Raw genomic sequence first — 224590 nt, 5'->3', positions numbered from 1 at the left:
GGCGTCGCGCTCACCGTCGCGGACGCCCTCCCCGCCCCCCTGGTGCGCGGGGTCACGCACCTCGGCCGCGCGGTGCTGGGGGCCGACACCGTACCGCTGTACGACGGAGGACTCCCCCACGGCGGCTCGAAGCCACCGCGTCCGGAGGCGCCGACCGATGCGCAGGCCGTCTTCTTCGGCGCGTGCATCGGCACCATGTTCGGCGCGGAGGGCGACGGCGAGGGGTCACGGAATGCGCTGCGAGCGCTCCTGGACCGCGCGGGTATCCCCGTCGTGATCCCGGAGGAGAACGGCGGCCTCTGCTGCGGGACACCCTGGAAGTCGAAGGGGCATCTCCACGGCTATGCCCTGATGTCGGACCGGGTGCTCGATTCGCTGTGGGAGGCCAGTCGCGCGGGCGAGCTTCCCGTGGTGTGCGACGCGGCCTCCTGCACCGAGGGCCTGGACGTCATGCTCGCACAGGCCGTCGCGAAGAGCCCTCGATACGCCGGGCTGCGGATCGAGGATGCGACCACCTTCGTGGCACGCGAAGTACTGCCGAAGCTGACCGTGCCCGCGAAGCTGCCCACCGTCGCCGTGCATCCGACATGCTCCACGACGGCGCTCGGAGCGACGGGAGCGTTGACCGCGATCGCCGCCGCCGTCGCGGATGACGTGTTCGTTCCCGAGGGGTGGGGCTGCTGCGCATTCGCGGGCGACCGCGGCATGCTGCATCCGGAGCTCACCGCCAGCGCGACGGCACAGGAGTCCGCGGAGATCGCAGCGGCCGAGCGCGCCCAGGGCGGCTTCGACGCCTTCGTCTCGGCGAACCGCACCTGCGAGATCGGAATGTCCCGCGCCACCGGCCGGCCGTACCGTCACGTGATCGAGGTGCTCGAGGAGCTCACGCGGGGCTGACTCCGTGCGAAGACGCCGAGGGCCCTTCCGACGCCGTCGGAGGGGCCCTCGTCTCGTCGCGAACCGTCCGTCTCAGCCTGCGGACAGCACCGCGACGGCCTCTCCACGCAGACGCGCGGGGATCACCACGACCGCACGATCACCGTCGGCCTTCTCGACCGCACTGCCGTCGGTCCACCGCAGGTCGGACTGCACGAGCTCGTCCGGCAGATCGAGCGTCCCGATGCTCGGGTCGAGAGCATGCACGTGCACGGTCGACCCGGTGGTGGTGTAGCGACGCGGGGCACCGCTGCGCTCCCCCATCCGGATCCACGGGCGCGTGCCGTAGACCGTGTCGCCGTTCGTCTGCAGCCATGCACCCAGCTCGCGCATCGCACGACGCTGGAGCTCGGGGATGGAGCCGTCCGCTGCGGGGCCGACGTTGATCAGCAGGTTGCCGTTCTTCGCCACGACGTCGACGAGCAGACGGATCAGCGCCGCGCCGGACAGCGAGTGGCGTTCGTCCTCTGCCTGATTGAAGCCGAAGGAGTAGCCGAGTCCACGCGTCGACTCCCACGTATCCGGGATGATCTCGGGGATGTCCGTGTATTCGCGTGTGAGGAAGCCGTGGTACGGGACACCCCAACGGTCGTTGACGACACCGTCGGGCACCGCGTCGAAGTACCGCTGCAGGAGGGCGGCGACCGCATACTCGTCGTGCCCCTTGCCACCGTCGGGCCACTCGATGTCGTTCCACAGGACGTCCGGCGAGAAGCGGGACACGAGCTCTTCGAGCTGGGCAGCCGAGTAGCGGGCGAAGTGCGCATCGTTGCGACGGAAGCGGAACAGATCGGTGTCGGACTCGATCGGCGGGAAGTCGCTCACGTGCCAGTCGAGCGCACCGGAGTAGTACACCCCGAACTTCGCCCCCGCGCGACGGGTGGCGTCGTGGAACTCGGAGATCAGGTCGCGGCGCGGACCACGAGCGACCGCGTTGAAACCGGTGGTCGCCGTGTCCCAGAGGCAGAAACCCTCGTGGTGCTTGGTCGTGGGGACGATGTACTTGGCCCCGGCACCGACCAACTCGCCCACGAAGGCATCCGCATCGAACGCCGAGGCGTCCCACCGATCGGCCAGGTCCTCGTACGAGGTGCCGGGGCCGAACAACTGCTGGTGGCGCTCCCAGGTGGGGCTGCCCGCGATCCGCACCGTGTTGCCGTACCACTCGGCGTACTGATGCCAGGCGTACGCATCCTCGGTCGGGATGTTCACGCCATCGCCGTGCTGCACCGCCCACGCCGGCACCGAGTACAGCCCCCAGTGGACGAAGAACCCGAGCTTCGCGTCCCGATACCAGTCGGGCACACCCTGAGTCGGGTACACCGGGGCGTCAGCGCCGAAGTCGGGTCCTGTCCGCTTCTCGAAGTTCATCATGCGTTCTGCTCCTCTGCGGTTCCGCGGCGGACGACGGTGGCGGTCAGGTCCGGATCGCCGTCGGCGTCGAACGGGTAGACACCCGGCTGCAGACGGTGGTGGCCCAGCCGCAGCAGGTCCTGGTCGACGCCACCAGGGGTCAGCGCGAGAGTCCACCCCGCGGCGAGTTCGTAGAGCTCGGGTTCGAGATAGCCGATCTTCACGACGACGATGTCCGCGGTGGTGGGCTCGAGGCCCAGCATCCGGAAGTCAGAGAGGTGGTGGAAAGGCTTGCGGCGCTCGGTGATGATCGCGTGCAGACCGCCCACGGCGATGACGACTTGCGTACCCGCATCCGGGTCGCCGTCGCTGATGGAGAACACGGTCCCGGTGATCGTGACAGGTCCGTGTGGACCCGAATCCACCCGGGCTCCGGCATCGAGCGACACCGTGGCTCCGACGCCGGCCGCGACAGCCCGTGCGACGGCTTCGCGGTCGAAGATCGAGGCCACCAGTGTGGTGCGGCTGGAGTCGGTGAGCTCGGCGCGTCCCAGCAGGTGCCCGAGCGTCCAGGTCACGTCGCCGGCGCCACCGGCCGTCGGGTTGTCCCCCGAGTCCGAGATCAGGTACGGCCGCGGTGCTCCCGGAGCGAGGGCCTTGTCGAGGGCGTCATCGAGCGAGCCGGTCTCGGCCACGAAGACGAAGTCCTCGCGCGCGTCCCAGAACATCCGCGCGACACGCTCGGCTTCCCGTGCGATCACCTGCTCGTCGTCCCCGGTGACGACCACGTAGGCCTGGCACCGCGGCTCGTCAGCCCAGGCGTAGCCGATCCAGACGGAGGCGTCGACCACCCCGGTGAGGGCTTCGATCTCGGGCAGCTGGGCGTAGATGCTGCGCGCCGGCTCCAGCCGCGTGCTGGTCTTCTCCCCCGGCAGCAGCACGGGCACGGGTACCCAGGCGGAGAAGGGGCGCCGCCGCAGTGGGTCGGAGCCGTGCGGTCCCCTCAGCCGGGCGAGCAGGTTCCACACCGCACGCTCCTTGGTGTTCATCCAATCCTCGTGCGGCGCCATGCGGTAACACGTCAGCAGGTCTACCGCGTCACGCAGCACCTCCGAGACGTTGCCGTGCAGATCCATCGAGGTCGAGACCAGCGTGTCGGGACCGAGGGCGGCGCGCACCGCGAGCGCGAGATCGCCCTCGGCGTCGTCCATGCCGACCACGCTCATGGCGCCGTGGATGTCGAAGAAGAACCCGTCGAAGGGACCGTGCTCCCGGATGCCGGCGACGATCGCATCCTTCATCCGGCGATAGGTCTCCGGCGCGACGGCTCCGCCAGGAAGAGAGCGTCCGTGGGTCAGCGGCACCCAGTCCGCGGCGGAGGCGAGTTCGCGTCCATCGTCCAGGAACGGGTAATACCCCCGCAACGTTGGGCCGGTACGAACCGTGAACGCCTCGTCACCGGAGATGTGAGGCGAGAAGGTGCTCGACTCGATGGAGATCCCGGCGATGCCGATGCGTGGCAGGGCGAGACCGCCGTCGGCGACGGTGGGAAGCGGGCCCATCCAGATCTCGTGGGCTTCAGGACGTGCGGTCACGTGAGGTGCTCCTTGTGGTGCGAGGGTCGTGCGTGGGGTCGTCTCTCAGCGTGCGCCTGCCGGCACGAGCGCACGGCGGGCCGTCTCGATCGCACCGAGAGCGACCGCGTCGGAACCGAGGACGGCCGGAATGATGCGCAGCGGGATACCCGACACCGGCGAGTCGGTGGCGAGCGTGCGCGCGATGGCCGGCGCGAGGAGGTCCCATGCGGCCGTGACCCCGCCCCCGACGATCGCGCAGGGCAGGTCGAGGATCGTGGCCGCGGTCGCGCAGGCGAGGGCGAGCGCCCGACCCGCAGCGTCGAACGCCGCAATCCCCTCCGTGTCGCCGCGGCGCGCACGGTCGGCGACCTCGCGAGCGTCGCGCACCGAGGCGCCCGTGCTCTCCTGGTAGCGCAGCGCGATGGAAGTGCCGGAGGCCAGCGTCTCGAGATGCCCGATCTGGCCGCAGGTGCAGACGAGGTCGCTGTACCCGGGTGTGTGTCCGATCTCACCGGCGGCACCGTGCGGTCCGTGGTGAAGTTCGCCGTCGATGAGGACGGCGCCGCCCACCCCCGTGCCGAGCATGACACCGAGCACGTCCCGATCCGTGCGCCCTTCCGCCGCGGCCTCACCGAGCAGGAAGGCGTTCACGTCGTTCTCTACCCGCACGGGGACGCCGAGGCGTGACTCCAGTTCATGCCCGAGGGCGAACCCCGTCCAGCCGACGAAGGTCGCCGACGCCGCACGGATCGTGCCCGTCTCGTGGTCGATGACTCCGGCCGCCCCCACTCCGGCTGCGGCCAGCGATACTCCCGCTTCCGCTGCCAGCGACATGGCGAGGGTCGCTGCCGCATCCGCCATCGCTGCACCGCCGAGCGCGGCCGGTGCGCCGACGCTGCCCCGGCCGAGCACGGCACCGTCACCGTTCACCAGAAGGGCGGCGATCTTGGTGCCGCCGATGTCGATCCCGACGAGAGCCGCACCGGGTCCGGCTGCGCCACCGATGAGCGTGCTGGTCCCCTGTTCCTGACTGATCATGTTCAGCGACCACCCAGCCCGGCCATCGCGATCCCCTTGACGAGGTGCTTCTGCAGCACGATCACGAGGATCGTGGTCGGCACCATCGAGATGATCGCGGCTGCCATCTGCAGGTCCCACCGCGTGCCGGTGAGCCCGGCGAAGCTCGCGAGGCCGACCGGAAGCGTGCCGTGCGCGTTGTAGTCGACCGTCACGATCAGCGGCCACAGGTAGCTGTTCCAGAACGAGAGGAACGTGAACACCGCGAGCACCGCCACCGCCGACTTCGACAGCGGAAGGATGATCTGCAGGAACGATCTCACGGGGCCTGCGCCGTCGACACGGGCCGCCTCCTCCAGCTCGTAGGGGATGCCGCGGAAGAACTGCCGCATCAGGAACGTGCCGAAGGCGCCGAACGCGAAGGGAAGGATGAGCGCCTGGTATGTGTCGACCCAGTTGAACCACTGCATGACCTGGAACATGGGGATGACGAGCACCTCGGCGGGAACCATCAGGGTGGCCAGGAACAGCACGAACACCGCGTCCCGGCCCTTCCACCGCAGGCGCCCGAAGGCGTATCCGGCTGTGGTCGAGACGATCAGCACGACGAGCGTTCCGCCGATCGCGACGATGAAGGAGTTCATGATGTACGTCAGGAACGGCCCGTAGGCGAACACGTCGACGAAGTTGCTCCACCGCAGTTCGGAGCCCACCAGGGTCGGTGGCATCGAGAACATCTCCGCGTTCGGCTTGAGAGCCGAGAAGAACGCGTAGATCAACGGCGAGATGAAGATCAGCGCAGCCACGTAGATCGCGACGTGCGCGAGGATCAGACGGGCGCGGGCGCCGGGGGTCGTCGCCGCACCGCGTGCGCGCTCGCGTTCGCGGTCGGCGCGGCCGGTGCGTCCGGCGGGCCGGACGAGGGTCTCAGTGCTCATAGTGCACCCACTTCTTCTGTGCGGCGAACTGGAGCCCGGTGATCGCGATGATGATCGCGAACAGGATCCACGCGGCTGCAGCGGCGAGGCCGAGATCGCCGAAGGTGAATCCCTGCTCCCAGATGTACATGACGAGCGGCTTCGTGGCATTGCCCGGACCGCCGCCGGTGAGCATCTGCGGCTGCACGAACACCTGCAGCGACGTGATCATCGTCATGATGGTGGCGAAGAAGATCGATGGCGAGATCATCGGGACGATGATGCTCCACACCCGCCGGATCCCCTGTGCGCCGTCGATGCTCGCCGCCTCCAGCACGCTCTCGGGGAGCTGCTCGAGGGCGGCCGAGAAGATCAGCATGTTGTAGCCGAGTCCCTGCCAGACGCTCATGACGACGACCATGATCATGGCCCACGACGGATCGGCGAGGAAGTTGGGCAGCTCGATGCCGAACCAGGTCTGCGAGAGGCCGTTGAAGAGTCCCTGCGGCTGGAGCATCATCTTCCAGACCAGCACGTTGGCGACCATCGGCGTGACGACGGGGATGAAGAACAGCACCCTCAGTGCGCCGCGACCGCGGATCCGGGAGTTCAGACCGAGAGCGAGCACGAGCGAGAGAGCGACGCTCAACGGCACGTACAGCAGGGTGTACACCGCCGAGTTGCGCAGCGCCGGCCAGAAGTCGGGGCTGCTGGTGAACAGCTTGACGTAGTTGTCCACGCCGTTGAAGGTCCGCTCGCCGAAGGTCGGCCAGTCGAAGACGCTCATCACGATCGACAGCCCGACGGGCACGATCGTGAACAGGGCGAGCCCGATCAGGGCTGGGCTTGCGAATCCCAGCGCCTGACCGGCCTCCACCTTGGCGAGCGATCGTCGACGTCTCGTCGTGATCGTCATCTCAGTTTCTTCCTCTGTTACTGCATTGCTGCTGTGGTGGCCGAGGCCCGATCACTCGCCGAACTGCGCCTGCGCGTTCGACAGCAGCTCTTCCATCGTCATCTGGCCGTTGTAGACGCTGACGAGGTTGGGCTGGATGTAGCTGTCGAGCTTCTGCCAGTTCTTCGTCATGTAGAGGGGGACGGTGTCACCGAACGCAGCCTCGAAGACGGACTTCACCTGGTCGCGGTACTTCTCGTCGATCGACTCGAAGTACAGCGGCTGCGACGACGTGCGTGCCGGGTAGGAGCGGCCGGACGACGCGATGTAGTCCTGCGCGTCCTCGCCGAGCAGCGAGCCCATGACCTTGAGCGCGGCCTCGGGATTCTTGCAGTTGGCCGAGATGCCGTAGCCCGAGCCGAGGATCGGACCGGGGTTGCCGTCGACTCCGGCGGGCAGCGGGACCATGCCGGCGGCGAAGCCCGACTCGTTGTCGAGGTAGCTCACCGCGTTCCAGGTGCCGTCGACGGCCATGGCCGCGTTGGCGCCGGTGTACTGGTTCTCTCCCCACCCCGTGTCGGAAGCGGAGGCCACGGGTGCGGCGACCTTCTTCTCGGTCACGAGCTCGGCGTACCAGGTCGACGCGTCGACGAAGGCCTTCTCATCGATGTGCAACGTGCCGTCCTCGGAGGCCGGCTGCGTGGCGGAGTAGGCGATCGGCATCGACATCCACTGGTAGCCGCCCATACCCATGCCGAAGCCGTACTTGCCGTCCTTGGTGGCGTCGGCGGCGATCTTGTCGAAGTCGTCGAACGTCCACCCGATCTCAGGGGTTGCGGCGCCGGCGGCGGTCAGCATGTCCTGGTTGTAGTAGACGAGCATGGTGGCGACGTCGAACGGCACGCCGTACGTCTTGCCCTCGAAGCTGAGGATCCCGTCGGCGCTCGGATTGAAGTCGGCCCAGTCGATTCCCGCCGTCTTCAGGTCGGCATCGCTCAGCTCGCGGAAGCCGCCGGTGTAGCCTCCCAGCTGCGCGCCGCTCATGCCCGTGACGCACGCCATGTTGCCGCTGGCCATGTTGGTGGTCAGCTTCGTGAAGAAGTCGCTCCACGGCGACGTCTGCAGCTTGATCTTGATGTCGGGGTTCTGCTCCTGCGCGAACGCGACCTGCGCCTCGAGGGCGTCCACGTCCGACTCGCTCCCGGCCCACATGTCCACCACGATGGTGTCGCCGTCTGCCGAACCACCCGTGCCGCTGCCGCTCGCGCAGCCGGTCATCGCGACCGCGACGCCGGCGACGGCGACCACAGCCCCTACACGCAACTTCTTCATTGAATGCCTCCTGGAAAGGGAACCGGTTAATTCGCGGGTCGAAGTAACCTAGTAGGATTTCGTATGAAGTTACCGTTTCATACTTCGCAAGTGGCCGCAAGCCGAACATCCGATGTTTATCGGAGCTTGATAATTCGTAACTCCCGGGAAACACGACGAACCCCCGCTACGCTGACGATGCTCCGACAGGAAAGTGCTCTCATGACGAACTCCGCTGACACCGCCGTCGACGATCCGCACACGCGACGCATCCTCGACCTCGTCGCCCGCGGTGAGGCGCGATCGCGCTCCGAGCTCGCCGCCTCGCTCGGCGTGGCCGCATCGACGGTCGGTCTCCGCGTGCAGTCCCTGCTGGATGCCGGCATGCTCAGAGAAGCCGGAGACGGCACGTCACGCGGAGGGCGGCGCCCACGTGTCCTTCAGATCGCGGCGGACGGCTTCGTCCTGTCCGCTGACCTCGGCGGCGGACACGCCCGCATCGGCAGGCACTCCCTCAGTGGTGCCCTCCTGGACAGTGAATCCATCGCCGTCGATGTCACCGAGGGACCGCAGGCCACCCTGGATCGCCTGGCGGTCGTGTTCGACCGTCTCCTGTCCTCGGGGAGGATCCATGCGATCGGGATCAGCCTCCCCGGTCCGGTCGACATCTCCACGGGATCCGTCGACCAACCCTCGCGGATGCCCGGATGGCCGGGGTTCCGCGTCGGCGAGCACCTCTCCGCGCGCTACGGGGTCCCTGTCGCCGTCGACAACGACGCGAACCTCGCCGCGCTCGGCGAGCACCGTGAGCGTTTCGGCCACACCGGTCACAGCATCACGGTGAAGGCGGGAACCGCCATCGGCAGCGGCATCATCGTGGACGGGCACGTGCACCGCGGCGCCACGTCGGCCGCGGGCGACATCACCCACACGCGCATCGACGGCAGCGGCGACATCCCCTGCTCCTGCGGAAACACCGGATGCCTGGAAACCGTGGCGAGCGGGGCGAGTCTGGTGCGACAGATGCGCGAGCGCGGGAACGACGCCGTGCGCACGACGACCGACGTGCTGAGCCTGGCGCGCGACGCCGATCCCCTCGCCACGACTCTGGTCCGAACCGCCGGCACCCACCTGGGCCAGGCACTCTCCGGGGTCGTGAACTTCTTCAATCCGCACGCCGTGTTCCTCACCGGCAGCATGAGCGCATCCGAACCGTTCATCGCGGCCGTCCGCAGCCGCGTCTACGAGGCCTGCCACCCGCTCGCCACCCAACGACTGCGCATCGAGTCCGCGGCGACGGGCGCCGACGCCATCCTGCACGGCGCGGCCCGACTCGCGCTCGAGGGCATGGACATCCCCGTGGCGGCCGCCTGAGCCACCGCCACGGTGCGGATCAGTCCTCGATCAGGGTCAGCTCGATCACGGGGACCAGCACATCGGGTCGACGCACCGGGAGGTGGACGGTCAGAGTCCCCTCGGCCTCGCCTGCGGGTGTCATGAGATCCGCCTCGCGATCGGGGTCGGACACGCTCGTCTGGAGCCAGGATCCGTCGTTGAGAAGCCGGACGTACGACACCTTGCCCGCGAGCTCCGGGAGGTGGACGAAACCCATGGGCCAGCTGAAGAGGCTCAGGTAGAGCCGGTTTCCCCTGCGCGTGTAGGCGCCCTCACGCGGTGGGGTGAAGGCCGCGTACCCCGCGCCGACCACCGCGTTCCGGTGCAGGCGCATCCACTCCCCGATCTCCGCCAACGTGCTCGCATCCCGCGGAGCGATCGCCCCACGCCCGTCCGGGCCGATGTTCAGCAGCATGTTGCCGTCCATCGAGACAGAGTCGACGAGCATCTGCACGAGCAACGTCGACGACTTCTGGTCCATGTTGTCGCGGTGGTAACCCCACGATCCGTTCAGCGTCTGGCACGCCTCCCACGTGAGGGGAACGCCGTCTCGCACGATCGGCGCGGTGGGCTGATACTGCTCTGGCGTGACGAAGTCCGCGGGGATACCCAGACGATCGTTGACCAGCATGTTCGGCTGCAGCTCCCGACACAGAGCGAGCAGTGCCTCCGCATCCCAGTCCCCGGGGCCCTTGCCTGCCCACCCGTCCTTCTCCTCCGGGTAGGTGAAATCGAAGAAGAGGTAGTCGATGTTGCCGTACTCCGTGAGGAGCTCGCGCACCTGACCGTGGAGGTAGGCGCGGTATGCGGCCATGTCGCGGCCGGCGTTCAGCTCATGAGCGTTCTCATCGTCGCGACGCGGGTGGTTCCAGTCGATCGTGAAGTCGGGGTGATGCCAGTCGATGACCGAGTGGTACAGGCCGACTTTCAGGCCTTCCGCCCGCAGCGCGTCGACGTACTCGCGCACCAGGTCACGTCCGGTGTTCGCGACCGAGGTGAAGTCGGTCAGCTTCGAATCCCAGAGGCAGAAACCGTCGTGGTGCTTCGTGGTGAGCACGACATACCCCATGCCCGTCGCTTTCGCCGTGCGCGCGAGTGCTGCGGCATCGAAGAGATCCGGATCGAAGTGCTCGAAGTACTGACGGTAGTCCTCGTCCGTGAGCCGCTCGTAGTTCTGCACCCACTCGTGCCGTGCGGCGGTGCTGTAGAGGCCGAAGTGGACGAACATGCCGAACCGAGCCCGGTCAAACCATTCCTGTCGCATACCTCCCATCCTGGCACAGACATCCGATGTTTAGAGACTGGATGGACCTGCTCGACGCAGAACGGGCGCCCCCGAAGGGACGCCCGTTCGTTCGAAGATCGAATCAGCGCGCGGCGCTGCCGTCGATGTAGTCCTCGTCCTGCTGCTTCCATGCGAAGAGCGAGCGCAGCTCCTTGCCGGTGACCTCGATGGGGTGCTGCTCCTCCTTGGCACGCAGCGCCAGGAACTCCTCGGCCCCGTTGTCCTGGTCGTCGATGAAGCGCTTGGCGAAGGCGCCGGACTGGATGTCGGCCAGCACGCCCTTCATGCTCGCCTTGACGCGCTCGTCGATGACGCGCGGGCCCGAGACGTAGTCGCCGAACTCGGCGGTGTCGGAGATCGACCAACGCTGCTTGGCGATGCCGCCCTCCCACATCAGGTCGACGATGAGCTTGAGCTCGTGCAGCACCTCGAAGTAGGCGATCTGCGGCTGGTAGCCCGCTTCGGTGAGGGTCTCGAAACCGGCCTGCACCAGGTGGCTCACACCACCGCAGAGCACGGCCTGCTCGCCGAACAGGTCGGTCTCGGTCTCTTCGGTGAACGTCGTCTTGATGACGCCGGCCCTGGTGCCGCCGATGGCCTTCGCGTAGGAGAGCGCCAGGTCCCAGGCCTTGCCCGATGCGTCGCGCTCGACGGCGATGATGTCGGGGATGCCGCGGCCCGCGACGAACTCACGACGCACGGTGTGGCCCGGAGCCTTCGGGGCGACCAGGATCACGTCGACGCCCTCGGGAGCGTCGATGTAGCCGAAGCGGATGTTGAAGCCGTGGGCGAATGCGAGCGTCTTGCCGGCCGTGAGGTTCGGCGCGATGGACTCGCTGTAGATCGTGCGCTGGTGCTGGTCCGGCGCGAGGATCATGATGACGTCGGCCCACTCGGTGGCCTCGGCGACGGTCTTGACCGGGAAGCCTGCCTCCTCGGCCTTGGCCGCCGACTTCGAGCCCTCCTTGAGGGCGATCGCGACCTCGACACCCGAGTCGCGAAGGTTCTGCGCATGGGCGTGGCCCTGCGAGCCGTAACCGACGATGGCAACCTTCTTGCCCTGGATCAGGGACAGGTCTGCATCGGCGTCGTAGAAGATCTCGGTGCTCACTTTGTGTTTCTCCTTGATTGTGGTTCGTGTAGGTAGAGGGGGCGCATCAACCGCGCAGCACGCGTTCCGTGATGCTCTTGCCACCGCGTCCGATGGCGAGAAGACCGGACTGCGCGATCTCCTTGATGCCGAAGGGCTCGAGCGCGCGGAGCATGGCATCGACCTTGCCCTTGTCGCCGGTGACCTCGATCACGAGCGCGTCGGAGGCGTAGTCGACCACGGAAGCGCGGAAGAGGTTGACGACCTCGATCACGTTCGAGCGGGTGGCGTTGTCGGTGCGGACCTTCACGAGCATGTGCTCGCGCTGCACCGACGTGGCGAAGTCGAGCTCGACGATCTTGATCACGTTGATCAGCTTGTTGAGCTGCTTGGTGACCTGCTCGAGCGGGAGCTCATCGACATCGACGACGACGGTGATCCGGGAGATGCCAGGCACCTCCGTCACGCCGACGGCGAGGGAATCGATGTTGAAGCCGCGGCGGGCGAAGAGGCCGGCCACACGAGTCAGAAGGCCGGGGGTGTTCTCCACCAGCAGGCTCAGCACATGGGTCGACATGGATCAGTCCTCCTCGTCGAATGCGGGCGCGTGCTCGCGGGCGTACTGGACGTAGCTGTTGCTGACTCCCTGCGGCACCATCGGCCACACCATGGAATCGGCACTCACCACGAAGTCGATCACCACAGGCCGATCGTTCGTCTCGAGTGCGAGCTTGATGGCGGCGTCGACCTCTTCCTCCTTCTCCACGCGGATCGCGAGGCAGCCGTAGGCTTCGGCGAGCTTCACGAAGTCGGGGATGCGGATCGTTCCGTGACCGGTGTTGAGATCGGTGTTCGAGTGACGTCCGTCGTAGAACAGCGTCTGCCACTGGCGCACCATGCCCAGCGAGGAATTGTTGATGATCGCGACCTTGATCGGGATGTTGTTGATCGTGCAGGTCGCGAGCTCCTGATTGGTCATCTGGAAGCAGCCGTCGCCGTCGATCGCCCAGACCGGACGATCGGGCTCGGCGACCTTGGCGCCCATGGCCGCCGGCACCGAGTAGCCCATCGTTCCGGCACCGCCGGAGTTCAGCCAGGCGTTCGGACGCTCGTATTTGATGAACTGCGCAGCCCACATCTGGTGCTGGCCGACTCCGGAGGCGAAGATGCCCTCCGGCCCGGTGAGCTCGCCGATGCGCTGGATCACGTGCTGAGGAGCGAGCAGACCGTCGGTCGTGGGCGCGAATCCCAGCGGGAACTCGGTACGCAGACCGTCGAGGTACGACCACCACTCCTCGATGTCGGGCTTCGTGTCGGCCGTCGCGCCACGGAACGCCGCGTCGAGGTCGGTGAGCACGTCGCGCACATCGCCGACGATCGGCACGTCGGCCGTGCGGATCTTGGAGATCTCCGCCGGGTCGATGTCGACGTGGACGACCTTCGCGTTGGGTGCGAACAGCGCCGCCTTACCCGTGACACGGTCGTCGAACCGCGCACCGAGCGAGACGAGGAGATCGGCCTCCTGCAGAGCGAGCACAGCGGGAACCGTGCCGTGCATGCCGGGCATGCCGAGGTGCTGCGGGTGCGAGTCCGGGAAAGCACCACGGGCCATCAGCGTCGTGACGACCGGGGCGCCGGTGGACTCGGCGAGTTCGAGGAGTTCTGCGGACGCCTTGCCGCGGATCACGCCGCCACCCACGTACAGCACCGGCTTCTTGGCTTCGGCGAGAAGGGCCGCCGCGGCCTGGATCTGCTTCCCGTGCGCCTTGGTCACAGGACGGTAGCCGGGCAGGTCGATCTTGGGCGGCCACACGAAGGGCGCGGTCGCCTGCTGCGCGTCCTTGGTGATGTCGACCAGCACCGGACCGGGGCGCCCGGTGCCGGCGATCTCGTACGCCGCAGCGATCGCGCCCGGGATGTCCGCCGCGTCCTTCACGAGGTATGAGTGCTTGGTGATCGGCATCGTGATGCCCACGATGTCGGCCTCCTGGAACGCATCCGTCCCCATGAGGGTCGAGAACACCTGACCGGTGATCGCGAGCATCGGCACCGAATCCATGTAGGCGTCGGCGATCGCGGTCACGAGGTTGGTCGCGCCGGGACCGGAGGTCGCGATGCACACGCCCACCTTGCCGGATGCGGACGCGTACCCCTCGGCCGCGTGCCCGGCTCCCTGCTCGTGACGAACCAGGATGTGACGGAGCTCGGAAGCGTCCATCAGCGGGTCGTAGACGGGGAGGATAGCCCCGCCAGGAAGCCCGAACACGTCGGTGACACCGAGCAGCTCGAGCGAGCGGACCACGGCCTCAGCGCCCGTGATCTCCGGTGCGGCAGGTTGACGGGCGGGCGGCCTCGGCACGGCCGGGGCGGAATCAGCAGTCATGACTTTCCTTCTGATGATCTGTGGAGGACGCCGGATGTCCGATCGGCTGGGTTCCTGAGCCTGTCGATGGATCAGCCGGTGGTCGCTCCCTCGGCGGCGGACCGCACGAGGCGCGAGTACTTGGCAAGAACGCCTCGGGTGTAGCGCGGGGGAAGCGGCTCCCAGCCAGAGCGGCGGGAGGCGAGCTCTGCCTCGTCGACGAGTAGATCGAGAGAGCGAGCTGCGATATCGACCCGTATCAGATCACCATCGCGCACGAAGGCGATAGGACCTGCGTCCACCGCTTCGGGTGCTATGTGGCCGATGCACAGGCCGGTTGTGCCGCCTGAGAATCGTCCGTCCGTCAAGAGTAGTACATCTTTTCCGAGTCCAGCGCCCTTGATGGCCGCGGTGATCGCGAGCATCTCCCGCATGCCCGGTCCACCCTTGGGTCCCTCGTAGCGGATCACGATCACCGTGCCGGGTTCGATCTCGCCCTCGGCCACGGCATCCATGGCCGCGCGCTCGCGCTCGAACACGCGGGCCGGTCCCTCGAACACCGCCGCGTCGAAACCCGCCGTCTTGACGACGGCACCCTCCGGGGCGAGCGAGCCGTGCAGGATCGTGAGCCCGCCCGTGGCGTGGATCGGGTTGTCGAACGTGTGGATGACCTCGCCGTCGATCGGCTGCGGGTCGAGGTCCGCGAGGTTCTCGGCGAGTGTCTTGCCGGTGACCGTGAGCGCGTCGCCGTGCAGGAGGCCCTCGTCGAGCATGGCCTTCATGATCACGGGGATGCCGCCGTGGCGGTCGACGTCGTTCATGACGTACTTGCCGAACGGCTTCATGTCGGCCACGTGCGGGACCTTGTCGCCGATGCGATTGAAGTCGTGAAGACTCAGCTCGACCTCGGCCTCTCGCGCGATGGCGAGGAGGTGGAGGACGACGTTGGTCGAGCCGCCGAGGGCCATCGCGAGGGCGATCGCGTTCTCGAACGCCTCCTTGGTGAGGATGTCGCGCGTCGTGATGCCCTGACGGAGCAGGTTGACGACGGCCTCGCCCGACCGATGCGCGAAGTAGTCGCGACGGCGGTCGGCAGCGGGCGGCGCGGCGGAGCCCGGCAGGCTGAGCCCGAGTGCCTCGGCGACGGAGGCCATGGTGTTGGCGGTGTACATGCCGCCGCACGCTCCCTCACCGGGAGCGATGGCGCACTCGATGCGCTTGAGGTCTTCCTCGCTCATCAGGCCGGCACGGCAGGCGCCGACCGCCTCGAACGAGTCGATGATCGTGACGTCCTTCTCGGTGCCGTCGGAGAGCTTGACCCAGCCCGGCGCGATCGACCCGGCGTAGAGGAAGACGCTCGACAGGTCGAGGCGGGCGCTGGCCATGAGCATGCCGGGGATCGACTTGTCGCAGCCGGCGAGCAGGACGGAGCCGTCCAGGCGCTCGGCCATCATCACGGTCTCGACCGAGTCGGCGATGACCTCGCGGGAGACGAGTGAGAAGTGCATCCCCTCGTGGCCCATCGAGATGCCGTCCGAGACGGAGATGGTTCCGAACTGCAGCGGGTACCCGCCGCCGGAGTGCACGCCCTCCTTCGCCCCCTGAGCAAGACGGTCGAGGCTCAGGTTGCAGGGAGTGATCTCGTTCCAGCTGGACGCGATGCCGATCTGCGGCTTGTCCCAGTCGGCGTCGCCCATGCCGACGGCACGGAGCATACCGCGGGAGGTCGTGGCCTCGATGCCGTCGGTGACGACGCGGCTGCGGGGCTTGATGTCGATGGGCGCGCTGCTGGAGGGATCATGCGAGGACATGACGGAAGTCTATTGCCGCCGAGAGGCACGTTCGTCCGCCAACGCCTCCAGAAGCTCGGCGATCTGTTGTGGAGAGTCCACACGAAGGGTCGCGGCGCTCTCCCCCGGTCCGACCCGGACGCCGAGATCACCGGGCTGCAGCACACGCATCGCATCCTCGTCCGTCACATCGTCGCCGGCGAAGAGGATCCCGGTGGCGTCGAACCTCTCGCGGAGAGCGGCCATCGCCGCGTCCTTGCCCTCCGTTCGCGACGAGAACTCGAGCACCCTGTGGCCCGAACGCCGTCTCCAGTGCGGGAACCGCTCCGCGACGAGGGCATCGATCTCGGCGAAGACGCGCTCCTCGGTCTCGCGGTCGGCACGACGGGTGTGCACGCCCATGCCGAAGGTCTTGGGCTCGAACTCGGCGCCTTCATATCGGTCGATGATCGGCTTCGCCGCCGCCCACAGCTCCTCACGAGCACCATCGTCCGTCGGTTCGCCGGGAGCATCAGCGTCGCCCTCCCCCGGGAACCAGTACTGGGCGCCGTGCGATCCGGCCAAGGCGATCGCGGAGTCGTCGGTGTGCTCCGTGATGACACGGAGGTCGTGCATGCTGCGTCCGGAGACGTAGGCGACGACGGTGTCCGGAAGAGCGGCGAGGCGGTCGACCTGGACGGCGACTTCGGGAAGGGCTCTGGCTGCCATCGGATCCGGGACCAGCGGCGATGCCGTGCCGTCGAAGTCGAGCGCGACCACAAGCCGTGCAGTGCCGGCCAGAGCGCTCAGGTCGTCATCGGCTGTTCCAGGGGTCCAAGGGCGCGTCACGGATTCTCCAATCGAAGGGGGCTCTCCCAGTATCGCGGGCCGTGCGCGGGCTCAGCGACCGCGCACCTCGGCCAACGCGGCGAGGAACGACGACGACCACGCGGTCACGTCGTTGTCGAGCACCCGGCGCCGGAGCGAGCGCATGCGACGCGACTGCTCGCCCGCCGGCATGTCCACGGCGGTCATGATCGCGTCCTTGAGACCTTCGATGTCGTGCGGGTTGACGCGCACGGCCTGGCGCAGCTCGTCCGCCGCTCCCGTGAACTCGCTCAGCACGAGTACGCCGCGATTGTCGGCCCTGGTGGCGACGTACTCCTTGGCCACGAGGTTCATACCGTCGCGGAGCGCGGTCACGAGCATGACATCCGCCGCCAGGTAGAGCGCGACCATCTCCTCGCGCGGATACCCCTGGTGCAGGTACCGGATGGCGGAGTGCCCCATGGTGTCGTTGTCGCCGTTGATGCGGCTCACGGCGAGCTCGATCTCGTCCCGCAGGTGCACGTAGGCATCGACCCGCTCGCGGCTGGGACTCGCGACCTGCACCAGTGTCACGTCCTCGACGTTCAGTCGCCCGTCCTCGAGCAGTTCGCCATAGGCCTTGATGCGGTGCCGGATGCCCTTCGTGTAGTCGAGTCTGTCGACGCCGAGCAGGATGCGCTTGGGGTTGCCGAGGCTGGCTCTGATCTCGGCGGCTCTGGCCTGGATGTCCTCCCTGGCCGCGAGCTCGAGGTAGGGCTCGGTGTCGATGGAGATCGGGAAGGCTCTCGCCACCGCCGTCCTGGTCTGCTCGCCCTCCGGCACCGAGACGTGCGAGCCCTTGACCTCGTAGCGCAAGCGGCGGCGTACGGCGGTCAGGAAGTACGTGGCGTCCTGCGCGCGCTGGAAGCCGATGACGTCGGCGCCGAGGAGTCCGCGCAGCACCTGGTCTCGCCAGGGCAGCTGCGCGTACAGACCGTGAGCGGGGAACGGGATGTGGTGGAAGTAGCCGATGGTGACGTCGGGCCGCAGTTCCCGCACCATCTGCGGCACGAGCTGGAGCTGGTAGTCGTGCACCCACACGGTGCCGTCCTTCGCGACCGCGGCGGCAGCAGCCTCGGCGAAGCGGCGGTTCACCGTCACGTATGCCTCCCACCATTCCCGGTGGTACTGCGGCGGCGCGATCACATCGTGATAGAGCGGCCAGATGGTGTCGTTCGCGAAGCCTTCGTAGTACTCGGCGACCTCCTGAGCGCTGAGCGTCACCGGTATCAGGTCGATGCCGTCGGCCGCGAACGGCTCCAGCTCGACGTCGGCCTGGCCGGGCCAGCCCACCCAGGCCCCGTGCACACTGCGCATCATCGGCTCGAGCGCGGCGACGAGACCACCGGGAGACGTGCGCCAGGTTTCCTCACCTCCGGGACCCACCACCCGATCGACGGGCAGGCGGTTGGCGACGACGACGAAATCTGCTGCGGCCACGAGGGCTCCTCCCGGGGTTTCCTCCAGGCTATCGAGGAACATCGATCTCCGCGGATCGCGCGTCAGGGGTTGACGCGGGCCTCGCGTCCCCTCTACCGCTGAGGAACCAGTTCGCCACACCCGCGATGAAGGCGATCAGTGCCGCGATCATCGGCAGCAACAGCGCAGCGGGCGTGCCGACGTTCTCGGCGATCTCACCCGCGAAGGCGGCTCCGATGGACTGCCCGACGACGACGCCGGAGCCGAGCATCGTCATGACGGTGGCGGAGCGTCCCCGGGGACTGCGGGCCGCACCGAAGCTGTACTGCGTGACGAGAGTGGGACCGATGCCGATGCCCATGATCGCGAGCGCCAGCATCATGGTGCCGAGGGTGTCGACGAATCCGAGCAGCAGCGTGCCCGCCAGCAGGATCCCGGAGAACACGAGCCACCGCGCGCGCATCGAGAATCGCGGGGGAAGCCAGGCGACACCGAGTGCGAGGATGGCGGACCCCACGCCCATGACCCCGTAGAGGAGGCCGGCCTGCTCCGGCGCCCCTCGGTCGGCCATGAACGACGTCAGCGAGGTGAGCATCGTGCCGAAGAAGATGCCGACGCCGAGGATGCCGACCACCACGATCAGCAGCTGGGGCCGGAACAGCTCGGAGACGGCCGAAGGCGCCTTCCCGTCGGCGTCGCGATCCTGCGAGACGTGTCGACCGCTGGGATGCAGTGCGAAGGCACCCACGAAGACCACGGTGAGGACGGCCGCACCGACCAGCGGAGCCCACGGCGCGATCGCCGACGCCAGGATCCCGACCAGGAACGGCCCGAACACGAACACCGTCTCGTCCGCCGCCGACTCGTACGCCATCGTGCCCGATACCGTCTTCGCACGGCGGGACTCCGCCATCCGTTCACTGATGATCGTGACGAGCCGCGAGCGCGACAGCGGAGCGACCTGCGGGGCGCTCGCCCCGATGCCGACGGCGGCGAGCAGAACGAATCCGTCCGGCGCCGTTCCGTAGACGACCACGGTGAACAGCAGAAGCATGGCCGCGTTCGCGACAGCGAGCACCATCAGCACGACCCGCTGCCCGAAGCGATCGGCTGCTGCCCCGAGCAGAGGCCCGAAGCATGCGGTGCCGAGACCCACGGCCGCAGAGGTGAGACCTCCGAGCGAGAGGGAGCCCCGCGCGGAGACGACGACCGTCAGCACGCCGACGACCATCATCGCGAACGGCAGCCGGGCGATGAAGGCGATGAGGAAGTAGGGAAGGCCGGCGAGACGGAGAAGGGTCGGCTCGGCGATGTGCTGCGATGCTGTTGCGCGTGTCATGGCTCTCGCGCGTCGAAGACGCGATGTCGGGTGCCGCCGCTGTCCGCCGGAATGCCGACGGCCGGTAGATACACGGTTGTGCGGCCGCGGGCGAGCCGCGACCAGGCCATGATAGCGGGTGCGCCCGAGTGCCGTCCGTCAGCTCGTGCCCTGCCGGATCCACCGGGGGCTTGTCAAGGCTCCATGCGACCACGGGTGCGGGAAGGTAGCGTGGGGGAATGCGCTACCTCTTCAGCACCGGACTTGTCGCTGCGATCTCCGCCGGAGTCTCCCTGCTGCGCGGCACCCGCGAGCAGCCCGTCACCTGGCGTGCCGTGCTGTCCTGGGTGAGCTGGGGCATCACGATGGCCCTCGCCGTCGGCGCCGTGATCGACATGAACCGCGAACGTCGCGGTGTGCTGGTGGACGCCGACTCCCCGCAGTCGGTCAAGAAGGCGAAGAAGGCCCAGCGACTGCAGTTCCGCTCGCAGAAGGCCCTCGCCGACACGCAGGACCACGCTAAAGACTCACGTCCCTGATCGGCCGCTGGCCGGGACCGTCGTCATCGGGTGAGGATGAGCGCCTCTCCCTGACCGCCGCCGCCGCACAGTCCGACCGCCGCGGTCCCCGCGCCCCGACGTGCCAGCTCGTGCGCGAGGTGCACGACGAGCCTGTTGCCTGAGGCTCCGATGGGGTGACCGATCGCGATGCCACCACCATGGATGTTCACGATGCTCTCGTCGATGCCCAGCTCGTCCTGAGAACGTGCGACGACGGCGCCGAAGGCCTCGTTGATCTCGACCAGATCGAGATCGGACGGCGAGATGCCCTGTTTGGCGCACGCACGCTCGATCGCCCGCGCCGGTTGCGCCTGGAGCGAGTTGTCCGGTCCTGCCGTCTGCCCGCTCGCACCGACGGTCGCCAGCACGGGCCAGTTCTTCGCCGTCGCGACGCCGCGGGTCGTCAGGACGACCGCGGAGGCACCGTCGGAGATCGGCGATGAGTTACCGGCGGTGATCGAGCCGCCCTCCGCGAACGCCGCCCTGAGTCCCGAAAGCGTCTGCACGGTCGTGTCGGGTCGTACGCCCTCGTCCTTCGTCACGCGCACGGGCTCACCCCGTCGTTGAGGAACGTCCACGGCGACGATCTCCGCGTCGAACACCCCCGACTCCTGCGCTGCCGTCGCGCGCTGGTGGGAGAGAGCCGCGACCTGGTCCTGCGCCGCCCTGGTGAGTCCGAAACGCGCGTTGTGCCGTTCCGTCGATGCTCCCATGCTCTCCTGGTCGTACGCGTCGGTGAGCCCGTCGTAGGCCATGTGGTCGAGCACCTCGACGCTTCCGTATGTCCAGCCGTCGCGGGAACCCATCAGCAGGTGCGGGGCGCGCGTCATGGACTCCATGCCCGCGGCGACGACCACTTCGGCATCACCCGTGCGGATCATGCGTGCGGCGTCGATGATCGCCGTCAGCCCCGACAGACAGACCTTGTTCACCGAGTGCGCCGGCACGTCCCATCCGATGCCCGCGCCGATCGCCGCCTGCCGCGCCGCGTTCTGTCCCGACCCGGCCGCGAGCACCTGACCGACGATGACGGCGTCGACATCGTCGGGATCGATCGTGGCCTGTTCGAGCGCGCCGCGGATCGCCAGTGATCCGAGCTGAGGCGCTGTGAACGCGGAGAGCTGCCCCTTGAGGCGTCCCTGTGGGGTGCGAGCAGCTGCGACGATGACGACGTCGTTCTCAGTCATGGTGCGTGGTCCTTCCGTTGTGCAGTGCGCGGGAGACGATGAGGGGTGGCTCCGTCGCGGCGACGACGTCATCGACCGTGACGTCCGGCGCGGTCTCGACGAGCACGAGTCCCTCCGATGTCACGTCGATCACGGCGAGGTCGGTGATGATCCGGTCGACGACACCTCGACCCGTCAACGGCAGGGAGCACTCCTCGACGATCTTCGCGGAGCCGTCTTTCGCGACATGCTCCATGAGCACGATGACCCGGCCGGCGCCGTGGACCAGATCCATGGCACCGCCAGGGCCCTTGACCATCTTGCCGGGGATCATCCAGTTCGCGAGGTCTCCCGCTGACGAGACCTGCATCGCCCCGAGGATCGCGGCATCGATCTTTCCGCCTCGGATCATGCCGAAACTGGTCGCCGAGTCGAAGAAAGCCGCCCCGGGGAGAGCGGTCACCGTCTCCTTTCCCGCATTGATCAGGTCGGGATCGACCGCGTCCTCCCGCGGATAGGGGCCGACGCCGAGGATGCCGTTCTCCGACTGCAGGACCACGGTGACACCGGGCGGCACGTGATTGGGCACCAGAGTGGGGAGACCGATGCCGAGGTTCACGTAGGCGCCGTCCTGCAGCTCGGCCGCAGCGCGGGCGGCCATCTGCTCGCGGGTCAGTGCCATGTCAGGCTCCTTCCACGGCGACGGTGCGCCGTTCGATGCGCTTGGGGATGTCGGTGCCGACCTCGACGACGCGGTGCACGAAGACGCCGGGAAGGTGGATGCCATCGGGGTCGAGCTCCCCCGGTTCCACCAGCTGTTCGACCTGAGCGATGCAGACCCGTCCCGCCATGGCTGCGAGCGGGTTGAAGTTGCGCGCAGCCTTGTTGAACACGAGGTTGCCGTGTCGGTCGCCTCGGGCGGCGTGCACGAGCGCGAAGTCGGTGGTGATCGCCTCCTCGAGGACGAACTCACGCGGGGCCCCGTCGACCTCGAAGGTGCGCACGTCTTTGGGGGCCGAGGCGACGGCGATCGTGCCGTCGGGGTTGTACCTGCGCGGCAGTCCCCCCTCTGCCACCTGTGTGCCGACCCCGGTCTGGGTGTAGAACGCGGCGATCCCCGACCCGCCGGCGCGGAGCTTCTCGGCGAGGGTTCCCTGCGGTGTGAGCTCGAGCTCGAGTTCCCCGCTCAAGAACTGACGCTCGAACTCCTTGTTCTCGCCCACATAAGACGAGGTCATCTTGCGGATCCGCCGCGCGCCCAACAGCACACCCAGACCCCAGTCGTCGACCCCGCAGTTGTTGCTCACGACGCTCAGGCCCGTGGTGCCCTGTGCGAGGAGCGCCTCGATGAGTGCGATCGGGTTACCGGAGAGACCGAAGCCGCCGACCGCCAGCGACGCCCCATCCCTGATGTCGGCGACAGCTGCCTCGGCAGACTCCCAGTGCTTGTCGATCACGTCGGCTCCTTCGATCCCGTGCTCTCCCCAGCATCCGTCCAGAGCACCTGCCCGGAGAAGCAGGATCTTGTGATGTGGCAGAACCTAGAGGTAGCGTCCACATCATGGAACCTCTTGCAGCCGTGCCCGGCGCTCAGGCCATCGCCAGAGCCGCACGCCTGCTGCGTCTGGTGACGGCTGCCGGCGCCGAGGGCGCCTCGCTGCAGGAGCTGGCGCGCAGCGCAGACCTCTCGCGCTCCACAGCGCACCGCCTGCTGAGTGCTCTCCGCGCCGAGGGCCTGGTCGACCGTGATGGCGAGAGCACCCGGTGGATGCCCGGTCCTGAGCTCTTCCTGATGGGATCCGTCGCGGCCGCTCGGTACGACGTGACTGCTCTCGCCCGCGACGTGGTCCGCTCACTCGCCGTCAAGACCGAGGAGAGCGCGTTCCTCTCCGTACGTCGAGCGGACGAGACGGTCTGCCTCCTCCGCGAGGAAGGCTCGTTCCCCATCCGTTCCTTCGTGCTGAGCGAGGGCGTCCGGTTCCCTTTGGGCGTCGCGAGCGCCGGCCTCGCTATTCTCGCCTTCCTTCCGGACCACGATGTGGATGCCTACCTCGAGCGTCACCCGGACCTCGAGAGCTCGTGGGGACGGGCCCACGGCATGCGCCCCCTTCGCGCGCGCCTCGCGGAGACCAAGGAACGGGGATACGCGGTGAACCCCGGATTGATCGTCGAAGGCAGCTGGGGACTCGGCGCCGCCGTGTTCGATCGCTCGGGGCGCCCCGAATGGGCATTGAGCCTCACCGGTGTGGAGTTCCGCTTCGGCCCTGACCGGATGGCCGAGCTCGGCCGCACCCTCCTGGCACACGCACATCAACTCTCCGCGCGCATCGCCACCGCCCGACGCTGACCATTATTCATACCAGTGGGTATATACTTGTTGGTATGAATCGCACGGACGTCATCCCCTCCCTGGTGCTCTCGGCGTACGCGCTCGGCCGTATCGCCGCGCAGGACGCCGGAAACGACGCGCCAGCGGCGCAGTGGCGTGTGCTGAGCCTGCTCGAGCAGGCAGGCTCCCGGCGCGTCGGCGAACTGGCTGCCGCCGCACGGACGACCCAACCCGGAATGACGCGTCTCCTCGGCGGCCTGGAGCGAGAAGGACTCATCCTCCGCTCCCCCGACCCGGACGATTCCCGCGCGACCGTCGTCGACATCACCGCGCAGGGGACCTCGGCGCTCGCCGCCTGGCGAGCCGAGTTCCGCGACACTCTCGCTCCACGCTTCGCCGCTCTGGACGACGAGGAGTGGGCCGCCCTCACACGTGCGGCGGAGATCCTCGCCGCGCATACCGCCACTGATCGAACAGGAGAACCTCGGTGAACACCGCCGCCACCCCATCGGTGTGGAAACAACCGGCCCAGGTCTGGGCCGTCGCATTCGCGTGCGTCGTCGCCTTCATGGGCATCGGACTCGTCGACCCGATCCTGCCCGCGATCGCCGAATCGCTGCAGGCCTCTCCCGTCGAGACCGAGCTGCTCTTCACCAGCTATCTCCTCGTGACCGGTCTCGCGATGCTCGTGACCAGCTGGATCTCCAGCCGCATCGGGGCCAAGGCGACGCTGCTCATCGGACTCGCGCTGATCGTGGTGTTCGCACTGCTCTGCGCACTGAGCGGCAGCGTCGACGCCGTCATCGGCTTCCGTGCTGGGTGGGGCCTGGGTAACGCGCTCTTCATCTCGACGGCCCTCGCCACGATCGTCGGTGCCGCGTCAGGCGGCAGCAGCGCGGCCATCGTCCTCTATGAGGCCGCCCTCGGCCTGGGCATCGCCGTCGGTCCGCTCCTCGGTGGCCTCCTCGGCGAGCAGAGCTGGCGTGGACCGTTCTTCGGAGTGGTCGCGCTGATGGCGATCGCCTTCGTCGCCGTGCTGGTCCTGCTGCGCGGCCCGGGCGAGAAGCGCGAGCCCGTCAAATTCTCCGCACCGTTCAGCGCCTTGCGCCGCCCGGCACTCGCGCTGCTCGCGGTCACGGCCCTGCTCTACAACATCGGCTTCTTCGTCCTCCTCGCCTTCTCCCCGTTCCCGCTGGGCTTCGGCGCGATGGGCATCGGCTTCACCTTCTTCGGTTGGGGAGTCGCACTCGCGGTCACCAGCGTCTGGGTCGCACCTCTCCTCATGCGCCGCATGCCCAGGACGCGCATCATCCTGGTCGTCCTCCCCCTGTTGGCGGTCGATCTGATCGCTGCCGGGCTCGTGGTGGAGAATGCCGCGGCGCTGGTCACCTGCATCGTGGTGGGCGGGCTTCTGCTCGGCGTGATGAACACCGTGCTCACCGAAGCGGTGATGGAGGCGACCGATCTGCCGCGCTCCGTCGCTTCGTCGGCGTACTCCGCCGTCCGGTTCCTCGGAGGCGCCATGGCTCCCCCGATCGCCGCCCTCCTGTGGCACGCGTTCAACGCAACGGTTCCCTATCTGTTCGCCGCGGCCTCCGTCCTGCTAGCCGCGCTCACCGTCTTCCTGGGTCGGCGGGTACTCGCCCACATCGACGACGAGCCCGACGACACGGTGACGGAGGATGCGGCGGCCATCCTGGTGGGAGACGCCGGCTGATCCGGACTCCTGGCGTCGGAGTGGTCACCGAAGACCGCTCCGACGCCAGGGCACGAGCGTTGGATATCGTGGATCGATGACCGAGACCCCCGCACTCCCCGAACGCAGCAGGCAGGTGCACCGGCAGCTCCTGGAGGCAGGCGTCGATGTCCGGATCCGGGTGCTCCCCGAGTCTGCACGAACCGCAGCCGAAGCAGCCGCCGCGATCGGCTGCGAGATCGCGGCGATCGCCAACAGCCTGGTCTTCGTCGCGGACGATGTGCCGCTGCTGGTCATGACCAGCGGCGGGCACCGGGTGGACCTCGACGCGCTGAAGGCGAGCATCGACGCGGAGGAGGTGACGATGGCTCCGCCCGCCCTGGTCCGCTCGGCCACCGGCCAGGTCATCGGCGGCGTCGCACCCATCGGTCACCCGACACCGCTTCGCACCTACATCGATGAGGCGTTGCGGGCCCACGACGAGCTGTGGGCGGCGGCAGGCCATCCCCACACGGTCATGCCCTTGACCTTCGACCAGCTCGCCGCCCTGACCCGGGGAACAGTGATCTCCGTCGCGTGACCTCTATCGCGTGATCTCCGTCGCGTGAGTTCCGCCCCCCTCACCTCACGCAGGGGCCGGGCCCGCATCCGGACACGCTGCGGTTCGCCCTGAGAGCCGGGTCGCGAAGCGCATGCTCCACGACCCGGCTCTCTCGACGATCAGCTGTGTGCTGCCCGCTTCCGAGCACGAACGGCTCCGAGCAGGGTGAGGGCGATTCCGAGCAGGAGCGCCGATCCTCCGGCCCACAGCAGCCCACCGGGGGCATCGGCGCCCGTGGTCGCCAGCGACGATCCGCCCGTGAGGGGCAGCTCCTTCGGCGGAGAGACCACGGGCGGCGGTGTCGTCGGCGGTGTCGTCGGCGGAATGACCGGCGGCGTCGCGGTCGCGGTGTTGGTGAGGGTCACCGAGAGAGTCGCACCGGCGCCGACCGTGATCTGCGCTCCACCGTCGGGACGTACCTGCACACCTGTGCCCGAGAACGCGGGTGTTCCCCAGTCGATGCCTTCGATCGCGGGCGGGGTGAGCTCGACGAGGGTGACCACGGTGCCGGCGGGCAGCGTGATCAGCGGCGAGGTGGCACCGGCGGTGACGGCGACCGTCCGCTCGACGACCGGATCGCCGTAGCTGTATCGCACCGTGTACACGGAGTCGGCGGGCACAGTCGGCGCGCCGGATCCGGACATCGCCTTGGTCACGGTGAATGCCCCGGTGGCGTCGCCGTCGCCGGTTCCCCCGCCCGTGACGTTCCACACTTCCTTGTCCTCGAGCTTGATCCCGTTCACATCGGCGGTGTTGGCGAAGGTCGCCCCGTCCACATGGGTGCTCGGCACGGTGAAGTACTTGACGAAGTAGATCCGGGTCGGGTCGATCGGACCGGGGATCTCGAGGTGGAATGCCGTGCCCTCAGCGTTCCACGACCCCGTCCAGTCCGTGATCGTCTGCGCGTCCTGATCCTGCATGGTGGCGCTGCGCACAGCGAGCTGGCCGTCCTCGTTGTGGTGCTCGGCGAGCCCGTCACCGGCGCCGACGAGGGTGTCATCGATCACGATCGACTCCGCTCCGGTGAAGCTCGCTCCCGGGAGGGCCAGTTCCCACGCGATCCTGCCGTCGTCCGTCTGCCAGGACCCCTTCTGCGGTTCGGTGGGCAGCGGTGCGGAGGGTCCGATCCCCCCGCCGGGGAGCTCGACCGGTGTGATCGTGCCGTCGACGGTGAACTCGACGGTCGACTGCGTCGTCTGCTCATCCGCAGAGGCGACGAACCACAGCGAACCCGTGACGCCGGTTCGGCCGTTCACGTAGTCGGTGAGGGTGCAGGTCACGACGGGAGCCGCATCCGTGCTCACCGTGCACTGGGCGATCGCCACGCTCGGGTCCTCAGCCGATGGCACGGAGAAGGAGGTCCCCGCGCGGGCGAACTCCTTCGGGAGTGTGAACCCGAACGTCTGGCCTCCTGTCGCTCCATCCGGCACCGCCCAGTCGGCATCGACACGCACCTGATCCCACTGCGAGACGCCTCCGCCGCCGTTGACGGTCGTCACGGAGATCGACGCAGGATCGATGGCCGCGGGATAGTCGTACTCCGCTGCCGAAGCGCTCCCGGCGCCGGCGAGAGTGATCACGGCGGTGAGCGCCGCGGCGGCCGCAGCGATCATCGCGGTTGTCTTTCGGCGCACGACGGCGCCGCCATTTCTTTCGTACAAGATCTTCCCCAGTTCTTGATGAAGCCCGCGGCTCGGTGCTGACGCTGTGGAACGGCAGTACGGAGGCGCAAGGCATGTGTCCCCATATGAGAGACGACGGGGTGCGCGATCTATTACGCGATTCTCGAACTCTCGGAGCAGGAGGCGATCGGAGTCGTGCTCGACGAGGTGTGGGAAGGTGCTCAGGAAGCAGAAAAGCCTCGGTAGATGGCGAGATCTACTGAGGCTGTTCCGTGCACCCCCTGGGACTTGAACCCAGAACCCACTGATTAAGAGTCAGTTGCTCTGCCGATTGAGCTAGAGGTGCGTGGCCCGGGATAACCCCGACCGAGGAATTACATTACCAGCCGACCGGGTCCATGTGAAATCGGCGTCGGCACCCGGGCGCGCCGCGACGATGAGAGACCGCAGACATGGTCTTTCGGCCCTCGGGCGCCGCGGAGTCGACGACTATTCTTAGACCGTGAACACCTCTCCCCACGCCGATGCCCTGCGTCACGACCTCGAACTCGCGCTCCGCCTGGCTGACGCCGCGGACGCCCAGTCCCTCCCGCGTTTCGACGCATCGGATCTCGAGATCTCGACCAAGGCCGACAACTCGCATGTGACGGATGCCGACCTCGCCACGGAGCGCGCGATCCGCAGCATCCTCGAGCAGGAGCGGCCCGAGGACGGCATCTTCGGCGAGGAGTTCGGCGCCCAGGGCAGCACTCAGCGCCAGTGGATCATCGACCCGATCGACGGAACCGCCAACTTCCTCCGCGGGGTCCCGCTGTGGGGAACGATGATCGCCCTCGCGGTGGACGGCGTGCCCCAGGTCGGTGTGGTCAGCATGCCGGCGCTCGGTCGACGCTGGTGGGCGTCGACCGGTGGTGGCGCCTGGACGGACGGCGAGAACGGACCGCGCCGGATCCAGGCGTCCTCGGTCTCCTCCCTCGACGACGCGAGTGTGAGCTTCCAGAGCATCGCGCAGTGGTCGGATGCCGGGCGCCTCGACACGCTCCTCGCGGTCGCCGCACGGGTCTGGAGGGACAGAGCGTACGGTGACGTGTACTCGTACATGCTCCTTGCGGAGGGCCGCATCGACATGGTGGCCGAGTTCGGCGTCAAAGAGTACGACATCGCTGCTGCCGTCCCCATCGTCCGAGAGGCCGGCGGCCGGATGACGGCGATCGACGGCGCGGAGACGATCAGCGCGCGCTCGACACTCGCAACCAACGGGACTCTGCACGAGGAGTTCCTGAGCTTGACGCAGAGCTGATCGGCCTGCTGCAGCCCCGACCGGAACGACGAGGCCTCGCGATGAATCCCCGCATCATGTCCGCCGCCGCGGGCGTCCTGCTGCTCGTCGCAGCGCTCTCCGCGTGCGCGGCCCCCGAGCCAGGCCCCTCCTCGACGCCCGACGCCGGCGACACGCGCCCGTCGCAGTCTCCCGTCCCGCCCTCCTCGCCGACATCGCCGGCCGCCGAGGAAGAACTCACGTGCGAGTCGATGATCTCCGATGGCACCGTCACCGCGCTCGCTGATGCCGGTTGGACCGCCGAGACGAAGGAGTTCGTCGCCGGCGGCGTCGAGCTGACCGAAGGACTGCTCTGCTTCTGGGCCGACTACTCCGTCGGTTCGGATCACGGACAGCTCTACGGCTGGTCGGCGATCGACGGTGCGGACGCCGCGACGGCGCAGGCCGCTCTGCTCGCCGAGGGGTGGAAGCGAGAGGACGGCCCTGACGGCGTCTACTTCACAGAGGATGCGCAATACGCGATGGGTACCGACGAGGACGGCTACGGGATGACGTACCTGTTCGGGGACGGTTGGGTTCGGCTCGCCGACACTCGGCAGGGACTCATCCTCATCGAATGGCCGCGCTGAAGACGCTTCAGCGACCCGGCGACCCCATCGAGCTCTCGAGAACACGGCCGAACGTCCGCGAGACGGGCGGCGTCCACAGGAGCACGATGATGCCGGTAGCGACCACTGCAGTGAGCGCGGCACCCCAGTCCCAGCGGTCTCCCCGAACGAGCACCACGGTGCTGAGTGCGACGGCGAGGCCGAGGAAGATCGTGAGCATGAGGCGGGAGAGCCCGCTTCCTCGGCGGACGCCGGCGGCGACGGCCAGGATGAGCAAGCCGAACAGCGCAATCGCGGCTCCGGTGAGCGAGAAGGCGGAGGTGCTCGCATCCGGGTCGTAGCGCCCCAGGAACACGAGGATGCCGAGGGCCGTCGCCAGTAACCCGGAGCCGTAGGCGAGGACGGCGACCACCGTCGTGATCACGGTCGCGACGCCGGAAGGAACGGGATCGGACGGCGTGGGTGCATGCGTCGCCGCACCGTGGGTGGGGTTCGACGCCGGGGACAGCACGAGACGACGATGCAGCAACCGGACCACCTCGATCGCCAACACCATCGCGATCGTGATCCCGGTGAGCGCGACCGCGAGCTCCGCGCCGGGATCGACGAGCACGAAGAACTGGCGGGCGAGCGGGATCGTGAAGACCGCGACGAGCAGGACGAACATCGCACCCACGACAGCCACCTTGAAGCGGTTGAGCGGACGGGAGAGAACGGCCAGCACCCAGATGCCGACGACGGCCAGGATCACAGTGGCTCCGGTGCGCAACTGCTCCTCGTGCGCCCCGAGCCCGCGGGCGACGAACGTGTACCAGGTCAGTCCCAGCGCGACGACGACGCCTGAGGGTATCGCGAAGCTCAGCGAACGGCGGAGGAAGCCCGGCTGGTAGCGGGCAGCGTTCGGCATGAGCGCGAGGAAGAACGCGGGAATGCCGATCGTGAGGCCATCGGTGATGGAGAGCTGGCGCGGCAGGAATGGGAACTCGAGGACGAACACTCCGAAGATGATCGCGAGCAGCGTCGCGTAGACGGTCTTGTTCAGGAAAAGCATCGACACGCGCTCGATGTTCGCGATGACCTGACGTCCTTCGGCGACGACATCCGGCAGGTGCGAGAACTGCCCGTCGAGCAGCACCAGTCTCGCCACGGCCTTCGTGGCAGCTGACCCCGAGTTCATCGCGATTCCGATGTCGGCGGCTTTGATCGCGAGAGCATCGTTGACGCCGTCGCCGGTCATCGCAACGGTGTGTCCATGGCTCTGCAGCGCGACGACCATCCGCTTCTTCTGTTCCGGTGTGACACGGCCGAAGACCGTATGCCGGTCGAGCACATCGGCGAGCTCCGCGTCGTCGTCGGGCAGTTCCCTGGCGTCGAACCCGTCGGCCACGTCGAGACCGACTTCGCGGGCGATGGCGGCGACGGTGCGGGGATTGTCGCCCGAGATGATGCGGATGCCGACCTGTTGGCGTCCGAAGTACTCGAGGGTCTGTGCGGCGTCGGGGCGAACCTGTTCCCGGAAGGTGAGCACCATGGCGGGCCGGAGTCCGCCGGGGAGCTGCTCGGAGTCGATGTCGGCCGACGAGAGCCCAGAGTCCGCATGCCCGAGCACCAGCGTGCGCCGCCCTGTCTCCGCGAGGCCGGTCACCGTGCGCCCGAGCTCCGTGCGCGGTGACGTGGCCTCGTCGCCGAACACCATCTCCGGCGCACCCATCACCCATGTGCCGGAGACGCCGTCGAACGACACGGCGCTCCACTTCCGCGCGGACGAGAACGGAATGTATCCCGAGACCGAGAGCGGTGACGCGACCGGATAGGCCGCTCGCATCGACCGCGCTGTCGCGTTGGCGTCGGGAGACGCCGCATACCAGGCCAAGGCAGCCGCCGCGTCGTCGGTCAGCTCCGTCGCGGCATCGTCGAGAGAATGCACCGCGTCGAAGCCGATCTCCCCCACGGTGAGCGTGCCCGTCTTGTCGAGGCAGACGACATCCACGCGCGCGAGACCCTCCACCGCCGGCAGCTCGTTCACGAGCACCTGCCTGCGAGCCAGTCTCGACGCGCCGACAGCGAAGGCGATGCTCGTCATGAGCACGAGGCCGAGCGGGATCATCGCCGTCAGGGAGGCGATCGTGTTGACGACGGCCTGCACCCAGGCATCGGTCGAGAACACCCTTGAATACCCACCGAGGACGAGGATCTGGGCGTTCAGTACCAGCAGGCCGACAGGGCCGATGATCCAACTCACCCATTTCAAGACCCGGTTGACCGACGTGCGAAGCTCGCTGGAGACCAGGGAGAATCTCTTGGCCTCTCCGGCGAAGTGATTCGCATACGAGTCAGCGCCCACCCGCGTGGCGATGGCCGTCCCCTCCCCGGCGACGACCACGGCGCCGGACAGCGCATCGTCGCCGGGCTGCTTCTCCACGGGGTCCGATTCGCCGGTGAGCATCGACTCGTCGATCTGCAGGCCGCGCGAGGTGAGGACCCGCGCGTCAGCCGGGACCTGCTCGCCCGCTCTGAGCACGAGCACGTCGTCGAGCACCACCTCTCCCGGTGCGATCTCCCGCTCGTCGCCGTCGCGCAGCACCAGTGCGCGCGGAGCGTTCATCAGGGCGAGCCGATCCAGAGCCGACTTCGCGCGGAACTCCTGGATGCATCCGATGATCGCGTTCGCGAAGGCCGCGAGACCGAAGAGAGCGTCCTGCCACCTTCCGACCAGGAACAGCACGAAGAAGCAGGCGAACACGATGCCGTTGAAGAGGGTGAAGACGTTCGCGCGCACGATGCTCCACGCGCTGCGACTGGTGTCCGCGACGAACGCGTTCGTCTTGCCCGCAGCCACCCGCTCCGCGACCTCGGTTTCGGAAAGGCCGGAAGGGCGCGCAGGAGCAGTGGTGTCCACAGACCTCAATATAGACGCGAAGAGGCCCGCCTCCCCTTGTTTCCAAGGGGAGGCGGGCCTCATTCCTGTGACAGCGACCTTGTGGAGCTGGGGGGAATCGAACTATGCCCACCCCCGCACGTCCGCGGCGCGGCCCCGAAATCACGCGAAGGAAGCGGTGGTAAGCGACGGGCGTTCGACGGGTGCGGTGGGCGGAATGGTGGGCAAAATGTGGGCATCTGCCGTGGTCACGCCGCGATCCGTGTTCGGCGCTCACACGCTGCCGCTCGACTCGCGGCACGATCGCGCACCTGACGAGCCGTGATCGGGTGAGCGCGGATCCCGTCGGCGTCCGCGGCCGCGCGGATCAGTAGTTGATAGAACCGGACCGGCGTCATGCCGAGCTCGCGCCGAATCGTCTCATCCTTCTCCGGCGTGTGCCGGGGGAAGCGCGCTTCGAACGCGAGAAGGTCGACGGGCCTCACTCGGGGAAGGCGGTCTCGTCGACCTGCGCGACCGCCTGCGCGATGATCTCCTGCGTCTCCGCATCGGTCAACCCGAGTCGCTTCGCGAGCGACCGCAGCACGGTGTAGGTCACGACGGCACCGGCCTCCACCTGCTTGCCCATCAGGACCGCGAACGCTGCCGGATCCCCGGCTGCCGTGCGGGCGTGATCGCGGACGATCGACGCGACTTGCTGAGAGCGGGCCGCTTCGTCACCAGCAACGAACGCGGTGACGATCCCGGCATGGGCACGAGTCATTTCGGCGCGGGCAGCGCGAGAGACGTGATGGGTCATGCTGCTCACTCTGCACCAAGCCTCCGACATCGTGTCCGCGGGGTCGACGTAGAATCAAAGTCTCTCGGCCGGAGGAAGGACACTACCGGCAATGGGGAACCCTGGGGCGACGCTCTCCGCCTACCGCGACATGCAGTCGCAAGCTCGATCGATCCTCGACGCCGCGAAGCACGGACCGCTGCAGTCACTCACCGATCGCGAGATGGACGTCCGCGAGCAGCCGATGACGATCTACCCGCGGCCGAAGCGGGTCCGGGCGTGGGTGAGGTTCGGCCCCGAGTCGGTGCGGGTGGATGCGAAGCTCGTGCGCTCCACTCCGCTCGCGGCCGGGATCGAGTTCCGCGCCGGCGAGCAGACGTTCCGGTGCTGGGTGTGGGGCAACGCCGTGCAGCTCGCCGACGATGCGTGACTGGGGGTCAGTTGGCCTCGGAGGCGAGTAGTGCCGAGAGGCGCTTCTGAGCATCCTGGAAAAGGGCGATGGCTTCGAGCGTCTCCGTGTCGTCCCGACTGACGAAGGTCACCCCGCCACCGGTGGCACCAACGGCATCGAGCCGCGCAGATGCACGCTCTTGGTCGGCGTTGATAGCAGCGAGGGTCTCGAAGAACGCGTCATCTGTAGTCATGGCCTCATCGTAGGCTGGTCTGATGCTCATCGGACTCATCCGCCCCGTCGAGAAACACTCCATCACCCTCGAAGGCGAAGACATCGCGGACATCCGTGCACCCACGATGAAGACCGGCGAATCAGTGCGCTCCGTCGAGGGGAAGTTCGAACGTCGAGACGGCCAACGCGAGATCGAAGCCGAAGACATGGCGGCACTCGAAGCGCAGGTCCCGGAGGACTGGCAGATGCTCTACGTGCGCACCGACTGACGGAGCGAGGGGGTGCACTCGCGGGGTGGGATTTGAACCCACGCGCCGAGTCGCGAACTCGGCACCGGCATCGACGTCCGATCGTCGTGGCGGCCCCGTTCAGCCAGACTCCGGGAACCCGCGGCGTGCGCGTCGAGCTTAACACCGGCCCATGAACGCGAGAAAGCCCCTCCCGCACCGAAGTGCAGGAGGGGCTTCAGATCTCTTACCAGTAGCGGTGACGGGGCTCGAACCCGCGTGGCCGACGTTCGCGTCTCCACCCACTCCCCGCCTCTACGACGGTTCACCGCACGCCCATAGGCTACCGGGTGCGGTCAGGCGTCCCCGCGAGGAACTCTGCCGATCCGTCCGAGCTCGTCGACGACGAGGCTCCCGGCGATACCCGCCGCGGAGGTCGGACCCTCGCCGGGTGCGAAGTGGTTATTCTGGACGATCTCGCGCACGGCGGAGGCGTTCTGCATCACCGGGGCCGCGGTGGGATCGGCGGGAAGTGTTGCCAGGATGAGGCGCAGCAGGGAGATGAACGCGGCGCCGGCGGCGGCCTGGAGCAGGATGGCCCAGTCGACGTCGTGCAGGAACGTCGCACCGGTGAGTCCACCAGCGAGCGACTGCGCGAACGTCTTGGTCACGCGCTCGAGTGCTGCCAGCCACCAGGGCAAATTGACGCCCTCCGACTCGGGCAGCCCGAACAGCGACGTGGCGATCGACAGCAGCGCGCCGACCGTGGCCGCGGACAGCGCGAGCGCCCACGGCACGTCAATCAGCTGAACGGCCGCGATGTACGGGATCGCGATGGCGATCGCAGTGTAGAGGGCGCGGATCACCGCGGCCTTCCACCAGGCGGGACTTGTGAGCTTGCTCATGGGATGGGTTCTCCTTCGATGGTGGTGCGGGGCCGGCGCAGCCACGTCGGCGGGATGGTGTCTTCGATCAGTGCGATGTCGGACGGGTCGAGGTCGGGGCCGTGGTCGGTGGGCCACTGGCGAGCGATGGCGCGCAGGATGCGCGCGAACGCGGAGGACTTGAGGCGGTCTTTCTCGGTGAGCGTCGCCACGTCTGCCTTCAGCGCGGTGATCTCGGTCCATGCGCCTTCGAGCTGCTCGCTCACACGTGCGTCGATGCGTGCGTCGAGAGCGGTCTTCGCGTCGGTCTTCGTCTTTCCGCGGGTGGCAAGGAAGGTCAGAATGCCGCCGAACACGAGGGCCGCGGCGCCGATGATGGCGATGATCGTCTGCGCATCCATTCAGGCGCCCTCCTCTCGCCGTTCCTTGATCTCCTCGCCCAGCAGCGCCAGGCGGAAGATCGGGAGCGGCAGCGCGAGAACGATGATGAAGGCGACGAATCCCGCGGACGCGGTGGGGTTCGCGCGGAACAGCACCACCGCCCCCGCGTAGGCCGCGAGGAGCCCGACGAGTAGCGCCTTCCCGCAGATCTCCCACTGCCAGAGCCGCGGGAAGGCGACGCCCAGCAGGCAGACCGTCGACACGACCGCGAGGAGGATCCCCATGGTGTCGATGAGCGGCTCGTCGAAGAGCTCGTGGAGCACGGGAGATCCGAACAGGGCAGCCCAGATTCCCGCGCCGATCGCGATCAGGTCATACACCGGGAGCCAGATGCGCTTCAGCGAGCGGTACTTCCACTCGTCAGGCGGGATGGCATCCGGGTGCCAGATCGACGCACGCCACAGTCGACCCATCAGGCACCCCCGAACAGCGTCAGCTCCCAGACCAGGACCGGGATCAGAAGGGCAAGGATGATGATCGGCGCGCGCACGCTCCACGGCATCCGCCGCTTCCGCCCGTGCTGGATGTTGCCGCGGCGCATCAGAGCGCCGCCCAGTTCGCGGTGTCTGCGCGGGTTGCGGCGGCGGCCATGACCGGCCCCCACTGGTCGTTGCCGACGTAGCCCCACTTCGCGCGGAGCCAGGCGGCGAGCGACCCGCCGTAGTTGTGGTTCAGGAACGCCTGCAGGCCCGCCCGCGAGCGCGCCCCGAACTGGTTGTCGAAGTCCCCCTTGTAGCCGTAGAGGCGTGCGATCTTCTGCAGCCCGCGGGTGTTCGCCAGGGACGCGATGTCCGCGACGGTCGCCGTGTGGAACTGCGGCGCCGGGGGTGCCTGGGTCGCGCGCACCCACTCGGCGTAGGCGTGGTCGTGACCGGCCTGCGTGCCCGCACCCCAGTCGCCATCGATCGCGCCGGCGTACCAGCCGCGGCCCTTGAGGTAGGTCTGGTAGCGCTTGATCGCGTCGCGGGTGGCCGCGCCGAACAGCCCGTCGACGACGAGGCGTTCGTTGCGAGCGGCGTTGAGGTAGTTCTGCCGGTCGGCGACGACCTGGACGAACGCCGCGGATCCTCCGGTGCCAACGTAGCGCTCGAAGTCGAGCGTCCCGTTCGGCCCGAACACGTACCGGTGCGAGGGGAAGAGCGTCTGATGCACGTGAGCGCCGACGCCCCAGTCTCGGCCGTTCGCCGAGGCGCCGGACTTCGCGATCTCCTGACCGCGCGTGACCTTCTGCCCGACGCTGACCAGCACTCGGGAAAGGTGCAGTGCGCGGGCGCGGCGTCCGTCGACGAAGTCGATCGTGACGAACCGGCCGGTCGCGCCACCGTTCGAGGTCTTCACCTCGACGACGGTGCCGTCGAAGGGGGCGACGATGCTCGAGCCGTATGCGCACGGGTAGTCCGTGCCCGGCTCTTGCGACGGGGGCCGGCGGTTCTTGTGGCCCTGCCACGAGTCGGAGATCGCGGAGGTTGCGGACGGACGCTGGTATCCCATGATGGGTCCTTTCATGACGAAGCCCCGACCATGCGGCCGGGCTTCTCGGGGGTTGGGAGTCAGGTGTTTGGGGCATCTGTGAGCCGATAGAGTCTCGATGTGCAATCAGACGTCCGTTCGATCCGTGACGGCTTGAACGGGAAGCAGAACTCCTTCGGAGCGCTCCGCCTCGTTTTCGCCGCAGCCGTGATCGTTTCCCACGCGTACCCCCTCAGCGGACGCGACGGCGACCCCACCTGGGGATGGTGGAACGGTCAGACTCACGTCGGCCTCATCGCCGTTTACGGGTTCCTCGGGATCAGCGGGTACGTCGTCACGAAGTCGGCAGCACGCCTATCGTTCGGCCGCTTCGCGTGGCACCGCGTGCTGCGGCTCTACCCCGCCTTCTGGGTAGCTCTGCTCGTCGGAGCATTCGTCATGTCACCGATCGTGTGGGCAACTGCCGGTCGCGATATGGGCGCATTCTGGGCCGAACCGAACGGGCCCTTCAACTACGTAGCGCGCAACGCGACCCTGTGGATCCAGCAGTGGGATATTCACGACCTCTTCGCCCCCAAGCCGCTCGGCGTCGCGCCCAGCTCACCCTGGCTAGCAGGAGCCGTGAACGGTTCTCTCTGGACCCTCGCCTACGAGCTGATCTGCTACATCCTGATCGGTGTCATCGCCGCATGGGGCTTTCTCCGACGCGCTCAGATCGTCGTACCGATCATCGCCGGCGTCTTCGGGCTCATGCAGCTCGGTGTCCGCATCCGCCCGAACTTCTTCACCACCTACGTCACGGTCCTGGATGACAGCATGATCACCCTCGGATGGGTGTTCATGCTCGGTGCGACGGCCGCGATCTACAGCCACAAGATCCCGCTGCGTCACAGCTTCGGCGTCGCGGCTCTCGTCATCACGCTCGCGTCGCTCTGGATCGGCGTAGGGTTCCACGTCGTCGGCATCCCGGCTTTCGTGTACGCGACGATCTGGCTAGGCGCCGCGCTCCCCAAGATTCTTCACCGTGTTGGCTCGAAGAACGACTACTCGTATGGCGTCTACCTCTATGGCTGGCCCGTTCAGCAGGCGCTCGCCTATGTCGGGTTGCAGGAAAAGCTGCTGCCCTACGTGTTGCTCTCTCTCCTCGGGGCGGGCGTACTCGCCTGGGCATCATGGCACGGCTTAGAGAAGTGGGCCATGAAGGCCAAAGACATCGATCCGTGGCGGGCACGCGACAAGATTCGCGCACCCGCCACGGCGTAGATCTTCACCACTTCCGCTAGAGTCGTGGCCATGTCCCTGATCGCTGGATTGCTCCGTCTCCCCGTCGCGAAGACCGCGCACTGTGAGTCCTGCGGGCAGGACGTCTCTGACATCGCACCGATCAAGGCGAGCAATGCGCCGGGGCTCTACTGCTCCGACGAGTGCGTATCCCTGGGCAACGCAAGGTTCGCCTGGTAGCCAGACCGAGCACACCGCGTCCTCCTCACGCGAGGAGTCCCGCGATCACCTGCGCGATGTCCTGGTTCGTGGTGTCGGACTGGTGCACCTGGTCCCGCCACCACGGGCCGGAAGATGCCGGGGTGAATGGACCCATGCGCTGGTACAGGTCGAACAGCGGGATGCTGTTCGCGCGGCAGTAGTCGACGATCGCGACCTCATACGCGGCCTGCAGCGTGTCCACGCCCGCCTGGAATGCCGGGTCGGTTCGCGGGTTCGTGACCACCATCACATCGCCGGTCTGCTTCGCCCGGTTGATCACGGTGATCATCCGGGCAAGGTAAGTAGCCGACGACACGGACGCGAACGAGTCATTGAGACCGAGCATGATGATCGTGAGCGCCGGCGCGAGGTACGTGATCGCGTCGAGCGACACAGGCAGGGAGATCCACTGTTCCGTGGTCGTGCCGGACTGTGCCCAGTTGTGCACCGCGACGTGCGCCGGGTTTCCTGTGTCCCACGTCTCGAAACCCAGCACGTAAAGTCCGCCGCCGGCCGGGGTGTTGATGTCGATCACCGTGGCCGCGGTCCCTGCGACAGCCGCCGACTTCGACACATATGTGTTGTCCGGCCCGTCGACACCGGGGGCACCGTTCATCGTGAACAGCGTCGTCGCGCCGTTTCGCACAACGCTGCTCCCCGACCCAGCACGACAGAGGTAGTGCACGGCCACGTTCGTGAACGACACACCCGGCGTCGCCTTCAAGATGCCAGCCGTCCCAGCACCGTTCGCGAACCACAGGCCACCACCGGGGCCGATGTCCCCTGCCTTTATCCACGACGCGGGAGTCCACCGCGGGTCCGGAATGTTCGTCGCCGCCGCCACGATCCCCGACCGCGCCTTGAGACCCTGCCGGGTCAACGCTCCGACCAGCGCGGTCGGCCAGGAACCGGGCACCGTCACCGCACCCTGGGACGTCGAGTCCCCCACGATCAGCAGCTTCGCCGGTGCCGCCCCCGCAAGCGCCGCCGCACGGGCGGCACGCCACTTCGCGAACGACGACGCCGAGATGCTGTTCGCCGGGATGCGGGGATCATCTGACACGAGCTGCGCGTTTGGTCCCGGAGGGCCCTGCGGTCCCGGGCGTCCCTCGATGCCGCGCAGGTTCGTCTTCACTACCCAGACCATCTGTCATTCCTCCCACTCGGCGAGATCACCGTTCGTGCTGTCCAGCCACCAGGAGCCGGGAATCGGGTCTGGTTGCGGTGTTGGTCCGAGCCACGCCAAGAACGCGCTTTCGGGAACGTCGATCAGGTCAGACAGGTTGACGTCCGAGACGGGGATGAAGAACCGCCACTCAGGGAAGTCGCGCCCTACGGGGACGCCGTCGGTGTTTAGCCACTCGATGAGGAGCCGCATGTGCGTGACAGGTTGAGTCCACGACGTCGGAAACACCGACGCAGAGAACGTCACCCCGTCCGAGCCGAGGGTCATCCGCACCCGCCTCGACGACAGGAGGTAGTCGACATCACTCGTCACGATGACCGCGGGCCCGTCAGGGATGAGGTAGGCGCGGGGTGCGAGGTTCGCCATCGACGCTATGCCGAAGTCGTTGAGCTTGAATGTGACCAGAGCCATTCCGGCCCCCTTCCGCGCGATCGAACGACCGCGATAGACTCCGGGCACAAGAAAGCCCTCCACCAGCGCACACTGGTGAAGGGCAAAGCCGACTGTAAGGAGTCGACATGCCCAAGATAACAGCCACCACGCTCACCGTGGCAGCCCTGATCCTGCTCGCCCTCACCGGGTGCGCGGGGAACGCGACAGACGAGCGCGTAGCGCCCGCCGCGGTCGAGACCACCGAGCCACTCGTCGCCGAAACACCGGCAGCCGAGTCCGAGGCGCCCGCGACGCCGGACCAACTCTTTGTCGATCGCGTCCGCGCGGAGCTTCCCGACGACACGGTCATTCCGAATGCGACCGATGAGCAGCTCATCGCTGCCGCCGGTGAAGCATGCGAGCAGATGAATGCCGGCGTCGACTTCTCCGCGGTCGATGTCGTCGACGGCGAGATTCCGAATGGTCTCGATATCCGCGAGTCCAGCGCAACCATCGCCGCGGCTGCGAAAGACATCTACTGCCCGCAGGGCTACTAGGCGGTTCGACGCAGCGCTCCGCCTGACGTGATCATCAGCACGTTCGGTGGGAGTCCCGTGCCGGAGACAGTCGGAATGAGTCCCGCCGATAGCGTTACGGGCGCGTTGATCAGCAAGCGCAACGCAGCAGCGTTGATGTCTACTCCGAGTGGTCCGGCCACGACCGAGGCGTTCCCCTTCCGAACCGACGCAGTGGAACCAACGTTCACCACAGCATCGCCCGCGACCATCCGCGCGCCGCCGACCGACGTATCCGCCTCCACGGCACCGCCAGTGCCGAACGACAGCTTGCCGTCCTGCAGCGTCGCCGGAGATGATCCGCCGGCAACAGTGATCTTGTTCGGCTCGATCGTCACGTTCCCCGCGGTGATCTTCCCGCCGCCGGAGACGTTGAAGTTCCCCGTGATGGTGACGTCACCGGCAATGTTCCCGTCGCCGTCGATCGACCAATCGCTCGTCGCCGCCAGATGGAATGCACCGGTGACCGTCGTACTCCCGTCGATCTCCAGGGTGCCGACGATCTCGACACGGCCGCCGGAATCGACGCGGAGCGTGCCGCCGATGAAGCGGACACGCCCCTTGGTGACGGACGCAGCTTGGAGCGGGTTAGCGAGCGCGAGGTCATGAAGCTGTCGGAAGATCTCCTCGACAGCCTGATCGAAGGAAGCAGAGTCATCGATCGTTCTCACTGGGTCTCCAATCCGACCTTCATACCGGGTCCGCCCGACAATGCGATCACTTCGAGGTGATGGACCCCGCCGCCCGCAAAGACTCCGTTCGATCGGAGCAGGTTGATCCCTGTACCGACGCGCACATTCGGGAGCGCGATCTCCGCGAGCGCCGACGTCACACTCACCTGAACGATCGGCTTCTGAATGGGCCGCAGCGACCCCATCGCTAGCGCGTCCAGCTCGGCCGCGTCGGCGACTGTCTTATGCATCCGGACGGCGTCGAGGCGGACGGGAAACGTGTTCAGTCCCCCCGCGAAACCAAGGATCGTGTCATGTTCGTGGCCGGCTCCGACAGCGATAATGCCCGTCTTCACACCGGAACCGATGAGTTTCGTCTTCGTGCCGATCGCCGGCGACTTCGGTGCGCCGACAACCCACTCGACCGTCGGGCCAGGAAGCGTCGGCGTGCCGATCTCGAGCGCCCATTCCAGCAGCCCGAGCGAAGACAGCCGTGGCCGGAAGTACACGTCGGGTGCCCCGTCGCTGTTCGTCAGTTCGGCGAGCATCTTGTCCGCGGATGCAAGCTCGTAGTACGGCCAGCTCTTCGCGATCGGGCCGGGCTCGTGGCCGAGGAATCCGACCACGGGATAGTTGTACCCAGGTGCGCCCTGTGTAGCCCACTGCACGACAGCGGAGATCGCCGAACGTGCGGACTTCCCCGACACGTTGAACACCCCGTCCCTTGCGAACGCGGCCTGCCCGTAGACGAGTCTGCCCTTCAGGAGGTTGGCGAACTCGATGTGGGGGACGGTGAGCTCACCGGTGGTCTCGTCGAGTTCCGGATCCGTGATCAGGCCGGCGTAGACGGGCTGGCCATCCCAACTGACGACGATGCACCGCGACCACGGTTGCACCAAGTCGCCCCATACCTCGTCGCTGATCCCCGATGTCCGGGTCCAGAAGGTGTGCGACCCGCTGCCAGGGACCTTCCCCGTCCGCCAAGACCAGTCCACGGGGAACACGGGAAGCTGCAGCCGACCCGTGAGCGCGTCACGGATCTCATGTGACCAAACCACGGAATCACCTCCTCACACCGAATTGTCGGTGACCGTCGTACTCAGCACGCCGGCCCCTGATGTCGGCACGAGGACGTGATAGACCTGAGGGGCTCCGGGCGGGATCGTCCACACGTCCGCACGGGAGACGGCCCCGATCTGCTGCACCCCGTTGAGAGTGATCCATCCGGTACTCATGTCGATGACGTGCGTAGATCCCGCCGGCAAGGTTTGCGTCACGACGTACGACCTACCGCCCGGACCGTAGATCGTGTAGCCGCCGGTCATCGTCGTAGTCGCGGTGACGTGGATCGTCGGGGTCGCGTAGTAGTTGCCGTGGTGGGAGATCAGGTCGGCACCGTGGAAGATTTCGGTCACCAGCCCGAGCTTGCTCGGATCGGCAGCCCGTACCTTCAGCGACCAGTCAGCGAACCCGGTGGACCCACGCCGCCGGAACCGGGCCTCCCCGAACTTCCGCACCGTCGCAGTCTCCGTTTCACCGAGCTCGTCGACGACGAGCGTGCTGGCCTGGCCTCCGCTGAGCAGCCCGGCGAAGGCCCGCCGGTGCTCGAACATGTCCTCCATGCGGACGACGCGGAACCATCCGCCCATCGTGACCAGCCGCGCCCCGTGCTCCCCCTTCGCGTCGGTGATGCCGGGGCGGCCGGGAGTGCTGATCGACTCGGACTCCATCGATGGGGGTTCGCCCCATCCTTCGAAGTCGACGAGAGCGAACCCCTCGAACCCGGGCCGCACGGTGCCATGAAACGTGACCCCTTGGAGGTGGACGGTCGTCGGCTTCACCATCACCGCACCCCTTTCAGGACGTCGCCCAGATCGGACTTCACCGCCCTCATCAGTTCCGGCACGTTGACGCCGGGAGGGAGCACGAAGTGCGCATCGACCTTCACATCTCGGGGGACGCTGGTCTGTCCGGTGATGCCGCCGTCGGCCATCATCACTGGCGGGCTCCCCGGCATCCGCCGGAACCCTTCCATGAGCAGCGCCCACGAGCGCGCCGAACCATCGAGCGGTGCGTAGAGCTCCGACACGTCGGACCTGTCGCCGACCACTCGCCAGGTGTTCGGCGAGACCATCTGCGCCAAAGGCTGCATCGGCGTGAGACCGCCCTGCGCCATGAACTCCAGTACCGACCCGTTCGCCTGCGCGGACACCGTGCGCCCGCCCGTCACCGTGGGAATGACGAACGATGAGCCATCCGCGATCACCTTGATGCGGAGGTTCCGCTGCTGGTTCGTCTCGAGGAAAGCGTTCACCTCGGTCTGCGCGGCCTCCGTGTGCGCCTGCAGCGTGGTGTCCACCACCTCGGGCACGGCGCCGTAGGTCTCGATAAGAGCGCGGGCTTCCTCGCTGGTGTAGCCCATCTGGATGAGCTGCGCGACGAGCGCCTCAGTCGTTGCGTTGTACCGATCGGTGAGGTTCTGCTGCGACTCGCCCGCTGCCGCTGCCGCGTCAAGCTCGGCGAGCAGGCTCTCGACGGCTGTCCGTGTCTGCGACTCCATGAGAGACGTCGACGCGGCAGTGCCGTCGGCCGCGGTCCCGATCTGCGAGACGGCCTCCGCGGTTCGCACGGCTGCGTCGTTGACGAAGCCGAGCTGCACGAGAGGGTCGGTGAACTCGTTGAACTGTCCCCGCATCTCCTCGAGCACGGTAACCGCGTCATCCGTCGTCGACTCGAAACCGCGCATGCCCTCGGCAAGGTCATCCAGTTCCTTCGGCCGGCCTTCCGCACCGTTGAAGAAGTCGATCAGGCCGGCGAGTCCGTCGACCATCTCGGCGAGAGGCCCGGCGACGAACGACCCGAAGGATTCCGTTGCGGAGATCCCGAAGTCGATCGCACCATTGACGAGGTCTTGGAAGAACTGCAGGATGGGGCCGCGGTTCTGCGACACCCAGGTGGCGAAATCGCCGAGCGGTTCAGCGAAGACGGACGCGAGCGCGCCCTTGATACCGTCGGCAGCCACCTCGATGTTGCGCTGCGCCTGCTCGATCCTGGACGCGTCATTACCCGCGAGCGTGTCGAACATGCGCTGCGCGGAGCCCGCGACACCGTCGAGCTGCTCGACGGCGGTTGACAGGTCCATCGCGAAGAGCGACTGCCCGAGATCCTCCGCCTGCGTGCCGAACAGCCCCACGGCGGCCGCGTTGCGCAGCACCGGATCCTCGGTCTCGCGAAGCTTCGCGAGTACCTCGGCGAGACCATCACGGGCCTCTTGCCCGCCACGGGCGATCTTCGCCGTCATTTCCTCCGCGTTGAACCCGAGAGCCTCGAAAGACTCGGAGGACAACTTCGACGCGTCGGTCGCGCGGATCTGGAACTCCTTGAGAGCGTCGGCGGCGAGGTCGCTGTTGCGCGCGCCGCCCTTCATCGCTTGGCTCACGAGACCGAGCGCTTCTTCACCTGAGAGCCCGAGCCGCTGGAACAGCGACGGATATTCGGTGAGCGTGTCGATCAGGTCCTCGTTGCGGTTCAGCCCGTTCCGTGCGCCGGCCGCGATGAGGTCGTAGGCCTCCTGTGCGTTGCGCGCGAGGCCGGTGCTGAGCAGTTGCGTGACCGCCTGGGCGATCGGGCGAACGTCCTCCTCGAGGGCGTCCGATATCCCGGCGAGCCCCTGCACGACCAGCTGCGCATCGCGGGTGGTGGCCGACGGGTCGAGGATACGGAACTGCAGGGCGAGCCGGGTCGCGTCCATGTTGGATTCGATCGACTCGCCGAAGTTGTTCGCGTACGCCTCCCCGGATGCACGACCGAGACGAAGCGCGTCTGCCTCACTGATGCCCGTGAGCCCCTGAAGTCGGTCGGTGTTCTTCTCGACCGCGAGCCCGTCCTGGATCGCGCCAGTGACTGCCTTGCCGATCGCGACACCGGCGAGGATGATGCCACCTGCGATCGGGATCGCGGACAGCGCGTCGACGAGAGTCTTCTCAATGTCGCCGCCGACGACGTCGCCCACCTTCTGCCCGGCTCCGCGCGTGGCCGCGTCGAGCCCCTGGCCGAGGGAGCGCCCACCCTCGTCGCCGGCCTCCTCGGTGCGCCGCTTGAACAGCGACAGGAACCTCTTCAGACCCGTCTCGGCGGGCTCCTCATCCACCTCGATATCGACCGCGTTGCGTGCCCGCTTCAAACCGTCGAGCATGCGCTCGATCCGCTGGATCGATGCCTCGGCCCGCTTCACATCAGCCGTGACATCGAGTCCACCCTTGGCACGGATATGCAGGTCTTCAAGCTTGTCGACCGCGCGGGCGAGGTTCTTCTCCGCCCGAGACACATCGGCGTCGAGCTTGAGGACGGCACGCTCAGAGACGAGCTTCTTCGCGGCCTTCTCTACCCGGTCCATGCTGCCGAGTGCACCCTTGGCGTCGGCCTCGACCTTGATCGGGTTGGCCTCGATCTTCTTGCCGATCGCGAGGACCTGCTTCTCGGCCTTCTCGACCTTGTCCGTGTTCGCGGTGAACAGGAGTTCGAGGTCAGCCACCGTCAGCTTGCGCATCGGTCTCCTTCCGCAGCGCGGCCCGCAGCCGAGGGCTGGTGTCGAGCAGCGAGAAGATCAGGGTGCGAACACCGGGCCACGGACGGGCGCGGACTGCCGGGTCGTACAGGTCGACGCCGCGCTCCATGAGTTCGGCGACAACGATGCGCCAGTGCGAGACGAGGGCGAGCCACGATCCGTCGATGTCAGAGGGCTTGGTCGTCGACGGCGGAGCTGCGGGCTCGGGAGCGAGGTTGGCTGGCGGCCGACGGTAGTCGGAGTACCAGCCGTCCTCGCCGAGCACCGCGCCGGGCGCCGCGTAGGGTGCCCAGTCCTCCGCCGTCTCTAGCCTTTTGGGGCTGGCTGCTTAGCCTCCGCTCGCTCAGCCTGCTCGCGGCCCCAGAGAAGCAGAGCGAGCCCGTCGGCGTAGTCCTTGCCCTTGGCCCAGTAGAACACCGAGTAGTAGGCCATCCGATCGATGGTGGTCGGATGCAGGTCGTCGGCGACCATCTCCGCGTAGACAGCCGCGCCGAGCGCGGGGTGCTCATCCGGCTCAATCGTGTCGAGCACGGACTGGACGTCTTCGGGGACGGGACCTTCGGCGAGGCCGAGCTTCACTTCGCCAAGAACTGCGCAGGCGATGAGCTTGCCCATGTCCCCCACGTTGGGCGGCGCAACCGTGTAGGTACGCTCGCCCAACGTGAGGACAAGGGGAAGCACCGCCCACGTCGAGAAGTCGGCGGCGCTCACCGGTTACGCTCCGCGAGAGAACGTGAACGGTGCCGATGCGCCGCCCGCCGTGGTGACGATCACGGGCACGTCGCCGGGACCGCCAGCGGGGACGACCGCGATGATCGAGGCACCGTTGAGCGTCTCGAACTCGGTCGTGGCGTCGCCGTCGATCGTCACCGAGATCGTGCCGAGAAGGCCCGAGCCGGCGATGGTGATGAGGTCGCCGGTCTCGGCGCCCTCGGGGCTGATCGTGGTGATCGTCGGGGCGGTCGCGCCCCAGCCCGGGAACGGGTTCGGGATCGGGGTGAACTCGCCCTTGCCGGTGAGCGTGACCGACTTGACCTCGATGCCCGAGTTGTCGGTGTTCGATCGGGTGATCTCCACCGTGACGTACGCGCGACCGGCGTCCGTCGGGTTCGGCGTGCCGAGTTCGGGCTTGTGGTACCAGCGCACGTCGAGGACGGCGCCCTCGCCCTTGGCCTTCGACGCGGCGACGATCGCCTCAAGCTCCGGCAGGTAGAGACCGGTCGTCAGGCTGCGGTTGCCCTGAACGGTGAACGAGGTCGCGAAGCCGCGGCCTGTCACTTCCTCGTTGGGGTTGCCGAGATCGTCGTACGTCTGCACGTCGGTGTTCACCGGCGGGTGCGTGGGTGCCCAGGCGCTGATCCGACGGATCGGCTGCCAGATCGGTGCGACGTACGTACCGAGGTTGACGTCGATGCCGTGTTCGAAGGACTTCCCGAGGACGGTGCCTGCGGGGAGGGGGACGCGGGTGTTCATGATGATGCCTCCAGGTTGTCGAGGGTGATGAGGTAGTTCTCGGTGCGCTCTTCGCGACCGGTCTTGTCTGCACCGAGCTGCGAGGACGAGGTGCGGGTGATGCTGGCGATGCCATCTCCGCGGAGGCGGTTGTCCAGCACGAGGAAGAGGACGTCGGCCAGACGGTCGGCGTCGGCGATGTCGTCGCGGCGGCCGCGTACGTGGAACTGCACGCGCCGCCTCGACAGGTGAGGTTCGTCGACGGGGCTGTAGACGCGGACAGCGATCGCGCGGTCCGGGGTGTCGAGGATGCGGCCGTAGAAGATCGCGACCTCGGACGACTGGTAGGCGGGACCTTGCGGCCGCCACGCGAACGTCGGCACCCGTCCGAGGATCTCGGCCAGCCGAGTCGTGAGCTCGACGTCGAGCGTCAGGTTTGCGGGTGCGTCAGCCATCGAGGGCCTCCTCTACCGCGGCCGCGACGATCTCGGCGATGTCGGTCTCGTCAGCTGCGATCTCGAGGAACTTCGCTCCCCCGCCGTCGTCGTGGTCCCAGTCGAGGTGCTCGTGCTGGAACACGGCGTGCGGGGCGGTGTAACGGACGGCGACGCTGAGGTCGTCGACGACGACGCGGCCCGACCGGCGAAGGTCACCATCGTCCTTCGGCGCGAGCTGATTCGAGCGCTTGAGGATCTTGCGGGCGGCTTCCTTCATCGCGTCCTGCGCAGTCGCTTCGACCATCGACAGGACGGGCTTGAGTTCACGTACCATGGCGGCCTACTCGAGCCAGAGGATCTGATGGGAAGGCAGCGGCGGCGGGTTCTCATCACGGCCGACGCGCAGCACTCGTGCTGTGCGCTCGGCGGATCCGCCCGGCCACACCGTGACCAAAGAGCCGACCGGCACATTCGACTCGAGAGGCACCGTCACCCGGGAGGATGAGACGACCTCCTGGCCGTCGTCATCGCGGACGAGCTGCTGCACATCGATCGTCTCGGAACGAAGTCGCCGCTTCGCTCCGAGACCGGCGCCCATGCCGGCGCCGGCTGTGCGGTCCTGGACGTCGACGACATCCGGGAAGAAGAAGTCGCCGGGGAAGCTCATGTGTACTCCCCCTCAGGCCAGACGCGCGCCAGAGGCCGCGCTTTCGGGAAGCGACCCCGCGGTAGCCCGGAGGCGTTATTCGCGCCGCAGAGCGACTGCAGGGACACGCGTGCGTCCTCGCTGAAGGCGGCGTCGATCTCCCGCCACGTCATCGCGGTGCCGTTGCGGCTGAACGACTTCGCGCGCTCGTACCCGGGAGCCGGCAGAGCGGCGATCACGCCCTTGAGGATCGCGATCGCATCCTTGCCGGTGTCGTCCTCCGCGTCGAGAGTGTCGAGGCAGGGAGCGATGATGCGAGCCCGCACCAGCACACGCCGGCCGAGATCCTCGTCCGAACTGATGTCCCCGTGTGTGATCGGCATCATCGCTCCCCTCGATCAGGACTGCTTCGCAGCAGTCGTCTTCGCAGCCGAAACGTTCGGGGTCTCGACCTTGCGCGCGTCGGCCTTGCCGACCTCAGCCCGCGCGGCCTCAAGGTCCTTGCGGACTGCGGCGAGCTCCACATCCTTCGCGTCGGTCGCGGCCTTCACCGCGGCGTCGACGTCGGCCTGCGTGAGCGCAGCCTCGACGGGCTCCTCCTCGACGACCTCCGGAGCGTCACCGATCAGGCCCTGCGCACGAGCGTGCTCGATGCCTGCCTCGGTGATCGCTTCGGGGTCGAAGACCGCGCCCTCATAGAGGTACTGCTCGCGGCCGTCGCGGGTGGGCAGGACGGCGACTGCGGCCGTCACGATGAGCGCGCTCATCACAGGCCCGTGTTCGTCAGGGCGACACCGGCAAGGGGCTCGGTGACGACGGGGACGGTGACGCGACGAGCGCGCAGGGTGTAGCCCTCGGGCTTCTCCTCGCGGATCGTCTTCGCCTCGACGCCGAACGCCTCGGTGCGGACGTAGCCCGGGCCGCCGAGGTCCTCGTCGGCCATGCCGCCGAGCTGCTCGCGGTCGACCAGGAGCGGGTTCGCACCCTGGAAGTGGGGCGTGGTCGCCCAGGTGAGGCCGAGCGCGTCGACGGGCAGGTTGCCCTGGATCGCCGTGGCACCGGACTCGCGCGGGAGCGCCTTGTCGTCGATCAGCATGCCGATGACCTTCGCGTACTGCGCGGGGCGCAGGACGACGGTGTCGAGGTCGATGCCGAAGCCGAGCGCGGCTCGCTCAGCCTGGATCGTCATGAGCGCCTCGACCGCATTGCCGGCGGTCGTCCACGTCTCGAGCGACGCGAAGGTGCTCGTCACGCGGGAGGCGATGACGGCCATCGCGACGCGGTCGACGTGGCGGACGACCGTGTTGACGAGGCGGGTGATGCCGCGGTTGACGTAGGCGATGCCCTGGCGGGCGATCTTCTCGTCGCTGACCACGGAGTCGAGGCCCCACTTCACGGTGCGTGCCGAGACGACCTCGCCCGACTCGAGAACCACGGTCGGGTACTCGCCGAGCGGCGAGATCGCTTCCGGGTCCTCGCCGGCGAAGATCTGCTCGCCGGTCTCGTAGAACACGCCGCCGCCCTGCGCCGAGAAGCGGCCCGAGAGCAGGAAGTCCGCGATGAACTTCTGATCGGCGAGCTCGGCGACGCGGTGCGCGATGACGGTCGGGTTGGACAGGAGCAGGTGCAGCTCCGCGGTGGTGAGAGTCCCCTCGGGGTGCTTCACCGGGTAGGTGTAGGACACGTCATCTCCCTCAGATGAACAGGACGTCGATGACGTCGTTGTCGGCGGCAGCGGCCTCGAGGGCGATGCCGATGGCGTTGGTGCCGGCGCCGATGGTCGCGATCTTCCCGGCCGCGGCCGAGATCACGCGTGCGCCGACGGCGATCGCGCCGGATGCCGTGAGCCGGTGCACGCCGCCGGAGCGAGCGAACACCGTCACGCGAGAGCCGACGGCGGCGTCCTCCGCGGCGACGCCGAGGACCTTGGCGGAGTCGGCGCCCGAGGGGACGATCGCGTTCGCGGTCGACACCTCGACGAGGCGTCCGCCAACGACCGGCGTGGCGCCGACGGTCAGCGGCACCTGCGCGCCGGGGTTGAACTTGGGCAGGTAGTCAGCCATCTCAGGCCTCCTTCTTGGTCGTGCCCCAGCCGGCCTTCGCGGCGAGACGCTGGTTGTCGGTGACGGCCTCCGACTCGCTGTGACCGATCTCGGCCACGGGGATGGTGCCCTTCGGGAACGACGCGAGAGCCGCCATCGTGCCGGCCTCGTCCTTCCCGAGCAGAGCGAGGAAGTGCTCGCGCGATGCGGGGGCGATGCGGCCCTCGTTGATCGCGTTCTGCACGATGCCCTCGCGGCGCTGGGTCTGCTGCGTCGCGTGGGCGGTCGCACCGAGCGCAGCCTGTCGCTGCAGCTCGGCGAAGGCACCGGCCTCGACGACGACCGAGCCATCGGCGACGGGGGCGGCGGCCGGAGTCGCCTCGGCCGCCGGGGCGGCCGCCTCGTCGGGTTCTGCGCGCTCGGCGAGAGACTCGTCGAGCGCGGCCAGGAGCTCGGCATCCGTGAGGGTGGTCTCGGTCACACCGAGCCGCTCGCGGAGGCCAGCCGTCAGATCTTCGTAAGCCACGAGATCGTCCTTTCGGTTGGGGTCACCCGGCTCGGTTGAGCTCGGGAGTTCAGGGAGCGCGGCCTGCGGCGAGCGATCGCCTCGAGGCCGCGCGAACATGGACATGTCGAAGCGCGCGCGGGCAACGGGTGCAGCGTCGGCGCCGTCTATGCGATCGGCGAGCCCGGATTCGAGCGCCTCCTCGGCGGTCATAAACCGGTCCTTGGGCATCTCAGCGAGCCAGTACTCGATGCTCTTGCCGGACTTCTCCGCGTAGATCGACGCGATGTTCCGGTCGAGCCGTTCGAGGTCTTCAGCGGCAGCGCGCATCACCTCGGCGTCGCCGGAGGCATATCCGATCGCGTTGTGGATGTAGACCTCGGAGTTGCGCGACATCACCATCTCGTCGCAGCCGGCAGCGACGAACGACGCGGCGGATGCGGCGATGCCCTCGACGACGGCGACGGTGCGCGCGGGATGCGATCGCAGCGCGTTCAGGATCGCGAGCCCGTCCCACACCTCCCCGCCGGGCGAGTTGATCAGCAGGCGGATCTCCGTGATGCCGTCGGGCAGCGCGTCGATGGCGGCGTTGAACTCGCCGGCCGACACGCCCCAGTCGCCACCCCATGCGTCGATGACGTCGTACAGCCGGAGCGTCGCGACACCGTTCGCCACGACGGGAGTCGGGATCTCGGCGCGTGCGGTGAGTGCCGCTGCCGGCGGCCGGTTCGGCTTGAAGGGGTTCATGCGGCTTCCTCCTCGGGAACGATGGGAGCCGGGTCTGGCTCCTGGTCGGGCGCGGCGTCCGGGTCGATGTCGGCGCCGGAGCGGCGCACGAGCTCTCGGATCTCTCGGCGGGTGAGCACCTTGTCGACGCCGAGGTACGACTTCTGCAGCGTCTCCGCGGCGAAGCGCGCCTGCTCGGCATCGGTCGCTGTGGCGATCGTGGTGACGAGCTCGTCGGTACCACTGGGCGTGACGGCCGGGCCGTCAGGGTCGGGGATGATCTCGGCGAGCCGAGCGGGCAAGCGGAGCAGCTCGCGGATGTGCCCCTCGAGCGCTTCGTCCGGGGTGATGACCTTCGCGTCGACGAGAGCACGGATCGCGTCTGCGGTGACCGGATTCTCGGCACCGATCTTGGAGACGACGAGTCGCGGAGCTGGCTCGTCCGGCCCCCAGTTCAGATCGACGTAGTCCTCGATCACGTGCTGCTGGGTGACGTCGACGAACTCAGCAGCGACGGCGTTCAGCGAGTTGGTGAAGATCGACTCGAGCGTGTCGCCGAGAGCGTACGATCCGGTCGAGTCGTCACCGCCCAGGTTGAGGACGTGAGCGAGCACGGCACGGGCGATCTGCTCGTCGAAGTACTGCAGCGGCCGGTTCGTGTCCGGGAGCTTGCCGGTGAGGGCGAGCAGCTCGAGCTTCGCGCCGTGCGGGATCGACGCTCCGGAGTCGTCGCCCGCGCGGAAGTCCTGCGCGATCTGCAGGCCGGCGTCTTTCTCGGACTCGACCCACTCGGCATGCTTCTCGGGGCTGGCGTTGTCGGGGACCGGGGCGCTCGTGTACACGGGCACGCCGAGGCCGTTGCGCTCGATCGACATCGTCTGCACGCGCAGCACGCGGTCCTTCAGGACGCACATCTTGTACGCCGACCGGAGCAGGGACTGCCCGATCCAGTTGGCACCCTCGCGCTCGTTGACGTGCACGACCAGGTGGTTGATCGGGATCCTCACCGGGCCGCGCTGGCCCGACAGGAGCCCGTGCTGCGTGATCGCCTCGAGCCCGCCGTCGGGTGCGACGATGAACTGCGAGATCGTGCGCGGCGGCCGCCATGCCAGCTTCTTGAGCCGCAGCAGTCCGAAGGCATCGGGCTCGTACACCTGCTCGAAGACCGAGTGGCCGTAGACGAGTGAGAGCAGCGAAAGGCGCAGGTACTCCCGGAAGGACAGCCGGCCGCGGGTACGGTGCGGCGGGATCGGATCCTTGCCCTTGATGGTGAGGCCGAGGTCCGCGGCGATCCGCTCCACGACCTCGTCGCGAGCATCGCCCTGCTCGAGCTGGTACCGCGCCGAGAGGATCGGCAGCATCATCGCTCGAAGCACAGAGACGACCTGCGGCTCCTCGCGGCGCATCTTGTCGTACGCCTCGATCGAGAGCGGCCACACCAGCTGCGCGTTCGTCTCGTGGGACTGACCCGCGAGCGCCGCCCAGGTCGGGAGCGAGGTCGTCTGGTAGCCGATTTCTTTAGCCACGCGGGGCCTCCTTTCAGAACTGCAGGGTGCGGATGCTCTCGCCCCGGGCGCGGGTGGCGTCTCCGCCCCGCGCGCGCTGCAGCGTCGTCGCCTTCGGCGGAGGCGGTGGGATCACGGGCGGCGGTGCGGGCTCAAGGACCTCGAGCCCGTAGAGCGCTTCGGTCATGGCGACCAGGCCCGCGATGTCGATCGGCTGGGACTTGTGCCGCGACCATGCGAGGTTCTCCGCGTACTGGGTGACGACACCGCCCTCGATGGCGAGATCGATGGGCGGCTGCTCGACCACGACGAGCCGGCGATCTCGAACGCGATCGCGCATTCTGCCGGTCGCCATCGCGAACGCTCCGCCGTCGAGGGCATGAACCCGGAGGCCGAGCGCCTTGAGCGGTTCGATGAACTCGACGGCCGCGGTGCCGCGGGCCTGGATCACGACCTCTTTGTGGCCTGATGCTTCGGCGAGCTCGGCCATGTAGTCCGGCACCCAGAGCATGCCGGCACGGCGAGCGTGCACGGTCGTGAACGGGCGCCCGTCAGCGGTCATAACCGCTGCGGCGATCCAGGTCGTAGAGCGGTCAGGTGTCGAGGTGTCGATCGCCCAGACAGTGCGGGCCCCGCGCGGGATCTCGATGTCAGCGATACGGGTGTGCCGCGGCCGCCATTCCTTCGGCGAGATGAACGAGTGCACCTTGGAGGTGACCCACTGGCAGAGCACCTCGGTGCGGTAGCTCGCCTCGAGCATGTCTCGCGAATCTTGGAGGCACATCTCGACGGTGATCTCACCGTGCCCGATGCTCGGGTTCGCCTGCAGGACCGCATCGACGTCGTCGAGTGCGCAGCCGTCAGGCGCCGACCATTCGAACAGCGCCGACGTGGATGCGGCGATCTCGCCGTTCGCGTAGGCCTCGAGCTCGTCGAGCCCACGCGCCAGCCACTCCTCAATCTCGACGAGCAGGTTCGCGCGCAGCTTGCGGAGGACGACCGAGCGCACGTCGCCGGCGTTCGAGATCCCCCACAACTGCGAGTTGAAGATCGCCTTCGTGGTCTGCGCGACGGAGTCCCAGGCGTCGAACGTCTGCTGCTCGCGCATCTCATCCATGAGGACTCGTGCCGCGGCCTTCCCGCGGCCACCCTTTCGGGAGGCAGCGCGGACCTCGTAGTGCGCTCCGTTGCGGAGGTAGATGCCGGGCTGGCCGTTCTTCCGCTGGACCTTCTGCACCAGGTTGGCGAGGGCCTCCACGTGCCCGTCGTTCTCGGCATCGCACCAGCGCCCGGTGAGGTTCCACACGTCCTGCGCGGTGTCGAGGTTCTGCGCGGTGCCGAGAACCTTGAAGCGGAACGGCGGCAGCCGGTCCTCGAACCGGTCGGAGTCGACGAACAGCCACCAGGCGGCGAGCACCGCGGCGAGCAAGCTCTTCCCGTTCTGCCGCGCGACGAGCACGATGACGCGCCGGAACCGGAACGTGCCGTCGACGTTGAGCTCGAGCGCGTGGATCAGCAGCCACTTCTGCCACGGGTAGAGAGCGATGCCGAGGAACACCAGGGCGAACTCGATCACCTCGAAACCGAGCGACGTCTCCTCGGTCAGCGGCCGCAGCGGACGAGTCCAGAGCCGCGGCTCCTCCGAGCCGACGAGACCGGCGAAGTCAGCCTGCTCCGCCTCCGCGACGCCGCTGCTTGAAGTCACCAAGGTCAACGGGACCCCCCTTCGGCGCATCCGTGTCGGCCGGCGCATCCGGCGACGGCAGAGATGCCTGCAACGCGGCGCGCGCGGCCGGCGTCGCGCCGAGCTCGCGCAGCCCGTTCCACAGGTGCGGCAGCAGGTACAGAGCCTTCGTCGCCTCGAGGGATGTCCCGTTGGCGACGGCGTGATCGATCTGACGGGCGACCTGGCGGCACGAGGCGACCAGCGCCTCGTCAGCGTCCTGCAGCTCGAGCGCACCGAGCGACTTCTCCAGCGCGTCGGTGATCGCGTTCTTGATGCGGGTCGGTTCGCCGATCAGTCGACGGCGGTCCTCCGCGATCTTCTGCACACGGTCGAACGCGGCCACGTCGCCAGCGAGAGCCTTCGGCCAGTACACCCGGTGCAGGGTCTCCAGTCGCTCGAGGTCGATGATGCGAGACGCTGTCTGATCGAGCGCGATCGTCGAAGCGTCGATCGCCTTCTGAACGATGCGCTGCGCCGTGGCCGCGTTCTTGACGCCGACCTTCGGTGCGATCTCCTCGTACGTGGCGCCGGCCTTGAACAGCGTGAGCGCGATCTTCCACTGCTCACGCTCGGTCATGCCGCAGCCGCCGTGAAGTCGACCGGCTCGCCGCCGCGGACGGGCACGATTCCGGTGTGCTCCTGGAACCGTCGGCAGATGACGTCGGCGTAGGCCGGGTCCAGCTCGACGAGGAACGCCTTTCGGCCGAGCCGGTGAGCGGCGATGAGAGTCGATCCGGATCCGCCGAACCCATCGGCCACCCACGCACCCGGCGCACACGAATTGACGAGCATCCGCTCGACGAGCTCGACAGGCTTCATCGTCGGGTGCTCGGCCGAGCGAGACGGGCGCCGGATGTCGAACACCGTCGACGAGCGGTTGTCGCCGTACCAGCGCGGACCACCGCGTCCGAGCCGCCCGTCCCCACCCGGCGTGAAGCCATAAGCGATCGGGTCATGGTCGCGCTCAATGTCGACCTCACCGGCGAGGATCGGCTCCGACTGGTAGTGGTAGTCGGCGCGCGACAGCACGAACCGGTCCTTCACCCACATCAAGGTCTGGCGGTAGCGGATGCCGAGCTGCTCCATCGCGGTCTGCAGCGGCACGCGCAGGACGTCAGCATGCGCGACGTAGACCGGCGCGCCGGGTCGAGCGAGCTGCGCGGCCACCTCGAGGAACGCGACTGACACGGCGATCGCTGCTGCGGGCCCGTCGTTCTGGATGGTCATGCCCGTACCGCCGACGTAGTCCACTCCGTACGGTGGGTCCGTCCAGACGCAATCCCAGAGAACGCCGTCCGGCATCGCCGCGCGCACCGCTTCGAGATCGCCAGACGAGCCGACGAGCAGCCGGTGAGGGCCGAGCATCCACACATCGCCGGCACGGGAGATCGCCGCGTCGGCATCCGGCAGCGCCGGCACGTCGTCCGGGTCCGTCAGAGACACTGGCGTCGACAGCTGCGCGAGCAGCTCGTCCAGGTCAGACGCGACGTACCCGGTGCCTTCGAGGTCGCCGGCGGCAGTCATCGCGGCCGCGAGGTCGACCTCGTCATAGGCGCCCAGGTCCGCGAGCCGGTTGTCGGCAAGCACGATGCGGTGAGCCGTCGCGTCGTCGACGTCGACAGTCGTCGCCTGCACGGTCGACCATCCGAGCGAGCACGCGGCAAGGTACGTGTGGTTGCCCGCGAGGATCTCGTTCGCGCGTCCCGTGTGCGTGCCGACGTTCACGACGATCGGCCGGTACTGCCCCTGGGTCGCGAGAGACTGCGCGATCGCGCGCACGTCACCGCGGCGCGGGTTGCGGTGGAACACCTGCAGCGCTGCGACGTCGAAAGCGGTGACCTCGAGGCGGGGGACGGTCGGATCGGCCATGCGATGCCTCACTTCCTTGCGCGCGTGCGCGATGGGGGTGCCCGAAATGCCCGGGGAGAGAGGACCACTCCCCCGGGCTGTGGTCCGCCCCCGGCCCAGTTCCTGGATTTTTCGAGGGGTGGGGGTGGTCATCGGGTCAGGCGCGGATGACTTCGCCGTCTCGGCTGCCCGCGATGCAGGGCAGGAGGTCGGACCAGCGGCCTTCGTCGAGCAGTGGGTCGGCGCCAGCGTCGACGTAGATGGTGTCGACAGTGACGCCGCGGTGGCCGGTCGAGCGGGGTGTGGTGAAGAGGACGCGGCCGCCGTTGCGGTGCTCGATGCGTTCGCCTCCGTTGGCGCGGATGATCCGGTCGGCGCCGTGGGTGAGCTGGCAGATCTCGTCGAAGGCGAGACGGACGGCGGTGCTGTCGCGTGTAACGACGAGCACGCGGCGTCCGTCTCGTGCGTCGGTGGCGATGCCGGCGGCGGCGTAGCGGTTCATCTGGGCTCCTTCGTCATAGCCACCAGGGCGGCATCTGTTCGCCGAGGTCGAGGGCTGGTGCGCCGGCGCCGCGCTGCTGGTTGCAGAGGGTGTGCGAGTGGCGGAAGTTGTCGGGATCGGACTGCAGCTCGGGGTGCTCGGAGACCGTGAAGTAGTGGTCGAGGTTGTGCGAGTCGGGGGTGGTGCCCTGGCCTGCGGTGTAGTCGATGGGCTGGTGGCAGAGCCAACAGTTCGCCTCGGGATCGCCGGCGGCGTCGAGTCGCTGGCCTTCCTCGAAGAAGGCTTGACGGAGCTCGTGGTCGAGGCGGGTGTTGGTGCGCTGGCCACTCACGTCGGGGTGCCTCCTGGTCGTGGTGCAGGGCGCGGTTTGGGTGGCAGAGCAGGTCAGTCGTGCCGTGCGCGCGTATAACCAGGTCCCTTAGTTACTAATCAAAGAGCTGTAGCTATTCAGATAACTGCGCCCTACTGCGCCCTGTAGTGGCTACTCCCCCGGAATGACGGGGTAAACGGAGGGTCCGGTTGTCGTTTTGAACTGCGCCCTAACTGCGCCCTTGGGTGACAACTGCGCCCTCCGGTCGAGTGGGCAGGGCGGGGTTGGAGGGCGCGGTTTGCGCGGGGTGTTCGAGGGGCGCCGGCCGGGGTGGGTGGGCGCCCCTCGAGGCGGTGCAGGTACTCCCCGCCCGAAGAGTCGCCGGGCGGTTCCGAAGAGGGAGTCCTTCGCGACCATGGCGGGGCTCGCGTTGACACCGGTCGGGGGCTCGACCGGGAGGAGCAGGCGCGCGCCACCGACAGCGCTTGGGCGCCGTGGGATGCTCGGACTCCCGGTCGAGGATCAGAGGGCGACGGTGTCGCCGTGGGTGGTGGCCGCCGTGTGGCCGTCGGTCGCAATGACGACGCTCTCGCGGGTGCGGCCGTCGTGCGGGTAGCGGAGGACGTCGCCGGGGCGGATGCCGTGGGCGTCTCCGAGCTCGTAGGTGCGCGGGGTGGTCTCGTCGATCCAGTCGACGGCGGCGCGGGCTTCGGTGGCGAGCGTGGCGGCGTCGGTGAACGTCTGCGCTGCGAGGATGTCGGCGAGCTGCAGGAGGCCGGCGCGGTCGCGTTGGTCGCGGAGGTGGGCGATGTTGCGGCGGTTGACGGCGGTGGTGCCGTGTCCGGGCTCGCGGATAGAGTCCACGTAGCCCTCCAATCGATTCGCGTCGAATGAGGGGTTAGGTCCCGGCGCGTGTTGGTACCACGCGTCGGGGCCGGCTAGGTCCAGTGACGTCGAAGGCCCCGTGAGCGATCTGCTCCGGGGCCCTCAAACGTTAGTGATCGGTGTGGCGTCCTGCGTCCGACACCTGTACAACCATCAATGTAGGGGTGGCAAACGGAGTCGTGTCAACATTCGAATTCGGGATCGGCGTGTCGGCATCCGCAGCCGCACGGAGCGATCGTCCCTTCGAGGCCGAAGTTCAGTTCGCCCATGCAGGAGCTGTGGAGCCCGAAGGAGCATTCGACGCATCTCGCGACGCCGTCCGCGGCGAGCAGCCGCACCACCAGGTCGGTGGTGATCTCGAGGGCTTCGGCGATGCGGGCTGGCTCCCAGCCGTAGCGGTCAAAGACCAGCTGCGCGTAGCGCGCCTGGCTGACTCTCGACTTGCGTGCTTCTCTTCGGATCGCCTCTGCGATTTGATTCGCGCCGTCCGATCCATGGTTAGGCTGTAGACCGCTCATCGTTGCCTCCTCAGGCTGGTGGGTGATGGAGCGGCTCCCGTGATTGGCGTCTCGGAGCCGCTCCTTCGTTGTATCAGGAGCCCCCGTCACTCGCGGGGCGTGATCAAGGATCCACACTTCCCGGGGGCACCGCAACGTGGCCTGTGGATAAGAGTGTGGACAACGCGCGAAAGATGCCCGTGTTGGTGTGCATATCCCTGTGGAAAAGGTTGTTCACAGCCTGTGGATTTCGAATTTCATCCGCGTAATTCCGGGGCAAAACGAGGTACACAGGGTGTGAATGGAAAAGAGATTTAATCGCGCGTTGAAAGGTTGCGGGGCAACGGCTGGCCATGTGTAGAACCTGGCGAAAGTCAAAGCCGAGATTTCACCGGTGTGTCGACGAGGTCGATCTCTCTGAGGTCGCGATCAGCTGCCCGGGGTGGACTGGGCGGGTAGCTCACGGATCTTCGCACGGATCCGGTTCTGCCACACGGGGTCGTTGTCCATCCGATCGCGCCACCACGCGAGCAGGACATCCTCTTCGACGACGCGCACGAGCTGTCCATCGCGCCGCTCCCACCCCATGCGCATGCCCTGCAGCTTCCAGTAGCGGATGGTGCGGCGAGATCGTCGCACTCGGGTGGCGGCTTCACGGTAGGTGAGCAGGGTCATGGAAGCCGCCCTCGGATCGCTAGAGTGCGGCTATGCACTTTGCCTCCGATGACGTGACTTACTGGCTTGAACAGATCGCGCGCCCGGAGTCTTTCTCGGATGGGCGGCCGTCGCAGCCGCTCGAGCCGCCAATCGGGATTGCTGAGCTGAATACGGATCTCGCGCTTCGTGCGGAGCGACGCCGCTTCGGAGATGCGGTGATCGCGTACTACGAGTCTCGCCATGACGACGTCCGGACCGGGAAGAACTGGAACATGCCGCACTGGACCGAGAGCGCAGAGGCAGTCGCGGCAGAGGTGGCGCAGCCGAACAGCGACAGGCTCCTCAGCTGGGTAACCGGAACGATCGACCACGCGACGAACGACGGTGACCCGATCCACCGGAACATCAACGCGCTTCACATCAGGGCGACGGTGCCGATCGTCGTAGCTCGATGGGTGAACAACCCGGCTGCCTTTGACGAGCGACCCTTTGTGTTGTGGGAAGAGCGCCCTGCAGCTCAGCATGACCCAGGCGCGAAGTGAGTTACCTGTCATCGTCGACGGTGTCCGCGGGTGTGTAGGTGGTGCGGCAGACGACGCAGACCTTGGAGAGCAGCGCCTGGCCGTCGGGTCCGTCAATCCAGTCGATGAGCACGCCGGGCTCACCGCAGCGGGTGCAGAGTTCCGGGCGGGATCGGCGGGTGGTGTGCGTGTCGAGGCGGTGCCGGGCGCGCCGCACGAGTCGGAAGAGCTGCTCCTCGCGCTCGTCGAGGTCGGGCCAGGAGCGGATCTCGTGGACGACGTCGGAGAGCCAGGCGTTCGCGGCGAACGCCCACTCGCGCGCGAGCTCGACGTCGTCCGGCAGCCCGGCGGGCAGCGCCGGGGCCTCGAGGCCGAGACGGGAGGACGCGACGACCAGGTAGCCGCGGAGCGCGTCCCACACGGCGCGCGCGTTGCGGGACTCGGGTCCGTCGACGAGCGGGATGTTGTCGTAGAAGCCGCCACCGGATACGCGTTCGGCGAGCTGCGACGCGCGGATGCCGCGAGCGGCCAGCGCGATCGTGCCCGTCGTCTCGACGAGGGCGGGCAACTGGTCGACGTGCCAGAGGAACCGATCGACCCACTCACGGTAGGCGGCATCCGGATCGATCGCATCGAGCGGGATCGTCACGCTGCCACCCGCTTAGTGATCGACCCGAAGGTGTTCGCGATGTCGCGGTCGCCGTGGCGCTCGGCGAGCTTGGCGATGGTGCCAACCTTGCGGCCCACGAGTACGGCGATCTGTTCCGGGCTCTCGCCACCTTCGAGCAGGAAGGCGATGTCTTCGAGCAGCTCCTCACCCGTCACGCGCCCCTGCTGCACGACGTCGCGCTCAGGAGTCGGGTCCGTGTCGATGTCGTCCCAGGCGAGCGGAGGCAGCCAACCGTTGCGCTTCGCAAAGTTGAGCGCGCGGGTGTGGGCGATCTTGTCGCGGTGCGATGCCCGAGGCGGTTCGACGTCCCAGAGGCGTTCGTAGAGGTCGGCGACGGCTCGGTGAGTGGCGGCGCCGACCATCTCCCGGTGCATCAGGGCATGGAAGTTCTCGACGGTCCAGCCGAGCTCGCGTCCCACCTTCGAGAGTGACCATCCGCGCGCGACGAGAGCCTGCACTCGGCGGTGAGTGCTCCGCGCCGGCACCGACTGACGCGCGCCGAGGTTCTCGATCGTTGGCTGCACGGCGAGGATCTTCGCCGCCTTCTCACGTCCGACCCGCTTCGGGATCTCGCCGTAGCGATCGCCGGGGTCTTGGCGCCCCCAAATCAGCGTGCGAACACCCGTGATCCCTACGCCGGCAATCTCGGCGACGCGCTTGTAGCCGATGCCGAACTCGCCCAGCATGAGGACGTGTTCACGCACGGGATCGGCGTCCACGAGGCCGCTGTCGAACCGGCCGTAGGCCTTCTGCTTCTTCCGGTTCCGCTCGCGCGCATTGTGGGCCTCTACGCACGGCGTGCAGCGGCACTGGTGCTGGATGAAGCACGTCGACGCGGCCGCGTGCTTGTGGCTCTCGGGGCAACGCGTGGGTGCTTTCTCGCGCGGCGGAAGCTTCACGTGCTGGCCGAGCTCCCCCGCCTTCCACGCGGCCTGGTAGTGCGCATGGCACAGACGGCGAGCGACTGAGCGCTTCGAGCACCCGGGGTGGGTGCAGACGAGCTTGATGCCGGGTGTCGTGCTCATCGTTCGCCTCGCTCGGTCTGCTCGGCGATGTACGCGGCCGCGGCGTCGGCGGCCGCAGTCACCTCGACAGCGAACTCGCGGGCCTCGTCGACGGTGAAGGGCACAGGCGCGACGTGGATGGCGACGGTGCCGTGATCGTCGGCTTCGGCCTTCGCCATGGTGATCTCGCAGACGTGCGGGCGGGTGATGGTCATGGTGATCTCCTTCAGAACGGGGGCTTGTCGTAGCGGACAGGTGCGTCGGGTGCGAGCTCGAGCTCGGGGGCTTCCCAGACGCGGCCGCACGTGTGCTCGGGGACGGTGAAGCCGGGCACGGGTTCGCGTGGCCACCAGCGGGAGCGGCCGCTCGTGATCGTCTTGCCGGCGCGCTTCTGGATCTGCCACAGCCGGACGCCGGTGATGATGCAGGCGGTGATCTGCATCGGGTCCAGGTGGACGGCGTCGAGCCGAGGCGTGCCGACGAGCACGCCGAGCTCGAAGTCCTCGCGCACCTCGAGTACTCGGCGCCCGCAGCGCGGGCAGTTGATGAACAGGGGCGCCTTGGTCTTCATCGCTGGTCCCACCTGGTCTCACGGGGGTCGTCGCCTTCGTCCTCCACCTCGGGCGCGTAGAGCACGACGTTCGTGTAGAACCGGCGGCCGTTGGACTTCGCCGTGCCGATGTTGAAGCGTTGCTTGAGCTGCCGGCCGAACGCGGTCGTGGTGACGGCGTCCTCGTGCTGCTCGCGGCACCACACGTCGTACGCCTTGCGCAGCTCGCTCATCTCCACGCGGGCGACGTCGCCGCCGCCGACGGAGCAGCGGTCCTCGACGAACCGGCCGAGCTGGTCTTCCTCGGCCCGGTACGTGTCGGTGGCGGCGAGGACGACGTCGGGCGTGCGGAGGCCGTCGGCGGCGTAGTCGACGGCGCCCTGGATGATCCAGTGCAGGATCCCGGGGCCCTCCTCCTCGACGAGCCGCGTCTGCAGGTTCTCGATCTTGTCTTCCTCGGGCACCGAGTGCGTGAACGGGATCAGGCGCAGACGCCGCCACACCGAGTCGCCGCCGGTCTCGACCTTCGGCTGGCTGTTGCCGAGCAGCAGGAACGTGTGCGAAGGGCTGAAGTCGAAGAAGTCCTTGCCCATGAACCGGGCGGTGATGGTGTCGCCACCGGTGAGGGCCTTCATCTTCGCCTCGTCGAACTTGGTGTCCTCGTTGATCTCCGACGTGACGACCAGGCGGCGGCCCTGCAGCATCGCGAGCTCGGTCGGGTGCTTGGTCGGCCCGACGACGAGGAACCCCTGCGGTGCGGACGTCGCGTAGTCGCCGGCGATCGCCGAGAGGACCTCGGCGAAAACGCCCTTACCATTGCCGCCCGGGCCGTGCGCGAACGGCAGGACGTGCTCGAGTACTTCACCGATGAACATCAGCCCGGCGAGGCGCTGCATGTACCGCTCGAGGTGCGGGTTCGACTGGAACGTGGTCTGCAGGAACCTGTCCCACAGCGGCGTCTTCATCGCCCCGTCCGGCGTGACCGCGGTCTGCTTCGAGTGGAAGAGCGCCGGCGTCGGTGACGCGATCGCGCCGGAGCGCAGGTCGACGACACCGCCCGGGGTGTTCAGCTGCCACGCGTGACGGTCGAACTCCGCGGCCGCGATACGCATCGCCGGCGTCGACCGGGCCAGGCGCACCGCGTCGGCGATCGCGCGGGCACGCATCGACTTCAGACGCCAGGCCTTCAGGTGCGCGTTGTCGGTCGGGATGCGGCGGATGACGTCGCGGGCGGCCTCGATCGCGGGCCCGTCGTCCGGGTGCCACTGCCAGCGGGTGCCCTCCCACGTGACCCACTTGCCAGCGTCGGGGACGTAGCGCAGCGTGCCGGAGTACTCGGCGACCAGGAGACGAGCGTTGCCGTCGTCGGTGAGGTCCGCGCTGTCCGATCCGATCGTCGCCGCGGGCGCGGTCGCGGGTGCCGTCGCCCCCACGACGGCGAGCTGCGTCCCGGTCGACGTCGTGCGGGTCGACGGAGTGAGCTCGCGGGGTGCGCGGTATCCGTGCCCGGCGTCGGCGAGTGCCTTCGCTGCGGCCGCGTGGTCGCCGCGGTGGTTGAGCAGCGTGTACGCGCCGAACTTCGTGTAGGGCACCTCGGGCTCGAACTCCGTCGACGAGGTGAACACGAACAGGCGATCGCGGTCGCCGGCGTGACCTGTCGTCGCGCTGATGCCGTCGTTCTTCCCGGGGCGTCGCCAGTACTTCGTCGTGCCGCGAGAGAACACGTGCACCCAGCCGACGAGGATGTCGGACCAGTCGGTCTTCGCTTCGAAGTCGTCGCCGGGGGTGATGTCGCCGGCGGCCGCGTGGAACGTCGTCGACCACTTCGCGTCGACCGGTCCCCCGCTCGTTACGGTCTCCTCGGCGGGCATCGTGTCGAGAGCGGCATGCACCACGGCGTGGAGCTGGTCGCGCTCTTCGCGGGTGATCGTCGGCATCGTGGCAGGACCGCCCACGAGGCGCAGCCATGGCTTCGCGGTGGGGTGCACAGTGCCGGCGGACGGGGCGAGCACGACGAACCCGCCGGTGCCGCGCGTCTCGGCCAGCGTCTCCCGATACGGGGCCTCATCCTTCGGGCGCTGCGCGACCTTCTGGTTGCCGGGGACCGCTCCGCCTTCGACGCGGTAGATCAGGTGCAGGCCGCCCGACGGTGACTGCTCAGACCAGCCAGCGATGAGGCGGTCGTAGATGGGGCGGAGGCCGGTGCCGTCGAGCAGCTCGAGGACCTCGCCCATCATCGGCATGGCGACGCCTTCGACCTCGAGCAGTTCGACGTCGCCGAAGCCGGTGACGAGTCCGATGCCCTGCTCGAGGTCGTTGTCGAACCAGGCGCGCAGCTGCGCGTCGTCGGCGGCCGCGGACGAGTACTCCTTCCACGCGATGCGTGGTCGCTTCGTGCCGTCGGCGGCGACGGGCACGACGGAGAGCCCAGCTGCGTGCAGCTCGAGCGCGGTGGAGAGCAGGACGGTCACGCGGTGATCTCCTGACGGGCCTGCGCGAGCCATGCGTCGAGCGGCGCGACGCGGAGGCCGAGGGTCGCGGCGACGTTCACCTCGAGGCGGGCACCGCCGGATGCCTCCCAGCCGTCGAGCAGGGCGACGGCGTCGCATCGGATCAGCTGCGCGAGGCCGGCGCGGAGCCAGCCGTGGTAGTCGCCAGGCGTCGGGTTCTCGTTCGTCGAAGGGTCCTCGACCTCGAAGCCGCGCTCGCTGAGCTCAGCGGCCGCGGAGCGGAACGCCGGGTAGTTGAACTCGGGCAGGCCGGTCATGGGACCGGCGATGTAGATCAGCATGAGCAGGCTCCAGAGGTGGCGCGGACGGTGAAGCAGACGGGGCAGACGTCACCCGGGTCGAAGTCGAACTTCGTGCGCGGGCAGGCGGCGTGCCGCCACATCTCGAAGTGGTTCGGTCGGGTGATCGGGTCGCCGACCTGGAAGTGGCCGCCGCAGTCCGCGCAGGCGCCGCTGAACCTGGCGGTGACGATGATCGGGTGCTCGTTGCTGGTAGTGCTCATGTGCCCGGGCGAGGAGTCGAACCTCGCCTGCGACCATCCGGGCGCTTCGTTCAGAAGGGGGTGTTGTCGTACAGCGAGATCGCCTCGGGCGTCGCGTTGATCGCGGTGGCGATGGTCGCCTCCGGGATGCCGGCGCCTCGGAGCTGGTGCAGCTGCGCGACCTGCTCGCTCGTGAGCCCCCCGGCGTGCTGCATCGGCTGGGCCTGCGGCGTCGACCACGGCGCCTCCGACGTGGCCACCGGCTGCTGCTGCACGGGCTGCGGAGCCGACGGCACGGCGGCCGGTGCCTGCTGCGGGACGAACTGCTGCTGCGGAACGAACTGCTGGGCGGGTGCCTGCTGCACCGGCTGCTGCTGGACGGGCGCGGCCGCGGCCTGCTGCACGAACGCGGAGCTCGGGGCCGTGTACTGCGCCTGGTAGAGCTTCGCCGGGTTGGCGGGGTTCTTCGACGCGGGATCGTTGCCGACATAGGTGACGGTCAGCACGCCTCCGGGCGCGATGTCTGACGCGTTGGCCGCGCGGATCGCTTCACCGATGGCGCGCTTCATGTTCTTCGACGCGACGTAGAGCGTGCGCTCCCCGTCGTCGTTCGCGTCGACGCGCTGCTCGGTCTGCAGGTCCACGAGGATCTGCATTTTCGGGTCACCGTTGGGCCAGAAGTCCGGCTCCTGGGTGCCGTACTTCGTCTGCTGCCGCTCGCGCGGTGCGGACTTCACGGTGCCCTGGACGCTGGCGCCGATGGTGTCGAACTTGACACCCTTGCTGCTGGATTCGAAAAGGGACATGTCTTCTCCTTGGTTGGTCTTTCAGCGGTCGAACAGGTTGATGACGGGTGCGATCGCCGCTGGCTGCGGCGCCGCCTGAACCGGCCGAGGGGCCGGCGGGAATGCGGGAATGCAAGACGGGTGGATGGTGTGCCCATCGGCCACCACGGACGGGGCGAGCGGGAGCCCGCAGTCGTCGCAGAGGTGCGCGATCGGCCGCTCCTGGGGCGCGGGTGCCGGGACGCTCGGCAGCGCACGCACAGGGGCGGGAGCAGCCCGTTCGGGGACGACGCGCAACTCGCCGATGTCGAACAGCGAGGCGCCCGCGGCGCGGTCCTGGGCTCGCTTCTCCGAGCGGCACCAGGTGCACCACTGGTCGTCGCACAGATGCGATGCGGCGAGCGCGGCATCGATCCCGACGACGGTCAGCATCGTGAAGAGTCGGTTGTTGCGGAGCAGCGCCTCGGCCGCGATGTGCGGGTTGTACGGCTCGCTCCAGAAGTACGCGCTGGACAGCTCGCCGTCGCGCGGGAGGAACGCGATCGCCACGGCGCGACACGGTCCCCATCCCCCGTCGTCCGTGAAGCCCTTGCCGTACAGGTGCGCCTGCACCCGGTACTGCTCGCTCGGACCGTGGAGGCGATACTTCGACAGCTGCTTCGGGCCGACGACTTTGTGGTCGATGACGGTGCCGGTCGGTACGTGGAAGAGATCCGAGTGCCCGGTGATGGCCTGCCCACCGATCTGACCGACGGTGACCTCCCACTCGGTGATCCACTCGGTGCGGTCGACGTCTCCCCCGCCACGGTTCGCGGCGTCGAACCAACGCTCGAGCTGGTCGTGCATCGCCGTGCCCACGGCAGGCTTCCACGCGGGACCGCGGTCGGGCTCGCCGTCGCCGTTGAGCTTGTGCAGGATCCAGCGATCGCACGGTCGCCCCATCTCCGACGGGCCGATGCGCTTCTGCAGTGACCGCGGGTGCCGGGTGATGCCGTCCTTGATCACGTTCAGGTACAGGTCCTCGACGGAAGTCATGACTCGATCGCCTTCTGCTGCGACCGGTAAGCGGAGAACGCGGTCTGCCCGTCAGCGCCGCCTACCATCCACGGGAACATGACCTCATCGAGGGTGACGAGCTCGGCGTCGAGCAACGCCGACTGAGCGCGCAGCCAGTCGCGAGCGATCGCCCACGCGACCCTGGCGGCGTGTACTGGCGTTGTGAACGTTCCGGCTTTCTTCCGCGAGGCGGCGAACTCGCCCGCTGCTTCCGCTCGCTTGAGTGCCTCGAGCACTCCAGCGGTACGGATGGGGAGCGCGAAGTCGCGCGGGCCGTATTCCGTGCGCATGGTGAACTCGAGCCCGGACGGGTCGCCTCCGTCGTCGTACACGGTCGAGATGCGGGTGATGCCTCGACGTCGAAGCGCCGTGATGATGTCGGCGGCCGTCTCCTCGACGGCCTTGCTGGTGGTGTAATTAGCGATCGCCATGGTGATCTCCTTTCTGTGCCGCCCCGGGACTCGAACCCGGCGTGTATGCCGTCGCGGCGGGTGCGCGGTCAGGCCGCGCGGTACTTGCGCTCGATGTCGGCGCGACGGATCGATGCCGTCTTTCCGACGCGGTGAGGGTGGGCGTCATTGCGGACGATGCGATACGCGGCCGGCGAGGAGAGAGACGGGGCGCTGAGCAGCTCGATCACGCGGGTCAGACGGGTGCCATCCCGCTTCACGGAGATCTGCTCGAGACGGTCGCCGGCCTTCGCCGCGGTGAAGACGCCGACGGTCACTTGACCACCACCGACTTCGCGCCGCGCACCTGGTGCTCGGCGAGCACGCCCGGCGCGAACTGCTTCTTCACCGCGGCCGCGTCGACGGCGGTCGTGGTCTTGTACAGCTGCGGGTACTGAGCCGCCGGGTACTCGCTCTCGATCCACTTCGTGTCCAGGCGGGAGTACTCGCGGATCTGCACCTTCGTGCCCGCGACGTCGTGCGTGCCGACCTCGCCGCCGAGCAGCTCGAGCAGCTGCGAGTCGATCTGCTCCACCTCGCCCTGCATGTACTCGAGGTCGGCCTTGAGCGTGGCCCGACGGGCGATCAGCCGTTCCTTGATCTCGAGCGACTTCGGAGCCGCCTGGTCGATCGGAGTGATGCGTGCAGCGTTGTTCATGGTCATGCCTCCTGGCTGGTTGTGGCGGTGGGGTTGTCGTCCTCGTCGAGGACCTCGGCGTCGACGACGTCGTCGGTGGTGAAGCCCTGCTCGAACTCCTGGACGAGCAGGTCCGCGAGCCCGCCGATCTCGCCGCCGAGCTGCGCGACCGGGTAGTCGCCGGGCACAAGCTCGCCGTAGTCGTCGCGCGGCAGAGCGCTGCGGGTGAGGACGAGCGCGCCGGACGGTGCGCGCAGCTCGATCTGGAACTTGCTGTCGTCCTGGTCGATGAGCCGGACGGTGTACTCGCCGCTGCTCGCGGTCAGCTCCAGCGGCTGGGCGAGGACCGGCGGCTCGTCCGTGTCGGGCAGGTCGAGGGGCTGCTTGATGTGCTGGACACGGGCGTCGTGCAGCTGCTTGATCAGCTCGCGGACGGCATCCTGGTCGTCGCCATCGACGGCGATCTCGACGTGCACGAGCTCGATCTTCGGAACGCGCTCGAAGTGCTCGTTCTGGGTGATCTCCTTCGTGCGGACAAGAGCGACGATGGGGAGATACTTCTGGCTCGGGTAGACCTCCAGCAGATGCCGGGTGTTCGACTCGAGGCCGTTGTCGTCGTACTCCTTGGGGAGTGCGGGGGCGAGCTTGACCATTGGTGGTTCCTCTCAGTGGGTCGGTGTGGTGGAACGGATCGGCCAGGCGAGGCGCGAGAACGCTTCCTCCTGGCCGGGGAGGTAGGTGGGCGTCTCGGCGCCTGCCCAGCGGGCGCCGGCCCACATGAGCGCCACGGCGTCGCCGACGTTGTCGTCCGGGATCTGGGCCTCGGGGAACGCAGCGCGGGTGACCGCGACCACGTCGTCCTTCGTGGCGCGCCCGTTGCCGGTGGCGAGCTTCGCGCGCTGCGACGGGGCAACCTCGACCACAGGCCCGCGAGCGAGCAGCTGGTCGACGAGGATCCAGTAGAGGGCGATGCGCTCGTTCTGCGCGCCGAACTGCTGGCGCGAGTGCGGCACCTCGATCACGGTCACATCGACACGCGCCGGGATCGGGGCGAGGATGCCCTCGACCGCGCGACGGATCCGGTTGCGGCGAGAGAGCAGGCTCTTGCCGAGGTTCGGCGACATCACTCGACGAGTGGTGATCTCGGAACCGTTGGCGATCGCCACACCGGTGCAGGTGAGCGACGGGTCCAGGCCGACGGCGATCACGACGTCACCCCTGCGGCGAGGCACTGGTCGTACTGTTCGATGACGAACGCGAGCATCTCCTGGAGGTTGGCCGCGTCGTGAACGGCGTCTCCAGGGTGGAGGTCAGCCGCCGCGAGTGCGCGCGCTGCGCTCAGGGTGTCGGCGATCAGCTCAGCATCGGCGGATTCGCGGTCACCGAGCTCGACGAGGAGCGCGAGGTCCGGTGCCTCCACGCGTCGCCAGGTGGCTCCCTCGACGGGCGTCGAGAAGACCCAGTGGCCATAGTCGTTGAGGCGCCACAGGCCGAAGCCGAGGGCGCTCTGGCCGCGGTACAGTGCCTCGGTCACGAGATCACCACCAGGCCGACGATCAGCTCGACGATCACGCCAGCACCGAGCACCCCAGTGCCGATGACGAGCCAGCTCGGAGCAGGGCGGGGCGCCGAGTACTCCATCGGAGCGTCATGGATCACCGCGAGGCGACGCACCCGAACCGAGCGGCGACGCAGGACGGCCGCGCGACGGATCTGCAGGCGGTTCATGCTGCGGCCTTCACATCGGCGGCCGCCGCAGCCGCGTCATCGACGATGCCCTGCTCGACCTCGCTGAGCTCGTAGCCCCACTCGGCGAGCAGACGAAGGTACGTCGCGGATGCCTTCGACCAGGAGGCTGCCGTAGAGAGCACGTCCTCGTGGCGGGCGATGACCATGGCGATCGCGGCGCGCCATCCGTTGATCGGCTTCGCGGCCGCCCACTCAGCGATCTTCGTCGGCGAACTCCAGGTGTCCTCGGCGGGCGGCGCCTGCAGGAGGGTGAGAGCTGCGGCGGCGCCGGACTGCCAGGTGCGCTGGTGACGCTCGGCGAAGTCGTGCACGGCGAGCAGCTCCCACCCGGCCGGTGCAGTGCGGCGGGCGAGCAGCTGCTCACGCACCCACTCGAGGCGCACCTCGCGAGCGGTCGGCCAGGCGGCGGTGCGCTGCTTCTCGATCTCCTTACGCGCACGCTCGGCCGCCGTCAGCTCGACGCGGGGCGCCTTGTTCGCGTCGCGGTGGCCGTGCTTCGAGGGGTCCGTGCACAGGTAGTGCACCTCGACCGGGCCGCTGTATCCACGGACACCGACAAACGCGGCGTGCCCGGGGCACTCCTTGTGCTTCGCGGTGGTGAGCTTCTTGCCGGTCTTCGCGTCGACCAGGTCGCCGAGGTACCGGTGCTTGTTCTTCTCAGGTGACTGGTACTCACCCAGCGAGGGCTTCGCGACGACGGCGACGCCGTCGGCTTCCACCTTGATCGTGAGCCGTGCAATCTCAGCGGCGCGCTCACGCTCCGCGACGATCTGCTGCACCGCATAGTCCTTGTTGTAGGACTGGCTAACGACGCGCCGCACCTCGGCTTCAGTGAGCTGGGCTTCGGCCATCTTGGCCGCGAGCTCGAGCGTGATCCCCGACTGGCCGAGCGCGGCGCTCGCGTGCTTGGACTTCGACGTGGTGACGATCGCGGCGACGTCGTCCTTGCTGGTGCCGGTGCGCTTTGAGATCTCGGCGACCGGCATCTTGAAGTCGAGCGCGAGCTGCGCGATCGCTGCAACGTGGTCGGGTGCGGTGAGGCTCGCGCGGTCCTCGTTGACGACGATCTGCTCGACGATGCGCGCGGCGTCGTCGGCAGCCGGCGGCTGGACGAACACGGGCACGTCAACGAGTTCGGCATCGACGGCGGCGAGAGTGCGCATCTGCCCGTCGACGACCTCGAGGCCGTCGGTGGTCTCCTGAGCCAGGATCGGGACGAGCACGCCGTGCTCACGGATGGAGGCGACGAACTCCGGGCGGAGGGTGACCTCCTTGCGGACGTTGGGCCCGACGAGCAACGTCTTCGGATCGACGCGAACGACAGTGGTGGTTGACATGGTGACTCCTGAAAGGTGGATGAAGGTGAGGCGGCAGCGCGGCGGTGATCAGTCCCAGAAGCTCCTGGTGAATGCGCCGGCGGCCCACGCGAACACCGCGGCGAAGATGGTGGCGAGGACGAGAAGTCCGTTCGCGGCGCCGGCGATGAACGCCAGCACCACGCAGAGGATCGTGAGATTCAGCGAGGCCATCCCGATGACGATGCGGGCCGAACCGATACGAGACGGCGCGTTGTCCCCGGCCGCGCGCCGTCCCGTAGGTGCCCCTTCCCCAGTGGGCGTTCCGGATCCCCACGATCCGGAAGTCATGACTGCTCCCGCGTCTTCACGAAAGCGGCCTCCACCCAGGCGACGACGTCGGCCTCGCGGTAGAGGGTGATGTGTCCGCGGTCGCCGGTGGGCTTGCTGTAGCGCGGACCCTTCCCCGAGGCGCGCAGGTCTTTGAGGTTGGCGACGGTCATGCCGGGCACGAGCTCGCACACCTGCTCAGGTGAGAGGTAGCGGGGCGTCTCGGAGATCGGCCGTCGCTTGAGCGGCGTGACGTTGGTCACGATGCGACCGCCAAGGCGTTCTCGTCGCTGCGCATCTCCACGACCTCGCCGAGGCCGAGGCCGAATGCGAGTGCGATTCCGACCGCTGCGCGCATCGACACCTCTTCACCGGCCTTGTACCGAGCGAGGGTCGGCCGACTCACGCCGATCAGACGGGCGAAGGCTTCGTCGGACTTGATGCCGGACTGAGTCTTGAGGCGATCGAGCAGTCCATCGCGGACGACAGCGACGGGCCGGATCTCTGCCTCACCAGTTGGATTGTTCATGTTCCAACTGTCACTCTGGCGATCCAATCTGTCAAGCCAGCGATCTAAATGGCTTGCGCGCGTGACACTTATGGAACAAACTTGAGACATGAACGACACCATCAAGTGGCTCGACGCTGTCCGCGGCTCCGACTCGATCCGCGAAGTGGCGCGGAAGATCGGCACCACGCACGCGACCCTGAACCGCCAGGCGAACGACGACTCCCTCTCGTTCGAACTCGTGCGATCGATCTCGTACGCATACAAACGCCCGGTCCTCGCAGACCTTCTCGCCACCGGGCACCTCGCGCCCGAAGACATCGGCATCAGCGACGTCGAGAACGCCCTCCACGCGGCAACCGACGAAGCGCTGGTGCTCGAGGTCGGCCGGCGCCTGGGAATGACCGACACCGGGTCGCTGTTCGACAAGCCGATCAGCGAGGCGGTCACGGAGGCGACGATCCACCAGTTCCCCACTCGTGATGTCCGAGGCTCCGATGAGGATGAGGAACTGCCCGCGGTCGCACGGCCGGCGGAAACGGAACCCACGGACGAGCAATGACCCCCATCGATCAGAGACTCCTCGACTTCGCCGATGCCCTCGGCGTCCGCATCGAATACCGCGAGCTCCCCGCTGACCGCGACGGTCAGTACGTGCATGCCCGGCGCGTGATCTACCTCCGCCCCGGGATGCACGGCCGCCACCACCGCAGCGTCCTCGCGCACGAGCTCGCGCATGCGCTCTGGGGTGACGTGCCCTCGAGGTTCGGGCCCGTGAACGCGAAGCAGGAGCGGCGCGCCGAGGAGTGGGCAGCGCTCCGGCTCATCGACCAGGATGACTACCGCTACTTCGAGATGGTGAACGACGGCCGCCCCGCCGGAATCGCACTCGACCTCGGCGTGATGACCAGCATCGTGAAGGCGTACCAAGGCCTGCTGCAGCGCATCGGCGACACCACGTACATCGACGCTCGGATGGGTGCCGGGCAGTGGCACCACCGTGTCGAGGTCGCCTGACATGGCCGGCTCAATCACGCCCTACGACACCGCGAAGGGACGCCGCTACAGGGTCCGCTACCGCAAGCCGGATAAGTCCCAGACCGACAAGCGCGGCTTCCGCACGAAGAAAGAGGCGGAGCTGTTCCTCGCGTCGGTGACCGTCTCGAAGGCCACCGGCGAATACTTCGACCCGAAGGACTCCCGCGTCGACGTCGGCGCCCTCGGCGACGCGTGGCTGCTCACGAAGAAGGGCCTCAAACCGTCGTCGTATCACTCGCTCGAGACGTCCTGGAACGTACACGTGAAGCCGCGCTGGGGCGACACCCCCGTCGGGGACATCAAGCCCTCCGCCGTCGAGGCGTGGATCTCTGAGATGAGCGCGGGCACTGCCGTCACCGATCGCCAGCGAGTGCGCCGCAACACCACCGGCCCACGATCCGCGACCGTGGTGCTTCGAGCGCTCGGTGTCCTCGCCGGCATCCTCGACGTCGCAGTCCGCGATCGCCGCATCTCGAAGAACCCGGCCCGCGGAGCACGGAACCTGCCCAAGAAGATCTCGCAGAAGCAGCGCCGCTACCTCACCGACGCCGAGGTCGTGCGACTCGCGGCCGCGACACACGACCACACCCTCGCCACGCTCACCCTGGTGCTCGCGTATTGCGGGCTCCGATGGAGCGAGGCGATCGGGCTCCGCGTCTCCGACGTGAACATGCTCCGCCGACGGGTACACGTGAACCGCGCGGCGGTGGAGGTCGACGGAGTGATCGAGGTCGGCGCACCGAAGTCATGGGAGAAGCGCACCGTGCCGTTCCCCGCGTTCCTCGGGAACGCGCTCGAGCGACAGTGCGCGGACAAGTCGAAGGGCGATCTGGTGTTCGGTGACGCGAGCGGGCACTACCTGCGTCGCGCCAAGACCAGCGAAGGGGCAGGGTCGTGGTTCGCGCGCGCGACGGAAGAGGCGCGCCTCGAGCGGCTCACACCGCACGACCTGCGCCACACCGCGGCGTCGCTCGCGATCAGCTCCGGCGCACACGTCAAAGCCGTACAGAGGATGCTCGGGCACAAGTCCGCAGCGATGACCCTGGACACGTACGCCGACCTCTTCGACGACGACCTCGACGACGTCGCCAACCGGCTCGATGAACGTGCGACAGCGGCAGATGTGGGCAAAGTGTGGGCAGGCCTCGCAGCCTGACGAGTTATCCACAACGCAAAAAAGGCCCGCCTCCCTAGTGGTTACTAGGGAGGCGGGCCTCGTTCGTGTGACAGCGACGTGGTGGAGCTGGGGGGAATCGAACCCCCGTCCAACGCTGAGTCTCCACGCCTTCTCCGGGCGCAGTCTGTGAAGACGTTCTGCTCGGCTCCGACCTTTGTCACAGACACCTAAGTCGACGAGCCCAGCCTGGGAAGAGTCCCACGTGACGTCCAGACGCCATCACGCAGCAAGATTCCTAGATGACGCCAGGATCCGTATCGGAATCACATACGGCCTGACGGACTATCGGGCTCGCTTATGCAGCGAGGGCGAAGTCGTTGCGCTTGGTTTCGGCAACTATTTTTTTGCAGAGAGCGTTTACGAGATAACTCTGCATCCTCGGCCCGCTTCTCGTGGATTCACAGGCGCTGTCGAAACCGATCAGCCCCGTGGTCCTTCTCTCGAAGGAGCCGCTGTCACACTGTGGAATTACCATCTCGGGCGGCGACCGCCCGAGCATCTCAGACTACAACGTTCTCCGCCGCTGCACCATTCCCCTGTCGCACCGAGGGCTGGCGTAGAGTCGCCCCATGAGCAGCGAAGTCACCGTCACCGTCCGCGGCGAGCACGAGGCGCGAGTGGCGCCAGAGCGCGCCACCGTCAACGTGAGCGTTCGCACGGACGGCTCCGAACGAACCGACGTCGTCGAGAGCGCACTGCGGCTCGCAGACCCGGTGCGCCGCAGCATCAGCGATCGGTCGGATGCCGGCACCGTGGTCGACTGGTCGAGCAAGCGCATCTCCGTTCGGGCCGAACGCCCCTGGAGCAGCGAGGGCACAAGACTCGATCCCGTGTACTACGCGAGCATCGACTTCACGGCGACGTTCGCCGAGGCCTCGGAGCTCTCCCTCTGGGTCTCCGACGTGTCAGCCTGGGACGGCGTCGAGATCGGCTGGGTGGACTGGCACCTGACCCCGGAGACGCGCACGCAGGTGGAACGTGACGTCGCCGCATCGGCAGTCGGCGTGGCTGTCACCCGCGCCGCGGCCTACGCCGGGGCGCTCGGCCTGGATGAGGTCACCCCGCTGGAGATCGCTGACGTCGGTCTCATCTCCAGCGGGCAGCCCGCGCCCGGCGCCCCGATGCTCAAGGCCCGAGGAGCCGCGGCATTCGCCGCCGACTCTGCACCCGCCATGGAGTATGAGCCGGAGGAGATCGTGATCTCCGCCACCGTCGAGGCCAGATTCCTCGCCCGCTGACCGATCAGACCTGTGCGACGAAGGGCGCGAGCTCCGCAGCCAAGCGCTCCGAGACGCGCGCATGCACAGCTGTGCCGTCCTCGCGGTGCTCCACGGAGAGCAGCATGCCCGACTCGTGGATCGATGCGACGAGGTCGCCACGATCGTACGGAATCACCGCTTCCACCTCGACCGCGGGCTTCGGCAACGCCGCTTCGACCGCTGCCCGCAACTCTGCGATCCCCTCGCCCGACCTCGACGACACGAAGTGAGCGTGAGGTTGCAGGCCACGGAGGACGAGACGTTCATCCTCCGTGATCAGGTCGGCCTTGTTGAAGACGACGATCTCCGGCAGGTCTCTGACGCCCACGTCGCCGAGGACGTCACGCACCGTCTGCAGCTGCCCCGCAGGATCGGGGTGCGACCCGTCGACCACGTGGAGCACGACGTCGGCCTCACCCACCTCTTCCAGAGTCGAGCGGAACGCTTCGACGAGCTGATGGGGGAGATTGCGGACGAACCCGACCGTATCGGTCAGCGTGTAGACGCGGCCGTCTTCCGTCTCCGTCCGGCGGACGGTGGCGTCAAGCGTCGCGAACAGCGCGTTCTCGACCAGGACACCCGCGCTCGTGAGGGCGTTGAGCAGACTGGACTTGCCGGCGTTCGTGTATCCGGCGATGGCGACGGACGGAATGGTATTGCGCTTGCGCTCGGCGCGCTTGGCGTCCCTGGCGGGACCGAAGTCGCGGATCTGTCGTCTGAGCAGCGCCATCTTGGTGCGGATGCGTCGACGATCCAGCTCGATCTTCGTCTCACCAGGACCGCGCGAGCCCATACCTGCACCACCCGCGCCCACCTGGCCACCGGCCTGACGGCTCATCGAGTCGCCCCACCCACGCAGGCGTGGGAGCAGGTACTCGAGCTGAGCGAGCTCGACCTGAGCCTTGCCCTCACGGCTCTTCGCGTGCTGACTGAAGATGTCGAGGATCACCGTCGTGCGGTCGATCACCTTGACCTTCACGACGTCTTCGAGCGCACGCCGCTGACTGGGCGCGAGTTCGGTATCGGCGATGACCGTGTCGGCTCCGACCGCGGCGACGATGTCCTTGAGCTCCTGCGCTTTGCCCCGACCGAGATAGGTTGCGGCATCAGGGTGCGGGCGACGCTGCAGCACACCGTCGAGCACCACGGCGCCGGCCGTCTCGGCGAGGGCGGCGAGCTCTCGGAGCGAGTTCTCCGCGTCTTCCTGGGCTCCCTGGGGGTAGACACCCACGAGGACGACGTTCTCCAGCCGCAGCTGCCGGTACTCGACCTCGGTGACGTCCTCGAGCTCCGTCGACAGACCTCCGACGCGTCGAAGCGCATGACGGTCCTCCAGATCCCACTGCGCGCCGTCTGCGCTCCCGTGTGATGCGGTCGATTCGTCCTGCAGCGCCTGAGCGGCGCCGAACACCCGGACGTCCGAGCGCTTCTCCGCGTTCGCGAGCACACGATCGACCGTCTGATCGTCGGTGGAGGGGGTTGTGGTCTCCGTCATCCGTTCCTTGTCTCTGGGTTTCGTTGCGAGCCTTAACCTTAGCCCGCGGTGTCCGGTACGCTCACCGTATGGGGTCAGATCACTACTTCACTGCGGCCCCGGCAAGCCCCGAGAATCTGCGCAAGCTCCGTGTGACTCTCGCGGGTCGAGAGCTGGAAGTCACCACCGCCGGTGGCGTCTTCAGCCCAGACCGTCTCGACGCCGGCACTGCAGTGCTCCTCGCCAACATGCCCCCGGTTCCGCCGGGCGGCGATCTTCTCGACCTCGGCAGCGGCTGGGGGCCGGTGACGCTGTCGATGGCTCTGGCTGCTCCCCACGCGACGGTCTGGGCCGTCGACGTCAATGAGCGTGCCCTCGATCTCGTGCGTCGCAACGCGGCAGCTCTCGGGCTCACCAATGTCAACGCTTCGCTGCCCGACGATGTTCCCGAACACGTGTCATTCCGCACGATCCGCTCCAATCCGCCGATCCGCGTCGGCAAGAACGAGCTCCACGGGCTTCTCGAACGGTGGATCCCGCGCCTCGATGAGCGCAGCGACGCCTGGCTGGTCGTGCAGCGCAACCTCGGAGCCGATTCTCTCCAGCGCTGGATCGGATCGACGTTCCACCCCGGCTACAGCGTGTTCCGAACCGCCACTGGCAAGGGATACCGCATCCTCAAGGTGCGAAAGCACGGAAACCCGCCGACGGAGCCGATTCTCCTCAGCTGAGCAGACCGAGGCCGAGTCGATCCGCGCGATGGCCGGACGGAGCCGTCAGACGAGGTCGACCTCGCCCTGGAAGACGAGTTGCGCCGGCCCCGACAGGGCGACGTGCTCGCCGTCTTCTGCGGGGAACATGCGAACGCCGAGCGTACCTCCAGGCACCTCGACCTGCCAGTTGCTCGGAGCGTTCGCTCCCGCCCAGTGCCTGACCGCGAGTGCCGTCGCGGCGACACCCGTGCCGCAACTGAGGGTCTCCCCCACACCACGCTCGAACACCCGCATGCTCACGTGACCGATTCCATCGCGCACGAGCGGCTCACCCGGAACCACGAACTCGATGTTCGCACCCTCGGGGAGCGGAGGCTCGAGATCGGGCGCCCTGTGCAACTCGAGTGACGCGAGCTCGACCTCCGAGGCGAGGGCGACCACGACGTGCGGGTTGCCGACGTCGATACCGAGTCCCGGTCGCGTCACGGACAGGCCGTCCACACGAACCAGCGGGTCATCGCCGGAGAGCTTCCAGCGCCCGAGGTCGACCTGGTATCCGGTAGCGCTGCGCGTGACGTCGCGCACGCCCGCCCTCGTCCCGATCGGCAGCGTGGAGCCGGGTTCGATCGTCGCCAGACCTGAGCGCACGAGGTAGTGGGCGAACACGCGGACACCGTTCCCGCACATCTCGGCGATCGATCCGTCCGCATTGCGGTAGTCCATGAACCACTCCGCCTGCGGCTCCTCCTCCAGGGTAGCCGCGCCCTCGGGGATGGCCGAGGACCTCACGACACGGAGAATCCCGTCGGCACCGATGCCGAAATGACGATCGCACAGCACCGCGACCTGCTCGACGGTGAGGTCGAGCTCGGCGTCGGGGTCGGCGATGATGATGAAATCGTTGCCCGTGCCGTGACCCTTGGTGAATGCGACCATGGCTCCAGTCTAGGGATCGTGAAGAGCAGCTCCCGTCACGAACGCCCGTCGCGAGCAACCCGATAGCGCCCGCAGAGGAAGTTGCGATTGCGTGCCACCTCCAGCAGTTCGAGGTCGAGCCTGCGCGGAAGCAGCGGGGCGCCAGAACCGAGCGTCACGGGGGCGTACTGCACCCAGACCTCGTCGAGCAGCCCGGCATCGGCGAACTGGCCTGCCAGGTCTCCCCCACCGACGACCCAGAGGTCTTTTCCTCCGGCGGCCTCCTCCATCTGAGAATGCACCGTCCGGATGTCGGCCTGGGTCAGCCGCACGTCTGCGCCCGTGGGCAGATCGAGCTCGCGGTGAGTGAACACCCACGTGGGCTGCGAGTATCCCCAACGCCCCTCTTCGTGGCGCATCACCCACTCATACGTCGAGGCCCCCATCGCCAGGGCGCCGATGTTCCGCTCGAACCCCGTGTAGGCCATCGGTCCGTCCTGGTCGATGTCCTGCGTGAGTAACCAGTCCAGCGAATGCTCGTCGGTGGCGATGAATCCGTCGAGGCTGGATGCGGTGTAGAAGTGAGTCGTCATCCATCGAGACTGTCAGGGACTACCGACATCGCAGGCCACCGACATCGCAGATCAGGACGGGAGGAGCGCAGCAACCTCCGCGGGGGCGTCCCACCACTCGAGGTCGGGATACCGCTTGAACCACGACACCTGTCGACGGGCGTATCGCCGCGTGAGGGCCTGGGTCTGCGCGATGGCCTCGTCCTGCGTGAGACGACCGTCGAGCTGGTCCAACGCCTGCGCGTAGCCGATGGCGCGCGGCGCTGTTCCTCCGCGCTCGAGCCCGCGGGAGCGCAGCCCGGCGACCTCGTCCGGCAGACCTTCGGCCCACATGCGCTCGACCCTGGCGTCGAGGCGCTCCACCAGTGCGGGGCGATCGACGCGGAGTCCGATCAGTCTTGTGTGCGGGTGCCACAGCACTGGCGTGTCGGGCAGCGCCGCACCATGGGTCGCGCTCCCCTGTTCCAGCACCTCGAGAGCGCGGATGACGCGGCGGGGGTTGCGCGGATCGACACGGTCGGCCGCTTCGGGATCCAGCCCGCGCAGCCGCTCGATCATGACCGCGGCTCCGAGCATCTCGAACTCCTGCTCGAGGCGCTCGCGCAGCGCCGTGTCCCGCGGCGGGAAACGGAAGTCGTAGACGACGCTCGACACGTACAGGCCCGAGCCACCGACGAGGATCGCATCACCCCCGCGACGGTGGATGTCCTCCACGGCGGCGCGCGCTCGGGGCTGATACCAAGCGACAGCCGCGTCCTCATCGACATCGAGCTCGTCGAAGAGATGATGCGGGATCCCCCGCCTCTCCGCCGACGACACCTTCGCTGTGCCGATGTCCATACCGCGGTAGAGCTGCATGGCATCGGCGTTCACGATCTCAGCCGGGTTCCCTCGGGCTCGCAGCGCCTCGGCCAGCTCTATCGCGAGGTCGCTCTTCCCGGTACCGGTCGCCCCGACGATCGCCCAGAGGCGAGGTTCGGTCACACCCCGACGCGCAGTGTCGGAAGCCCGAGTGACACAGCCTTTTTCTCGCCGTTGCCGCTCGGGGCGGGTACCGCGCACGACTCCGACTGCGAACGGTCCCAGGCGTCTCCGCCTCGAGTGCGACGGATCTTGAGAGGCGCTCCCGTCGGGTCGTCTGCGAGCAGGTGGAACGGAGCTCCATGGGTCACCGTCACGGTAACGACGTCTCCTGGACGAGGAAGGTCCGACCCCGGTGTCACCTCGAAGTGCACGAGTCTGTTGTCCTCCGCGCGACCGGTGAGCCGGTGGGTCTCGGTGTCCTTCTTGCCCTCACCCGTGGAGACGAGAACCTCGATCTGCCGACCCACCTGCTTCTGGTTCTCTTCCAGCGAGATGCGCTCCTGAAGGGCGATCAGGCGGTTGTAGCGCGCCTGGACTACGTCCTTCGGAACCTGATCCTCCATGGTCGCCGCAGGCGTGCCTTCGCGGATCGAGTACTGGAAGGTGAAGGCGCTGGAGAAACGAGCCTGCTCGACGACACGCATGGTGTCTTCGAAGTCCTCCTCGGTCTCCCCCGGGAACCCGACGATGATGTCGGTCGTGATGGCGGCGTTCGGGATGCGCGCGCGGACGCGGTCGAGGATCCCGAGGAAGCGCTCACTGCGGTAGGAACGTCGCATCGCCTTGAGGATGCGATCGCTCCCCGACTGCAATGGCATGTGAAGCTGCGGCATGACGTTCGGAGTCTCCGCCATGGCATCGATCACGTCATCCGTGAAGGCTGCGGGGTGCGGGCTGGTGAATCGGACGCGCTCGAGGCCTTCGATCTCACCGGCCGCGCGCAGGAGCTTGCCGAACGCCTGTCGATCGCCGAATTCGACGCCGTAGGAATTCACGTTCTGCCCGAGAAGCGTCACCTCGATCGCACCGTCTTCGACCAGAAGCCGGATCTCGTTCAGGATGTCGCCGGGACGACGGTCCTTCTCCTTGCCGCGCAGGCTGGGCACGATGCAGAACGTGCAGGTGTTGTTGCACCCGACCGAGATCGACACCCAGCCGCTGTGCGCCGAGTCTCGCTTCGTAGGCAAGGTTGAGGGGAACACTTCGAGCGACTCGAGGATCTCGAGTTCGGCATCCCCGTTGTGGCGGGCGCGCTCGAGCAGCCCCGGAAGGGAACCCATGTTGTGGGTGCCGAACACGACATCGACCCACGGCGCCTTGTCGAGCACAGCCTGCTTGTCCATCTGTGCGAGGCAGCCGCCGACGGCGATCTGCATCCCGTCTTTGCGGCGCTTGACCGACGCGAGATGGCCGAGTGTGCCGTAGAGCTTGCCTGCGGCGTTGTCGCGGACCGCGCAGGTGTTGATGATCACCACATCGGCTTCCGCACCGTCGACTGCCCTGACGTAACCTGCGCTCTCCAACGAGCCCGAGAGGCGCTCGGAGTCGTGCACGTTCATCTGGCACCCGAAGGTGCGTACTTCATACGATCGCTGTCGTCCGTCGACGTCGACGGCTGCCGACGACGCGCCGATGATCGTCGGTTCGCTGCGCGGGATAGTCATGATCACCCCATTGTACGAGCCGTTTCCGTGCGGAAGCGGCGCTCACTGCTCAGTCGGAATCGACGAACCGCACCCCTGAGGTCGCTCCGCCGAACGAAGCCTCGCGCAGCGCGACCTTCGCCGCCTTCATGGCGACCGCTCCGCCGTAGCCACGACGAGAAAGCTGTCCCACCAGACGACGGAGCGCCGCGTCGGGGTCGAGTCGAGTCATCGACCGCGCCTTGGTGCGGGCGAACTCCAGTGCGCGTTCGTCGTCGTCGTCCGGAAGCTCTTCGAGCGCGCTATCGATGACCTCACGCGGAATCCCCCGCTGAGCGAGCGCGCGAGACAGAGCGACTCTCCCCTGCCCCTTTCGATCCACTCCCGACCTCACGAGGACGCCGGCCAGGGCCGCATCATCGAGGTAACCACGACGGCAGAAGTCGTCGATCACATCGCTGATCGCACTACCTTCGAGGCCCGCACCACGCAGCACCTGCCGGGCTTCAGAGATCGACAACGACCGGGCTCGCAGCTTTCGCACGAGCGACTCCTCGGCCGCGACCCGGATCTCAGCGTGTGACGCCTCTTGCTGAGTCGCGCCGTCTCCTTCCGTCGCGTCGAGCGCGCGGAGCCTGGGAGCCGGCCGCGAGGGATGAGAGCTCCTGGCGCCGGAGGGATCCCTGCGCCCGCGCGCCGGATGGCGCTCACTCGGGGTTCCCGCGTGAGCTGCATCGTCGGCTGTGTCGATGGAAGCAGGGTCGCCTGGAGGAGAGTCCCAGGTCGTACGCCAGACCGCATCCCCGTCGCCTCGCGATGATGGCAGTGTCGCTGATTCGCCGTACTGCGTGACCGGCGTGGAAGGCGTCGCTCCTGGTTTCTTCGCTGTTCCGCCGAAGAGGGGGATGATGGGGGCGATCCGGTCAGGATCGCCCCCACGCGAGTCGTTCATCAGGCCGGACGACGCTCTGCGAGCTCATCGGCAGCTGCCGGGGCACCGGACGGCCCGCCGATACCGAGCTTCTGCTTGATCTGCGTCTCGATAGCCAGAGCGATGTCGGGGTTGTTGAGCAGGAACGTGCGTGCGTTCTCCTTGCCCTGACCCAGCTGATCACCGTCATAGGTGTACCAGGAACCCGACTTCTTCACGATGGCGTGTTCGACGCCGAAGTCGATCAGGCTGCCTTCGCGGGAGATGCCGACGCCGTAGAGGATGTCGAACTCCGCCTGCTTGAACGGCGGCGCCATCTTGTTCTTCACGACCTTGACCCTGGTGCGGTTTCCGACGGCATCGGTTCCGTCCTTCAGCGTCTCGATACGACGGATGTCCATGCGGACCGAGGCGTAGAACTTCAGCGCCTTGCCGCCGGCGGTGGTCTCGGGGGAACCGAAGAAGACGCCGATCTTCTCACGCAGCTGGTTGATGAAGATCATGGTGGTGTTGGTCTGGTTCAGACCACCGGTGAGCTTACGAAGGGCCTGCGACATGAGTCGCGCCTGCAGACCCACGTGCGAGTCGCCCATCTCGCCCTCGATCTCGGCACGAGGCACGAGCGCCGCGACGGAGTCGATGACGATGAGGTCGATGGCTCCGGAGCGCACCAGCATGTCGGCGATCTCGAGCGCCTGCTCACCGGTGTCGGGCTGCGACACCAGGAGAGCATCGATGTCGACGCCCAGCTTCGCGGCATAGTCGGGGTCGAGCGCGTGCTCGGCATCGATGAACGCCGCGATTCCCCCGGCGCGCTGAGCGTTGGCGATCGCGTGCAGCGTGAGAGTCGTCTTACCCGAGGACTCCGGTCCGTAGATCTCTACGATTCGGCCACGCGGCAGTCCTCCCACGCCGAGGGCGACGTCGAGGGCGATGGAGCCGGTCGGGATGACGGCCACAGGGGCACGCTCATCGCTGCCCAGCCGCATGACCGAGCCCTTTCCGAACTGGCGGTCGATCTGAGCGAGGGCGGTCTCGAGGGACTTCTCGCGGTCGGCGGGTGATGGCATGATGTGCTCCTTCTGCGCGCGTGATGCCGCCTGTAGGCTGTCGCGGCTCTTCCGGTTGGGAGAAACTCTCCGACAAGGCGTAATGGCTCTTCGGCTTGTTTCCACCGTAGGAGGGACCACCGACATCGGTGCGACGATCTCACATACAGTGCAGAACAAACGGTCCGGACCACTTGTGCAGAAGACTACGCCCGCTTCGAACGAATCTTCGACGACACGCCGCAAATGGTGCGTCGTGTTCCGTAGAGGGCGGACGAGGAACGTAGGTCAGCGCCGCCGCGGCTCCTGCCGTCCGACTCCGTGGCGCCTGTCCTCGGGAACGTCCATCTCCGCGCACAGCGCCAGCCAGATGTCTCGCGGCGGCGTGCCGTCGGCGAGAGCTTCGAGAGCGGTACGCCCACCTACGGCACTCAGGCCGAGGTCGTTGACCAGAGAGGAAGCCCTCAGCCCGAACTCGGTATCGACGGCGCGAAGGAACTCGCTACGACGCATCACCACCCCATTCGGGGGTCAGTGCAGCGAGAGCTGAGGCTCGACCGACGCCACGAGGTCGTCGGGAACGACGTCAGGGAAGACCTGAATGCCCTCGAGCACCGAAATGCGGTCACCGACTTCGCGCATGATCGTCGAGATGGGGACGTCGAGAGCGTCTGCGACCGAGGCGAGAATCTCGCTCGAAGCCTCTTTCTGACCGCGCTCCACCTCGCTGAGGTAGCCGAGTGCGACCGATGCCTTGCTGGCGACCTGCCGGAGCGTACGCCCCTTCTGCAGGCGGAAGTCCCTCAGCACATCGCCGATTTCCTGTCGTACAAGAATCATCGGAACCTCCTCCCCCTGTGTTCGCTCGAGGTCTCCCCCGATGAGACAGCCAGTCTAGTACCCCTGGCGTGCACAGAATCTACTCCTGCACTCTGTGGTTTACGTGTGAGCACATCAGAGATAACCAGCCGCAGGGCTCTGCTATTCCGAGAGCAGGGCGAGCATCTCCTGGAGTGCCGCGTCCACCGTCTGCGCCCGGATCGATTCCCGGTCGCCGACGAAGAGAAAGGCCCTGGTCCGCGATGCCGCGGGGGTGACGACGCCGATGTGCACCGTGCCGACGGGCTGCCCGTCCGGAGACACCGGTCCGGCGATCCCGGTCGTGGACACCCCCACATCGGCAGCCTCGCCGTCGACGCCGACGACGCGTCTGACGCCGTCTGCCATCTCCAGTGCGACCTGCGGATGCACCGGCCCGTATCTCGACAGCAGGCCCTCATCCACGCCCAGCACGGACGACTTGACCGGCGTGGCATATGCCACGACGCCTCCGAGCAGCACGGCTGACGCTCCGGGAACCGCGACGAGATCGGCGCACAGGGCGCCCCCGGTCAGGGATTCGGCCACGCCGAGCTTCCATCCTCGTCGGCCCAGCGCAGCGAGGACCTCGGCTGCCGCCTGACTCATGACTTCCGGCGCGACCCGCGTACCTGCGCCACGACGTAGTCGATGCCGCTCGCCACCGTGAGGACCAGGACGATGAGCATGAGGATGAACGTGATCAATGTCCAGGCGTCGAGACCGATGACGTAGTGCAGCGGGAGGAGTGCCCACCCGAGCGCCACCCCTTGGAACGCGGTCTTGATCTTGCCCATCCAGGCCGCGGCCACGACGTGTTCGCTGGCCACCATGAGCCGATGGATCGTGATGCCCCATTCGCGCACGAGGATGATCGCAACGATCCACCAGTTGACCTCGCCCAGAATCGCGAGCCCGATGAAGCCGGCACCGGTGAGCATCTTGTCGGCGATCGGATCCCAGAGCTTGCCGAAATCACTGACGATGTCGTACTTGCGGGCGAGGTACCCGTCGACCCAGTCCGTCGAGATCCCGACGATGAAGATGACTCCGGCCGTCCAGCGGAGACCCGGGTCCGAGAACCCATAGGTGCCACCCAGCAGGAGCAGGACGAAGAAGACGACGGCCAGCGGGATGCGCGCGACCGTGATGGCGTTGGGGAGCTGCCGTGGGATCGCCATCAGTCGCGTCCCGTCAAGCCCCAGGCATCTTCGTCGCCCTCAGCTTCCACCTCGGGAAGACCCTCGTACTGAGCCGCGATCGGGTCATGCGTCTGCGGGAGCGGCGGGACGGGCGGAACCGCAGGCGCAGCCGATGCCGATGTCGGTGCCGGAACGTCCTCTCCGCGCAACTTGGCCATCACCTGCGGGAGCTGCTCGGCGGTCGCCAGCACGTCTCGCGCCTTCGACCCCTCGGAGGGGCCGACGATCTCGCGCGACTCGAGCAGATCCATGAGACGACCTGCCTTCGCGAACCCGACGCGGAGCTTGCGCTGGAGCATCGACGTCGATCCGAACTGCGAGGAGACGATGAGCTCGGCGGCTGCGAGCAGCAGCTCCAGGTCATCCCCGATGTCCTCGTCGACTTCCTTCTTCTTCGTCGGCTCCATCGCCTCCTGCACGTCCGGACGGTAGTCCGGACGTGCCTGACGGGTGACGTGCTTGACGACCGCGTCGATCTCCTTCTCATCGACCCACGCGCCCTGCAGGCGGAACGGCTTCGATGAGCCCATCGGCGAGAACAGGGCGTCACCTTGACCGATGAGCTTGTCGGCACCGGGGCTGTCGAGGATGACCCGGCTGTCCGTGACGCTCGTCACGGCGAAGGCGAGTCGTGACGGGACGTTGGCCTTGATCAGGCCCGTCACGACGTCGACGCTCGGGCGCTGAGTCGCTAGCACGAGATGGATGCCGGAGGCACGTGCGAGCTGCGTGATGCGGACGATCGAGTCCTCGACGTCGCGAGGGGCGACCATCATGAGGTCAGCGAGCTCATCGACGACCACCAGAAGGTACGGGTACGGCTTCAGGACACGCTCGCTGCCCACCGGGAGCTCGACCTCGCCCGCGCGGACAGCCCGGTTGAAGTCGTCGATGTGCCGGAAACCGAACGACGCGAGATCGTCGTACCGCATGTCCATCTCCTTCACGACCCACTGCAGCGCCTCCGCCGCCTTCTTCGGGTTCGTGATGATGGGCGTGATCAGATGCGGGACACCGGCGTAGCTGGTCAGCTCGACACGCTTCGGGTCGATCAGCACCATGCGCACGTCGGACGGGCGGGCACGCATCAGCAGACTCGTGATCATGGAGTTCACGAAGCTCGACTTACCCGAACCGGTGGAGCCGGCCACGAGGAGGTGCGGCATCTTCGCGAGGTTCGCGATGACGATGTTGCCGCCGACGTCTTTGCCGACGCCGATGGTCATCGGGTGCGTGCTCTTCTGCGCAGCGGGCGAGCGCAGCACATCGCCGAGAGCCACCATCTCCTTGTCGGCGTTCGGGATCTCGATGCCGATTGCGCTCTTGCCCGGGATCGGCGAGAGGATGCGCACGTCGTTCGAGGCCACGGCGTAGGCGAAGTTGTTGCTCAGCTGCAGGATCTTCTCGACCTTGACGCCGTGGCCCACCTCGACCTCGTACTGCGTGACCGTCGGTCCGCGGGAGAAGCCGGTCACCTTGGCATCGACCTTGAACTGCGACAGCACGCTGGTGATCTGCTCGATCACCTTGTCGGTCGCCTCTGAGCGCATGACGGGCGGCGGGCCTTCGACCAGGAGTCCGGGAGACGGGAGGATGTATGGCGTGACGGGGGCCTGCGGGCCGCGGTCGCCCGGACCATCGGTGCCGAACCCGTCGAGACCGGGTAGTTCCGGCACCTCTCCTGTCTCGGAGGAGTCATCGAGCAGGGCCGTGGTCTGCTGCTCGGCGAGCGAGTCGGCGACCGACCTGACCTCGGACAGCACCTCGGTGGCCGCGTCGTAAGGATTCTCGACGACCACTGCCTGGTCGTACGCAGGCGTGGGATCGGAGGTGGTCAGGAGCGCGGTGATGTCGTCGGAATCGAGTGTGCCCTCATCCGGGTCCTCTTCGCGGCCGGTCTTGTTCCGGCGCCACCACGGCAGTACGTCGGGGTCATCGGTCTTGTCCGCGTCGTCGATCGCTGCGGCGTCCTTCGTCGGCTTCTCCGGTCGCTCCGCGTCGAACATCCAGGCGTAGAGATCCCCGAGGCGCGAACCGATGCGATTCGGCGGTGTCTTGGTGAGGATCAGGATGCTGAGTGCCACGAGCAGCGACAGCACGATGTACGCCGGGATGTCGGTGAGGTACGTCAGCGGCTGCCCCACCAGCCAGCCCAGCAGACCGCCCGACTCGCTGAGCGCAGGCATCCCCTGGTTCGGATGCGGGCGAGGCCCTGCGACATGGAAGATCCCCGCGAGGGCGAGGACGAACATGCCGAAGCCGATGCCGATACGACCGTTGTCGTGGACAGAGGACGGGTGCCGGAACAGCCATCCGGCGAGCAGGAGGAGCAGCACGGGCATGATGAAGGCCACGCGTCCGACGAAGAGACCCACCGAGTAGGCACTGATGTTCGCTGCGACCTCGTTGCCGATGAAGAACCACTCGTTGACCGCACCGAGCACGGCGAGGAGCACGAGGAAGAACGGGAAGCCGTCGCGACGGTCGTCCTTCTCGAGGGTCTCAGGGCCGAACGCGCGGAAGAGTCCTCCGACCCCGTGCGCCAGCCCGACCCAGGCACGGACGGCGACTGGAGGCTTGTCGGCCTCGTCGATGTACTTCTTGGGAGCGGGTTGGGCCTTGCGAGCGGGCGTGGCCTTGGGAGCCGTCTGCCGCTTGGGGCGCGACGGTGCGCTCGTCGACGCGCGCTCTGTCTTCGTGGTACTCCTGGCCATGCTCTCACGTTACGTCCAACAGGCGACATCGCCGCGTAATGACGCGGCTTTCCACGGATCGGAGAGAGCGTACGCTACCCCGTACCGCGAGCCATCGTGTCGCGCGTCGACCCCTGACCCACCACGGCGAACCCTTCCGCACGATACAGATTGCGCGCGAAGTTGTCCCGCTCCACGCTCAAGCTGATCCTGGCATGGCCTTGGGACCCGGCGAGCTGCACGATGCCGCGCAGCAGGGACCGACCAACACCCCGAGCGCGCCAGAGCGGGTGCACGCCGACGATCAGCTCGGGGACCGCGATGCCGATGAAACCGAATCCCGGCTCGTTCTGCGGAAGCACCCGATACCAGGCGGCACCGACCGCGACGTCATCGTCACCCAGCGCGACGAGGCCGTCGTCTGACATGCGTTTCCACCCCGCGAGGTAGCGGCGATGCTCCGTCGAGGTCAGCACCTCGTGCCGTGGCCGCACTCCTCCGGCTCGCCAGTTCGCCGCCTCGACGAGCATGTCGCCGAGGAACATCGCATCCGTCTGCGACGCCCTGCGAAGCGAGAAGCCCCTGTGCATGACGCGAGCATAGGCCGACGGTGTTACGTCGGCATGACGACTACCCGTGAGTGCGAGAGGACCGCGCCGCCGTCACGCCTCGATGACGAGCGGCACGATCATGGGGCGACGACGAAGCCGCTGATTGACCCAGCGACCGATCGTGCGTCGCACGACCTGCGACAGCGCATGGGTGTCACGGACACCATTGCCGGACGCCTCCTTGAGCGCGGCGACGATCTTGGGCGTGACGTCGTCGAACACGGAGTCGTCCTCGGCGACGCCGCGCGCATGGATCTCCGGGCCCGAGATGATGCGCCCGGTCGTGGCGTCCACCACGACGATGACCGAGATGAAGCCCTCCTCGCCGAGGATCCGGCGGTCCTTGAGGTCGGCGTCCGTGATCTCGCCGACGGTTGAGCCGTCGACGTACACGAACCCGAGATCGAGCTGACCTGCGACCTTCGCGACCCCGCCCTTGAGGTCGATCACGGTGCCGTTCGAGGCGATGATCGTGTTGTCCTCCGGCACGCCGGTGTCCTGCGCCAGCTTGGCGTTCGCGATGAGGTGGCGGTACTCGCCATGGACCGGGAGGACATTCTTCGGCTTCAGGATGTTGTAGCAGTAGATGAGCTCACCCGCGGCGGCGTGCCCGGAGACGTGCACCTTCGCGTTCGCCTTGTGCACGACGTTGGCGCCCAGCTTGGTCAAGCCGTCGATCACGCGGTACACCGCGTTCTCGTTGCCCGGGATGAGGCTGGAGGCGAGGATGACGGTGTCGCCCTCGCTGATCTCGATCGCGTGATCCATGTTCGCCATCCGGCTGAGCACGGCCATCGGCTCTCCCTGCGAGCCCGTCGACATGTAGACGATCTGCTCGTCGGGCAGATCACGTGCCTTCTTGAAGTCGATCAGGACGCCGTCCGGCACCTTCAGGTAGCCGAGCTGCTCGGCGATCGTCATGTTCCGGACCATGCTGCGGCCGAGGAACGCGACGCGGCGCCCGTTGGCGTGTGCGGCATCGATGACCTGCTGCACACGGTGGACGTGGCTGGAGAAGCTGGCGACGATGACGCGACGCGGCGCCTTCGCGATCACCTGATCGAGCACGGGGCCGATGGAGCGTTCCGTCGGGGTGAAGCCGGGAACGTCGGCGTTGGTCGAATCGACGAGGAACAGATCGACGCCCTCTTCCCCGAGGCGGGCGAACGCGCGCAGGTCGGTGATCCGGCCGTCGAGGGGAAGCTGGTCCATCTTGAAGTCGCCGGTCGCGAGGACCATGCCGGCGGGGGTGCGGATGGCGACGGCCAGCGCGTCGGGGATGGAGTGGTTGACCGCGACGAACTCCAGGTCGAACGGACCGACCCGCTCCTCCTGCCCCTCCTTCACGGTGAGGGTGAAGGCCTTGATGCGGTGCTCCTTGAGCTTCGCCTCGACCAGCGCGAGGGTGAGCCCGGAGCCGATCAGAGGGATGTCGCTCTTCAGGCGCAGGAGGTAGGGCACGGCGCCGATGTGATCTTCGTGGCCGTGCGTGAGCACGACACCGACGATGTCTTCGAGGCGATCACGGATGGGCTCGAAGTCCGGGAGGATCAGGTCGACGCCCGGCTGGTGCTCCTCCGGGAAGAGCACACCGCAGTCGACGATCAGGATCTTCCCGTCGTACTCGAACATGGTCATGTTGCGACCGATCTCTCCGAGCCCGCCGATCGGGATGACCCGCAGCGTCCCTTCATCGAGAGCGGTCGGTTCTACCAGGGGAATGGACATGCTGTCTCCTCAGTCGGACACTCCGCGCGTCCGTTCGTTCATGGCGACGCGACTCAGCGCGTCGTGCCGTGCACCTTCGGCAGGGCACCGCCCGCGGCCGCATTGCGGTCGGGACGGAAGTTCGAGAAGTCGGCACCGGGAACGTCCTGGACGAGGTCGAGCTCATCCTCGATGAGCGCCGCCTCCCATTCCTCGGGACCGACCAGGGGAAGTCGGACGCGCGGACTCGAGATGCGACCGAGTCCGTGCAGGATGTACTTGGCCGCGACGGTCCCAGGCACATGCGTCATCACGGCGCGGACGAGCGGCTCGAGCCGCTTGTGCTCCGCCGTGGCCGTGGCGAGGTCTCCCGCGTTCACCGCGTCGATGATCGTGCGGTACGGCGCCGCGGCGACGTTGGCCGTCACGCCGATCAACCCGGTCGCCCCGATCGCGAGGTGCGGCAACACGTTCGCGTCGTCGCCCGAGAAGTACATGAGATCGGTCTGGTTCAGCACCCGACTCACCTCGGAGAAGTCGCCCTTGGCATCCTTCACAGCGAGGATGTTCGGGTGCTTCGCCAGACGCAGGATCGTCTCGTACTTGATCGGCACACCGGTCCGGCCCGGGATGTCGTAGAGGATCACCGGGAGGTCGGTGGCGTCGGCCACCAGACGGAAGTGTGTGAGGATGCCCGCCTGCGTGGGCTTGTTGTAGTACGGCGTGACGATCATGATGCCGTCGGCGCCTGCCTTCTCGCTGGCCTTGTAGAGCTCGATCGCGTGCGCGGTCTCGTTCGACCCGCCACCCGTGATGATCTTCGCCCGACCTGCGGAGACGGACTTGCCGACCTCGACGAGCTTGAGCTTCTCGGGGTCCGTCAGAGTCGAGGTCTCGCCGGTCGTTCCCGTCACGACGATGCCGTCCGCTCCCGCGGTGATCACGTCATCGATGTGCTTCTCGACGGCGGGCCAGTCGACTTCGCCGTCGGCCGTCATCGGAGTGACAAGCGCGACGAGAACCTGTCCGAAGGGGTTGCCCGAGTGCGTCATAGACCCAGCGTATCGGTTCGACCACAGGTCATGCGGACGCGAAGACGCGGATGACGTCCCCGCGGGCGACGTCGTTCTTCCCTGCCAGGAGCACCCCGACCATGTCACCGGCCCTCGCCTCGTTCGCGCGCTTACGGAACATCTCGATTCCGGTGATCTCGGTCGTCGACAGCGCGGCACCGTCACGGATGACCGAGACGGCGTCTCCGACGCGGACGACACCGCGGCTCACTTTGCCCGTGGCCACGAGACCGCGGCCGGTGATCCTGAACACGTCCTCGACGGCGACCTCTCCGGCTCCGGCCTCACTGCCGACAGTCAGGGGCGCGGCCGTATCGGCGGAGATCCCCGCGGTGAGGTCCGCGAGGCGAGCGGCCTCCGCAGCGTTGTACGCCTGAAGCACCTCATCGGCACCCTGAGGATCGCGCTTTCTCCTGAACAAACCCATGCACCGATCGTACGGACCGGGGGCGCTCCGCCGTACGCTCGTGGGATGGGCTGGCTCACACGAAGCACCGACACGAAGTACGAGAACGCATGGATCCGCGTGCGAGAGGACCGGATCACGGGGCCCTCAGGCGACGAGGGCATCTACGGTGTCGTCTCCATGCAGCATCCGGCCGTCTTCGTCGTCGCGATGGACGAGGACGAGCGCGTGTGCCTCGTCACGATCGACAGATACACCGTCGGCACGAGCGTCGAGATTCCGGCCGGTGGCAGCGACGGGGAGGACCCACTCGTCGCGGCTCAGCGCGAACTCCGCGAGGAGACGGGGTACGAGGCGGCCGACTGGACCCCTCTCGGCGGCATGCTGGCTCTGAACGGCATCGCCGAGGCCCCGGAGCACGTCTTCCTCGCCCGCGACCTCCATCCGATGCCGGGCGAAGACGCATCACGCGGCGTCTCCGCCGAGACGCAGGCGGAAGAAGGCATCCGCGCCGTCTCCTGGGTACCGTTCGAGGACGTCCTCACGATGATCGCCGAGGACACGATCACGGACGGCGAGACGATCGCCGCCATCGCGAAAGCCGGGATCCGGCTCGGAAGGTTCCGCTGAACCTCGCGGATCGACCCCGGAAAGGTCTGTGATCAGACCCGGCCGCGACGGGCCACACCGGAGGTGAGTGAACTCGGCAGCACGCGCGCCAGAGCGACGATCGCCTTGTATCGCAGCGACGGCACCGACACCGACTTGCCGAGCGCCGCATCGCGAAGGCCGATCCTGACGACGTCTCGCGCATTCAGCCACATGATGGCGGGAACACCCTCCTGACCCACCGGCAGCCCCATCCGCTCATGGAACGACGTGTGGGTGAAACCCGGGCACAGCGCCGTCACGGAGACTCCGTCCCTCGTGTACTCGGCGTTGGCCCAGCGGCTGAAGCCGATGAGCCATGCCTTGCATGCGGAGTAGGTCGAGCGCGAGATGAATCCCGCGACCGAGGCGACGTTGATGATGCGCCCGCCGCGACCGCGCATGGACTGGAGCGCCGCATGCATGAGGCGCATCGACGCCTCCACATGCAGCCGTAGGTGACGGACCTCGTCGTCGATGTCGTTGTCGGCGAACTGCAGAGGCAATCCGAACCCCGCGTTGTTCACGAGAAGGTCGACAGGGTCCGTGGTGTCGCGCAGCCTTTCCGCGACCTTCTCGACTCCTGCCTCTTCCGCCAGATCGGCGGACACGATCTCGACCGCGACCCCGTACTCGCTCCGCAGTTCCGCCGCCAGCTTCTCGAGGGCGCCCACCGAGCGCGCCACCAGGACGAGGTCGGCCCGCCGCCGCGCCAGCTGACGGGCGAACTCGGCGCCCAGCCCTGCGCTTGCTCCGGTGATCAGCGCGGTGGGCATCAGCGCTCGTATCCCAGGAAGCGGTACCGGACGCCGGTGCGGGAGGTCTGCCACTCCCCCTCGTCGACCAGGCGCCAGCCCTTCTTGTCCGGGGCGTACACGTCGCCGGCGACGTCCAGGTCGAGCTCGGTGACCTCCAGACGGTCCGCGTCGCCGATCACCTGTCGGAAGATCTCCGCACCGCCGATGATCCATGCCCGGTCGAGTCCGCGGACCGCCTCGGCGACCGTCGCCGCGCGACGCGCGCCCTCCTCGGACCAGTCCTGCTGCCGGGTCACCACGATGTTCTCGCGGCCGGCGAGCGGACGGAAGCGCTCAGGGAGAGAGTCCCAGGTCTTGCGCCCCATCACGACCGGAGCGCCGAGGGTGACTTCCTTGAAGTGAGCCAGGTCCTCTGGCACATGCCACGGCATGCCGCCCTCCGCGCCGATCACGCCACCGTGCGCTTCGGCCCAGATCAAGCCCACCCACGTCATACCGCGACCGCCGCCCTGATCGGCGCGTGGTGCTGGTAGTCCTCCACGATGAAATCCTCGTAGCGGTAGTCGAAAATCGACTCGGGCTTCCGCGCGAAACGCAGCGTCGGGTATGCGTAAGGCTCACGGCTCAGCTGCTCGCGCACCTGCTCCACGTGGTTGTCGTACACGTGGCAGTCGCCGCCGGTCCAGACGAAGTCGCCGGGCTCGAGCCCCACCTGCTGAGCGATCATCAGCGTGAGGAGCGCGTAGGAAGCGATGTTGAACGGCACTCCGAGGAACATGTCCGCGCTGCGCTGGTACAGCTGGCAGGAGAGCTTGCCGTCGGCGACGTAGAACTGGAACAGCGCGTGGCACGGCGCGAGCGCCATGTCGGGGATGTCGGCGGGGTTCCATGCCGAGACGATCAGCCGCCGCGAATCGGGCGACCGTCGGATCTGCTCGATCACCTCGGAGAGCTGGTCGATGCTGCCGCCGTCGGGCGTCGGCCAGGAACGCCATTGCACCCCGTAGACAGGACCGAGGTCGCCGGATTCGTCCGCCCACTCATCCCAGATCGTGACGCCGTTCTCCCGAAGCCACCCCACGTTCGAATCGCCCTGCAGGAACCAGAGGAGCTCGTAGGCGATGGACTTGAAGTGCACGCGCTTGGTCGTGATGAGCGGGAACCCCTTCGACAGATCGAAGCGGATCTGTCGACCGAAGACGCTCGTCGTGCCGGTGCCGGTGCGATCGGACTTGTGCGTGCCGCTCTCCAGGACGTCTCGGAGCAGATCTTCATAAGGAGTCGGGACGGCTGCGCTCATGACAGCCACGATACCGCCACCCTCACCCTGTCGGGCGGATGAGCGCGCCCCGGGACGTCGCCGTCATCGTCGGAAACATCGGCCCCGAGCGCCCTGGAGCGGCATATCCTCGACCCATGTCTCCCGCCCTGGCCCTCGGCTTCGCTGCTGCACTGCTCGTGCTCGCGACGCTCATCGGTGTCGCGCTGCGACGCCGTGACGGTCGGCGACGCGACGGCGGCACGCTTCACTTCGTCCCCACGGATGCGGACTCCGCCGAACTCGGGTCCCGGGCGACCCTGGTGCAGTTCAGCACTGAGATGTGCGCGCGGTGTCCGCAGGTGCGCAGGCTGCTCGGCGCATACGCCGCCGAACACGAGGGTCTCCGCCATGTGGAGGTGGATCTGACTCACCGTCCCGACCTCTCGACCCGCTACAAGGTGCTCCAGACACCGACCACCTTCGTCGTGGACGGGTCGGGTGCCGTGCGCGCGCGATTCCACGGTGTCCCTCACCGGCATGCCCTCACCGACGCCCTCGCAACCCTCTGAGCCGAAGAAACGGAGCATCCATGAGCAATCCCGCCGGCATCGACCCCAGAGGCCCCCGATTCGCCGCAGCGATCACCGCGGTGCTGCTGCTGGTGGCGACGTTCCTCGCACTGACGGGGATATCCACAGCGCAGGCGGGTGCCGCGACGTTCGGCTGGTTCGCGTACCAGCCGCTCGCCGATGCCTCCTTCACGCCGACGGGGTGGGCGATCTCCTCCGCCTCCTTCGCGCAGCGCGCTCTCGATCCCGGTTTCCTCCTCACCGCCGTCGCCGCCGCGCTGTTCCTGTGGGGTGTGGTGTCGCCGCGGACCGCTCCCTGGGGCGCGCTGTTCCGCACAGCGGTGCGACCGCGTCTCGCTCCGCCCGCCGAGCTCGAAGACCCCCGCCCTCCGAGGTTCTCGCAGGGTGTCGGACTCTTCGTGGTGGGTATCGGTCTCGTGCTGCACCTCCTCGGCGTTCCGTGGGCTCTGCCGATCGCGACCGCTGCCGCCTTCGTAGCGGCCTTCCTCAACGCGGCATTCGCCTTCTGCCTGGGCTGCCAGCTCTACCTCGTGCTGCAGCGAGCGGGGCTCATCGGCAGGCCTGCCGCCGCCTGAGGCTGTTCCCCGCCCCTCCGCCGCTCGGTAGGCTGGCGACCAGCCGACGCTGCGCCCGCAGTGCGAGAACCGGAGGAATCATGCCTGTCACCAGCGAAGCCGCCAGCACCTGGACCGGATCGCTCATGGAGGGGTCGGGTACGGTCGCGTTCTCGTCGTCCCATCTCGGCACCTTCCCGATCAACTGGAAGGCGCGCAGCGAGGGCAGCGACACGACCACGACGCCCGAGGAGCTCATCGCGGCCGCGCATGCATCGTGCTTCAGCATGGCGCTCTCCCACGCGCTCGCCGAGAACGGCACTCCGCCGGAGCGCGTCAACACCACGGCGTCGGTCACGTTCAAGCCGGGCGTCGGCATCACCGGCAGCCACCTCAACGTCAATGCGACGGTCCCGAATCTCACGCCCGAGGCGTTCCAGGAGATCGCGAACGGAGCCAAGACGGGCTGCCCGGTGTCTCAGGCGCTCTCGGGGATCGATATCACCTTGGAGGCGACACTCGCCTGATCGCGGCGCGGAATCCGCTCAGGACACCAGGGTCAGCGGCGCGAGAGCCGGATCGCCTCGCGAATGCTGGCCCTGGCGTCTTTCCGGCGGCCCGCCGCGTCCTGGACCACACCCAGCCGATAGCGCGCCCGCCAATCGTCACCCGCCGCATCCGCTTCTGCGGCGTACCGGGCGATCAGCGGATCGGCATCCGCGCGGGCGATCCGCCCACTGGGCGTCAGTTCCGTCTCGACCGGAGGCATCCCGCCCTCCGCATCGAGGAGGCGTCCCAGACGATCGGCGCCGAAGCCGAACATCATCTCCCGGACCAGCGCCCATGCTCCGATCGGTGCCAGCACGAGCAGGGTGACCCCCATGCCGATGGACACGCCGGTGCCGACCGAGATGAACATCACCGCGAGCCAGATCGCGACGGCGAGATAGAGGAGCAGCGCCGCGGCCATCAATGCGACGCCGATACGCGACATCACGATCGGATGCCGATGTCGATCATGTGCTCAAGACCCACGAACACGCCGTCGGCTTTCAGGGCGAAGGGCACGGCGAGCCGAATCCCCGGGGCATAGGCGAGAGCCGAGTCCACTGTGTCGTGTGTGAAGGTGAGCGACTCCCCCGGGCCGGAGAGGATGACTTCCTGCTTGGCGACGACCCCGGGGCGCCGCAGAGAGTGGACGGGCACACTGCCGACCTGCTGCCCCCTGGCACGCTGGTCCGCATGCGGTGCGCTGACGGGCCCCTGCTCCGCGCGCGCGGTCGCGATCAGTTCCGCGGTCCGCACGGCCGTTCCGCTCGGCGAGTCGATCTTGGTCTCGCGGTGCGCTTCGATGATCTCTGCCGAGCCGAAGAAGGGCGCAGCGGCCGCCGCCAGCGCTGACCCGAGGACCGAGCCGAGAGAGAAGTTCGGGATGAAGACGGCACCGGTGCCGGCCGCCTCGACGAGAGGACGTACGAGCGCGATCCGCTCCGCCGACCAGCCCGAGGTCGCGACCAGCACGTTGATGCCACGTTCGACGGCTGCGCGCACCACCTCGATGCTCACCTGCGGCGTCGATGCATCGACGACCAGGTCAGCACCGTCGATCTCCGCGAGATCGCTGGAAGAGGTCAGCACACGGCTCACCTCGAACCCGTCGAGCTCTTCGATCACCGCACCGATGATCGTGCCGAGCTTCCCGGTTCCGCCGACGAGTGCTACCTGCGTGGTCATGCATCCAGTCTATTTCGCGGCCGACAGCGCACGGTCAGGGGCGCGCGGGCAGACACCTCGGATTCCGCGACACCGCGGAGGCGCGTCGGAGCGGGGCGCTCAGACCAGCAGCGCATCGGGGATCCCGGTGCGCAGTTCCACCGGAAGGTGGCCGGTGTCGTTGTGCGTGAGCAGCGTCCACGGCCGCCCCTGCTTCTGAGCGATCACCGTCAGCCCGCAATGGGACTGGTTCAGGGTCATCCACCGCCACTCCGGTGCGGCGAGCACCTCCCGCACGAACCAGGAGATCACGAAGTTGTGGGTGATGAGCACCTCGTGCACGTCTCCGGTCTTGCGCACCAGGAACTCATTGACGGCATCGGACATCTGCGCCCGCCCAGCCTCGATCTCGGCCTCGGTGACGGAACCGAAGAACGGCTCGAACACGGAAGGAGTCTCCTCCGTCATCCCGGTCGGGACGCAGTCGAACAGCAGCGCGGTGGGCTCGGGATCCACCGACGGCAGACGAGCCGCGATCGCCCGCGCCGTCTCGTTCGCGCGCAACAGCGGGGAATGCCAGACGGCGTCGAGCGGGAGCCCGGACAGCCGATCCGCGATCAGCTCCGCCTGACGCTGCCCCCTCGGCGAGAGGGGTCCGTCTGCGAGCCCGTACTCGGCATCCTGATGTTCACCGTGTCTGACCAGATAAATGTAGTGCGTCACAAATCGCTCGCTTCATCGCCAGCATCCGCCGGACCTCTCTTCCACCCTATGTCACGGGCGGCTGGAAGCTCAGTTACCCGCCCGGGTGAGATCGGACACCTGGCTGCGCGAGAGCGAGACACCCGCTCCCTGCATCAGCTCATCGACGTGATCGCTCGCGAACGCGTTGACGATGGGCGCGGCGATCGTACGCTGAGCGAGCAACCAGGCGATGGAGACCGCCGCGACAGGAGCACTCACTTCCTCGGCGACCTGATCGAGAGCGCGCAGGATCTTGATCCCCCGGCGGTTCAGATGACCACGCAGTTGCTCGCCCCGCACACCGCGCGACGTGAGCGCTTTGCTGCGATGCCGACCCGACAGGAATCCGTGCTCGAGCGCGTGAGACGGCGTGACGGCGAGGTTCTGCGCACCGGCCACGAGGCGAAGATCACCCTCGAACGGCTGACGGCGGACCAGGTTGTAGGGAGTGTCGATCACCTGGATGCGCGGGTAACCGGCCGCGGCCAGGATGCGTGCTTCCACGAGTCGCTCCGGGGCGAAGCCGAATGCACCGACCGAACCGATCTTCCCGGCATCCGTCATCCATTCGACGGTCGCCAAGGTGTCTTCGAGGTTGGTCGTCGCGTCGAGGGTGGCATCGAGATAGAGCACATCGATGCGGTCGACACCGAGCCGGGTCAGCGATCCCTCGACGGCACGCACGAGGTTGACCGAACCGAGGCCGGGGTTGTCGGCGTGGGCGCCGATGCGGACGCTCAGGACACTGCGCTCGCGCTGACCGCGCGACCGCAACCATTGCCCGATGATGTGCTCGCTGCGTCCGCCGGAGAAGCCGTCAGCGGTGTGGATGGCGTTTCCGCCGAACTCCACATAGCGGTCGAGAATGCCGTGACTGGTCTCGAGGTCGACGTTCCAGCCGAACTCCGCCGCGCCGAGCATCAGAGGGAACGTCTCGAAACCCGTTTCGCCCAGGGCGACGCGGATGGACTCCCCTATCCCCGGTCCGACGATCGGGATGGGCGCGGACGGATGCTCGGCAACGCCCTGCTTGGCGCCTTCCTCAGACGCTCCTGCGCCTACGCTGAACAACCGCATTCTCTCTCACCCCCGCGTCGATCGGTGCGTGCCGACCTGCGTACCTGCTGGATCTGCACCCCCCGGTGCGTACTTCGAGAGTAAGCGAATTCCCCGGACGCCCCGACCAATCCGGGGAACGGCGCGGAAACACCGGATAACGATTTGGTCACACCACTGGACGATGAAACCCGGGCCCCCTCTTCGCGAAGAGGCCCGGGTTCCGTTCGAACGTCGCGCTTACTCGGCGGCTGCGTCCTCTGCAGGGGCAGCCTCAGCGGCAGGAGCGTCGTCGAGGACGGGCTCGAGCGAGAGCTTGCCACGGTCGTCGATCTTCGTGATCTTCACGAGGATCTTCTGGCCGACCGAGAGCACGTCGTCGACGTTCTCGACCCGCTTGCCACCGGCGAGCTTGCGCACCTCGGTGACGTGCAGGAGGCCGTCCTTGCCCGGGAGCAGCGAGACGAACGCACCGAAGGTGGCGATCTTCACGACGGTGCCGAGGAACTGCTCCCCGACCTCCGGGTTGGTGGGGTTGGCGATCGCGTTGACCTGGGCACGAGCGGCCTCAGCCGACGGGCCGTCGGTGGCGCCGATGTAGACGGTGCCGTCCTCCTCGATGGAGATCTGCGCGCCGGTCTCATCCTGGATCGCGTTGATCGTCTTGCCCTTCGGGCCGATCAGCTCGCCGATCTTGTCGACCGGGATCTGCACGCTGATGACGCGAGGCGCGGTGGGCGCCATCTCGTCGGGAGCGTCGATCGCAGCGTTCAGGACGTTGAGGATCGTCAGACGAGCCTCACGAGCCTGGGTGAGCGCACCGGCGAGAACCTGCGTCGGGATGCCGTCGAGCTTGGTGTCCAGCTGGATGGCCGTGACGAACTCGCTGGTTCCGGCGACCTTGAAGTCCATGTCGCCGAGTGCGTCCTCCGCACCCAGGATGTCGGTCAGAGCCGCGTAGCGAGTCTCACCGTTGACCTCGTCCGACACGAGACCCATCGCGATACCGGCGACGGGGGCGCGCAGCGGCACACCCGCGTTCAGCAGCGACAGGGTCGACGCGCAGACGGAGCCCATCGAGGTGGAACCGTTGGAGCTGAGCGCCTCGGACACCTGACGGATCGCGTACGGGAACTCCTCGCGGCTCGGCAGCACCGGCACGAGGGCGCGCTCGGCCAGGAAGCCGTGCCCGATCTCGCGACGCTTCGGCGAACCGACACGGCCGGTCTCACCGGTCGAGTACGGCGGGAAGTTGTAGTGGTGCATGTAACGCTTGCTCGTCACAGGCGACAGCGAGTCGATCTGCTGCTCCATTTTGAGCATGTTCAGCGTGGTGACACCCAGGATCTGGGTCTCGCCGCGCTGGAAGATCGCAGAGCCGTGCACGCGCGGGATGACCTGCACCTCGGCGTCGAGCGGACGGATGTCCGCCAGCCCACGACCGTCGATACGAGCGCCCTCCGTGAGGATGCGACCGCGGACGATCCGCTTGGTGACCGACTTGTACGCGGCCGAGAACTCGAGCGGGGCTGCGGCCGGGAGCGAACCCGCCTCGGTGGCCTCGATGAGCTCCGCCTTCACGCGGTCCTTGATCGCGTCGTCGGCGGTCTGACGCTCGACCTTGTCGGCGATCTGGTAGACGTCGCTGAGCTCGGCGAACGCACGCTCGGACACGAAGCTGTAGACCTCGTCGCTGTACGCCGGGAAGACCGGGTACACGCCCGGCTCCTTCGACGCCGTGGCGGCGAGCTCGGCCTGAGCCTTCACGAGCTGAGCGATGAACGGCTTCGCGGCCTCGAGACCCTGAGCGACGATCTCTTCGTTCGGCTTGGTGGCGCCGGCCTTGATCAGGTTCCAGCTGTGCTCGGTGGCCTCAGCCTCGACCATCATGATCGCGACGTCTTCGGTGCCATCGGCCTTGGTGACGACACGACCGGCGACGATCAGGTCGAACACGGCCTCCGCGACCTGCTCGGCGGTCGGGAACGCGACCCACTGGTCGGCGTGCTCGCCCTGGCCGGGGATGAACGCGAGGCGCACACCGGCGACGGGACCCGAGAACGGGAGACCCGAGATCTGGGTCGACGCGGATGCGGCGTTGATGGCGAGAGCGTCGTAGAACTCGCCGGGAGCGATCGACATCACGGTGATGACGACCTGGACCTCGTTACGCAGGCCGTCGACGAACGACGGACGCAGCGGACGGTCGATCAGACGGCAGACGAGGATCGCCTCGGTGGAGGGACGACCCTCACGACGGAAGAACGAGCCGGGGATCTTGCCGGCGGCGTAGGAGCGCTCTTCGACATCGACCGTCAGCGGGAAGAAGTCGAAGCCCTCGCGCGGGTGCTTGCCTGCGCTCGTGGCCGAGAGGAGCATGGTCTCGCCGTCGAGGTACGCGGCGACTGCGCCCTGAGCCTGCTGCGCGAGGCGGCCGGTCTCGAAGCGGATGGTGCGGGTGCCGAAGCGGCCGTTGTCGAGAACGGCCTCGGTGGCGGTGATTTCAGGACCTTCCAAGAGGTCTCTCCTTCTTTGTTTAGACTCGCGAATCCATGTGACGCGCGAGCATGTTCAAAGGAGCGGAACGGAAGGGTTCGGGCGCGCGGGCATTCCCGCGAATCTCGCCTGCGCTGGCCACCAGTAGAAAGCCACCCGACATCTGCCGAGGAACCCACCACAGGGGACCAGCTTCTCCGCCGATCGCTCCATGAGTCGATATGAAATTGTGCGGTTGACAGACATCAACCTCATCCACTCTATCAGCGCGGACCTCGAATCCTGCGAGTCGGCGCGCGACGCGGATCCGCCATCGACCGGCCACGACACGTTCACCCCGTGGATGCCGAAGCGAGGGGGGCATCCGCTGTGGTGGGTTCATGCGCCTCTCCGTCATCGGCTGCGGATATCTCGGAGCCGTTCATGCCGCCGCCATGGCCTCCCTGGGACACGACGTCGTGGGCATCGACGTCGACCGGGACAAGGTCGCCGCGCTCGCGTCGGGCGCTGCGCCGTTCTTCGAACCACGACTCGCCGAGCTCATCGCGCAAGGCCTGTCGACCGGAAGGCTCCGCTTCAGCGCGCGGATGGCCGATGCCGGGGGCGCAGACGTGCACTTCCTCGCTGTCGGCACCCCACAGACCCCGGGTGCGCACTCCGCAGATCTCCGCTATGTCGACGCGGCTGTCGACGATCTGCTCCCCCACCTGCGCCCAGGAGACGTGGTGGCCGGCAAATCCACTGTTCCCGTCGGCACCGCAGGCGAGCTCGCCGCTCGCATCTCCCCCACGGGTGCGACGCTCGTCTGGAATCCGGAGTTCCTCCGCGAGGGCTGGGCCGTGCACGACACTTTGACACCGGACCGTCTCGTCGTGGGTGCCGAGTCGGATGCCGCCGGCGAGCGCGCGGTCTGGATCCTCCGTGACGTGTACGGTGCCGCCGTCGAAAGCGGGGTGCCGTTCCTGGTGACGGATCTCGCGACCGCGGAACTGGTCAAGGGAGCGGCGAACGCCTTCCTCGCCACGAAGATCTCCTTCATCAACGCGATGGCGGAGATCGCGGAGGCGTCCGGCGCAGATGTCACTCTGCTCGCCGATGCGCTCGGCCATGACACACGGATCGGGCGGCGCTATCTCGGCGCGGGCATCGGATTCGGCGGCGGTTGTCTGCCCAAGGACATCAGGGCGTTCGCCGCGCGGGCGGAAGAGCTGGGCCGCGGCGAGGCGGTCGGCTTCCTGCGTGAAGTCGACACGATCAATCTCCGGCGTCGCGATCGAGCCGTGCAGCTCGTCGTGGATGCACTGGGCGGTCTGGTGTTCGGTCGCAGGATCGCCGTGCTGGGAGCGGCGTTCAAGCCCTTCAGCGACGACATCCGGGACTCACCGGCCCTCGACGTGGCCGTGCGTCTTCGCGGTCTGGGCGCTGATGTCATGGTCACCGACCCCGCTGCCGTCGACAACGCGGCCAAGGCGCATCCGCAGCTGGGCTACGCCCGTGACCGCGACGAGGCGCTGCGGGAGGCCGATGCCGTCGTGGTCGTCACCGAGTGGGATGAGTATCGACGGGACCTCTCGCCGGAGCACGCCGGGGCACTCGTACGGGGCCGGGTCATCGTGGACGGCCGCAACTGCCTCGACTCGACCGCGTGGCGCGCCGCCGGCTGGCAGTACCACGGCATGGGTCGGCGCTGAGCGAGCGGGGTCTCAGGGCACGACCGCAGCGAACGCCGCAGACGGCCGACCGAGGTACACGTAGCCATCGTGCTTCGCGATCCTCCCGTCACCCGCCGCGCGACCGTTGAGGCGGCGCCAGACCCACGGAAGCGCATGCCGTCGCCACCACACACCGGCACCGATGGTCTCATGGTCGTGCATCGCTGCGTCGAGCACCCCGAGCGCATCGGCATCGGGGACACCGAGCACTTCGGCGCCACGGTAGGCGAGGAAACGGTGGCCCCGGCTGCTCAGGTGGACCAGATCCTCGCCCCAGTTCGCGCGCTCGGCCAGCGAGGGGTACAGATCCGTATCGATCAGGATCGCGCCGGTGCGGGCGGCGATCCCGCTCAACGCGGTGGCGAAGGCGGAGAACCTCCGCGTATAGATCGACGCAGCGCGACGGTCGGGGAGAAAGGGCGTGACGAGGAGCACGTCCGCCCCGATTCCCCGCAGCCGGCGCACGGCGTCCTCGAGCTCCGCGGCGAGCGCGGTGACATCGACGCGGGGCTTCACGAGGTCGTTCGCACCGATCAGGATCGACACGAGGTCGGGCCGAAGCTCGAGTGCCCTGGCCAGCTGCAGTCCGGCGACGTCCCGGACGCGCTTGGACCTGATGGCCAGGTTCGCGTAGTGCAGACCTCCTCCGGCGGCGAGCAGGAGCGCGAGACGGTCGGCCCATCCTCTCAGCGCACCATCGGGGGCCGGATCGCAGAGCCCTTCCGTGAGAGAGTCACCGAGCGCGACGTACCGCCGCCACCGACGGGAGACGATCGTCGCGGGCGGCTCGGGCCGCACGAGGCGACGAGCGCGAGCCCGGGAGTCCACCGCATGCAGCGTCCTCGCCTCGTCGAAGTGGTCGAGGAGCTGGTCGCATACCTTCTCCCAGCTGCGCTCCTGCACGGCTTCGCGCCCGGCCTCGCCGAAAGCCCGCCTCTTGCGCGCATCGCCGGCGAGGTCGGACACCCGACCCCGCAGGTCGTCGAGGTCCCCCGGCCGGTAGAGCCATCCGTCGATGCCCATGCGCACGAGACCCAGCGGACCGCCGCGACCCGTCGCGATCACGGGGACACCGCTCGCATGGGCTTCCTGCAGGGTCTGACCGAATGTCTCGCTCTCGCCGGGGTGGACGAACAGGTCGAAAGATGCCATCGCCGCGGCGAGCGCGTCCCCGTCGAGGTGGCCGAGGAAGAGGGCATCGGGAAGCAGTCCCTCCACCTTCGCTCTGCTGGGCCCGTCCCCCACGATCACCAGGCGTGTGCCGGGGATACCGCGGAGTGCGACGAGGTCTTCGACCTGCTTCTCCGGCGCGAGACGTCCGACGTAGCCGATGACGACGTCGGCGCCCCAGCCGGCTCGGAGCGCGCCGTCGCGTCGCGACGGCTGGAACCGCTCGGCGTCGACGCCCCTCCCCCAGCGACGCACGCGGTCGATACCCAGCGCGGTGAGCTGCCTGGCCGAGTCGGCGGAGGGCGCGAGGGTGATGGTGGCGCGTCGATGCAGGCGGGCGATGTGAGCCTGGGCGATGCCCGTGGTCGCCGCGACCCGATAGCGCTCGGTGTATGCGGCGACGTCGGTCTGATAGGCGGCGACGGCCGGCAGCTCCAGGCGCTCGGCGGCCAGCACCCCACGCCACCCCAATGCGAAAGGGGAAGCGAGGTGCACGACATCGGGCTGGAAGCGAGCGAGCGAGGTGGCGATGCGGTGAGCGCTCGACGTTCCCACCCTCACGTGCCGGTACCCCGGAAGAGCGAGACTCGGTATCGGTTCGACGGGGGCACCGCTGATCTCGGACGGTGCGCCGACGGCCGCGGGCGCGACGACATGAGCTTCATGCCCTCGCCGTTCGAGGTGTCGCAGGATCTGCAGCACCGAGCCGGTGACACCGTTCATGTGCGGAAGGAAGGACTCGGTGACGATCGCTACTCTCACAGGCCCAGGATGACGGTCCGCACGAGCGGGGACGCCCGCAGACGCCCTTCTGCACCGGATGTTCACCGGATGCTGGAGAACGGGTCACCGGCTATCCGTTCTTTGGTTCCCGTTCACCCTCTGGGGGCAGAGTGGGCGACGTGCCGACGGATCTGCTGACCGCCTCACTCGCTGGCCCTTGGAGCCTGGTCCTGATGAGCGTGCTCGTGGTGGGGGACGCCTTCTTCGTCGTGGTGCCTGGTGAGGTCGCGGTGACCGCCCTCGGTGCGATCGCGGTCACGACGGGCTCCCCGCCCCTGTGGGCTGTGGTCGTGTGTGCCGCCGTCGCCGCGGCTCTGGGTGACGCCTGCTGCTACCTCATCGGGTGGTCGGTGGGCACCGAGCGCTGGCGGTGGATGCGGGCACCACGAGTGCTCCAGGCTCTGGATTGGGCTCGCCGCCGCTTGGACGGCGGGATGGCCACGGTGCTGTTCACCGCGAGGTTCGTGCCGTTCGCGCGGCTTGCGATCAATCTGGTCGCCGGGGCATCGCGTGTCCACCCGCCGCGCTACCTCGCGCTCGTCAGTCTCGCTGCGACCGGGTGGGCGCTGTACCAGGCCGCGGTGGGCGCAACTGTCGCGACGCTCGTCCCCGGAGGTCCGCTCGTGGCCGTGCCCGTCTCCATCGTGCTCGCGATCGGGATCGGGGCGCTGATCGACCTGTGCGTGCGTCGCTCCAGAGGGTGACCCACCCGGGCACGTGCCCTAGGCTCGGGTCATGAGCACCGAAGAAGGCGCCTCCTCTTCTGAGGAGATGAAGCGCAAGTTCAAGGAAGCGCTCGAGAAGAAGAACGCGCACCACCGGCAGGGCGAGGCACACCTCGACGGCGATTCCGCCGTGCACAGTGCGAACGCCCCGCAGACGCGGCGCGAGTTCCGACGCAAGAGCGGTTGACCGCGCGGATGCGGGAGCCGGCTCGGCCGGGCTCCCGCATCCCCCACTTCCGTCTCAGCGGCGGTCGGCGCGGAGCCGGGCCCGCTCCTCCTTCGCCGCCATCTCGGAGACCGCCGCTTCGCGGAGCTCCTGCATGTCAGCGGCCTGGGCGCTGCCCACCGGCTCGTGCGCATCGACGCCGTCGAGCAGAGACTCGTCGAAGGGCAGCTCCCCGCTGAGCACGCGTCGCACGCGGTCGCGGTCGATCTGCTTCGTCCACGTGCCGATCAACAGGGTCGCGACCGCATTGCCGGTGAAGTTCGTGAGTGCTCGCCCCTCCGACATGAACCGATCGATGCCCACGATCACCCCGACACCGTCCACCAGGTCGGGGCGGTATGCCTGGAGGCCGCCGGCGAGGGTGGCGAGGCCCGCGCCGGTGACTCCGGCGGCGCCCTTGCTCGCGATGATCATGAACACGAGCAGACCGATCTGCTCGCCGATCGTCATCGGCTGGCCCATGCCCGTGGCGATGAACAGCGAGGCCATCGTCAGGTAGATGGCCGTGCCGTCGAGGTTGAACGAGTACCCGGTCGGAACGGTGATGCCCACGACCGGCTTGGAGACGCCGACGAACTCCATCTTCGCGATCAGCCGGGGCAGCGCGGATTCCGAGGAAGACGTGCCGACGATGAGCAGGTACTCCCTGGCGAGGTACTTCATGAGCTCGAAGATGTTCACCCGTGTGACGGTCCACAGCAGTACCCCGAGGATGACGACGATGAACAGGATGCAGGTGATGTAGAAGGCGACCATCAGCGTGCCCAGGCTCCAGATCGCGGCGACACCGGTCTTGCCGACCACGGCGGCGATCGCGCCGAAGGCCCCGAGCGGAGCCAGCCACAGGATCATGCCGAGGATGCGGAAGACGAGCTTCTGGAGCTGCTTGACCGCGTCCATGATCGGGGCGCCACGGTCGCCGAGCCCCTGCAGGGCGAAGCCGACGAGGAGCGCGATGAACAGCACCTGCAGCACGCTCTCACCCGTGAACGCCGAGAAGAACGTGGTCGGGATGATGCCGAGGATGAACTCCTGTGTCGTCTTGGCCTCCGCCTCGACCGCATCGTACGTCGACGAGGCCATGTCGAGTCCGGAGCCCGGGTGGATGATGTTCCCCACGACGAGACCGATCGCGAGGGCGAAGGTCGACATGACCATGAAGTACAGCAGCGCGAGTCCGCCGATCTTGCCGACGGTGGCCGCCTTGGCTATCGACCCCACTCCGACCACGATCGTGCAGAAGATGATCGGGGCGATCATCATCTTGATCAGAGCCACGAATCCCTTGCCCAGCGGCTCGAAACCCTGTCCCACCTCGGGCCAGACGAGACCGACGACCGCACCGAGCACGACCGCCAGGAGCACCGACACATACAGCCAGGTGTGCCGGTCCCACGATTGCTTCCCTCGCCGCCAGTTGAACTTCGGCAGTGAGAATCCTGTTGTGAGCGCCATCGCGTCCTCCTCGATCATCGACGTCATCGTCCGGTGGGCGGCTGCTTCGCCGCCGATCAGAGTTCACGGTCCTCGACTTCCCGCATCGGGGCGAGTTGTGGTCGTATTGGTCACGGCACCTGAGCATCGACGATCGGAGGAAGCGATGGCGCGCCCCTCCCGCACCCGCAGCACCGCCTCCCGTGTGTTCGCCGTGCTGCTGGTCGCCGCCGTCGTGATCGGCATCCTCGTCGCGGGCTTCCTGGTGCTGGAGGCGCAACGATCGATCCGCGCCGAGGCGGAACGGGTCACGGCCGCCACTGCCGTCTCGCTCGCTGCCTCCCCGGACGTGATCGACGGTCTGAGCTCGGACGACCGGGAAGCGGCCACACGGGTGCTCGAGCCCTACTCGCTGACCGTGGTCGCCGGTGCGGGGCTCGACTTCATCACGGTGATGACTCCCGACGGCACGCGGATCACCCACCCCGACGCCGACCAGATCGGCGGAACCTACCTGGGCACGATCCCCGCGTCGCCGCGCACGCTCACCGAGGAGTTCACCGGCACCCTGGGACCATCGGTACGGACCATCGTCCCGGTCACCGCGCCGGATGACGACCTGATCGGCTGGGTCGCCGCAGGGGTGACGACCGAGTCCATCAGCGATACGCTGATCCGCCGCCTGCCTCTCACGCTCGGCATCACGATCGCCCTCGTCGCCCTCGGCGCCGGTGGCGCGATCATCGCTCGCCGCGTGACCCGCCGAATCGCCGGCGACCTCCCGCCCGGCCAGCTGCGCGACGCCGTGTCGTCGTACGAATCGATCCGCACCCTGGGGGAAGCGCTGCGGGCGCAGACGCACGAACACGGGAACAGGATGCACGCCGCGGTGGCCCTGCTCGAACTCGGACGCCGTGACGAGGCGATCGAGATCCTCACGGAGACGTCCCGTCAGAGCCAGTCCCTCGTCGACCAGGTGACCGCGCGACGCCACGGCGATCCGGCCGTCGGAGCGCTCCTCCTCGGAAAGGCCTCGCAGGCCAAGGAACGCGGCATCGACTGGCGGGTGCACATCGAGCCGGACACTCCCCGCACTCCTCTGTCGACCGTGGACGCCGTGTCCGTGCTCGGCAACCTCGTGGACAACGCCATGGATGCCGCGGCCGAGTCGGACGACCGGTGGGTGCGGGTCTCGCTGCGCGCGCACGACGGCCATGGAATCGTGCTGGAGGTCTCCGACAGCGGTCCCGGAATAGCGCCAGCCGTGCGCGAGCGGATGTTCGACCAGGGATTCTCCACGAAACCCGCCGATGCGCAAGGGCGCGGCATCGGCCTGGCCCTCGTGCGCTCGGTGGTGAGCGGGGCAGGTGGCTCGGTGACGGTGACGGATGCCCCGACGACCTTCCGAGTCGTCCTCCCCGCCGCGGGCGAACGGCAAGGGCGGCGGCGATGATCCGCACGCTCCTCGTCGACGACGACGCACTCACGCTCGAACTGCACCGCGACTACCTTGCCCGTCTCGACGGCTTCGAGGTGACCGGCGAGTGCACGGGCGCCCGCGCCGCGATGACGGCAGTGCTCGATCGACCCGGCGCATTCGATCTGGTACTGCTCGACATCACGATGCCGGACGGCTCGGGTGTCGACGTGCTCCGTGCGCTCCGAGCACGCTCCGCAGCGCTGGACGTGATCGCGATCACCAGTGTGCGCGACGCCGAGTCGGTGCGGCAGATGGCTGCGCTCGGGGTGTTCCAGTATCTCGTCAAGCCGTTCCCGTTCACTGTGTTCCGCGAGCGGATGGAACAGTACCGCGCATACAGGGAACAGGCGCGCTCCACCGAGGGCGAGGCCACCCAAGCGGAGATCGATGCACTGCTCGGCCGCTCCACGGGAACGATCGCGCTGCCCAAGGGACTCTCGACGACCTCCTTGGACAGGGTCGCCGCGGAATTGCGCGCCGGCGGACCGCTCTCGGCGCGGGAGGCAGCCGAGCGACTCGGCATGTCTCGGGTCGCGGTGCGCCGTTACCTGGAGCATTTGGTCGCCGAGGGTGTGCTGACACGGGGCGCACGCTACGGCACACGGGGACGACCGGAGACCGAGTACGACTGGAGACGCCCCGGACCGCCTCCCGCTTAGGTCAGCGCGGCAGTCGTCCTTCGTGGAGCAGTCCCTCGGGGTCCACGCGCGACCGCACGCTGCGCAGTCGGGCGACATCGTCGGCGGTGCCGCATCGGTCGAGCGACTGATCAGGGCCGAGGAAGGTCGCCACGGTCTGCGGGGCCTCGTTCGGCGCCAGGAGCTCGCGGAACGCCACGAGACTCGCGTCGCCCGGCTCGGTCGGCACACCGGGGATGACCGGGACGAGAGCGTGCAAAAGCCAGCCGACGGACTGCAGCGATGCGAAGCCCGAGCGGCGCGGGGCGTTCAAGGCACCGCCGAGCATGCGGAGGTCGATGCCCATGATCGGCCAGTGCTCCGGGAGCTCCCTGAACTCGAGGAGGGCATCGATCGTCTCGTCGTCGAGGATGCTCAGAGCCATCGAAGCACCCCGGCCAGGGGTCGGCTCCGTGGGCTCGTTCGAGGCGGCGGCCAGTGCAGCGGGCGAAGTCGGACCGGTGATCTCCCTGCGCACCTCCCCTGCTCTACGCACCGTGTCGACCAGTTCGTCCTGCGGCCCATCGGTCGACAGCACCTGGACGGTGAGGAAGCTGCGTCCCCTGATCTGCTCCGGCAGCTCCGGCGCATCCGGCATGCGCATCGAGTTGACGAACACGTTGAGCGTCGCGGCTGCTGATGCGGCGAGGTCGCGGACCGCACGGACGACCGCGGGAGCGTCGACGGCATCGAAGGTGAGGTTGGCGCCCCAGGTGTCCGGTGCCGGCACGAGCTCGATCTCGAGCGCGGTCACGATCCCCACCAGGCCTCCGGCTCCGCGCAATGCCCACATGAGGTCGCTGTCGGTGTCATCGTCGATGCGCTCATGCGTGCCGTCAGGGCGGAGCACCCATGCCGCGCGCAGGTTGTCGGAGCCGAGACCGCCCGTGCGGCTGAACCAGGAGTGCCCGCCGCCCAGTGTGTACCCGGCCACGCTGACGACCGGGCTGGTGCCGGCCGGCGCGACCCAGCCGGTTCCCTCCAGCGCCTCGACGACCGCGCCCCAGCGCACGCCGGCGCCGACCGTCGCGACCCCGCTCTCGAGGTCGAGGGACAGCTCGTCGAATGCGCTCATGCGCACCAGGACGGCACCACGCAGGTCGCCGGATGCGCCGTGGCCGCTCGGCTGGATCGCGAGGCTCGTCCCCGCTTCCCGTGCTGCGCGCAGGAGGACACGGAGGTCGTCGACGTCGGCGGGCGTCGCGACCGCATCTGGATGCTGCTCGATCGCGAGGTTCCACGGTCGACGCGCCGCGGCGTACGCGGTGTCTGCGGGAAGGACGAGGGTTCCGGTCAGTCGGTCCTGGAGCGCGACGATGGCGGGGTGCGTTGGCATGACGCCACCGTACGACATCCCTCGGACATCGTCGATGGCGTCATGCGCGACTCACTCGCCCGCCAGACCGCCGAGCATGTGGCCGAACGAGCGCCCTTCACCCAGGTACGTGGCAGGGTCGTAGGGATCGACTGTCTCGGAGGCTCCACGACGTGCGATCGCCTCCGCGAGCTCCTTCGCCCCCTTCTCCACACGCTTGGCGAGCGGAGCGACGTCGTCGCCCGCGCCGCCCCAATCGCTTGATGCCGCGAACACTCCGGTCGATACGGCCTCGGCGTGGAGGTACGCGAACAGCGGGCGGATCGCATAGTCGATCGCCAGCGAGTGCCGGGCGGTGCCCGCGTTCGCCCCGATGAGCACGGGCTTCCCGGTGAGGGCGTCCGGGTCGAGCACGTCGATGAACGACTTGAACAGGCCCGAGTAGCTCGTCGAGAAGATCGGCGTCACAGCGATCAGCGCATCGGCGGAGACCACGGTGTTGATCGCCGTCTCGAGCGCCGGCGGCGCGAAGCCGGTGAGCATGTTGTTCGTGATGTCGTGCGCATAGTCGCGCAGCTCGATCACGTCGACGCTCGCCTCGATGTCGTGTGCGGCGAGGGCTTTCACGGTCTCGGCCGCGAGGCGATCGGCGAGCATCCTGGTGGACGACGGGTTCGACAATCCCGCCGAGACGACGGCGATACGACGCGTGGTCATGTCAGGCCTCCTTCCGGCCGAGTCCGAAGGCAGCACCCGCGGGCGCCGGGGTGTCCTGGTAGGGCGAGTCCCCGGTGAGGTTGTCTCCGCGGTTCGCACCAGGGCGCGCCTGACGGGTCGGCCCGTCACCGAACTCGGCCTTGACGCGCGCGGCATGGGTCGGCGCGTCCGGCACGGATGCGGGGCGGTCCTTCGCCAGCTCCTTGCGCAGCACGGGGACGACCTCGGAACCGAGGATGTCGAGCTGCTCGAGGACCGTCTTCAACGGCAGACCAGCGTGGTCGATGAGGAACAGCTGGCGCTGGTAGTCGCCATAGTGCTCGCGCATGCCGGCGTAGCGGTCGATCACCTGCTGCGGCGAGCCCACCGTCAGCGGGGTCATCTCCGTGAAGTCCTCCATGCTCGGACCGTGACCGTACACGGGCGCGTTGTCGAAGTACGGGCGGAACTGGTTCACCGCGTCCTGCGACTTCGCGGCCATGAACACCTGGCCGCCGAGTCCCACGATCGCCTGCTCGCGCGTGCCGTGGCCGTAGTGCTCGAAGCGCTGACGGTACAGCTCGATGAGCCGCTGGTAGTGCTCCTTCGGCCAGAAGATGTTGTTCGCGAAGAACCCGTCTCCGTAGTAGGCGGCCTGCTCCGCGATCTCCGGGGTGCGGATGGAGCCGTGCCACACGAACGGGGCGATGCCGTCGAGCGGACGGGGCGTCGAGGTGAAGCCCTGCAACGGGGTGCGGAACTTGCCCTCCCAGTCGACGACGTCCTCACGCCACAGCTTGTGCAGCAGGGCGTAGTTCTCGATCGCGAGCGGCAGACCCTGACGGATGTCCTGCCCGAACCACGGGTACACCGGGCCGGTGTTGCCGCGGCCGAGCATGAGGTCCATGCGGCCGTCGGACACGTGCTGCAGCATCGCGTACTCCTCGGCGATGCGCACAGGGTCGTTCGTGGTGATGAGCGTCGTCGACGTGGAGACGATGAGGCGCTCGGTCTGCGCGGCCAGTGCCGCCAGGAAGGTCGTGGGGCTGGAGGACCAGAACGGCGGGTTGTGGTGCTCGCCGATCGCGAAGACGTCGAGTCCGACCTCTTCGGCGTGCACGGCGATCGCCGTCGTCGCCTTGATGCGCTCCTGCTCGCTGGGGGTGATTCCCGTGGTGGGATCGCGGGTGATGTCGCTGACCGACATGATGCCGAACTGCATCGCCTGCGCGCCTGACTGCTCGCTCATGATTGCTCCGTGTCTCCGAACCGGACGACTCGCATCCCGTTCTATTCATTTGAATGTATCTGTGTCAACGCGCTCACATCAACTTTATTCCCGGCCTGTAGCCTCGAACGATGAGCAGTGCCGGCGCCGACGTCTCAGGGCCCACCACAGGATCGGTCCCCCGCAGGCGGAGGCGTGTGCCGTTCTGGGACAACGCACGATACGTCTGCATCGTGCTCGTCGTGCTCGGTCACGCGATTCAGCGCCTCACGTACGACTCCGACATCGCCTTCGCGTTCTACCTGGCGCTGTACGCGTTCCACATGCCGGCGTTCGCGATCATCTCCGGCTACTTCTCGAAGTCCGGCTCCCCCTCCAAGACGCAGATGGCCAGGGTGATCACGGACATCCTGCTCCCCTACGTCATCTTCGAGACGCTGTGGACACTCACCAAGTGGCTCGTCGAGGGACAGGTCGATCCGAACATCACGAAGCCGAGCTGGACGCTGTGGTTCCTCCTCGCACTCGGGATCTTCCGGCTCGTGCTCCCGTACCTCGCGCTGCTTCGGTGGCCACTGCTGTGGACAGTGGTGATCTCGGTCGGCGTGGGATACCTGCCGAACGTCGACAGCACGTTCTCGCTGTCCCGCACCCTGGGGCTCCTCCCCTTCTTCACTCTGGGCTGGTGGCTGCGCGAGCACGACATCGTGGACAGGTTCCGTCTCCTCGACTTCCGTCCCTGGTGGATCCGCGGCGGCGCCGTCGCGATCTTCGCACTGGCCGGCTGGGCGGCCTGGAACTGGCTTCCGCTGTGGCAGGCGGCCGATCTGCGGCACTGGCTCTTCTACGAGGACTCCTATGCCGATCTGGGCGGGGAGCAGTGGTGGGCCGGCGGGGTGCGGATACTCCTGATGATGCTCGCCGTCGTGCTCAGCGCCGCCTTCTTCGCCCTCATCCCGCGGGGCGCCCACTGGTGGACGACATTCGGCCAGTACACGATGTACGTGTTCCTGCTGCATTCGTTCGTGTTGTACCCCTTCCGCGAGAGCGGGATCCTGCAGAGCCTCGAGCCGACCTGGATCTGGCTCCCCCTCGTCACCGTGTCGTCGGTGCTGATCGCCCTCGCGCTGGCGACGAAGCCGATCAGATGGGTCTTCCGCCCCCTGGTGGAACCCCGGCCAGGGTGGCTGTTCGCCGACCCGGCGCTCGCCTCCAAGGAGGGGCGCCGGAACGACCCGACGGGCTCGCGGCGCCCCCGCCAGCCAGGGCGATAGCCTCGAAGGCGTGAGCCGCGCACAGACCGTCCGAGACCGCATCGTCGAACGCATCGAGGAGACCGGGTTCGGCGCTCACGGGCTGCACGTCCGCATCGCCACCGAGTCCGCTGAACATCGCTGGACCGACGACGTGCGGGAGGACGTCCACTCCATCGCGAAAGGTGTCTGCGTTCTGGCTGCGGGAATGGCAGCCGATGAGGGCGCGGTGTCGCTCGACGTGCCCGTCGGCATCTACCTCCCCGACTTCGAGCTGGGAGATGGCGTCGAGGACGTCACGCTGCGGGATCTGCTCTCGATGACCAGCGGGATCGATCTGCCGTGGTCCGAGACGCTGCTGACGGACTGGCCGGACCTGGCCCGCGAGTTCCTGCGACGCCCGTCGGGCGGACGCTCGTTCCAGTACTCGAACGCGAGCACGTACACCGCCATGGCCGCGCTTGGCGCACGCGTCGGAGATGTGGGCGAATACCTCGACGCCCGACTGTTCCGCCCGCTCGGCATCGATGACGTGGAATGGGAGCGCAGCCCTCAGGGTCGCATCGCTGCGGGAGGGGGCCTGCCCCTGCGCACCGATGAGCTGGCGCGCCTCGGCCTGCTCATCAGGGAGCGCGGCGCGTGGGAGGGCCGACAACTGATCTCTTCCGGATGGATCGACGCGATGCACACGGAGTGGCGGGTCGCCGGCGAGAACGCGGGCTACGATCGCTACGCCCTCGCAGGATGGGGCGGCCCCGGGCCGGCGTGGAGACTTCACGGCGCCTACGGCCAACTGCTCATCTTCCTCGACGATGCCGTGGTGACGATCACGGCCGACGATCACTTCGGCGCCGATGCCATCGCCGCGTACGCGGTGGAGACGCTCACGAGCACACGCGAGCCGTGACCGCTCAGGAGAACAGCGCGGCTCCCACGTAGGAACCGGGGCTCGCGCCTGCCGGCACCGCCCAGATACCCGAACCGACATGGCGGATGTACTCGTTCATGAGGTCGGTCGACAACCGCCGCTGCAACGCGATGAACTGCGCGGGGTCGCGCTGATACGAGAGGAAGAACAGCCCGGCGTCGAGACGACCGAGCTCGTTGTTGCCGTCGACGTAGTTGTAGCCGCGGCGGAGGATGCGGATGCCGTCGTTGTGTTCCGGGTGCGCGAGGCTCACGTGACTGTTGGCGTCGATCGCCTTGCCGTGGAAGTCCGGAGCGGTGAACTCATCGCCGCCGGAGAGCGGTGCACCCTCACCCTTGTCGCGGCCGATGATCGTGTCCTGCTCGGAGAGCCGCACCCGGTCCCACGTCTCGATGAGCATCGCGATCTTCCGGGCCACGAGATAGGAACCACCGGCCAGCCACGCCGGCTCGTCCTTCGCGGCGACCCAGACGTGATCCCTCAGCGCCTCGGTGTCGTCGGCGAGGATGTTCGCGGTGCCGTCCTTGAATCCGAAGAGGTTGCGCGGGGTCGCCTGCATCGCCGTGGTGCGCGACGTCTTACCGAAGCCGAGCTGCGACCAGCGCAGGCGCGCGCGGCCGAACGCGATGCGACTGAGATTGCGGATGGCGTGCACCGCCACCTGGGGGTCGTCGGCACAGGCCTGGACACAGAGGTCACCGTGAGAGGTCTGAGGATCGAGGTCGTCGCCGAGGAAGGCGGGCAGACGCTCCAGCCCCGCCGGCCGTTGCGCGGCAATGCCGTACCGGTCACCGTCCTCGTTCTCGAAGAGACCGGGTCCGAAGCCGAACGTGATCGTGAGTCCTGCAGCGGGCAGCCCCAGCGCCTCTCCCGTGTCGTCCGGAGGCGCCTCGGCCGGTCCGCCGACCGCGCCGGTCGCGCTGACCTCGAGTCCTTGCGCCATGCGCGACGCCGCATACGACCAGTCCTGCAGCAGGGAGATCAGGTCATCGCGGTCGGTGCGCGGCATCATGTCGAAGCTGGCGAAGTGCAGATGGTCCTGCACCGGAGTGGTGATGCCCGCCTGATGCTCTCCGAAGAAGTCGTAGGCCGAATGCGCGTCATCGGCAGCCCTGGCGCGCCCCAGTGCGACTCCCCCGGTGAGGCCGGCGCCGGTCCCGACAGCGAGCCCCGCGACACTGCCACCGATGGCCAGCCCGAGAAGGCCGCGCCTGCTCAGTCCGGTCGGGGTGGATGCCCCGCCCGACGCCGATTCACCGTGCGCGGCATCCGCTTCTGACTCGTTCACGTCCGTGATCGTATCCGGTGGGCCGACTCGACGCTGATCAGTCGAGGACCGTGCTGGTGAGCTGCGACAGCGGCTCGGCCAGGGCGTTGATCAGATCGGTGAACTCGCGCTTGTCGGCCTCGGTCAACTCCGAGTAACCCACGAATCCGGCTGCGAGCGAACCGTGGGTCGCGAGCGAGTCCTCGAGCGCGGTGTAGCCGGACTCGATCTCGGTGACCAGTTCCTTGCCTTGATCGCCCTGTGCGGCGGCGAACTCCTGCACGAGCGAGAACGCCATCTTGGAGCCCTCCACGTTTGCCGCGAAGTCGTAGAGATCCGTGCCGGACCACCAGTCCTCCTCGCCGGAGATCTTGCCGGTCGCGACCTCATCGAGCAACGCGATCGCTCCGTTGGAGATGCCGCCGATGCCCTGGTCGTCGAGCGCGGTGGTGAAGTCGTCGGAGTGCACGTAGTCGTACAGCTCCTGCACGTCGGCGAGCAGCAGGTCGCCGTAATCGGCACGCTCTTCCGGTGTCGACGGCGCCCAGTCCTGCCACGCAGGGGTCTCACCGTCCGCGTTCAGCGCGTCCTGCGCAGGCACCCACAGATCCTTCTCGATGCGGTGGAAGCCCGTCCAGTCCAGCCCCTCGGCCACGGCGTCGACCTCGCGGTAGTCGATGCGCGGGTCGAGGTCGCCCAGCGCCTCGGCTACCGGCTCGATGCGCTCGTAGAAGGCGCGAGTCTGCGGGAACAGGGTGCGGGCGGTCTCGTCGTCGCCGGACTCGTAGGCGGCGACGAAGTCCTCGACGGCGGGGACGAGCTGACCGACCTGATCCTTGACGAAGGCACCGTAGAGATCGACGGCCTTCTGCTTCTGCTCGGCATCGGGCCCGTCGACCGCGACACGGTCCCCGGTGACGGTGAACGCCGTCTTCCCGACGCCGTCGCCGACCATGCCCGGCTTGCAGAGGGTGAAATAGTCGCCCGGCTGGGCGACCACGGTCAACGTGCGCGATGCTGCCGGTGCGATGTTCTCGACCTCACCCACGATGCGGAGCCCGTCCTCGGCGAGAAGGTAGAACTCCGTCACCTGACCGGTGTCGTTCTTGACGTCGAAGGTGAGAGTCCCGCTCTCGGCTGTCGACGCCGACACGGCGCAGTCGCTGTCGGTCGACGAGACGTCGAACGCCGCCGTGGCCTGTGCATCGCTCTTCGCGACGCAGCCGCTGAGGACGAGCGCCGCGGCGCCGGTGGCGGCCAGCACCCCCAAGATCCGGTGCGAGGTGGTCATGCTGCTCCTTGAGGTGAGAGGGAGGGAGATGTCGATGAGGGCTCCGTCGGGCTCTGCGGCTTCGCCGCGCGGCTCGAGCGGAGGCCGCGGATGTACAGCCATCCGACGACGGAGATGTAGAGGACCCAGGCGACGACCTGCAACCAGGTCATCGCCGGCATGAATCCGATGGTCGCCTGCAGGATCGAGGCGAGCGGGCCGCCCGGGGCGATCGTCGCCGACACGTCGAATGCCCAGCCGAAGGGGAAGGCCGCCCATCCGACGGCCACGCCCCCGGTCACCGCATCGATCGGGGCCAGAGCGGTGAACGGGCCAGGGAGCGCTCCGGCCTCTTGGAGGTCCATGAGCGCGTAAGCGAGGACACCGGCGGCCACGATCACCAGGAAGCCCCCCGTCCAGGCGAAGAAGCGGCGGAGATCGAGTCGCAGCGCGCCGCGAGAGATCAGCCAGCCGATGATCACGGCAGCGATCAGTCCGAGCAGCGCGCCCAGCAGCGCCGAGGGGGCGTCTCCGAAGGACTGGACCATCGACCACAGCAACAGCGTGGTCTCGATACCCTCGCGCGCGACCGACACGAAGCCGATGGCGATCAGGGCCCAGAGCCCACCGGCGGTGAGGGCGCGATCGATACCGCCCTCCAGCGTGGCCTTCATGCTGCGACCAGCGCGCTGCATCCAGAAGATCATCCAGGTCACCATGGCCACGGCGAGCAGCGAGAGACCTCCGCCGATCAGCTCCTGCGCCTGGAACGTCAGTTCGTAGGCACCGAATGTGAGCACAGCTCCGATGCCGAGCGCCAGGACGATAGCGAGACCGACTCCTGCCCACATCTTCGGGAGGGCATCCTTCCGGCCGAGACGACGGAGGTAGGCGACGAGGATACCGACGACGAGCGCGGCTTCGAGACCCTCGCGGAGCCCGATGAGAAAAGTGGCGAGCACGGAAAACACTCTCTGCGGTGACTGAGGTAAGGCGGCCCTTACCGAAGGATGACTCTAGCACCGCGATCGACGTGCTCCGAACCCCGACGGCGGGAAGTAATGGATTGCAACACAGGGCACCCTCCCCGTCCAGGCGACGTAGCCTCGGTCCATGGCTGAACTCTCGCTCCCCGTCCTCGACCTCTCCCAGCTCGACGAAGGCCCCGACGCCGCCGCACGATTCCGTGAAGAGCTGCGGGCCGCGACGCACGACGTCGGCTTCTTCTACCTCACCGGCACCGGGATCTCCTCCGAGCTCGAGGCCCGGCTCCATCAGGCGGCGCTCGACTTCTTCGCCCTGCCCGAAGAGGACAAGCTCGCGATCGAGAACGTGAACAGCCCGCATTTCCGCGGGTACACCCGAGTGGGCGGCGAGCGGACGCAGGGGAAGGTCGACTGGCGCGAGCAGATCGACATCGGCCCCGAGCGCGAACCCGTCGACGGCGGCCCCGCCTTCAACCGGCTCACCGGCCCCAACCTCTGGCCCGCAGCCCAGCCGGAGCTGAAGGAGATCGTCACGGAGTGGCACGACACCCTGACCGAGATCGCGCGCAAGCTTCTTCGCGCCTGGGCTGTCACTCTCGGCGCAGACGAGACCTACTTCGACGAGCCGTTCCGCGATCCGTCGACTCTGATCAAGATCGTGCGATACCCGGGCACGGACGAGCCGGAACCGCAGCAGGGCGTCGGAGCGCACAAGGATTCCGGTGTGCTGACGCTGCTGTGGGTCGAGCCCGGCAAGGGCGGACTCCAGGTCGAGCGTGACGGCGAGTGGGTCTCTGCTCCCCCGGTGCCCGGCGCCTTCGTCGTCAACATCGGCGAGCTGCTGGAGTACGCCACCGGCGGATACCTCAAGGCCACGAACCACCGTGTGATCTCACCGCGGACGCCGGAGGAGCGCATCTCGATCCCGTTCTTCTTCAACCCCGCGCTCGATCAGCAGCTGCCACTGCTCGAGCTCCCCGCTGACCTCGCTGCGCAAGCGACCGGAGTCACCGAGGATCCCGGCAATCCGATCCATGCGACCTACGGCGAGAACGCGCTCAAGTCTCGGCTTCGGGCGCACCCCGATGTCGCGGCGATCCATCACCCCGACCTCGTCGGCGCGACCGCCTGAGGGACGTCACAGTTCCACCCCACCGCTGAGGGCGACGATCTCGCGCAGTGCCTGAAGGTGCGCGGCGAAGGCATCACGCCCCGCCTTCGTCGGACGCACCCAGGTGCGCGAGCGCCCCCCGACCGTGCCTTTGCGCGCGACCACATACCCGGCGGCCTGCAGGTGCGCGATCGCCTTGCTCAGGGGCGAGTCGCCGCACTGCAGCATCTCCCGCAGGGCTGAGAAGTCGAGCTCCATCCCGTCGCCCAGTCCGGCCATGAGGGAGAACCGGATCGGCGAGGCGAAGTTGTCGTCCAGCCGCGTGCGCGGGTGCGGGACGGAGGCGGACTCACGCACGTTCGCCGTGCCCCGCGACGAAGGAGACAGCCACGAAGGACGCGGTCACGCCAACTCCGGCGCACATGCCGGCGAGTCCCGCGTTGTCGAGCACTCCGGATCCCAGGACGATGCCCACGGGTATACAGGCGGCGACGAAGAAGACGGTGAGGTGCGGCCAACGCCATGACGCGCCGACAGCGGGGAGACCGAGGTCGGAGGCGGAGGCCGCGATCCACGCCACGAGGCACAGCATCACGAGCAGGGTGATGACACTCCTCAACACGTCGTCCGGCGATCCCGCGAGCACCGTCAGCACGGCGAACGCGATGCCGACGAGCACGGTGCCCCAACGAAGCCGACGCGGCAGCGGCCGGGGAGCCGGACGCGGACGACGCGGGTCACCCGCAGCCCGTATGAGCTGCACGACGCCATGCCCTCCGACTCCGACGAGCACGATGGCTGCCGGGATGAGCACCACCCCGACGGGAAGTCGCGTATCCAGAGCAGCGAACCCGAACACCACGAAGGCACCGATGACGATCATTGCGCCGCCGACCAACAGCGGCCACCGCGAGCGCGTCATCCGCCACTGCATACCCGTGCGCTGCGCCATCCCGGTGGACAGCTGCCCCCAGACCAGGAGAATGAACAGCACGATCTGCGACGCCAGCACGTCGTCCTGCCGGAGGACGAGCGCGAAGGCGACGAAAAACGCCGCCATGACCACGGCGTTGCCGATCTGCAGTCGGGCGAGAGCGCGTCGGTCGACGGCACGGTCACGGCGGTCTACCACCGCCTCCACCGTCTCGAGGTAGCGCCGAGCGGTCTCCGGGTCCGGTGGCACCAGAGCGTCCTGACCTTCGATCGGCTTCTGCTCCATGAGGACCTCCCCCGCTTTCCAGGTGGAAAGCTCTATGACTTTCCTATCGGAAAGTCAGGCGGGTCGCAACCGGCACCGCTACGCACGCGGGCACGACGAAGGCCGCCCCACACCGTGGGACGGCCTTCTCAAGAATGTTCTGCGCGATTGAACGCAGGGTCGCGGTGCCTTAGCGGCGAAGTCCGAGACGCTCGATCAGCGAGCGGTAGCGCGCGATGTCGATGTCCTGGAGGTAGCCGAGCAGACGACGGCGCTGACCCACGAGCAGGAACAGACCACGACGCGAGTGGTGGTCGTGCTTGTGCTCCTTCAGGTGCTCGGTGAGGTCCTTGATGCGCTGCGTCAGCATCGCGACCTGCACCTCGGGGGATCCGGTGTCACCGGGGTGCGTCGCGTACTCTTCGATGATCGCCTTCTTGACGTCTGCTTCCAGTGCCATAGATTCGATCCCCTTTCAGCTTGTTGCGCGGCGCCCGACGCCTGATGCGTGGGCTCTCTTTATCCGCGGCCGATCAAACGGCAACCTGACGAGTCTACCAGTCGTCGGCTCGCTCGGGTGACACGGGCACCGAAGGGATGTCGGCGGTGGTCGACTAGGGCGTGTCTGACAGAGCTCCAGTCCATACGATGACGGTGTTGAGGCGGACGGCCGCGCGGTAGTTCACCGCGTGTTCGTCGACGCGGGTCGCGAGGCCTCGCCATTGTTTCAAACGGGCGTGGTTGCGCTCGATCACGTTGCGGTTCCTGTAATCGACGGCATCGAGTCCGATGGGTCTGCCGCCGCGTGGTCCTCGACGCTTGCGGTGCCCTTTCTGTCATCAGGCTCGGGGATGACGGCCTTGATACCGCGGGCGCGGAGGTGGCTACGGATCGCGCGGGACGAGTACGCCTTGTCACCGCGGACCGCCTCCGGTCGAGTGCGCGGGCGACCGACGTCACGCGCGACACACAACTGCCTCATCAACGGCAGCAGCATGGGTGAGTCACCTGCCTGCCCCGGAGTGATCAGGGGGACGAGAGGAATACCGTTGCCGTCAACGAGCTGATGGATCTTCGTCGATAACCCGCCCCGGGAGCGGCCGATCCCGTGAGCGCGAGCGATGGTGGAGTCCACCGACCACGACCAGTCGACCAACCCCACCGCGTCTGCTGCCGCGGTCAGTTTCGCCAGCAGGTCATCCCACATGTGCGATTCACCAGAGCGTCTCGGTGTCGGTGGGCCTCACGTCAGCCCACTAGTGCGGCAGCTGCGGCCGAGCGATCTTTGCCTCGGTTTTGCGTCGGTCTTCTCGGATGACGCTGATGATGCTGATGGTGGTCGCCACGAGCAACAGGATCTGGAACGTGACCTGGAAGGGATCCGGGCTCTCCGAGGAGTGGGCCTGCGGCATGGACGCGCCTGGTGTTCCTGCACCCGACGCGAGGTACAGCACCCAGTCGGTGAAGGCGTGGGCGAGCATGGCGACCCAGAGTCGTCCGGTGACGCGGCGCACCCAATAGTAGGCGGCACCGGCCGCGGCGAGGAAAGACACCTGGAACGCGATGGTGGCGAGCGAGGCGCCGGCGATGATGCTGCCGGGGATGTGCGCGAGCGCGAACACGAGGCTGGTCCCGAGAAGGGTGACGAGCTCACCGTGACGCGCGCGCAACGCCGTGAGCAGGACCCCACGGATGAGCAGCTCCTCACCGAACCCGACCATCAGGGTGCCTGCCGCGATCACGAGAACGTATCCGATAGGACGAGATGCCCAAGGGATGTCGCCAAGTTGGCTGATAGGCAGCAGCACCACGAGGACGGGTATCGAGACCAACCACCAGCGCTTCGGCGTGAGTGATGGAGTCGGACGCTCCCGCCATACATCTTCACCCCAGCTCGCCCAGCGCAGGAACAGAAGCAGACCAATGATCGCGATGGCGAGTGGTATGAAGTGGCCGAGCGAGAACTGTGCAAGTTCCTGATCGTCGCTTGCGAGTCCGCTCAGCAGACTGCCGAGGCCAGCGGCGAGGAGGACGTATACGACGACCGCGGCGAGGGCGAGCCAGATGCTCCGCGGGCGCCCGGATGTCACCGCTGACTCGTTATGCACGTGCGCCGATCTTCTCGTTCGCGCCGCGGATGACGAACGGGACGAAGATCAGGGCGAGCACGCCCGCGCCCAGGTAGACGATGGAGCCGAACCCGGCAAAGGGACCAGGAGTACCGTGCAACACGGCGAACGTCGAGAAGTCCCAGAGGCCGTGCAGGACCATTGCCCAGATGAGCGTGCCGGTCGTCCGGCGCACGATGTAGAAGATGGTGCCGCCGAGGAACGCGAAGGCTACCTGCTGCACAGTCGCGAGGAGCGCCTGGCCGGATGCGGCGTTGATGAGGTGCATGAGTGCGAACAGTGCAGAGGTGAGGAACCACACCCACCCCTCGCTGAGCGTGCTGCGCAGGGACGTGAGAAGCAGACCGCGAGTGGTGAGCTCTTCGGTGAAGCCGACGAGGATCAACACGATGGACGCCGCGAAGAACGCCCCGTCATAGGAGGCCCAGTCGGTGGAGGCGAGATTGATGAGGAGCGCGACGACCATGATGATCGGCGCGATGATCGGCCACCGAACGCTACGCTTCTGCTCGCGGAGCGCGGGCCGCCACCAGCCCAGGAGCGTCGTCGTGATCGCCAGCAGGATCGCGGCGACGATCAGCGAGAGGCCTGCCCCGAGGAACAGGTTGCCGCCACTCTCGCCGAGCTCGGTGTACGGCACACCGCTCAACTGCTGCACGAGGAACACGACCGCGACGTAGCCGATGTAGATGGCGAGGCCGATCCAGACCCGAGGACGCACCTTCAGAGTCTCAGTCATAACCCACATCCTGGCAGAGCCCCGTTTCGAACACATGACTTCTACGCACCGCAGCCGGTATCCCGCAAGATCGTGCAGGACGAAGGCCGAGCAATCTTCACCGCCTTTCGGCTCAGCGTCAATGCAACTTAGACCAACGGCGCCGCGAGCCACTCTGTAGCCCTCGACGCTGTCTTCGCCTGGCTCATATTGTCAGACACGCCCTAGTCTCGAACCGTGCAGAAGCAGTCCGAAGCGTGACCCCCAGACGCGGTCATCTGATCGACCTCTCCCCTCTCGCATCCAGCCCCGCATTCGCCCGGATGTGGATCGGCTCGACCCTGGCGGGCATCGGCGGCCAGCTCACCATCGTGACGGTCATGCTGCACGTGTTCGAGCTCACGCAGAACACCTTCGCCGTGTCCATGATCGCCGTCGCCGGACTGGTACCCATGATCCTCGCCGGCCTGTACGGCGGGATGCTCGCCGACGCGTTCGACAGGCGCCGGGTAGCCCTCATCGCCGCCACCGTCACCTTCGCCTCCACAGCGCTCCTGGCCGCGCTCACCTGGACGGGCACGGAGACGATCTGGTGGCTGTACGCCCTGAGCATGATCAACTCGGCCGCCAACTCCGTGGGCATGGCGACGCGCACCGCGATCGTCCCGCGTCTCATCCCGCGGGAAAAACTCGCCGCGGCATCGGCACTCAACGGCGTCGCCTTCGGGCTCACCGTCATGGCGGGTCCCGCGCTGGCGGGCCTCCTCGTGGCCCTCACCGGCTACGGATGGACCTACACGATCGACGTGGTGCTGATGCTGTCGATGTTCCTCGGGCTGTGGACGCTGCCGGCGTTGCGCCCGGAGGGCGAGGCCGTCCGCCCCGGGCTGGAGTCTCTGGTCGACGGCTGGCGGTTCCTCCGCAAGGCCGGCAACATCCGCATGCAGTACATCATCGACATCATCGCGATGACGTTCGGACAGCCGCTCGTGCTGTTCCCGGCGCTCGGCACGGTTCTCCTCGGCGGCGGTGCACTGACCACCGGCATCCTGACGGCCGCGGTCGCCGTCGGGACCTTCACCTCGAGTCTGTTCTCCGGCCGCGTCGTGCAGTACCGCTGGCACGGTCGAGGGATCGCGAGAGCCGTCGAGGCTTACGGCGGATCGATCCTGCTCTTCGGCGCCGTGCTGCTCATCGGCGCGCTCTCCGCCCCTGCGAGCGAGGCTGTGCCGAACTTGGGCCTCATCATCGCCGCGTGCATCGCACTGGCGCTCTCCGGCGCCTCCGACAACGTCAGCTCGATCTACCGCAACACGATGATGCAGGCCGCCGTGCCCGACGCGATGCGCGGACGCCTCCAGGGACTCTTCGTCGTCGTCGTCGCCGGCGGCCCCCGCGTCGGGGCGCTGTACGCGGGGACGCTCGCGACACTGACGAGCCTCTGGTTCCCGCCCATGCTCGGCGGCTTCCTGGTGATCGCTCTGGTGGCGACGCTCGCCCGCCGCAGCCGTCGTTTCCACGACTACGACGCAGAGAACCCCGAGCCCTGACGGGCCCGGGGTTCCGGTCTCTATCCGACGCGTCAGTCCTGCTGCAGCGCGCCCTGGAGGTCGAGGCTGATGGTCACGTCCTTGCCGACGAGAACGCCGCCGGTCTCGAGCGCAGCGTTCCAGGTCAGGCCGAAGTCCTCGCGGTTGATGACCGTCTTGGCGGATGCGCCGGCCTTGTAGTTGCCCCACGGGTCGCTGCCGAATCCGCCGAAGTCGAGCTCGAAGGTCACCGGCTTCGTGATGCCGCGGATGGTGAGGTCGCCGTCCACGAACAGGTCGCCGCCCTCGGCGCGTGCGCCGGTCGAGACGAACTCCATGGTCGGGAAGTTCTCGGTGTCGAAGAAGTCGGCGGAACGGAGGTGCTGGTCGCGGCCCTCATCCTTGGTGTCGACCGACGTGACGTCGACGGATGCCTCGACCTTGGCCTCGAGAGGGTTCTCCGGAGCAATCAGGGTGGCGCTCTTGACGCCGAAGGTGCCACGCACCTTCGAGATCATCATGTGACGGACACTGAAGGTGACCTCGCTGTGCGAGGGGTCCAGGACCCAGGTGCCGGGACGGTAGCCGGGGATGTCGATGCTGGTCATTGCTTCTCCTCTGGAGACGTCAGCCGCAGCTGCGGCAAGGGACAGGGGCCGCGTTCACCGCGACCACTGTGACAACTTACATTCAGAAGCATGTATTCCCCTGAATGAAGAAACTTTTCCCGAACAGCACGAGGCGCCCCTCTCCCGAAGGAGCGGGGCGCCTCGTTGAGCGAGCCCGGATCAGCCGACGGCGACGAGATCGATGATGAAGATCAGGGTCTTGCCGGAGAGGAAGTGGCCTCCGCCGACGGGGCCGTAGGCCAGGTGCGGCGGGATGATCAGCTCGCGGCGGCCACCCACCTTCATGCCGGGGATGCCGTCCTGCCAGCCCTGGATGAGACCCCGCAGCGGGAACTGGATGGTCTCACCACGACCCCAGGAGGAGTCGAACTCTTCGCCGGAGTCGAACTCGACCCCCGCATAGTGCACGGTGACGGTGTCGCCGGGCTTCGCCTCGGCACCGTCACCCTCGATGATGTCGCGGATGACGAGGTCCGCGGGCGCAGGGCCGGTGGGGGCGTCGAACTCAGGCTTTGTGCGATCAGTCATACGTCCATCAAACCCGAGCGCGATGGACCGGGTCAACGCACCGACACCTGCTCACAGCGAACACCTCGCAACTTCATCGAGGCGCCGGGGGAAGAAGCTCTTGACACTCGCGCGGGGCCGGGTGCACCCTGTTTACAGATCAACTCAGCGCCCGGGAGACTCGCAGGCATCGCCGCAGCACCGGGCGCTGAGTCTTGCCACAGGCCTGCGCTCCGCGGTCACCCGGCGTCTCCGCACAGCAGGTCTGCGATCTCCACGGGGTGGCTCAGCATCGCGCAGTGACCACCCGGGAGTTCATCCACGGTCAGCCCGAGGCGGGTCGCAGCCAGGTCGCGCAGGAACCCGGAGGGGAAGAAGCGGTCGTCCGAGAACACCACCACTCGCGTCGACACGTCGGGCCACTCCCGAAGCGGCCACGGCCGCTCCATCGCCTCCTGCGACGGGTGCGCGCGCTCGCGCCGCAATGCCTCCTCTGCAAGCGCGCGCGGGACGCCGTTGTAGAAGCTGACGAGCGGATCCTCATTGCCGGTCAGCCCTCCGTCCTGCGCGGATCGGGACGCGGAAGCGACCGTGTACCCGGAGTTCTCCCACCACTGACTCGGGGACTCGTCCGGCGTGGGGATCATGCCAGCGAACAGGACGAGCTCATCGGCGGCGAGCTGTGCCGCGACCAGGGGCGCGGTGAACGCCCCGAAGGAGTGCCCGACGACCGTCACCTCCCGGCGTGCACCGACGATGTCCACGACCGCTTCGGCATAGTCCTCGAGCGTGAGGGTGTCGTCGTCGGCGGGCAGGTCAGGGGCGAACACCGCGTGACCACGCCTGCGCAGCTCGGCTGCCACGAGATGCCACGACCAGCCGACGTCACCACCGCCGTGGATCACGACGTACGTCCTCATCCGCCACCGCCCTTCCTTGCCAGAAGAGTACGCCGGCCGCGGCCGCACGTCAGTAGGCCAGGAGAGCCGCCCTCGTGGCCCTGGTGCGGATCAGCAGCGCACGCTCGTCGTTGACGGCCATCGGGTCGCGTCCCGTGATAGCCCGCTGCCGGACGGAGGCGAGCTCGGTCGCGTCCTTGATGAACGCCCGCATCAGCGGACGCCGGTCGCCGCGCAGCTGGGATGCCCACGCGAGACCCACCTTGCGTCCGCCGGGTGTGGCCAGCATCGTGACTTCCTCCGGGGTGAACCACCCCGCTGCGGCGTAGTCCTCCAGGCGGGCTCTCGTGAGTCGCGCCTCCTCCCGTCGCAGCGCGACGATGCCCAGGATGAAACCGATGAACAGCGGCACCTGGAGAGTGAAGTAGAGCCCGAAGAAGTCCGCGAAGGTCGCTGACCCGTTCCAGAGCGCGTGCAGCAGGATCGCTCCGACCAGACCCAGTGCTCCGGCTCCGGCCGCAGCCCGCGCCGAGCCGTGGCGACGAGCGACCATGCCGATCGCGAAACCGGTGATCGCGGTGAACATGGCGTGAGCGAAGGGCGAGAGGAGTCCGCGCACGACGAAGGTCACGGTCAGCTGCTCTCCCCCGCCCTCGATCAAGCTCACTCCGAAGTACTGGATGTTCTCGGTGAAGGCAAAGCCCGCACCGACCAGGGCTCCGTAGACGATGCCGTCGACAGGACCGTCGAACGCCCGACGGGCGAGCAGGAAGATGAGGAAGACGCCGAGGCCCTTCCAGAGCTCCTCCACGACAGGTGCCTGCACGACAGCACCGAACTCCTCAGACCGGATGCCGAGCAGGAGCGTGAGCGCCGTGTCGACCAGCAGCGTGAGCCCGACCGCGGCCACCGCACCCCAGGCGATCGCGAACGCGACGAGCCGCTTGGGCTCGGGCTCCCAGCGATCGATCAGCCGGACGCCGAGGAACACGATCGTGAGCGGGATGAGCGCGAGGACCAGACCGACCACGGAGGCGAAGGATCCGAGCGCCCACACGAAGTAGCCCACGAGCGCGATCAGCAGGAAACCGAGCACGCCGAAGAGCCAGAGCGATATCGTGCGGCCCTTCCTCGTCGGCACGGGCAGAGCGGGAAGCGACTCCGCTGGCGATGGGGCGACCGGAGCCGGCGGCGTGTACGGAGTCGGCTGCGCGAGAGGAGAGGCGTAGCCCGCGACAGACCTCCTCGCAGCGGTCGGCGGCGTCGAGGCCACGGGATAAGCGGGTGAGTAGGGAGGCGGCGGTGTCGGTCCGGACGTCGGCTGCGACGCGGGCGGAGGAGCATACGGCGAGGGCTGCTGCGGCTGGGTCGGTCCTCCGGAACTCATAGGCAAAGCTTATGGGCACAACGTCGATGGTCCGGATATGGCGACGCCCTCCACCCGGCTACCTGCACCCACCCGGTAGCGTAGGAGCATGCGGTTCGCTCACCTGCGCCGTCCTGACTCCCCCCACGCGGCTCTCGCCGTGGTCGAGGGATCGGACGCCATTCTCGTCTCTGACCTCCTGACAGACCCTCCTGCCACCCTGCAGCAGCTGATCGAGGGAGGAGATTCGGCTCTCGACGCTCTTCGCGGGGCCCTGGAGAACGGCTCAGCCCCGCGGCACCCGCTCGACGGGTGGGCCTTCGACTCCGCGGTGCTCACTCCCCCCGCAGTGCTGGCCGTCGGCCTCAACTACGCCGCCCACTCGAGCGAGCTGGGGTTGAAGACGGACGCCGCGCCGACGGTCTTCACGCTGTGGCCGAACTCGCTCACCGGTCACGACCAGACCACGTCGTGGCCGCGCGCTCTGAGCGAAGCCGTCGACTACGAAGCCGAGCTCGGCGTGCTCATCGGCACCCCCGCCAAGGACGTCGCCGAGGCCGATGCCCTGACTCACGTCTGGGGCTACACGGTGGTGAACGACATCACGGCCAGGAACATCCAGTTCTCCGAGGCGCAGTGGTCCCGCTGCAAGTCGTTCGACGGATTCACTCCGACCGGGCCCTTCGCCGTGACCGCCGACGAGGTGGCAGACCCGCAGGACCTCCACATCTGGACCGTCGTGGACGGCCACACCGTGCAGGACGCGAGCACCGACCAGATGGTCCGGTCGGTCGCGAAGCTCATCGCCCACCTCTCGCAGTCGCTCACGCTGCTCCCCGGCACCCTGATCTCGACCGGCAGCCCCGGCGGTGCCGGATACTCACGCGACCCGCAGATCTTCCTCCGCGACCACTCCACCGTGACCGTCGGCATCGACGGCATCGGCGAGTTGACCACGCACTGCCGGATCACCGACTGAGCCACCGCGCAACACGACTCAGCTCGTGCAGCCGCAGCTCTGTCCGGTCTGGAGGCCGACACCGAGGCGCACGGTGCGCGGCGGCGTCGAGCCGTCGCCCGGGTCGGTGAGCAGCAGATGGGCAGCGACCCGTCCCATGAGTTCCATCGGCTGGCGGATCGTCGTGAGCGTCGGAGTCGACGTGCGCGCCGCGAGGATGCCGTCGAACCCGGCGATGAGCACATCTCGGGGCGCCTCCACACCTTCGGCGCGCAGCACACCGATGAGCGCGATGGCGACCTGGTCGCTCGCGCAGACAAGGGCATCGGGGAGAGTGCCGGCACGGGCACGGTCGATCACCGTGCGGAAGTCCGGAGACGCCTCGACGTCGACCTCGTCGAACAGCTCACCGGTCACGCCTTCCCCGCGGTCCGCGATGATCTGGAAGAACGCGTCCATCCGCTCCGCATAGTCGTGCGAGAGGTGGGCGCCGACCCAACCGAGCGAGGACACGCCGTGCCGGTCGACGAGGTGGTCGATCAGCATCCGCTCACCGCCGGCGTTGTCGACGAGCACTCGGTGCCCTTCCCCCGCCTCGCTGCTGAGCACGACGACCGGCAGGTTGGCGGCAACCGATGCGAGTGATGCCGTAGCCGAACGCCCCGGCAGCACCGCCAGCCCGTCGACGCGTCCAGCCGTGTCGGCGACGTCCGGCAGATCGGTGCCGCCGTTGCTCAGCAGCACCGCCCGACCGTTCCTTTTGCACTCGAGCACGAAGCCTCGCTGCACCTCGTCGACGTACAGCGGGAACGTCTGCGGTTCGCTGAGCCGTCGGTCCTCCGCCTCATCCCAGGGCACCGGCGCGGCGTCGAGATCGAGGGTGTTCAGGTCGACCCTCGTCTCACCGACGCCCGGGTTCTGCGGCGACGTGCCACCCGGTCGACCGTCGAGGAGCATGTCGAACAGGTGAAGACCGAGCACGCCGGTCTTCCCCCTGGCCAGGTTGCGCGCGGATCCGCTGGGGAGGTATCCGATCTCCCTCGCCGCCTGCAGCACCGACTCCCTGGTCTCCGGACGGACCTTCTCGGGCCGGCGGAAGGCGAAGGATACGGTCGCGATCGACACGCCGGCTCGTTCGGCGACGTCGTAGACGGTGGGGCGGCTGATCGCCATGGGCACCTCGCTCTCTGGGCGATTCTACTGACGGCCCCGCCGACGTCGGGGAGTCAGCGCAGGGTGAGTCCGCTGCGCAACGGGTACAGCGGATCGACCGTGTCCCCCGCCATATCAGGCCGTGCACGGCGCACCGCGTCCATGGAGCTCGGGATCTCCACCGGGAGCGTGCCCCGCGGAGGGATGGATCCGCTCAGCGCCGCGAGGACCGCCTCATCCGAGCTGCCGAACTCCACGGCTAGTGCCGACGCGAACGGCACGAACGGTGTGAGTATCCCCGGACGGTCGAGGGTGACGACCAGAACGAGCGGGCAGTCCGCCGCGATGCGTCGGAGGCGGACGACGAGTCCCGGCGGGAACTCGAGGGACCCCTGGTGGAACCAGCGCTCGAGGAAGAGATCGTCCCTGGGCTCGAAGGGCGCTCCGATGCGCACGATCGCGAGGTCGGCATCCTCGGGACCGAGCACCGGTTCCGCGAACTCCCGCAGTGCGCCGTCGCTCACGCCCTCCGCATACACGCGGGGACGCTCACCGGCGAACAGCGGCAGCGTGCCATCGCGGTTCTCCAGCACGGTGACGGATTCCGCCTGTGCCCGGAACCCCTCTTCGCGGAACGTCGCGGATCCGACGATGCGTTCGGCCTCGTCCTCGTCGACGTACGGATCATCGAAGAGTCCCAATCGGAACTTCACGAGCAGGATCCGCCGCACCGACACGTCGATGCGTGCCTCCGGAACCGCGCCGCTCTCGACGAGTTCGCGGAGCAGCTCGACGCACTCCTCTCCCCCGAACTGGTCGACGCCGGCATCCAGCAGCATCCGCATCCGCTCGATCGGCGTGAGGTGCTCCACCCCCCATGCTCTGGCAGGGAGCACCTGATCCCCGACGTGGTTGTCATTGACCAGCTCCCAGTCGGTGACGACGACGCCGTCATAGCCGAGCTCCTCGCGCAGCAGCTCGGTGATGATCTGTCGGTTGTAACCGAAGCCGATCTCGGCGATGTGCTCACCATTGCGCGCCAGGCCGACCGGCATCCCGTAGTACGGCATCATGCCGGCGGTGCCGCGACGGATCGCTTCGACGAAAGGCTTGAGGTGCTCCTCGAATCGCCCGCCGGGATAGACCTGCTCCCGGCCGTAGGGGAAGTGCGGGTCCTCCCCGTCGAGCTGCGGTCCGCCGCCGGGGAAGTGCTTCGTCGTGCACGCGACGCTCGAGGGACCGAGGTCCGCCCCCTGGAACCCGTCGAGGTACGCGGCGGTGATCTCGGCGACACGGTCGGCGTCGTAACCGAAGGTCTGCGCCTGCCGGCCCCACCGAGCCTCGGTCGGCAGGTCGATCTGCGGATGCAGCGCCGCCCTGATTCCGACAGCCAGATACTCCTGCCGTGCCGTGTCCGCGAAGCGTCGGATCAGTTCGAGGTCGTCGATCGCCGCCAGCCCCATCGCCTCCGGCCACTGTGAGAACGGACCAGCCGAGAAGGCGACGCCGGTGTTCTCCACGAAGGCGTGACGTGGGTCCGTGCTGATCGTGACAGGGACACCGTGTGGCGTGTCCTCGGCGAGCCGCTGCAACGCATTGTTCCAATGGGCGCCCTCGCGTGCCGTGCGCATGGCATGCACGTTGAAGTGGCTGAGGTGCTTGCGGAGCACCACCTCGGATGTCGGGGACTTCGAGATGGCACCCGGCGTCTCCAGCAGCTCCCCCTCCGGCCCGATCTCGATGACGGTCTGGAACATCAGACCGATCTTCTCGTGGAGTGAGAGTCGAGAGACCAGGTCTTCGGTACGCTCCGTCGCGGGAAGGCGCGGATCCTCGTAGGGATCCATGACGCCGTTGCCGTTGAGGTCGCGATAGGCGACGCCATCGCTCGAGGTGGAGACGTGCGGTTTCATCTGTCGTTTCTTTCTGTCGGCGGAGAAGGTCGAGAGCGCTGTCGCCTACTTCAGCCCGGTCGTGGCGACGCCACGGATGAACCAGCGCTGCAGGAACACGAACAGCAGGAGGATCGGCGTGATCACCAGAACCGACCCCGCCAGCAGCAGGCCGTAGTCCGTGGCGTTCTGACCGGTCGAGTACAGCGACAGCGCCACCGGAAGGGTGTACATGTCCTGGGTCTGAGCCGCCACCAGCGGCCAGAGGAAGTTGTTCCATGACGAGAGGAACGTGAGGATGCCGAGGGTGGCGAGCGGCGGCCCGCACAGCGGCATCACGATGCGCGCGAAGATCCGCCACTCCCCTGCTCCGTCGAGACGAGCGGCCTCCAGCAGCGGATCCGGGATGCCCAGCATGAACTGGCGCATCAGGAAGACGCCGATAGGTGCGGTGAGGAAGGGCAGGATGAGGCCGGGGAAGGTGTTCACCAGTCCGAGCCTGGAGACCATCACGAACAACGGCACGAACGTCACCACGCCGGGAACCATGAGGGTGACCATGACGAGCGCGAACAGCGCCTTCTTCCCCGGGAACTCCATCTTGGCCAGTGCGTAGCCGACCATCGAGCAGAACACCATGTTGCCCAGCACGGTCGCCACGGCGACGATGAGGCTGTTGGCGAAGAAGTGGCCGAAGTCCAGCGGGCCGAACCATGCGGCGAAGTTCTCACCGGTCGGAGTCTCGGGCCACCACGTCGGAGGCCGGCGCAGGATCTCGCCCTGCGTCTTGACGGAGCCGAGCAGCATCCATACGAACGGGATGAGCCACAGCACGAGCCCGACGGCCAGGACCGAGTAGGTGAGGATCCTGCCCTTGTTGTGCCCGGCGCGTGGGCGCCGGCGCGTCCGCTGCGGAAGCTCGGCGGAATCGGCGGGGGGAGCCGTCGTCGGTGTCGTCATGACGTCAGTCCTTCGAACGGAGCAGTCGGAACTGCAGCAGGCTGATCAGTGCGATCGCGAGGAACAGCACGTAGCTCGCCGCGGATGCCAGTCCGTACTCGCCGAATCCGAACTGCTGATAGGTGTAGAACGCCACGGACAGCGTCGAGTCGAGAGGGCCGCCCTTCGTCATCACGAACGCCTCCTCGAAGAACTGGAGATAGCCGACCGAGATGAGGACGGCGCCCAGGAGCAGGGTGGGTCGCAGCAGCGGCAGCGTCACGGAGATCAGGCGCCGCCATGCAGAGGCGCCGTCCATCGTGGCCGCTTCGTTGACATCCTCCGGCACCGCCTGCAGACCGGCCAGGAAGATCACCATCAGTGTGCCGACGTTGCGCCAGACCGCCATCATGATGAGCGACGGCAATGCGAACGAGGGGTCATTGAGCCAGTTGGGCCCGTCGATGCCGATGAGGGCGAGAGCGGAGTTGAGCAGGCCTTCCGGTTGCAGGATGTAACGCCAGACGACGGATATCGCGACGATGCTGGTCACGACGGGTGCGTAGAAGCCCACGCGGAAGACGGAGACGATGCGCCCCTTCCCGCTGTTGAGGGCGAGCGCGAGGGCGAGGGCGACGATCATCGTGATCGGGATGCCGACCAGGACGAAGATGCCGGTCACGCCCAACGAGGTCAGGAACCGCGAGTCGGAGAACAGCGTGAAGAACTGCTGCAGTCCCACGAAATTCACCGCGAACGGGGAACTGATGTCGCGGGCGGTGAAGTCGGTGAACGACATTGCGAACGATCCGACGATCGGGAACAGCATGAAGACGGCGAACACGATGACGAAAGGAAGGGCGAAGCCCCAGGCGACGAGCGCCTGCCTGCGTCGCGACCGGACGCCCAGCGTCTGATCCCCCGCGCTGCGGGAACCGCGAACGGTCCCCGCAGCAGGGGTGGTGGATACGGACATCGAGTCAGTCCAGCCCGATGGCGTCCGCTTCGCCCTGGAGCGTCTCGAGGACCGACGACACGTCGCCGGTCCCGCGCCGCAGGGCCTCCAGTGCCTGATCGCCCTTCGCGGCGACCTTCACCCAGCTGGTGGTGACCGGTGGCGCCTTCGCCGTCTCGAGCTGCGTGCCGAACGTGGCGAGACTCGCGTCGTCGGCCACCGCCGTCTCATCCCACGCGGCCTGGGACGCCGGCAGATCACCTGTCGCCTCGAAGAACGCCGCTTGGGTCTCCGGCTGGCTCAACCAGTCGACGAGCTTCCAGGATGAGGACGCGTTGTCGCTGTCCTTGAAGACGACCAGGTTCGCCCCACCGCTGAAGGACACCGAGCCCTCCGCGGCCGGCAGCACGGCGGTCGCATACTTGTCGGCGAAGCCCTCACCGCCGACGGCTTCGAGCTGTCCGCGCAGGAAAGGCCCTTCGACCACCATCGGCGCGGAGCCGTCGACGAACTCCGCCTCGGTCGATCCGGGCGACGTGTCGACGTTCGGATCGGCGATGCCATCGGTGAAGAAGCTCTGGTAGTACTCCAACCCCTCGGCCATCTCCGGGGTGTCGAGCGTCCACGCATCACCATCGGTGAGTTCGGCACCAGCGGACCACGGCATCCACATCGCTCCCTGGAAGGAGTCGTTGCCCGCGGGCAGCCTCATGCCCCACGTCGATCCACCCTTGCTCTGCATGTCTGCGGCCATCCGTGTGAGGTCCTCCCAGGTGGTGGGCGCCTCTGTCCAGCCGGCTTTCTCGGCGATGTCGGTGCGGTAGTAGAGCACCCGGGTGTCGACGTACCAGGGCACCCCGGCCGCGCGCTCGCCGATCTCCGTCGTGCCCAGCGCACCCTCGAAGAAGTCATCGGTGGAGATCTGCTCCGGGACCGTGGCGAAGGCATCGCCGAAGTCGGCCATCCACGTGGACCCCATCATCGCGATATCGGGGGTGTTTCCCCCGGCGATCGCCGTCTGGATCTTGTTGTGAGCCGCGTCCCAGGGGATCGGCGTGACGTCGATCTTGACGTCGGGATTGTCCTTCTGGAAGGCCTTCACGAAGTCGGGAAGGGCTTCGCCCTCCGCGCCCATCGCCCAGATCGAGATCGTGCCGGTCGCCGGCCCGTCCTCGATGGACGTGACCTCGTCCGGCCCGGAGGCCGCGTCGTCGGCCCGGCCGCAACCGCTCAGCAGGAGCGATGCCGCAGCCAGAGCCGCCACGCCTCCCAGAACACTCGTGAACTTCACGTCTTCCTCCTTGAATCGCAGGTTCTGAATCTATGCGCTTAAACACGCGTCACAGATAATTTAAGCGCATAGATTCCTGGCGGGCAACCCCTCGTGAGGACTCCGATGCACGGCAGACGACGAGCGGCCCCGACGAGAATCCGTCGGGGCCGCTGGAAGAGGAGGGGTCAGATCTCGATCAGGTCTTCCGACGCCACCACCGGGATCGCCGCCGTGATCGTCTCGAGGCCGGAGAGACGTGCCGGCGACAGCTGCTTGACGACCTCTTCGCGAGACATCAGACCGGCTTCGACCACGAGGTCGGCAACGCTGCGGTTGGTCAGCAGCGCCGTCTTCGCCAGAGCGGCAGCCGCCGCGTAGCCGATGAAGGGCGTGAGGGCTGTGATGACGCCAACGGATGCCCCCACCATGGCGCCGAGGCGGTCACGGTTGGCGGTGATGCCGTCGACGCAGTTCACGCGCAGGGTCCACATCGCCTGACGCATCCAGGTGATCGACTGGAAGATCGAGTGCGCGATCACCGGCTCGAAGGCGTTCAGCTGCAACTGTCCTGCCTCTGCCGCCATCGTCACGGTCATGTCGGCGCCGGCGACCGCGAACGCCACCTGGTTCACGACCTCCGGGATGACCGGGTTGACCTTGCCTGGCATGATGCTCGAGCCCGCCTGCATGGCGGGGAGGTTGATCTCTCCGAGACCCGCCTGCGGTCCGGACGAGAGCAGACGGAGGTCGTTGCAGATCTTCGAGAGCTTCATCGCGTTGCGCTTCAGCGTCGAGGAGAACGACATGAACGACCCGGTGTCGCTGGTGGCCTCGACGAGGTCGCCGGCCGTGCGCAGGTCGAGACCGGTGATCTCACGCAGGTGCTTGAGGACGGCGGGTGCGTACCCCGGGTGGGTCGTGATCCCCGTACCGATCGCCGTCGCGCCCATGTTGATCTCGAACATGAGGGACGCGTTCTCGGTGAGTCGCGTGTGGTCGTACCCGAGGGTCGTGGCGAAACCGTTGAACTCCTGCCCCAGCGTCATGGGCACGGCGTCCTGGAGCTGGGTGCGACCGACCTTCAGCACATCGTGGAATTCGCGCGACTTGCCCAGGAAGGACAGCCGCAGCAGGTCGAGCTCCTCGAGCAGTGAGCGCAGGGTCAGCGAGAGGCCGATCTTCACCGCGGTCGGGTACACGTCGTTCGTGGACTGGCTGCGGTTCGTGTGGTCGATCGGCGAGAGGAAGGCATAGTCGCCCTTCTCGTGACCGGCCATCTCGAGCGCGATGTTGGTGATGACCTCGTTCGCGTTCATGTTCGTCGAGGTTCCGGCACCACCCTGGATGACGCCGACCGTGAACTGCTCATGGAACTCGCCGTCGATCACGCGCTGCGCTGCGCGATCGATCAGATCAGCCCGCTCCGGATCGAGCACGCCGATCTCCCGGTTCGCACGCGCGCTCGCCTGCTTGACCATCGCGAGACCGACCACGAGGTCGGGGTACACGGAGATCGGCCGCTTCGTGATCGGGAAGTTCGCGTCGGCGCGGGCGGTATGGATCCCCCAGTACGCGTCGACGGGAATCTCCATGCTCCCGAGCGAATCGGTCTCGGTACGGGTCAGGGTAGGCGCGGCAGAAGCCATGTCACATCCTCGTGGGTCGTGGCGGGTGAGAAGGGTGGGGGATGCCCCTCAGTCTACGCCGCTCAGCGTCCTGGTTTGCGGGAGAAGGCCTCGAGTCGCCCTTCCGGGCTGAGCTCCGCCATGCGTTCGAGCCAGTCCGCGGAGAAGTAGTCGCCGGTCTCGGCGCCGGTCACGGGGACGACGGTGTGCGTGATGGTGTCGGCGTACACGTGGACGAGCTGGAATGCCTGCGCGGCATCCATGCCGTTCACCTCGGCGGCGGGGCGCGCGACGTTCATCGTGTAGCAGGTGGCGGATGCGACGCTGACCGGAACACCGGCGAAGGTGCCGTGGGACGAGTAGTGCAGGTGGCCGGCGAGGATTCCGCGGACGTCGCTTCCCCGGATGACGTCGGCGAGCTCGTCCTGGTGCCTCAGCTCGAGGATGTCGAACAGCGGCAGGTGGCTCGGCAGCGGCGGGTGGTGCATGGCCAGCATCGTCCCGAGCGGCGCGGGTTCGGCGAGCACGTCGGCCAGCCACGAGAGCTGGCCCTCATCGAGGTCGCCGTGATGCCAGCCCGGCACACTCGTGTCCAGCGCGATGACCCTCAGGCCGTCGAGGTCCCAGATTCCCGTGACAGGGTCTTCCGTCGGCTCCAGACCGAGCATCTCGGCGCGCAGTGCAGGGCGTTCGTCATGATTGCCGGCGACCCAGACGACCGGCGTGCCCAGTTGATCGGCCACCGGCTCGACGGCTGCCCGTAGTCGCCGGTACGCCTCGGGCTCCCCCAGGTCGGCGAGGTCGCCCGTCACGACGATCGCAGCAGGGTGCGGATGCACTGCCCGGATCGCCTCCAGCGTGCGGGCGAAGTTCGACTCGACGTCGTGGCGTCCGCCCAGCCGGATCCCCCCGGCGAGGAAATGCGGGTCGCTGACGTGGACGAGCACATGAGATGCGGGCTCGTGCCTGCCGAACACGTAGGGGCTGCCTGTTCCTGCGGACATGAGCCCCAGCCTATGGCCGAGCGTTCACCGAGGAGCGGGACCCGTGCGGTTCGCCGTCGATCAGTGTCCGAGGACCAGGAGCAGGATCCCGCTGACGACGGCGACACCGCACAGCGCGAAACAGGCATAGGCGCCGATCAGTGCGAGGGACTTCTGCCCCTCGGTCAGCGGGCTCTTGCGGGCGGCCTTGGCAGCCTGCTTCTCGGCGCGCCTCAGCTCCTTCTCCGTGATCACCGTGATCGCGTCGGTGAACTCGGCGGGGCTCACGACAGGTGCGCGACCGCTGCGGACGAGGAGGCGGAGCCCCAGTGCGTAGAACGTCACGATGGCGGCGGCGCCGATGAGGGCGGCCGCGAACACCTGGAGGAACGCGAACCAGTCGATCGAGACGCTCATTCGGACTCTCCGTTCCGGCCGGCGTCGGGCTTCTGCGTCGTCGACGCGGTCTTCGATGCCTTGGTGGTCGCTTTGGCGTCGGCCTTCTTCTTCGCCTTCGCCGCCGCGTCCTTCTTCGCCTGGGCCTTGGCCTCGGCCTTCGCCTTGTCACGCGCCTCGGCCCGGGCCCGAGCCTCAGCCTTGGCCTGCTCGATGCGCTGCTGACGCCTCGTCGGCGGAGGTGTGTCCGGCAGCTCGATCGCACGGCCCGACTCGGCGACGTCACTCATGGCGTTCGCCGGCGTCACGGCGTTGCGGCGTGACCGCATGAAGAGTCCGAGGATGATGGCGAGCGCGATGACGGCATCGATCACGACACCCCAGTTGCCGAGCCAGACGACGAGCAGCGCTGCAAGAGCCCCGACGCCTCCTGCCGCGGGGAGCGTCAGCAGCCAGCCGACACCGATACGGCCGGCGGTCCGCCAGCGAACGGTGGAGCCACGACGTCCGAGACCGGAGCCGATGACCGAGCCGGAGGCCACCTGCGTCGTGGAGAGGGCGAAGCCGAGGGCGCTGGAGGCGAGGATGGTGGCTGCGGTCGAGCTCTCCGCAGCGAAACCCTGCGCCGGCTTGACGTCGGTGAGCCCTTTGCCGAGGGTGCGGATGATGCGCCAGCCGCCGAGGTAGGTGCCGAGAGCGATCGTGAACGCACAGGCGATGATGACCCACAGCTCGGGCTCGTGGTGCGCTCCCGACTGCCATCCGATGGTGATCATCGCCAGCGTGATCACACCCATCGTCTTCTGCGCGTCGTTCGTCCCGTGCGCGAGCGCGACGAGGGACGAAGTGAAGATCTGCCCCCACCGGAAGCCATCGCGCCCATCGGGCTTCCCGTCGTAGCGACGGGTGATCGAGTAGGCGATCTTGGTGGCCGCGAATGCGATGAGGCCGGCGGTGACAGGGGCGATCAGAGCCGGGAGCACGATCTTCGAGAGCACCATCCCGAAGTCGATCCCGCTGATGCCCGCGCCGACCATGGTCGCGCCGATCAGTCCGCCGAAGAGTGCGTGGGACGAGCTCGACGGCAGACCCAGCAGCCAGGTCAGCATGTTCCAGGTGATGGCGCCGATCAGTCCGGCGAAGATCAGCGACAGGAACAGGTCGGTCCCCGCGTCTATGATCGCGTCTTCGCGGATGATGCCACCGGAGATCGTCTTGGAGACCTCCGTCGACAGGAATGCGCCGACGAGGTTGAGGACCGCGGCGAGGAGGACGGCGGTCTTGGGCTTCAGCGCACCTGTGGCGATCGGCGTCGCCATGGCGTTCGCCGTGTCGTGAAAGCCGTTGGTGAAGTCGAAGAAGAGTGCCAGCGCGATGACAAGCACGACGATGAGGGCTGCGGTTTCCACCGTTCGCTTTCGGTCGTTGAGGAAGAAGGAGATGTCGACGTGATCGACGTGACGAACGAAGAGTTCACCGTGGGTTTGACTTCCGTTAACCGGCCCCGGTAAATCCTCCCACCCTCCCCCGTGCCGGTCAACTCGACCTGGGATAGCGTGAGACGGTGACTGATGCCCCCGCCACCGACCGCCGTTCGACGCTCCGCACCCACCACGGCGATACCTTCGATGATCCATACGAATGGCTCCGAGCCAAGGATTCCGCGGAGGTCATCGCCCATCTGGAAGCGGAGAACGCCCACACCGATTCCGAGACCGCACATCTCTCCGCGCTCCGCGAGACGCTGTTCCAGGAGATCAAGGGACGGGTGCAGGAGACGGACCTCTCCGTCCCCACCCGCCGTGGTGACTGGTGGTACTACAGCCGCACCGAAGAGGGCGCGCAGTACGGCATCCACTGCCGCGCGGCCGCCGAGCCCGGCGACTGGACTCCCCCGCGCCTCGAACCGGGAGTCCCCGTCCCCGGCGAGGTCGTGCTCCTAGACGGCAACCACGAAGCCGAGGGCCACGAGTTCTTCTCGCTCGGCGCCTTCGACACCTCCGACGATGCGACGAAGCTGCTCTGGTCCACGGACTTCGAGGGCGACGAGCTCTACACGGTGCACGTGCGCGACCTCGCCACCGACACCACCCTCGACGACGAGATCCCGAACACGGGCGGCGCCTTCTTCACCCCGGACGGCACCGGTGTGCTCTACACGACCCGTGACGAGGCCTGGCGCCCCGATACCCTGTGGCTGCACCGACTCGGCACCCCGGTGTCCGAGGATGTGAAGCTCTTCCACGAACCCGACGAGAAGTTCTGGCTCGGCGCCGGGATCACCCGCAGCCGCCGGTACCTGGTGATCGCCGTGGGATCGAGCATCACGAGCGAGGAGTATCTGGTCGATCTGAACGGCGACCTCACCGCTGAACCGCGTCTCGTCTGGCCCCGACGAGAAGGGGTCGAGTACTCGATCGAGCACGCGGTCGTGGACGGCGATGACCGGCTGCTCGTGCTCCACAACGACGGAGCGCTCGACTTCGAGCTCGTCTCGGTCTCCGCCTCCGACCCGCAGGGCCGACGACGGGTGGTGCTCCCCCACGAGCAGGGACGGCGACTGCTCGGGGTCGAGGCCTTCCGCGACTTCGCCACCGTGGAGTACCGCAGCGAAGGTCTGGAGCGTGTGGGCCTGCTCGACTACGTCACGGATGCGGTCGAGGAACTCGCCTTCGACGAGCCGCTCTACTCGGCGGGCGTGAGCGGAAACCCGGAATGGCACTCGCCGTTCCTCCGCCTCGGGTACACGTCGTTCGTGACGCCGGGAACCGTGTACGACCTCGAACTCGCCACCCGTGAGCTGGTGCTGCGCAAGCAGGTACCCGTGCTGGGTGGCTACGACCCGACGGACTACGGCCAGCGACGCGAATGGGCCACCGCGGCCGACGGCGTGCGCGTGCCGATCTCACTCGTCTGGAAGCGCTCGTTCGGGGAGCCGGGAGCGGAACCGCGCCCTGTGCACCTCTACGGCTACGGATCGTACGAGCACTCGATCGATCCCGGATTCTCGGTCGCGCGTCTTTCCGAGCTGGACCGCGGTGTGATCTTCGCGGTCGCCCATGTGCGCGGAGGCGGCGAGATGGGCAGGCAGTGGTACGAGGACGGGAAGCTCCTCCACAAGCGCAACACCTTCACCGACTTCGTCTCCTGCGGCGAGCATCTGGTCGAGACGGGTGTGACCACTCCGAGCCGGATGGTGGCAGAGGGTGGCAGCGCCGGCGGTCTGCTCATGGGCGCCGTGACGAATCTCGCGCCCGAGCTGTTCGCCGGGATCCTCGCCGGCGTGCCTTTCGTGGACGCCCTGACGACGATCCTCGATCCGTCGCTGCCACTGACCGTGATCGAATGGGACGAGTGGGGCGACCCGCTTCACGACAAGGATGTCTATGCCTACATGAAGTCGTACAGCCCGTACGAGAACGTTCGCGACGGCGTCCGGTATCCGCGGATCCTCGCGGTCACCTCGCTGAACGACACCCGGGTGCTCTACGTGGAGCCGGCGAAGTGGGTTGCCCGTCTGCGCGAGGCCGGGGCCACCGACGTGCTGCTCAAGTGCGAGATGGTCGCGGGGCACGGCGGCGTGAGCGGACGCTACAACTCCTGGAAGGAGCGGGCGTTCGAGCTCGCCTGGCTCCTCGACACTCTCGGCCTCGCCGAGGTGTGACACCGGACTGTCCTCGCGTTCGCGCCTGAACGAACGCGAGGACAAGCCTGCGTGAGTGCGACCGCGAGAACAGGCGATCACGCAGGAACAGGCAGGTTTCGACTCAAGCGGCCTGTTCCGGCGCGGTGGCCCGTCGCCGCGTCGTCCCGAGAATGCGGGTCGAGGATGATTCCGCGAGGTGGCCTGAACCGGCGCGAGCTGCAGACGGGACCCGGGCTCAACCGAAGAGTGCAGCCGCCTCGTCGTAGCGGTAGCGGGGAACCGTGTTCAGCTCACCGAGCGCGTCGGCGAACGGCACACGCACGATGTCGGTGCCCTGCATCGCGACCATCTGACCCCATGCACCGTCGACGATCGCGTCAGCCGCATGCAGTCCGAGCCGCGTCGCGAGCACGCGGTCGAAAGCGGAGGGCGATCCACCACGCTGGATGTGTCCGAGGATCGTCGCCCGCGTCTCGATCCCGGTGATGCGCTCGATCTCAGGGGCGAGCTGGTCTCCGATACCGCCGAGGCGCGGGCGATTGAACGCGTCGAGCCCCTTGTCGCTGTATGCCTCGTCCATGCCGAGCAGCTTGAAGCCCTCCGAGACGACGACCAGTGGTGCACGTCCGCGATCATGTGCACTGGTCACGAGCTCCGTGATGTCATCGATGGACATCGGCACCTCGGGGATGCAGATCACGTGAGCGCCTGCGGCCATGCCGGCATGCAGCGCGATCCAGCCGACGTGCCGGCCCATGACCTCTGCGACCATGCAGCGCTGGTGCGAGTCGCCGGTCGTGCGCAAGCGGTCCATGGCGTCCGTGGCGATGTTGACCGCGGTGTCGAAGCCGAACGAGTAGTCCGTCGCCTGCAGGTCGTTGTCGATCGTCTTGGGGACGCCGATGACCTTGATCCCGTCCTTCGCGAGACGGTCGGCCGCGGCGAGTGTGCCCTCGCCGCCGATCGCGATGATGCCGTCGATCTTGTGCCCGTAGAGAGTCTTGGCGATGTTCTCGGCTCCCCCGCGCTCGCCCTCGTAGGGGTTGGTGCGGCTGGTGCCCAGGATGGTGCCGCCGACCTTCGACAAGCCCTTCACCTCGTGTCGGGTCAACGGCATGAAGTCACCGTCGACCAGGCCACGCCATCCATCTCTGATGCCGACGAACTCCAGGTCGTACGTGGTGGTGCCCTTGAGCACGATGCCGCGGATGACCGCGTTGAGGCCGGGGCAGTCGCCGCCGCTCGTCAGGATGCCGATCTTCATGCTGGTGCCTTCAGACGTTCGGGAGATGGGGGGAAAAGGCGACGCTGCCTTCGATCGACCCTAGCGCCCCGGCACGTCCGGGCGCCATTCGGGAGCGACGAAAAACGTCGATCTTGACGGCTGGATTCTCCGAAATCGATGAACTTCCCGTTCGCCGGCGATCTGACCCTCCGCAGCGCGTTAAGAACAGTGGTTCTTGACGCTCAGATCTCGCCGAGCGCCTGACGCAGCAGATGCATGAGTGCCGCCAGCTGCACCGGTTCGGCCGCCGACTCGTCGACCGCTTCCCCGTCGAGCGCGCGAGCCGCGAGCCCCTGCTTCTGGTCGATCAACTCCGCGATCTTGGTGTCGATCGTGTGCGCGGCGATGATCCGCCATGCAGTCACCGGCTCATCTTGGCCGATCCGATGCACGCGGTCGATCGCCTGCGTCTGCTCGGCAGCCGTCCAGGACAGCTCGGCGAGGACCACGTTCGACGCGGCCTGCAGGTTGAGACCGACGCCCGCCGCGGTGAGCGAGCAGACGGCGATGCCGACCTCGGGGTCGCCGTTGAAGTCGTCGATCGCCTGCTGCCGGACCGCGGTGGTCTGGTCTCCACGGATCGACACCGAGCGGATGCCCGCGGCGGCGAAGTGCGCCTCCGCCTGGTCCATGACGTCGATGTGCTTCGCGAAGAAGACGACCTTGCCCACCGAGCGCTGGAGCTGTGCGGCGTAGTCCGCTGCGAGCGGAGCCTTCGCCTGACCGATACGGCGCACCATGGTGAAGACGTTGTCTCCGCCTGTGCCAGCGGCCTTCGACTCCTCGAGCTCGTTCTGAGCGACCAGCCGCACGATGTCGTCGTCGATCTCGCCGGGAGCGAGGCCGCGATCTCCCCGCGCCTCGATGATGCGACGGTAGCGAGCGGCGAGCCGCTCCCCCAGCTCTCGTTCGGCCTGGCGGATGCTGCGTCCGAACTCGTCGTCGAGCTGGACCGGCAGATCGGCGATGAGCTTGTCCGGAAGGTCCGCCGCCACGTCCTTCTTCTTGCGACGGACGATGCCCATCGAGATGACGGCGTCGCGCGCTTCCGGGTAGAAGGCCTTGTCTGCCGGCGTGAAGCCCGTCGCGTCGAGCTTCTCCATGAGCTCAGGGCCCGGCTTCTCACCGGTCGTCCACCCAAGGAAACGCCAGATCGCATCGAAGTCCTCGACATCGTTGATCAACGGCGTGCCGGTGAGGGCGAGCATCAGAGGGTTGTGACCCGGAGTGCGCTCGCGCACCTGAGCGGCCAGCGACAGCACGTTCTGCGACCGCTGCGACGAGAGGTTCTTGATGAAGTGGGCCTCGTCGACGACCATGCCTCGCAGGCCGATCGACGCGAGCCACGACATGTGCCGGTCCAGGATCTCGTAGTTGACGATGAAGACGTCGGCGAAGGCGTCGATGTCGTCGCCGTCTCCCTGGATGACCGTCGCACGACGCTGCGGCGTCCACCGCTCGACCTCGCGTGCCCAGTTCATCTTCACGACGTTGGGCACCACGACCAGGAGCGGGTATGCACCGGCGACGGAGGCTGCGAGCACGGACTGCGCGGTCTTGCCGAGACCCGGCTCGTCCGCCAGCAGGAAGCTGCGGTGCCCGGCCTTCACGGCTTCGAGGAACCGCGACTGGTGCACCATGACCTCGAGGCCCTTGGGCGAGATGTGGTCGAACTCCGGTGCAGGCGGCAGCTCCATCGACGCCGCAGCGCCGCCGGCCCCTGTCTCGAACGCCTTGTAGAGCGGACCCATGAGCTCCCAGCCGTCCAGACGACGGCGCGGGGTGGCGGCCGGACGCGGCGTGAGGTCGGGAGCCAGGAACGGGTTGGCCAGTTGCCGCGCCTCGACCGAGGGCGGGGTCACCTGTCGCTCGGCGATCGCGGCGGGAACCATCGAGATCTGCACCGGGGCAGCGTCGGCGATGATGAGCTCTTCCGGCGCCAGTTCGGCTCCGGATTCGAGCAGCCAGTCCCGACGCATGCGCTTCGCCACCGGCGACGTCGCCTGGTCGGCCTCGAGCAGCTGGATGAGCGACGTGTCGCGGGCTGCCGTCTTGGCGAGGATCGTCGCGACTCCGTCGAGCCGCTTGAGCAGCTCCGCGCGTGCGGGATCGGTGATCTCGCTGTCGGCCTTCACTCTCGCGCGCTCCTCGCGCACCAGGAAGGCGATCACCTGGAACTTCACCCGGTTCGTGGGTCCGAGCTTGCCGCGCTGCGACTTCGCCTCGATCTCGCGCACCTTGCGGGCGAGGATCGGGATGAGGGGTGCCTCGTCGTCGCGACGGGACGTCTTCTTGCGCCGCGTGGCGGCGGTTGCCGTGGTCGGCATGCTCCTCCTGAGCGTGAAAGCTCCGGCTTCCCCCAGGAAGCCATGGGCCGTTCTCGTTGTCCGCGTGTGGCACGAGCCAGGACCGTACGAACAGTGGGTCTTCTTCCCGTCGTGGTACGCGAGATTCGCGAAGTCCGGCGGGAGCCGATGTCCATTCTATGTCATGACGCTCGCCCGAACGCGATTGCCCGCGCCGCGCCGCGCCGGAACTCGGACAGCGGGCCCGTTAGCCCGGGAGCCCCAGGGCACGCGCGGCGTCCGTCACGTCGGCACCCATCTGCGCCATGAGCTTGTCGATGCCTTCGAAGGCCACCATCCCCCGCAGCCTGTCGACGAACTCGACCGTGACGTCGTGCCCGTACAGGTCGAGGCCCGTCTCGCCCAGCACGTGAGCCTCCACCTGCCGGACGAGCACGTCGTCGAATGTGGGGTTCGTGCCGACGGAGATGGCGGAGGGGTGCCGGATACCGGTGTCGTGGTCGACGAGCCACCCCGCGTACACCCCGTCTGCCGGCACGAACGCGTCGACGATGGTCGACAGGTTCGCGGTCGGGAAACCCAGCTCGCGTCCGCGCTTGAGCCCGTGCACGACCTCTCCGCGCACGTCGGGGTACCGACCGAGCACCGTTGCCGCCGAGGCGACATCGCCCTCCATCAGCAGTTCGCGGATCCAGCTCGACGAGACGCGTCGCTCGGAGCCGGGGAGGTACACATCGTCGACGACCTCGACGGAGAAACCGTACAGCGGGCCCATCTCCCGTAGAAGCTCCGGAGTGCCCGCTCCCCTGTTGCCGAAGCGGAAGTCCTGCCCGACCAGAACCGTCGAGACCTGAAGGGCTCCGACGAGGATGTCGACGACGAAGTCCTCGGCACTGCGGGCAGCGAGCTGCTCGTCGAACGTGAGGACCAGGGTGGCGTCGAGTCCGAGCTCCCCCAGGAGTTCGAGCTTGCGCTCCACCGTGACCACGTTCTCCGGGCACCGGTCGGGCCGGATGACGGCGAGAGGGTTGCGGTCGAAGGTGACCGCGACCGCCCGACTTCCCGTCGCGGCCGCGGCTTTCTCGAGGCGTTCGATAACCACACGATGGCCGGCGTGCACACCGTCGAACTTGCCGATCGCGACCGCGCTCGGACCGAAGTCGCTCGGCACGTCCTCCGGGCTGCGGAAGACGATCACGCGCCCACCTCGACCGGACGCACGACATCGGCGGGCCGATGCGTGCGCAGCCACCAGATGCCGAAGACGGGAAGGATCAGCGGGATGAACAGGTAGCCCCGTCCGAAGAGCGACCACACGGTCTCGTGCTGGAAGAGATCGGGGAGAAGGATGCTCAACAGCCCGACGACGAGCACGCCGGTCAGCTCGAAGACGATGGCGACCCAGGCGACCGTGTACCAGCCACGGCGACGGGCCAGGACGAGGGCGAGCGTGGCGAGGATGTAGACGACGGCGGCGAGTGCGGAGAGCGAGTACGCCAGCGGCGCCTCGTCGAACCGGCGCACGATCTGCACGAAGCTGCGACCTGTCGCCGCCAGCGCCATGACGGCGTAGACGATGACGAGGACGCGACCGATTCCGGTCATCCGAGAGGAGGGGGCGGTGGGGCTCATAGCGCATTCCATCCTAGAGCCGCGGGAAGCCGCCGGGTTCCCGCGGCGACCACTCGCGTCACGCGATCTGGACCGCCCAGATGACCTGCATGCGCCACAGCATGATGGCGATCGCGAGTGCCGCGACCCCGAGGATCACCGTGCTCCAGCGGCTGCGCTCCATGAGCGCCCACAGCACGGCTCCGACCGGGAGCAGGGCAGCCGAGACCAGGTACACCCAGTACTCCAGGAGGTCTCCGGTCGGCGGGTTGCCCGCCAGCGGTGCGATGATGGCGACGATCACCTGGACGACGAGGAGCGCCTCGACGAGGGCGAGGGCACCGACGCTGAAGTCGCTCGGCCTTCTGCCGAGCAGCCCCGCGGCGACGCAGAACACACCGGCGGCGACGGCGATGACGATCTGTGCGATCGTGAACCACAGGATCATGGTGCGACCTCCGGCATGTTCATGGCGCTCTTGAGATCCGCGCCGCGCTTCTCGACGATGCCGATCAGGGCACCGTCCTGGTCGATCGCCGCGCCCATCGCCTCGTGCAGACGTGCAGCCTGTCCGCTCAATCGCTTGCCGTGGCGGAGGTCGCGCGCGTCGTCGGAGGACATCTCGAGCACGGGCAGGATCCGCGCCGCCGCTTCGCCCGGAGTCAAGGTCGGCGCGCCCTCGAGTGCATCGAGCCCGACGGCCTCGGTCACATCGAACGGCCCGACCCTCGTGCGCCGCAGTGCCGTCAGATGACCGCCGACGCCGAGGCCCGCCCCGAGGTCTCGGGCGAGGGAGCGGATGTAGGTCCCGGACGAACACTCGACGATGACATCGAGATCGACGTGCCCCTCTCCGCGGCGAGTGGCCAGCAGGTCGAACCGCGAGATCACGACGTCCCGTGCCGCGAGTACGACCTCTTCTCCCGCGCGCACCCGATCGTAGGCACGGCGACCGTCCACCTTGATCGCCGAGACGGCACTGGGGACCTGGGAGATCTCCCCCGTGAGCTCGGCGATGCCGGCCGACACTGCGTCGTCGGTGACCGAGGCCCAGGCATCGGCGGAGGCCGTCGTGAGGATCTCCCCCTCCGCATCGTCGGTGCCGGTGGTCTGGCCGAGACGGATCGTCGCCGTGTAGGTCTTGTCGGCACCCACGATGTACGTCAGGAGCCTGGTTGCCCCTTCGATGCCGATCACCAGCAGACCCGTCGCCATCGGGTCGAGGGTTCCGGCATGCCCCACCTTGCGGGTGCCGAACGCCCGCCGCGTGCGGGCGACCACGTCGTGACTGGTCAGCCCAGCGGGTTTGTCGACGAGGAGGATGCCGGGCGAGACCATCCTCCCAGCCTACCGACGGTGACGGGGCGGAGCGGTCACGGCGCTCAGCCGCAGACCTCGTACGAGGGCTCCGCACCGGTCGTCACCGTGACGTCCCAGGCGGTATCCGCACCCTCCCGGAACGCGAAGAACACGTGGGCGTCGGTCTCACTCGGGAGCATGATCCAGCTGTCGCTCCGATCGTCGACGTCCCCTGCTGCGCGGCGGGGTATGCCGCGAGCAGATCGTCCCTGGTGGCGCCGACGCCCAACCCGGTCATCGTCTGGGGACCTGGAACCCCCTCGAGCGACTCACTCGTAGAGGAGACGGAGATCTCGCGGATGGGAGCGCTCGGGCTCTCGGTGCCCCGCACGAAGGACATGCCGTAGGCGGAATCCGACGCCGTCCACCACGCCGACCATGAGCAGTCGACCGCGTCGTTGGTCCATCCCGGTGCGAGACCGTCGAGCGTCGAGGCGAAGTCGCCACCGATCTCGATCGGCCCGACACCGGCGTCGTCGATGACCCAGGTGCTCGGGTCTGTCGCAACCTCGACTCTGGCTTCCGTCGTCGGGCTCGGAGAATCGGACGGTGTCTGGCTGGGACTGACTTCCCGGCTGTCGGATGGCGCGGGCGCCGCACCCCCGGTGCAACCGGTGAGACCGCTCGTGGCGAGAGCGGTGAGGAGGATGAGCTCGGCGGCGCGTGCACGGATCATGAAGCCCCTGACTCCGGTCTCGGGCACCTCGGCCCGCTCACGTAGGCTGGAGGGATGCCCGACGCGCAGGTCCCTTCCGACGTGGTGTCGGCCCTGCCCGAATGGTACCGCTCCACCGCCAGGGACCTGCCGTGGCGACGCCCCGAGTTTCACGACGAGTTCGGGGCCTGGGGTGTGCTCGTGAGCGAGTTCATGCTGCAGCAGACGCCGGTCGTGAGGGTCATCCCGCACCTCGATGCCTGGTTGAAGAGATGGCCGACGCCCGCGAGGATGGCCAGCGCATCGACGGCGGACGTCGTGCAGCAGTGGGCGAACCTGGGCTATCCCCGGCGTGCGCTCTGGCTGCATCGCGCGGCCGTCGAGATCACCGACCGGCATGGCGGGGTCGTACCGCGCGGGGTGGACGATCTGCTGGCGCTGTCGGGTATCGGCGACTACACCGCCCGTGCTGTGGCCGTGTTCGCCTACGGCGACCGCCACCCGGTCGTCGACACGAACACCCGAAGGGTGCTCGCTCGTGCCGTCGAGGGCCGCGCACAGCCGGGCGCGCCGTCACGCCGAGACCTCGATCTGATGGCCTCGCTGCTGCCCGATGACATCGATGCCGCTGCGATGTTCAACGCCGCGGCGATGGAACTCGGCGCCACCGTGTGCACGTCACGATCACCACGATGCGAGCTGTGCCCGTTGGCAGGCAGTTGCGCCTGGCTGGCGGCCGGCAGACCCGACACCGGGGATGAGCGGCGACGCCAGGCGGCTTACGAGGGGTCGGACAGACAGGCCCGCGGCGCGGTGCTGCGGCTGCTGCGGACCCTGGATCCGGAGCCTGTTCCGCTGGCGGCCGTACTGCCGGACTGGCCTGACGCGGGTCAGCGGGATCGCGCCATCGACTCCCTCATCGCGGACGGCCTCGCGGAAGCCGACGGGTCAGCGCTGTTCCTGCCGCGCTGAACGTCTTCCGCAGGCGATCACGGCAGCCGACGCCTCGACGGGTCCGCACGCTCAGACGTGGTGATCCGTGCGATGCGCGAGCACCGTCAGCTCGACCCTGCTCCGCACGTCGAGCTTGACGAAGACCCGACCGAGGTGCACCTCCACGGTGCGTACCGAGACACGCAGCGCCTCCGCGATCTCGCGGTTCGCGGCTCCTCGGACGGCGCGCATCGCGACCTCCAGTTCGCGCGCCGTGAGCCGGAGCGCCCAGGCCGAACGGCACGCGGAGAGAGCCTCCGCCACGGGGAGGATGCTTCCTTCCCTGGCATCGAGGCGATCCAGCCTGTTCCGGATGGCTCTGGCCCAGGCGGTTGCGCCGGAGATCTCGAACAGCCGCTCCGCGTACTGGAGGTGGATCCTCGCTGACGCGTGATCGTCACGGATCGCCTGCTGCGTCCCGAGCATCATCTCCACCCGCGCCCTCGCGAACGGCGAAGTGAGAGTACGCGCGATCTCGCTCACCTCTTCGCTCTCGGAGGGCCACCGCCCGTCCCCCGCTGTCGCGATGCGTATCCGCAGCTCCTGCGCGAGGGCGATCTCGGGAGGCTCGACCGCCGCGGTCCTGACGCTCTCCTGACCGACGAACGCCATCTCCTCCAGCCCCGGCACCACCAACGTCGGCTGCGGTGCGCCGCGATCGGACCAGAGCCGGAACGTCGCGGCAGCCTCGTCGAACGAACCGGCGAGGAACGAGCGGATGCCGCGGTCCACGAGCAGATCGACCTTCACTCCCACGGGGAGGGCCGCCGTGAGCGAACGGGCGAAAGGCCCGAGCTCACCGAGCACGGCCAGGTCGAGGCGCCGGGCGAGGACCACGCCGAGGCCGGCGAACGGCATCGCGATCGGAAGCCGGAGAGCCGATTGCATCAGTCGGTCGCGCGCAAGCCCGATGTCGCCCCGCCAGACCAGCAGCAGCACCTCGATGACCGCGCGATAGGCCTGGATGACCGGGCTGTTCTCGTACCCAGGGACGAGAGGATCGGGGCCGACGGACAGGACCGATCCATCGGTCGACAGCAGGCGGAGCGCACGATCGATGTCTCCGTCCGTCGCGGCGCGCAGTGCGCGGAGCATGCCCCCGCTCGCCGGACCGGCTCCACTCACGGCGTCGCCGCCGCGATCGCCCACGATGAGCCAGCACAACGCGACGGCGGGATCGCGGAGCTCATCGCCTGCATCCGCGCGGGCGGCCCCGTCTCGCAGGACATCGAGCCAGGTGCGCATCCCGATCCGGTCGCCGCGCTCGGCGCACAGGACGGCCGCGAGAGCAGCAGCCCTGGTCCAGTGGCGCCAGTCCTCCTGATCGAGCGTTCTCGACCGCAGCGTGGTCGGATCGACGGCGGGTACTGCGCCCTGCACGAACGTCCGAGCGACGATCAGCGCGCCGAGGCCGGCGATCCGATGATGCGTGCTTCCACGCGGATAGAGACCTCCCAGCCATGCTGCGGCCTCCGCAGCGAGTCCGGCGCTCAGGGCCGAGGCGCCGGCGACGAGACATGCCTCGTCCTTGGCATCGCCCACGGCGTGTCTATGCGCCTCGGTCGCGAGCAGCAGCGCACGGTCGGGTTGTCCGGCCTCGGAGAGCCGCCGGGCGAGCCGCGTGAGTCCAGGTGCGGTGGACGGGGCTCCCTCGAGTGAAGCCCGCGCCTGGTGCCAGTCCGCACTCGCGCGTTCGCCCCGAGCACGGAAGAGCGCGCTCAACCGCTGGTGAACCGCCGCAGTCCTGGCCGCGCAGGTCGTCGCCTGCACCCAGACGGAGAGTCTCGCATCGACGAGCCGTGCGCGACCGGCGTGCACGAGCACGTGATCTGCGACAGATGCATCGGCCAGTTCGGTCGCCGTTCGTCCGTCGAAGGCGAGCAGCGGACCGAGAGCGTCGTCCAGGCGCACCGCGAGCGCGAGCAGCAGCTCACGATCACGTTCGTCGAGTTCCAGGTCGGCGAACCGGAGCGCGATGGCCGGCACCAGCGGGAGCGGCGTCGGCAACGACTGCAGCCCGTGACGTTGAGCCGGTGTCAGACGCTGGACCACCTCGCGAATCGTCGGCACGTCGCCATGGACGGCGTCGGACAGACGCGCGAGAACGTGCGGAGCGCATCCGAGATCCTGCTCGAGGAGATCCGCCAGGAGAAGTCCGGCCGCGGCGGGCGCGACGAACGGCCCCCCAGTCGTGTCCGTACCCTCGATGCGTCGATCCCCCTCAGCTTCGCGGGATCGGGTCCCGCGGAGCCGAGCGTATCAAACGGCTCTCACTCCGAGTCGTCTTCCGTGCGGTAGGGGTCGGCGTCGCCGGCGTGCGAAGCCGAAGAAGCCAGCTTCGCGACGTCCGCATCGCGCTGCTGCGCCTCGCGGAGCAACGCACCGATGTGGTCGGCGTTCTCCGGCAGCGCGTCCGGGATGAACTCGAGCGTCGGCACGAGTCGTGTGCTCAGCTGTCGTCCGACCTCGCTGCGCAGCATGCCGGTCGCGGAGGTCAACGCGGCTCCGCTGGAGATGCGCTCCTCCTCCGTGCCGAGCACCGTGTAGAACACGGACGCGTGCTGGAGGTCTCCGCTCACACGGACGTCGGTGATGGTGACGAAGCCGAGGCGTGGATCGCGCAGCCCCTTCTCCAGCCGCTCCGCGAGGATCACGCGGATTCGATCCGCAAGTCGGGCCTGTCGTTCGCCTGCCATTGTTCTCTCCCTGTCCAGGAACCCTCAGGGCGTCCCCCGTCTCCCACGAACCGGAAGGAACGGGGAGACGGGGAACGCCCGAGAGTGTTTCGAATAGATCAGCCGCGAGGCTTCTCGATGAGCTCGGTCGTCTCGATCTCGTCACCGATCTGGATGTCGTTGTACTTCCCGAGTCCGATACCGGCCTCGTAGTCCGTACGGACCTCGGTGACATCGTCCTTGAAGCGACGCAGCGACTCGATGGCGAGACCATCGGCGATGACGACGCCGTCGCGGATGACGCGAGCCTTGGCGTTGCGGGTGATCGTTCCCGATCGCACGATGACACCGGCGATGTTGCCGAACTTCGAGGAGCGGAACACCTCGCGGATCTCGGCGACACCCGACTGGACCTCTTCGTACTCCGGCTTGAGCATGCCCTTGAGCGAGCTCTCGATCTCGTCGATCGCGTTGTAGATGACGGAGTAGAAGCGGATGTCCACGCCCTCACGAGCGGCGCGCTCGCGCGCCTTCGTGTCCGGGCGGACGTTGAAGCCCACGATGATCGCGTTGTCGATCGTCGCCAGGTTCACGTCGGACTCGGTGATCGCGCCGACACCGCGGTGGATGATGCGCAGCTGCACCGAGTCGTCGACCTCGATCTTGAGCAGCGACTCCTCGAGTGCCTCGACGGCACCGGAGACGTCACCCTTGATGATGAGGTTGAGCGACTCGACCTTGCCCTCTTCGAGAGCACGGGTGAAGTCCTCGAGCGAGATGCGCTTGCGGGCCTTGGCCAGCTGGGCGTTGCGCTCGACCGCTTCACGCTTCTCAGCGATCTGACGGGCCATGCGGTCTTCCTCGGTGACGATGAAGACGTCGCCGGCGCGCGGTACAGAGTTCAGACCCTGCACCTGGACCGGACGCGACGGGTAGGCCTCGAGGACCTGCTCGCCGTTCTCGTCGGCCATCGCACGCACACGGCCGTAGGCCGTACCCGCGACGATCGCGTCGCCGACCCGGAGCGTTCCGGACTGGATGAGCACCGTGGCGACCGAACCGCGACCCTTGTCGAGCTTCGCCTCGATGGCGACACCGCGAGCGGCCTTGTTCGGGTTCGCGGTCAGGTCGAGGCCGGCATCCGCCGTGAGCAGCACGGCATCCAGGAGATCCTGGATACCCGTGTTCGCCCGAGCGGAGACGTCGACGAACATGACGTCGCCACCGAACTCCTCGGCGACGAGACCATACTCGGTCAGCTGCTGACGCACCTTCGAGGGGTTGGCGTCGGGCTTGTCGACCTTGTTCACCGCGACCACGATCGGCACGTTCGCCGCCTGTGCGTGGTTCAGCGCCTCGACCGTCTGCGGCATGATGCCGTCGTCGGCTGCGACCACGAGGATCGCGAGGTCGGTGACCTGCGCACCACGGGCACGCATGGCGGTGAACGCCTCGTGACCCGGGGTGTCGATGAACGTGATGGCTCGCTCGATGCCCTCGTGCTCGGTCCAGACCTGGTAGGCACCGATGTGCTGGGTGATGCCGCCGGCTTCTCCCTCGATGACGTTGGTCTGACGGATCGCGTCGAGCAGTCGCGTCTTACCGTGGTCGACGTGACCCATGACGGTGACGACGGGAGGACGGATCTCGAGGTCTTCCTCGCTCTCCGCCTCCAGCTCGGCCTCGAGGTCGAGACCGAAGCCCTCGAGGAGCTCCTTGTCCTCGTCCTCGGGCGAGACCATCTGGATCTTGTAACCGAGCTCCTCGCCCAGCACCTCGAACGTCGCCTCATCCAGCGACTCGGTGGCCGTGGCCATCTCGCCGAGGTTGAAGAGGATCGTCACGAGGGTTCCGGGCTGCACCGTGTAGCCGGTCAGCGTCTCGATCTTGTCCGCGAAGTCCGCGATCGATGCGCCGCGACGCATGCGGATGATCTCTCCGTTGCCGCGGGTGACGTTGACGCCACCGACGACCGGAGCACTCCGCATCTCGAACTCTTGCCGCTTCGCCCGCCGCGACTTGCGCTGCTTGCTCTTGCCACCGCCCTTACCGAAGGCACCTGCCGTGCCACCGCCGGGTCCACGGCCGCGACCGCCGCCACCACCGGGACGACCGGCGAAACCGCCGCCGGGACGTGCACCGGGGCCGCCTGCTCCACCGGGTCCACCGGCGCCGCCGGGACGACCGGGGCCTCCGGGACGCTGCTGGAACGGAGCACCGGGACGACCACCCTGGCCACCGCGGGGTGCACCAGGACGAGGCGAGCCGGGCCGAGGCGCACCCGGACGGGGTGCACCGGGACGAGGCGCCTGAGGACGCGGGATGTTCCCCGGAGTCGGACGCTGGCCCATGCCCTGCGCCGAGGCGAAGGGGTTGTTGCCGGGACGGGGACCGGCGGGACGCTGGCCCATGCCCTGGGCGGACGAGAAGGGGTTGTTACCCGGACGCGGAGCGCCCGGAGTCGGTGCACTGCTCTCGGCGGGTGCCGCCGCCTCCGGAGCTGCAGGCGCGGGAGCCGCTGCTGCAGGTGCAGGAGTCGGGTCCGCGGGTGCTGGAGCAGCGGGGGCCGGAGCCTCCGGGGCGGGCTTGGGACCGGGCTTGGGGCCGGGCTTGGGGCCCGGTTTGGCGCCGGAACTCGCACCGGGCTTCGCCGCAGACGCGGCCGGCTTCGCGGCCGGAGCAGCAGGGGCTGCGCTCTTGAGCGAGCTGTCGGCCTCGATCGCCGCGCGCAGCTTGCGCGCCACCGGCGGTTCGATGGTCGAAGAGGGGCTCTTCACGAACTCGCCGAGTTCCTTGAGCTTTGCAAGTGCGATCTTGCTGTCGACGCCGAGTTCGGCGGCGATCTCATGTACGCGTGGTTTACCAGCCACAATTCTCCTGTCTGAGTCGGTCCACCCAGACAGGGCAGACCACTAGTCGCGGACGGGTCTCATTTCGAGCCGTTCACTTTGTTTCCATAGCTGTTCAGCCTTTGTTTCTTGGTGGGTGCTGTTCGAAGGTCCGTGTGTCCAGCTGAGTGTTCACACGCAGTGCTCGTCCGAAGGCTCGTCGCCGCAGAGCGGCCTCCATGCATTCGGGTGTCGGATGCACCCACGCGCCGCGCCCCGGCAGGACAGCACGCTCATCGGGGATGAGGGTGTCGTTCTGGGCAACCACCCGGAGAAGGGCGGAGCGGGGAGCACGCGTGCGACAACCGACGCACGTTCGTACGGGTTCCATCTTACACCTGCGTTTCACCCCGCCTCGCCCGTTCCCGGGCGCGGCGGAAGGCCGAAGCCGGTCAGTCGAGGACGCTGTCCGGCTGGATGTCGATCTTCGCCCCCGTGAGCTTGGCGGCCAGGCGGGCATTCTGGCCCTCCTTGCCGATCGCGAGCGACAGCTGGTAGTCGGGCACCAGCGCGCGGACGGCCTTGGTGCCGGCATCGAGCACGAAAGAGCTCGTGACCTTGGCGGGTGAAAGCGCGTGCGCCACGAAGGTCGGGAGATCCGCGTCATAGTCGACGATGTCGATCTTCTCGCCGGCGAGCTCCTCGGTCACCGCGCGCACACGACGACCCAGCTCACCGATGCAGGCGCCCTTGGCATTGATCGAGGGGTCGTTCGCCTTCACCGCGATCTTCGTGCGGTGTCCGGCCTCCCGGGCCAGCGCCACGATCTCGACCAGACCGGCCGCGATCTCCGGCACCTCCAGGGCGAAGAGCTTGCGGACGAGCCCAGGGTGCGTACGCGAGACGGTGATCTGCGGGCCCTTGAGCCCCTTGGCCACACTCGTGACGTAGACGCGCAGGCGCGAGCCGTGCGTGTACTCCTCGCCGGGCACCTGCTCCTCAGGGGGAAGGATCGCCTCGACGGAACCGAGGTCGACGTGGATCATGCGGGGATTCGGGCCCTGCTGGATTACGCCGGCGACGATGTCGCCTTCCTTGTCCTTGAAGTCGCCGAGCACGACGTCGTCCGCGATGTCACGGAGACGCTGGCTGATGACCTGCTTGGCGGCGAAGGCGGCGATGCGGCCGAAGTCATCCGGCGTCGCGTCCTCTTCGCCGATGATCGCGCCCTCTTCGTCCTTGACGACCTGCAGGACGGCGACGTGGCCGGTCTTGCGGTCGAGGTCGACGCGGACACCCTCGGGCGTGACGCCGTCGGCTGCGACGTGCTTGGAGTACGCGGTCAGGATCGCCTGCTCGATGATGGCGACGAGCTCATCGAAGGGAATCGCCTTCTCCTTCTCGATCCCTCGCAGCAGACTCAGTTCGATGTCCATGACGGCCTCTCTATTCAGCTCTCGTCGCGCCTGTTCGCACGCGCGACATCCGTACCACGATACCCTGTGCCCACCGGCTCCCGCACGGCGGCGGCGGTGGCGGAATCCCGGAGCCGCTCGAGGAGGAGCACGTGAGCACATTCGACACGGTCGTGATCGGCGCAGGCATGTCGGGGCTCACGAGCGCCCGGATGCTCGCCGACGCCGGTCAGCGCGTCGTGGTCCTCGAGGGGCGCGACCGCATCGGAGGCCGCATGCACACCGACCGCAGCGCCGGATTCCCGGTCGATCTCGGCGCCTCATGGATCCACGGCATCGAGAACTCCCCGCTGTGGGACCTCGTGCATGCGCTGCGCATCCCGGCGATCGAGTACACGGTGGGCAGCTTCCAGGTGGGAGGTCGCCCGATCGAGAACTACGACGGCCGGGGCCGCCGTCTGGACGAAGCCGCGACCGCGCAGTGGGTCAGCGACGTCGATCTGGCCGACCGCCTGCTCGTGGAGGAGATCGCCGCATCCTCCTCCGGCGACACGTACCTGGACGTCACGGAGCGCGCTCTGGACAGGTCGGGGCTCTCCCCTGATCGCATCGACGACATCCGCGAGTTCTTCCGCCATCGCGTCGAGGAGCAGTGCGGCGCCTGGATCGGCGATCTCGATGCCCATGGCCTCGACGAGGATGCGATCGAGGGCGACGAGGTCATCTTCCCCCGCGGTTACGACGAGCTCCCCCGCCGCATCGCAGACGGCCTCGATGTGCGCCTGGAGACGGTCGTGACCCGCGTGAGCCGTTCCGCAGCGGGCGTCGTCGTGCGCGCCGGTGATACCGAGTACCGCGCGGACCGCGTCATCGTCACCGTGCCGCTCGGGGTCCTCAAGGCGGGAACGATCTCGTTCGATCCCGAGCTCCCCGAAGCGGTCTCCGGCCCTATCTCCCGCCTCGGGATGGGCGTGTTCAACAAGGTGTTCGTCCAGTTCCCCGAGCGCTTCTGGGACGAGGAGACGTACGTGATCCGCGCACTCGGCGACGCCGGCGAGCACTGGCACTCCTGGTACGACGTGTCGGCAGTGAGCGGGATCCCCACGCTCCTCACCTTCGCCGCCGGCCCTTTCGGTCGTCGGATGCAGGACCTCGCTGATGCCGAGATCGTCGCCGACGCGGTCAGCGCTCTCCACGTCCTCTACGGAGACGCCGTCGGTGAACCGCTCGCGCACTGGGTCACGCGTTGGGGCGAGGACGAGTTCTCGAACGGCTCGTACTCCCACCTCGCCCTGGGATCGACGCACCACGATCACGATGCTCTGGCGGGCCCCGTCGACGGGGTGCTGCACTTCGCCGGCGAAGCCACCTGGGGCGATGAGCCGGCCACGGTCGGGGCGGCGTTCTACTCCGGCCACCGCGCTGCGGAGCGCATCCTCGATCGCCCGGTCGATCTCGCCGACTTCGCCGCCCGCATCACCGCGCGGGAGCAGACGGTAGGGCGTTGATCGCGCCGATCAGTCGGAACAGATTGCCCACCTGCCGCTGATCCAGGTGCAGGATCAGGCGCGGGAGGTCGAGGTTGTCGGCGTCGGCGACCTCCGGCTGACGCGGGCCCGTCCGCTCGATCCTCCCCGATGACAGCATCGAGCCGAACTCCTCGTTGAGCCGATCGATCTCCTCGTCCGTCGGCTCCGCCTTGAGCCGCAGCACCAGCGCATCGCCCACCCAGCGCAATGAGTCGTAGTTGTGCCAGAAGCCCGTGATCTCCGCCCTGGCCGCATCGACCGAATCCGTGATCACGACGCGATCGAAGTCGCCCTCCGAGATGACCCCGGTCGGGGCGAGATGGTCGTCGATGAAGCTGCGAAGCCCCTGCCAAAAGGTGCCACCCGGCTCGTCGAGCAGAACGATCGGCGTCGGTTCCGCCTTGCCGGTCTGCTGCAGGGTGAGCAGCTCGAACATCTCGTCGAGGGTGCCGAACCCACCCGGCAGGCAGATGAACCCGAGCGATTCCTTGATGAGCATGAGCTTGCGGGTGAAGAAGTACTTCATCGCGACCACGTGGTCCTGGCCGGCCACGAAGCCGTTGGGCTTCTCCTCGAACGGGAGCCTGATCGAGACGCCCAGCGAGAGGGCAGGACCCGCTCCCTCGGAAGCCGCCTGCATGATGCCGGGCCCCGCCCCCGTGACGACCATCCATCCATCCCCCGCGAGGGCCGAGGCGACGTCGCGCGCCGTCAGATACAGCGGATCGTCCTGCCTGGTTCGCGCCGAGCCGAAGACCGTGACCTTGGGGACGCCGCGGAACGGAGCGAAGAGACGGAACGCATCACGCATCTCGGCGAGCGCTGCCGAGGCGATCTTCAGATCGAGGCGGTCGGCGCCGTCCTCCCCCAGAAGGATCGCGGTGCGCAGCATCCGCATCACGAGCCTGCGGTCGGTGTGCACTCCCGCATCGTCGAGGACGGCGTTGATCTCGGCGCTGAGCGCTTCAGGGAGGGGTTCGTCGATCATGCCTCCAGGGTGTCATGCCCCGGGGCGACCGTGGCCTCCTGCCACGCCGTCGCTCAGACTCCGCGGGACTCGTCGACGGCCGCCCGGATCTCGTCGTGCGGGAGCGCGACGCTCCTGTGCCCGTCGCGTCCTGTCATGTCCTGCGCTGCGACGAGTGCGTTCCACACGGCCTCGTCGACGGCCTGCACCGCTGCCGTCAGGAAGGGATCGATCCGCCCCCACGGGATCAGGCGCATGGTCTCGTAGACCTCGTCGCTCCCCTCCGGGAACTGCGACGTGAGCGCACCCTCGTTCGCGGTGGAGAACGCGAGGACGATGTCGCCCGAGAAGTGACTGCCCGCGGTGCCGCTGCGGCCGAGACCCAGGGCTCCCCGACGAGCCAGTGCCGCGCACTGACCGGGAAGGAAGGGGGCGTCAGTGGCGATGACCACGATCGCGGATCCGGCTCCTCCCGGGGCATGTTGGCGCCGCTCCCGAGCGAACCAGTCGTCGTCGCCCATCGGGTTCGGCGCCGACGATCGTGCGCCCAGGTCGATGCTGCCGAGCCGAAGCTCGTCGCGCGCACCGAAGTTCGCCTGGATGAGGACTCCGACGGTGTACTCGGCACCGCCGTACGCCACCGTCCTGGATGCCGTGCCGGTGCCTCCCTTGAAGCCGTAGCAGTTCATCCCCGTCCCTCCGCCGACGTTCCCCTCCGCCGGTGCGGCGGTGCTGGCCGCCTCCAGGGCCGACCACGCGTCCGCCGGCGTGACGTGACCGCCGTTGATGTCGTTGAGGTATCCGTCCCAGGTCTCCCCGACGACGGGCAGCATCCACTGGGCGGCGACGTGCGGGGCGACCTGCGCCACCCAGGAGTCGATACCGCTGTGCACGGCTCCGACCGCATGCGAGCTGGTGATCCCGATCGGCATGGACAGCGATCCGGACTCGTCGATCCATGCGCGGCCGGTGAGCTCGCCGTTCCCGTTGAAGGCGTGGACGGCCGCAGCACAGGGCACGCCCACTCCCTCGCGGCCCCGGGGCAGGACGGCGGTGACCCCGGTGCGGACGGCGTGCGCCCCCTCCCCCGCGACCATGGTGCGATATCCGACGGCCACACCGGGGACGTCGGTGATCGCGCCGTGGGTGCCGCTGCGTCCCGCGAACGGGACCCCCAGATCCCTTGCCCTGATACGCCTGCGCGACGACTCCGACGCCGATGAGGAAACCACCATGTACTCCACTCTGACCTGAACGTATGTTCAGAGAGTACGTCACCCAACGCATGTTTTGCTTGACTTAACCCGTCTTTGCCTTTTGAATCACTGTTCAAGATCTCGTACCGTCCGATACGCACCCTTCCGACAGCAGATTCCGGAGCCGCAGATGTCTCAGCCGAATCCCTCCGTCCCCACGACCACGACAACGACGCTCGCCCAGCGGCGCCTCGGAGTCTGGGCGATCGTCTTCTTCGTGGTCTCCGCCGCAGCTCCCCTCACGGTCGTCGCCAGCGCTGCAGCCACGGACTTCCGTCTCGCCGGCATCGGCGGCCCGGGCGCGATGCTCGCCAGCGGTGTCGTGCTGATGCTGTTCGCCTTCGGTTTCACCGCCATGTCGAGGTATGTGCGCAACACCGGCGCCTTCTACGTCTACGGCGCTCGAGGACTCGGCAAACCCGTCGGCATCGGCATCGTGTTCGTGACGATCTTCTCCTACACCGCCCTGTGCATCTGCTTCTACGGCTTCGTCGGGTTCTTCGGGGAGATGACGTTCTCCGCACTCTTCGGCATCGATCTGCCCTGGACCGTCTACGCGCTGCTGGCGCTCGTCATCGTCGGGGTGCTCGGCTACCGCAAGATCGATGTCGGTGCCAAGGTTCTGGGCGTCCTGCTCACGGCCGAGGTCGCCATCCTGCTCGTCCTCGCAATCGCCGTGCTCGCCTCGGGCGGCCCCGAGCCGATCTCGTTCGCCTCCTTCGCGCCCGAGAACGTCTTCTTCGCCGCCGGGAGCGGCGCGCTCTTCGTCTTCGGGTTCGGTGCCTACCTCGGCTTCGAGAGCACGGCGATCTACGCCGAGGAGGCGCGGGATCCGGCACGCACCGTGCCGATCGCGACATACATCTCGATCGCGTTCCTCGGCGTCTTCTACGCCTTCACGTTCTGGATCCTCACGGTCGCCTTCGGCATCGAGGGCGTGCTGCGCCTCGCCCTGCAGGACGACTTCCAGGACATGGTCTTCCACGCCGGCGACGCGTACCTGGGCGCCTGGGCGTCCGTGACGATGCGGGTGCTGATCGTCACGAGCTTCTTCGCCTGCCTCCTCGCGTTCCACAACGCCAGCTCCCGGTACCTCTTCTCGCTCGGACGGGAGCGTCTGCTGCCGTCGTGGCTCGCGCAGACCCAGCCGACGACGCAGGCACCTCACCACGCAAGCCTCGTGATCTCGATCGTGTCGCTCGTGGCCATCGCGGTGACGATCATCAGCGGAGCGGATCCCTTCCTCGGCTTCGCGCTCCCTGTGTACTCGATCGGCGTGGCCGGGTTGGTCTTCGCCCAGGCCGTGGCCGCCATCGCCGTGGTCGGTTTCTTCCTGAGAGGGCGGCGAGGCCACAGCATCTGGCGGGTACTGGTCGCACCGGCGCTCGGGGCGCTCGGTCTGATCGTCGGATTCGTCCTCATCGCGACCAACTTCGATCTCGTCACCGGTCTCCAGGGGCCCGTCAACCTCGCGCTCCTCGCCCCCACCCCCGCCCTGTTCGTGGCCGGCATCGTCGTCGGGATCGTCCTGAAGCGACGTCGTCCCCGCCACTATGCTGAACTCACCACGCTCGTTCCCGACGACGAGTAGCGCCAGGCGCGAGGAGGATACGTGGCCGAGCAGCGCAAGCACGCCACCCGACGGGCGGAGCTCATCTCCGCGACCAGGCGCGTCGCCGGGCGCAGCGGTCTCCTCGGCACGAACGTGCGCGCGGTCGCCGCGGAGGCCTCGGTCAGCGCGGGGAGCGTGCTGTACTACTTCTCCACCTTCGACGAGCTGATGTATGCGACCGTCGAGGGTGTCCTGGAGGAGATGTACGAGAGACGACGCGCACTCGCCGAGAACGAGCCCGACCCGGCGAAGCGTCTGGTCGCTCTCGTCACGGCCGGGATCCCGGACGAGATCAGCGACCATCTGCGCATGGCGTACGAGAGCATCCCCCTGCTGCGGGAGCAGCCTCAGTACCGTCCCCTGCACCGCTCCATCGTCGAACGGCAGGTCGCGCTCTACAGATCGACGATCGAGATCGGCACGGCGCTCGGCACCTTCCGCCCCACCGCCGACCTCACCGTGATCGCACGGAACATCGTCGCTCTCGAGGACGCGTACGACCTCTACCCGCTGATCGGCGTCGAGCTGGGAGCGCAGACGTACCGGTCGAACATCCTCTCCTACGCCCGCACTGCCCTCGACTGCGACTTCGGCGCCTGAGCCCCGCCGTCCGCTCGTCTGCCTTCGGCGATGTCGAGCACGGCGGCTGCTCCCTGTCAATGCCCGTGTGCCCGCACGCTCCGCACGGCACGCTGACGTCATGACGGAGATCACAGGACCCGAAGCCCTCGCCCGCATCGCCGAACTCGTGGAGGACATCGACATCACGATGCTCACCACGACCGACGACGACGGCAACCTCGTGAGTCGGCCGATGTCGACCAGGCAGATGGACGACGCGGGCGACATCTGGTTCTTCACCGCTGAGGACACCGAGAAGGTCCACAGGGCCCGAAAGCACCACGACGTGGGCCTCGCCTACTGCGATGCCAAGGGCATGCGATACGTGTCGGTCGCCGGCACCGCAGAAGTGGTGCACGACCGCGCCAAGATGGAGGAGCTCTACTCCGCGTCCCTGGAGATCTGGTTCGCGGACGGCCTCGACACCCCGGGCATCGCCCTCCTCAAGGTCACGCCGAAGGTCACCGAGTTCTGGGAGCCCTCGAAAGGCAGGCTCGCGCTCGCGGCGGGTGCCCTGAAGTCGCTCGTGACCCGGGACACCCCGGACCACGACACCATGAACCACGGCCGCATCGTCTGCTGACGATGCGGCCGTGAAGGCTCACTGTGGGGTCAGTGCGCGGCGGAGAGTCGCGGCACGACCTCGTCGACGGAGACGGCCTCGCGCTCCCCGGTGGCGCGGTCCCACAGCTCGACCTGGCCCTCTGCGGCCCCGCGACCGACGATGACGATCTTCGGCACACCGACGAGCTCGGCGTCTCCGAACTTCACTCCGGGCGAGACCTTCGGCCGGTCGTCGTAGAGCACGTCGAGCCCCGCGGCTTCGAGCTGAGCGGAGATCCCCTCCGCGACCTCGAACGCGACCTGGTCGCGGCCCGCGGCGACGACCTGCACGTCGAACGGCGCGACGGACGCCGGCCAGATGAGGCCCTTGTCGTCGTTGTTGAGCTCGGCGATGATCGCGAGGATACGGGTCACGCCGATGCCGTACGAGCCCATCGTGACGGTGACGAGCTTGCCGTTCTCGTTCAGCACCTTGAGGCCCAATGCCTCGGCGTACTTGCGTCCGAGCTGGAAGACGTGCCCGATCTCCATGCCGCGAGCGAGCTCGACCGGACCGGAGCCGTCGGGGGCGGGATCGCCTGCACGCACGTTCGCGATCTCCACGATGCCGTCGGCGGCGAAGTCGCGGCCGGCCACCACGGAGTGCGCGTGCTTCTCGTCGATGTTCGCGCCGGTGATCCAGCTCGTGCCCTCGCTCACGCGCGGATCGACGAGGTAACGGATGCCGGTGGCCGACTCCTCGCCGAGCACTGCTCCCGTCGGCGACCACGGACCGATGTAGCCCTTCACCAGCAGCGGGTTGTTCTCGAAGTCGTCCGCGGTGGCCGTCTCGACCTCGGCGGGCGCGAAGGCCACCTCGGCGCGCTTCTCATCGACCTCGCGGTCACCGGGGATGCCGACGATGACCAGTTCGCGGGTGCCATCGAGGTGCGTGAGGGCGAGGACGACGTTCTTGAGCGTGTCCGCAGCGGTGTACTCGCCGTCGAGTTCGCGGTTGGCGTGAGCCACCAGCGTGTCGATGGTCGGCGTGTCCGGGGAGTCGAAGATGACCGGGGACGCCTCGGCGTCGTAAGCGATGGCCTCTGGCACCGCCGTGGTGAAGGCCTCGACGTTCGCCGCGTACCCGCCCGCGCTCCGCACGAACGTGTCCTCCCCGACAGGCGTGGGGTGCAGGAACTCCTCGCTCCGGGAGCCGCCCATCGCGCCGGCGTCGGCCTGGACGATGACGTACTCGAGTCCGAGGCGCTGGAAGATGCGCTCGTACGCGTCGCGCTGCGCCTGGTAGCTGACGTCCAGGCCCTCGTCTGACGAGTCGAACGAGTACGCGTCCTTCATCGTGAACTCGCGTCCGCGGAGCAGACCCGCCCGCGGGCGTGCCTCATCGCGGTACTTGTCCTGGATCTGGAAGATCGTGAGGGGCAGGTCCTTGTACGAGGAGTAGAGGTCCTTCACGAGCAGCGTGAACGCCTCCTCGTGCGTGGGCGCGAGCAGGTAGTCGCCGCCCTTGCGGTCCTGCAGACGGAAGAGCAGGTCGCCGTACTCGTCCCAGCGCCCGGTGGCCTCGTAGGCCTCACGCGGCATGAGAGCGGGGAAATGCACCTCCTGCGCGCCGGCGGCTGCCATCTCCTCCCGGACGACGGTCTCGATCTTCGACTTGACGCGCAGCCCCAGTGGCAGCCACGCGAAGATGCCGGCGGCCTGCGGGCGGATGTATCCCGCCCGGATCAGCAGCCGATGGCTGGCGACCTCTGCGCCTGCAGGGTCTTCACGGAGCGTGCGGAGGAAGAAGTTCGAAAGACGAGTGACCACGGAGCAAGTCTAGTGAGCCGTGGTCACCCGTCTTCGACCGCGTCAGTTGAGAGCGGGGAGGTTCGCCGGGACGACGCCACCCGCGTAGAGGTCGGCCGCCAGCTCCTGCAGGGCCGTCAGAGCCACCCGCTGCGGAAGCGGGCCGTACGAGATGCGTGCGACGCCGAGCTTCTCGTACTCGGACGCGGCGAGGGCGCCGGGGATCCCGATGACGCTCACCTTGCGCTCGCCGATGCCCTCGACGAGCTGGCGGGTCACGTTCATGTCGAGGATGCCGGGGACGAAGACCGCCGTCGCGCCGGCATCGAGGTAGGCGCGACCACGCTGGATTGCATCGGCGATGCTCTCCTGCACGGAGCGACCGCCGGCGCGGACGAACGCATCGGTGCGGGCGTTGAGAGCGAAGGAGACGCCCTCCGACTGTGCGGCCTTCACGATCGCCTCCACCGCTGCGACGGACTCGTCGAGCGGCTTGAGGCGATCCTCGACGTTCCCACCGACGACGCCGACTCCGATCGCGAGGCGGGTGGTCTCTCCCGCATCCCCGTACCCGTCGTCGAGGTCTGCCGTGACGGGCACCGGGACGGCGGCCGCGATGCGACCCACCATGTCGATCATGATGTCGCGAGGCGTCGAGCCGTCCTCGTAGCCGAACGATGCGGCGATCCCGTGTCCGGCCGTCGCGATCGCCTTCGTCTCGGGAAGAGCGGCGACCGCTCGTGCGGAGACGACGTCCCACACGTTGACGACACGGAGGATCTCCGGTGCGTCGTAGAGTCCGACGAGGGTCTGGGCTTTGGCTGCAGTGATCATGACTCCACGCTAACGCGGGATGGCTTCGGCAGGGCCGGTTCACCCGCACCCGCGCCTAGTCTGGAACCATGCCTCAGCGCCGATCGCACGTCGCCCCGTCCGCCGCGCAGACCGAATTGGCATCGGCGCTCGCTGCTCTGCGCGAGTCGATGGATGCGCCCCTCGACTTCCCCGACGACGTCATCGCCGAGGCGGAGGCCGCGACCGCCGTGGTACCGGAGCTCGATCTTCGCGAGATCCCCTTCGCCACGCTCGATCCGGAGGGCTCCCGAGACCTCGACCAGGCCTTCCATCTCGAGCGCGCCGGAACGGGGTACACCGTCCGGTATGCGATCGCCGACGTCCCGGGGTTCGTCGTCCCCGGTGGAGCCGTGGACGTCGAGGCGCGCCGGCGAGGACAGACCCTGTACGCCGCCGACGGCACGATCCCGCTCCACCCGCGCGTGTTGAGCGAGGATCGCGCCTCGCTGCTCCCCGACGTCGACCGTCCGGCGCTCGTCTGGACCTTCGAGCTCGACCCCGCGGGCATCGTCTCGGACTTCCGTCTGCAACGCGCCCTGATCCGCTCGCGCGCGCAGCTCGACTACGGGACCACCCAGGATGCGCTCGACCGCGGAGAGGACGGGCCCGCCGCGCTGCTGCCCGAGATCGGTGCTCTGCGGCTCGAGCAGGAGCGACTGCGCGGCGGGGCGAGCCTGAACCTGCCGGACGAGGAGGTGGTGCGCGGAGACGACGGCACCTACGCGATCGAACGTCGACGCCCGCTTCCCGTCGAGGAATGGAACGCCCAGCTCTCGCTCATGACGGGGATGGCCGCTGCCACGCTGATGCTCGACGCCGGAGTGGGCATCCTGCGGACGATGCCGGAACCGGATGGAGCGGCCTTCGACACGTTCCGACACCAGACCGAAGCTCTCGGCCGCCCGTGGACCTCCGGCGCGTACGGGGACTATCTCCGGGCCCTGGACCGTACCGACCCGTTGACCCTCCCGGTGCTGGAAGCCGCGTCGTCGCTCTTCCGTGGCGCCGGGTATCTGGTGTTCGACGGCCAGGCGCCGGACGATGCCGTGCAGGCGGCGATCGGCGCCCCTTACGCGCACGCGACCGCTCCCCTGCGCCGCCTGGTCGATCGCTGGGTCCTCGCGATCTGCCTCGCGGTGTCGAACGGCGAGCCGATACCCGCGTGGATCCGCTCCTCGCTCGCACAGCTTCCCGCGCTGATGCAGGAGTCGGGACAACGGGCGTCGCGGCTGAACGCGGCCACCGTCAACAGCGTGGAAGCCGCGCTCCTCACGCCTCTGATCGGCTCGACGGTCGATGCCACCGTGATCGAGCTGCGCGGAGAGCGCGCTGCCGTCCAACTCACCGAGCCGGTGGTCACGGCGACCGCGCCGATTCCCTCAGAGGCACGACCGGGCGACGTCGTCCGGCTTCGCATCATCAGTGCCGATATCGGCACGGGAGAGGTCGAGTTCGCTCTCTGACTCGGTGACAGCAGCGTCCGACGCGGGAGCGCCGTCCGCTGACGTCAGCGCGCGGGAGCCGCCACGGTCGTCATGACCAGCAGCTGAGGATCGCTCAGGTCCAGGCTCACGACGATGGAGGCGAACTCCGAGAGCGACTCCGCGTGCGTGCCCCCGCAGAGGATCACGGCCTCTCCTTCCGGGAGATCGCAGTGCCAGCGCCGCCGATCGACGATCGTGGGCCCTTCCGTCACGATGCTGCTCACAGCACCTGAGGCGACCCATGCCGCGAGCTGCTCATTGATCCGTCGCTCGCGCTCGGACAGGGTCGTGGCGAAGGTCTCGGTATCGAAGCCGGCCCGGCGCAGGCTCTTCCCGAGCCGGTACTCGTCGACAGCGCCATCTTCGTGGATGCGGCTGGACTGGTTGGCGCGACCCTCGAAGTCGGGGTTGCCGAGAGCGTCCTCCCCCGGTTCCTTGCGCCAGAGATCGGCGAGGGCCAGATCGAGCGCCAGCGAGGCGACATGGCATGCGGTGTGCCCGCGGCTGAGTCCGGCACGACGAGCGGCGTCGACGGTCAGGTCGGCTCGAGCGCCCTCCGTGAAGGATGCCGGGGCGGCCCCCTCGATCAGGTGTCCGACGAGCCAGGTCCAGCCCTCAGCACCGCGCTTGACGGGGATCGCGCTTCCCACCGCGAACTCCCCCTCGTCCGAGATCGCGGCCATGACGGCTTCGACCACTCGGACGGTGTCGTCGCCGACGGCGATGCTCCCTGTGTCACCCGGCTGGTCGGGCCAGGTGTGGTCGACCGGGTGGAAGGGCGTCTCGTCGACCACGACGATCGTGCCCTCGGGCGTCTGCTCCACGCGGGCGATGACCCCGTCTCCGGTCACGGTCCCTGTCGGGAAGGTCACGATGGTGGGCGTCGACATGGTTCTCCTCGGATACGACGTCGGGGTCTCGAGATGGCGGCGCGTTCGACGCCCGCGGACCTCGGTCAGATCGGTCAGTGGGACGGCGGAATGGTGAAGCTGGCGAGCTTGTCTCCGTCGACCACGAAGATGCCGTCGGATTCGCCGTTGAAGACCCGACTCGCCCAGCCGAAGCGGATGCGCGTGGTGTCTCCCTCGGTCGTGGCCGAGAGCACGGTCATACGCGCGCCGGCGCCGATCGCATCGCTGCCCGCCCATGCGCGGACCCCGTCGGGACCGGCCTTGACCGTGCCCCAGTCGCTGACGAACCCGTCGGCCGTGAAAACGGCGACGAACGCATCCGTGTCCGCGGCGTTGATCGCGTCGATCATCGCCCTGACGGGAACAGGGAGGGCGGAATCCGACATCTCGTGCTCCTCGCCGCTCAGACCGTGACGACCTGGGCGGTGCCGAGCGGCGCCTCTGGGCCCATCTCGGCGGCGATCCGGTTGGCCTCTTCGATGAGAGTGGCGACGATGTCCGCCTCCGGCACGGTCTTGATGACCTCGCCCTTCACGAAGATCTGGCCCTTGCCGTTGCCCGAAGCCACGCCGAGATCGGCCTCGCGAGCCTCACCTGGACCGTTGACGACGCAGCCCATCACCGCGACCCGCAGGGGAACGGTCATGTCCTTGAGGCCTTCGGTGACGTTCTCGGCGAGCGTGTACACGTCGACCTGTGCGCGACCGCACGAGGGGCATGAGACGATCTCGAGCTTGCGCTCTCGGAGGTTGAGCGACTGCAGGATCTGGTGGCCGACCTTGACCTCTTCCGCCGGCGGTGCGGAGAGAGATACCCGGATCGTGTCGCCGATCCCCTCGCCGAGGAGGATGCCGAAGGCGGTGGCGCTCTTGATCGTTCCCTGGAAAGCGGGTCCGGCCTCGGTCACTCCGAGGTGCAGCGGCCAGTCGCCCCGCTCCGCCAGCTGACGGTACGCCTTCACCATCACGATGGGGTCGTTGTGCTTGACCGAGATCTTGAAGTCGTGAAAGTCGTGCTCCTCGAACAGCGATGCCTCCCAGACGGCACTCTCCACGAGGGCCTCAGCGGTGGCCTTGCCGTATTTCGCCAGGATCCTGCGGTCCAGCGAGCCGGCGTTAACACCGATTCGCAGGGAGACACCGGCGGCCTTGGCGGCCTCCGCGATCTTCCCGACATTGCCGTCGAACTCGCGGATGTTGCCGGGGTTCACTCGCACCGCACCGCACCCGGCATCGATGGCCGTGTAGATGTAGCGCGGCTGGAAGTGGATGTCAGCGATCACCGGGATCTGGCTCTTCATCGCGATGATCTTCAGCGCATCGGCGTCATCCTGGTGCGGTACCGCGACACGCACGATCTCGCAACCCGACGCGGTGAGCTCGGCGATCTGCTGGAGCGTCCCGTTGATGTCCGTCGTCTTCGTGGTGGTCATCGACTGCACGCTGACGGGAGCGTCGCCGCCCACGAGAACCTTGCCCACCTTGATCTGCCGTGACTTACGGCGCGGGGCGAGGACTTCGGGGATCTTCGGCATTCCGAGGTTCACTGCTGGCACCCCTCAAGACTACGCCGCCAGGATGCATGTGGGCTGGACGGACGCACCTACCCTGGAACCATGGCAGTCATCCTCCTCACCGGCTTCGAACCGTTCGACGGCGCCGAGCGCAATCCGTCGGCGGATGCGGTGAACGCGGTGGCGGTCGACTACGAGGGACCGCACGAGCTCGTCATCGCGACTCTTCCTGTCGCATTCGAGTCATCCGCCCAGCGGCTTCGCGCCCTCATCGCCCGACACGCACCGGACGTCGTCGTCTGCACCGGGCTCGCCGGCGGAAGCGCCCACGTCGCGGTGGAGCGCATCGGCGTGAATCTGATGGACGCGCGCATCCCCGACAACGACGGCGCCCAGCCGATCGACGTTCCCAGCGAGGCGGGCGGTCCCGAAGCGCGATTCTCGACACTTCCCGTCAAGCATCTGGTGCGGGTCATCGACGCGGCGGGCATCCCTGCCCGGTCCTCGCTGTCCGCCGGCAGCTACGTCTGCAATCACGTGTTGTACACCGCGCTGGGGGCGGTGCGCCCCGACGCCGTCGCCGGGTTCGTGCATCTTCCCTGGTCGACGGGGACCGCGCCGTCCGGCTCTCCTCATCTGAGCGAGGAGCAGCTGGCTCGCGCCGTGCGCCTGGTCGTCGATCACGCCCTCGATGCCGAGACGAAGGAGCCGGGCGGCAGCATCTGGTGACGTCATGCCGCGCGGGTCATCGCGGCCGATGTGGTAGTTTCGGCCCCATGCTCGCGAACTTCACCTGGTGGCCCGCCTTCTAGGCGGTGTGTTCGCGTTCCCACGAATTCAGACCGCCCCCGGGGCGGTCTTTTCGTTGCGCCGAGCCGGAGCACAGCACAGGAGATACTCATGACCCTCTCGCGACTCGCCGAGCTCCGCGCCGATCCGACCGCGTCCTTCGTCCTCATCGCCCGCGATGGAGCCGACACCGTCGAGCTGCTCAGCGGCGACGTGCGGGATGTCGACCTGCTCGCCGACATCCCCCTCGCCGTCGACGGCACGCCTCGTGAGGTGTTCGCGATGGTCCCCTACCGCCAGGTTCGCGAGCGCGGCTTCGTCGCCCAGGACGACGCCGCACCGCTGCGGTGCGTGGTCGTCGACGAGCACCTGCACCTTCCGACCGCCGAGCTCCTCTCCGCGCTGCCGAGTGAGCCGGTCGCCTTGCACGACGAGGGCTTCGACATCGCCGACGCAGAGTATGCGGCGATCGTCGAGAACGTCATCGCGGACGAGATCGGCCGCGGAGAGGGCGCGAACTTCGTCATCCGCAGGGACTTCACCGCGAATGTCGACGTCGATGACCGGACGGCGGCCCTGACCTGGTTCCGTGCGCTGCTCACACACGAGCGCGGTGCGTACTGGACCTTCGCGGTCTTCACCCCCGGTCACATCGCCGTCGGCGCCAGTCCCGAAGCGCATGTGGTCGCCCAGGGCGGCATCGTCACCATGAACCCGATCTCCGGAACCTTCCGTCACCCGGCGGGTGGGGCGACGAAGGAGACGCTGGTCGACTTCCTCGCCTCCACGAAGGAGACCGAGGAGCTGTTCATGGTCGTGGACGAGGAGCTCAAGATGATGAGCGCCGTCTGCTCCGATGGAGGACGGATCACCGGTCCGCACCTCAAGGAGATGTCGCGGCTCACGCACACGGAATACATGCTCCGCGGACGCAGCACGCTCGACCCCCGCGACATCCTGCGCGAGACCATGTTCGCTCCCACGGTCACCGGCTCGCCCATGCAGAACGCCTGCGCTGTGATCCGTCGTCACGAGCAGAAGCCGCGAGGCTACTACTCGGGTGTCGCGGCGCTGTTCTCCCCGAACGCGGACGGCGGCCATGACCTGGACGCCCCCATCCTCATCCGCACCGTGTATCTCCAGGACGGCGCGCTCAGCGTGCCTGTCGGAGCCACGCTGGTCCGACACTCGGACCCCATGGGCGAGGTGTCCGAGACGCACGGCAAGGCCGCGGGTGTGCTCGGTGCCATCGGGGCGATCGACCGCGATCATGTGGCCGAAGCTCGCAGCGATGCGGACGCTCCCGGTGACGCGCACGCCCTCGCCGACGACCCGACCGTTGCCGAGCTGCTGGAATCACGAAACGCGCGCCTGGCCGAGTTCTGGCTCAACCCGCAGGGCGAGGACTTCACCGGTCCGTTCGCCGGACGCTCCGCCGTCGTCGTCGACGCGGAGGACCGCTTCACCACCATGCTCGCGCACCAGCTCCGTCATCTCGGACTCGCCGTGAAGATCGTGCCCTGGAATGACGCACAGGATGCCGACCTGGATGCCGCCGACCTGGTCGTCGCCGGCCCCGGCCCCGGTGACCCGCGGGATGCGCAGAGCGCCCGCATCGCCAGGATGCGCGACGTCGTCACCCGTCGCCTCGACTCCGGCATGCCGCTGCTCGCCGTGTGCTTGAGCCACCAGATCCTCGCCGACCGCCTCGGCATCGCCCTGACTCCTCTCGACGCACCGCACCAGGGGCTGCAGAAGTCGGTCCCGGTGTTCGGCGAAGACGCATCGATCGGCTTCTACAACACCTTCACCGCGCGTGTCGCCCCGGGCACGAGCGCGGTCGGCGACGCCGAAGTGTCCGCAGACGCGGATTCGGGCGATATCTACGCGCTCCGAGGAGACCGTTTCGCCTCCGTGCAGGGGCATCTCGAGTCGATCCTCTCGCGAGACGGCATCCGGACGCTCGAACGCCTCGTGACCCACGCCCTCGCCTGAGGCTGACGGTCGCGGGCTGTCCGCTGCCAGCGTGTCGGCACTGTCGGCATGTCCGCCGCGGCAAGGCCGAGGTCCAACGCGCCGGGAAGAGACACCCCGAAGGAATCAGCCGAGCAGGTTCACCGGGTTGAAGAGGTCGGCGACCAGGAGCAGGGCACCCATCGCGATCAGGGCCACGGCGACCACCACGGTGAGCGGTACGAGCTTGGTCGCGTCGACGGGTGCCGGCGGGGGTCGACGGAAGAGCTTGGCCCATGCGCGCTTGATCCCGTCCCACAGCGCGACCACGATGTGGCCGCCGTCGAGCGGGAGCAGCGGGATCAGGTTGAACACGAACAGCGCGATGTTCAGCGAGCCCAGCAGCCCGAGCAGGAACGCGAAGCGGTTGAGGATCGGCGCATCGGTCGCGGCGACCTCGCCGGCGAGGCGACCGACGCCGACCACGCTCAGCGGGCCGTTCGGATCGCGTTCACCGCCGGTCACGAGGGACACGCCGACATCCCAGAGACGCACAGGGAGCGTGACGATCATCGATGCGACGCGCGCCGTGCTGTCCGCAGCCATCTCCGGCCCCGCGGTCAACGGCTGCTGCACGTATCCCATCTGCGCACCCATGCCGACGTAGCCGACCTCCTTGACCACGGGCTTGCCTGTGTCGTCCAGGATCGGCTGGCCACTCGCATCCGTGATCGTGCGTTCCGCGGCGATCGGCGTGAGATTCAGCGACTTCTCGGCTCCGTCGCGCCGCACGACCATGTCGATCGTCTCACCCGGGGACGCCTGCACGATCACGGTGGCCTCGGCGAAGGTCGACACCGGCTTCCCGTCGACCGACACGATCACGTCGCCCGGTCTGATGCCGGCTTCCGCTGCCGGAGACGCGGGATCATCCGGCGTGCACTCGGTCGCTGTGGAACCCGCCGGGACCACGCACTCGGTCACCGAAGCGATCGTGGTCGTCCCCTGCTGCACACCGATGCCGGACAGCAGCACGGTGAAGATCACCGTCGCGAGCACGAGATTCATGGCGGGCCCGCCGAGCATGACGACGACGCGCTTCCACACCGGCAGCCGGTAGAAGACGCGGTCTTCGGCGCCTTCTGCGATGGTCTCGTCGTTGGCACTGCGAGCATCTTGGATCAAAGAGCGGAAGACGCCCGACGCCGGACCGGAGTTCTTCGATGCCGGATACATGCCCGACATCGAGATGAAGCCCCCCAGAGGCAGCAGCTTGAAACCGTACTCGGTCTCGCCGATGCGCTTGGACCACAGCCGCGGCCCGAAGCCGATCATGTACTGGCCGACGCGCACGCCGAAGAGCTTCGCGGGGACGAGGTGCCCGACCTCATGCAGGCCGATCGACAGCCCGAGGCCGATCAGCATGAAGAGGATGCCGGCCAGATAGAGCAGGAATTCCACGTGCCAACGTTAGTGCCCCCAGCTAGGAATCCGCCCGGCGCTGCGGCGCGACTAGGCTGTCAGCGTGAATGCCCGGCAGCTGCGACTCGTGCGTGCTGCCGCCGTCTCCTCCGTGGCGACACTGCTCGCGGCGCTGTCCCACACGCTCGGGGGCGGTGCGGCTCCGCATGTGCTGCTGATCGTCGCGGTCACGAGTCTGATCACCCCGCTCGCGGCTCTCCTGGTCGGAGTCCGACAGTCACGCGCCAGGGTGGCGCTCGCCGTGTTCCTCGGGCAGGCCGCCTTCCACGTCGTGTTCCAGGTGCTGGGCTCGCCCACCGTGGCGGCGCCGATCGCCGACGGTGGACACGCCCATCACCTCGACCTCTCCCTCCTCGCATCGCCGTCCCCTGCTGCGGCCCCCGGCGCGCTCATGCTCTCGGCGCACCTCGTCGCGGCTGTGCTGACCACGCTGCTGGTGTGGCACGGCGAGGCGATCGTCCGGGTGGTCGCGCGCTGGGTCGATGCCCTCCTCCGACGTGCGTCCGCAGTGGTGCCCGCGCTGCACCGCCGTCCGGCGCGTCTGCGCTCGATGGTCTTCTCGCCGTTCGACGCCGCGGTCTCGTCCGCTCTGCCGCGACGCGGACCCCCTGCTCTCCTGCGCGACTGATCCGTCGCACTCGAACACGCCACCCGGACACGCGTGGCATCCCTTTCGCGGAGACGCGCCACCGGCGTGCCCGCACATCGATCAGGAGATCTCATGACCCGCAACACCCGTACCCACCGTCTGCGCCTCGCCACCACCGGCCTCGTCGGCGGCCTTGCCCTTGCCGTCACCGCACCCCTCATGGCCGGAGCGCACGTCGGGGTCAGCCCCGACGAGCTCGCCGCCGGGGACCACGGCGTCCTCACGTTCTCGTTCTCGCACGGCTGTGAGAACTCGCCGACGACCGCGCTGCGCATCACGATGCCAGAGGGTCTCGCGTCCGTCTCACCGACCATGGACTCCGACTGGGACATCCAGGTCGAACGGGGCGACGACGGTCTCGTCAGCGCTGTCACCTACACCGCGGTCGCGCCCGTTCCCACGGATCTCCGCGGCGCAGTGAGCATGGGCGTCGGACTGGATAAGGACACACCGGACACTCTGGCGTTCCCCGTCGTGCAGACGTGCGTCGAGGGTGCCACCGAGTGGACGCAGCTCGCCGAGAACGGCGAAGATCCGCACAGCCTCGATGCGCCGGCGCCGGTCGTCTCGGTGACCGCTGCCGCAGCGGACGGACACGGTGAGCACGCCGGATCCGATGCCGCGGCGGAGGCCTCGAGCCCGGCCACGGCGTCCGACCCCCTGGGCGTGGCGCTCGGAGCCGGAGGGCTGCTTGCCGGCTTCGCCGGACTGGTCGTCGCGATCGTCGCCTACCGCCGTCGCGCCTGACCGTGGGAGCGGCCTCTCGTGCTCCGGGATCCGGCACGCGAGAGGCCGCTCGCGAGGGGTTCTCACCCCGGTCATGAGATCATTGATGCGCCATGTCGATTGAACAACAACCGAGCCTGCCTCCCGTGCTCCGCCCCGCGAACCCGCCCCGGCGTGAGCTGTCCGAACTCGCCTCCCGCTTCGCCCGCACCGTCCGCGGCGATGTCGACGGCGTGGCCCTCACCGGCATCACCCTCGCCACCGCGGACCTGCGCCCCGGCGAGGCGTTCGTCGCGATCCAGGGCGTCAACCGGCACGGCGCGGACTTCGCCGCGACCGCCGCCGAGAAGGGCGCCGTCGCCGTCATCACCGACGAGGCCGGAGCGGTCATCGCGGAGTCCGCCGGCCTCCCGATCCTCGTGGTCGACGATCCTCGCGCGGTCCTCGGCAACCTCAGCGCCTGGGTCTACGGCACCGGCGCGGACGATCCGCTTCCTCTGCTGTTCGCGACGACCGGGACCAACGGGAAGACCAGCGTCTCCCACCTGCTCGAGGGCATCCTCGACCAGATCGGCGTCGTCACCGGACTCTCCTCCACTGCGGAGCGCCACATCGCCGGCGAGGTCATCGTGTCGCGCCTGACCACCCCCGAGGCCTCCGAGATGCATGCACTGCTCGCTCTCATGCGGGAGCGAGCGGTCGAGGCCGTCGCCGTCGAGGTCAGCGCGCAGGCTCTCTCCCGTCACCGCGTCGACGGCATCCTGTTCGATGTCGCCGGATTCACCAACCTCAGCCACGACCATCTCGACGACTACGCGGACATGGAGGAGTACTTCGAGGCGAAGCTGCCGCTCTTCCGTCCCGACCGCGCCAAGCGGGGCGTCATCTGCCTCGACTCGCCGTCGGGAGCGATCGTCGTCGAACGTTCCGAGATCCCCGTCGTCACGGTGGGCACTCCATCGATCGCCGCCGACCCCGAGGCCGCCCGCGCCGCGGACTGGGTCGTCGTCATCGACGACGAGCGTGCGGCCGGAACCACGTTCACGATGACCGGTCCGGCCGGCTCCCTCACGACGACGGTCCCGGTGATCGGTCCGCACATGGCCGCCAATGCGGCTCTGGCGATCGTGATGCTCCTCGAGGGCGGCTATGCCTGGGATCGCATCACCGAGGCCCTGACCCGCGACGGCGGCATCCGCGCCTATCTGCCAGGACGCACGCAACTGGTCTCCGGCGACACGGGCCCCGCGGTCTTCGTCGACTTCGGCCACTCCCCCGACGCGTTCGAGAAGACGCTCGCCGCCGTCCGCCGCGTGACTCCCGGCAAGGTGCTGATGCTGTTCGGCGCCGATGGCGACCGGGACGCGAGCAAGCGGTTCGACATGGCGCGCACAGCCGTGGAGGGCAGCGACATCCTCGTCGTCACCGACCACCACCCCCGCTTCGAGGACCCCGCATCCATCCGGGCCACTCTCATCGACGGTGCGCGCCGCGCGCGACCGGACGCTGAGATCCATGAGGCCTCACCGCCGGAGAACGCCATCGTCACCGCCGTCGGCCTGGTCGGCGACGGCGACGCCATACTCTGGGCGGGACCGGGACATCAGGACTACCGCGACATCCGCGGTGTCCGCACTCCCTACTCCGCACGCGAGCTCGCCCGTCGTGCGCTCCGCGCGGCCGGGTGGCCCGTTCCCGACTCCCGCTGGCCCGTCCCCTACCCCGACGAAGACTGATCGGGATCACCGGGGCGCACCCGCGCTCCGGTGCCGGCGTGCAGGACGATGCGACGAGGATGCCCCCGCGGTCAGGCCGCAGCGATCATCCGGTCCGCCGTCGCGCGCGCCCAGGCCTCCGCCTCGGCGAGCGTCTCGACGGTGAGCACATCGGGCGCGTCATGCGCGTCGACGACGCGGGCGATGGTGTCGACGATCCCGAGGAACGGGAGCCGGCCCTCGTGGAAGGCGTCGACAGCCTGTTCGTTCGCCGCGTTGTAGACCGCGGGGAACGTGCCGCCGGCGCGTCCGACCGACTTCGCGAGAGCGACGGACGGGAAGGCCTCGCCGTCGAGCGGTTCGAACGTCCATGAGGTCGCAGCGGACCAGTCGAGCGGTCGCCCTACGCCTCCGACGCGGTGCGGCCAGTCCAGACCGAGGGAGATGGGCAGACGCATGTCGGGCGGTGAGGCCTGTGCGATAGTGGACCCGTCGATGAACTCCACCATCGAGTGCACGATCGACTGCGGGTGGACCACGACCTCGATGTCGTCGTAGGCGATGTCGAAGAGCAGATGCGCCTCGATCACCTCGAGCCCCTTGTTCACCAGGGTCGCGGAGTTCGTCGTGACCATGCGTCCCATGTCCCATGTCGGATGCGCGAGCGCCTCCGACGGAGTCACCTGGGTCAGCTCGCCACGGCTGCGTCCTCGGAACGGGCCGCCGGACGCGGTGACGACGAGACGGCGCACTTCGGCATGAGTGCCCGCGAGCAGAGCCTGCGCGAGGGCCGAGTGCTCGGAGTCCACCGGGACGATCTGTCCGGGGGCAGCGGCGGCGAGCACCAGGTCGCCACCAACGATGAGGGATTCCTTGTTCGCGAGGGCGAGAGTGCGGCCCGCCTTCAAGGCGGCGAGCGTCGGCCCGAGTCCGATCGAGCCCGTGATGGCGTTGAGCACCACATCGGCTTCGACGTCACGGACGAGCTGCTCCGCCTCGACAGCACCGAGAGCGGTGGATTCGATCTGGAACTGCGCGGCCTGCGCCTCCAGCAACTCGGCGTTGGAACCAGCGGCGAGACCGACCAGCTCGAAGCGACGAGGATTAGCACGGATCACATCCAGTGCCTGGGTGCCGATGGAGCCGGTGGAGCCGAGGACGATGACGCGACGCATACCGCCAGCCTAGGTCACGCCCGCGGCTCCGCACCGGCTACTGCTGAGCCTGAACCGGTGTCGTCGCGAGGATGTCGACGACGAACACGAGGCTCTCCTTCTGCAGTTCGTGTCCCTCGCTCGCGCCGTACCCGTCGGAGGGCGGCATGACGACGACGACCTGCGAGCCGACCTTCTGGCCCTCGAGGGCCTTCTGGAAGCCCGCGACGACGCCCGTGGTCTGGAACTGCGTCGGAGCGGCATCGCGGCTCCAGCTGGAGTCGAACTCCTTGCCGTCGGACCACTTCACGCCCAGGTACTGCACGACGACGAGATCGCCCGCGCCCACGGTCGCGCCATCGCCCTGCTTGAGGACGGCGACCTTCGTCTCGGTCGGCGCGTCGCCGTCCGGGATCGTGACGGTCGGAGCGCCCTTGTCGTCGAGCTTCACCGTCGGCATGCCGGGTGTCGGGTCGACCGGTGTGCCCGTGGCCACCTCCGGCAGCTTCTCGACCGCCTCCGCATAGACGACCTTGTTCGTGCCGCCGTCACCGAAGACCTTGCCGGGCAGCGCGAGCACCACCTGTGTGCCGAGCGGCTGGCACTCGAGCGCGGCGATGAAGAGCGACGCGCTGTTCTGGTCGAGGAGGACGGAGGCCTCGCCGCCTTCGTTCCGGGCGGAGGAGTCGACCACCTCGCCGGTCGCGGCATCCACGATCTGGAACTTCACGCCGACGAGATCGTTCGCGAGCACCTCATCCCCATCGCCCTTGGCCACGATGGTCCGTTCCACGTCAGCGAAGGCGGCATCGGCGGGGACGGTGATCTTCGCGTCAAGACCTTCGCCATCGACCGTCACCGCATCCGACGTCTCTCCGGGCTGCGCGTTCAGCAGACACCCGCTCGACGCGGACGGCGAAGGGGTGCCCGAACTCTCGGGCGCACCGCCACCGGCACAGCCGGCCAGCAGGAGGGTCGCCGCAGCGACAGTGGACAGGACGAGGAGCGGACGCTTACGCACAGTGAGACCTCAGGATCGCGGGCGGGAATCTCCATCCTGCCTCATACCCCTTTGCCCGCGCTGGGAGGCGCGGCGCAAGTCTTCATTCCCACGCCGGCATGGATCCGGGAGTAATCTGCTCTGATGACCTCTGAGCAGTCCGTCGAGCCCGAAGCCTCGTCAGAAGAGGAATCCTCACCCGAGACGACTGCGAAGCCCCGTCACGCCGGGTTCGCCTACACCCTGGGGCGGAGCCTCATCACCCCGCTCGCTCGTCTGGTCTATCGGCCGCGGATCGAGGGGCGAGAGAACGTGCCGCTCGAAGGCCCCGTGATCTTCGCGAGCAACCACCTCTCGTTCATCGACTCGATAGCCATCCCGGTGGCCGCGCCCCGCCCCGTGCACTTCCTGGCGAAGTCGGCGTACTTCGAGGGCACCGGCTTCAAGGGCTGGATGAGCAAGACCTTCTTCGAGTCGATCGGCGCGATCCCCGTGCGCCGGGGAGCGGGACAGGCCGCGCTCGATGCCCTCGACCTTCAGCGCCAGCTCCTCGATGAGGGCCTGGCCGTCGCCCTGTACCCCGAGGGCACCCGCTCCACCGACGGCCGTCTGTACAAGGGCCGCACCGGAGTCGCGTTCCTCGCGTTGCAGACGGGCGCTCCGGTGGTCCCGGTCGGACTCATCGGCACCGACAAGGTGATGCCGGTCGGAGCGAAGATGCCGACCCTCAAGGAGCGCATCACGGTGCGCTTCGGCGAGCCGCTCGACCTCTCGCCGCACGGCCCGGCCACCAGCGGGCGCGCTCGGCGCCTCGCGACCGACCAGATCATGGCCGCGATCCACGGCCTCTCCGGCCAGGAGCTCGCGGGTGCGTACAACGAGGCTCCCGCGCAGGGAACCATCGAGAAGATCAAGCAGGCTCTTCCGCACGAGCGTCGCTGACCGCCCCGTCGTCGCGATCGCGGCGCGGCTCAGGAGAGAGCGCTGACCCGCGCCTCGTGACGCACGGGGAAGTTCATCGAATTCGCGATGAAACACCATTCGTTCGCCTGGGTGTGGGCGCGTTCCGCAGCCTCGATCATCGACTCCTCGGCGACGACGACCTCAGGATGCAGCATCACCTCGACGAACGATCCTCCGCCCGCTCCGTCCTCGCGCATCATTCCTGTCGCCCGGTCGCGATAGGACACCACCACGACGCCGGCCGTGACACACGCGTGGAGGTAAGACAGCAGGTGACACTCGGAGAGCGACGCGAGCAGCAGGTCCTCCGGATTCCAGCGTGACGCGTCGCCGCGGAAGGGCTTGTCCGCGGAGGCGAGGAGATCGGGCTTGCCCTCGATCTCGATCGTCACATCGCGTCGGTAGTCGCGGTATCCCGTTGTCCCGGTAGCGGTGTTGCCGGTCCAGGTCGATGTGAGCGCATAGCGGTGTTCGCCGAGAGTGCGAGGACTGGTCTCTGCCATGCGACCAGTCTGTCAGGCTCGTCCGACGCGACGCGAGCAGCCTCGCACGCCGAGCTAGAGTTGACGGGTGCTGGAGACTCTCACCGTTCAGGATTCCGTGGAACTCGCCGTCGTCGAGCGGAGCGGATTCGTCGAATCCCGCCACGCCGGCGCGGCCGTCGTCCTCTCCCCCGACGGCGACATCGTCGCCCGACACGGCAACGCCGACGCCCTGATCCTGCCGCGTTCGAGCCTCAAGCCGCTGCAGGCGATCGCCTGCGTCACGGCGGGCGCCGTCCTCGAGGGCGAACAGCTCGCGCTCTCGACGGCGAGCCATGTCGGCACCGATCGGCATGCGTCCGTGGTGCGCGACATCCTCACAGAGGGCGGACTGACAGAGGACGACCTGGGCTGCCCCGCGTCGTGGCCGAGCGACTCCTCGACGCGCGATGAACTCGTGCGCGAGCACGGTGAGCCCACGCGCGTGCGCATGAACTGCTCGGGCAAGCACGCCGCGATGCTCCGCGCCTGTGTCGCGACCGGCTGGCCCACCGACGGCTACCTCGACCCCGCCCACCCGTTGCAGCAGCACATCAGGGACGTCGTCGAGCGCCTCACGGGTGAGAAGATCGCGCACACCGCGATCGACGGGTGCGGCGCGCCCGTACATGCGACGACCCTGACCGGTCTCGCACGCGCGATCCATCGGATCGGAACGGCGTCCGACCGCTCGCCGTTCGCCCTGCATCGCGTCGCCGGTTCCCTGGTTCGCGCTGTACGGGAGAACCCGTGGACGATCGAGGGCCCGGGTCGCCCTGACACCATCGCGACGGAGAAGCTGGGCGTGTTCACGAAGCACGGCGCCGAGGGCGTCATGGTCATGGTCGCCCCTAACGGGACGACGGTGGCTCTGAAGATGCTCGACGGCGCGACTCGTGCCTCGACGATCGTGGCCGCCACCCTCCTGGCGCGCGCGGGCGGTCTGACCGATGCGGATGTGGCCGCCCTCGGCGAGGCTCTCCCCCTCACTGTGCTCGGCGGCGGCGCCGACGTCGGTGCCATCCGCCCTGGCGCGGGCATCTGACCGGGAGCCCCACCTCCGACCTCCCAGAGCTCCTCACGGCGACAGCTCGGCCACGTGCACTCTTCGTGGCAGCTCAGCCCCGATCACGGACCACGCTCGACCCGCATGCGGACGGGCGTACGGGGGCAACTCGCGGGCGCCGATCAACTGGCGGAGATCAGCCGGACGCTCGCAGCGGATGAGGACCTCGCCCAGGGATCGCACCCGTTGCCAGAGTGTCCAGTTCCGCTGCCAAGCCTCCGCATCGCCCACCACGACGCACGGCCGATCGGTCTCCGCCGGCTCCGCCCCCGGTTCCCTCACCTCGCAGTCCGGATGCGCGCGACGCAGACGGGCGATGACCTCCTGAGCCCCGGCGGTGACGATCGCTGTGAGCGCGGACGTCGGCCGCCACACCGCTGCCGTCTGGTCCGTGGGCCGATGGGACTCCGTTTCGTCGGCCCACGCCAGCTGAACCTCCTGATCGCCGATCCTCGCGCGCCCCGGAGCACGATCACGAAGGAATCCGGACGGCTCGCCTCCTGCCGCCAGATGCTCCAGCTTCGTCGACATACGCAGCAGCGCGCGACGCGGCAGGAGATCGAGCATACGTCCCCAGGCGCCGCTCGCCCTGGCCGCGGTCACCACGAAGGTCGTGCCGTGGGCCGTGCGAAGCACCTGCTCCCAGCGCTGGACGAGCTGATGGCCGTACTCCGGCGGCAGGCTCCCCACCAGCACATCGACATCGTCGCAGAGAACCACGGTCGGAGGTCGCCGGGTGCCGTCCGCCCATGCGGAGAGCAGATCCCACGCCTCCTCGGCATCGCCGGACATCCATGAGGTGTTATCGCACTGGGCTGCCACAGTCCTCAGCAGTGTGGTTCGGCCGGAACCGGGCCCGCCCAGAACCGCGATCCCCCGTTCGCGCCCGCATTGCAGGAGAACCGGAGGTTGCGCCTGCCGGTCGGGGTCGTCAGCGCGTCCGATGACCACGGTGTTGGACCCCACGCCGGCCTCGCCGAGGAGCTCACCGAGTGGGAGAAGCGAGGGCAACGACGGCAGCCAGGGACTGGACGGCTGACCTCCTGCCGCCCATCGCTTCGCCACCTCTCGGAGGTCGGATGCCTCCGTCAGGGCGACCCGCAGAGCGAGGGCCTCCTGGTCCGTCGGTCTCCGCACCAGAGCAAGCCCCCGTGATCCCGGGTCCCCGGGGAGCGCTGCTGCCGCCTCGCTGCCGAGCATCAGCCGGCTGTCGGCAGCGTCGCTCACGCGGAGGCTGATGCGAAGGGGGCAGTTCGCCGCCAGGGCATCTCTGACCACACCGGAAGCTCGCTGCGTGCCGAGGATCAGATGCATGCCGAGCGCACGGCCACGGGCGGCGATATCGGTGAAGACCGCGCCCAGGTCGGCGTGCTCCGCGAGCAGCGCTGCGAACTCGTCGACGACGATCACCAGCCTCGGTATCGAGACCTCCCGCACATCGCGAGCCCCCGCCGCCGCGAGCAGTGCCTCCCGTCGGCGGAGCTCCGCCGTGAGGCTGGAGACGCCACGTCGTGCCCCCGCGTCATCGAGATCCGTGATGACGGCGACGACATGCCGAAGTGCACGCAGCGGCTCGAACGCGGTGCCACCCTTGAAGTCCGCGAGGACGAAGGTCACCCGGTCCGGCCCGTGTACCGATGCCATCGCGGCGACCCAGCTCACGAGCAGTTCACTCTTCCCCGTCCCCGTCATGCCGGTCACGAGCGCGTGAGGACCGTCGTCGACGATGTCGACCACGATGCTCCCCCGCTCGCCCCGGCCGATCGCCGCCGCCAGCCGTTCCACCTCGTGCGGTTGTTCGAGTTCGTGAAGCGCCACCGAATCGGGAGGCGCGCCTGCCTCGTCACCCCGGTGCGCGATCTCGCTGGACAGCACTTCGGCCTGCCTCGACGAGAGGAACTCGACGGCGACGGCTGTCGTCCCGCTCGCCGTACGCAGCGTTGCGAGCCCCGGCTCCACGATGTCGATCACCGCCGTGACACCCTCCGGCACCTCCCCACCGGGAGCGGCTGTGCAGATCAGCGCGTCCGCGTCCGGTCTCTCCCCGGCGCAGGGCCCGACCCCCAGCCGGAACGCCCTGCGACGAGTCCGTCGTGCATGGGGCAGGCCGCCGAGTCCCCAGCCGACGAGATCGACCTCGAGGAGGTCGACGCCACCTGTCGGAACGAGCGAGAACTGCGCGGACCCGAAGCGTAGACACAGCTGCAGGATCAGAGCTCGCGCGGCGGCGGCCGTCAGCGGACCCGCTCCTCTGAGACAGATCCCTCCCCCCAGTGGCACGACGACGGGCGAGGCGTCGATGACACGGCATCGTTCGCGGAAGGCTCGTCCGCGCTCATCTTCGCCCCCGGTGCAACGGACCTCGCTCGCTGTCGGGCCCGAGCCGACGACGACCCAGGTCTCCTCATCGACGGGTTGCGTTCCTCGAAGCGGGGATCGCACGATGCAGGTCGCGGTGTCAGGGCGGCGCTGCCACAGCGCCCTGCGCTCCTCGCTGTGGCGGCGGACCAGCTCGGCCTCCGCCGTGGCCCACCCCTCCTCGATCTTCTGCTCTCCGCGTCGCCGTTCCCGACGCCGGAGGCGAGCCGCGTCCACCAGCGATGCCCCGATCATCAGGGGCCCCAGTGCCGCGAAGCACAGAGCCAGGAGCGAGCCCGAGATCGACCACAGCACCACGCCGGCGGCGATCGGCACGATGGCGGCCAGGAACGGCACAGGAGCGCGGTGATGTGGTGCCTGCGCGGACGGCAAGGCGATCGGGAGGGAATCCATGCCCTCGAGTCGATCGCATCGCAGGCCGTGGGCGCGCAGTCTCCACAGCCTCAGGACACTATTGAGCGGTGTCCTCGATCGGGGAGGAGGAGTCGTCCTCAGACGTTACCTGGACGATGATGAGCGTCACGTTGTCGCGACCGCCGTTCTCCAGGGCCGCCGCGAGCATCGCATCGACGGCCGCCCCCGGGTCGTCGTGCTCGCGGAGGAAGTGCTGGATCCCGTAGTCGGTGAGCTCCTTGGTGAGCCCGTCGGAGCAGACGACGAACCGGTCACCGGGTCGCACGTCGATGGAGACGTAGTCCGGCGCCGTGAGTTCGCTCGCGCCCACCGCGCGGGTGATGACGTTGCTGTAGGGGTGCCCTTCGGCTTCCTCCGGGCTGAGCTTGCCTGCCGTGATCAGTTCCTGCACGACCGAGTGATCCGTCGTGATCTGCACCAGCTTGTCGTCCCGAAGGAGGTAGACGCGGGAATCGCCGATGTTCAAGGCGATCCACTGGGCCTCGTCGCCCTCGGTATCGAGGTAGACGCCCGTGAGCGTGGTGCCCGTGCCCTCGTCGGTGGTCTCGGGGTGGTCGGCGATGTCGCCGACAGCCAACTCGAGTGCGCTCTCGATCGACGGGCGATCGACCTTCCCCGACGAGACGATGGCCTGGAGGCGCGACACCGTGCTCTGACTCGCGATCTCGCCACCGGCATGGCCGCCCATGCCGTCTGCGACGATGAACAGCGGATAGTCGGCCAAGAAGGCGTCCTGGTTCGTCTCGCGACGGCGCCCCTGATCGGTGATACCGGACCAGGAGAGCAGCAGCGTGCGCTGCGCAACCGTGATCCGTTGCGTCTTCGTCTCAGCCACGTGCTGCCTCCGATGGGCCTGCGGCGGGTCGGACGGTCGCAGGATACTCACAACACATCGTAGTAGAAGTCACGTACACCGCGATCACGCTCGTGCGTCCGGAGCCGCCGACGAAGGCAGCGAGCCCGCGAGAACTGAGCCGAGAAGCAAGATGTGACCGGGGGTGCCTGCGCGGTACGGGGACGAGAGCATATCGTCCACGTTAGCGGGCGCCGCGGGTGGAGAACCAGCCGCGACAGCACAGAGCCCCCGACAGGAGTCGGGGGCTCTGTGCCAGACGATGCCGTCTCGTCAGATGATCACGCCGGCGGCTGTGTGGGATCCGTGGGCGGAGTGGTGGGCGAAGCCGGCGGTGCGGCGGGCGGAGCCGACGGCGCCGCGGGCGGGGTGGCCGGAGGGACCGGTGCGCCGGTTGCCGGTGCAGCAGGCTGCGCGTAACCGGGCTGTGCAGGCGGCGCGTAACCGGGCTGCGCCGGCGGGGCGTAGCCCTGCGGGCCGGGCTGAGCGTAGCCCTGGGGCGAACCGTAACCAGCGTTGGGAGCTGCAGCCGATGCCTGAGCGGGGATGCCGTCCCAGACCGTCCGGTCTCCGAGCAGGCCGTTCGCTGCCCAGGACGCGGGCTGGATGGCCGGGTTCCACCGCGACTTGTCGAAGGCGTTGATACCGAGCCACACCGGCGGCAGGAAGAAGTAGAGCACGACCCAGACGGCGTCCTTCTGCAACTTCAGACCAACGCGCCATGCGGCGATCAGGTCGATGACGCGACCGGCGATGCCGACGAGCGGGAGGATCAGGAACCAGCCGAGGAACGGGATGATCGCCCCGACGATGCCGGCGCCCATGAGGTACAGGACGAGCCAGGGGCTCAGATCACCGAGCTTGTAGAAGATCATGGTGCTGTAGACCGGCACCCAGGCACGCCACTTGCCCTGCACGCCTGCCTTCTCGAAGATCTTCATGTAGAACCACGAGTAGAGCGCGTAGATGGCGAGTGGCAGGATCGTGTAGACCAGGATCAACGCGACGACCGCGCCGCCTGACAGGCCGTCATAGCCGTAGTAGTCGTTCATGGTTCCCTCCAGAAGTTCATGACGGGTCATCATGCGCTGAACACACTAGCGCTTCCCGGGGTTTCCGCGCATGTCCCTTACGCCGTCGGGCGCGTTCGGGGGAATCTCTCCCGGAAACGCGATCGCCCACGGTGAGCCGGTCACTCCTCGACGACCAGCTCCCAGACACCGTCGTCCTCACCGTCCCGGAAGACCAGCCCCCGCCTGTCCGCCCACACACGGAAGCCCCGAGCGGACGTGACGCGCGGTCGCTCCTCGGCGATCGCACGCACGAGCAAGCCCTTGGACTTCTTGTTGAAGTGATTGAGGGCTCTCCCCTGCTCCGTCACGACACGGACGTACGCAGAAGCGACCGAATCGGGCACCGGGCCCAACACGGCATAGGCCTCGCTCCGCAGGTCGAGGATGAACGCGGGTGCGGCGTCCGCCACAGCAGCGGATGTCGCGGTGGCCCAGTGGCGTCGAAGGGCAGGAAGCCCGGGAACCGACGTCCCCGCCGCGAGCCGGTACATGGGCACCTGATCCAGAGCGCCGACAGGGCCGAAGGGCGCACTGTGGATCAAGACATGCTCACCGAGCCATCTGCGGGAGGCTGATGACAGGGATCGGGCATCGAGAGCATCGAACAGCACCCCCGTATAGCGATCGATCGCCGGCATCGTGGGCGCCGACCGAAGCACCCGATTGTGGGCGATGTCGACGCTCTGACGCTCACTCAACTTGAGCACCCGACGCGCAGTCTCCTCGTCGGAGGCGAGCTCGATCAGCGCATCGATGACGGCGGTGCGATGCGCCGACAGAGACGGCAGCTCGAGCGACTCGAGATCGAGTGGCGAACCGTCGCCACCCTCGCGCTTGGTCTCGGACGGCGGGAGCAGGATCTTCATGAAACCTCGGTGGATACAGACGCGTCCGCCTCGGGACCCTTGAGGGTGCCGAGGCGGACGCGTGGAACAGATGCGGCTAGGCGATGAGAGCCGCGTTGCCGGCGACGATCGTCAGGGTGTCGCCCTCCATGGAGAGGAACCCGTCCTGAGCGTTGGCCAGCACCTTGGTGCCATCCGACTGGGTGATGCGAACCTGGCCCTCGGCGAGGATGGCCAGCACCGGCTCGTGGCCGGACATGAAGCCGATCTCACCCTCGACGGTCTTGGCGACCACGAGGCTCGCCTCTCCCGTCCAGACCTCCGCATCAGCGGAGACGAGGCTGACGTGCAGCGCCATGGTCAGCCGTTCTCCTTCTGGATCTTCGCCCACTGCTCTTCCACGTCGGAGATGCCACCGACGTTGAAGAAGGCCTGCTCGGCCACGTGGTCGAAGTCACCGCGGGTGATCGCGTCGAACGACTCGATGGTCTCCTTCAGCGGGACGGTCGAACCCTCGACGCCCGTGAACTTCTTGGCCATGTAGGTGTTCTGCGAGAGGAACTGCTGGATGCGGCGCGCACGCGACACGACGATCTTGTCTTCCTCGGAGAGCTCGTCGACACCGAGGATGGCGATGATCTCCTGCAGCTCCTTGTTCTTCTGGAGGATCTGCTTGACAGTCGTCGCGACGCGGTAGTGGTCCTCGCCCAAGTAGCGGGGGTCCATGATGCGCGACGTCGAGGTCAGCGGGTCGATGGCCGGGTACAGACCCTTCGAGGCGATCTCACGAGAGAGCTCGGTCGTCGCGTCGAGGTGGGCGAACGTGGTCGCCGGAGCCGGGTCGGTGTAGTCATCGGCGGGCACGTAGATCGCCTGCAGCGAGGTGATCGAGTGACCACGCGTCGAGGTGATGCGCTCCTGGAGCACACCCATCTCGTCGGCGAGGTTCGGCTGGTAACCCACGGCGGAGGGCATGCGGCCCAGCAGCGTGGAGACCTCGGAACCGGCCTGCGTGAAGCGGAAGATGTTGTCGATGAAGAGCAGCACGTCCTGCTTCTGCACGTCACGGAAGTACTCCGCCATCGTCAGAGCCGACAGGGCGACGCGCAGACGCGTCCCCGGCGGCTCGTCCATCTGGCCGAAGACGAGGGCGGTCTTGTCGAAGACACCCGCCTCTTCCATCTCGTGGATCAGGTCGTTGCCCTCACGGGTACGCTCACCGACACCGGCGAACACCGACACACCACCGTGGTCCTGCGCGACGCGCTGGATCATCTCCTGGATCAGGACGGTCTTGCCGACACCGGCACCACCGAACAGACCGATCTTTCCACCCAGCACGTACGGGGTCAGGAGGTCGATCGACTTGATGCCGGTCTCGAACATCTGAGTCTTGGACTCGAGCTGGTCGAAGTTCGGCGCCTTGCGGTGGATGGGCCAGCGCTCGGTGACCTCGATCGTCGCACCGGGCTCGAGGTTCAGCACCTCGCCGATGACGTTGAACACCTTGCCCTTGGTGACGTCGCCGACGGGGACCGAGATGGCCTCGCCGGTGTCGCTGACTTCCTGTCCGCGGACGATGCCGTCGGTGGGGTTCAGCGCGATGGCGCGGACGAGGTCGTCGCCCAGGTGCTGAGCGACCTCGAGAGTGATCTCGGTGGACTCTTCGCCCATCGCGATGGTGGTCTTCAGCGCGTTGTAGATGTCGGGGATCGAGTCGTGCGGGAACTCGATGTCGACAACCGGACCGTTGACGCGTGCGACGCGCCCGACGACCGCGGTCGCCGGCTGGTCAGCCGGAGCGGTGAGGGTCATTTTCGTCTCTTTCCTGATGGTCTATTTGCTCGCGAGAGCGTCGGCCCCGCCGACGATCTCGGCGATCTGCTGCGTGATCTCCGCCTGACGCGCGTTGTTGCGCAGACGGGTGTAGTCGGTGATGAGCTTGTCGGCGTTGTCGCTGGCCGACTTCATCGCCTTCTGCGTCGCTGCCTGCTTGGCGGCGGACGACTGCAGGAGAGCGTTGAAGACGCGGCTCTGGATGTACACCGGCAGGATCGCGTCGAGAACAGTCTCGGCGTCCGGCTCGAACTCGTACAGCGGGTAAACGGTGTTACCGGCTTCCGACTCATCGGCTTCCGTGATCTCCAGCGGGAGCAGACGCACGGACTCCGGCGACTGCGTCATCATGCTGACGAAACGGTTGTACACGAGGTGGATCTCATCGACGCCGCCGTCCTGTCCTCCACGGGAGAACGCTTCGAGCAGTGTCGCCGAGATCTCCTCGGCGGTGTGGAACGACGGGGTGTCCGTGTCGCCGGTCCACTCCGCGGCCGCAGCGATCCGTCGGAACTGGAAGTATCCGACGGCCTTGCGGCCGATGAGGTAGAACACCGGCTCCTTGCCCTGCTCGCGCATGAGCTCTGCCACCTCGAGACCCTCACGGAGGATCTGCGAGTTGAAGGCTCCGGCGAGACCGCGGTCCGAGGAGAAGATCACGACCGCGGAGCGGGTGATGTTCTCGGACTCGCGGGTCAGCGGGTGATCCACGTTCGAGTGCGTCGCGACGGCCGACACGGCCCTCGTCACGGCTCGCGCGAAGGGGGTGGACGCCTTGACGCGTGCCATCGCCTTCTGGATGCGCGAAGCCGCGATGAGTTCCATCGCCTTCGTGATCTTCTTGGTCGTCTGAGCAGAAGAGATCTTCTGCTTGTAGACCCGGAGTTGAGCGCCCATATCTCAGTACCTCACGCGATTACGCGCGACGACCCTTGACGATCTTCTCCTGGTTGACGTCCTCAGCCTCGGCTGCAGCGTGCTCCTCGTGACCGGGGGCGCCGATCGCGTGGCCCTTGCCACCCTGGAACTCCAGGACGAAGGCGTCCGTCTGCTTCTCGAGCTCTGCGACCGTGGCGTCATCGAGGACGTTGGTCTCACGCAGGGTGTCGAGAACCTTGGTGTTGCGACGCAGGTAGTCGAGCAGTTCGCGCTCGAACCGGAGCACGTCCTCGACCTCGACCGTGTCGAGCTTGCCGTTCGTTCCGGCCCAGATCGAGACGACCTGCTCCTCGACGGGGTACGGCGAGTACTGCGGCTGCTTGAGCAGCTCGGTCAGACGCGCACCGCGGGACAGCTGACGACGCGAAGCCGCGTCGAGGTCGGATGCGAACATCGCGAAGGCCTCGAGGGAGCGGTACTGCGCGAGCTCCAGCTTCAACGTTCCGGAGACCTTCTTGATCGACTTCACCTGCGCGTCGCCACCGACTCGCGACACCGAGATACCCACGTCGACCGCCGGACGCTGGTTGGCGTTGAAGAGGTCGGACTGCAGGAAGATCTGGCCGTCGGTGATCGAGATCACGTTGGTCGGGATGTACGCGGAGACGTCGTTCGCCTTGGTCTCGATGATCGGGAGTCCCGTCATGGAACCGGCGCCCAGCTCGTCGGACAGCTTCGCGCAACGCTCCAGCAGACGGGAGTGCAGGTAGAAGACGTCACCCGGGTATGCCTCGCGGCCCGGCGGACGACGCAGGAGGAGCGACACGGCACGGTAGGCCTCAGCCTGCTTCGACAGGTCGTCGAAGATGATGAGGACGTGCTTGCCGCCGTACATCCAGTGCTGGCCGATGGCTGAACCGGTGTACGGAGCCAGGTACTTGAAGCCGGCAGGGTCGGACGCGGGAGCGGCCACGATCGTGGTGTACTCCAGAGCGCCGGCCTCTTCGAGCGCGCCCTTCACCGAGGCGATGGTCGAGCCCTTCTGGCCGATCGCGACGTAGATGCAACGGACCTGCTTGTTGACGTCGCCGGACTCCCAGTTGGCCTTCTGGTTGATGATCGTGTCGATCGCGATGGCGGTCTTGCCGGTCTGGCGGTCACCGATGATCAGCTGACGCTGACCACGGCCGACCGGGATCATCGCGTCGATCGCCTTGATTCCGGTCTGCATCGGCTCGTGCACCGACTTGCGCTGCATGACGCCGGGCGCCTGGAGCTCGAGAGCGCGGACGCTCTCGGTCTCGATCGCGCCGAGTCCGTCGATCGGGTTGCCGAGCGGGTCGACCACGCGGCCGAGGTAACCGTCACCGACGGGGACCGAGAGGACCTCACCCGTGCGGGTGACCTCCTGGCCGGCCTCGATGCCGGTGAACTCGCCGAGGACGACGACACCGATCTCGTGCTCGTTCAGGCTCTGCGCGAGACCCTTGGTGCCGTCGGCGAAGACGACGAGCTCGTTCGCCATGACGCCGGGCAGTCCCTCGACGTGAGCGATGCCGTCCGCAGCGTCGACGACGGTGCCGACCTCGGTCGCACCGGCCGCGGTGGGCTCGTATGCGGCGGCGAAGTCCTTCAGCGCGTCACGGATGACGTCGGGGCTGATCGATAGTTCTGCCATTGTCTTCCCTTTGTATCTGGGTGCGCGGTTCCCCGCGCGAAGTCGTGTTAGCCCGCGAGCTTCTGGCGAAGGTCGGCGAGTCGTGCGGAGATGCTGCCGTCGATGACGTCATCGGCGATCTGCACGCGCAGACCTCCGACGACGGCAGGGTCGATGACGACGTTGAGCGAGACCTGACCGTCATAGCGACGCGAGAGCGAGTCGCTCAGACGGTCACGCTGCGCGTCGCTGAGGGCGGTGGCGGTGTGCACGGTGGCGACGACGCGGCCGTGCTGGTTCGAGACGATGTTCATCGCCCTGTCCAGCAGACGACGAACGCGGCGCTCACGCGGCTGGCGTACCAGCGACGTGATGACCAGAGTCGCTGCGGTGCTGGTGGAGCCTTCGGCCAGGAGACGCTCGACGAGCGTGCTCTTGGCGTCTTCTCCCCCGACGCGGCTTCCCAGAGCGAGTTCCAGCTCGGGGTTGGCTGCGATCACCCGGGAGAACCCGAAGAGCTCGCCCTCGATGTCCGTGTCCGGCTCGGCGACCGCTGCGGCGCGGATCGCGAGCTCCTCGATACCGTCGACGAGTTCATCCGCGTTGGACCAGCGTTCTGCGACCACGGTCGACAGAACGCCCTTGGCGCCTGCGGAGAACCCGCCGAACACCGCTGCGACGACATTCTGTCGTGCCGCGGCGGGAGCGGAAGGATCAGCAAGCGCGCCGCTCAGCTGGGACGAGTCGCTCACGGCCCGGGCGGCGGCGAACAGCTCCCGCGCCGTGTCGAGAGTGATGTCCTTCGCTGCGGCAAGCGTCTTGATGGATGCCGCGAGTGCCTGAGTGGTCGCGCTGCCCATTACTGAGCCGCCTTCTCGGATGCCTCGAGCTCGGCGAGGAAGCGATCGACGACAGCGGTCGCGCGTGCGTCGTCGGAGAGCGTCTCGCCGACCACGCCACCGGCGAGGTCGAGGGCGAGCGATCCGACCTCGCTGCGGAGCGAGACGAGAGCGGTCTGACGCTCCGCCTCGATCTGCGTGTGCGCGGTGGCGGTGATGCGTGCGGCCTCGGTGGTCGCAGCTTCCTTCGCCTCGGCGACGATCTTCTTGCCGTCCTCACGGGCGGCCTCGCGGATCTCGCCGGCCTCGGTGCGCGCCTCAGCGAGCTGACGCGTGTACTCCTCGAGTGCCGCCTCCGCCTGCTTCTGCGCCTCGTCGGCCTTGGCGATGTTGCCCTCGATCGCGGCGGACCGCTCATCGAGCATCTTCGTCAGCTTGGGAAGGGCGACCTTCCACACGACGATCAAGATGATGAGGAACCACAGACCCGACCAGATGATGTCGTACCACGCGGGGATCAGCGGGTTGTTCGCCGCCTCACCCTCAGCCGCGAGGTTCGTGACAAGAGCGTTCAGCATCCTGTCTCCTTCAGAAGTCGGTTCGGATTACGGGAAGGGGATGAATCCGACGGCGATGCCGACGAATGCAAGCGCCTCGGTGAAGGCGATACCGATCCACATGAGGACCTGGAGACGGCCGGCCAGCTCGGGCTGACGAGCGACGCCCTCGATGGTCTTGCCGACGACGATACCCACGCCGATGGCCGGGCCGATGGCAGCGAGGCCGTAGCCGATCACCGCGAGGTTGCCGTTGATTTCAGCGAGAACCGTAGTTGCGTCCACGGGGTTTTTCCTTTCGTTGGGTGGGAAGGCTGATGCCTGCCCGCTCAGTGTCTAGTGGGCTTAGTGCTCTTCTGCGACCGCGAGCTGGATGTAGACCGCGGTGAGGACGGTGAAGACGTACGCCTGGAGGACGGCGACCAGAATCTCGAAGAGAGTGAAGGCGCCGCCGAAGGCGAGGGTTCCGACACCGAGCGCGGCCCAGCCGCCGCCTGCGGTGAAGAAGAAGAACTGGGTCGCTGCGAAGCAGAGGACCAGGATCATGTGGCCGACCACGAGGTTCATCAGCAGTCGCAGGGTGAGCGTCACCGGGCGGATGATGAAGGTCGAGATGAGCTCGATCGGGGTGACGATGAAGTACACCGGCCACGGGACACCGGCGGGGAAGAGCGAGTTCTTGAAGAAGTTCTTCGGGCTCTTCTTGATGCCGGCGTAGATGAACGTGACATAGCTGACCACGGCGAGCGTGAGCGGCACCGCGATGATGGCCGTTCCCGGCATGTTCAGGAACGGGATGATGCCGGTGATGTTCATGAACAGCGTCATGAAGAAGATCGTCATCAGGATCGGGAGGAACCGATCGCCGTCCTTGCGGCCGAGCAGGTCGTGGGCGATGCCGCCGCGCACGAAGCCCATGCCCATCTCCACCAGGCTCTGGAACCGGCCGGGGACGACCTTCATGCGGCGGGTACCGAGCCAGAGGATGAGGACCACGGCGATCACGGAGAGCAACTGGATCAGGTGGATCCGGTTCACCGGGATGGGGCCTACGTTGAAGAGGATCTCCGGAAAGAACTCATCGATCGAAGGGCCGTGGAACTCGCCGTCGGTGGCAAGTCGGGGGGTCAGGGTCGCAGCGATATTAAACAGCGCGGGCTCCAGCTTCGGGGCACCGGTCAGAACCGGGGCGACGATGGTCGGTGTGCTTCACAGCGCAAGCGCTCGCGGGCGAGCGGCGGGCACGTCTCAACACTATCAGAATCTGAGGGTCCCCTAAGACCGCTGGCCGTCCTCGACGGGGCCGCCGTCGATGTGATTGGCGTTGCCGGGGGCGCGATCTTCGGGAACCTCGGTCGGCAGCGTGGTGTCGCTGACGTGCGGCAGACGCATCTGCGTGAGCACCACGACGTCGATGACGAGCGACATCAGCACACCGGCCACGATCGAGAGGAAGAACACCATCGGCTGCAGCCAGGGCTGACCGGCGAGCAGGATCATCACCACGACGAAGACGCCCAGCTTGAGCAGCCAGCCGCCGAGCACGATCGCGAAGAACAGCTGCACGTAGAGCGGGTCTCCGAACCAGCGATTCGCGATGAGGATGCTGAGGCCTGTGATGCCGAGGAACACGGACGCCAGCACGACGCCGAGCAGACCGCTGATGAGACCCTCGCCCTGGGCGACGAGGAAACCGACGCCGCCTGCGACGATCGCGAGCACGACGGTGGCGATCGCCGACCAGATCAGGGTCCGACGCAGGATCGGGGTGCTGGAAACGGGGCTCGGGCTCATCAGGACTCCACGGGTGTCGGATCGGGTTCGGCATCCGCAGCACTGCGGCGGGTGGGGCTCAAGGTGACGACGAGGCAGGCGGCGATGCCCAGGACGCCGAAGCCGACGCCGGGCAGGTACTGGCCTGGCCAGTCCTCCCGTGCGCCCACGTACATCATCAGGACCGCCAGAGAGACGACAGCCGTCCAGGCGTAGAAGATCAGCACGGCGTCGCGGTCCCGGTGGCCGAGATCGAGCATGCGGTGATGCAGGTGCTTGCGGTCGGGCGAGAAGGGCGACCGTCCCGCGCTCATGCGCCGGAGCACCGCGAGGCCGAAGTCCAGCAGCGGCAGCAGCACCACGAGCAACGGGAGCAGGATCGGCAGGAACGCACCGACCAGCTGCGACCGGCCGAGACGCTCGGGGTCGAGGGCCGACGGGTCCATCTGGCCGGTGATCGCGATCGCGGACGTGGCCATGAGGAGGCCGATCACCAGTGCTCCCGAGTCGCCCATGAAGATCTTGGCCGGGCTCCAGTTCAAGGGCAGGAACCCGAGGCACGCACCGATGAGGACCGCCGCGAGGAACGTCGAGAGGTTGAAGTAGCTGGAGGCCCCGGAGTCGCGCGTGAAGATGTATGAGTAGGCGAAGAAGACGCCGTTGGAGATCAGGCACACACCGGCCACGAGGCCGTCGAGGCCGTCGATGAAGTTCACCGCGTTCATCACGATGACGATCGCGAACATCGTGATGGTGATGCTCAGCCAGCTGGACACGACGATGAGGTCGCCGAACGGCAGCGAGAGGATCTGCAGTCCGCCGCCGACCGTGATGACGCCGGCGGCGAGGAACTGCGCGCCCAGCTTGATCATCCAGTCGATGTCCCAGAGGTCGTCGACCACGCCGATGATCGCGATCAGAAGCGAGGCGCCGAGGATAGACCACATCGTCTGCGGGGGGATCCAGATGCTCTGGAAGAAGGGGTTCATCGCGGAGAAGCCGAAGGCCGCGGCGATGGCGAGGAAGATCGCGACGCCGCCCAGCCGGGGCTTGGGCGTGGTGTGCACGTCACGGTCGCGGATGGCGGGATAGAGCTTGAACCGGAGGCTCACCTTCAACACCGCCCAGGTCAGCGCGAACGTGATCAGGGCGGTGAGGATGATCGTGAAGAGATACTGCTTCACGAATCCCCGTCCTGCTCCTGCGGGTGGTCGTGCCCGGTGTGCGCGTGCTCGGTGTGCTCCTGCCCGTCGTCCTCGGGCTCGAGCAGATCGCCGAGCACCTCATGCAGCTGCTCGCGCGTGACCGCGCCGTCACGGAGGATCCGCACCACGCCCTGGTCGGAGTCGGCGCCTCGACGCACCAGCGACGTCGCGTCGACGATGGTGGACGCGATGCCGTCCTTGCTCAGTCCGTCCGCGAGGTACACCGCGACGCTGTCGCCGAGCATCTTCTCAGCGTCGTACGCGGAGATGGCGGCCGACTCCCCTGTGAGGTTCGCGCTGGAGACCGCCAGTGGTCCCGTCTCCGCGAGCAGTTCGAGGGCGACGCGGCCCTCCGGCATGCGCACCGCGACCGTGCCGAGGGTCTCCCCCAGGTCCCACACCAGCGACGGCTGGGCCGGCAGCACGATCGTGAGTCCCCCGGGCCAGAACGCCTCGACCAGACGCTCCACGGGCTCGGGAACCGACTCCGCGAGGGCGGCGAGGGTCTCCTTGGTGCCGATGAGAACGGGCGGCGGCTGGTCGCGGCCGCGCCCCTTCGCGTCGAGGAGCCTCTGCACCGCCGCCGGGGAGAAGGCGTCGGCGGCGACACCGTACACCGTGTCTGTGGGGATGACGATGAGGTCGCCTCGGCCGATCGCCTGGCGCGCATTGCGCATGCCGGCGAGAAGCTGCGACTCGTCGCTGCAGTCGAAGATGGTTGACATGACGGTTCGATTCTATGCGGCGCGGCCGATGAGCACGCTCGGAGGTTGCTGATCAGGGGCGGAGCGCGGTCGTGGCGCGATCCCGCAGCGTCAGGTCGCGATGCGTCGCCGCCGCACGCCAGCCGTCGACGGTGAGGATCTCCCTGATCGATTCGCCCTGCAGCTCGCCGTGCTCGATGACGAGAAGGCCGCCGGGGCGCAGCAGGCCGAGCGCGCGTCCGCTGAGCACGCGGACGATGTCGAGGCCGTCCTCTCCCCCGTACAGCGCCATGGACGGGTCGAAGAGTCGCACCTCCGGGTCGCGAGGTACGGCCGCGTCAGGGACGTACGGCGGGTTCGAGATGACCACGGACGCCGTGCCGTCGAGCTCGGGGAACGCGTCTCGCAGATCGGAGAGGACCAGCGTCAGGTTCTCCACTCCCTCCACGTTGCGAGTCGCCCACGCGTGGGCGTCTTCGGACAGTTCGGCGGCGAAGATCCGGGCGTGCGGGACCTCCGTGGCCATCGCGAGGGCGATGGCCCCGCTTCCGGTGCCGAGGTCGATGCCGATCGGGGCGGGTTCCGCGGAGTTCACCAGCGCGTCGATCGCGTATTGCACGACGGTCTCGGTCTCCGGACGCGGCACGAAGACGCCGGGGCCGACGGCGAGATCGAGGTGACGGAAGGGAGCGGTCCCGGTGATGTGCTGGAGGGGCTCGCGTGCGGCTCGACGGGCGACGACCGAGTCCAGCGCCACCGCATCGGCATCGTCGACACGGTCGCCGCGGACGATGGCGGCCTGCACCTCGCCGCGCCGCCTGCCGAGCACGTGCCCGGCGAGGAGCTCGGCATCGACCAGGGGATCGGGGACGCCGACGTCGGTCAGACGCTGGGCCGCCGCGCGGACGACCGCAGCAAGAGAGTTGTCGGACATGACTTCCAGCGTAGGGTGCGGGCGACCGTCACAAAGCCTCACCCATAGACCCCCTCCCCTAGGCTGGTCCCGCAGCGACCCCCGCACAGGAAGGCTCACCATGCCCGGCATCCACTCCGACATCACGACCGCTTTCGGCAACACCCCGCTCGTCCGGCTGAACCGGGTGACCGAGGGTCTCGGTGCGACCGTCCTCGCCAAGCTCGAGTACTACAACCCCGCCTCGAGCGTGAAGGATCGCATCGGCATCGCGATGATCAATGCCGCCGAGGCGTCGGGTGAGCTGCAGCCTGGCGGCACGATCGTGGAATCGACGAGCGGCAACACCGGTATCGCCCTCGCCATGGTCGGCGCGGCGCGCGGGTACCGTGTCATCCTCACGATGCCGGCCTCCATGTCGAAGGAGCGCCGCGTGCTGCTGAAGGCGTTCGGGGCACAGATCGTGCTCACCGACCCCACCAAGGGCATGAGCGGCGCGATCGAGGAGACCAAGCGCATCGTCGCGGAGACCCCTGGCGCGATCTGGATCCGCCAGTTCGCGAACGCCGCCAACCCGCAGATCCACCGCGAGACCACGGCGCAGGAGATCCTCCGCGACACGGACGGCACCGTCGACATCCTGGTGGCAGGCGTCGGCACCGGAGGGACCGTCACCGGAACCGGACAGGCTCTCAAAGCCGCGAAGCCGGGCGTCCAGGTGATCGCCGTCGAGCCCAAGGACTCCCCCGTGCTGACCGAGGGACGCCCCGGGCCGCACAAGATCCAGGGCATCGGCCCGAACTTCGTCCCGGACGTGCTCGACCGCGAGGTGCTGGACGAGATCCTCACCGCGGAGTTCGACGAGTCGATCCGCGTCGCCCGCGAGCTCGCCGCGAAGGAAGGTCTGCTCGTCGGCATGTCTTCCGGCGCAGCCGTCGCCGCCGCGCTGAAGGTGGCCGCCCGCCCCGAGAACGCCGGCAAGACGATCGTGGTCGTGATCCCGGACACCGGTGAGCGTTACCTGTCCACCGCACTGTTCGAGGATCTGCGCGAAGACTGAGGCCGTCGATGGGAATGATCGGGCGGATGCGCGAAGACATCGCCGCAGCTCGCCTCCGGGACCCGGCCGCGCGCAGCGCCGTCGAGGTCGCACTGCTGTACCCCGGGCTGCACGCGATCTGGGCGCACCGCGTATCCCACGCGCTCTGGCGGCGCCGGCTGCGTCTGCTCGCGCGAGCCGGGTCACAGGTCTCACGCTGGCTCACCGGGATCGAGATCCATCCCGGTGCACGCATCGGTCGCCGGTTCTTCATCGACCACGGGATGGGTGTCGTGATCGGCGAGACCGCCGTCGTGGGCGATGACGTGATGCTCTATCACGGTGTCACGCTCGGAGGACGCACACGCACCTCGGGCAAGCGGCATCCCACCCTCGAGAACGGCGTCGCCGTCGGAGCGGGGGCCAAGATCCTCGGACCCGTCACGATCGGCGCGGGGTCAGTGGTCGGCGCGAACGCGGTCGTGACCCGAGACGCCCCGGCGGACAGCATCCTCGTCGGCATTCCGGCGAAACCGCGTCACCGCACGGCCGGTGAGGACACCAGAGCGCTCCTCACCGCCCCGGACCACTACGCGATCTGACGCGCGTGCGCTAGCGGCGTTCTCCCTTGACCGACTCGACCTTCTTGCGGAGGAAGATCAGCGGGAGCAGCACACTTCCGAGGGCCGTGATCAACCACACGATGACCGAACCCAGCAACCATCCGGTGAGGTCGGTGATGCGCAGACCACCGATCGGGAGCAGCACGACGATGATCAGCGAGATGAGCGTCGACACGATGCCGATGCCGCCCATGAGCACGGGTGCGTAGCGATTGGCGATCTTCATGACCCACGGCGAGAGCACGCTCTGCAGGATCGCGAAGATCAGGATGCAGATGACGAATCCCCACCACTTGTCCCACTCGATCTCGAAGCCGTCGAGCAGCAGGTCGGCGGCGATCAGGCCGAGGCCGGCGGACACCAGGTAGAGCAGGCCGCGGAAGAGGAATGTGATCACGGGCTGAGCATAGCGCCCCGGCTCCAGGAGAGCGGGGAGTGCGCTGTCCGCACTCCCCGCCGTCCGGTCACTGGGCCACGAAGAACGGGACCGCTCCGCTCAGGATGCCGACGCCGAGCATCACGAGCGAGACGATGGTCGCGCGCCACAGGACCTTGCGGTGGTGATCGCCCAGGTTCACGCTCGCGAGGGACACGAGCAGCAGGATCGCCGGCACGAGCGGACTCTGCAGGTGCACGGGCTGACCGGTGATCGACGCCCTCGCCATCTCCACCGGATCGATGCCGAAGTTGGCAGCGCTCTGGGCGAGCACCGGGAGGATGCCGAAGTAGAACGCGTCGTTCGACATGAAGAACGTGAACGGGATCGACAGGAGTCCGGTGATCGGTGCGAGGAACGGGCCGAGAGCAGGAGGAAGCACGTTCGTGATCCACGCGGCCATCGCGTCGACCATTCCGGTGCCGGTGAGCACGCCCACCAGGACACCGGCCGCGATCACCATGGAGACGACGCCCACGATGCTCGGTGCGTGCGCGACGATCTCGGAGGCCTGCTCCTTGATGCCCCGGAAGTTGATGACGAGGGCGAGCCCGGCCCCCACCATGAACACGTACGGCAGCGGCAGGATGTCGAGCACCAGCAGCACCATCACCGCGAGTGTGAGGGCGAGGTTGAACCAGATGAGCTTCGGTCGGAGCGTGGGGCGGGCGGGGTCCAGCATCGTGTCCGCCATGGCCGTGTCCGCGGGGTCGACGCTCGCAGCGGAGACCGGAGCATAGCCGCCGGCGACGACCACGAGGTTGCCGGTACGCAGCGACGCGCGCGCTCCGGGCTTCGGCTCCGCACCGCGGAAGATCTTCGGCACGGTCGACAGCGATCCGCCGTCGGCACCGACGAGCAGGCCCTCCGAGTCCAGGCGCCCGAGGCGGCGACGCTCCTGCAGTCCGAGGATCCACGCGAACCCGAGAGTCACGACGATACCGGCGCCGAGCGCGGGCAGCATCGGCACGAAGATGTCTGTCGGCTGCACTCCGAGCGCTGTCGCGGCGCGCACGGTCGGCCCGCCCCAGGGAACGATGTTCAGCGTGCCGTTCATGAGGCCGGCGACGCACGTCAGCACCACGGGGCTCATCCCGAGCCGGAGGTAGATGGGGAGCATCGCCGACGTCGTGATGATGAAGGTCGTTGAACCGTCGCCGTCCAGGGAGACCGCGCCGGCGAGGATCGCGGTTCCGAGCACCACCTTGGCCGGGTCGTCTCCGAGCAGCCGCGTGATGAGGCGGATGAGCGGATCGAACAGCCCCACGTCGATCATGATGCCGAAGAACATGATCGCGAACATCAGCAGCGCCGCGGTCGGCGCCATCTTGCCGATCGAATCGAGGATCATGTCGCCGAGGCCGAGACCTGCGCCGGCGAAGAGCCCGAACGCGGTCGGAACCAGGATCAGCGCCACCATGGGAGTGAGACGCTTGGTCATGATGAGCGTCATGAACGCGAGGACCATCGTGAACCCGAGCAGCACGAGCACCCACTCCGGCGGCACGAACGCCACATCGTAGGTCGGCGCCTCTTCGGCGGCCGCGAACAGACCGGTGAGTGCGTCTGGCATGCGTTGACTCCTTCGTCGTGTCTCCATCTGCGTCGACGGATCCCGACGAGAATAGGCAATCCGCGCGCCGAGGGAGCGGTATGTCGCATTCCCTGTCGTTGTGCGCGTAGCGTGGGTTCTGCGCATATTGCGCGAGCGCAGCATGGAGAGAATCACGGTGCCGAGGATGACGTCGACCAGACCGCGGTTCGCCACGCGCGCCCTGCTCCTGCAGCTTGCGACGGTGGCCCTCGTCGTCGCCCTGTGCACCGGGGTGTATCTCCTCCTCGCCGTGCAGCAGCTGCGTGCCGAGGCGGAGTCGACGGCGCTGGGAATCGCCCGCACCCTCGCAGAGGATCCGCAGGTGCGCGCAGAGGTCGCTCGCATCTCCCTCCAGGAGGGCACACCCGACGCGGCAGAATTGCGCGAAGGCGACCTGCAGCGCATCGCATCCGATGTCACCGCGCGCACTGGCGCACTGTTCGTGGTGCTCACCGATGACAACGGGATCCGTCTCGCGCATCCCACCCCCGCACGGATCGGCGAAGAGGTCAGCACGCCATACGAAGAGGTGCTCGCCGGCGCCGAGATCGTCGACTGGCAGACCGGGACACTCGGCGAGTCCGCCCGCGCGAAGGTTCCCGTCCGGGACGAGACCGGCACCCCGGTGGGCGAGGTCAGTGTGGGGTTCGAGCGTGCGGGTGTCTTCGACGACCTGCCGCCCCTGCTCGCCGTGATCGGGGGTACGGCTGCGGGCGCCCTCGCTCTGGCTGTGCTCGCATCCCTCCTGCTCCGCAGACGATGGGAGCGTCTCACCCTCGGCGTGCAGCCGGAAGAGCTGGTCGCGCTCGTGCAGAACCAGACGGCCGTGCTGGACGGGGTCGACGACGGCGTCATCGCCATAGACACACGCGGCATCGTCCGGGTCAGCAACGCCGCCGCCGATCGGCTGCTCGACCTCGACGACCCGGTCGGACGTCCCGTCGACGACCTCGGTCTCCTCCCGGCCGTCCTGGACACCCTCACGGGTACCGGCGCCCGCACGAGCGCCCTCGTCGGAGACCGGATGCTGTATCTCGACTCGCGGAGCGTGGTGCGCGAGGGGCAGCAGCTCGGCACCGTGCTCATCGTGCGCGACCGCACGGACCTGGTCGCCTTGGCCGAGCGCCTGGAGACGGTCAGGACGATGACCGCCGCGTTGCGCGTGCAGAGACACGAGTTCGCCAACCGCATGCACGTGGCCGCCGGACTCATCGATGCCGGCCGGGTCACAGATGCCAGGGCGTTCCTCGGCGAGCTCGTGGAGCGGGGTCCTGTGGCGTTCCCGGTCGTGGGGCTGGACCTCCTGCGGGACCCCTTTCTGCACTCGTTCCTGGGCGCCAAAGCCGTCGAAGCCGGAGAACGCGGCGTCGCCCTGCGCATCGCGGACGACACGCACCTGATCGGCACGGTGATCGCTCCCGAAGACGTCGCCGCAGTCCTCGGCAACCTCGTGGACAACGCCGTGACCGCCGCGGTCTCGGGAGAGCGGACTCCGCGCTGGGTCGAGGTGGCGGTCCTGGACGACGACGATGCACTGGTGTTCACCGTCTCCGACTCCGGCCCCGGACTCGGAGACGTCGATCCTTTCGCCCCGCGGACGCGGGACCAGAAGACCACCGACACCGTGCACGGGCATGGGATCGGACTTCCGCTGTCGACGGAGATCGCCCGTCGGAACGGGGGCGACCTCTGGGTCATCGACCCCGGCGGTATCGACAGCCGCGGAGTCGAAGGCGGCGCTGTCTTCGCCGCGCGCATCAACGGAGCAGTCGACCGCAGCTCCCCCGATCCTGAGGAGAACACATGACCGTCCCCCTGCGCGTACTCATCCTGGACGACGACTTCCGCGTCGCCCAGCTTCATCAGGGCATCGTCGAGGAGCACGCAGGAGTCGGCGTCGCCGAGACCGTGCGATCGCTCGCCGAAGCCCGCGACAGCATGCGTGCTTCCCGACCGGACCTGCTCATCGCCGACGTGTTCCTTCCCGACGGGGACGGCATCGCGCTCGTCCGCGAGTCCGGCATCGACGCGATCCTGATCTCCGCCGCCGACGACGCTCCGACGGTACGCAGAGCACTGCGGTCGGGAGCTGTCGGCTATCTCGTGAAGCCCTTCGAGCGACGGGCTCTGTCAGGACTCCTGGATCGCTACGTGCGATACCGCAACCTCCTCGACGGTGATCGCACCCTCCGCCAGGAAGACGTCGACCGCGCCCTCGCCATCCTGCACGGTGCGGGCGAACCGGTGTCCGTCTCGCGGTCGGCGACGGAGCAGCTCGTGCTCGCCGCACTCGGCGACGGAGAGCGTTCGGCAGCGGAGATCGGGGAACGCGTCGGAATCTCGCGCGCGACCGCGCAACGGCATCTCGCAGCTCTCGCGGCGAGAGCCGTCGTCGACGTGCGCCTCAACTACGGATCGACGGGCCGCCCCGAACACCGCTACGCCGCACGCGTCTGACGTCAGCGGATGAACGGCTCAGGAATCGGAGCCGACGGCTGCGAGGCGTGCTTCCTCGTCGGCGGCGATCGCGCTCTCGATGATCGGGTCGAGCGCGCCGTCCATGACCTGATCGAGGTTATACGCCTTGAATCCGGTCCGGTGATCCGCGATCCGGTTCTCCGGGAAGTTGTAGGTGCGGATGCGCTCCGAACGGTCCATGCCCCGGATCTGCGACTTGCGCGCGTCGGAGGCGGCTGCGTCGAGCTCCTCCTGCTGCTTGGCCAGCATTCGGGCGCGCAGCACGCGCATCGCGGCCTCGCGGTTCTGCAGCTGCGACTTCTCGTTCTGCATCGACACGACGATGCCGGTGGGCACGTGCGTGATCCGCACCGCGGAGTCCGTGGTGTTCACGGACTGACCGCCGGGCCCCGAGGAGCGGAACACATCGATCTTGAGGTCGTTCTGGTCGATGTGGATCTCCTCCGGCTCATCGACCTCGGGGAAGACCAGCACACCGGTCGTCGAGGTGTGGATGCGGCCCTGCGACTCCGTCGCCGGCACCCGCTGCACACGGTGCACCCCTCCCTCGTACTTCAGGTGCGCCCAGACGCCCTGCGCCGGATCGGAGGAGGAACCCTTGATCGCGACCTGCACGTCCTTGTACCCACCGAGGTCTGACTCGTTGCGCTCGAGCAGCTCGGTCTTCCAGCCCTTGGATGCGGCGTACTGGATGTACATGCGCAGGAGGTCGGCGGCGAACAGCGCGGACTCCGCGCCGCCCTCCCCTGCCTTGATCTCCATGATCACGTCGCGGGCATCGTCGGGGTCACGCGGGATCAGCAGACGCCGCAGACGCTCCTGAGCGCCCTGCAGCTCTTCTTCCATCGCAGGGATCTCCGCCGCGATGGACTCGTCCTCCCTGGCGAACTCCCGCGCCGTCGCCAGGTCGTCGGTCGCCGCGACCCAGGCTTCGTAGGCGGAGACGATGCGCGAGAGTTCCGCGTATCGACGGTTGACGCGCTTCGCGCGTGCCGCGTCGGCGTGCACCGCCGGGTCGGAGAGCTCCTCCTGCACCCGGCGATGCTCGTCGATCAGAGTCTGGACGGACTCGAACACGGGTCGGCCGCTCAGCGGATGTTGTTGTCGTGTCCGTGAGCGCCCGAGGGCAGCGTCGGGATCGACTTCTGCATCTGCACGAGGAACTCGACGTTCGAGTTGGTCTCCTTGAGCTTGCCGAGCACGACCTCGAGCGCCTGCTGCGGGTCGAGTCCGGCGAGGGCGCGACGGAGCTTCCACGTGATCTTGACCTCGTCGGCCGAGAGCAGCATCTCCTCGCGGCGGGTGCTGGACGCGTTCACGTCCACGGCCGGGAAGATCCGCTTGTCGGCGAGCTGACGCGACAGACGCAGTTCGCTGTTGCCGGTGCCCTTGAACTCCTCGAAGATGACCTCGTCCATCTTGGAGCCGGTCTCGACGAGCGCGGTGGCGAGGATCGTCAGGGATCCGCCGTTCTCGATGTTGCGGGCTGCACCGAAGAAGCGCTTCGGCGGGTAGAGCGCGGACGCGTCGACGCCGCCGGTGAGGACGCGGCCGGACGCCGGGGCGGCCAGGTTGTACGCGCGTCCGAGGCGGGTGATCGAGTCGAGGAGCACGACCACATCGCGGCCCAGCTCGACGAGACGCTTGGCCCGCTCGATCGCGAGCTCGGCGACGGTGGTGTGGTCTTCGGCGGGGCGGTCGAAGGTCGAGGCGATGACCTCGCCCTTCACGGTGCGCTCCATGTCGGTGACCTCTTCGGGGCGCTCGTCAACGAGCACGACCATGAGGTGGACCTCGGGATTGTTCTGCGCGATCGCGTTGGCGATCTGCTGGAGGACGATCGTCTTGCCGGCCTTCGGCGGCGCGACGATCAGTCCGCGCTGGCCCTTTCCGATCGGCGCCACGAGGTCGATGATGCGCTGCGTCAGCTTCTCCGGGGCCGTCTCCAGACGCAGACGCTCCTGCGGGTAGAGCGGGGTGAGCTTGCCGAACTCCACGCGGGTGGCCGCGTCGTCGACCGACAGGCCGTTGATCGAATCGACCTTGACCAGGGCGTTGTACTTCTGGCGCCCCTGCTGCTCGCCCTCGCGCGGCTGCTTGATGGAGCCGACGACCGCGTCGCCCTTGCGGAGGTTGTACTTCTTCACCTGGCCGAGCGAGACGTAGACGTCGCTGGGACCGGCGAGGTAGCCGGTGGTGCGCACGAAAGCGTAGTTGTCGAGCACGTCGAGGATGCCGGCGATCGGGATCAGGACGTCGTCCTCGGTGATCTCGGTCTCGAACTCGTCGGCCGGTGCACCGTTGCGGCGCTTGTTGCGCTGACGGTTGCGGTTGTTGCCACCGGACTGCTCGTCGTCGGCGGCGGGCTGCGTCTGCTGCTGCTCCTGGGCCGCGCCGTTCTGACCGCGTCCGCGGTTGCGGCTGCGGCTGCGGTTGCGTCCGCGACCGCCCTGCTCCTCGCCGCTGTCCCCGGAGTCGGAGTCGGCGTTCTGCGGAGCCTCAGCGGGTGCCGATTCGGCAGCGGACTCCGCTGCCGGCTCCGCAGCGGGCGCCTCGGCGTCGGCTGCGGGCTTCTGCGCACCGCGGCGTCCGCGTCCCGTGCTCTTGGGCGCGGCCTCGGCGGGAGCCTCGGCGCCAGCGGAGTCGGAGGCCTCGGCGGGCGCCGTCTCCGCGGAAGGAGCCTCGGCATCGGCCTTCTTCGCACGGCTGCGACTCGGACGCTTCGCCTTCGGTGCAGCCTCGGTGGTCTCTGCAGTGGCGGACGCTGCTGCGGTGGCGGACGCTTCCGCGGGCACGGACGCTTCCGGAGCGGCGTCCGACTTCGCGGCCTTCTCCGCCTTCGCGGCATCGGCCTTCTCCGCCTTCTCGGCCTTCGCAGCCGCGGTCGCGGTGCTGGCACGGCGAGGCGCACGCTTGCGCGCCGGTGCTGCTTCGCCCGTCGGCTCCGCGGATGTCGCCGGTGCTTCCGAAGCGGGCGCAGACTGTTCGTTCTGGGTCTCGGAGAGGTTCTCCACGAGTACTCCCTTATATGTCATGGGGAATGAGCGTTGAACGCGCACAACGGGTGCTGCGCGCGATCGCACGGGCTGACGCTCGGCGCCAGCCAGCCTCGGCAGGCGGCTCAGGAATGAACTCTGCCACAGGGGTTTGCGTGCGGGTCTTGCAAGAGTTGCAATGGGGCCAGATTCACGCAGTTACGTGGAGCCCTCCGCTCGAGACCCCACTGTACCACCACGCACGTCGACTGCGAGCAGGAGAGCCTCCCACGGGGTGTCGGTGACGCGTTCGGCGAGCTCGACCGCGTCCTGACGACTTCCGGGGCCGTCCGCGAGGACCAGCACACTGGGGCCTGCGCCGGAGACCACCGCGGCGAAACCGGCAGCGCGCAGCGCCTGCACCAGACGCTGCGTCTCCGGCATCGCTCCGGCACGGTAGTCCTGGTGGAGGCGGTCGGCAGTCGCATCCAGGAGCAGCTCCGGGCTCTGCATCAACGCGGCGATCAGCAGCGCGGAGCGGGAGACGTTGAACACGGCGTCGGCAGTGGAGACCTGCGGCGGCTGGAGCGACCGCGCCTGCGAGGTCGACATCGTGTACGTGGGGACCAGCACCAGAGGCGAGACTCCCCTGTGCACGAGGAGCTTCTTGTGCTGCGGCCCCCGCTCCGACATCCATGCGATCGTCAGGCCACCGAAGAGCGCCGGCGCCACGTTGTCCGGGTGGCCTTCGAGCTCGGTCGCCAGCCGGAGGAGATCCGTGTCATCGATCTCCACATCACCCTCGAGCAATCCCTTCGCGGCGAGCACGCCCGCAGCCACGGCGGCACCGGATGAGCCGAGGCCCCTGCCGTGCGGCACGGCGTTCTCCGCGATGATCCGCAGACCGGGAACAGGGCGTCCCGCGTCGGCGAACACATAGGCGATGGTGCGGACGATCAGGTTCGACTCATCACGAGGGATCTCGGCCGCTCCGGAACCGGAGACCTCGATCTCGAGCTCGCCGGCCGGCAGCGCCGTGACCAGAAGCGTGTCGTAGATGCTGAGCGCGAGGCCCAGTGTGTCGAAGCCGGGGCCGAGGTTCGCGCTCGTCGCCGGCACCCGCACCTCGACGGTGCGTCCTTCGACGGCTCCGCCCTCCGCGGGGACGACGGGCGCTGTCATCGTCACTCGCCTTCCACCCGGAGCACCGAGACCACGCGTGCGACGACCTCGCTGTCCGCGAGAGCGTCGACGGTGGCACTCAGGGCCTGCTCCGTCGCGCGGTGCGTTCCGATGATCAGACGGGCTGTGGGCTCGTCCTCGCCTTCCACGGTCTGCACGACGGTGGCGACCGAGACATCGCCGTCGCTGAGGATGCTCGCGACCGTCGCGAGCACACCTGGCGCGTCCGCGACCTCGAGCGTGATCTGGTACCGGGTGGTGACGTGACCGATCGGCACGACGGGCAGGTTGGCGCGAGTGGACTCTCCCACCCCGACCCCGCCTGCGATGTGACGACGGGCCGCGGAGACCACGTCGCCGAGCACGGCCGACGCGGTCTGCACGCCACCGGCACCGGCACCGTAGAACATCAGGGAGCCCGCAGCCTCCGCCTCGACGAAGACCGCGTTGTTCGCACCGTGCACGGAGGCGAGGGGGTGCGATGCCGGGACGAGGGCCGGGTACACGCGCACCGAGATCGACTCGGCACCGTTGGCCTCGATCCGCTCGCACACGGCCAGCAGTTTGATCACGAAGCCTGCAGCTCTGGCCTCTTCGATCATCGATGCCGTGATCGAGGTGATGCCCTCGCGGTAGACGGCTTCGAGCGGCACGGCCGTGTGGAAAGCCAGGCTCGCGAGGATCGCCGCCTTCTGCGCCGCATCGTAACCCTCGACGTCCGCCGTCGGGTCGGCCTCGGCATAGCCCAGTCGCTGCGCATCGGCGAGCACGTCGGCGAAGTCGGCGCCTTCGGTCTCCATCCGGTCGAGGATGTAGTTCGTCGTGCCGTTCACGATGCCCATGATGCGCACCACGCGGTCGCCGGCGAGCGAATCGCGCAGGGGACGGATGATCGGGATCGCCCCCGCCGCGGCGGCCTCGTAGTAGACGGAGGCGCCCACCCGGTCAGCGGCCTCGAAGAGCTCGGGCCCATGAGTGGCCAGGAGAGCCTTGTTCGCGGTGACCACGTCGGCCCCGGAGCCGATGGCCTGCAGGATGTTCGTGCGGGCCGGCTCGATGCCGCCGATGAGCTCGATCACGATGTCGGCGCCCAGGATGAGCGACTCGGCGTCGGTCGTGAAGAGCTCCTTGGGCAGGTCGACGTCGCGTGGCGCGTCGAGGTTACGCACCGCGATCCCGGCGAGTTCCAGTTCGGCGCCCGCGCGGTCGGCGAGTTCGTCGCCGTGGCGCAGCAGGAGGGCCGCGACCTGAGAGCCGACCGCTCCGGCACCCAGCAGCGCCACACGAAGTCGTCGGTATTCAGTCATGGTTGCTCCTTCGGAGGTGGGTCATTGGTCTCCCTCGGGGGCGTGCGCCCCGTCGATGCCCGCGTCGCGGGCCAGCACGTCGTCGATGGTCTCGCCGCGGACGATGACCGCGGAACGTCCACCGCGTACGGCGACGACCGGCGGACGCGGGACGTGGTTGTAGTTGCTGGCGAGCGAGACGCAGTAGGCGCCGGTCGCCGGCACGGCGAGCAGGTCCCCGGGCACGAGGTCGTCCGGAAGGTACTCATGATCGACGACGATGTCGCCCGACTCGCAGTGCTTGCCGACCACGCGGCTGAGGCGCGGCTCGCCCGCTCCGACACGTGAGGCGATCCGCGCCGAGTACTGGGCGCCGTACAGCGCCGGACGTGCGTTGTCGCTCATCCCGCCGTCGACGCTGATGTAGCGGCGGACGGCTCCGGTGTCGATCGTCACGTCCTTGGTGGTGCCGACCTCGTAGATCGTGACACCGGCCGTGCCGACGATGGCGCGGCCGGGCTCGAAGGACAGGGCGGGAATGGGGATGCCCCGGGCGGCGCAGTCGTCGGCGACCGCGGTGATGATGGCACCGGCAAGGTCTTCGATGGGTGTCGGGTCGTCCACACGCGTGTAGGCGATGCCGAAGCCGCCGCCGAGGTTGAGCTGGGGCACGGGGCCGTCCTCGAGCAGGGCTGCATGCAGGTCGAGCACGCGCGACGCGGATTCGCGGAAGCCGGCGACGCCGAAGATCTGCGAGCCGATGTGGCAGTGCAGTCCGGCGAACACCAGGCCGGGGATCTCCCGGATCCGCGCCACGGCCCGCTCGGCGTCCGGCAGGGGGAACCCGAACTTCTGGTCCTCGTGGGCGGTGGCGAGGAAGTCGTGGGTCTCGGCGTGGACGCCGCTGATCACACGCACGAGCACGCGCTGCGTCGCGCCGGTACGCGCCGTGATCGCTGCGAGGCGTTCGATCTCGATGGCGCTGTCCACGATGATCGTGCCGACCCCGACCTCGACCGCGCGTTCCAGCTCGGCGACCGACTTGTTGTTGCCGTGGAAGCCGATGGAAGCGGGAGCGACCCCCGCGGCGAGGGCCACGGCCAGCTCTCCCCCGGTGCACACGTCGACGCGCAGTCCCTCGTCGACGACCCAGCGCGCCACGGTCGTGCACAAGAACGCCTTACCCGCGTAGTACACCTGCGCCGTGGTGCCGTTCTCGGCCGCTGCCCTGTCGAACGCCAGGCGGAATCTGCGCGCACGCCCGCGAACCTCGTCTTCATCGAGCACGAGGAGCGGAGTGCCGTAGGTGCGGGCCAGGTCCGTGGCGCTGACGCCGGCGATGTCGAGCACGCCGTCGTCGTCTCGTACTGCTGAGGCCGGCCAGACGCCGTCGGCGAGATCATTCGCGTCCTCGGGGACGGCGAGCCATTCCGGGGCGAGCGAATCGGCAGGGAGAAGCACTGATCACCAATCGTGGGAAGGATCTCGGGCAGGGCACGCACATCGAGGTTGACCCGATTCTAGGGCACCCACCCCGTCGCCTTGATCACGGTGACTCGCCGCGTCAAGCCCATGCAGCACTCCGCAGGTGCCTCCTAAGGTGGGGGCGTGACGAACAGCGAGACAGCACACCACGACACGGAGTCCTCCGTGAAGCCGAAGCCCGGACTTATCGCGCGCATCACGACGCCGGCCATCGCGTGGGCACTCTCCCGGCGACCGGTCAGGGCCGCACTGCTCTACTCCGAGCGACGGGGGCCGATGCTGGCCGACAGCGTCACGTACCGCGCCCTGTTCAGTGTGTTCGCGGGCGTGCTGCTGGGCTTCTCGATCGCCGCGCTCTGGCTCGCCGGCAACCCCGACGCGTGGCGCGCCATCATCCAGGCGGTGCAGTCCGCCGTCCCCGGCCTGATCGGGAAAGACGGCGCGATCAATCCCGAGGATCTGAAGGCCCCCGCATCGCTCTCCGTCGCGGGCATCATCTCGCTCGTCGCCCTCGTCGGAGCCGCTCTGGGAGCGATCGGCTCTCTCCGCACCGCCGTGCGGGTGATCGCCGGGACCGTCCAGGACGACATCCTCTGGGTGTGGGTGATCCTGCGCAACCTCGCCCTGGCGCTCGGGATCGGACTCGCCTTCGTCGCCTCCGCCGCGCTCACCTTCGTCGGTCAGCTCGGAGTCGAGTGGATCGCCGACCTCCTCGGCCTGCCCGCCGACTCCGCCGCGGTCGCCTGGACCGTTCGGCTGCTCTCGCTGCTCGTGGTGTTCGCTCTCGACGCCGTGCTCATCATCGGTGTGTTCCGCGTGCTCTCGGGCGTGCGTCCCGCCGCCGGTTCCCTGTGGCCCGGCGCCCTGATCGGCGCCCTCGGTCTGCTGGTACTCCAGGAGCTGTCCGGTCTGTTCGTGGGCGGCGCGACCAGCAACCCGCTGCTCGCCTCGTTCGCGTCCCTCCTGGCGCTGCTGATCTGGCTGAACTTCTCGACCCAGGTGATGCTGTTCGCCTGCGCCTACATCGTGACCGCCGAGGAGGAGAGGTCCGATCGCGTGCATGCGAGGTTCGCCGCGACCACATTCCCCCAGCGACGGCTCCAGCGAGCCGAGGCCGAAGTGCAGATCGCAACGGCCGAGCTGCGGGCGGCGCAGAAGGCTGCGGCCTCCGACGGGGGATCCTGATCGGCGTCGGTTGACCCCACCCTCGTTGTGACCCGATCGGGTAACCTGGTCACAACGAAAGGGGCTTCATGGAGCCACGTCGCACGAGCATCACCCTCCCCGGCACCACGGTCTCGGTCCTGGAATGGCGCCCCTCATCCGAAGCCGGCCTTCCCGTCCTGCTTCTGCATGGCGGTGGCGCCGACAACGCGCAGCTCTCGTGGGGAGAGGTCGGCCCTGCGCTCGCCAGCGCCGGACACCGCGTGATCGCCCCCGATCATCCCGGTTTCGGCCGCAGTCCCCGTCCCGGCTGGCCCCTCACCCAGGAACACCTCGTGCGATACGTGGGCGACCTCGTCGACGAACTCGGCCTCGTCGACTACGCCATCGCCGGCCTGTCGCTCGGCGGTGGCATGACGCTCGGCCATCTCCTCGATCGGCCGAGCCACGCGAAGTCCGCCATCCTGCTGGGGTGCTACGGATTGATGCCGCGCCTGGCCGACGGGCTCTCCGGCCGGATGACGCACTTCGGCACGTTCCTGCTGCTGCGCACAGGACTGCTGACGGCCGCCACCCGGTCCTACGCGCGCAACGCGCCCGCGATGGAACGAGGCCTGGCCACGCTCGTGCGGAATCCTCAGGCGCGCACTCCCGATCTCGTGAAGGCGGTGCTCGACGAAGCGTCCACCGGCACGGGCCTGACGAGCTTCGCGGAGTGGCAGCGCGATCAGGTGCTCTGGAATCGACTGCGCACCGTGTACACGCCTCGACTCCCGTCCATCACGACCCCCACGCTTCTCGTGCACGGCGATCGCGACACCGGGGTGCCGCTCCCCCATGCCGAAGCCGCCGCGGAATTGTTGCCCGTCGGATCCCTGACGGTCGCCGCCGGAGCAGGGCACTGGGTGCAACGCGACCGCCCCGACCTCGTCGTCCCGGCGATGCTCGACCATCTGGAGGGACACCGCGATGCCCAGGCCCCGCGTCCCTGATCGCCGCGAGCGGATCCTCGATGCTGCCGAGGAGCTCGTGCTCGCCAACGGTTTCGACGCCATGAGCGTCGCCTCGATCGCCGAACGCGCCGGCATCGGCAAGGGCGCGGTCTACCTGGAGTTCGCCGGCAAGAAGGAGATCCTCGATGCGCTGCTGCAGCGCGGCACGACCCGGATGAACGACCGCGTGCGTCGTGAGCTGGGCGACCGGCCGCGCCTCAGCTCCGCGTACCGCGCGTCCGCGCGCGCTCTGAGCGAGGACGCGCTGATGACGGCGGCCTTCCTCGACGACCGGGGCATCCTCGGTGCGCACGTGGCGGATATCACAGACGGCCGATACCGTGACCGGCAGAGGCGCGTCAACGAATGGCTGCAGGGGCTGCAGAGCCGAGGCGAGATCGTGGACGACGTGGATGTCGAGGCCCTCGCCCTCGCACTCTCCAGCGCATCGATCGGACTGCTCTCCGCATCCCGGTTGCTCGGCCCGTTCGAACCGACATTGCTCGAACGCGCCATCGACACGATCGGCCGCATGGCCGAGTCCTTCGAGAGGAACTGATCATGCATGTCGCGACCTTCGGCGATCCGGCCGGCCGTCCGCTGCTCCTCCTGCACGGCGGTGGCGTCGCAGGGTGGATGTGGGAGCCCGTCCGCACCCACATCGACAGCGGCGTGCGGGCGATCGTCCCCGACCTCCCCGGCCACGGACACAGCAGGGATGCGACCTACGACTCCCACGCGGTCACGGTCGCCGCGCTCGCCGGCGTGCTGCAGAAAGTCGGCCGACCGGCGACCGTCGTCGGATTCTCCCTCGGCGCACAGCTCACCGTGCAGCTCGCCGCAGACTTTCCCGAACTGGTGCGGAACGTCGTCGTCATCAGCGCCCAGGCCATGCCGATGCGGATGACCCGCCCCACTCTCGCGCTTCTCGGAGTGACCGCCGGTCTCGCGTCGAAGGAGTGGTTCGCCCGGCTGCAGGCACGGCAGCTGTTCATCCCAGACGAGCTCCTGGCCGACTATGTGCGCACATCCGCCGCGATCTCGCGCGAGACGCTCCTGCGCTCCGTCGAGGAGAATCTCCGCTTCACGCCTCCTGCCAGCTGGCGGACCTACACCGGAGCCGCGTCGATCCTGGTCGGCGCCGGGGAGAAGTCGCTCATGAAGCGCTCGGCAGCGCTCCTGCACGATTCACTGCCGCACAGCACCCTCGAGGCCGTCGATGGCTGCGGGCACGGCATTCCGCTGCAACGACCCGCCTGGCTCGCCCGCCGCATCGAAGCGATGCTCAACGCCAGCGACTCCCCGTGAACCGAGACCGCTGCCCGTCAGCTCGGGCAGCTGCCCTTGCTCTGAAGAGCCTTGTCGGTGACGATCGCGCCGTTCACGTCGACGTCGATCACGGCCGCGTCGTCGACGATCTCGATCCCTGTGAGCGTGAGTCCTGAGGGCAGCTGATCGGCGATGCACACCCGTTGGGGCTGCGTGAGTCCCTCCCCGAGGGCGCCGAGGGTGGAACCGACCCGGTCGAGGTCGACGTCGAGTCCGCCGATGCTGACGCCGACCGGCGTGAGCTCGAGGTCACCGTCGATGGTGCCGGGTGTGAGAGTGAGGGAGAGCGGCACCGCGGCTCCGAGCACGCTGATCGAACCGCTCACCGTGGCATTCGGCGCCGTGAACTCCACCGAGTCGACCGGCAGATCGGTGCCGGCCAGGAGCGTGGTGAACTGCTCCTGGTCGACGCAGACCGTGCCGGAAGCGCCGCCGAGGTCGCCCCCGCGCAGCGGAACACCGGTCGCCGTGACATCCGCGGCGCCCGTGATCCCGTCCAGCGTCACGGAATCGGTCGAGAGATGCAGGGTGTCGAGGGTGCCACCGATCAGCTGGGGCAGCAGGAGTCCCTGCGTCTCGACGTCGAGCTGCTGGTCGGCAGGGAGGTCGAGCTTCTCGACGACGATCGACCGTACGACGCCAGGCAGCACGGCGCGTGCGATGAGCTCCGCCGCGACGACCAGGAGCGCGAGCACGACGACCGCGACGAGAAGCACCCACGGCCACCGCCGCCGCTTCTGCTGCGGGGCGTCTGCACCCTCCTCGGATGCCGAACCCGGGATCACGAGGGTCGGGTGCTCCGTCGCCGCGTCCGGGTAGGGCCGGGTGTGGTTGTCGTCGCTCATGCCTGCCATCCTGCCCCACGGCGACGCACGCCTGCCTGCACTACATGCGCTCCGGCGCCGAGACCCCGAGCAGGTCGAGTCCGTTGCGCAGAACCTGACCGGTGGCGTCGTTGAGCCACAGACGGGTGCGATGCACGCTCTCGATGGGGTCGTCGCTCAGCGGGATGACGCGGCAGTTGTCGTACCAGCGGTGGTACAGACCGGCGAGTTCCTCGAGGTAGCGGGCGACCCGATGCGGCTCGCGCACCTCGGCGGCGAATGCCACGATGCGCGGGAACTCCTGCAGCGCTCCGAGCAGCGCGCTCTCGGTCTCGTGGGTGAGAGTCTCGGGCGCGAACTCGGAGCGGTCGACGCCGGACGCGACCGCGTTGCGTGCCACGTTATGCGTGCGGGCATGCGCGTACTGCACGTAGAACACGGGGTTGTCGTTCGTGCGCTTCTGGAGAAGCTCGGGATCGAGGGCGAGCGGCGAGTCCGCAGGAGAGCGCTCCAGCGAGTAGCGCAGCGCGTCGGTGCCGAGCCACTCGCGCAGATCGTCCATCTCGATGATGTTGCCCGCGCGCTTGCTGAGACGGGCACCGCCGATCGAGACGAGCTGCCCGATGAGCACCTCGACGTTCTTCTCGGGGTCCTCCCCCGCCGCGCCGGCGATCGCCTTGAGGCGGTGCACGTAGCCGTGGTGGTCGGCGCCAAGCAGGTAGATCTTGTCCTGGAAGCCGCGGTCGCCCTTGTTCAGGTAGTAGGCCGCATCGGCGGCGAAGTAGGTGTACTCGCCGTTCGAGCGACGGATCACGCGATCCTTGTCGTCACCGAAGTCGGTGGTGCGCACCCAGACGGCGCCCTCCTGGTCGAAGACATGCCCCTGCTCGCGCAGGCGATCGACGGCCTGGTCGACCAGACTCACACCCTGATCGTTCTTGGCGTGCAGGGTGCGCTCGGAGAACCAGACGTCGAAGTCGACGTTGAACTTCGACAGCGACTGCTTCTGCTCTTCGAGCTGGTACGCGTAGGCGAGCTCGCGGGCGACGTCGACCTGTTCGTCGGCCGGCAGTTCGAGCAGGTCGGGACGCGCAGCGAGCACGCGCGCCGCGAGGTCACCGATGTAGCTTCCCGCGTAGCCACCCTCCGGGGTCGGCTCTCCCTTCGCCGCGGCGAGGACGGAACTCGCGAAGCGGTCCATCTGCGCACCCGCGTCGTTGATGTAGTACTCCCTGGCGACGGTGGCACCCGACGCGGCGAGCACCCGGGCGATCGCATCGCCGAGAGCGGCCCAGCGCGTGTGTCCGATGTGGAGGGGTCCGGTCGGGTTCGCGCTCACGAACTCGATGTTGATGCTCTGGCCCACCTGCGAGTCGTTCGACCCATACGCGTCCCCTGCGTCGACGATGACCTTCGCCAGCGCACCGGCGGCTGCAGCGTCGAGGCGGATGTTGATGAATCCGGGGCCCGCGACCTCGGCGCTCGCGATGCCGTCGACGCCGGCGAGACCGTCGGCGATCTGCTGAGCCAGCTCACGCGGGTTCGTGCCGAGCGGCTTGGCCAGGCGCATGGCGATGTTCGACGACCAGTCGCCGTGGTCGCGGTTGCGGGGGCGCTCGAGCACGATGTCTGATGCGGAGAGCTCCAGGGGCTCGCCGGGGCGTCGTTCCTCCGCGATGGGTGCGAGGACGGCGAGGAGGGCTGCGGCGAGGGTTTCGGGGTTCATAGCCCCCTCAGTTTACGGGGCAGGACGACGCCGGCCGACGGCACGGACCGGGAGGAATTCGCGTTCGCTCTCCCGTGATCTACTCTCATCACATGAAGCCAGCCGCCGCCAGCCGCCGCCGGGGTGTCGCCGCGATCACCGCCGGCCTGATCGTGGCGGTCGCAGCCGTGGCTATCGGCGTCTGGCGCCCGTGGGTTCCCGCCCCTCTCGCCGCCCCGATCAGCGCGGCCGCAGCGGGCGAATCGGACGCATCGGCGGTCATCGCGCCGGCACCGCTCGTCCTCCCGGAGAACCCCACTGTCCTGGTGTTCGGCGACTCCTGGACGTACGGCTCGGCGGCCACCCTCCCCACGCAGGGCTACGCCTATCTCCTCGCCGATCTCCTCGGCGGCCGGACCATCGTGGACGGCGTCCGCGGGAGTGGATACCTCAAGCCCGGTATCGACGGACCGACGTTCGGAGAGCGCATCGCCGCACTCGACCCGTCGCTGTCGCCCGACCTCGTGATCATGCAGGGCTCGATCAACGACCGTGCCCAGGGTGCCGCCGGATACCGCGAGGCCGTGAACGCCGCGTGGGACGCGATGGCCGCCCTCTACCCGCAGGCCACGATCGTGGTGCTCGGCCCGGCCCCGCACGAGCTTCCCGTCGGTGCGACCACGGCCCGCATCGACACCGACCTCGCGGAGCTCGCCGCAGCGCGCGGCTGGTGGTACATCTCCCCCATCGCCCAGGCCTGGATCACCGCGCAGAACTATCTCGACGTGATCGACGTGGAGGTCGGCCGCAAGCATCCGTCCACGGATGGACACCGATACCTGGCCGAGAAGCTGGCCGCCGCCCTCGACGAGCTGCGCGCCGCGCCCATGACGGAGGCCGGTGGGTCGGAGACCACCCCCGACGAGTGATATTGTCGATCGGTACGCCTCCGTAGCTCAGTGGATAGAGCGCCGGTTTCCGGTACCGTAGGTCGCAGGTTCGACTCCTGTCGGGGGCACACATCAGCAGAAGGCCGCTCTTCGGAGCGGCCTTCTCTCGTTTCGCCTCGACTGGCGGTTCGCGCTCAGCTGCGAAACCGCCCGGGATCAGCGGCTGCCGAACGTCCGCGGCGGCCGAAGGTGCGCAGGCCCCGCAGGTTCCCAGGCCTTCCGGATAGGCTGTTGCCGTGCCCCTCCTCTCGATCGCCGGTTCGACGCGTGCCCCGCACCGTCTGCGTTCCGCGACGCCCATGAGGGAGTGGATGCGGATCATCATGCACCCGGGCACGAACGGGTGGACCAGCGTCTGGGGCACTCTCTCGCACGGCGAGATCGCGGGCTGCCCGCCGCCACGGAACTAGACCACGCCTCGAACGGGGCGGTGGTCTTCTGTGCTATTCACCCCTTCTCTCGCGTGAGGTCTTTCCGTGTCCCCGAATCCTTCCCCTGCCCGCTTCTCCCTCGCCCCGCACGCCCTGTGGCAAGGCATACGTTCCAACGCACGCAGCGACGTGCTCGGTGGGTCGCTTCTGCTCGCGGCCACGTTCGCCGCGTTGATCCTCGCCAACAGTCCCGCCGCGCCCTGGTATGAGTCCGTGCGCGATTTCACCTTCGGCATCCCCGAGCTGCATCTCGAGCTCAGCATCGGCGCGTGGGCGTCGGACGGACTCCTGGCGATCTTCTTCTTCGTCGTCGGGTTGGAGCTGAAAGAGGAGTTCGTCGCGGGGCGCCTGCGCGATCCTCGCCGCGCTGCCCTCCCCATCGCCGCGGCAGTGGGTGGAGTGGTGGTGCCCGCGCTGATCTTCGTGCTCATCAACGCCGCGAGCGGTGCGGATGCGCTGCGTGGCTGGGCGATACCCACCGCAACCGACATCGCGTTCGCGGTGGCCGTGATAGCTGTCGTCGGCAAGTTCCTGCCGCCCGCGCTGCGTGTGTTCCTGCTGACACTCGCCATCATCGACGACCTCATCGCGATCACCATCATCGCGACCTTCTACACCGAGAGCATCAGCTTCCCGTGGCTGATCCTCGCGCTGCTGCCCCTGGCAGGATTCGCCGCCCTGGTGGCGAAGGGCGTGCGCGCATGGTGGCTCCTCCTGCCCCTCGCCATCGCGGTGTGGGTGTGCATCCACGCGTCCGGCGTCCACGCGACGGTCGCCGGCGTGCTGCTCGGCTTCGTCGTGCCCGTCACCGCGACGGAGCGCGCCCGGGTGCGCACGGGCACCGACGCGGACGGCCGTCCGATGTACGACGGCATGGCCGCGCACCTCGCCGACCGGTGGGGCATCGTGGCCACGCTGTTCGCGGTGCCCGTGTTCGCGTTCTTCGCCGCCGGCGTCACGGTCGGCGGATGGGACGGACTCGCATCGGCGTTCACCGACCCGATCACGATCGGCATCGTCGTGGGACTGGTCGCCGGCAAGCCGGTCGGCATCCTCGTCACGACCTTCCTGCTGAGCCGGATCCCCGCTCTGCGTCTCGACGAGACGCTCCGCTGGCCGGACCTGACCGGCATGGCGTTCCTCGCGGGAATCGGTTTCACCGTGTCGCTGCTGGTCGGCGAGCTCGCCTACGGGTCGAGCTCGGTCGCGGACGAGCACGTGAAGATCGGCGTGCTGGTCGGGTCGTTCGTCGCAGCCCTCCTCGGCGGGATCATCCTGGCGCGGCGCAATGCGCTGGCCCGAGCGGCGCGTCGGGTCGAGTGACCCTCACCGACCTTCCGGTGAGACCGTGGCCTCCGGATGGGCGTCGCTCAAGAGGCTTCCATCCGGCGGTCGACGGTCCCAGGACGGGCGACGGATCGCGTAGAACACGAGGGGTGGTGCGCCCAGCACCACGATGACAGCGCCGACGACCCACGGATAGGCCGCGGGAGGGAAGGCGGTGAATCCCTCGGGCGGGATGAAGGCGAGCAGGAATGCCGCGAGACACGCGACGAAGCCGATGCCGGCGACCAGTGGCAGCGCAGCGACGCGGTACGCGCGGTGCACCGTCGGCTCCTTGCGACGCAGCACGATCGCCGACGCGAACATGAGCATGTACATGATCAGGTACAGCGCGGCCGCCATATCGATCAGTGCGACGAACGCGGCACTCACGTTCGGGACCACGATGAAGATCGCAGCGAGGATCGTCACGATCGTGCCCTGGAGCATCAGGATCCCGGACTGGACCCCCGCCTTGTTGCGCTTCTGCAGCATCGGTGGAAGCAGGCCCGTCTCGGCGGCGGCGAGCACGCCCTTCGAAGGCCCAGCGACCCAGGTGATCACGGAGGCGAGCGCGCCGGCGGCGATCAGCGCCGAGACGGCTGCCGTCGCCCATCCCATCCCCCAGTGATCGAAGTACACACCGAAGGCGAGCATGATGCCGTTCGTGAGCCCCAGTTCCTTCGACGGGACGGCGACCGAGATCGCCAACGTCGGAAGGATGAACACGAGCAGGATCAGACCGGCGGCGAGGAACACCGAGCGGGGATACCCCTTGCCCGGGTCCTTCATCTGGTTCACGTGGACCGCGTTGACCTCCATCCCGGCGTACGCCAGCACGTTCGACACGATCAGGACGATGGACGCCAGGCCGGTGAAGGGAGGGATGATCGCCGATGCTTCGAGCGGGACCTGGCTCTTCTCGCCGCTGAACACCCAGATCGCACCGAACACGATGAGCAGCGCGGCCGGCAGGAGCGTGCCGAGGATGCCGCCCCAGGAGCCGAGCTTGGCGAAGAGGTTGCCACCGCGGAGGGTGACGAAAGTCGAACCCCAGTAGAACACGATGATCACGACCGCCGTGAAGAAGCCCGAACTCGACAACGACGGATCCATGAACACGAACGCGAGGGCACCCGCGATGAAAGCGAGCTGCGTGGGGAACCACACCACGTTCTGGATCCACTGCAGCCACACCGCGGTGAATCCCCACCTGTTCCCGAGCGCCTCCCGCACCCAGACGTAGATGCCGCCCTTCCATCCGGTGGCGAGCTCTGCGGCGACCAGGGCCGTCGGCACCAGGAACACGATCGCGGGGATCAGATACAGCATGATGCTGCCGAGGCCGTACGTCGCCATCGCCGGAAGCGAGCGCAGACTGGCGACGACGACCAGGGTGAGCAGGGCGAGCTGGCCGACGCCGAGGATGGCGACGGCCGGCCGCGACACCTGCGTGGCTGCCGACGTGCGCGCAGCAGTGGGGCGAGTCGGCCCCGCTGCCGGAGTCGATTCTGGGGTGGCACCCGTGTTCGAAGTGGACATCGCGGGCTCAGTGATGGAAGGCCGATTGGGGCTTCTCGGTCGGCATCGGCGACTCGAGTGCGTCGAGGTAGGCGACTTCGGTCGCGATCGCCTGCAGAAGCTCCTCTGCGAGGTCCATGCTCAGCCCGTTGCGCACGACGATGCGCTGCACCGTTATCCGCTCCAGGTCGGCGGGCATCGGATACGCCGGCACGAGCCAGCCCTTCATCCGTAGCCGATCCTGCAGATGGTAGAGCGTCCAGTTCTTCGTGTGTCCGTCCTTCAGACGCCACGCGAACACCGGGATGTCGCTGCCGTCGTTCCAGAGTTCGAACGCGTCGAGCTCGGCGATCCCCGCGGAGAGGTACTTCGCGACGTCCTGGGAGGCCTGCTGCACGGCGCGGTATCCCTCGAAACCGAGACGGAGGAACAGGTAGTACTGCAGCACCACCTGAGCCCCCGGCCGCGAGAAGTTCAGCGCGAACGTCGGCATCTCCCCTCCCAGGTAGCTCACCTTGAACACCAGGTCCTCCGGGAGCCACTGCGCCTCCCGCCACACCACCCAGCCGAGCCCCGGATACACGAGCCCGTACTTGTGCCCTGACGTGCTGATCGAATGCACCCGCTCGAGGCGGAAGTCCCACACCAGGTCCGGCTGCAGGAACGGCGCGATCATCGCCCCCGATGCCCCGTCCACGTGGATGGGGATGTCGAGGCCCGTGTCCTTCTGGATCTCGTCGAGAGCGGCGGCGATCTCGGCCACCGGCTCGTACATGCCCGTGTACGTGACCCCCATGATCGCGACGACGCCGATCGTGTTCTCGTCCACATACTTCGCCAGGTCGTGACCGTCGAGAGTCTTGTGCTCCTCGCTGATCGGCACGTAGCGCGGCTCGACGTCGAAGTAGTTGCAGAACTTCTCCCAGCACACCTGCACGGCCGAGGACATCACGATGTTCGGACTCGAGGCATCCTTGCCCGCCGCGCGCCGAGCCTGCTGCCAGCGCCGCTTGAAGGCGAGACCGCCCAGCATGCACGCCTCCGACGACCCGATGGTCGAGGTACCGATGCTCTTCTCCGCATCGGGCGCGTTCCAGAGGTTGGCCAGCATGTGCCAGCAGTTGTCCTCGATCGCCGCCGTCTGCGGATACTCGTCCTTGTCGATCATGTTCTTGTCGAAAGACGCGGCATAGACCTGCTTCGCGTCGTCGTCCATCCACGTACTCACGAACGTGGCGAGGTTCAAGCGCGCGTTCCCGTCGAGGATCGTCTCGTCCTCCACGATCTGCTTCGCCGTATCGGGAAGCGACTCCCCTGGCGGGATGACGTGGCGCGAGGTGAGCGTCGCCTCCCCCGGCCTCGTGAAGATCGGCTGGTCGGCGCTGGAGGGAGTGCTCATGTCCGTGACCTTTCGCATCGCTGTCGGCGTACCGCCAGCGACACGCTCGATCCTCATCGCTGGCCGTGTGCCGACCACTATCCCAAGAGCGACGATGCCGCGCCACCCCACTTTCGACCACATCGAAGCTCCCCCGGGTGAATTCGGGGCGGAGCCGGACGATCGCGGAAGTGACGTGCCTAGCATGTGCGGAGCGGGGCTCCGCCGCGGAGTGGACTCCCGAGATCATCGGCTGAGGGCGGTCGACTCAGCCCGAAGAAGGGAAGCATCCATGGCTGAACTCATCGTCATCTCGTTCGACAGCGAGCCACAGGCGGAAGGTGCCTACGACGAGATCCTGTCGCTGCAGAACGATCTGGTCGTCGAGCTCGCGGGCCTGGCACTCGTGAAGGTCGACGAGAAGGGCAAGACCAAGGTCGAGTACCCGGGTGCAGCGGGGAACATCGGCGTCGGTGCCGCTGGAGGCGCGCTGTTCGGCATGCTGATCGGTCTACTCTTCTTCGTCCCGTTCGCCGGGCTGCTGTTCGGCGGCCTCTTCGGCGCACTGTTCGCCGGGCTGGACAAGACCGGTATCGACGCCGAGTTCCGGGACCGGGTGAAGAACGCGGTCTCCGAGGGCAAGTCCGCCGTCGTCGTCTACGCGACGAAGATCACGGAGGACAAGTTCGCCGCCGCGCTCGCGCCGTTCAAGGGCACCGTCGTGCAGACCTCCCTCTCGGCGGAGGACGAGAAGGAGCTCATCCACGACCTCGGCGGCGCGAGCTGACCCGCACTGTCGAGGAAGCCAGCACGGACGCGAAGAAGGGCCCCG

General features: G+C 67.9%; 232 protein-coding genes, 2 tRNA genes, 1 other RNA gene and 2 pseudogenes (1 of these 237 cut by a window edge). 60 read left to right on the top strand and 177 right to left on the bottom strand.

All coding sequences use genetic code 11. From position 1 onward, the window contains the following. A protein-coding gene (locus AAY78_RS11385; protein ID WP_046748407.1) for an FAD-binding and (Fe-S)-binding domain-containing protein crosses the window boundary here: on the top strand, positions 1–897 show its 3' portion. The gene continues 1959 nt to the left of window position 1, outside the view; only the last 897 of its 2856 coding nucleotides appear in the window; its start codon lies beyond the left edge, outside the window; its stop codon occupies positions 895–897. Between the two features lie 72 nt (positions 898–969). On the opposite strand, the gene AAY78_RS11380 is transcribed toward AAY78_RS11385, so the two are convergent. The 6 genes from AAY78_RS11380 to AAY78_RS11355 all read right to left on the bottom strand — a co-directional run bounded on the left by AAY78_RS11380 (position 970) and on the right by AAY78_RS11355 (position 8027). Next, positions 970–2310, bottom strand: a complete 1341-nt coding sequence (locus AAY78_RS11380) for an alpha-L-fucosidase (protein ID WP_046748406.1) — start codon at positions 2308–2310, stop codon at positions 970–972. Further along, a complete protein-coding gene (locus AAY78_RS11375; RefSeq protein ID WP_331454581.1) occupies positions 2307–3851 on the bottom strand; it encodes a M81 family metallopeptidase in 1545 nt (514 codons plus the stop codon). Before AAY78_RS11375 ends, AAY78_RS11380 begins: the two co-directional genes overlap by 4 nt. A gap of 78 nt (positions 3852–3929) precedes the next feature. Then, positions 3930–4904: an ROK family protein gene (locus AAY78_RS11370; RefSeq protein ID WP_082108659.1), complete on the bottom strand. Its 975-nt coding sequence runs from the start codon at positions 4902–4904 to the stop codon at positions 3930–3932. Positions 4905–4906: 2 nt separating this feature from the next. Then, a complete protein-coding gene (locus AAY78_RS11365; RefSeq protein WP_046748404.1) occupies positions 4907–5821 on the bottom strand; it encodes a carbohydrate ABC transporter permease in 915 nt (304 codons plus the stop codon). Continuing rightward, positions 5811–6716, bottom strand: a complete 906-nt coding sequence (locus AAY78_RS11360) for a carbohydrate ABC transporter permease (protein ID WP_045265140.1) — start codon at positions 6714–6716, stop codon at positions 5811–5813. Before AAY78_RS11360 ends, AAY78_RS11365 begins: the two co-directional genes overlap by 11 nt. 51 nt (positions 6717–6767) lie before the next feature. Then, on the bottom strand, positions 6768–8027 hold the full coding sequence (locus AAY78_RS11355) for an ABC transporter substrate-binding protein (RefSeq protein WP_218867345.1): 1260 nt from the start codon (positions 8025–8027) through the stop codon (positions 6768–6770). Positions 8028–8228: 201 nt separating this feature from the next. Here AAY78_RS11355 and AAY78_RS11350 point away from each other — a divergent pair, with 201 nt between their 5' ends. Beyond that, positions 8229–9380: an ROK family transcriptional regulator gene (locus AAY78_RS11350; protein ID WP_046748402.1), complete on the top strand. Its 1152-nt coding sequence runs from the start codon at positions 8229–8231 to the stop codon at positions 9378–9380. 19 nt (positions 9381–9399) lie between these two features. Here the strand turns inward: AAY78_RS11350 and AAY78_RS11345 are convergent, their stop codons facing one another. From AAY78_RS11345 to AAY78_RS11310, 8 genes are all read right to left on the bottom strand, one after another. Beyond that, complete coding sequence (locus tag AAY78_RS11345) at positions 9400–10674, bottom strand: alpha-L-fucosidase (RefSeq protein ID WP_442922343.1); 1275 nt, start codon at positions 10672–10674, stop codon at positions 9400–9402. Between the two features lie 94 nt (positions 10675–10768). Then, complete coding sequence (gene ilvC / locus AAY78_RS11340) at positions 10769–11797, bottom strand: ketol-acid reductoisomerase (protein WP_046748400.1); 1029 nt, start codon at positions 11795–11797, stop codon at positions 10769–10771. 46 nt (positions 11798–11843) lie between these two features. After that, positions 11844–12353 carry an acetolactate synthase small subunit gene (gene ilvN, locus AAY78_RS11335; RefSeq protein ID WP_017830816.1) on the bottom strand — a complete coding sequence of 170 codons (510 nt, stop codon included), beginning with the start codon at positions 12351–12353 and terminating at the stop codon, positions 11844–11846. Between the two features lie 3 nt (positions 12354–12356). Then, positions 12357–14159, bottom strand: coding sequence for an acetolactate synthase large subunit (locus AAY78_RS11330; protein ID WP_046748399.1), 1803 nt, complete (start codon positions 14157–14159; stop codon positions 12357–12359). A gap of 71 nt (positions 14160–14230) precedes the next feature. Next, positions 14231–15949: a dihydroxy-acid dehydratase gene (gene ilvD / locus AAY78_RS11325; RefSeq protein ID WP_046748398.1), complete on the bottom strand. Its 1719-nt coding sequence runs from the start codon at positions 15947–15949 to the stop codon at positions 14231–14233. 9 nt (positions 15950–15958) lie between these two features. After that, positions 15959–16756: a trehalose-phosphatase gene (otsB, locus tag AAY78_RS11320; protein WP_046748397.1), complete on the bottom strand. Its 798-nt coding sequence runs from the start codon at positions 16754–16756 to the stop codon at positions 15959–15961. A gap of 51 nt (positions 16757–16807) precedes the next feature. Next, the gene (locus AAY78_RS11315; protein ID WP_127012261.1) at positions 16808–18214 is read right to left on the bottom strand and encodes an alpha,alpha-trehalose-phosphate synthase (UDP-forming); all 1407 of its coding nucleotides are present in this window, start codon (positions 18212–18214) and stop codon (positions 16808–16810) included. A gap of 28 nt (positions 18215–18242) precedes the next feature. Continuing rightward, a complete protein-coding gene (locus AAY78_RS11310) occupies positions 18243–19532 on the bottom strand; it encodes an MFS transporter (protein WP_046748395.1) in 1290 nt (429 codons plus the stop codon). 218 nt (positions 19533–19750) lie between these two features. On the opposite strand from AAY78_RS11310, the gene AAY78_RS11305 reads away from it, so the two are divergent. Then, complete coding sequence (locus AAY78_RS11305; RefSeq protein WP_046748394.1) at positions 19751–20050, top strand: hypothetical protein; 300 nt, start codon at positions 19751–19753, stop codon at positions 20048–20050. A gap of 23 nt (positions 20051–20073) precedes the next feature. Here AAY78_RS11305 and AAY78_RS11300 read toward each other — a convergent pair whose 3' ends face one another. The 3 genes from AAY78_RS11300 to AAY78_RS11290 are packed head-to-tail and all read right to left on the bottom strand — an operon-like array spanning position 20074 to position 22694. Next, entirely contained in the window at positions 20074–21258 is a 1185-nt protein-coding gene (locus AAY78_RS11300) for an acetyl-CoA C-acetyltransferase (protein WP_046748393.1), read from the bottom strand. Continuing rightward, positions 21251–21919, bottom strand: a complete 669-nt coding sequence (locus tag AAY78_RS11295) for a CoA transferase subunit B (RefSeq protein ID WP_174799781.1) — start codon at positions 21917–21919, stop codon at positions 21251–21253. The genes AAY78_RS11300 and AAY78_RS11295 overlap by 8 nt, the downstream gene beginning before the upstream one ends. A 1-nt stretch (position 21920) precedes the next feature. Then, positions 21921–22694: a CoA transferase subunit A gene (locus AAY78_RS11290; protein ID WP_046748392.1), complete on the bottom strand. Its 774-nt coding sequence runs from the start codon at positions 22692–22694 to the stop codon at positions 21921–21923. Between the two features lie 104 nt (positions 22695–22798). Between AAY78_RS11290 and AAY78_RS11285 the strand changes: the two genes are divergently transcribed. From AAY78_RS11285 to AAY78_RS11270, 4 genes are all read left to right on the top strand, one after another. Beyond that, a complete protein-coding gene (locus AAY78_RS11285; RefSeq protein ID WP_046748391.1) occupies positions 22799–23584 on the top strand; it encodes an IclR family transcriptional regulator in 786 nt (261 codons plus the stop codon). Between the two features lie 35 nt (positions 23585–23619). Next, the gene (locus AAY78_RS11280; RefSeq protein WP_046748390.1) at positions 23620–24057 is read left to right on the top strand and encodes a MarR family winged helix-turn-helix transcriptional regulator; all 438 of its coding nucleotides are present in this window, start codon (positions 23620–23622) and stop codon (positions 24055–24057) included. Next, positions 24054–25283: an MFS transporter gene (locus AAY78_RS11275; RefSeq protein ID WP_046748389.1), complete on the top strand. Its 1230-nt coding sequence runs from the start codon at positions 24054–24056 to the stop codon at positions 25281–25283. Before AAY78_RS11280 ends, AAY78_RS11275 begins: the two co-directional genes overlap by 4 nt. 76 nt (positions 25284–25359) lie before the next feature. Continuing rightward, positions 25360–25842 carry a YbaK/EbsC family protein gene (locus AAY78_RS11270; protein ID WP_046748388.1) on the top strand — a complete coding sequence of 161 codons (483 nt, stop codon included), beginning with the start codon at positions 25360–25362 and terminating at the stop codon, positions 25840–25842. Positions 25843–25982: 140 nt separating this feature from the next. Here AAY78_RS11270 and AAY78_RS11265 read toward each other — a convergent pair whose 3' ends face one another. After that, positions 25983–27476, bottom strand: a complete 1494-nt coding sequence (locus tag AAY78_RS11265) for an Ig-like domain-containing protein (RefSeq protein ID WP_046748387.1) — start codon at positions 27474–27476, stop codon at positions 25983–25985. 282 nt (positions 27477–27758) lie between these two features. Further along, a tRNA-Lys gene (locus tag AAY78_RS11260) sits at positions 27759–27831 on the bottom strand. A gap of 156 nt (positions 27832–27987) precedes the next feature. On the opposite strand from AAY78_RS11260, the gene hisN reads away from it, so the two are divergent. Then, complete coding sequence (hisN, locus tag AAY78_RS11255) at positions 27988–28785, top strand: histidinol-phosphatase (RefSeq protein WP_046748386.1); 798 nt, start codon at positions 27988–27990, stop codon at positions 28783–28785. Positions 28786–28826: 41 nt separating this feature from the next. Then, complete coding sequence (locus AAY78_RS11250; protein ID WP_046748385.1) at positions 28827–29393, top strand: hypothetical protein; 567 nt, start codon at positions 28827–28829, stop codon at positions 29391–29393. A gap of 7 nt (positions 29394–29400) precedes the next feature. Here AAY78_RS11250 and AAY78_RS11245 read toward each other — a convergent pair whose 3' ends face one another. From AAY78_RS11245 to AAY78_RS11235, 3 genes are all read right to left on the bottom strand, one after another. Further along, on the bottom strand, positions 29401–32280 hold the full coding sequence (locus tag AAY78_RS11245; protein ID WP_378801362.1) for an HAD-IC family P-type ATPase: 2880 nt from the start codon (positions 32278–32280) through the stop codon (positions 29401–29403). Between the two features lie 218 nt (positions 32281–32498). Further along, on the bottom strand, positions 32499–32735 hold the full coding sequence (locus AAY78_RS20275) for a DUF3263 domain-containing protein (RefSeq protein WP_046748384.1): 237 nt from the start codon (positions 32733–32735) through the stop codon (positions 32499–32501). After that, positions 32732–33049 carry a hypothetical protein gene (locus tag AAY78_RS11235; protein ID WP_156172648.1) on the bottom strand — a complete coding sequence of 106 codons (318 nt, stop codon included), beginning with the start codon at positions 33047–33049 and terminating at the stop codon, positions 32732–32734. Before AAY78_RS11235 ends, AAY78_RS20275 begins: the two co-directional genes overlap by 4 nt. Before the next feature lie 91 nt (positions 33050–33140). Here AAY78_RS11235 and AAY78_RS11230 point away from each other — a divergent pair, with 91 nt between their 5' ends. After that, entirely contained in the window at positions 33141–33458 is a 318-nt protein-coding gene (locus AAY78_RS11230; protein WP_231589705.1) for a hypothetical protein, read from the top strand. Between the two features lie 7 nt (positions 33459–33465). On the opposite strand, the gene AAY78_RS11225 is transcribed toward AAY78_RS11230, so the two are convergent. Continuing rightward, complete coding sequence (locus AAY78_RS11225; protein ID WP_156172647.1) at positions 33466–33672, bottom strand: hypothetical protein; 207 nt, start codon at positions 33670–33672, stop codon at positions 33466–33468. A 22-nt stretch (positions 33673–33694) separates the two neighbouring features. Here AAY78_RS11225 and AAY78_RS11220 point away from each other — a divergent pair, with 22 nt between their 5' ends. Continuing rightward, positions 33695–33922, top strand: a complete 228-nt coding sequence (locus tag AAY78_RS11220; RefSeq protein ID WP_046748381.1) for a hypothetical protein — start codon at positions 33695–33697, stop codon at positions 33920–33922. Positions 33923–33939: 17 nt separating this feature from the next. Here the strand turns inward: AAY78_RS11220 and AAY78_RS19750 are convergent. From AAY78_RS19750 to AAY78_RS19270, 6 genes and pseudogenes are all read right to left on the bottom strand, one after another. After that, positions 33940–34046, bottom strand: a pseudogene (locus AAY78_RS19750). A 190-nt stretch (positions 34047–34236) separates the two neighbouring features. Then, entirely contained in the window at positions 34237–34785 is a 549-nt protein-coding gene (locus tag AAY78_RS11215; protein WP_046748380.1) for a holin, read from the bottom strand. Beyond that, complete coding sequence (locus tag AAY78_RS19745; protein WP_046748379.1) at positions 34782–35165, bottom strand: hypothetical protein; 384 nt, start codon at positions 35163–35165, stop codon at positions 34782–34784. Before AAY78_RS19745 ends, AAY78_RS11215 begins: the two co-directional genes overlap by 4 nt. Continuing rightward, a complete protein-coding gene (locus tag AAY78_RS11205) occupies positions 35166–35618 on the bottom strand; it encodes a hypothetical protein (protein ID WP_046748378.1) in 453 nt (150 codons plus the stop codon). It lies immediately after the preceding gene. Further along, positions 35618–35746: a hypothetical protein gene (locus tag AAY78_RS20195; RefSeq protein ID WP_258132231.1), complete on the bottom strand. Its 129-nt coding sequence runs from the start codon at positions 35744–35746 to the stop codon at positions 35618–35620. Before AAY78_RS20195 ends, AAY78_RS11205 begins: the two co-directional genes overlap by 1 nt. Continuing rightward, positions 35746–36711 carry a peptidoglycan DD-metalloendopeptidase family protein gene (locus AAY78_RS19270; RefSeq protein ID WP_082108656.1) on the bottom strand — a complete coding sequence of 322 codons (966 nt, stop codon included), beginning with the start codon at positions 36709–36711 and terminating at the stop codon, positions 35746–35748. Before AAY78_RS19270 ends, AAY78_RS20195 begins: the two co-directional genes overlap by 1 nt. Positions 36712–36795: 84 nt before the next feature. Between AAY78_RS19270 and AAY78_RS11195 the strand changes: the two genes are divergently transcribed. Then, positions 36796–37938 (top strand): acyltransferase family protein, encoded by a 1143-nt coding sequence (locus AAY78_RS11195; protein ID WP_046748377.1) that lies wholly within the window; start codon positions 36796–36798, stop codon positions 37936–37938. A gap of 223 nt (positions 37939–38161) precedes the next feature. Here AAY78_RS11195 and AAY78_RS11190 read toward each other — a convergent pair whose 3' ends face one another. Further along, a complete protein-coding gene (locus AAY78_RS11190) occupies positions 38162–39304 on the bottom strand; it encodes an SGNH/GDSL hydrolase family protein (RefSeq protein ID WP_046748376.1) in 1143 nt (380 codons plus the stop codon). A gap of 3 nt (positions 39305–39307) precedes the next feature. Further along, positions 39308–39754, bottom strand: coding sequence for a hypothetical protein (locus AAY78_RS11185; RefSeq protein ID WP_046748375.1), 447 nt, complete (start codon positions 39752–39754; stop codon positions 39308–39310). A gap of 107 nt (positions 39755–39861) precedes the next feature. Here AAY78_RS11185 and AAY78_RS11180 point away from each other — a divergent pair, with 107 nt between their 5' ends. Then, a complete protein-coding gene (locus tag AAY78_RS11180) occupies positions 39862–40272 on the top strand; it encodes a DUF732 domain-containing protein (RefSeq protein ID WP_046748374.1) in 411 nt (136 codons plus the stop codon). On the opposite strand, the gene AAY78_RS11175 is transcribed toward AAY78_RS11180, so the two are convergent. From AAY78_RS11175 to AAY78_RS11065, 24 genes are all read right to left on the bottom strand, one after another. Beyond that, entirely contained in the window at positions 40269–40961 is a 693-nt protein-coding gene (locus tag AAY78_RS11175; RefSeq protein ID WP_046748373.1) for a hypothetical protein, read from the bottom strand. The genes AAY78_RS11180 and AAY78_RS11175 overlap by 4 nt on opposite strands. Beyond that, positions 40958–42019: a hypothetical protein gene (locus AAY78_RS11170; RefSeq protein ID WP_046748372.1), complete on the bottom strand. Its 1062-nt coding sequence runs from the start codon at positions 42017–42019 to the stop codon at positions 40958–40960. Before AAY78_RS11170 ends, AAY78_RS11175 begins: the two co-directional genes overlap by 4 nt. 12 nt (positions 42020–42031) lie before the next feature. Then, positions 42032–42805, bottom strand: a complete 774-nt coding sequence (locus tag AAY78_RS11165) for a phage distal tail protein (protein ID WP_046748371.1) — start codon at positions 42803–42805, stop codon at positions 42032–42034. Further along, positions 42805–45510: a phage tail tape measure protein gene (locus AAY78_RS11160; protein ID WP_082108655.1), complete on the bottom strand. Its 2706-nt coding sequence runs from the start codon at positions 45508–45510 to the stop codon at positions 42805–42807. The genes AAY78_RS11165 and AAY78_RS11160 overlap by 1 nt, the downstream gene beginning before the upstream one ends. Then, the gene (locus tag AAY78_RS19740; protein ID WP_052748749.1) at positions 45488–45793 is read right to left on the bottom strand and encodes a hypothetical protein; all 306 of its coding nucleotides are present in this window, start codon (positions 45791–45793) and stop codon (positions 45488–45490) included. The genes AAY78_RS11160 and AAY78_RS19740 overlap by 23 nt, the downstream gene beginning before the upstream one ends. A gap of 41 nt (positions 45794–45834) precedes the next feature. Beyond that, positions 45835–46239 carry a DUF7426 family protein gene (locus AAY78_RS11155; protein ID WP_046748370.1) on the bottom strand — a complete coding sequence of 135 codons (405 nt, stop codon included), beginning with the start codon at positions 46237–46239 and terminating at the stop codon, positions 45835–45837. A 3-nt stretch (positions 46240–46242) separates the two neighbouring features. Continuing rightward, on the bottom strand, positions 46243–47001 hold the full coding sequence (locus AAY78_RS11150) for a phage tail tube protein (RefSeq protein ID WP_046748369.1): 759 nt from the start codon (positions 46999–47001) through the stop codon (positions 46243–46245). Next, complete coding sequence (locus tag AAY78_RS11145; protein WP_046748368.1) at positions 46998–47435, bottom strand: minor capsid protein; 438 nt, start codon at positions 47433–47435, stop codon at positions 46998–47000. The genes AAY78_RS11150 and AAY78_RS11145 overlap by 4 nt, the downstream gene beginning before the upstream one ends. Then, entirely contained in the window at positions 47428–47751 is a 324-nt protein-coding gene (locus tag AAY78_RS11140) for an HK97 gp10 family phage protein (RefSeq protein WP_052748748.1), read from the bottom strand. The genes AAY78_RS11145 and AAY78_RS11140 overlap by 8 nt, the downstream gene beginning before the upstream one ends. Positions 47752–47757: 6 nt before the next feature. Further along, complete coding sequence (locus AAY78_RS11135) at positions 47758–48084, bottom strand: hypothetical protein (protein WP_046748367.1); 327 nt, start codon at positions 48082–48084, stop codon at positions 47758–47760. After that, the gene (locus AAY78_RS11130; protein WP_156172646.1) at positions 48081–48446 is read right to left on the bottom strand and encodes a hypothetical protein; all 366 of its coding nucleotides are present in this window, start codon (positions 48444–48446) and stop codon (positions 48081–48083) included. Before AAY78_RS11130 ends, AAY78_RS11135 begins: the two co-directional genes overlap by 4 nt. 15 nt (positions 48447–48461) lie before the next feature. Beyond that, positions 48462–48830, bottom strand: coding sequence for a hypothetical protein (locus AAY78_RS11125; protein WP_046748366.1), 369 nt, complete (start codon positions 48828–48830; stop codon positions 48462–48464). Then, positions 48830–49747 carry a phage major capsid protein gene (locus tag AAY78_RS11120; protein ID WP_046748365.1) on the bottom strand — a complete coding sequence of 306 codons (918 nt, stop codon included), beginning with the start codon at positions 49745–49747 and terminating at the stop codon, positions 48830–48832. The genes AAY78_RS11125 and AAY78_RS11120 overlap by 1 nt, the downstream gene beginning before the upstream one ends. A 10-nt stretch (positions 49748–49757) precedes the next feature. After that, positions 49758–50126: a DUF2190 family protein gene (locus AAY78_RS11115; protein WP_046748364.1), complete on the bottom strand. Its 369-nt coding sequence runs from the start codon at positions 50124–50126 to the stop codon at positions 49758–49760. 1 nt (position 50127) lies between these two features. After that, entirely contained in the window at positions 50128–51357 is a 1230-nt protein-coding gene (locus AAY78_RS19260; protein ID WP_052748746.1) for a head maturation protease, ClpP-related, read from the bottom strand. Then, positions 51354–52862, bottom strand: a complete 1509-nt coding sequence (locus AAY78_RS11105) for a phage portal protein family protein (protein ID WP_046748363.1) — start codon at positions 52860–52862, stop codon at positions 51354–51356. The genes AAY78_RS19260 and AAY78_RS11105 overlap by 4 nt, the downstream gene beginning before the upstream one ends. Positions 52863–52875: 13 nt before the next feature. Beyond that, entirely contained in the window at positions 52876–54546 is a 1671-nt protein-coding gene (locus AAY78_RS11100) for a hypothetical protein (protein WP_046748362.1), read from the bottom strand. Continuing rightward, positions 54506–55144: a terminase small subunit gene (locus AAY78_RS11095; protein WP_046748361.1), complete on the bottom strand. Its 639-nt coding sequence runs from the start codon at positions 55142–55144 to the stop codon at positions 54506–54508. Before AAY78_RS11095 ends, AAY78_RS11100 begins: the two co-directional genes overlap by 41 nt. Beyond that, positions 55141–56436 carry a DNA methyltransferase gene (locus AAY78_RS11090; protein WP_046748360.1) on the bottom strand — a complete coding sequence of 432 codons (1296 nt, stop codon included), beginning with the start codon at positions 56434–56436 and terminating at the stop codon, positions 55141–55143. Before AAY78_RS11090 ends, AAY78_RS11095 begins: the two co-directional genes overlap by 4 nt. A 136-nt stretch (positions 56437–56572) precedes the next feature. Further along, the gene (locus AAY78_RS19255) at positions 56573–56917 is read right to left on the bottom strand and encodes a hypothetical protein (RefSeq protein WP_052748745.1); all 345 of its coding nucleotides are present in this window, start codon (positions 56915–56917) and stop codon (positions 56573–56575) included. A gap of 13 nt (positions 56918–56930) precedes the next feature. After that, complete coding sequence (locus tag AAY78_RS11080; RefSeq protein WP_046748359.1) at positions 56931–57248, bottom strand: hypothetical protein; 318 nt, start codon at positions 57246–57248, stop codon at positions 56931–56933. A 501-nt stretch (positions 57249–57749) separates the two neighbouring features. Then, positions 57750–58091, bottom strand: a complete 342-nt coding sequence (locus AAY78_RS11075) for a hypothetical protein (protein WP_046748358.1) — start codon at positions 58089–58091, stop codon at positions 57750–57752. Between the two features lie 203 nt (positions 58092–58294). Beyond that, positions 58295–58630: a hypothetical protein gene (locus tag AAY78_RS11070; RefSeq protein WP_046748357.1), complete on the bottom strand. Its 336-nt coding sequence runs from the start codon at positions 58628–58630 to the stop codon at positions 58295–58297. Positions 58631–59038: 408 nt separating this feature from the next. Beyond that, positions 59039–59284 (bottom strand): hypothetical protein, encoded by a 246-nt coding sequence (locus tag AAY78_RS11065; protein ID WP_046748356.1) that lies wholly within the window; start codon positions 59282–59284, stop codon positions 59039–59041. Between the two features lie 32 nt (positions 59285–59316). Here AAY78_RS11065 and AAY78_RS11060 point away from each other — a divergent pair, with 32 nt between their 5' ends. Further along, a complete protein-coding gene (locus tag AAY78_RS11060; RefSeq protein ID WP_046748355.1) occupies positions 59317–59808 on the top strand; it encodes a hypothetical protein in 492 nt (163 codons plus the stop codon). A gap of 1 nt (position 59809) precedes the next feature. Here the strand turns inward: AAY78_RS11060 and AAY78_RS11055 are convergent, their stop codons facing one another. From AAY78_RS11055 to AAY78_RS10960, 20 genes are all read right to left on the bottom strand, one after another. Continuing rightward, positions 59810–60436 (bottom strand): hypothetical protein, encoded by a 627-nt coding sequence (locus AAY78_RS11055; RefSeq protein ID WP_046748354.1) that lies wholly within the window; start codon positions 60434–60436, stop codon positions 59810–59812. Next, a complete protein-coding gene (locus AAY78_RS11050; RefSeq protein WP_046748353.1) occupies positions 60433–61482 on the bottom strand; it encodes a hypothetical protein in 1050 nt (349 codons plus the stop codon). The genes AAY78_RS11055 and AAY78_RS11050 overlap by 4 nt, the downstream gene beginning before the upstream one ends. Then, positions 61479–61676, bottom strand: a complete 198-nt coding sequence (locus AAY78_RS11045) for a hypothetical protein (RefSeq protein WP_046748352.1) — start codon at positions 61674–61676, stop codon at positions 61479–61481. The genes AAY78_RS11050 and AAY78_RS11045 overlap by 4 nt, the downstream gene beginning before the upstream one ends. Before the next feature lie 11 nt (positions 61677–61687). Continuing rightward, the gene (locus AAY78_RS11040; protein ID WP_046748351.1) at positions 61688–62032 is read right to left on the bottom strand and encodes a hypothetical protein; all 345 of its coding nucleotides are present in this window, start codon (positions 62030–62032) and stop codon (positions 61688–61690) included. Next, positions 62029–64482 carry a phage/plasmid primase, P4 family gene (locus AAY78_RS11035; protein ID WP_156172645.1) on the bottom strand — a complete coding sequence of 818 codons (2454 nt, stop codon included), beginning with the start codon at positions 64480–64482 and terminating at the stop codon, positions 62029–62031. Before AAY78_RS11035 ends, AAY78_RS11040 begins: the two co-directional genes overlap by 4 nt. Next, positions 64479–64802 carry a DUF4406 domain-containing protein gene (locus tag AAY78_RS11030; protein ID WP_046748349.1) on the bottom strand — a complete coding sequence of 108 codons (324 nt, stop codon included), beginning with the start codon at positions 64800–64802 and terminating at the stop codon, positions 64479–64481. The genes AAY78_RS11035 and AAY78_RS11030 overlap by 4 nt, the downstream gene beginning before the upstream one ends. Continuing rightward, on the bottom strand, positions 64796–65023 hold the full coding sequence (locus tag AAY78_RS11025; RefSeq protein WP_046748348.1) for a hypothetical protein: 228 nt from the start codon (positions 65021–65023) through the stop codon (positions 64796–64798). The genes AAY78_RS11030 and AAY78_RS11025 overlap by 7 nt, the downstream gene beginning before the upstream one ends. A 50-nt stretch (positions 65024–65073) precedes the next feature. Further along, positions 65074–65808 (bottom strand): hypothetical protein, encoded by a 735-nt coding sequence (locus tag AAY78_RS19250; RefSeq protein ID WP_052748744.1) that lies wholly within the window; start codon positions 65806–65808, stop codon positions 65074–65076. Between the two features lie 21 nt (positions 65809–65829). Beyond that, the gene (locus tag AAY78_RS11015; protein ID WP_046748347.1) at positions 65830–66822 is read right to left on the bottom strand and encodes a hypothetical protein; all 993 of its coding nucleotides are present in this window, start codon (positions 66820–66822) and stop codon (positions 65830–65832) included. After that, the gene (locus tag AAY78_RS11010; RefSeq protein WP_046748346.1) at positions 66819–67274 is read right to left on the bottom strand and encodes a hypothetical protein; all 456 of its coding nucleotides are present in this window, start codon (positions 67272–67274) and stop codon (positions 66819–66821) included. Before AAY78_RS11010 ends, AAY78_RS11015 begins: the two co-directional genes overlap by 4 nt. A gap of 68 nt (positions 67275–67342) precedes the next feature. Next, entirely contained in the window at positions 67343–67570 is a 228-nt protein-coding gene (locus tag AAY78_RS11005) for a hypothetical protein (RefSeq protein ID WP_046748345.1), read from the bottom strand. Beyond that, entirely contained in the window at positions 67567–67956 is a 390-nt protein-coding gene (locus AAY78_RS11000; protein WP_156172644.1) for a hypothetical protein, read from the bottom strand. The genes AAY78_RS11005 and AAY78_RS11000 overlap by 4 nt, the downstream gene beginning before the upstream one ends. Further along, complete coding sequence (locus AAY78_RS10995) at positions 67953–68582, bottom strand: hypothetical protein (RefSeq protein ID WP_046748343.1); 630 nt, start codon at positions 68580–68582, stop codon at positions 67953–67955. Before AAY78_RS10995 ends, AAY78_RS11000 begins: the two co-directional genes overlap by 4 nt. 12 nt (positions 68583–68594) lie before the next feature. After that, complete coding sequence (locus tag AAY78_RS10990) at positions 68595–69161, bottom strand: hypothetical protein (RefSeq protein WP_046748342.1); 567 nt, start codon at positions 69159–69161, stop codon at positions 68595–68597. After that, entirely contained in the window at positions 69134–69463 is a 330-nt protein-coding gene (locus AAY78_RS10985) for a hypothetical protein (protein WP_046748341.1), read from the bottom strand. Before AAY78_RS10985 ends, AAY78_RS10990 begins: the two co-directional genes overlap by 28 nt. Further along, positions 69460–69657 (bottom strand): hypothetical protein, encoded by a 198-nt coding sequence (locus AAY78_RS10980; protein ID WP_046748340.1) that lies wholly within the window; start codon positions 69655–69657, stop codon positions 69460–69462. The genes AAY78_RS10985 and AAY78_RS10980 overlap by 4 nt, the downstream gene beginning before the upstream one ends. Continuing rightward, on the bottom strand, positions 69654–71015 hold the full coding sequence (locus tag AAY78_RS10975) for a ParB/RepB/Spo0J family partition protein (RefSeq protein WP_046748339.1): 1362 nt from the start codon (positions 71013–71015) through the stop codon (positions 69654–69656). The genes AAY78_RS10980 and AAY78_RS10975 overlap by 4 nt, the downstream gene beginning before the upstream one ends. Positions 71016–71063: 48 nt before the next feature. Continuing rightward, the gene (locus AAY78_RS19735; RefSeq protein ID WP_156172643.1) at positions 71064–71207 is read right to left on the bottom strand and encodes a hypothetical protein; all 144 of its coding nucleotides are present in this window, start codon (positions 71205–71207) and stop codon (positions 71064–71066) included. A 113-nt stretch (positions 71208–71320) separates the two neighbouring features. After that, positions 71321–71566, bottom strand: a complete 246-nt coding sequence (locus tag AAY78_RS10965; protein WP_052748743.1) for a helix-turn-helix transcriptional regulator — start codon at positions 71564–71566, stop codon at positions 71321–71323. Then, positions 71563–71832, bottom strand: coding sequence for a helix-turn-helix domain-containing protein (locus tag AAY78_RS10960; protein ID WP_046748337.1), 270 nt, complete (start codon positions 71830–71832; stop codon positions 71563–71565). Before AAY78_RS10960 ends, AAY78_RS10965 begins: the two co-directional genes overlap by 4 nt. A gap of 88 nt (positions 71833–71920) precedes the next feature. Between AAY78_RS10960 and AAY78_RS10955 the strand changes: the two genes are divergently transcribed. From AAY78_RS10955 to AAY78_RS10945, 3 genes are read left to right on the top strand one after another with little or no spacing between them, the layout of a single operon-like run. Further along, positions 71921–72373, top strand: a complete 453-nt coding sequence (locus tag AAY78_RS10955) for a hypothetical protein (RefSeq protein ID WP_017830887.1) — start codon at positions 71921–71923, stop codon at positions 72371–72373. Next, positions 72370–72828: an ImmA/IrrE family metallo-endopeptidase gene (locus AAY78_RS10950; RefSeq protein ID WP_052748742.1), complete on the top strand. Its 459-nt coding sequence runs from the start codon at positions 72370–72372 to the stop codon at positions 72826–72828. The genes AAY78_RS10955 and AAY78_RS10950 overlap by 4 nt, the downstream gene beginning before the upstream one ends. A gap of 1 nt (position 72829) precedes the next feature. Further along, a complete protein-coding gene (locus tag AAY78_RS10945; protein ID WP_046748336.1) occupies positions 72830–74005 on the top strand; it encodes a tyrosine-type recombinase/integrase in 1176 nt (391 codons plus the stop codon). Positions 74006–74084: 79 nt separating this feature from the next. Here the strand turns inward: AAY78_RS10945 and ssrA are convergent. Continuing rightward, positions 74085–74454, bottom strand: a transfer-messenger RNA (tmRNA) gene (gene ssrA / locus AAY78_RS19540). Between the two features lie 141 nt (positions 74455–74595). Here ssrA and AAY78_RS10940 point away from each other — a divergent pair. After that, positions 74596–75264 (top strand): SIMPL domain-containing protein, encoded by a 669-nt coding sequence (locus AAY78_RS10940; RefSeq protein WP_046748335.1) that lies wholly within the window; start codon positions 74596–74598, stop codon positions 75262–75264. A 4-nt stretch (positions 75265–75268) separates the two neighbouring features. On the opposite strand, the gene hflX is transcribed toward AAY78_RS10940, so the two are convergent. Continuing rightward, positions 75269–76780, bottom strand: coding sequence for a GTPase HflX (gene hflX / locus AAY78_RS10935; RefSeq protein WP_046748334.1), 1512 nt, complete (start codon positions 76778–76780; stop codon positions 75269–75271). A 68-nt stretch (positions 76781–76848) separates the two neighbouring features. Here hflX and AAY78_RS10930 point away from each other — a divergent pair, with 68 nt between their 5' ends. After that, positions 76849–77490, top strand: coding sequence for a class I SAM-dependent methyltransferase (locus AAY78_RS10930; RefSeq protein ID WP_046748333.1), 642 nt, complete (start codon positions 76849–76851; stop codon positions 77488–77490). 45 nt (positions 77491–77535) lie between these two features. Here the strand turns inward: AAY78_RS10930 and dapF are convergent, their stop codons facing one another. The 15 genes from dapF to AAY78_RS10855 form a co-directional block, all read right to left on the bottom strand. Next, on the bottom strand, positions 77536–78408 hold the full coding sequence (gene dapF, locus AAY78_RS10925) for a diaminopimelate epimerase (RefSeq protein ID WP_046748332.1): 873 nt from the start codon (positions 78406–78408) through the stop codon (positions 77536–77538). A gap of 35 nt (positions 78409–78443) precedes the next feature. After that, entirely contained in the window at positions 78444–78980 is a 537-nt protein-coding gene (locus AAY78_RS10920; RefSeq protein WP_046748331.1) for a dihydrofolate reductase family protein, read from the bottom strand. A 51-nt stretch (positions 78981–79031) separates the two neighbouring features. Continuing rightward, complete coding sequence (miaA, locus tag AAY78_RS10915; protein ID WP_046748330.1) at positions 79032–79943, bottom strand: tRNA (adenosine(37)-N6)-dimethylallyltransferase MiaA; 912 nt, start codon at positions 79941–79943, stop codon at positions 79032–79034. Then, complete coding sequence (miaB, locus tag AAY78_RS10910; protein ID WP_046748472.1) at positions 79940–81487, bottom strand: tRNA (N6-isopentenyl adenosine(37)-C2)-methylthiotransferase MiaB; 1548 nt, start codon at positions 81485–81487, stop codon at positions 79940–79942. The genes miaA and miaB overlap by 4 nt, the downstream gene beginning before the upstream one ends. A 49-nt stretch (positions 81488–81536) precedes the next feature. Then, positions 81537–82010 (bottom strand): regulatory protein RecX, encoded by a 474-nt coding sequence (locus tag AAY78_RS20090; protein ID WP_231589704.1) that lies wholly within the window; start codon positions 82008–82010, stop codon positions 81537–81539. A gap of 407 nt (positions 82011–82417) precedes the next feature. Next, on the bottom strand, positions 82418–83467 hold the full coding sequence (gene recA / locus AAY78_RS10900; RefSeq protein ID WP_046748328.1) for a recombinase RecA: 1050 nt from the start codon (positions 83465–83467) through the stop codon (positions 82418–82420). Between the two features lie 267 nt (positions 83468–83734). Further along, complete coding sequence (locus AAY78_RS10895; protein ID WP_046748327.1) at positions 83735–83959, bottom strand: DUF3046 domain-containing protein; 225 nt, start codon at positions 83957–83959, stop codon at positions 83735–83737. A gap of 18 nt (positions 83960–83977) precedes the next feature. After that, complete coding sequence (locus AAY78_RS10890) at positions 83978–84286, bottom strand: helix-turn-helix domain-containing protein (protein WP_026049981.1); 309 nt, start codon at positions 84284–84286, stop codon at positions 83978–83980. Between the two features lie 141 nt (positions 84287–84427). After that, positions 84428–84913 (bottom strand): CinA family protein, encoded by a 486-nt coding sequence (locus tag AAY78_RS10885; protein WP_046748326.1) that lies wholly within the window; start codon positions 84911–84913, stop codon positions 84428–84430. After that, positions 84910–85485, bottom strand: a complete 576-nt coding sequence (pgsA, locus tag AAY78_RS10880; RefSeq protein WP_046748325.1) for a CDP-diacylglycerol--glycerol-3-phosphate 3-phosphatidyltransferase — start codon at positions 85483–85485, stop codon at positions 84910–84912. The genes AAY78_RS10885 and pgsA overlap by 4 nt, the downstream gene beginning before the upstream one ends. Continuing rightward, entirely contained in the window at positions 85485–88220 is a 2736-nt protein-coding gene (locus AAY78_RS10875; protein ID WP_046748324.1) for an FtsK/SpoIIIE family DNA translocase, read from the bottom strand. Before AAY78_RS10875 ends, pgsA begins: the two co-directional genes overlap by 1 nt. Before the next feature lie 74 nt (positions 88221–88294). After that, positions 88295–88789 carry a GNAT family N-acetyltransferase gene (locus AAY78_RS10870; RefSeq protein ID WP_046748323.1) on the bottom strand — a complete coding sequence of 165 codons (495 nt, stop codon included), beginning with the start codon at positions 88787–88789 and terminating at the stop codon, positions 88295–88297. 72 nt (positions 88790–88861) lie between these two features. Then, positions 88862–90538: a ribonuclease J gene (locus AAY78_RS10865; RefSeq protein WP_046748322.1), complete on the bottom strand. Its 1677-nt coding sequence runs from the start codon at positions 90536–90538 to the stop codon at positions 88862–88864. A 53-nt stretch (positions 90539–90591) separates the two neighbouring features. Then, positions 90592–91569 (bottom strand): 4-hydroxy-tetrahydrodipicolinate synthase, encoded by a 978-nt coding sequence (gene dapA, locus AAY78_RS10860; protein WP_046748321.1) that lies wholly within the window; start codon positions 91567–91569, stop codon positions 90592–90594. Positions 91570–91597: 28 nt separating this feature from the next. Further along, positions 91598–92017 carry an EF-Tu/IF-2/RF-3 family GTPase gene (locus AAY78_RS10855; protein WP_046748320.1) on the bottom strand — a complete coding sequence of 140 codons (420 nt, stop codon included), beginning with the start codon at positions 92015–92017 and terminating at the stop codon, positions 91598–91600. Between the two features lie 45 nt (positions 92018–92062). On the opposite strand from AAY78_RS10855, the gene AAY78_RS10850 reads away from it, so the two are divergent. Next, positions 92063–92626: an NUDIX domain-containing protein gene (locus AAY78_RS10850; RefSeq protein WP_046748319.1), complete on the top strand. Its 564-nt coding sequence runs from the start codon at positions 92063–92065 to the stop codon at positions 92624–92626. A gap of 32 nt (positions 92627–92658) precedes the next feature. Here AAY78_RS10850 and AAY78_RS10845 read toward each other — a convergent pair whose 3' ends face one another. From AAY78_RS10845 to AAY78_RS10835, 3 genes are read right to left on the bottom strand one after another with little or no spacing between them, the layout of a single operon-like run. Beyond that, positions 92659–93420: an SDR family NAD(P)-dependent oxidoreductase gene (locus AAY78_RS10845; protein ID WP_046748318.1), complete on the bottom strand. Its 762-nt coding sequence runs from the start codon at positions 93418–93420 to the stop codon at positions 92659–92661. Next, the gene (locus AAY78_RS10840) at positions 93420–93896 is read right to left on the bottom strand and encodes a dihydrofolate reductase (RefSeq protein ID WP_046748317.1); all 477 of its coding nucleotides are present in this window, start codon (positions 93894–93896) and stop codon (positions 93420–93422) included. The genes AAY78_RS10845 and AAY78_RS10840 overlap by 1 nt, the downstream gene beginning before the upstream one ends. Continuing rightward, on the bottom strand, positions 93893–94702 hold the full coding sequence (locus AAY78_RS10835) for a thymidylate synthase (protein ID WP_046748316.1): 810 nt from the start codon (positions 94700–94702) through the stop codon (positions 93893–93895). Before AAY78_RS10835 ends, AAY78_RS10840 begins: the two co-directional genes overlap by 4 nt. A gap of 116 nt (positions 94703–94818) precedes the next feature. Here AAY78_RS10835 and AAY78_RS10830 point away from each other — a divergent pair, with 116 nt between their 5' ends. The 3 genes from AAY78_RS10830 (at position 94819) to AAY78_RS10820 (ending at position 96334) form a co-directional block, all read left to right on the top strand. Beyond that, positions 94819–95232: a TlpA family protein disulfide reductase gene (locus AAY78_RS10830; protein ID WP_046748471.1), complete on the top strand. Its 414-nt coding sequence runs from the start codon at positions 94819–94821 to the stop codon at positions 95230–95232. 20 nt (positions 95233–95252) lie between these two features. After that, positions 95253–95828 carry a DUF4395 domain-containing protein gene (locus tag AAY78_RS10825; protein WP_046748315.1) on the top strand — a complete coding sequence of 192 codons (576 nt, stop codon included), beginning with the start codon at positions 95253–95255 and terminating at the stop codon, positions 95826–95828. A gap of 80 nt (positions 95829–95908) precedes the next feature. Then, the gene (locus AAY78_RS10820; RefSeq protein WP_046748314.1) at positions 95909–96334 is read left to right on the top strand and encodes an OsmC family peroxiredoxin; all 426 of its coding nucleotides are present in this window, start codon (positions 95909–95911) and stop codon (positions 96332–96334) included. 32 nt (positions 96335–96366) lie between these two features. Here AAY78_RS10820 and AAY78_RS10815 read toward each other — a convergent pair whose 3' ends face one another. The 5 genes from AAY78_RS10815 to AAY78_RS10795 form a co-directional block, all read right to left on the bottom strand. Further along, positions 96367–96801: a hypothetical protein gene (locus AAY78_RS10815; RefSeq protein WP_052748741.1), complete on the bottom strand. Its 435-nt coding sequence runs from the start codon at positions 96799–96801 to the stop codon at positions 96367–96369. Next, entirely contained in the window at positions 96801–97541 is a 741-nt protein-coding gene (gene dapB, locus AAY78_RS10810) for a 4-hydroxy-tetrahydrodipicolinate reductase (RefSeq protein ID WP_046748312.1), read from the bottom strand. The genes AAY78_RS10815 and dapB overlap by 1 nt, the downstream gene beginning before the upstream one ends. Positions 97542–97640: 99 nt before the next feature. Continuing rightward, positions 97641–98243 carry a histidine phosphatase family protein gene (locus tag AAY78_RS10805; RefSeq protein ID WP_046748311.1) on the bottom strand — a complete coding sequence of 201 codons (603 nt, stop codon included), beginning with the start codon at positions 98241–98243 and terminating at the stop codon, positions 97641–97643. A gap of 69 nt (positions 98244–98312) precedes the next feature. After that, on the bottom strand, positions 98313–99341 hold the full coding sequence (locus AAY78_RS10800; protein ID WP_218867343.1) for an aldo/keto reductase: 1029 nt from the start codon (positions 99339–99341) through the stop codon (positions 98313–98315). A gap of 219 nt (positions 99342–99560) precedes the next feature. Continuing rightward, positions 99561–101837 (bottom strand): polyribonucleotide nucleotidyltransferase, encoded by a 2277-nt coding sequence (locus tag AAY78_RS10795; RefSeq protein WP_046748310.1) that lies wholly within the window; start codon positions 101835–101837, stop codon positions 99561–99563. Positions 101838–102196: 359 nt separating this feature from the next. Between AAY78_RS10795 and AAY78_RS10790 the strand changes: the two genes are divergently transcribed. Continuing rightward, positions 102197–103507: a UDP-glucose dehydrogenase family protein gene (locus tag AAY78_RS10790; protein WP_046748309.1), complete on the top strand. Its 1311-nt coding sequence runs from the start codon at positions 102197–102199 to the stop codon at positions 103505–103507. A gap of 12 nt (positions 103508–103519) precedes the next feature. Here the strand turns inward: AAY78_RS10790 and AAY78_RS10785 are convergent, their stop codons facing one another. Continuing rightward, entirely contained in the window at positions 103520–105460 is a 1941-nt protein-coding gene (locus tag AAY78_RS10785) for a GDSL-type esterase/lipase family protein (protein ID WP_046748308.1), read from the bottom strand. Positions 105461–105600: 140 nt separating this feature from the next. Between AAY78_RS10785 and AAY78_RS10780 the strand changes: the two genes are divergently transcribed. Next, positions 105601–106185 carry a DedA family protein gene (locus AAY78_RS10780; RefSeq protein WP_127012277.1) on the top strand — a complete coding sequence of 195 codons (585 nt, stop codon included), beginning with the start codon at positions 105601–105603 and terminating at the stop codon, positions 106183–106185. A 31-nt stretch (positions 106186–106216) separates the two neighbouring features. Beyond that, complete coding sequence (locus AAY78_RS19930) at positions 106217–106393, top strand: DUF5302 domain-containing protein (protein WP_017830923.1); 177 nt, start codon at positions 106217–106219, stop codon at positions 106391–106393. Between the two features lie 54 nt (positions 106394–106447). Here the strand turns inward: AAY78_RS19930 and AAY78_RS10775 are convergent, their stop codons facing one another. Then, entirely contained in the window at positions 106448–107887 is a 1440-nt protein-coding gene (locus AAY78_RS10775) for a cation:dicarboxylate symporter family transporter (protein ID WP_046748469.1), read from the bottom strand. Between the two features lie 145 nt (positions 107888–108032). Here AAY78_RS10775 and AAY78_RS10770 point away from each other — a divergent pair, with 145 nt between their 5' ends. Both AAY78_RS10770 and AAY78_RS10765 read left to right on the top strand, forming a co-directional pair. Next, positions 108033–109319, top strand: coding sequence for an ATP-binding protein (locus tag AAY78_RS10770; RefSeq protein ID WP_046748306.1), 1287 nt, complete (start codon positions 108033–108035; stop codon positions 109317–109319). Beyond that, a complete protein-coding gene (locus tag AAY78_RS10765; protein ID WP_046748305.1) occupies positions 109316–110005 on the top strand; it encodes a response regulator in 690 nt (229 codons plus the stop codon). The genes AAY78_RS10770 and AAY78_RS10765 overlap by 4 nt, the downstream gene beginning before the upstream one ends. 1 nt (position 110006) lies before the next feature. Here the strand turns inward: AAY78_RS10765 and AAY78_RS19245 are convergent, their stop codons facing one another. The 3 genes from AAY78_RS19245 to AAY78_RS10750 are packed head-to-tail and all read right to left on the bottom strand — an operon-like array spanning position 110007 to position 113283. Further along, positions 110007–111359: an FAD-binding oxidoreductase gene (locus AAY78_RS19245; protein WP_197077692.1), complete on the bottom strand. Its 1353-nt coding sequence runs from the start codon at positions 111357–111359 to the stop codon at positions 110007–110009. 51 nt (positions 111360–111410) lie between these two features. Then, positions 111411–112055, bottom strand: a complete 645-nt coding sequence (locus AAY78_RS10755; protein WP_046748304.1) for an FMN reductase — start codon at positions 112053–112055, stop codon at positions 111411–111413. 1 nt (position 112056) lies between these two features. Further along, on the bottom strand, positions 112057–113283 hold the full coding sequence (locus AAY78_RS10750; protein ID WP_046748303.1) for an LLM class flavin-dependent oxidoreductase: 1227 nt from the start codon (positions 113281–113283) through the stop codon (positions 112057–112059). Positions 113284–113393: 110 nt separating this feature from the next. On the opposite strand from AAY78_RS10750, the gene AAY78_RS10745 reads away from it, so the two are divergent. Together AAY78_RS10745 and AAY78_RS10740 are read left to right on the top strand one after the other, a co-directional pair. After that, positions 113394–114536 (top strand): acyltransferase family protein, encoded by a 1143-nt coding sequence (locus AAY78_RS10745; RefSeq protein ID WP_046748302.1) that lies wholly within the window; start codon positions 113394–113396, stop codon positions 114534–114536. 10 nt (positions 114537–114546) lie between these two features. Further along, positions 114547–115422, top strand: coding sequence for a serine hydrolase domain-containing protein (locus AAY78_RS10740; protein WP_046748301.1), 876 nt, complete (start codon positions 114547–114549; stop codon positions 115420–115422). 4 nt (positions 115423–115426) lie between these two features. On the opposite strand, the gene efeB is transcribed toward AAY78_RS10740, so the two are convergent. From efeB to efeU, 3 genes are read right to left on the bottom strand one after another with little or no spacing between them, the layout of a single operon-like run. Then, positions 115427–116731, bottom strand: coding sequence for an iron uptake transporter deferrochelatase/peroxidase subunit (efeB, locus tag AAY78_RS10735; RefSeq protein ID WP_171010954.1), 1305 nt, complete (start codon positions 116729–116731; stop codon positions 115427–115429). Positions 116732–116768: 37 nt separating this feature from the next. After that, positions 116769–118001: an iron uptake system protein EfeO gene (gene efeO, locus AAY78_RS10730; RefSeq protein WP_046748300.1), complete on the bottom strand. Its 1233-nt coding sequence runs from the start codon at positions 117999–118001 to the stop codon at positions 116769–116771. Further along, positions 117998–118942, bottom strand: a complete 945-nt coding sequence (gene efeU, locus AAY78_RS10725) for an iron uptake transporter permease EfeU (protein ID WP_046748299.1) — start codon at positions 118940–118942, stop codon at positions 117998–118000. Before efeU ends, efeO begins: the two co-directional genes overlap by 4 nt. 151 nt (positions 118943–119093) lie before the next feature. Here efeU and AAY78_RS10720 point away from each other — a divergent pair, with 151 nt between their 5' ends. Continuing rightward, positions 119094–120098, top strand: a complete 1005-nt coding sequence (locus tag AAY78_RS10720; protein WP_046748298.1) for an isopenicillin N synthase family dioxygenase — start codon at positions 119094–119096, stop codon at positions 120096–120098. Between the two features lie 6 nt (positions 120099–120104). Here the strand turns inward: AAY78_RS10720 and AAY78_RS10715 are convergent, their stop codons facing one another. The 6 genes and pseudogenes from AAY78_RS10715 to AAY78_RS10690 all read right to left on the bottom strand — a co-directional run bounded on the left by AAY78_RS10715 (position 120105) and on the right by AAY78_RS10690 (position 124143). Further along, positions 120105–120434, bottom strand: a complete 330-nt coding sequence (locus tag AAY78_RS10715; protein ID WP_046748297.1) for a transcriptional regulator — start codon at positions 120432–120434, stop codon at positions 120105–120107. Continuing rightward, on the bottom strand, positions 120427–121296 hold the full coding sequence (locus AAY78_RS10710) for a hypothetical protein (RefSeq protein WP_046748296.1): 870 nt from the start codon (positions 121294–121296) through the stop codon (positions 120427–120429). The genes AAY78_RS10715 and AAY78_RS10710 overlap by 8 nt, the downstream gene beginning before the upstream one ends. Before the next feature lie 169 nt (positions 121297–121465). Then, positions 121466–121735, bottom strand: coding sequence for a 30S ribosomal protein S15 (rpsO, locus tag AAY78_RS10705; RefSeq protein WP_017830938.1), 270 nt, complete (start codon positions 121733–121735; stop codon positions 121466–121468). A 154-nt stretch (positions 121736–121889) separates the two neighbouring features. Next, positions 121890–122503: pseudogene (locus AAY78_RS19535) on the bottom strand (IS5 family transposase); the annotation flags it as partial. A 28-nt stretch (positions 122504–122531) separates the two neighbouring features. Then, positions 122532–123365: a CPBP family intramembrane glutamic endopeptidase gene (locus AAY78_RS10695; protein WP_046748295.1), complete on the bottom strand. Its 834-nt coding sequence runs from the start codon at positions 123363–123365 to the stop codon at positions 122532–122534. A gap of 10 nt (positions 123366–123375) precedes the next feature. After that, positions 123376–124143 (bottom strand): CPBP family intramembrane glutamic endopeptidase, encoded by a 768-nt coding sequence (locus AAY78_RS10690; protein ID WP_231589703.1) that lies wholly within the window; start codon positions 124141–124143, stop codon positions 123376–123378. A 236-nt stretch (positions 124144–124379) separates the two neighbouring features. Here AAY78_RS10690 and AAY78_RS10685 point away from each other — a divergent pair, with 236 nt between their 5' ends. Continuing rightward, the gene (locus AAY78_RS10685) at positions 124380–125672 is read left to right on the top strand and encodes an MFS transporter (protein ID WP_046748294.1); all 1293 of its coding nucleotides are present in this window, start codon (positions 124380–124382) and stop codon (positions 125670–125672) included. 32 nt (positions 125673–125704) lie between these two features. On the opposite strand, the gene AAY78_RS10680 is transcribed toward AAY78_RS10685, so the two are convergent. From AAY78_RS10680 to AAY78_RS10665, 4 genes are all read right to left on the bottom strand, one after another. Continuing rightward, positions 125705–126259 carry a YceI family protein gene (locus AAY78_RS10680; protein ID WP_045265072.1) on the bottom strand — a complete coding sequence of 185 codons (555 nt, stop codon included), beginning with the start codon at positions 126257–126259 and terminating at the stop codon, positions 125705–125707. Between the two features lie 180 nt (positions 126260–126439). Next, positions 126440–126808: an FKBP-type peptidyl-prolyl cis-trans isomerase gene (locus tag AAY78_RS10675; protein ID WP_046748293.1), complete on the bottom strand. Its 369-nt coding sequence runs from the start codon at positions 126806–126808 to the stop codon at positions 126440–126442. 218 nt (positions 126809–127026) lie between these two features. Further along, the gene (locus AAY78_RS10670) at positions 127027–127707 is read right to left on the bottom strand and encodes an alpha/beta fold hydrolase (protein WP_046748292.1); all 681 of its coding nucleotides are present in this window, start codon (positions 127705–127707) and stop codon (positions 127027–127029) included. A gap of 49 nt (positions 127708–127756) precedes the next feature. Next, positions 127757–128959 (bottom strand): PrsW family intramembrane metalloprotease, encoded by a 1203-nt coding sequence (locus tag AAY78_RS10665; protein WP_046748291.1) that lies wholly within the window; start codon positions 128957–128959, stop codon positions 127757–127759. Between the two features lie 202 nt (positions 128960–129161). On the opposite strand from AAY78_RS10665, the gene AAY78_RS10660 reads away from it, so the two are divergent. Beyond that, positions 129162–130031, top strand: a complete 870-nt coding sequence (locus AAY78_RS10660) for a fumarylacetoacetate hydrolase family protein (protein WP_046748290.1) — start codon at positions 129162–129164, stop codon at positions 130029–130031. Between the two features lie 18 nt (positions 130032–130049). Here AAY78_RS10660 and AAY78_RS10655 read toward each other — a convergent pair whose 3' ends face one another. The 9 genes from AAY78_RS10655 to AAY78_RS10615 all read right to left on the bottom strand — a co-directional run bounded on the left by AAY78_RS10655 (position 130050) and on the right by AAY78_RS10615 (position 140634). After that, positions 130050–131183, bottom strand: coding sequence for a LacI family DNA-binding transcriptional regulator (locus AAY78_RS10655; RefSeq protein ID WP_046748289.1), 1134 nt, complete (start codon positions 131181–131183; stop codon positions 130050–130052). Positions 131184–131236: 53 nt separating this feature from the next. After that, on the bottom strand, positions 131237–133075 hold the full coding sequence (locus AAY78_RS10650; protein WP_046748288.1) for a glycoside hydrolase family 3 protein: 1839 nt from the start codon (positions 133073–133075) through the stop codon (positions 131237–131239). A 45-nt stretch (positions 133076–133120) separates the two neighbouring features. Next, positions 133121–134014, bottom strand: coding sequence for a carbohydrate ABC transporter permease (locus AAY78_RS10645; RefSeq protein WP_046748287.1), 894 nt, complete (start codon positions 134012–134014; stop codon positions 133121–133123). A 4-nt stretch (positions 134015–134018) separates the two neighbouring features. Then, the gene (locus AAY78_RS10640; RefSeq protein WP_046748286.1) at positions 134019–134969 is read right to left on the bottom strand and encodes a carbohydrate ABC transporter permease; all 951 of its coding nucleotides are present in this window, start codon (positions 134967–134969) and stop codon (positions 134019–134021) included. Positions 134970–134973: 4 nt separating this feature from the next. Further along, positions 134974–136239 (bottom strand): extracellular solute-binding protein, encoded by a 1266-nt coding sequence (locus tag AAY78_RS10635; protein ID WP_046748285.1) that lies wholly within the window; start codon positions 136237–136239, stop codon positions 134974–134976. A 167-nt stretch (positions 136240–136406) separates the two neighbouring features. Beyond that, on the bottom strand, positions 136407–137867 hold the full coding sequence (locus AAY78_RS10630) for an aspartate ammonia-lyase (RefSeq protein WP_046748284.1): 1461 nt from the start codon (positions 137865–137867) through the stop codon (positions 136407–136409). Between the two features lie 62 nt (positions 137868–137929). Then, the gene (locus tag AAY78_RS10625; protein WP_046748283.1) at positions 137930–138850 is read right to left on the bottom strand and encodes a phosphodiesterase; all 921 of its coding nucleotides are present in this window, start codon (positions 138848–138850) and stop codon (positions 137930–137932) included. A 60-nt stretch (positions 138851–138910) separates the two neighbouring features. Further along, on the bottom strand, positions 138911–139246 hold the full coding sequence (locus AAY78_RS10620) for a hypothetical protein (protein ID WP_046748282.1): 336 nt from the start codon (positions 139244–139246) through the stop codon (positions 138911–138913). Further along, a complete protein-coding gene (locus AAY78_RS10615) occupies positions 139243–140634 on the bottom strand; it encodes an inorganic phosphate transporter (RefSeq protein WP_046748281.1) in 1392 nt (463 codons plus the stop codon). The genes AAY78_RS10620 and AAY78_RS10615 overlap by 4 nt, the downstream gene beginning before the upstream one ends. 155 nt (positions 140635–140789) lie before the next feature. On the opposite strand from AAY78_RS10615, the gene AAY78_RS10610 reads away from it, so the two are divergent. Beyond that, positions 140790–142889 (top strand): S9 family peptidase, encoded by a 2100-nt coding sequence (locus AAY78_RS10610; RefSeq protein ID WP_046748280.1) that lies wholly within the window; start codon positions 140790–140792, stop codon positions 142887–142889. Positions 142890–143106: 217 nt separating this feature from the next. Here AAY78_RS10610 and AAY78_RS10605 read toward each other — a convergent pair whose 3' ends face one another. From AAY78_RS10605 to AAY78_RS10575, 7 genes are all read right to left on the bottom strand, one after another. Next, positions 143107–144135, bottom strand: coding sequence for a 6-phosphofructokinase (locus tag AAY78_RS10605; protein WP_046748279.1), 1029 nt, complete (start codon positions 144133–144135; stop codon positions 143107–143109). Between the two features lie 203 nt (positions 144136–144338). Next, positions 144339–146483 carry a DEAD/DEAH box helicase gene (locus AAY78_RS10600; protein ID WP_046748278.1) on the bottom strand — a complete coding sequence of 715 codons (2145 nt, stop codon included), beginning with the start codon at positions 146481–146483 and terminating at the stop codon, positions 144339–144341. A 226-nt stretch (positions 146484–146709) separates the two neighbouring features. Then, complete coding sequence (locus tag AAY78_RS10595) at positions 146710–147660, bottom strand: bifunctional riboflavin kinase/FAD synthetase (protein ID WP_046748277.1); 951 nt, start codon at positions 147658–147660, stop codon at positions 146710–146712. After that, positions 147657–148067 carry a hypothetical protein gene (locus AAY78_RS10590; RefSeq protein WP_171010960.1) on the bottom strand — a complete coding sequence of 137 codons (411 nt, stop codon included), beginning with the start codon at positions 148065–148067 and terminating at the stop codon, positions 147657–147659. The genes AAY78_RS10595 and AAY78_RS10590 overlap by 4 nt, the downstream gene beginning before the upstream one ends. Before the next feature lie 85 nt (positions 148068–148152). Continuing rightward, the gene (locus tag AAY78_RS10585) at positions 148153–148521 is read right to left on the bottom strand and encodes a hypothetical protein (protein WP_046748275.1); all 369 of its coding nucleotides are present in this window, start codon (positions 148519–148521) and stop codon (positions 148153–148155) included. After that, complete coding sequence (gene truB / locus AAY78_RS10580) at positions 148518–149411, bottom strand: tRNA pseudouridine(55) synthase TruB (protein ID WP_046748274.1); 894 nt, start codon at positions 149409–149411, stop codon at positions 148518–148520. The genes AAY78_RS10585 and truB overlap by 4 nt, the downstream gene beginning before the upstream one ends. Positions 149412–149493: 82 nt before the next feature. Continuing rightward, positions 149494–150108: a hypothetical protein gene (locus AAY78_RS10575; protein WP_046748273.1), complete on the bottom strand. Its 615-nt coding sequence runs from the start codon at positions 150106–150108 to the stop codon at positions 149494–149496. A 54-nt stretch (positions 150109–150162) separates the two neighbouring features. Between AAY78_RS10575 and AAY78_RS10570 the strand changes: the two genes are divergently transcribed. Next, complete coding sequence (locus AAY78_RS10570) at positions 150163–151059, top strand: A/G-specific adenine glycosylase (RefSeq protein WP_046748272.1); 897 nt, start codon at positions 150163–150165, stop codon at positions 151057–151059. 51 nt (positions 151060–151110) lie between these two features. Here the strand turns inward: AAY78_RS10570 and AAY78_RS10565 are convergent, their stop codons facing one another. The 5 genes from AAY78_RS10565 to nusA form a co-directional block, all read right to left on the bottom strand. Then, complete coding sequence (locus AAY78_RS10565; RefSeq protein ID WP_156172642.1) at positions 151111–153150, bottom strand: response regulator transcription factor; 2040 nt, start codon at positions 153148–153150, stop codon at positions 151111–151113. A 200-nt stretch (positions 153151–153350) separates the two neighbouring features. Next, positions 153351–153776, bottom strand: a complete 426-nt coding sequence (rbfA, locus tag AAY78_RS10555; protein ID WP_046748269.1) for a 30S ribosome-binding factor RbfA — start codon at positions 153774–153776, stop codon at positions 153351–153353. A 98-nt stretch (positions 153777–153874) separates the two neighbouring features. Next, complete coding sequence (gene infB, locus AAY78_RS10550; protein ID WP_046748268.1) at positions 153875–156625, bottom strand: translation initiation factor IF-2; 2751 nt, start codon at positions 156623–156625, stop codon at positions 153875–153877. Between the two features lie 94 nt (positions 156626–156719). Next, positions 156720–156974, bottom strand: a complete 255-nt coding sequence (locus AAY78_RS19530) for a YlxR family protein (RefSeq protein WP_082108654.1) — start codon at positions 156972–156974, stop codon at positions 156720–156722. A 61-nt stretch (positions 156975–157035) separates the two neighbouring features. After that, positions 157036–158019, bottom strand: coding sequence for a transcription termination factor NusA (nusA, locus tag AAY78_RS10545; protein ID WP_046748267.1), 984 nt, complete (start codon positions 158017–158019; stop codon positions 157036–157038). A 131-nt stretch (positions 158020–158150) separates the two neighbouring features. On the opposite strand from nusA, the gene AAY78_RS10540 reads away from it, so the two are divergent. Further along, positions 158151–159506, top strand: coding sequence for a flavin monoamine oxidase family protein (locus AAY78_RS10540; protein WP_052748739.1), 1356 nt, complete (start codon positions 158151–158153; stop codon positions 159504–159506). On the opposite strand, the gene AAY78_RS10535 is transcribed toward AAY78_RS10540, so the two are convergent. Then, positions 159475–160515, bottom strand: a complete 1041-nt coding sequence (locus AAY78_RS10535; RefSeq protein WP_046748266.1) for a TIGR00730 family Rossman fold protein — start codon at positions 160513–160515, stop codon at positions 159475–159477. The genes AAY78_RS10540 and AAY78_RS10535 overlap by 32 nt on opposite strands. Before the next feature lie 53 nt (positions 160516–160568). Beyond that, a complete protein-coding gene (locus AAY78_RS10530; RefSeq protein ID WP_046748265.1) occupies positions 160569–161729 on the bottom strand; it encodes a DmpA family aminopeptidase in 1161 nt (386 codons plus the stop codon). Positions 161730–161880: 151 nt separating this feature from the next. On the opposite strand from AAY78_RS10530, the gene AAY78_RS10525 reads away from it, so the two are divergent. The 3 genes from AAY78_RS10525 to AAY78_RS10515 all read left to right on the top strand — a co-directional run bounded on the left by AAY78_RS10525 (position 161881) and on the right by AAY78_RS10515 (position 164566). Then, on the top strand, positions 161881–163341 hold the full coding sequence (locus AAY78_RS10525; protein ID WP_046748264.1) for an APC family permease: 1461 nt from the start codon (positions 161881–161883) through the stop codon (positions 163339–163341). A gap of 21 nt (positions 163342–163362) precedes the next feature. Next, positions 163363–163962, top strand: coding sequence for a TetR family transcriptional regulator (locus AAY78_RS10520; RefSeq protein ID WP_046748263.1), 600 nt, complete (start codon positions 163363–163365; stop codon positions 163960–163962). Positions 163963–164062: 100 nt separating this feature from the next. Beyond that, the gene (locus tag AAY78_RS10515; protein WP_046748464.1) at positions 164063–164566 is read left to right on the top strand and encodes a pyridoxamine 5'-phosphate oxidase family protein; all 504 of its coding nucleotides are present in this window, start codon (positions 164063–164065) and stop codon (positions 164564–164566) included. Between the two features lie 29 nt (positions 164567–164595). Here the strand turns inward: AAY78_RS10515 and AAY78_RS10510 are convergent, their stop codons facing one another. Next, positions 164596–166356, bottom strand: a complete 1761-nt coding sequence (locus AAY78_RS10510; protein WP_046748262.1) for a proline--tRNA ligase — start codon at positions 166354–166356, stop codon at positions 164596–164598. 42 nt (positions 166357–166398) lie between these two features. Then, a complete protein-coding gene (locus AAY78_RS10505; RefSeq protein WP_046748261.1) occupies positions 166399–167169 on the bottom strand; it encodes an isocitrate lyase/PEP mutase family protein in 771 nt (256 codons plus the stop codon). Positions 167170–167237: 68 nt separating this feature from the next. On the opposite strand from AAY78_RS10505, the gene AAY78_RS10500 reads away from it, so the two are divergent. Next, positions 167238–168653, top strand: coding sequence for an RNB domain-containing ribonuclease (locus AAY78_RS10500; RefSeq protein WP_046748260.1), 1416 nt, complete (start codon positions 167238–167240; stop codon positions 168651–168653). Between the two features lie 44 nt (positions 168654–168697). Here the strand turns inward: AAY78_RS10500 and AAY78_RS10495 are convergent, their stop codons facing one another. From AAY78_RS10495 to ispG, 3 genes are all read right to left on the bottom strand, one after another. Continuing rightward, positions 168698–169564: a hypothetical protein gene (locus tag AAY78_RS10495; RefSeq protein ID WP_046748259.1), complete on the bottom strand. Its 867-nt coding sequence runs from the start codon at positions 169562–169564 to the stop codon at positions 168698–168700. 74 nt (positions 169565–169638) lie between these two features. Further along, positions 169639–169971: a nuclear transport factor 2 family protein gene (locus tag AAY78_RS10490; RefSeq protein WP_046748258.1), complete on the bottom strand. Its 333-nt coding sequence runs from the start codon at positions 169969–169971 to the stop codon at positions 169639–169641. A 17-nt stretch (positions 169972–169988) separates the two neighbouring features. Then, positions 169989–171119, bottom strand: a complete 1131-nt coding sequence (gene ispG, locus AAY78_RS10485; protein WP_045265366.1) for a flavodoxin-dependent (E)-4-hydroxy-3-methylbut-2-enyl-diphosphate synthase — start codon at positions 171117–171119, stop codon at positions 169989–169991. An 81-nt stretch (positions 171120–171200) separates the two neighbouring features. Here ispG and AAY78_RS10480 point away from each other — a divergent pair, with 81 nt between their 5' ends. Continuing rightward, positions 171201–171827 (top strand): pyroglutamyl-peptidase I family protein, encoded by a 627-nt coding sequence (locus AAY78_RS10480; RefSeq protein ID WP_046748257.1) that lies wholly within the window; start codon positions 171201–171203, stop codon positions 171825–171827. Between the two features lie 171 nt (positions 171828–171998). Next, positions 171999–173882: a chorismate-binding protein gene (locus AAY78_RS10475; protein ID WP_046748256.1), complete on the top strand. Its 1884-nt coding sequence runs from the start codon at positions 171999–172001 to the stop codon at positions 173880–173882. 105 nt (positions 173883–173987) lie between these two features. On the opposite strand, the gene AAY78_RS10470 is transcribed toward AAY78_RS10475, so the two are convergent. Next, positions 173988–175301: a M50 family metallopeptidase gene (locus tag AAY78_RS10470; protein WP_156172641.1), complete on the bottom strand. Its 1314-nt coding sequence runs from the start codon at positions 175299–175301 to the stop codon at positions 173988–173990. 64 nt (positions 175302–175365) lie between these two features. On the opposite strand from AAY78_RS10470, the gene AAY78_RS10465 reads away from it, so the two are divergent. The 3 genes from AAY78_RS10465 (at position 175366) to AAY78_RS10455 (ending at position 178433) form a co-directional block, all read left to right on the top strand. Next, positions 175366–175950 (top strand): hypothetical protein, encoded by a 585-nt coding sequence (locus AAY78_RS10465; protein ID WP_052748738.1) that lies wholly within the window; start codon positions 175366–175368, stop codon positions 175948–175950. Between the two features lie 93 nt (positions 175951–176043). Further along, positions 176044–176718: a YcnI family copper-binding membrane protein gene (locus tag AAY78_RS10460; RefSeq protein ID WP_046748255.1), complete on the top strand. Its 675-nt coding sequence runs from the start codon at positions 176044–176046 to the stop codon at positions 176716–176718. A 92-nt stretch (positions 176719–176810) separates the two neighbouring features. Next, positions 176811–178433 carry a Mur ligase family protein gene (locus AAY78_RS10455; protein ID WP_046748254.1) on the top strand — a complete coding sequence of 541 codons (1623 nt, stop codon included), beginning with the start codon at positions 176811–176813 and terminating at the stop codon, positions 178431–178433. 71 nt (positions 178434–178504) lie between these two features. On the opposite strand, the gene dxr is transcribed toward AAY78_RS10455, so the two are convergent. Both dxr and AAY78_RS10445 read right to left on the bottom strand, forming a co-directional pair. Beyond that, positions 178505–179587 (bottom strand): 1-deoxy-D-xylulose-5-phosphate reductoisomerase, encoded by a 1083-nt coding sequence (dxr, locus tag AAY78_RS10450; RefSeq protein ID WP_046748253.1) that lies wholly within the window; start codon positions 179585–179587, stop codon positions 178505–178507. A 37-nt stretch (positions 179588–179624) separates the two neighbouring features. After that, entirely contained in the window at positions 179625–180587 is a 963-nt protein-coding gene (locus AAY78_RS10445; protein WP_046748252.1) for an FKBP-type peptidyl-prolyl cis-trans isomerase, read from the bottom strand. 123 nt (positions 180588–180710) lie between these two features. On the opposite strand from AAY78_RS10445, the gene AAY78_RS10440 reads away from it, so the two are divergent. After that, positions 180711–181508, top strand: a complete 798-nt coding sequence (locus AAY78_RS10440; RefSeq protein WP_046748251.1) for a lysophospholipid acyltransferase family protein — start codon at positions 180711–180713, stop codon at positions 181506–181508. A 29-nt stretch (positions 181509–181537) separates the two neighbouring features. Here the strand turns inward: AAY78_RS10440 and AAY78_RS10435 are convergent, their stop codons facing one another. Continuing rightward, on the bottom strand, positions 181538–182032 hold the full coding sequence (locus AAY78_RS10435; protein WP_046748250.1) for an OsmC family protein: 495 nt from the start codon (positions 182030–182032) through the stop codon (positions 181538–181540). Positions 182033–182099: 67 nt separating this feature from the next. On the opposite strand from AAY78_RS10435, the gene AAY78_RS10430 reads away from it, so the two are divergent. Next, a complete protein-coding gene (locus tag AAY78_RS10430) occupies positions 182100–183095 on the top strand; it encodes an asparaginase (RefSeq protein ID WP_046748249.1) in 996 nt (331 codons plus the stop codon). A 33-nt stretch (positions 183096–183128) separates the two neighbouring features. Here AAY78_RS10430 and AAY78_RS10425 read toward each other — a convergent pair whose 3' ends face one another. The 16 genes from AAY78_RS10425 to prmC all read right to left on the bottom strand — a co-directional run bounded on the left by AAY78_RS10425 (position 183129) and on the right by prmC (position 199064). Continuing rightward, the gene (locus tag AAY78_RS10425) at positions 183129–185888 is read right to left on the bottom strand and encodes an FtsK/SpoIIIE domain-containing protein (RefSeq protein ID WP_046748248.1); all 2760 of its coding nucleotides are present in this window, start codon (positions 185886–185888) and stop codon (positions 183129–183131) included. 58 nt (positions 185889–185946) lie between these two features. Beyond that, positions 185947–186744, bottom strand: a complete 798-nt coding sequence (locus AAY78_RS10420; protein WP_046748247.1) for a PP2C family protein-serine/threonine phosphatase — start codon at positions 186742–186744, stop codon at positions 185947–185949. 299 nt (positions 186745–187043) lie between these two features. After that, the gene (locus tag AAY78_RS10415; RefSeq protein ID WP_197077691.1) at positions 187044–187844 is read right to left on the bottom strand and encodes a DUF5684 domain-containing protein; all 801 of its coding nucleotides are present in this window, start codon (positions 187842–187844) and stop codon (positions 187044–187046) included. 110 nt (positions 187845–187954) lie between these two features. Next, a complete protein-coding gene (locus AAY78_RS10410; protein WP_046748246.1) occupies positions 187955–188701 on the bottom strand; it encodes a YaaA family protein in 747 nt (248 codons plus the stop codon). A 76-nt stretch (positions 188702–188777) separates the two neighbouring features. Next, positions 188778–189038: a F0F1 ATP synthase subunit epsilon gene (locus AAY78_RS10405; RefSeq protein ID WP_046748245.1), complete on the bottom strand. Its 261-nt coding sequence runs from the start codon at positions 189036–189038 to the stop codon at positions 188778–188780. Positions 189039–189040: 2 nt separating this feature from the next. Continuing rightward, positions 189041–190495, bottom strand: a complete 1455-nt coding sequence (atpD, locus tag AAY78_RS10400) for a F0F1 ATP synthase subunit beta (RefSeq protein ID WP_046748244.1) — start codon at positions 190493–190495, stop codon at positions 189041–189043. Between the two features lie 21 nt (positions 190496–190516). Continuing rightward, positions 190517–191413: a F0F1 ATP synthase subunit gamma gene (locus tag AAY78_RS10395; protein WP_046748243.1), complete on the bottom strand. Its 897-nt coding sequence runs from the start codon at positions 191411–191413 to the stop codon at positions 190517–190519. Between the two features lie 19 nt (positions 191414–191432). Then, entirely contained in the window at positions 191433–193073 is a 1641-nt protein-coding gene (gene atpA / locus AAY78_RS10390; RefSeq protein WP_046748242.1) for a F0F1 ATP synthase subunit alpha, read from the bottom strand. 47 nt (positions 193074–193120) lie between these two features. Further along, complete coding sequence (locus tag AAY78_RS10385) at positions 193121–193912, bottom strand: F0F1 ATP synthase subunit delta (RefSeq protein ID WP_046748241.1); 792 nt, start codon at positions 193910–193912, stop codon at positions 193121–193123. Then, entirely contained in the window at positions 193912–194469 is a 558-nt protein-coding gene (locus tag AAY78_RS10380; RefSeq protein ID WP_046748240.1) for a F0F1 ATP synthase subunit B, read from the bottom strand. Before AAY78_RS10380 ends, AAY78_RS10385 begins: the two co-directional genes overlap by 1 nt. 27 nt (positions 194470–194496) lie before the next feature. Next, the gene (atpE, locus tag AAY78_RS10375) at positions 194497–194733 is read right to left on the bottom strand and encodes an ATP synthase F0 subunit C (RefSeq protein WP_028502887.1); all 237 of its coding nucleotides are present in this window, start codon (positions 194731–194733) and stop codon (positions 194497–194499) included. Between the two features lie 60 nt (positions 194734–194793). After that, positions 194794–195591, bottom strand: coding sequence for a F0F1 ATP synthase subunit A (gene atpB / locus AAY78_RS10370; RefSeq protein ID WP_371861862.1), 798 nt, complete (start codon positions 195589–195591; stop codon positions 194794–194796). A gap of 132 nt (positions 195592–195723) precedes the next feature. Continuing rightward, entirely contained in the window at positions 195724–196242 is a 519-nt protein-coding gene (locus AAY78_RS10365; protein ID WP_046748238.1) for a membrane protein, read from the bottom strand. Beyond that, positions 196242–197405, bottom strand: a complete 1164-nt coding sequence (locus AAY78_RS10360; protein WP_046748237.1) for an MraY family glycosyltransferase — start codon at positions 197403–197405, stop codon at positions 196242–196244. The genes AAY78_RS10365 and AAY78_RS10360 overlap by 1 nt, the downstream gene beginning before the upstream one ends. Beyond that, positions 197402–198151 (bottom strand): L-threonylcarbamoyladenylate synthase, encoded by a 750-nt coding sequence (locus tag AAY78_RS10355; RefSeq protein WP_046748236.1) that lies wholly within the window; start codon positions 198149–198151, stop codon positions 197402–197404. The genes AAY78_RS10360 and AAY78_RS10355 overlap by 4 nt, the downstream gene beginning before the upstream one ends. Before the next feature lie 52 nt (positions 198152–198203). Further along, positions 198204–199064: a peptide chain release factor N(5)-glutamine methyltransferase gene (gene prmC / locus AAY78_RS10350; protein ID WP_046748235.1), complete on the bottom strand. Its 861-nt coding sequence runs from the start codon at positions 199062–199064 to the stop codon at positions 198204–198206. Between the two features lie 100 nt (positions 199065–199164). Here prmC and cysK point away from each other — a divergent pair, with 100 nt between their 5' ends. After that, the gene (gene cysK / locus AAY78_RS10345) at positions 199165–200103 is read left to right on the top strand and encodes a cysteine synthase A (RefSeq protein ID WP_046748234.1); all 939 of its coding nucleotides are present in this window, start codon (positions 199165–199167) and stop codon (positions 200101–200103) included. 8 nt (positions 200104–200111) lie between these two features. Then, positions 200112–200684, top strand: coding sequence for a serine O-acetyltransferase EpsC (gene epsC / locus AAY78_RS10340; RefSeq protein ID WP_046748233.1), 573 nt, complete (start codon positions 200112–200114; stop codon positions 200682–200684). A gap of 10 nt (positions 200685–200694) precedes the next feature. Here epsC and AAY78_RS10335 read toward each other — a convergent pair whose 3' ends face one another. Together AAY78_RS10335 and AAY78_RS10330 are read right to left on the bottom strand one after the other, a co-directional pair. Then, positions 200695–201102 carry a phage holin family protein gene (locus AAY78_RS10335; RefSeq protein WP_046748232.1) on the bottom strand — a complete coding sequence of 136 codons (408 nt, stop codon included), beginning with the start codon at positions 201100–201102 and terminating at the stop codon, positions 200695–200697. Between the two features lie 67 nt (positions 201103–201169). Beyond that, complete coding sequence (locus AAY78_RS10330; RefSeq protein ID WP_046748231.1) at positions 201170–202714, bottom strand: CitMHS family transporter; 1545 nt, start codon at positions 202712–202714, stop codon at positions 201170–201172. Positions 202715–202880: 166 nt separating this feature from the next. Here AAY78_RS10330 and AAY78_RS10325 point away from each other — a divergent pair, with 166 nt between their 5' ends. Together AAY78_RS10325 and AAY78_RS10320 are read left to right on the top strand one after the other, a co-directional pair. Beyond that, entirely contained in the window at positions 202881–204542 is a 1662-nt protein-coding gene (locus tag AAY78_RS10325) for a sensor histidine kinase (RefSeq protein ID WP_231589702.1), read from the top strand. Continuing rightward, the gene (locus AAY78_RS10320; protein WP_046748230.1) at positions 204539–205192 is read left to right on the top strand and encodes a response regulator; all 654 of its coding nucleotides are present in this window, start codon (positions 204539–204541) and stop codon (positions 205190–205192) included. The genes AAY78_RS10325 and AAY78_RS10320 overlap by 4 nt, the downstream gene beginning before the upstream one ends. Positions 205193–205210: 18 nt before the next feature. Here the strand turns inward: AAY78_RS10320 and prfA are convergent, their stop codons facing one another. The 5 genes from prfA to lysA form a co-directional block, all read right to left on the bottom strand. Next, positions 205211–206290 carry a peptide chain release factor 1 gene (prfA, locus tag AAY78_RS10315; protein ID WP_046748229.1) on the bottom strand — a complete coding sequence of 360 codons (1080 nt, stop codon included), beginning with the start codon at positions 206288–206290 and terminating at the stop codon, positions 205211–205213. Positions 206291–206301: 11 nt separating this feature from the next. Beyond that, positions 206302–208227: a transcription termination factor Rho gene (rho, locus tag AAY78_RS10310; protein WP_052748736.1), complete on the bottom strand. Its 1926-nt coding sequence runs from the start codon at positions 208225–208227 to the stop codon at positions 206302–206304. Positions 208228–208407: 180 nt separating this feature from the next. Beyond that, a complete protein-coding gene (thrB, locus tag AAY78_RS10305; protein ID WP_046748227.1) occupies positions 208408–209370 on the bottom strand; it encodes a homoserine kinase in 963 nt (320 codons plus the stop codon). Between the two features lie 2 nt (positions 209371–209372). Next, positions 209373–210677 (bottom strand): homoserine dehydrogenase, encoded by a 1305-nt coding sequence (locus AAY78_RS10300; RefSeq protein ID WP_046748226.1) that lies wholly within the window; start codon positions 210675–210677, stop codon positions 209373–209375. 21 nt (positions 210678–210698) lie between these two features. Continuing rightward, positions 210699–212117: a diaminopimelate decarboxylase gene (gene lysA, locus AAY78_RS10295; RefSeq protein WP_046748225.1), complete on the bottom strand. Its 1419-nt coding sequence runs from the start codon at positions 212115–212117 to the stop codon at positions 210699–210701. 147 nt (positions 212118–212264) lie between these two features. On the opposite strand from lysA, the gene AAY78_RS10290 reads away from it, so the two are divergent. From AAY78_RS10290 to AAY78_RS10275, 4 genes are all read left to right on the top strand, one after another. Further along, positions 212265–213326, top strand: coding sequence for a YihY/virulence factor BrkB family protein (locus tag AAY78_RS10290; protein WP_082108651.1), 1062 nt, complete (start codon positions 212265–212267; stop codon positions 213324–213326). A 68-nt stretch (positions 213327–213394) separates the two neighbouring features. Further along, positions 213395–214297, top strand: a complete 903-nt coding sequence (locus AAY78_RS10285; RefSeq protein ID WP_046748224.1) for an alpha/beta fold hydrolase — start codon at positions 213395–213397, stop codon at positions 214295–214297. Further along, entirely contained in the window at positions 214275–214856 is a 582-nt protein-coding gene (locus tag AAY78_RS10280) for a TetR/AcrR family transcriptional regulator (protein WP_046748223.1), read from the top strand. Before AAY78_RS10285 ends, AAY78_RS10280 begins: the two co-directional genes overlap by 23 nt. Before the next feature lie 2 nt (positions 214857–214858). Further along, positions 214859–215605, top strand: coding sequence for an alpha/beta fold hydrolase (locus AAY78_RS10275; RefSeq protein ID WP_046748222.1), 747 nt, complete (start codon positions 214859–214861; stop codon positions 215603–215605). Positions 215606–215622: 17 nt separating this feature from the next. Here the strand turns inward: AAY78_RS10275 and AAY78_RS10270 are convergent, their stop codons facing one another. Beyond that, entirely contained in the window at positions 215623–216471 is an 849-nt protein-coding gene (locus AAY78_RS10270; RefSeq protein ID WP_046748221.1) for an LmeA family phospholipid-binding protein, read from the bottom strand. 40 nt (positions 216472–216511) lie between these two features. Beyond that, positions 216512–218176 carry an arginine--tRNA ligase gene (gene argS, locus AAY78_RS10265; protein WP_046748220.1) on the bottom strand — a complete coding sequence of 555 codons (1665 nt, stop codon included), beginning with the start codon at positions 218174–218176 and terminating at the stop codon, positions 216512–216514. A gap of 92 nt (positions 218177–218268) precedes the next feature. Here argS and AAY78_RS10260 point away from each other — a divergent pair, with 92 nt between their 5' ends. The 4 genes from AAY78_RS10260 (at position 218269) to nhaA (ending at position 220859) form a co-directional block, all read left to right on the top strand. Next, the gene (locus AAY78_RS10260; RefSeq protein WP_046748219.1) at positions 218269–219084 is read left to right on the top strand and encodes an SGNH/GDSL hydrolase family protein; all 816 of its coding nucleotides are present in this window, start codon (positions 218269–218271) and stop codon (positions 219082–219084) included. Between the two features lie 16 nt (positions 219085–219100). Beyond that, a tRNA-Arg gene (locus tag AAY78_RS10255) sits at positions 219101–219173 on the top strand. A gap of 168 nt (positions 219174–219341) precedes the next feature. Continuing rightward, positions 219342–219515, top strand: a complete 174-nt coding sequence (locus tag AAY78_RS19925) for a hypothetical protein (RefSeq protein ID WP_164734097.1) — start codon at positions 219342–219344, stop codon at positions 219513–219515. Between the two features lie 66 nt (positions 219516–219581). Further along, positions 219582–220859, top strand: a complete 1278-nt coding sequence (nhaA, locus tag AAY78_RS10250) for a Na+/H+ antiporter NhaA (RefSeq protein WP_046748218.1) — start codon at positions 219582–219584, stop codon at positions 220857–220859. Between the two features lie 3 nt (positions 220860–220862). On the opposite strand, the gene AAY78_RS10245 is transcribed toward nhaA, so the two are convergent. Then, complete coding sequence (locus tag AAY78_RS10245; RefSeq protein WP_141370008.1) at positions 220863–222401, bottom strand: amino acid permease; 1539 nt, start codon at positions 222399–222401, stop codon at positions 220863–220865. A gap of 7 nt (positions 222402–222408) precedes the next feature. After that, positions 222409–223779 (bottom strand): glutamate decarboxylase, encoded by a 1371-nt coding sequence (locus AAY78_RS10240; RefSeq protein ID WP_231589701.1) that lies wholly within the window; start codon positions 223777–223779, stop codon positions 222409–222411. 271 nt (positions 223780–224050) lie between these two features. Between AAY78_RS10240 and AAY78_RS10235 the strand changes: the two genes are divergently transcribed. Beyond that, the gene (locus AAY78_RS10235) at positions 224051–224545 is read left to right on the top strand and encodes a DUF1269 domain-containing protein (protein ID WP_046748216.1); all 495 of its coding nucleotides are present in this window, start codon (positions 224051–224053) and stop codon (positions 224543–224545) included. Positions 224546–224590 lie beyond the last annotated feature (45 nt).

The organism is Microbacterium sp. Ag1 (genome assembly GCF_001005635.1).
Taxonomy (GTDB): Bacteria; Actinomycetota; Actinomycetes; order Actinomycetales; family Microbacteriaceae; genus Microbacterium; species Microbacterium oxydans.
Note: the sequence above shows the minus strand (reverse complement) of the source record. Positions and strands in the feature narration are given on the sequence as shown.

What these genes read in the sequence shown, in the direction of transcription:
- AAY78_RS10960 (WP_046748337.1), bottom strand. Translation starts at nt 71,832, where the DNA reads ATGAACAATCCAACTGGTGAGGCAGAGATCCGGCCCGTCGCTGTCGTC.
- miaB (WP_046748472.1), bottom strand. Translation starts at nt 81,487, where the DNA reads ATGACTATCCCGCGCAGCGAACCGACGATCATCGGCGCGTCGTCGGCA.
- AAY78_RS10480 (WP_046748257.1), top strand. Translation starts at nt 171,201, where the DNA reads ATGGCAGTCATCCTCCTCACCGGCTTCGAACCGTTCGACGGCGCCGAG.
- AAY78_RS11250 (WP_046748385.1), top strand. Translation starts at nt 28,827, where the DNA reads ATGAATCCCCGCATCATGTCCGCCGCCGCGGGCGTCCTGCTGCTCGTC.
- AAY78_RS11125 (WP_046748366.1), bottom strand. Translation starts at nt 48,830, where the DNA reads ATGAGCGCGCTCATCGTGACGGCCGCAGTCGCCGTCCTGCCCACCCGC.
- AAY78_RS10440 (WP_046748251.1), top strand. Translation starts at nt 180,711, where the DNA reads ATGACCTCTGAGCAGTCCGTCGAGCCCGAAGCCTCGTCAGAAGAGGAA.
- AAY78_RS11000 (WP_156172644.1), bottom strand. Translation starts at nt 67,956, where the DNA reads ATGACCATGAACAACGCTGCACGCATCACTCCGATCGACCAGGCGGCT.
- AAY78_RS10275 (WP_046748222.1), top strand. Translation starts at nt 214,859, where the DNA reads ATGCATGTCGCGACCTTCGGCGATCCGGCCGGCCGTCCGCTGCTCCTC.
- AAY78_RS11295 (WP_174799781.1), bottom strand. Translation starts at nt 21,919, where the DNA reads ATGGCACTGACCCGCGAGCAGATGGCCGCCCGCGCTGCGGCCGAGCTG.
- AAY78_RS10260 (WP_046748219.1), top strand. Translation starts at nt 218,269, where the DNA reads ATGAAGCCAGCCGCCGCCAGCCGCCGCCGGGGTGTCGCCGCGATCACC.
- AAY78_RS10330 (WP_046748231.1), bottom strand. Translation starts at nt 202,714, where the DNA reads ATGCCAGACGCACTCACCGGTCTGTTCGCGGCCGCCGAAGAGGCGCCG.
- AAY78_RS10425 (WP_046748248.1), bottom strand. Translation starts at nt 185,888, where the DNA reads ATGGATTCCCTCCCGATCGCCTTGCCGTCCGCGCAGGCACCACATCAC.
- AAY78_RS10300 (WP_046748226.1), bottom strand. Translation starts at nt 210,677, where the DNA reads ATGACTGAATACCGACGACTTCGTGTGGCGCTGCTGGGTGCCGGAGCG.
- AAY78_RS10815 (WP_052748741.1), bottom strand. Translation starts at nt 96,801, where the DNA reads ATGTCGCGTATCGGCGTCGCATTGATGGCCGCGGCGCTGCTCCTCTAT.
- AAY78_RS10515 (WP_046748464.1), top strand. Translation starts at nt 164,063, where the DNA reads ATGACGGAGATCACAGGACCCGAAGCCCTCGCCCGCATCGCCGAACTC.
- ilvD (WP_046748398.1), bottom strand. Translation starts at nt 15,949, where the DNA reads ATGTCCTCGCATGATCCCTCCAGCAGCGCGCCCATCGACATCAAGCCC.
- AAY78_RS11380 (WP_046748406.1), bottom strand. Translation starts at nt 2,310, where the DNA reads ATGATGAACTTCGAGAAGCGGACAGGACCCGACTTCGGCGCTGACGCC.
- AAY78_RS19735 (WP_156172643.1), bottom strand. Translation starts at nt 71,207, where the DNA reads ATGGCCTCGCTGAATCTCACGATCCTCTGCGTGGTGCTGGCGTTCATC.
- dxr (WP_046748253.1), bottom strand. Translation starts at nt 179,587, where the DNA reads ATGCGTCGCGTCATCGTCCTCGGCTCCACCGGCTCCATCGGCACCCAG.
- AAY78_RS11025 (WP_046748348.1), bottom strand. Translation starts at nt 65,023, where the DNA reads ATGAGCACTACCAGCAACGAGCACCCGATCATCGTCACCGCCAGGTTC.
- AAY78_RS11190 (WP_046748376.1), bottom strand. Translation starts at nt 39,304, where the DNA reads ATGGTCTGGGTAGTGAAGACGAACCTGCGCGGCATCGAGGGACGCCCG.
- AAY78_RS10625 (WP_046748283.1), bottom strand. Translation starts at nt 138,850, where the DNA reads ATGTCCGCAGGAACAGGCAGCCCCTACGTGTTCGGCAGGCACGAGCCC.
- AAY78_RS19250 (WP_052748744.1), bottom strand. Translation starts at nt 65,808, where the DNA reads ATGTCCCTTTTCGAATCCAGCAGCAAGGGTGTCAAGTTCGACACCATC.
- nusA (WP_046748267.1), bottom strand. Translation starts at nt 158,019, where the DNA reads ATGGACATCGAACTGAGTCTGCTGCGAGGGATCGAGAAGGAGAAGGCG.
- AAY78_RS10775 (WP_046748469.1), bottom strand. Translation starts at nt 107,887, where the DNA reads ATGGCGCTCACAACAGGATTCTCACTGCCGAAGTTCAACTGGCGGCGA.
- AAY78_RS11130 (WP_156172646.1), bottom strand. Translation starts at nt 48,446, where the DNA reads ATGCCGATCACACACGGGGACATCAGTTCGGACGAGGATCTCGGCCGG.
- AAY78_RS10835 (WP_046748316.1), bottom strand. Translation starts at nt 94,702, where the DNA reads ATGAGCGCAGCCGTCCCGACTCCTTATGAAGATCTGCTCCGAGACGTC.
- AAY78_RS10930 (WP_046748333.1), top strand. Translation starts at nt 76,849, where the DNA reads ATGGGGTCAGATCACTACTTCACTGCGGCCCCGGCAAGCCCCGAGAAT.
- AAY78_RS10840 (WP_046748317.1), bottom strand. Translation starts at nt 93,896, where the DNA reads ATGACGTGGGTGGGCTTGATCTGGGCCGAAGCGCACGGTGGCGTGATC.
- AAY78_RS11375 (WP_331454581.1), bottom strand. Translation starts at nt 3,851, where the DNA reads ATGGGCCCGCTTCCCACCGTCGCCGACGGCGGTCTCGCCCTGCCACGC.
- AAY78_RS10280 (WP_046748223.1), top strand. Translation starts at nt 214,275, where the DNA reads ATGCCCAGGCCCCGCGTCCCTGATCGCCGCGAGCGGATCCTCGATGCT.
- AAY78_RS10655 (WP_046748289.1), bottom strand. Translation starts at nt 131,183, where the DNA reads ATGGCGATCAGCCGCCCCACCGTCTACGACGTCGCCGAACGAGCCGGC.
- AAY78_RS11235 (WP_156172648.1), bottom strand. Translation starts at nt 33,049, where the DNA reads ATGACCCATCACGTCTCTCGCGCTGCCCGCGCCGAAATGACTCGTGCC.
- AAY78_RS11330 (WP_046748399.1), bottom strand. Translation starts at nt 14,159, where the DNA reads ATGACTGCTGATTCCGCCCCGGCCGTGCCGAGGCCGCCCGCCCGTCAA.
- AAY78_RS11220 (WP_046748381.1), top strand. Translation starts at nt 33,695, where the DNA reads ATGCTCATCGGACTCATCCGCCCCGTCGAGAAACACTCCATCACCCTC.
- AAY78_RS10885 (WP_046748326.1), bottom strand. Translation starts at nt 84,913, where the DNA reads ATGAGTCAGGCGGCAGCCGAGGTCCTCGCTGCGCTGGGCCGACGAGGA.
- cysK (WP_046748234.1), top strand. Translation starts at nt 199,165, where the DNA reads ATGCCCGGCATCCACTCCGACATCACGACCGCTTTCGGCAACACCCCG.
- AAY78_RS10980 (WP_046748340.1), bottom strand. Translation starts at nt 69,657, where the DNA reads ATGAACCGCCTGCAGATCCGTCGCGCGGCCGTCCTGCGTCGCCGCTCG.
- AAY78_RS11285 (WP_046748391.1), top strand. Translation starts at nt 22,799, where the DNA reads ATGGAACCTCTTGCAGCCGTGCCCGGCGCTCAGGCCATCGCCAGAGCC.
- ispG (WP_045265366.1), bottom strand. Translation starts at nt 171,119, where the DNA reads ATGCCGAAGATCCCCGAAGTCCTCGCCCCGCGCCGTAAGTCACGGCAG.
- AAY78_RS10380 (WP_046748240.1), bottom strand. Translation starts at nt 194,469, where the DNA reads ATGCTGAACGCTCTTGTCACGAACCTCGCGGCTGAGGGTGAGGCGGCG.
- AAY78_RS10570 (WP_046748272.1), top strand. Translation starts at nt 150,163, where the DNA reads ATGCCCGACGCGCAGGTCCCTTCCGACGTGGTGTCGGCCCTGCCCGAA.
- AAY78_RS10505 (WP_046748261.1), bottom strand. Translation starts at nt 167,169, where the DNA reads ATGATCACTGCAGCCAAAGCCCAGACCCTCGTCGGACTCTACGACGCA.
- AAY78_RS10455 (WP_046748254.1), top strand. Translation starts at nt 176,811, where the DNA reads ATGTCGATTGAACAACAACCGAGCCTGCCTCCCGTGCTCCGCCCCGCG.
- AAY78_RS10855 (WP_046748320.1), bottom strand. Translation starts at nt 92,017, where the DNA reads ATGGGTTTGTTCAGGAGAAAGCGCGATCCTCAGGGTGCCGATGAGGTG.
- AAY78_RS11165 (WP_046748371.1), bottom strand. Translation starts at nt 42,805, where the DNA reads ATGGTGAAGCCGACGACCGTCCACCTCCAAGGGGTCACGTTTCATGGC.
- pgsA (WP_046748325.1), bottom strand. Translation starts at nt 85,485, where the DNA reads ATGGCGATCCCACGGCAGCTCCCCAACGCCATCACGGTCGCGCGCATC.
- AAY78_RS10385 (WP_046748241.1), bottom strand. Translation starts at nt 193,912, where the DNA reads ATGGGCAGCGCGACCACTCAGGCACTCGCGGCATCCATCAAGACGCTT.
- AAY78_RS10495 (WP_046748259.1), bottom strand. Translation starts at nt 169,564, where the DNA reads ATGTCGACGCCCACCATCGTGACCTTCCCGACAGGGACCGTGACCGGA.
- AAY78_RS11355 (WP_218867345.1), bottom strand. Translation starts at nt 8,027, where the DNA reads ATGAAGAAGTTGCGTGTAGGGGCTGTGGTCGCCGTCGCCGGCGTCGCG.
- AAY78_RS10955 (WP_017830887.1), top strand. Translation starts at nt 71,921, where the DNA reads ATGAACGACACCATCAAGTGGCTCGACGCTGTCCGCGGCTCCGACTCG.
- AAY78_RS10720 (WP_046748298.1), top strand. Translation starts at nt 119,094, where the DNA reads ATGGCTGAACTCTCGCTCCCCGTCCTCGACCTCTCCCAGCTCGACGAA.
- AAY78_RS11365 (WP_046748404.1), bottom strand. Translation starts at nt 5,821, where the DNA reads ATGAGCACTGAGACCCTCGTCCGGCCCGCCGGACGCACCGGCCGCGCC.
- dapA (WP_046748321.1), bottom strand. Translation starts at nt 91,569, where the DNA reads ATGACGCACTCGGGCAACCCCTTCGGACAGGTTCTCGTCGCGCTTGTC.
- AAY78_RS10745 (WP_046748302.1), top strand. Translation starts at nt 113,394, where the DNA reads ATGAGCAGTGCCGGCGCCGACGTCTCAGGGCCCACCACAGGATCGGTC.
- AAY78_RS11095 (WP_046748361.1), bottom strand. Translation starts at nt 55,144, where the DNA reads ATGACCGAGCGTGAGCAGTGGAAGATCGCGCTCACGCTGTTCAAGGCC.
- AAY78_RS10850 (WP_046748319.1), top strand. Translation starts at nt 92,063, where the DNA reads ATGGGCTGGCTCACACGAAGCACCGACACGAAGTACGAGAACGCATGG.
- AAY78_RS11345 (WP_442922343.1), bottom strand. Translation starts at nt 10,674, where the DNA reads ATGGGAGGTATGCGACAGGAATGGTTTGACCGGGCTCGGTTCGGCATG.
- AAY78_RS10535 (WP_046748266.1), bottom strand. Translation starts at nt 160,515, where the DNA reads ATGATCGACGAACCCCTCCCTGAAGCGCTCAGCGCCGAGATCAACGCC.
- AAY78_RS11090 (WP_046748360.1), bottom strand. Translation starts at nt 56,436, where the DNA reads ATGGCCGATCCGACCGTCCCCCGCCTCGAGGTCACCGCTTTCGACGTC.
- AAY78_RS10620 (WP_046748282.1), bottom strand. Translation starts at nt 139,246, where the DNA reads ATGAGCGTCTCGATCGACTGGTTCGCGTTCCTCCAGGTGTTCGCGGCC.
- AAY78_RS19245 (WP_197077692.1), bottom strand. Translation starts at nt 111,359, where the DNA reads ATGCCAACGCACCCCGCCATCGTCGCGCTCCAGGACCGACTGACCGGA.
- AAY78_RS10680 (WP_045265072.1), bottom strand. Translation starts at nt 126,259, where the DNA reads ATGACCAGCATCGACATCCCCGGCTACCGTCCCGGCACCTGGGTCCTG.
- AAY78_RS10710 (WP_046748296.1), bottom strand. Translation starts at nt 121,296, where the DNA reads ATGGAGCAGAAGCCGATCGAAGGTCAGGACGCTCTGGTGCCACCGGAC.
- AAY78_RS11040 (WP_046748351.1), bottom strand. Translation starts at nt 62,032, where the DNA reads ATGAAGACCAAGGCGCCCCTGTTCATCAACTGCCCGCGCTGCGGGCGC.
- AAY78_RS11305 (WP_046748394.1), top strand. Translation starts at nt 19,751, where the DNA reads ATGCGCTACCTCTTCAGCACCGGACTTGTCGCTGCGATCTCCGCCGGA.
- efeO (WP_046748300.1), bottom strand. Translation starts at nt 118,001, where the DNA reads ATGACCACCTCGCACCGGATCTTGGGGGTGCTGGCCGCCACCGGCGCC.
- AAY78_RS10800 (WP_218867343.1), bottom strand. Translation starts at nt 99,341, where the DNA reads ATGCGGTTGTTCAGCGTAGGCGCAGGAGCGTCTGAGGAAGGCGCCAAG.
- AAY78_RS10590 (WP_171010960.1), bottom strand. Translation starts at nt 148,067, where the DNA reads ATGACCGGAATCGGTCGCGTCCTCGTCATCGTCTACGCCGTCATGGCG.
- AAY78_RS10585 (WP_046748275.1), bottom strand. Translation starts at nt 148,521, where the DNA reads ATGATCCTGTGGTTCACGATCGCACAGATCGTCATCGCCGTCGCCGCC.
- AAY78_RS10975 (WP_046748339.1), bottom strand. Translation starts at nt 71,015, where the DNA reads ATGTCAACCACCACTGTCGTTCGCGTCGATCCGAAGACGTTGCTCGTC.
- AAY78_RS11230 (WP_231589705.1), top strand. Translation starts at nt 33,141, where the DNA reads ATGGGGAACCCTGGGGCGACGCTCTCCGCCTACCGCGACATGCAGTCG.
- AAY78_RS10670 (WP_046748292.1), bottom strand. Translation starts at nt 127,707, where the DNA reads ATGAGGACGTACGTCGTGATCCACGGCGGTGGTGACGTCGGCTGGTCG.
- AAY78_RS10920 (WP_046748331.1), bottom strand. Translation starts at nt 78,980, where the DNA reads ATGACGACTCACTTCTACACCGCATCCAGCCTCGACGGATTCATCGCC.
- AAY78_RS11225 (WP_156172647.1), bottom strand. Translation starts at nt 33,672, where the DNA reads ATGACTACAGATGACGCGTTCTTCGAGACCCTCGCTGCTATCAACGCC.
- AAY78_RS10365 (WP_046748238.1), bottom strand. Translation starts at nt 196,242, where the DNA reads ATGAGCCCGAGCCCCGTTTCCAGCACCCCGATCCTGCGTCGGACCCTG.
- AAY78_RS11310 (WP_046748395.1), bottom strand. Translation starts at nt 19,532, where the DNA reads ATGACACGCGCAACAGCATCGCAGCACATCGCCGAGCCGACCCTTCTC.
- AAY78_RS10325 (WP_231589702.1), top strand. Translation starts at nt 202,881, where the DNA reads ATGACGTCGACCAGACCGCGGTTCGCCACGCGCGCCCTGCTCCTGCAG.
- dapF (WP_046748332.1), bottom strand. Translation starts at nt 78,408, where the DNA reads ATGGTCGCATTCACCAAGGGTCACGGCACGGGCAACGATTTCATCATC.
- AAY78_RS10650 (WP_046748288.1), bottom strand. Translation starts at nt 133,075, where the DNA reads ATGAAACCGCACGTCTCCACCTCGAGCGATGGCGTCGCCTATCGCGAC.
- AAY78_RS11270 (WP_046748388.1), top strand. Translation starts at nt 25,360, where the DNA reads ATGACCGAGACCCCCGCACTCCCCGAACGCAGCAGGCAGGTGCACCGG.
- AAY78_RS11215 (WP_046748380.1), bottom strand. Translation starts at nt 34,785, where the DNA reads ATGAGCAAGCTCACAAGTCCCGCCTGGTGGAAGGCCGCGGTGATCCGC.
- AAY78_RS10500 (WP_046748260.1), top strand. Translation starts at nt 167,238, where the DNA reads ATGCCTCAGCGCCGATCGCACGTCGCCCCGTCCGCCGCGCAGACCGAA.
- AAY78_RS10460 (WP_046748255.1), top strand. Translation starts at nt 176,044, where the DNA reads ATGACCCGCAACACCCGTACCCACCGTCTGCGCCTCGCCACCACCGGC.
- AAY78_RS11140 (WP_052748748.1), bottom strand. Translation starts at nt 47,751, where the DNA reads ATGGTACGTGAACTCAAGCCCGTCCTGTCGATGGTCGAAGCGACTGCG.
- prmC (WP_046748235.1), bottom strand. Translation starts at nt 199,064, where the DNA reads ATGTCCGACAACTCTCTTGCTGCGGTCGTCCGCGCGGCGGCCCAGCGT.
- AAY78_RS11070 (WP_046748357.1), bottom strand. Translation starts at nt 58,630, where the DNA reads ATGAGCGGTCTACAGCCTAACCATGGATCGGACGGCGCGAATCAAATC.
- AAY78_RS10755 (WP_046748304.1), bottom strand. Translation starts at nt 112,055, where the DNA reads ATGACCACGCGTCGTATCGCCGTCGTCTCGGCGGGATTGTCGAACCCG.
- ilvN (WP_017830816.1), bottom strand. Translation starts at nt 12,353, where the DNA reads ATGTCGACCCATGTGCTGAGCCTGCTGGTGGAGAACACCCCCGGCCTT.
- AAY78_RS11300 (WP_046748393.1), bottom strand. Translation starts at nt 21,258, where the DNA reads ATGACTGAGAACGACGTCGTCATCGTCGCAGCTGCTCGCACCCCACAG.
- AAY78_RS10995 (WP_046748343.1), bottom strand. Translation starts at nt 68,582, where the DNA reads ATGGTCAAGCTCGCCCCCGCACTCCCCAAGGAGTACGACGACAACGGC.
- atpA (WP_046748242.1), bottom strand. Translation starts at nt 193,073, where the DNA reads ATGGCAGAACTATCGATCAGCCCCGACGTCATCCGTGACGCGCTGAAG.
- AAY78_RS10405 (WP_046748245.1), bottom strand. Translation starts at nt 189,038, where the DNA reads ATGGCGCTGCACGTCAGCCTCGTCTCCGCTGATGCGGAGGTCTGGACG.
- AAY78_RS10575 (WP_046748273.1), bottom strand. Translation starts at nt 150,108, where the DNA reads ATGATCCGTGCACGCGCCGCCGAGCTCATCCTCCTCACCGCTCTCGCC.
- AAY78_RS11145 (WP_046748368.1), bottom strand. Translation starts at nt 47,435, where the DNA reads ATGGCTGACGCACCCGCAAACCTGACGCTCGACGTCGAGCTCACGACT.
- AAY78_RS11010 (WP_046748346.1), bottom strand. Translation starts at nt 67,274, where the DNA reads ATGGCGATCGCTAATTACACCACCAGCAAGGCCGTCGAGGAGACGGCC.
- AAY78_RS10490 (WP_046748258.1), bottom strand. Translation starts at nt 169,971, where the DNA reads ATGTCGGATTCCGCCCTCCCTGTTCCCGTCAGGGCGATGATCGACGCG.
- AAY78_RS10890 (WP_026049981.1), bottom strand. Translation starts at nt 84,286, where the DNA reads ATGATTCTTGTACGACAGGAAATCGGCGATGTGCTGAGGGACTTCCGC.
- AAY78_RS10355 (WP_046748236.1), bottom strand. Translation starts at nt 198,151, where the DNA reads ATGTCAACCATCTTCGACTGCAGCGACGAGTCGCAGCTTCTCGCCGGC.
- AAY78_RS11160 (WP_082108655.1), bottom strand. Translation starts at nt 45,510, where the DNA reads ATGCGCAAGCTGACGGTGGCTGACCTCGAACTCCTGTTCACCGCGAAC.
- AAY78_RS11030 (WP_046748349.1), bottom strand. Translation starts at nt 64,802, where the DNA reads ATGCTGATCTACATCGCCGGTCCCATGACCGGCCTGCCCGAGTTCAAC.
- AAY78_RS19745 (WP_046748379.1), bottom strand. Translation starts at nt 35,165, where the DNA reads ATGGATGCGCAGACGATCATCGCCATCATCGGCGCCGCGGCCCTCGTG.
- rpsO (WP_017830938.1), bottom strand. Translation starts at nt 121,735, where the DNA reads ATGGCACTGGAAGCAGACGTCAAGAAGGCGATCATCGAAGAGTACGCG.
- atpD (WP_046748244.1), bottom strand. Translation starts at nt 190,495, where the DNA reads ATGACCCTCACCGCTCCGGCTGACCAGCCGGCGACCGCGGTCGTCGGG.
- AAY78_RS11370 (WP_082108659.1), bottom strand. Translation starts at nt 4,904, where the DNA reads ATGATCAGTCAGGAACAGGGGACCAGCACGCTCATCGGTGGCGCAGCC.
- AAY78_RS19255 (WP_052748745.1), bottom strand. Translation starts at nt 56,917, where the DNA reads ATGAACCGCTACGCCGCCGCCGGCATCGCCACCGACGCACGAGACGGA.
- AAY78_RS10410 (WP_046748246.1), bottom strand. Translation starts at nt 188,701, where the DNA reads ATGAAGATCCTGCTCCCGCCGTCCGAGACCAAGCGCGAGGGTGGCGAC.
- AAY78_RS20195 (WP_258132231.1), bottom strand. Translation starts at nt 35,746, where the DNA reads ATGCGCCGCGGCAACATCCAGCACGGGCGGAAGCGGCGGATGCCGTGG.
- AAY78_RS10865 (WP_046748322.1), bottom strand. Translation starts at nt 90,538, where the DNA reads ATGTCCATTCCCCTGGTAGAACCGACCGCTCTCGATGAAGGGACGCTG.
- argS (WP_046748220.1), bottom strand. Translation starts at nt 218,176, where the DNA reads ATGAACCCCGAAACCCTCGCCGCAGCCCTCCTCGCCGTCCTCGCACCC.
- AAY78_RS10950 (WP_052748742.1), top strand. Translation starts at nt 72,370, where the DNA reads ATGACCCCCATCGATCAGAGACTCCTCGACTTCGCCGATGCCCTCGGC.
- AAY78_RS10245 (WP_141370008.1), bottom strand. Translation starts at nt 222,401, where the DNA reads ATGTCCACTTCGAACACGGGTGCCACCCCAGAATCGACTCCGGCAGCG.
- AAY78_RS11350 (WP_046748402.1), top strand. Translation starts at nt 8,229, where the DNA reads ATGACGAACTCCGCTGACACCGCCGTCGACGATCCGCACACGCGACGC.
- AAY78_RS10940 (WP_046748335.1), top strand. Translation starts at nt 74,596, where the DNA reads ATGAGCAGCGAAGTCACCGTCACCGTCCGCGGCGAGCACGAGGCGCGA.
- AAY78_RS11115 (WP_046748364.1), bottom strand. Translation starts at nt 50,126, where the DNA reads ATGGCTGACTACCTGCCCAAGTTCAACCCCGGCGCGCAGGTGCCGCTG.
- AAY78_RS11065 (WP_046748356.1), bottom strand. Translation starts at nt 59,284, where the DNA reads ATGACCCTGCTCACCTACCGTGAAGCCGCCACCCGAGTGCGACGATCT.
- truB (WP_046748274.1), bottom strand. Translation starts at nt 149,411, where the DNA reads ATGGTCTCGCCCGGCATCCTCCTCGTCGACAAACCCGCTGGGCTGACC.
- dapB (WP_046748312.1), bottom strand. Translation starts at nt 97,541, where the DNA reads ATGACCACGCAGGTAGCACTCGTCGGCGGAACCGGGAAGCTCGGCACG.
- AAY78_RS10875 (WP_046748324.1), bottom strand. Translation starts at nt 88,220, where the DNA reads ATGGCCAGGAGTACCACGAAGACAGAGCGCGCGTCGACGAGCGCACCG.
- AAY78_RS11135 (WP_046748367.1), bottom strand. Translation starts at nt 48,084, where the DNA reads ATGAGCTTCCCCGGCGACTTCTTCTTCCCGGATGTCGTCGACGTCCAG.
- AAY78_RS10320 (WP_046748230.1), top strand. Translation starts at nt 204,539, where the DNA reads ATGACCGTCCCCCTGCGCGTACTCATCCTGGACGACGACTTCCGCGTC.
- AAY78_RS19270 (WP_082108656.1), bottom strand. Translation starts at nt 36,711, where the DNA reads ATGAAAGGACCCATCATGGGATACCAGCGTCCGTCCGCAACCTCCGCG.
- AAY78_RS11180 (WP_046748374.1), top strand. Translation starts at nt 39,862, where the DNA reads ATGCCCAAGATAACAGCCACCACGCTCACCGTGGCAGCCCTGATCCTG.
- AAY78_RS10395 (WP_046748243.1), bottom strand. Translation starts at nt 191,413, where the DNA reads ATGGGCGCTCAACTCCGGGTCTACAAGCAGAAGATCTCTTCTGCTCAG.
- AAY78_RS10845 (WP_046748318.1), bottom strand. Translation starts at nt 93,420, where the DNA reads ATGCCCACCGCGCTGATCACCGGAGCAAGCGCAGGGCTGGGCGCCGAG.
- AAY78_RS11280 (WP_046748390.1), top strand. Translation starts at nt 23,620, where the DNA reads ATGAATCGCACGGACGTCATCCCCTCCCTGGTGCTCTCGGCGTACGCG.
- thrB (WP_046748227.1), bottom strand. Translation starts at nt 209,370, where the DNA reads ATGACAGCGCCCGTCGTCCCCGCGGAGGGCGGAGCCGTCGAAGGACGC.
- AAY78_RS10675 (WP_046748293.1), bottom strand. Translation starts at nt 126,808, where the DNA reads ATGACTGATCGCACAAAGCCTGAGTTCGACGCCCCCACCGGCCCTGCG.
- AAY78_RS10645 (WP_046748287.1), bottom strand. Translation starts at nt 134,014, where the DNA reads ATGACGACACCGACGACGGCTCCCCCCGCCGATTCCGCCGAGCTTCCG.
- AAY78_RS10790 (WP_046748309.1), top strand. Translation starts at nt 102,197, where the DNA reads ATGCGCCTCTCCGTCATCGGCTGCGGATATCTCGGAGCCGTTCATGCC.
- AAY78_RS11185 (WP_046748375.1), bottom strand. Translation starts at nt 39,754, where the DNA reads ATGGCTCTGGTCACATTCAAGCTCAACGACTTCGGCATAGCGTCGATG.
- AAY78_RS10240 (WP_231589701.1), bottom strand. Translation starts at nt 223,779, where the DNA reads ATGAGCACTCCCTCCAGCGCCGACCAGCCGATCTTCACGAGGCCGGGG.
- AAY78_RS10820 (WP_046748314.1), top strand. Translation starts at nt 95,909, where the DNA reads ATGCCTGTCACCAGCGAAGCCGCCAGCACCTGGACCGGATCGCTCATG.
- AAY78_RS10825 (WP_046748315.1), top strand. Translation starts at nt 95,253, where the DNA reads ATGAGCAATCCCGCCGGCATCGACCCCAGAGGCCCCCGATTCGCCGCA.
- AAY78_RS19260 (WP_052748746.1), bottom strand. Translation starts at nt 51,357, where the DNA reads ATGAACCCCTTCAAGCCGAACCGGCCGCCGGCAGCGGCACTCACCGCA.
- AAY78_RS11045 (WP_046748352.1), bottom strand. Translation starts at nt 61,676, where the DNA reads ATGACCATCACCCGCCCGCACGTCTGCGAGATCACCATGGCGAAGGCC.
- AAY78_RS10525 (WP_046748264.1), top strand. Translation starts at nt 161,881, where the DNA reads ATGTCTCAGCCGAATCCCTCCGTCCCCACGACCACGACAACGACGCTC.
- AAY78_RS11150 (WP_046748369.1), bottom strand. Translation starts at nt 47,001, where the DNA reads ATGAACACCCGCGTCCCCCTCCCCGCAGGCACCGTCCTCGGGAAGTCC.
- AAY78_RS10870 (WP_046748323.1), bottom strand. Translation starts at nt 88,789, where the DNA reads ATGCACAGGGGCTTCTCGCTTCGCAGGGCGTCGCAGACGGATGCGATG.
- AAY78_RS10235 (WP_046748216.1), top strand. Translation starts at nt 224,051, where the DNA reads ATGGCTGAACTCATCGTCATCTCGTTCGACAGCGAGCCACAGGCGGAA.
- hflX (WP_046748334.1), bottom strand. Translation starts at nt 76,780, where the DNA reads ATGACGGAGACCACAACCCCCTCCACCGACGATCAGACGGTCGATCGT.
- AAY78_RS10830 (WP_046748471.1), top strand. Translation starts at nt 94,819, where the DNA reads ATGTCTCCCGCCCTGGCCCTCGGCTTCGCTGCTGCACTGCTCGTGCTC.
- AAY78_RS19530 (WP_082108654.1), bottom strand. Translation starts at nt 156,974, where the DNA reads ATGGAACCCGTACGAACGTGCGTCGGTTGTCGCACGCGTGCTCCCCGC.
- AAY78_RS10270 (WP_046748221.1), bottom strand. Translation starts at nt 216,471, where the DNA reads ATGAGCGACGACAACCACACCCGGCCCTACCCGGACGCGGCGACGGAG.
- rbfA (WP_046748269.1), bottom strand. Translation starts at nt 153,776, where the DNA reads ATGGCAGGCGAACGACAGGCCCGACTTGCGGATCGAATCCGCGTGATC.
- AAY78_RS10435 (WP_046748250.1), bottom strand. Translation starts at nt 182,032, where the DNA reads ATGGCAGAGACCAGTCCTCGCACTCTCGGCGAACACCGCTATGCGCTC.
- AAY78_RS11050 (WP_046748353.1), bottom strand. Translation starts at nt 61,482, where the DNA reads ATGAGCACGACACCCGGCATCAAGCTCGTCTGCACCCACCCCGGGTGC.
- AAY78_RS10285 (WP_046748224.1), top strand. Translation starts at nt 213,395, where the DNA reads ATGGAGCCACGTCGCACGAGCATCACCCTCCCCGGCACCACGGTCTCG.
- AAY78_RS10945 (WP_046748336.1), top strand. Translation starts at nt 72,830, where the DNA reads ATGGCCGGCTCAATCACGCCCTACGACACCGCGAAGGGACGCCGCTAC.
- AAY78_RS10415 (WP_197077691.1), bottom strand. Translation starts at nt 187,844, where the DNA reads ATGACCCGTCATGAACTTCTGGAGGGAACCATGAACGACTACTACGGC.
- AAY78_RS11015 (WP_046748347.1), bottom strand. Translation starts at nt 66,822, where the DNA reads ATGACTTCCGTCGAGGACCTGTACCTGAACGTGATCAAGGACGGCATC.
- AAY78_RS10690 (WP_231589703.1), bottom strand. Translation starts at nt 124,143, where the DNA reads ATGACTGAGACTCTGAAGGTGCGTCCTCGGGTCTGGATCGGCCTCGCC.
- AAY78_RS10640 (WP_046748286.1), bottom strand. Translation starts at nt 134,969, where the DNA reads ATGTCCGTATCCACCACCCCTGCTGCGGGGACCGTTCGCGGTTCCCGC.
- AAY78_RS10895 (WP_046748327.1), bottom strand. Translation starts at nt 83,959, where the DNA reads ATGCGTCGTAGCGAGTTCCTTCGCGCCGTCGATACCGAGTTCGGGCTG.
- AAY78_RS11360 (WP_045265140.1), bottom strand. Translation starts at nt 6,716, where the DNA reads ATGACGATCACGACGAGACGTCGACGATCGCTCGCCAAGGTGGAGGCC.
- AAY78_RS11060 (WP_046748355.1), top strand. Translation starts at nt 59,317, where the DNA reads ATGCACTTTGCCTCCGATGACGTGACTTACTGGCTTGAACAGATCGCG.
- recA (WP_046748328.1), bottom strand. Translation starts at nt 83,467, where the DNA reads ATGCCATCACCCGCCGACCGCGAGAAGTCCCTCGAGACCGCCCTCGCT.
- AAY78_RS10770 (WP_046748306.1), top strand. Translation starts at nt 108,033, where the DNA reads ATGGCGCGCCCCTCCCGCACCCGCAGCACCGCCTCCCGTGTGTTCGCC.
- AAY78_RS10600 (WP_046748278.1), bottom strand. Translation starts at nt 146,483, where the DNA reads ATGCCGACCACGGCAACCGCCGCCACGCGGCGCAAGAAGACGTCCCGT.
- AAY78_RS11205 (WP_046748378.1), bottom strand. Translation starts at nt 35,618, where the DNA reads ATGGGTCGACTGTGGCGTGCGTCGATCTGGCACCCGGATGCCATCCCG.
- AAY78_RS10630 (WP_046748284.1), bottom strand. Translation starts at nt 137,867, where the DNA reads ATGGCTTCTGCCGCGCCTACCCTGACCCGTACCGAGACCGATTCGCTC.
- AAY78_RS10660 (WP_046748290.1), top strand. Translation starts at nt 129,162, where the DNA reads ATGCGGTTCGCTCACCTGCGCCGTCCTGACTCCCCCCACGCGGCTCTC.
- AAY78_RS10605 (WP_046748279.1), bottom strand. Translation starts at nt 144,135, where the DNA reads ATGAAGATCGGCATCCTGACGAGCGGCGGCGACTGCCCCGGCCTCAAC.
- AAY78_RS10750 (WP_046748303.1), bottom strand. Translation starts at nt 113,283, where the DNA reads ATGAGCGAGCAGTCAGGCGCGCAGGCGATGCAGTTCGGCATCATGTCG.
- AAY78_RS10530 (WP_046748265.1), bottom strand. Translation starts at nt 161,729, where the DNA reads ATGGTGGTTTCCTCATCGGCGTCGGAGTCGTCGCGCAGGCGTATCAGG.
- AAY78_RS10475 (WP_046748256.1), top strand. Translation starts at nt 171,999, where the DNA reads ATGACCCTCTCGCGACTCGCCGAGCTCCGCGCCGATCCGACCGCGTCC.
- AAY78_RS11265 (WP_046748387.1), bottom strand. Translation starts at nt 27,476, where the DNA reads ATGATCGCTGCGGCCGCCGCGGCGCTCACCGCCGTGATCACTCTCGCC.
- AAY78_RS10765 (WP_046748305.1), top strand. Translation starts at nt 109,316, where the DNA reads ATGATCCGCACGCTCCTCGTCGACGACGACGCACTCACGCTCGAACTG.
- epsC (WP_046748233.1), top strand. Translation starts at nt 200,112, where the DNA reads ATGGGAATGATCGGGCGGATGCGCGAAGACATCGCCGCAGCTCGCCTC.
- AAY78_RS19930 (WP_017830923.1), top strand. Translation starts at nt 106,217, where the DNA reads ATGAGCACCGAAGAAGGCGCCTCCTCTTCTGAGGAGATGAAGCGCAAG.